Here is a 197,086-nt window from a genome sequence, read left to right as displayed (position 1 = left end):
TGATCTCCTTCGGCGACGCGGGCTTCGCGGCGCGCGCCAAGGCGCGGCTCGACGCCATGCTGGACAGCGCCAAGATCCTGGTCCTGGCGTCGCACGACGTCGGCTCGCTGCAAACCTACTGCAACCGCGCCGTTCTGCTCGAAGCGGGCGAGATCGTGGGCGAGGGCACCGTGGACGCGGTGTGGGCGCGCTACATCGACGGCGTCGCCCAGGCGTCGGCGCCGCTCCCGCCCAACGATGACACCGACGCCCCCGACGACGACGCGCCCGACCAGGACGCGGGAGATCGCCTGTCGCCCAGCCTCGCCGGCTGACGGCGACGCGATGCCGGACCGCGAGCCGAACGGACGCGTTCGCCGCCCGAAACGCCGGAGCCGCTGACCCCCATGGCGGTGTTTCGAAAGGCGAGGTCCGCCGCGCGCCTCTTGCGCGACAACGGGCTGTCGGTGACGGCGGACCTCGCCCGCATCCGCGCGGCGGAGTTCTACCTCGCGCGCCGGCCGCTGCCGTCGGCCCCCGAGCGGCGCGCCCGGCTCCTCGCCGACGTGCTGAACCGGTGGGGCGGCCTGTCCGCCGTCGCGGTCGAGGCCGGCGACCTCGCCGGGGCGCGCGACGCCCTGCTGACCCCCTACCTCCGCCACCGTTTCACGGCCGCTTCCGCGGCGGCCGGGGCGCTCGATCGTCCCACGCCCCTCGAAGCCGCCGTCGCGGCGGACAGCCTGCTGGCGACCTGGGATTTCGGCGGCATCGCGGCGGCGCTGCCGCTGTGGACCGCCGCGACCGCCGGGACGGCCTTCGCGGCACGCGTCGCCCAGGTGGGGCGGCGGGCGGCCCTGCGCCTGGGCAAGCTCGGCGAAGCCGCGGTCGACCTCGACGGCATCGGCACCGACCGCGGCGCGCTGACGCTGCGCGGCGACCTGTGCGACGCCCTGGGCCGCATGGACGAGGCGCGCGAAGCCTACGAGGGCGCCCTCCGCCGCGACGGCGGCAATCCCTACGCGCGCGAGGTCTACGGCTTCCACCTGATGAAGACGGGGCTGGTGCTGGACGGCCTGGCGAGCTGGCACGCCGCGGACGTCCTGTCGGGCGCCTATCCGCTCCGCCGCCACCGGCCGCAATGGGGCGGCGAAGCGCTGGGGCGGCGGCGGCTCATGGTACTGTTCGAGCACGGGCTCGGCGACATGATCCAGATGGCGCGCTTCCTGCCCCGCCTCCTCGCGCGCGAACCCGACGCGGTCGTGCTGGCCCGGGTCCCGGCGCCGCTGCTCGGCCTGCTCGCGCGGCAGTTCCCGCGCGTCGCCTTCCTCGACGAGCGCGCGCGCGAGCCCGACTACGACCTGTTCGTGCCCTCGATGCACCTCGCGGGCGTGCTCGACGCGCCGGACCTGGAGCCCCGCGCCGGCTACCTCGGCCTCGGCACGCCCGCGCGGCGCAGCGGCGCGCGGCGGCGCGTCGGCGTGTGCTGGCGGGGTCACCCCCGCCAATACGAGGCCACGCGGTCGATCCCGCTCCACACCTTCGCGCGCCTCTTCGCCGCGCGCAGCGTGGACTTCGTCGTCCTGCCGAACAGCCTCACCCCGGAAGAAGCGGCACGGCTGGCCGTCGAGCCGAACGTGGACGCGCCGCCCATCCGCGATTTCCTGGACCTCGCGTCCCTCGTGGCCTCCTGCGACCTCGTCGTCTCCGTCGACACCGCCGTGGTGCATCTGGCGGGGGCCGGCGGCGTCCCGGCGCTGCTCCTGTCGCGGCCCGACAGCTGCTGGCGCTGGGGCGTCGCGGGGCCGCAGGGCCCGTGGTACGCCACCGTGGACGTGCTGCGGCACGGCGGCGACATGGATTGGCCTCGCCTGCTCGCCGTCGCGGCGTCCCGCATCGACGCGCTCGGCACAGCCGCGGCGACGGCATGACGGCGATGGGGGATGTCGCCGACGGCCCGTGGCGGTGCTCGGCCGACCTGCGCGTGGCCGTCCAGGCCGAGGTGGGCGACCTCGGCGCGGCCGCGGCGGCGGCGCGCCTCGGGGCCGCCCTCACGGCCGCGGGGGTCTCCCTCGTCGAGGCTCGCGCCGTACCCCCCGGTACGCTGCGGGCCTTCCTGCAGCGGTCGGCGGCGGCGAACACCGACGTGCTCGTGGTGGACGCCCGCACCCTGATCACGCCCGACGCCGTGGCGGAGCTGCGCCGCGCCGCGGACCTCGACCCCATGGTGGTGGCGGCGCTGCCCCGGTTCACCGCGGGCCGGCCCGCGACGCCCCGCGGCCGTCGCCCCGCGCTCGACTACGTGCTGCGGCCGGACCGCCGCTGCGCCTACCTCAAGGCGTCCGCGCTGGCGGCCCTGGGCGAGGCCCCGTTCTCGGCCGAAGGGGACGACCTCGCCGGCCCGCTCCTGGCGCTGGGCCGCGTCGGCTTCCGCGTCGCCGTGGCGGGCGGGGCCGAAGCGGTCCACCCCGAAGGCGCCGTCCCGGCCGCGCCCGCCCCGGTGCCGGAGGATTGGCGCCCGGCGCTGAAGCGCCAGGCCACCTCGGCCCCCGCCCTCGCCGAGGCGCTGATGGGGGGCCTGGAACCCGGGCCCGACGGAAAGCTGCGGATCGCCTTCGACCTCGGCCACGCCGGCCCGAGCCATTCCGGCACCACCCTCCTGGCCCGCGCGCTCGTGGGCCGCGCGGCCGCGCGCTGGACCGATCTCGCGCTCCACGTCGTGGCGAGCGCCCCGGCCTTCGCGTTCCATTTCGGCGACCTCGGGGACGCGGTGACGCGGGTCGACCCGGCCGACGCGGCCGTGTTCGCCGCCCTGGTGCGCTTCGGCCAGCCGTTCCTGTGGGGCGAGATGGACGCGGCCGTCCGGCGGGCGCCCGTGCTGGTCCTGTTCATGCTCGACACGATCGGGCTCGACTGCGGGCACGACGCCCCGGACGAACTCGACGCGCTGTGGCGCTTCGCGGTCGCCGAGGCAGACGCGCTGCTGTTCAACAGCGCCTTCACGGCGCGGCAGTTCGCCCGCCGCTTCGGGCCGCCGCCCGGCCCCGCCCTGGCGTCGCTGCATTCGCTCGACCTCGCCGACTACCGCCTGGGCGCCGTGCCCGACGCTCCCGCGGACGGCAGCGTGCTGATGATCGGCAACGCCCTGCCCCACAAGCGATTGCGCGACACCGCGCGGGTCGTCGCGGCGGCGAACCTCGGCCGCACCGTGACGGCGCTGGGGCTGTCGCCGGGAGCGGTGAGCGGCGTCGACGGGGTAGCCTCGGGCGGCCTGCCACCGGAGCGCGTGGCGGCGCTCTACGCGGCCGCCCGGATCGTCGTCTACCCGTCCATCTACGAGGGCTTCGGCTTTCCCATCCTCGACGCCCTCGCGCACCGCCGGCCCATCCTGGTGCGCGACCTGCCACCCTACGGCGAGATCGCGGCGGGCCTGCCCGAACGCGCCAACGTGCACCGCTACCGCGACGACGCAGACCTCCTGCGCCGCCTCGCCGATCCGCCGCGCTGGACGGAGCGGCGCGACGACGGGCCGGTCCGGGGCTGGGACGATGCCGCGGACGACCTCCGCGCCGCGCTCGACGCGGCGCTGGACGGCGCCGACCGAGCGCGCGTCGTGCGCCGCGTCGACGCGTTGCGCGGCCGCATGAGCTTCATGCGGGCGCGAGCCTTCGGCGACGCCGACGACGCCGACGAGCTCGACCGGCTGGCGGGCCTGTCCGGCCGCCTCGTCCAGGGCGGCCTCCTGTGGCTCGGCCGCCATGTGCCGGGCACGCGGGCCGCGCTGGCGGCACTGCATCGCGGTTTCGACCGGCTGCGCGCGCTGCGGGCGAGGGCGCGTTGACGCCGCGGGGGCTCGTGCCGCGACGGCTCCGGGCTCCGCTCGGCGGCGCGGCGCGGCGCGGCTTCGCCGCCCTGGCCGGTCCGCTGCAGCCCGCGGTGCCGCCGGGCTCCGTCGTGGCGATCTGCCATTGCCACTATCCCGACCTCGTGCCCGAACTCGCCGGGCGGCTCCTGTCGCTGCCGCGGGGCGCCGCGCTGCACGTGACCTCGAGCGACCCGGCCGTCTTCGTCGCCTGGGCGCCCTATCGGCGCCGCTCTCGCGCGCCGGTCTTCTTCCACAAAACCGAAAACCGCGGTCGCGACCTCCTGCCCTTCGTCACTGTGGCGCGCAGCCTCGATCTCGGGCCGGACGCGGCGGTGCTGAAGATCCACGGCAAGCGCAGCGCCTATTCGGCGGCGGGCGAGTGGTGGCGGCGCGACACGCTGCGCGGCCTCCTCCCCGGCCCCTTCGCGGCGGGGCGCGCGCTGAAGCGCTTCGCCGCCGACCCGCGGCTCGCCCTCCTCGGCGCGCCCGGCTCCTTCGTCGGCCATCCCGTCTACTGGGGCCGCAACCGCGACGCCGTGCGGGCGCTGATGCGCGAGGTCGCGGGCGTCGATGCGCGCGACGAGGACCTCGCCTTCATCGCGGGGACGATGTTCTGGATCCGGGGCGGCTACCTGACGGCGCTGCTGCCCCACCTCGACCCGGCCCGATTCGAGCCGGAGCCGATCGGCCAGGACGGTACCCACGCCCACGCGGTGGAGCGCGTCATCGGCATGGCGGCCCTGGCCGGGGGCTGGCGCGTGGGCGAGACGGATGGCCCCGCGCCGCTCACCGCCGCGGCGGTGAGGCACCGCACCGTCGGCTACCTTTGAGGGCTGCGCGCGTACCCGGCCGGTGCCGGGCGGTCCCGGCACCAGCGGCGCCCATTTCCCGCGCGTCCCGGTCCTGAGCCGCCCCTGCCCTCAGCTCCTCGGCCGCGCGAAGGCGGGCCGCATCCGCATCCGGGGCCGCGGCGGCGCGCCGTCGCGGGCCGGCCCGAGCGCCTTCGCGATCGCCGGGCCGGCTTCGGGGTGACGCGCGAGGACGCTCGCCCTGTAGCCCTCGACGATCGCGGGCTCGTCCCAGGGGACGTCGTGAAAGGCGTCGGGCGCCGCGAGAAGGGGGCTGCCGGGGTCGCGGCGGAGCTCCTTGGGGAACAGCGCCACGCGGCACGGCGCGTCCGGCACGGCGGGCGCCACCGCCTCGACGGAGCCCGGCAGCGCGCGCAGCCACGCGCCGTAAAGGTCGTGCCCGAAGCGCCGCCCGAGGTGGCCGCTGCCGATGGGACGGGCGTTCATCTCGATGAGGTGGGCCGCGCCGTCGGGTGCCACGATGAAGTCGAAGGACGCGAAACCGGACAGGCCCAGCGCGGCGGCGAGCCGGACGGCCGCCTCCGCCATCTCGGGATGGTCGATCGGGCGCACCACGGTGCTGGACCCGGTGACCGGCGGGTCGAGGGACTCGGCAGCGAAGCTGATGCCGTCGAGCACCCGGCCGCGGTCGCAGGCCACCGTCCGCATCGCCAGGGTCCCGGCGACATGGGCTTGAAGCGTCACGGCGGCCCCGTCCCGGTCCGGCCGGAAGCCGACGAGGCGGCGCAGCGCCCGCTTCACCCCCGCCCTGCGGGCGGCGGCGCGGACCGCCGACGCGAGTTCGGCGTCGTCGCGCACGAGCGCGACGCCGGTGCCGCCGCACGTGCCTTCCCGCTTCACCATCAGGGGGAAGCCGAGCGCCGCCCCGGCGGCATCGCCGGCGGGGCGCTGGGCGGGGACGCGGAGGCCCAGCGCAGCCGCCGCCTCGATCAGGCGCGCCCGCGAGCAGGCGGTCCGGTAATGCCGCGGGTCGCCCAGGGAACGCTCCAGCAGCAGCCGGACGCCGGCGCCCGTGCGGGGCGCGGTGGCGAGGTCGCGCAGCACGCCCGCCGCCATGTCGTCGAGCGGCACGACGGCGTCCGGCTTCCATTCGGAGGCCGTCGCGGCGAGCCCGCGCCCGACCCCGAGGGCCGCCGCCCACAGGCCGCCGCGGGACGGGAGCCGGTGGTGGTGCGACACGCGCAGCGAGCGGGCCGCCATGGCGTCCGCGCGTCCCATCACCGCGCAGGCGGCGCCGAGCCGCCCCATCTCGCATACGATGCGCTCGGAGCCGACGTCGTCCGACAGGGTCAGGAACAGGATGCGGGGCTGGCCGAGGCTCATCGGGACACTGCCGGATCGGTGGGTGGGATGACGCCGCCCCGTTCGGGCCGGGTCACGGCGGACGTCTTCGGCCGGGCGCCGCGCCGCCCGGCGACGCAGGCCCGGGTCCGGTCGGCCCGGGACCGGGTCAGCCGCGAAACGCGCGGGGCGCGAGTGCCGGAAGGCCGACCCGGCTCCCCGACCGCCGTTCGGCAGCCCCGCGAGCCAGGACGTGGCGGGTCAGGCGCCCCGCCGCGTAGCCTGCCCCGCAGGCGAAGCGGAACATCGGGCCGAAGCTGTAGGCGGAGGGCGTGCCGACGACATACAGCCCCGGCACGGTGCTTTCAAAGTCGCGCGACAGGGCCGGCGACCCGTCCACCGTGGCGATGGCGGCCACCAGCGCGGTGTCGAGGAACCCGAGGCGCGACACGTCCACCCTGTAGCCCGTCGCCGCCAGCACGTGGTCGACCGTCAGCGTGTCGCGCCCCGCGCCCGCGCGGTCGATGGCGAGGGCGACGCGGCCGTCGGGCGCGCGTTCGGCGCCGACGATGCGGCTGTTCAAGCGGTACGGGACGTGCCCCTCGATCGCGTCGCGGACGAACCGGGCCGGCGACGGCCCGAGGTAGCGCTGCACGATGCGCACGCGCAGGCGCTCCGGCAGGGCGTGGAACAGCCCGGGCGCGTGGCAGCAGAGCCACTTCTTCCAGCCCGGCCCGAGGGGGGTCAGCGGCGACAGGAGCGCGTCGACCGGGCGGCGCGGGCGGCCGGCCTCGTAGAACCGCACGGCCGCGCGGCGGGTGACCAGCGTGACGGCGGCGCCGGCGCGGCGCAGCGCCGCGGCGGCGTCGAGCGCGGACGCGCCGGCGCCCACCACCGCGACGGAGCGCCCCGCGAAGGCGGAATAGTCGGCGTGATGGCTCGAATGGCTGAGCACGGCGTCCGGAAGGCCCTGCAGCTCCGCGGGGACGCGCGCGAAGGCGCCGATCCCCGTCGCCAGGACCACGCGGCCGACCGCGACCGCGTCGCCGTCCTCGAGCTCGACGCGGAAGCCGGCGCCGGACCGCGCCACGCGGACCACGCGGCGGCCGTCGAGCCCCGGCACGAAGCGGCGGGCGAATTCCGCGCCGTAGTCTGCGAAGACGTCGACCGGCACCGGCCAGCCGATGTCGGCATAGGGGATGCCGCGCTCGCGGCAGTGGTGGCCGAGCGTGAACGCGCCTTCGGGGTCGGACAGGCTGGACGCGAAGCCCTCCGACTTCAGGAACATCCCGTTCGGCATGCCTTCACGCCAGGTCTGCATGGACGCGCCGAAGACGCGCACCTCGACGCCGGCCGCCGCGAGATGCGCCGCGACCGACAGGCCATAGGGGCCGGCGCCCACGATCGCGACCGTTGAAAGCTTGCTCATCCGCATGGCGCTCCGCTCGGACCGCATGACGCGGCGGATGGGACCCGCCGGCAAGGGAAAGCGCGACTCAGGGTGAACGGATCGGATCAAAATCCCGGAGGTTCGGTCGGGCCGGCATCAGGGCGTGCCTTCGGGCACCGGGGCGAGGCGCCGCGCCCAGCGCAGCGCCATGGCGGCGAGGTCGTCGGCGCCGAAGGGCTTTGTGAGGTGGTCGTCCATGCCGGCCTCGCGGCACAGGTCGAGCTGCTCGGGGAAGACGTTGGCGGTGAGCGCCACGATGGGCACGCCCGCGGCCGCGCCGCCCGACGCCCGGATCTGCCGGGTGGCGTCGAGGCCGCCCAGCACCGGCATTTCCATGTCCATCAGCACCAGGGCGTAGTCCCGCCGCTTCACGGCGGCCACGGCGGCGGCGCCGTCGCACACGACGTCGACTTCGGCGCCGAGCGGCTCCAGCATCTGCACCACCAGCTTCTGGTTCATCGCCGCGTCCTCGGCGACCAGGATCGCGAGCCCGTGCAGCCCGCCCCGCCCCGCCGCCGCGGCGGCGCGATGCGGGGATGCCGGCGGGCGGGGGTCGGCGGCGCGGGGCAGCACGAGCGACACGGCGAAGCGCGCGCCCTCGCCCGGCGCGGAATCCACGGTGATGCGCCCCCCCATCGCCTCGACCAGGGACTTCGATATGGCGAGGCCGAGCCCGCTGCCGCCGAAGGTCCGCGCCACGCTGCCGTCAGCCTGCGAGAAGCGGCGGAAAAGGCGGGACAGGCCGTCCGCCGCGATGCCGACGCCGCTGTCCTCCACCGACACCGTCACGGGCACGCCGCCGCCCCCGCAGGCATCGACGCGCAGGGTGAGGCGCACCGTCCCGCTGGCGGTGAACTTCACGGCGTTGGACAGGAGGTTGAGGACGACCTGCCGCAGGCGGTCCGGGTCGCCGACCAGGGCGCCGGTCGCGCCCGCGGGGAGGTCGACGACGAGGCGGAGGCCCTTGCGCTCGGCCTCGGCGCGGAGCATCGCGGCGGCATCCTCGACGAGGCGCGCGGGCGAGAAAGCGCGCAGGTCGAGGCGCACGAGACCGGATTCGAGGCGGGACAGGTCGAGCGCGTCGCCCACGATGTTGAGCAGGCCGCGCCCCGCCTCCTCGATGCGCTCCAGGGCGCGGCGGGCTTCGCCGTGGAGCGCGGCGTCGCGGCCGAGGAGCTGCGTGAAACCCACGATCGCGTTGAGCGGCGTGCGCATCTCGTGGCTCACGTCGGCCAGCAGTTCCGCCTTGGCGTCCGCGTTCGCCTCGGCCCGCTCGCGCGCCCCGTGGGCCGCGATGGCGTCGCCGGCGAGGACCGCCAGGGCGCCGAGGCGGGCCATGTCGGCGGGCGAGGGCGTGGCACGGGGTTCGGGCGCCATCACGCAGAGCGTGCCGAGCGGGGCGCCGTCCGCGCCCGGCACCGGGGCACCGGCGTAGAACCGCGCCTGCGGCCCGTCGACGACGGGGGAACGGCGCGCGCGAGGGTCGGAGGCGAGGTCGGGGACGGCCAGGGGCGCGGGGGCGGACAGGGGAAAGTCCCAGGGGATCGCCCGCGGCACGCCGTCGAGGCCGATCGAGGAGCGGATGTCGGCGACGTTCCCCCGGCGCAGCACCAGGCCGGCCATCGACGCGGCGAAAAGGTCGGCCGCCATCGCGACGATGCGGTCGAGGGCGGGATGCGGGACGGACGACGGGGCGGCGGACGATCGCCCCGCGCCGCCCCCCGAATCGCCCGCTGCCTCGATCCGATCCATCGATCCCGACACCCTTCGACGCCGATCAAGCGCCACCCGACGGTGACCTGCCGGTCCGCGCGCCCGACTCTAGGTCAGAAAATCGAGGAATTCCAAGGCCATCCCGGTCCGCACACGGTCAAATCGCCGCAGCCACGAGCCTCGGCGTCGCGGGCCTGCCCGTTCCCCGACACGGTCGGCGGCCGGTTCACAACTGGCCAAGCGGGGGGCGACGGTCTAATCAGGCCCGCATCGATGGCCGCACGCCGCGACGGCTCGGGTGTCCGGGACGGCGCGGATCTCCCCCTTCGGGGGGCGGAAGCGCCATCGCGAAGACCCGCCGGGGCCGCGAGCCCCGTTTTCCGTCCCGGACCCCTTTCCATGCGCGATCCCAGCCTCGACCGCCTCGTGATCGCCACCCACAATGCGGGCAAGCTGGCCGAATTCCGCGAGCTGCTGAAGCCCCACGGCGTGACGGTGCTGTCGGCTGGCGAGCTCGGCCTGCCGGAGCCGGACGAAACCGGCACCACCTTCGCCGCCAACGCCCGGCTCAAGGCCCAGGCCGCGGCCCAGGGCGCCGGATTGCCGGCGCTGGCCGACGATTCCGGCCTCTGCGTCGAGGCCCTCGACGGCGCGCCGGGGCTGTTCTCGGCACGCTGGGCCGGGCCCGACAAGGACTTCACGGGTGCGATGGCCCGCATCGAGGCGCTGCTCGCCGAGCGGGGCGCCAGCACGCCCGACGCGCGGCGCGCCCATTTCACCGCCGCGCTGGCGCTGGTGTGGCCGGACGGCCGGGTGGAAGCCGTCGAGGGCCGGGTGGACGGCACCATCGTGACGCCGCCGCGCGGCCGCCAGGGCTTCGGCTACGACCCCGCCTTCCTGCCGGACGGGCACGACCGCACCTTCGGCGAAATGTCGTCGGAGGAGAAGCACGGCCTGCCCGCGGACGGCGGCGAAGCCCTGTCCCACCGGGCGCGGGCGTTCCAGATGCTGTCGCGGCGGCTGTTCGGGGCGTGAAGCCGCCCGTCGCGGGGCGTGACCCGCGGCCCCGCCCCGTGCCATAAGTCGCCCATGACCGCCATCGATCCCGGCTTCGGCCTCTACGTGCACTGGCCGTTCTGCCTGTCGAAATGTCCCTACTGCGACTTCAACAGCCACGTCCGCCAGGCGCCCGTGGACGAGGCGCGGTTCCTGTCGGCCTTTCGGCAGGAGCTGGCGCACCGCGCGGCCCTGACGCCGGGCCGCACCGTGCAATCGGTGTTCTTCGGCGGCGGCACGCCGTCGCTGATGAAGCCTTCCACGGTCGGCAGCATCCTCGACGCCATCGCGGGCCACTGGAACGTCGACGCCGACGCAGAGGTGACGCTGGAAGCCAATCCCACGAGCGTCGACGCGACGCGGTTCGAGGGCTACCGCGCGGCGGGGATCAACCGGGTGTCGCTGGGCGTCCAAGCGTTGAACGACCCCGACCTCAAGGCGCTCGGGCGCCTGCACACGGCCGAGGAGGCGCTGGCGGCGGTCGAGATCGCGGCGACGCATTTCGAGCGCTTCTCCTTCGACCTGATCTACGCCCGCCCCGGCCAAACGCCGGCGCAATGGCAGGCCGAGCTGCACGGCGCCATCGACCGCGCCGCCGAGCACCTGTCGCTCTACCAGCTGACCATCGAGCCCGACACGATGTTCGAGCGCCTGTTCAAGGCGGGCAAGCTCGCCGTGCCCGACCCCGAACAGGCGCGCGCCCTTTGGGAGGTGACGCAGGAGCTGACGGCGGCGCGCGGCCTGCCGGCCTACGAGGTGTCGAACCACGCCCGCCCGGGCGCCGAGTCGCGCCACAACCTCGTCTATTGGCGCTACGGCGAATATGCCGGCGTCGGCCCGGGGGCCCACGGGCGAATCCTCACCGCCTCGGGACGGCGCGCCCATTCCACCGAGCGCCACCCCGAGATGTGGCTGACGGTGGTCGAGGGCGAAGGGCACGGCCTGGTGTCGGACGAAGGGTTGTCGGCCGAGGAGCAGGGCGACGAGTTCCTGCTGATGGGGCTCCGTCTCGGCGAAGGCATCGACCCGGCGCGTTTCGCCGCGCTGGCGGGCCGCCCGCTCGACGGCACTCGCATCGACAGCCTCATCGACGATGGCCTCGTCGAGCGCTCCTCGGGGGGCCGGCTGCGCGTGACCCGCGAAGGCTTCCCGGTGCTCGACATGGTGGTGGCGGACCTCGCGTCCTGATCCCCGCCCGGTGGGACCGGGACGGCCGTCACATCGGGAAGCCGCCCCGCGTCAGGTAGTCGATCAGCACCATCCCGAACAGGATGCAGAGCCAGGCGAAGCCGACGACCGACCACATCCGCATCAGCGGCAGGTCGTCCTTCACCTCCATCGCATACAGCATCGTGACGACGACCATCACGAGCAGCACGGCGACTTCGGCCATCCAGATCCAGGACGCCGGGCGGGTGGCGCCGAACAGCACCATCGTGCCGAGCGACAGGATCAGCCCGACGAACACCCGGAGCGGGATGTCCATGCGGCGCACGAACTCGCGCTTCTGCGCGTCGGTGAAGAGGGGTCCCTGCAAGGCGCTCACCTCCCGATGACGTAGAGCATGGGGAACACGATGATCCAGATCAGGTCGATGAAGTGCCAGTAGAGGCCGAACACCTCGATCCGGTTCTGGTGCCGGGACAGGTAGCCCTCGGCCCGCGCCTGAAGGGCGAGCACCATCAGGATGGTGACGCCCGTGGTCAGGTGCAGCCCGTGCAGCCCCGTCGTCACCCAGTACAGGTTGGTGAACAGCGTCGACGGCTTGTCGAAGGCGAGTTCGTAGGGCTGGTTCAGCCACGGCGCCATGTGCTCGACGATGTCGTCGTACCACTCGTAGAGCTTCAGCAGGATGAACAGCGTGCCGAGCGCCGCGGTGGCGTACATGCAATAGACGGTGAGGCGCTGCAGCCCCAGCCGCGACGCCTGGATGGCGCCCGACATGGTCAGGCTCGACACGATCAGCACCCCCGTGTTGGTCGCGCCGATCCAGAACTTGAGGTGCGACACCGCGAGATGCACCGACTCCGGGTATTGCACCCTGAGCACGGTGGCGACGAGGAACAGCCCGGCGAAGAGCAGCAGCTCCGTCACCAGCCAGGCCCACATGCCGAGCTGGCCGGCATGGCGCTGCTGTTCGGCGTCAACGAACTGCTCGATGACGTGGAGGCCGACGCCGTCCGCCAGGGTGTCGCTCATGCTTCCGGCACCTTGGCTTCGTAGTCGTAAGCCTCGAAATCCACGACCGGAGGCTTGATGAAGTTGTGCAGAGGTGGCGGCGAGGTCGTCATCCATTCCAGCCCCTTCGCGTCCCACGGGTTGTCCGGCGCCTTCTTGCCGAACCACAGCGAGTAGAGCAGATAGACGAAAGGGAACACGTAGGCGAAGGCCAGGATGGTGGCGCCCGCCGAGGACATGATGTTCATCAGCTGGAATTCGGCCGGATACACGTGGTAGCGCCGCGGCATCCCGAGGTACCCCAGGATGAACTGCGGGAAGAAGGTCACGTTGAAGCCGATGAACATCAGCACGGCCGAAACGCGGCCCCACGCCTCGTTGTACATCCGCCCGGTGAACTTCGGCCACCAGTAGTGGAGCCCCCCCAGGAACGCCAGCACGGTGCCGCCCACCATGATGTAGTGGAAATGCGCCACGACGAAGTATGTGTCGTGCACGTGCTCGTCGATGGCGAGCGTCGCCAGGAACAGCCCGGTCAACCCGCCGATGACGAACAGCCCGATATAGCCCATGGCGTAGAGCATCGGCGTATCGAGCACGAGCGTGCCCTTGTGGATCGTCGCGGTCCAATTGTAGACCTTCACGGCCGACGGCACCGCGACGGCGAAGCTCAGGAACGAGAAGGTGACGCTGGCATAGTCGCTCTGCCCGTTGACGAACATGTGGTGGCCCCACACGAAGAACGTGATAGTGGCGAGCCCGATGGACGCGTAGGCGACGAACTTGTAGCCGAACAGCCGCTTGCGGGCGAAGGCCGGCACGATCTCCGAGATGACGCCCATGCCGGGCAGCACCATGATGTAGACGGCCGGGTGCGAGTAGAACCAGAACAGGTGTTCGAACAGCACCGGGTCGCCGCCCAGCGCGGGATCGAAGACGCCGATCTTGAAGGTCCGCTCCATCACGAGCAGGATCAGCGCCATGGTGATGACCGGGGTGGCGAGCAGGAAGATCATGCTCACCGCGTACATGGTCCACACGAAGATCGGCATGCGGAACCAGGTCATGCCCGGCGCCCGCATGGTGTGGACCGTGACGATGAAGTTCAGCCCCGTCAGGATGGACGAGAAACCCACGATGATGACGCCGACCAGCGCCAGCGACACGTAGGTGTTGGAGAAGGCGGTCGACAGCGGGGCGTAGAAGGTCCAGCCCGTGTCGATGCCGCCGAACAGCACCGACAGCATGGCGAAGAGCGCGCCCGTCATGAACACGTACCACGACGTCGTGTTCAGCCGGGGGAAGGCCAGGTCCTTGGCGCCGATCATGATCGGCAGCAGGAAGTTGCCGAAGGTCGCCGGGATCGAGGGGATGAGGAAGAACCACACCATCACGACGCCGTGGATGGTGAACAGCTTGTTGTAGGTGTCGTTGGTGAAGATCGAGCCGTCCGGCACCACCAGCGACAGGCGCAGCAGGCCCGCCGCCACCGCGCCGATGAAGAAGAAGCCGGTGATGGAGATGAGGTAGAGGATGCCGATCCGCTTGTGGTCGGTGCTCAGCAGCCAGGACTTCACCGTGTGGGTGATGTGGAGGTAGTCCTTCGGCGCGTCGATGGTCGCGTGCGGGACGTGGGCGTCGCGCTGGGCCGCGTAGGTCATTGCAGGCTCCCGGTCGTCTTCACGCCAGTCGATTTGATGTAGGCGACGAGGCGGAGGAGGTCGTCCTCGGCGATCACGCCCTTGAAGCTCGGCATCACCTGCTTGTAGCCGGCGATGAGGTTGTCGTTCGGGTTGAGGATCTTGTCGCGGATGTAGCTGTCGTCCGCCACGACGGTGCGCCCGTCTTCCATCGGCACGGGCTTGCCGTAGAGCCCGGCGAGCGAGGGAGCCCGCACGGTGGACTGGCCCTGGTGGCAGCCCGAGCAGCCGTAGGACCCGAACAGGGCCTCGCCGGCGGACGCCAGCGACATGTCGGAGCCCGAGGCGGCGAGCCACTGCTGGTAGGCGGCGGGCTCCATCACCGTGATGGTGCCGCCCATCACCGAATGGTCGGTCCCGCAATATTCCGAGCAGAACAGGTGGTAGCTGCCCACTTTGTCGGCCTTGAACCACAGGTTCGTGTAGCGGTCCGGCAGCACGTCCATCTGAATGCGCAGCGCCGGCAGGTAGAAGGCGTGGATGACGTCCTGCGAGATCATGTGCATCACGACGTTCTCGCCGACCGGCACGTGCAGGTCGTTGATCTCGGACTGGCCGCCGGGGTGCTGGAACTTCCACATCCATTGGCGCCCGATGGCGTCGATCTGCAGCCCGCCCGCCGGCAGCGTCTTGTGATGCATGAAGAGCTGGGCCCCCCAGGCGAAGAAGAACAGCGTGAGGATGAAGGGGCCGATCATCCAGGTCATCTCGATCGCCGAGGACCGGGTCTCGCTGTGCCGGCGGTCCGCCTTCACGCCCTTGCGGTACACGATCGCGAACCAGGTGAAGGCGATGAAGATCGGCACGGTGAGGAACAGCGTCAGGACCGTGAAGGACAGGATCAGGTGATCCGCCTCCACGGCGCTGGCCGAAGCCGCCGCCGGCCAGATGTCGAGGGCATGCCCGATGCCGTTCATGGCTGAAGCTCCACAGCGGTCACGGGTTCGAGGCCGGGACCGGCGCCGGCGCGGTCGGGGCCGCGGCGGGCCCCCCCGGAGCCTGCGGCGCGGCGGACGGCAGCGGATCCAGCGGACGTCCCGTCACCAGCGCCTGGGCACGCTCGATGGGGATGCGGCCGGCCCTGTGGTCCGGGCCCGTCCAGGCATAATATTTCAGCAGATCGAACTCCCGCTTGTTCTCGGTCGCGATGTCGTGGAGCGGATGGTCCTGGAGGTGGGGGCCGGGCGGCACGATGACGGCGAGTTGCTGCGGGGTCAGCGCAGGGCCCCGCGCGTCCTCGCGGTGCTGTTGCCCGATCAGGTAGAACAGCCCCGCGATGCAGCACACGATGACGACGACCGACGACAGCATCACCTTGACGATGGTGCCCGGCTTGGCGTCGAAGCCCTCGTAGCCGCGCTTCTCCGCTCCCGGGTCGACGGGCAGGTGCGAGTTCTGCACCGCCTGCTCGGGGGGGCGGACGCCGTCGCTGTACACGTCGAGCGGCTTCGGCGGCGGGGGCGGCCAGTACAGGGTGGGCCCCACGGCCGCGGGCGGGTTCGGCTTCGTGCGGACCTTGGACTTCGACACGTTGGGGCGCGACCGGGGATCCGGCTTGGCGCCGCCCTTGTTGGTGCCCGCCTTGCCGGGCTCCTGGCCGGCGCCTCGGCCCTTCGCGGTCGCCCCCGCCCCCGGCTTGCCGCCCGGTTCGGCTGCGCGGCGGGTCGCCCCGAACAGCGCACCGCCGAGCGCCACGAGGGCCCCTCCGAGGGCGGCCTCGCGCCAGCGCTTCTTGGTGCCCGCAGGCCCGCGCTCAGGTTGCGCCATGACCGACCCTCCCGGTGCCGGCGCGATCGCCGAACAGCAGCGCCCCGCCGATGCCGAGGCCCGCCGCCGCCGCGACGGCCGCGATGTCGGCCGGCGTCAGGGTGAAGGCGGAGCGGAAGGCCGGCGTCACCAGCCACAGCATCTCGAAGCCGTGCATCACCAACAGCGCCGCCGCCACCCAGGCGACCACGCCGGCGTGGCGCGCCGGCGCGCGCGGCAGCAGCGCCACGAGGGCCAGGGCACACAGGATGCCGGCGCAATATTCCGCCAAGAGGCCGATGCCCGCCGAGCGGTGCTGATACCACACCACCTCCTTGGGGAGGTTGGCCGACCACACGACGAGGTACTGGGTGAAGACCATGAAGCCCCAGGCCCCGAGCAGCACCGCCAGCGCGGTCGCGACATGCTCCGTCGCGACGAGGTCACGCCGGCCGGAGGACAGCGCGTGCGAGGCTTCCGCTTCCGGCCGCCCCACCACCGCCATCAGCACGGCCGTCGACACCGCGACCGAGCATTGCGCCGAGATCAGCAGCAGGCCGAAGGCGGACGACATGAAGCTCGGCTCCACTTCCTGCGCCCAGTCGAAGGCGGCGAGGGTGCCCATCACGAGGTGGAGCCCCAGGCCGAGTCCGGCGAGGACGGGCCGGCGCGCGCCGCCGAGCCGCCCCGTGTCGGGCCGCGAGAACACGGACGACAGCGCCGTCCAGACCGCCAGGAACAGCACCGTTCGCAGGACGAAGCCGGTGTCGGTCATCCACCAGCCCGGCAGGCCGGCCTTGACGGCCGACAGCGACGGGTAGAGCGAGCCGAGCCGGAACAGCACGGGCAACGCCAGGACGGCGGCGAGCGGCATCACGGCGGCCAAGCGGCGCAGCATGACGGTCAGCGCCGTTTCGGGCACGTCGAGCAGTTCGCAGCCCATGAGGATCGGCAGCGCGCCGAGCGGCAGCGCCAACAGGAACAGCCAGGCGCCGAGGTAGGACGGCATGACGGGCTCGCCGGCGATCCCGAGCGCCACCACGGCGGCGGCGCAGAGGACGCCGGCGCCGAGCGCCACGATCGTCGGGCGGTTCACGGATCGCCCGCTCATCGCGCGGCCTCCAGCAGCGCGCGGTCTTCGGCCGGCAGGTCGGCGGGTTTGGCGTCCTGGCTCTGCTGCAGGGCCCGCACATAGGCGATCACCGCCCAGCGGTCGGCGGACTTCACCCGGTCGGCGTAGGAATACATCACCCCGTGCCCGTTCGTGATCACGTCGTAGATGTAGCCCGCCGTCGCCTGCTCCAGCCGCGGCAGCCACAAGGGCGGCGGGGCCGGGAAGCCCCGCTGCACGATCATGCCGCGCCCGTCGCCGGACTGGCCGTGGCAAGGCGAGCAGAACACGTTGAACTCGGTGCGGCCGCGCTCGAGCAGAGCCGCGGTGATCACCTTCGGCTGGGGCGCCGGCGCGTCGGGGGCGTCGCGCGCCACCGTGCCGGGCACGGGCTCGCGCATCGACGAGTGGTTCGCGAAGAAGGCGTTCTCGTCCCACTGCTTGGCCTTGGCCTGCGAATCCATGTTGGCCTTGCCGCAGCCGGCGAGCAGGGGTGCGGCAAGGACCAGGCCGGCGAGGACGCGGGCGGCCCTCACCGCGGCACCCGCGTCACGCGCACGGGGCGGTCGGTCAGCCCGTCCAGTGCCGCCTCGATGGCGTCGAGGTCGAGCCTGTCCCCGCCCACTTCGGACACGGTGAGGAAGTAGCGGTCCTGGGTCACGCGGGTGAAGTCCGGGATGTTGAAGTCCGGGTGGTTGAGCCGCGGCAGGCGGTTCAGGAACAGCATGGACAAGGTGGTCGCCACGGCGCCGGTCATCAGCGAGAAGGACACGCTCGGCACCACGAAGGCCGGCCAGGACACGAGCGGCCGGCCGCCGATGTTGAACACGTAGTCGGCCGCGGTCGCGTAGATGCACATGCCCATCATGGCGGCGAAGCCGGCCAGCACGGCGCCGATGGCGATCAGCGACATGGAGGAGGAGGGCAGGCCCAGGGCTTCCCCCATGCCGGCGATCGGCACGGGCGACAGGGCGTCGAGCCGTCCGAGGTCTCGGCCCCGGAGCGCGTGGACGCTGGCCAGCAGCGCGTCGCCGCTGTCGAACTCCGCCGCGACCGCGTGGATCGGCGCGTCGCCGGCTTCGCCTTCAACGGCCGCCATCGGTGCCTCCCGCGACCTGGACGCGCGCTTCGGCGCGGAGCTGGCTCAAGCGCCGGACCTCGACGATGGACACGATCGGCAGGTAGCGCAGGCCGAGGAGCGCCAGGGTCAGGAACAGCCCCGCCGAGCCCGCGAAGGTCGCCACGCCGCCGAGCGCGGTCGAGAAGTCGTGGGCCGAGGACGGCAGGAAGTCGTGCTGCAGCGTCGTGACGATGACCATGTAGTGGTCGCCGAAGATGCCGGAGTTCACCGCGACCCCTACGAGCCCGAGGGCGAGGCCGGAGCGCCGCGCCGCCTTGAACCAGAAGATCTGGACGGGCAGCAGGGCCAGGAGCACGATGTCCCAGAACGCCCAGGCGTGCGGCCCGACGAGGCGGCGGCCCAGAACCGCCGTCTCATAGGGGTCGTTGCCCAGAAGCGTCGTGAAAAGCTCGTCGGCGTAGCAGTACAGGTTGATGAGGCCCAGCACGAGCATCAGCTTCGCCATGACGTCGAGGTGCGCGTCGGTGATCATGCTCTGCAGCCTGAAGATCCAGCGGATCACCACGGCGGCGGCGGCCATGAAGGCGACGCCAGAGAAGATGGCGCCGGCCACGAAGGCGAACGGGAGCAGCGGGTCGTGCCAGCCGGGCTCCACCGCGCCGGCGAACATCACGGCGGCGCCGGTCTGGAGCGAGAAGACCAGCAGCACGCCCGTGACCGCCACGGTGCGGTAGGCCTGCAGCCAGCGGTGCCAGTGGCGGGCCGAGCCGCGCCAGCCGAGCGCGGCGATGCCGTAGAGCACGGCCCGGTAGCGCCCCTGCCCGGTATCCCGAGCGCGTTCGAGCGCGCGGTCGCGCAGGGTGGCGAGGTCGGGCAGCAGGCCGATGGCCCAGAACGTGAGGGCGATGGTCAGGTAGGACAGGATGTCGACCGCGTCCCAGTAGAGCGGCGAGCGGAACTGCGGCCACAACAGGAAGGTGTTGGGATAGGGCAGGTTCCAATAGAAGAACCAGGGCCGGCCGAGGTGGATGATCGGGTAGCAGGCCGCCGCCGCGGCGGCGATCAGGGCGCCGGTCTCGGTCAGGCGGTTGAGCGCGCCGCGCCACTCGGTCCCGAACATCATCATGACGGCGGAGATGAGCAGCCCGCCGCTGGCAATGCCGATCCACCAGTCGTAGCTGACGATGTCGAGCGCCCAGGTGACGGGCACGTTGTTGCCCCACACGCCCACGCCCTCGAACAGCACGAGGGCGATCATCACCACCAGGAGGCCGAGCAGCCCCATGGCGCCCAGGAAGGCCAGCCACCAGCGCAGGCGCAGCGGGTGCCCGAAGGCGATGCCCGACACGTCGAGCCCGACGGAGGAGAAGGACTCGGAGGCCCCGATGAACCGGCGCGGAGGTTCGATGACGTCGGTCATGCCGGGCCCTTGCGCGAGGAAAGCGGGTCGCCGGCGGGCGCCCCCGGCAGCGCCGGCGCCAGCTCGGCGAGGTAGGTGGTCCGCGGCTTCAGGTTCAGCTCCCCGAGCAGCGCGTAGTTGCGCGGGTCGTGGCGGGCGGCCAGCACGGCGCTGCCCGCGTCCATCAGGTCCCCGAAGGTGATGGCGCGCGTCGGGCAGGCGGCCTGACAGGCCGTGCGGACGGCGCCGTCGGCGATGGGGGCGCCCGACTTGTCGGACTCGATCCGCGCCGACGCGATGCGCTGCACGCAGTAGGTGCACTTCTCCATGACGCCGCGCGCCCGGACGGTGACCTCCGGGTTGCGCTGGAGCTGCGTCACGGGCGCCATGCCGCCCGTATAGTCGAGGTAGTTGAAATGGCGCACCTTGTACGGGCAGTAGCCCGAGCAGGCGCGGGTGCCGATGCAGCGATTGTAGACCATGAGGTTCAATCCCTCGTGGTCGTGCAGCGTCGCTTCCACGGGGCAGCCGACCTCGCAGGGCGCTTCCTCGCAGTGCATGCACAGCACCGGCTGGAAATGCGTGTCGGGATCGTCGAGGCCGGCGCCGGTCTTCAGGCCCGAATAATAGCGGTCGACGCGCAGCCAATGCATCTCGCGGCCGATGCTGACTTCATGGGCGCCCACCACGGGGATGTTGTTCTCGGCCTGGCAGGATACCACGCAGGCGTTGCAGCCGATGCAGGCGTCCTGGTCGATCACCATGCCCCAGGCACGGCCGTCGTTCGCCTTGGCGGTGAAGTCGTAGAAGGACGGCGCGTCCGTCGGGAAGGACTCGACCTTGGGCCCGTCGACGCGGTGCACCTTGACGATGTCGTGACCCTCCATGGTGGAGTGGTCCTGCGTGGTGGCGAGGCGGACCTGCCGGCCCAGCTTCGCCAGCGTGCCGCCCGCCCGCGACCAGGGCTGCGCCGAAGAGCGCAGCGGGAAGGCGGCGTAGCCGAGGCCCGAGAACAGCATGTCGGGCACGGGGCGCCCGTAGCCCAGGAACAGCGTCACGGTGTCGGCGGCCTGGCCCGGCATGACCCAGGCCGGCCCGTCCACGCTCCCCTGCCCGACCGCGATCCGCACCATGTCGCCGGTGGCGATGGATTCGCGCTCCGCCAGCGCGGGGCTGACCGCGATGTAGTTCGACCACACCACTTTGGTGAGCGGCTTCGGCAGTTCCTGGAGCCAGCCGTTGTTGGCCGTGGCGCCCGTCCAGATGGTGGGGTCGGGGCGGAACACGACGTCGAGCTGCCCCGCGCCCCGCGGCGCGGCCGCCGCCGCGGCCGGCCCGGCCGGGACCAGCACCGCGGCTTCGGGCGCGAAGCCCGAGCCTTCGACGAAGCCGTCGAGCAGCGTTTTGCGCCAGAACGCCGCGAAGGCATCGGCTTCGCGGCCCTTGGCGTGGACGTCGCGCAGGATCGCCAAGCCGTCGCGCGGCTGCGGGTCGGTGAGGATCGACAGGACTTCGGCGTCGCCGCGTCCGTTGTAGAGCGGCTGCACGGTAGGTTGGAACAGACTGACCGTGCCGTCCCAGGCCCGGGCGTCCCCCCACGATTCGAGCGGATGCGCGCGCGGCAGGTGCCAATCGGCGTAGGCGGAGGTTTCGTCGACGGAGGTGCCGCACTGAATGCGCAGCGGCACCTTGCCGATCGCTTCCGCGAAGTTCAGGTCGCCCGGCGCCGTGTAGACCGGGTTGGTGTCGAGCATGACGAGGCTCTTCACCGCGCCCGCCGCCATGTCGCGCACCAGCGCGTCGAAGGGCTCGGCCTCGGCCACCACGGGCGCGGTGAAGAACACCGGGCCGCCGTGGTTGCCGAGAGCGTCGTTCAAGCGATGCACGGCCTCGTGCACGGCGGCGGGCTGGGCCGCGCCGGCCGTGAGGATGCCCTGGCCCCGGTGGGCGGCCAGCGCAGCGCCGGCGCGCTTCACCCACTGCCCGACGAGGTCGTCCGCGGCGGGATCGGAGGGCGCCGACACTTCGGCCGCGAGCCGGCCGACGAGCGCCAGCATGTCGGACGCGTTCACGGCGACGTGGAAATCGGCCTTGGCGCTGGTCAGGCTCGGCGTCGAGGCCGCCGAATGCAGGGCGAGCAGCGGCCCGGCCTTGGCGGACGCCAGGCGGGCGTCGACCCAGTCGCGCGACGTGCCGATCTGGGCCGGCCCGGCGTCGAGCAGGTCGCCGTCGAGCGCCACGACGACCCGCGCCTTGGCGAAGGCGTAGCGCACCTGGAGCCTGCGCCCGAAGGCCGCGACGGCGCCCGCCATGGCGTCGCCCGCCGCCGGCGCGTGGACGTGCCACCGCATCCTCGGGTAGGCGGCCCGCATGGCGTCGATGGAGGCCAGGAGCGTCGGCGACGTCACCGGGCCCGTCAGCAGCCGCAGCCCTTCGCCGCCGTCCGCCCGGATGGCGGCGAAGCGGCCCAGCATGGCGCCGCGGAACGCGTCCCAGGACGAAATGCGGTTGAGGTACAGCACCGCCTGGGAGCGGAGCGGGTCATAGAGGTCGAGGATCGAGCTTTGGGCGAAGATGTCCGAGCCGCCGCGGCTCCACGGGTGGCTCGCGTTGCCCTCGACCTTGAGGGGGCGGCCGTCGAAGGTCGTCACGGTGGCGCCGTTGGCGATGCCGTCGAGCAGCGTCGCCGACGCGTAGACGAGCGGCGCCGAGGGCTCCACCCGCTCCGGGTTGCGGACGTAGGGGATCTCGTGGTTGCGCGGGTTGCCGGGATCCTGCGAACAGGCGCCGAGCCCCGCGAAGGCGAAGGACGCCGCCATCAGCCGGAAGAACTGGCGCCGGTCCGGCCCGTCCGCGAGGCGGGACGCGCTCGGGAACTCCTTGGTCAGGAAGTCGCGGAAGGCCGGCGTTTCCGCCAAGGCCTCGAGGCTGCGCCAGACCTGCGGGCCGGTGCCGCCGGCGAGGCGGGCGCGGAGGTCGCCGATGTCGTGGGGATGGGGCATCAGCTCACCGGTGGCAGATCGAGCAGTCGGTGAGCCGACCCGGCCCGGCGATGTGGTAGTCGGCGACCAGCTGCACCCCGACCTTGTCCTGGTCGGCCGGCGGGGACCATTCCATGTTCCACACCTCGCCGGGCTTGCGCACGAACTTCTCCGGATTGCGATGGCAGTTGATGCAGAACTCCATCTCGAAGGCGTTGGCGCGATAGGTGAGCTGCATCGACGTGACGGCGCCGTGGCAGCTCGTGCAGCCGATGCCCTTCTGGATGTGGATGGAGTGGTTGAAATACACGTAGGACGGCAGCTGGTTCAGCCGCGCCCACACCAGCGGCATGTTCTTGGCGAGGCTGTCGCGCACCGGCGCCAGCATCTCCGACCCGGTCCAGATCTGCGAATGGCAGGTCATGCAGGTCCAGGTCGGCGGGATGCCGGCGGTTTCGAGGTATTCCGCCTGCGCGTGGCAGTAGCGGCAGTCGATGCCGAGCTCGCCCGCATGGTGCTTGTGGCTGAAGGGTACGGGCTGCTCGCGCGCGATGCCCACCCCCGTGACGTAGTTCGACGACGAGAAGGCCGAGGCCGCGTAGAGCACCACGGCGAGCCCGACGACGCAGACCAGCAGCGCCAAGCGGAACACGGCGTCGGCGCCCGGCTTGAACAGCTGGCGCTGGAGCGGCGGCTTCACGCCGGAGCCCCGGCGCGCGACGGATGTCGGCGGGTCGGCGTCATGCGGCGGTGCCTCTGCGGCGGCGGGGGATCGTCATGGGGCGACCTCGTTCATGTCCTGGACCGCTCGCGCCCGAAGGCGAGCAGCAACGTGCCGCCGATCGCCAGCACGGTGACGACGCCCGCGGCGCGCAACACCTTCATGACGGACAGGGAATAGCGCCCCGTTTCGGCGTCGAAGTGGAAGCACAGCAGCAGCAGCGGCAGCGCCGCCCGGGCGATGCCGCTCGTCGACGCCACCGTGACGGCGGTGCGCAGGTCGCCGGCGTGGTAGCCGACGCCGAGCACGTAGCCCGACACGCGCCCCTCCGGCGTCAGCACCACGATGCCGGCCGGGTGGAGGAACTGCTTCAGGTGGACGTCGTAGCGGCTCCTGAAGCCGACCGCGGAGGCCACGGCGGCCACCGAGGCGGCGTCGCCGGTGAGGAAGTGCCAGCCGGCCGGCATGGGCGCTTCCCCGCCCGCCGCGGCGGGGTAGCGCGCGGCGTCGTCGGCTTCGGCCGCCGCGGCGTCGGCGCGGGTTTCGGCGGGGTCGATGCTCACCAGCGCGAGGTCATAATCGGCGCCGGGCCGCAGGCCGGCATGGGACAGCGCGTCGAGCAGGTCGTCGCGCACCACCGAGCACAGCGTCGGGCAATGGAAATAGCCCAGCGCCAGCACGATCGGCCGATGCCCGAACAGGTCGCCGAAGCCGATGACGCGCCCGTCCGCCTCGGTGAACGACGCCCCGGCCGGCACCGCGGCGCCGGGGTTCTGCGCAAAGGCGTAATCGGCGAGGTCGTCCGCCCGCGCCGCCAGGGCCCCGGACAGGAACGAACACGCGATGAGCAGGGCGCGGAGGTTCATGGACGATCGTTTAGAATGGATCCAGGTCGGCGACCATGGGCGTTTTGGCCGCTGGCGCGGGACCGCCCGGCCGAAGCCTCGCCGTCCCACGCCGATCAAGGCCGGCTCGACAGGCTTTGTTCCAGCTCAGCTTCGGGCCGCGCGGGAGCGTGACGAAAGCGCCACAGCCCAGAGCACGCGGGTCGCGTGGTCGACGGCGAGGCGCGGCTCCCGCCGCACGAGCGCGATGCCCTCGCCGATGCGAACGATGTTGCGGGCGAGCGCGTCGGGCGACAGCGCGGCGAGCTGGCGCTCGACCGCGACGCGGCGCTTGGGCGACAGCCCGAAGCGGAAAGGCTGGTCGCCGCCCGGCCCGGCGAGCTTGGCGCGGTGCAGCGCGGCCGCGTGGCGCAGGGCCGCGCCGAGCAGCAGCCCCGCTTCCACGGGCCCGAGGTGCAGCTTCTTCATCGCGGCGTCGAGCCCCGGCATGTCGCCGCAGAAGGCCGCGTCGAGCGCGTCGTCGTTGGCCTGCACGGACGCGTCCGCCACCGCTTCGACGACGTGGTCGGCCGTGATGGCCTTGCCGCCGTGGGCGTAGAGCAGGAGCTTGGCGATCTCCGAGCGGGACGCCAGGCGGTCGGAGCCGAGCAGCGACACGAGCAGGTTGCGGGCTTCGGCGTCGATCGTCAGGCCCGCCGCGGCGGCCTCGGACTCCACGAGGGCGGCGAGCTCGCGGTCGCCGTCCGGGTAGCACTCGATGGCGGCCGCGGTGCGGCTGCGCTCGACCGCCTTGCGGAGCGCAGAATCCTTCTTGAGGTTGCCGGCCGAGATCACCACCGGGCAGGCGTCGCCGTGCGACAGCAGCAGGTCGACGGCCGCCTCGACCTTCTTGGCCGCCGTGGCGTCGAGCAGCACGGCGCGCCGCCCGCCGAAGAGCGGCACGGTGCGGGCCTCGTCGGACAGGCGCGCGGCGTCGCCCGACAGGTCCTCGCCGGTCAGGCGCACGAGCTGGAACGGGTCGCCGGGATCGTCGACCAGCCCCTTGACGATGCGGCGCACGCGCTCGGACACGAGGCCGATGTCGGTGCCGTGCAGCAGAAAGGTGGAATAGCTGCCCACGTCGCGCTGCAGGAAGCGTTCCGCTTCGTGATTCTTGATCGCCACCATGGCGGCTTTGTATCAGCCCCGCGTTCGCCTGTCAGAGCGGCGGGCCCATGGGGGCGACGATGGGGCGGCGATGGGGCGGCGATGTCGATCCCCGCGCGCCACACCGGCCGGGCCCACCGGCGCGCCGCCATCGACGGGACGGGCCTCCCGACCGGTTCGCGGGCCGCGGTCGGCACGGACCTGCCGGAACGGCGCTGTTCCGTGCACGTCGCACCCGAGCCAGGACGGCACCGCGCTCGCCGACTCGGTGACCGACCTCGGCTTTGCGGCGACGCGGTCGCTTTCACCGCTCCCTGAAGGCCGTGGTGGTCACCTGGAGGATGGGCGAGAACAGGTAGGACAGGATGCGGCGCGTGCCGGTCTTGATCTCCACCGTCACGGCCATGCCGGGCACGAGGGGGACGTCCGCGCCTTCCGAGTTCATGGACGTGCGGTCCATCGTCAGCGTCACGGGGAACACGAGGTTCTGGAAGCGCTGGGCGCCGCCGAACATGCCGCCCTCCTTGGCGGCCGCCGCCGGGTTCTGTTCGCGCTGGTCGGCGTCCGGCTGCGGGATGGCGTCGTGGGCGACGCGCGTCACCTGCCCGTCGATCGTGCCGTAATCGGTGAAGGGGAACGAATCGACCTTCACCACCGCCTGCTGGTCGCGGCGCACGAAGCCGATGTCGGAGTTTGGCAGGTAGCACTCGACCTCGAGCTTGCTGTCCACCGGCACGATCTGCATCACCTGCTCGCCCACCGTCAGCACCTGGCCCACCGACGTGACGGTGGAGCCCGACACGGTGCCGTCGATGGGGCTCCTCAGCGTCATGTCGGCGGTCTTCAGCCGCGCCTTGCCGAGCTTCTCGACGTTCTCGTCCATCAGCCGTTCGGCGTCGGCGAGCTTCTGGGCGTTCTCGGCGGAGAAGGACGCGTAGCTCTTCTCGATGTCGCGCGCCAAGCGCCCGAGGCTGGCCTCGATCTCGCCGACCTGCCCGCGCTCGGACGCCAGCGTGGCCTGCTGCGTCTGCATCAGCTCCAGGGCGTCGATCACCTTGGCGCGCGACTCCGACTTCGACGCTTCCAGCGTTTGGCGCATGTCGACGCGCTCCTTCAGGGTCGCGACGAGGAGCTGCTGGGCGTCGATGGTGCCCTTCAGCCGGTCGCGCTCGGCCGTCTTCTCCTTCACCTGCCCGTCGAGGCTCGCGACCGCGCTCGCCAGCTGCGCCACGTCCTGCGCCAGCACGCGCTGCTCGCGCACCGCGATGGCGGGGGACGTGTCGGCGTCGAACCTGATCTGCGGCACGGGGCCCAGCGCGCGCTTGGCGGCGAGCATCAGCGCGGTCGTGCGGCGCAGCACCTCGGCCTTTTCGGACCCGACGTCGGCCTGCAGCGTGGCCTCGTCGGCCTGGGCCTGGCCGGGGTCGAGCCGCACCAGCACGTCGCCGGCACGGACCCGCGCGCCGTTCTCCGCCGCGATCGCCGCCACCTTGCCGGTTTCGAGCGGCTGCACCGTCTTGGTGCGGCCGACCGGCTGGATCTTGCCCTGGGCGGTGGCGATGATGTCGACCCGGCCGAACCAGGACCACACCAGGGCCACGAGCACGAAGGCGCAGATCGTCACGATCATGCCGGAGCGCACCGGCGACAGCGGCGTTTCCAGGATTTCCAGCGCGGCGGGCAGGAACTCGTGGTCGCCGCGGCTGAGCCGGATGCGGCGCGGGGCGGGCGGCTTCGGCGGCTTGGTGGTGGCCGGAAGGGTGCTCATGCCTGCACCTGTTCGTTCTGCAGAGCCCACAGCTTGCGGTAAAGGCCGTCCTGCCGCGCGATCAGCTCGTCGTGGGCGCCGACCTCGATCACGCGCCCGTCCTCCATGCCGATGATGCGGTCGCAGGGCCGCACCGCGGCGAGGCGGTGGGCGATGATGATCACGGTGCGGTTGCGCACGATCTGCCGCATGTTGTTCTGGATCACGCGCTCGCTCTCGTAGTCGAGGGCCGAGGTCGCCTCGTCGAAGATCAGGATCGGCGGGTTGGTGGCCAGCGCCCGCGCGATGGCGATGCGCTGGCGCTGCCCCCCCGACAGGTTGGCGCCACGCTCCTCGATCAGCGTGTCGTAGCCCCCGGGGAGCTTGGCGATGAACTCGTCGGCGCCCGACAGCTTGGCGATGGCGATCACCTGGGCGCGCGGCATGGCGGGGGCCGCGAAGGCGATGTTCTCGTGGATGGTGCGGTTGAACAGCAGGTTCTCCTGCAGCACCACGCCGATGTTGGTGCGCAGCCAGGCCGGGTCGACCTGGGTCAGGTCGGCGCCGTCGAGCAGGATCTGCCCGTCCTGCGGCATGTAGAGGCGCTGGACCAGCTTGGTCAGCGTCGACTTGCCCGAGCCCGACGGCCCGACGATGCCCACCACCTCGCCGGGGCGGATCTGCAGGTTGACGGCCTTGACCACGTCGTTGGAGCCGGGGCGGTAGCGGAAGGTGACGTTGCGGAACTCGATCAGCCCGCGCGGGGGCGGCAGCACGGTGCGGGCCTGGATTACCGGCTCGGCCGGGGCGTTGAGCACGTCGCCGAGCCGCTCCACCGAGATCTGCACCTGCTGGAAGTCCTGGTAAAGCTGGCTCAAGCGCAGCACCGGGGCCGTCACCTGGGCCGAGATCATGTTGAAGGCCACCAGAGCGCCGATGGACAGCTGGCCGTCGATCACCGCCTTGGCGCCGAACAGCATCAGCAGCGCGGTGACGAGCCGGCTGATGTAGGTGACGCCGTTCTGCGCCAGGGCGGACACGATCGTCACCGAGAAGGACTGCTTGACGTAGGAGGCGAGGCGCTCCTCCCACTGCGACTGCATGATGGGCTCGACCGCGGACGCCTTCACGGTCTGGATGCCCACCACCGCCTCGACCAGGAACTGCTGGCTGACCGCGCTGGCGTTGAACTTTTCGCGGACCATCTCCTGCAGGATCGGCCGGAACCCCAGCGCCACCAGCATGTAGAGCGGGATGGACAGCACCACGACGATCGTCAGCTTCCACGAATAAGCGAACAGCACGCCGATGAACACGAAGGTGAACACGAGGTCGAGCGCCGAAAACAGCCCCTGGCCGGTGAGAAACGCGCGCACGTTCTCGAGCTCGCGCACGCGGGCGACGGTTTGGCCGGCGGCGCGGGTCTCGAAGTAGGACAACGGCAGGTGCAGCAGGTGGCGGAACAGCCGCTGGCCGAGCTCGACGTCGATGCGGTTGGTGGTGTGGGTGAGCGCGTAGGTGCGCAGGTACTGCAGCACGACGTCGAACAGCCCCACCAGGACGATGCCCACCGTGAGCACGATCAGCGTGGAATAGCCCTTGTGGCTGAGCACCTTGTCGACCACCACCTGGAAGAACAGCGGCGTCACGAGGGCGAACACCTGCACGAAGAGCGACGCCAGCAGCACGTGGGTCAGCGGGCGGCGGTAGCGCCAGATGGACGGCAGGAACCAGCGGAAGCCGAAGCTCTTCGGGTCGTAGCCGGCGCCACCCACCTTGCGGCCGACCAGCAGGAGCTGCGGCTCGAGGGCGGCGAAGAACTCCTCCGCCGACACCGCCCGGTCGATGCTGGTGACGGGGTCGACGAGGCGGAAGCGGCCGTCCGGCAGCCGGCCGCCGAACACCACGAAGCCGCCGTCGCGCAGCTTGGCGATGGCGGGGGTGGGCGTGGCGACGAGCTGCTTTTCCGTGGTGCGGGTGACGCGCCGCGCCTTCAGCCCCACGATGCCGCTGGCGCGCATCAGGTCGGTGATGCCCGCCTCGCGGCCGACCAGCGCCAGCTCGCGCTGGAGGTGGGTCGGGTCGGCGGCGATCCTGTAATAGGCGGCGATGCCGCACAGCGCGCGGAGCCCCGCGTCTGGCCGGGGGGCGGGCGTCATCGGGGCGGCGGCGGCTTGCGTCATGGGGCGCGCGGGTCCGAACGGGTATGACGCCGCGGGAACAGCGTCAGGTTGTCGACGGTCGATCGATCACACGGCATCTGCCGTTTAAAAACAGCTAAAATAGCTCAAATTGCCGCCCGATCCGCCGCCGCGTGGAGCACCGGACATGCGCCTTCATCTACGTCGGGTCGGCCGTCCTTGGCAATGGAACGCGCCCGCGGCTCGACGGGCTTCCCGCCCCGGTTGAGCGACGCTGCCCCGGAAAAGGACCGCGCGGTGTGCCGTCCGCCTGAAAACGTATGACAAATGCCCACCGAAGCACTAGCTCAGGGCCTCCACTTCGGACGGATGGGGATCCAGCATGGCATTGACCGGCGACATCGTGATCGGCACCGAGCGGCTATCCGGCCGCGCGGCGAGCTTCAAGGCCGTGGATCCCGCGACGGGCGACACCCTGGAGCCGGCTTTCGCGTTCGCGGGGGAAGCGGAGGTCGAGCGCGCCTGCGAGCTCGCCGCGGAAGCGTTCGACGCTTATCGCGACACCGCGCCCGAAAGCCGGGCCGCCTTCCTCGAAGCCATCGCCGAGGAGATCCTGGCGCTGGGCGATGCCCTCGTCGAGCGCGCCTGCGCCGAATCCGGCCTGCCGCGGGCCCGCATCGAGGGCGAGCGCGGCCGCACCGTCGGGCAGCTGAGGCTCTTCGCCGCCGTGGTGCGGGCCGGCCACTGGCTCGACCTGCGCGTCGACACCGCCCTGCCCGACCGCAAGCCGCTGGCCCGCTCCGACCTGCGCCAGCGCCACATCCCGCTCGGCCCCGTCGCGGTCTTCGGCGCCAGCAACTTCCCCCTCGCCTTCTCGGTGGCGGGCGGCGACACGGCTTCGGCGCTGGCCGCCGGCTGCCCCGTCGTGGTGAAGGGCCATCCGGCCCATCCGGGCACCGGCGAGATGGTGGGCGAGGCGGTCCGCGCCGCGGTCGCCCGGTGCGGCCTGCCGGCCGGCACCTTCACGCTCCTGCTCGGCGCCAACGAGACCGGCGCCGCCCTGGTGCGCGACCCCCGCATCAAGGCGGCGGGCTTCACCGGCTCGCGCGGCGGCGGCCTCGCCCTCGCGGCGCTCGCGGCGGCGCGGCCGGAGCCCATCCCGGTCTATGCCGAGATGAGCAGCATCAATCCCGTCTACCTCATGCCCGGCGCGCTCGCCGCCCGGGCGGACGCGCTCGGCAAGGCCTTCGTGGGCTCGCTGACGATGGGGGCCGGGCAGTTCTGCACCAACCCCGGCCTCGTGCTGGCCCTGGCCGGCCCGGAGCTCGACGCCTTCGTGGCGTCCGCCACCGCGGCGCTCGCCGATTACGCGCCGGCCGCCATGCTGACGCCCGGCATCCACGGCGCCTACGAGGCGGGGCGGAAGGCGCTGGAAGGCAACGGGCGCGTGCGCCGCGTCGCCGAAGGCAAGGTCGGCGAGGGCGTGAACCGGGGCCGCGGCGCGCTGTTCGTCACCGAAGCCGCCGATTTCCTCGCGGACGCCAGCCTGGCGCACGAGGTGTTCGGCGCCTCGTCGCTGGTGGTGCGCTGCCGGGATGCCGACGAGATGGTCGCGGTCACACGCCGGCTGGAAGGCCAGCTCACCGTGACGCTGCACCTGGAACCGTCGGACGCGGCGCTGGCGCGTCGTCTGATGCCCGTGCTGGAAGCCAAGAGCGGCCGCATCCTCGCCAACGGGTGGCCGACGGGCGTCGAGGTCAGCCACGCCATGGTGCATGGCGGGCCGTTCCCGGCGACCTCGGACGGCCGCTCCACCTCGGTGGGCAGCCTCGCGATCCGCCGTTTCCTGCGCCCGGTCTGCTACCAGGACCTGCCGGCGGAGCTGCTGCCCGCGGTGCTGCGCGACGACGCGCTGCCCGGCTTGCCCCACATGCTGGACGGCGCGGCGAAGCTCCCGGGCTGAAGTGGTGCCGGGGGGCTCCGGCTCCCCGGCTCGGCCGACGCGGTGCCCAGCCGTCAGGCGATGAGGGCGCGGCCGATCTCCGTCAGGGCGAACAGCACGGCGCTGGTGCGGCCGGGCCCCTCGCCCGAATCCACCACGACGGCGCGGCACCAGTCGCGCTTCACGCAGCGGCCGATGGGACCCTCCGTGACGGCGCGCGGCCCCGCGGCGAGGGTGCGCATGAGGGCGATCTCCTCCGCGCGCGGCCCGCGCCTCGGGCGGAGCGGGGCGGGCCCGATCCCGGCGCGGCGCGCCGAGGTCGGAAACGGGGTCTCGAACGTCGCGGGATCGACGAGCTGCATCGGCGGCCCTCCTGGCGGGCGGCGCGTCCGGACTCGCGAGCGAGACCCGGATACGGCAAGAGCGGTCCAGCGTCGGACGAAGCCGGAACTGAACGGTTAAGTTCAGTAACTTGTGCCGAAGGGCGTCGCAAGTTAAATCCTCGCCGACAGGGAGAGTTGCGAATGGCTGCGGCCGTGGCGAGGGACGGAAAACACGCGGGCGGGCGGCCGACCCGCGAGGAAGCCGCGCGCCGCGAGGAGCGGCTCCTCGACGTCGCCACGGCCATGTTCCTCGACAACGGCTACGACGGCACGTCGATGGACGCCATCGCGGCGGCGTCGGGCACCGGCAAGCCTTCCCTCTACGCGCGCTACGGCGACAAGCGGGCGCTGTTCCTGGCGGTGCTGCGCCACAGCGTCGACCTGTGGGCGCGCCCCCTGTCGGAACTCGGGCAATGCCCGCAGCACGCGCTGCGGCTCGCCGACCTGGAGCCGCTCCTGGAGCGGGTGGGCCGCCACATCCTCGAATGCTCGATCACGCCCGAATCGGTGGCGCTGAAACGCGTGCTGACGTCCCAGGCCGGGCAGTTCCCCGAACTCGCCGCGACGCTGCAGGATGCCGGCTGGGGCGCCATCGTGCGCCATGTCGCGGCCCTGCTGCGGTTGGCCGTGGATTTCGAGCGCTCGGACGTGGCCGATGCGGAACTGGCCGCCGACCTGTTCCTCAGCTTGGTGCTGGGCCGCCTGTCGCATGAAGCGCTGCTCGGCATCGAGATCGACCGCAGCGCCATCGGCGGGCGGATCACCGCGGCGGTGAAGATCTTCCTCGGGCTCGGCTTCGTGGCGCGCTGACTCTTCGCGTCACGGCGACCGCACCCTGGACGCCCGTCGCGCCCCCGCGCCCGTCACAGCATCGGCAGCAGCACGCCGAGCGCCAGCAGCGCGTAGCCGGCCACCGCGACGGAGAAGCGATGGCCCGCCACGAAGCCATGGCCCACCGGCAGGTGGAAGCGCAGCGACAGGGCGGCGGCCAACACCAGGGCCAGCGAGGCCGCGAAGGTGACGAGCCGGGGGGCGTTGAGTGCGAAGCCGGTGCCGCGCCGCTGGGCCATGAGAGCAGATCCCTTTCCGCCGGCCGCGCCGGCGCCTCGCTCCCTTGTGGCGCGAATCGTTCAGCGAAACGCTAACTCCGCCGAACTCCGCTGCGGCTCACGCCGGCGGGACAGGGGCGGACACCGCCACGCACTGCCGCGAGGAGGGTGTCCTGTCGATCGACGTCGCCGCGGCTTTCCGCCGCTCGGCCCCCGCGCGCGACCTCGCCCGGACGATAAAGCCTGCCAGCCGACATACGACCATGGCCGGCCGTCACGGGCTAGGACCGCAACAGACGGGACGTTCAGTGGGAGGTGCGATCGAGGGCGCGAAGAGGTTGAGGCGGACACCCTGTCCTCGCCGATTGTCGGCGGCGCTGACGATTCGAACGGCGCCCCACGTTGGAACCCGTGACGGCGACCTCGCGACGTCGCGATCTCAGGCCCGATTCGCCGATCGAGATCGGTAACCTGCAGATCCGGTTTCGTTCGGACGGCCGATCAGATCGCCTTGGCGCCGACCGGATCGGCGGCGGCGTGCATCACGACGACCGGGGCCGCCGACACGACGTCGCGCTTGGCCGAGATGGGATGAGACCCCACGGTCAAGGCCGCCGAAACGATGCCCACCGCCAGCATCACCACCACGCCGACCGACATGCGGAGCTGGCGGCGAGCCTCGATCCCCGTCACCTCGGCGGTGAAGCCATCGTTGCCCGAGCGGGCCGTGAAGGAGGTGGCGACCATGTTCCTGACCCTTGTCCGATGCCGGGCGTTTCCGCTTCCGGTCGTGGCATCAATGTCCCGCGACGCGGTCGGTTCCCGTCGCCTGTTGAAAAGGACGCTTTTCGCTTGACAGCGGCCGAAGGGAGCGCCAGCCCCGCACGCCTCGACCCCTCCATCCTGCCCGAAATGCGGCTGCGCTGGGGAATTTCCGCGGGCGGTGGTGAAGGGAAGCTTGCCGTGCGCGCCCCCTCGCCGGACCAGGAGCCCACCCCGGGCGATTGCGGGCCGGGGCGTCGATGTCTATGCTTGTCGATGTTTCTGGTCTATTGAACGCCGATGCCCCAGCCCTTCATCGCCCCCAAGCTCCCCGTCTCGCCTCCCGCCGCCCTGCAGGCTGCCGCCGGCGCGCACCTGCACGGCTGCCCGGTGCACGACCTGCGCACCAAGCTGCGGCAGGCCGGGCTGCGCCCGACCCGGCAGCGCGTGGCGCTGGGATGGCTGCTGTTCGCCAAGGGCAATCGGCACATCACGGCGGAAAAACTCTACGAGGAAGCGACGGGCGCGCGCGTCGCCATCTCGCTGGCCACCGTCTACAACACCCTGCACCAGTTCACCGAGGCGGGGCTGCTGCGCGAGATCGCGGTCGACGGCTCGAAGACCTATTTCGACACGAACCTGTCGAACCACCACCACTTCCTCGTCGAGGACACCAACGCGCTCGTCGACATCCCCGGCTCGCACATCGAGGTGAGCGCCCTGCCGGAGGCTCCGGCCGGCATGGAGATCGACCGGGTCGACGTCATCATCCGGCTCCGCCGCAAGTGAGCCATCCCGTTCGCGCGGCGCGGGGGCTCGGCTCCCGAGCGGCGGACGGGACCGCGCTTCCGCGCGCCTGACGGCGACGCCGCGCCGCGGGACCCGCGGCCGGTCGCGCTGCCCTCGATTTGACGTCCGGCCCATCCGGCGTGCAAAAGCCTCGACCGAGCCTGGGGAGCGCGGATCCGCATCCCTCCACGGGCGAGCGAGACCGCATGCGAACCCGCCCGGGCATCGGCGGGGAGGCCGGAAACAAGGCGAGATGGATGATCTACAACGGTGCGGCGGTTCGAACCAAGCTCATGGCCCTGCGCGAAGCGCTGATGGCCGCCAAGGAACGCACGGAACTCGACCCGTTCGATGAGGCGATGTTCAACGCCATCCATGCCATGCTGGAGGTGAACGAGACCCACAGTGCCGCGATCGAGGGCATGATGCGGGCGTCGAAGAAGCTGGAGCGCAAGCTCCGCTGAACCTCGGCCGGTTCGTCGGCGGCGCGCTTTCCATCCCGGCCTCACCCGCCGATCATGAGGCACGGACCGCCGCAAGGGCCGGTTCGCGACACAGGGCGAGGGCGACATGGCGATGCGGCACCTGCGGCTCGGCGACACCACGGTCGACATCCTGCTCGACGGGGTCTTCGAGGCATCCCGGGACATCCTGATCCACAACGGGGGCGAGGCGGCCCTGGCGTCCGCCCTCGCCCGTTGGGGCGACCGGCCGTTCAGCGTCGACGTGAACGTCGCGCTGCTGCGCGGCCCGCGCGGCGTGGACCTGGTCGATGCCGGGACCGGGACCACCTGGGGGCCCGGCCTAGGCCATGCCCGCTCGGCCCTCGCCGCCTGCGGCGTCGCGCCCGACGCGGTCGACCGGGTCTTCCTCACCCACCTGCACGGCGACCACGCCTACGGCCTGCTCGACGGCGCCGCGCCCTATTTCCCCCGCGCCGACGTCGTCCTGCCCGAAGCGGAGCTCGCCTTCTACACGGATCCCGCCGAGCGCGCCCGCCTGCCCGAAGCGAGGCACGGCGGCTTCGACATCGCCGCCGCGGTGACGGCCGCCTACGGGGAACGGCTGCGCCCCGTGCCGTTCGGCCCCGTGGCGCCCGGGGTCGAGCTGGTGCCGCTGCCGGGCCACACGCCGGGCCAGGGCGGGTTCCTGGTCACGGGGGGCGGCTCGACGCTGCTGCTGCTCGGCGACGCGCTCCATCTCGAGGTCGAGCAGGCGGCCGATCCGGACTTCGGCACGGTCTACGACCTCGACCCGGGGCTCGCGGCCGAAACGCGCCGGGCCGTGCTGGACCGCGCCGCCGCCGAAGGCTGGATCGTGGCGGGTGGCCACCTGCGCGGCTTCGGCCGCGTGGCGCGCGACGGCGCGGGCTTCCGCATCCTGCCGCTGTCCTGACCCCGCGGGGGTCGGGCGGGAGCTTCGCCTTGCGCTCGTCACCCTGTGGCTCTACCGTTTGACGGTCATCGCCCGCGCGTGCCGCGGGCCCGAACCCCTCGCTCCCGCCCGCTCGAATCCCGCCCGCAAGTCCACACAGTCCAGGTGCCGTGCGTCGTTCCCTCACCCTGATCGTCCTGGCCCTGCTCTGTCTCGCGCCCCTGCGGCCCGCGCTCGCCGTGGAAGCCGTGCGGGTGTCGCTGGACAGCACGGCCGTCGACCTCACGCCCGTGGTGGAGCATTTCACCGGCCAGGGCGACCGGATCCAGATCTCCACCGCGCCGGGCCCGGACGGCATCGTCCGCCGCATCGAGGTGGGGGCGAAGCAGAGCGGCACGCGGCCGAACTGGATCGTCTTCGCGCTCACCAACGACACGGACGAGCAGATCGAACGCCTGCTCGTGGCGCCCCACTTCCGCCTCGTCGGATCGGGGCTGGTGTGGCCCGACCTCGGCGCCAACCGCATCTCGGCCATCACGGCGAGCCAGGGCTTCGCGCCCGAAACCCAGGACAGCCCGGATGCGGACATCTTCCGCATCACGCTCGACCCCGGCTCCACCGTCACCTACGTGGCGGAGCTGCGCACCGCGAACCTGCCGCAGCTGACCCTGTGGGCGCCCGACGCCTACAAGGACCAGATCAACAACATCACCCTCTACAAGGGCATCGTGATCGGCATCGCGGGCCTGCTGGCGCTGTTCCTCACCATCGTGTTCGTGGTGCGGGGGGCGGTGATCTTTCCCGCGGCGGCGGCCCTGGCCTGGGCGGTGCTGGCCTACGTCTGCATCGACTTCGGCTTCTGGCACCGGCTCTTCGCGGTCGGCGGCGACACCGACCAGGTGGCACGGGCCGTGGCCGAGGCCGTGCTGGCGGCGACGCTGTTCGTGTTCCTGTTCGCCTATCTCCACCTCAACCGCTGGCACGTCCGCTACGGCCACATCGGCGCGGCCTGGTTCCTGTTCCTCCTGGCGCTGGTCGGCTTCGCCCTCTACGACGCGCCCGTGGCGGCGGGCGTCGCCCGCATCACGCTGTCGGCCGTGGCCGGCATCGGGCTGATCCTGGTGCTGTACCTGTCGACCCACGGCTACGATCGCGCCGTGATGCTGATCCCTACCTGGTTCATCCTGTCGATGTGGGTGACGGCGGCAGGCTTCACCGTCGAGGGCGTGTTCTCGAACGACCTCGTGTCGCCCGCCCTGATGGGGGGGCTCGTGCTGCTGGTCATGCTGATCGGCTTCACCATCATGCAGAACGCCTTCGCGGGCTCCGGCCTGGGACACGGCGCCGTGTCGGATTCGGAGCGCAAGGCGCTGGCGCTGACGGGCTCGGGCGACGTCATCTTCGATTGGGACGTCGATGCCGACCGCATCTACGTCAGCCCGGAGATCGAGCACCAGCTCGGCCTCAAGCGCGGCAGCCTCGAAGGGCCGGCCTCGGGTTGGTTCGACCTGCTGCACGGCTTCGACCGCGAGCGCTACCGCGCGTCGCTCGACACGGTGCTGGAACAGCGCTGCGGCCGCATCTCGCACTTCTTCCGCCTGCGCGCCGCGGACGGCCACTACTTCTGGTACACGCTGAAGGCCCGCCCGGTGGTGGGCCAGGACGGCGAGGTGGTGCGGGTCGTCGGCACGCTCAGCGACTGCACGGAATCCAAGACCGCCGAGGAGCGCCTGCTCCACGACGCCGTGCACGACAACCTCACGGGCCTGCCGAACCGCGAGCTGTTCTTCGACCGGCTCGACGCCGCCCTGACCATGGGGGCCGGCGTCGGCGCGTCCCGCCCCACCGTGATCACCCTCGACGTCGACCGCTTCAAGCACGTCAACGAGCAGGTGGGCCCCTCCGTCGGCGACTCGATCCTGCTCACGATCGCGCGCCGCCTGGGCCGCCTGCTGCGCCAGCAGGACACGATGGCGCGGATCGGCGGCGACCAGTTCGCCTTCATCGTCATGTCGGAACAGAACCCCGACGCCGTGCTGGCGCTGGCCGACACGCTGCGCCGCACGCTGTCGACGCCCATCACCTTCGGCGACCACGAGATCGCGCTGACCTGCTCGGGGGGGCTCGCCCCCTACGACCCCGGCGTCCACGCCAAGCGCGAAACCATGCTGCAGGACGCCGAGGTCGCCATGGCGCACGCCAAGCGCGCCGGCGGCGACCGCGTCGAGCTGTTCCGCCCCGCCATGCGCTCCGTGCGCACCGAGCGGGTGACGCTGGAATCGGACCTCCGCCGCGCCGTCGAGCGCAACGAGATCAAGGTGCATTTCCAGCCCATCGTCCGCCTGGAGGACCGCACCATCGCGGGGTTCGAGGCCCTGCTGCGCTGGACGCATCCGCGGCTCGGCAACGTCCCCCCCTCCGAGTTCATCCCGGTGGCGGAGCAGACGGGCCTGATCGTCGACCTCGGCCTGTTCGCGCTCGACCGCACGGCCCGGGAGCTCGCGGCGTGGCAGGCGGCGCTCGACGTCTACCCGCCGATCTACGCCAGCGTGAACGTGTCGTCGCGCCAGCTCCTGCGCCACGACCTGCTCGGCGACGTGAAGTCCGTGCTGACGCGCTCGGGCGTGCTGCGCGACTCCTTGAAGCTGGAGCTGACCGAAAGCCTGGTGATGGAGAACCCCGAATATGCGGCCAAGATGCTCGGCCGCATCCGCGACCTCGGGGCCGGCCTGTCGCTCGACGACTTCGGCACGGGCTATTCGTCGCTGAGCTACCTGCAGCGCTTCCCCTTCGACACGATCAAGATCGACCAGAGCTTCGTGCGGCAGAACGGCAAAGGCGCGCGGCCCATCATCCTGCGCTCCATCGTCGGCCTCGCCCACGACCTCGGCATGGAAGTCGTGGCCGAGGGCGCGGAATCGGAGAGCGACGTCATCGAGCTGTCGCAGCTCGGCTGCGAATACGCGCAGGGCTTCGCCTTCGGCCAGGCCATCACGGCGGCGGAAGCGCGGCGGCTCGTCGGCGCCGCGAGCGAGGCCGCCTGAGGGCGGGACGTGCCGCCCGATGACCGACCTCCCCGACCCCCTCCCCGTCGCGGCCGGCATCGTGTCCTTCCATCCGGACGCCGCGCTGCTGCTCGACCTCGTGGCGACGCTGTCGCGCGACGTCGGCCGCATCTACCTCTTCAACAACGCCCCCCTGGAGCCCGCGCTGGAAGCCGTGCTGGCCGACTACCCGGCCCTCGTCGCCATCACGGCGGATTCGAACCTCGGCGTCGGCGTGGGGCTGAACTTCATCGCCCTGGCGGCCAGCCGCGACGGCTTCGAGCGGTTGGCGCTGTTCGACCAGGATTCGCGCCCGTGGCCCGGCATGCTGCCGCGGCTCGGGCTCGCCTTCGACCGGCTCGAAGCCCTGCGCCGGGCCCCCGCCGCCCTGGCGCCCCGGCTGGTGGCGCCGCGCGGCCGCGTGGCGGGCGCTTCGAAGCCGCCGCGCTACCGGCCGCGCCGGGGCTGCCCGCCCGACGGCGCGCTGACGCCCGTCGACTTCCTGCCGACATCGGGCACGCTGTTCAACCTGCGCACCCTGCGCGAGACGGGGATGTTCCGCGCCGACTTCTTCATCGACGCCATCGACCTCGAATGGTGCTTCCGCGCCTGGGCGCGGGGCCAGTCCTGCTGGCTCGCCTCCGACGTGCCGATGGAACACACGGTCGGCACCGGGACGATCCCGCTCGGCTTCGGCCTCACCATGCCGAACCAGCGCCCGTTCCGCATGGGGACCTACCTGCGCAACACGCTGTACGGGTTCCGCCTCGCCCACGTCCCGCTGGGCTGGAAGCTGAAGCAGCTCCTGTACCTGCCGCTGCAATGCTTCGGCTTCGCCCGCCATCACCGTTTCCGCGCTGCTGCGGTCGGGCCGATGCTGCGGGGCCTGCGCGACGGGCTCGCCGGCCGGCTCGGGGTGCCGCCGGACGGGCCGCCGTCCTGAGCCAGGCCCGGATCCGCCGTCGCGTGTCGCCCGGGGACGCCGCTCAGGCGACGTTCCGCCGGCCCCACGCCGCGGCAGCGTCCGCCGCCTCGACCCGGTTGCGGCCGTTCCGCTTGGCGGCGTAGAGGGCCGCGTCGGCGCGCACCAGCATGCGGTCGACGCTTTCGCCGGGGTCGAGCTCCGCGACGCCGAACGAGCAGGTCCGCGTGCCCACGGCCGGCAGGTCCAGCTCCTCCATCCGCTGCCGCAGCGCTTCCGCGACGCCGCGGGCCGCGGCGACACCGGTGTTCGGGCACAGGACCATGAACTCCTCGCCGCCCCAGCGCCCGAGGCCGTCGCCTTCGCGGAGGCTCCGGCGCAGGGCGTCCGCGAAGGCGACGAGCACGGCATCGCCGACGGCGTGGCCGTGCCGGTCGTTGATGGACTTGAAGTGGTCGATGTCGCCCAGGATGACGCTCAGAGGCCGTCCCTCGCCGGCCCGCGCGGCTTCCCTGTCGAGGGCCTCGTCGAGGTCGCGGCGGTTGCCGAGCCCCGTCAGCTGGTCGGTGCGGGCGAGGCGCGCGAGGTCGCGGGTGCGCTCGTCGACCCTGGCCTGCAGGGTCGCATTCGCGTCCTGGAGGTCGCGCATGAGAGCGGCATTGGCGTCGAAGGCGCCGCGCAGCTTGGCCGTCATGGCGTTGAAGGCGCGGGCGAGGAGGTCGAGCTCGTGGCTCCCGCGCGACCGCAGGGTCAGCGGCTCCGCTCCCAGGCTGCCGGCGTCGAGCCGCGCCACGAAGGCGCCGATCTCGTCGAGCGGCCGTCCCACCATGCGCCGGATCACGACGAAGAAGATGCCCCACAGCGTCAGGGTCTTCAGCGCCGAATTGATCAGGATGACGACGAACGTGTCCCACACCTGATCGAACGCGATGCCGTCGTTGGACCGCACGGTCCAGCGCCCGACCAGATGCGTCCGGCGGCTCTCGTCCGCGTAGACGAGGTCGAAGCTGCGGTCGAACGGCTGGTCCAGGGACGTCACCGATCGCTGCCGGGCGGCGTCCGTCCCGACGCGCTCGACCACGGCCCCGTGTTCGTCGCGCACCTCGACGGCCACCACCGCGGGCATTTCGGCGATGCCGGTCAGGATGCCGTGCAGGACGTCGGTGTTGAAGCTCCACATGGCTTCGGCGAGGCCGCGCCCGAAGGTCCGCTCCATGGCCTGGATGTCCGCTTCGAGGCGGCGGTGGGCACTCCGGTATTCGCCGACCATCTGCGCGGCCGTCACCGCCACGGCGACGCCGAAGTAGCAGCCGAAGATGACCCTGAGCAGACGGGTCGCCAGCGAGCGGGCCGATGCGCCGCCGGCGTCGGGTCGCCCTGCGGCGCGGGAGCCTTCGCTGGTCGGCATGGTCGGCCTATTCGCTCGCCAGGAACGCGCGATCGTAGACGTCGCGCACGGTCGCGACGTCGGCGTCGTCGGTCCAGGCCTCGACCGTCGCACGATAGCTCGGGCTCGGCCGCTCGGCCCGCAGCACGGCGTCGACGCGGGCGATGACCTCCCGTCCCCAATCGGTCTTCGGGCACATCACCCGGCTGAACACCGGCGCCGGCGCTTCCGCGAAGGGCAGTCCCACGAACGTGCCGCGCTGCCCCAGCTTCTCCCCCGCATAGGCGGCCATGGCCGAATATTCGACGAGGTAGTCCAGCCGGTCGGCGAGCAGCATGCGGAAGGCTTCGCCGAAGTCGGCGTGGACGCGGGACGGCGGGGCCCGACGGATCAGGGCGTCGATGCCGTCTCCCATCGACCTGTCCTTCAGCATGCTGGACCGCAGGGCGGGATCGGCCAGCACGGCTTCGAGCGACAAGGGACCGCGGGCCTCGAACCGCGCGCGCTCCGGGGCATGCACGACGATCCGCAGCGGGTAGAACATGGCGACCGGCAGCGAGAACAGGGCGAAGCCGTCCCGCTCCGGCGTCCTGACCCCGCCGACGAAGCAGAGCGGGACGCCGTCCTTCACCGATGCCAGCACGCGGGGGAACGGCATCACCACGGCCGGCTGCGGCGTGCCCGACAGGCGGTCGTCGAGGAGGTGCCGGATGCGGTCGAAGACGCCCGCGTCGCGGTCCGGCCCGTCGGCGATCATGTAGGGCGGGGCGTCGTAGACCGCCCAGGCGGGGGCAGCCTCCCCGGCGCGTCCCGCGCCCGGGAAGGCCGCCAGGAGGAGAGCCGAGACGAAAGCGAGGAGCTTCGGCGCACGGGCGATGCGCGCCGGGCCGTCGCGACGTGCCGCGGGGAGGCGGAGGACGGTGACCATGCCCCGTCAGCCCCGCGCGCTCACGCGGCTCGGCAGGGGCACGCTTTGTGGAAAGCGGAAGAACTCGTGCGGGTCGTATTGCAGCTTCACCTGGGACAGGCGGCCGAGGTTGTCGCCGTAATAGGCCCGCTGCCAGTCGGGCAGGCTCCGACTCGGGAAGTTGACGTAGGACTGCTGCATCACGTGACGCTCCATCGCGTCGAAGTAGCCGGCCAGCCATTCCTTCTGCCGAGCCACGACCGCGGGCGTGTCGAGCGGGCTCCAGGTGGTCTCCATCTCGAAGATGTAATCGGCCTGTCGATGGACGTAGGCCGTGTCTTCGGGCCGTTTCTCCTTCACCTTGCCTCCGACGGCGAACAGAATGCCCATGTTGTCCTGGCGCAGCGACCCTCCCGGCCAGCGCGTCATCTGCGTCAGCATGGTGTCCACCGCATCGCCGCTGAGCCCGCCCTTCACGTAGCGCGAGCGGAGGTCGTAGAGCCCGAGCGGATCGTCGGTCACGAGGTAGTCTCGGGCGCTCCAGTAGCTCATGCCGTTGACCTCGAGGATCGCCGGGTCGGCGATCGAGATCGCCTTCGCCATGGCGGCGCGGAACTGGTCCGGCGGTCCCCAGAACTGGCCGAAGGTTTGGACCGCGAGGTCGTCCCTCGTCGGCACGCCGACCTTCGAGGGGGCGATCTTCGTGCGCGTCGACAGGGTCGTGGCGTTCTCGGCCTGGATCTGCTGAAGCGCCAGCACGATCTCGACCTGCCGGGTGGCGGGCCACACGATGTTGAACACCGTCACGTCGACGTTCTTCACGTCATACAGGTCGAAGATGAAGGATGTGTGCACGCCGAAGTTGCCCCCGCCACCGCCCCGGGCCGCCCAGAACAGGTCGGGGTCGAGGTCCCGCGCCTCCGCGGCCCGGCGCAGGCGACCGTCGGCCGTCACCACTTCGGTCGAGCGCAGGCTGTCGCAGGTCAGCCCATGCCGGGTGGCGGAGAAGCCCCAGCCGCCGCCGAGCACGAGGCCGCTCGTCCCCACCGTAGGGCAGCGCCCCGACGGCACCGCGAAGCCGGCGCCGCGCAACGCGTCGGCCAAGTCCTGGTTGCTGGCGCCGGCCTCCACGACGGCCGTCCGCGTGCCGCGATCGATCGTGATCCGGTTCATGGGCTTCACGTCGATCAGCAGGCCGTCGGTGGTCGAGAAGCCCGCGTAATTGTGTCCCCCCGAACGCACCGCGAAATCGCGGGACGGGCCTTTCTGCCCTTGGAGCCACTCCACGCAGGCCCGGACGTCGTCCGGCCCGGTGCAGAGCGCGACCGCCCGCGGATGGACATCGGCCCAGCGTCCGGCGTTGGGCCAGGCTGCAACGGCATAGCCATCGTCGCCGGGCCGGAGGAGACGCCCCTTCAGGGCTTTCGACAGGGAATCGAGGGCGCCCCCGCCCGGGCGGCTCAGGGCGGAAGCCGGGACCGGATCGACGGCACGGCCGAGGGCCGATCCACCAGCCACGATGGCAGCCGATTGCAGGAAGCGTCGGCGGTCGAGAATCATGGGGCAGCTCGCGGCGGTCTGACCGATCGGTCGCCGCTACCCTGGAACAACGGCGTTCAACATCGCGTTAATCCGCCCTCCCGTTCCAGCCACCCGGCGTGGGTGGGTGGAAACGTTGACGCGAGCCGCCTCCGTGATGGGCGGCACCCTCCCGGTCCCCGCGGCCCAACACGGCATCCGGCCGTCGATTCGGGGCGGAGGCGGACGTCGTTCGAGCGCTCGAAGGCGCAATCCTTGGCTTGAAGGGCGATCCCGCCGCCTGTCCCGCACATCGGTCGCCGCGGGCGGCGCTTCACCCCCGTGCGGTCCGACGTCATCGGGCCATCTTCTTCCGCGAGGGGAGACAGGACCCCGACCTCGAAACCGTGAACCGCCCGCATGCGCACCGCCCTCGCCCTGTCGCCCCACCTCGACGATGCCGCCTTCTCCTGCGGCGGCATCCTGGCACGGCTCGCCGCGTCCGGCTGGCGCGTGGTCGTGGCGACGGTGTTCACGGCTTCGGTGCCGGAGCCGCGCGGCTTCGCCCTCGCCTGCCAGCTCGACAAGGGCCTCGGCGCCGAGGTCGACTACATGGCGCTGCGCCGCGACGAGGACGCCGCCGCCATGCGGGCGCTCGGCGCCGAGCCGCTGTGGCTGCCGTTCCGCGAAGCGCCCCACCGCGGCTACGACGACGCGCCGGCGCTGTTCGCCGGGGTGCGTCCGGGGGACGGGATCGTCGACGACCTCGCCCCGGCCTTCGCCGCGCTGCTGGACGCGCACCGGCCCGCCCTGGTCCTGGCGCCGCAATGCATCGGCGGCCATGCCGACCACGTCCAGGTCGTGCGGGCCTTCGACCGCGTGGGCTGGCCCGGTCCCACGCTGTGGTGGCGCGATTTCCCCTACGTGGTGCGCGACGCGAGCCCGCGCGAGCCGCTGCGGGACCGGATGGCGAAGCTGGCCGAGGAGGAGGTGGCGCTGATGCCCGGCGAGGCGGACGCGAAGCGGCGGGCCTGCCTCGCCTATGCGAGCCAGCTCGGGTTCCAGTTCGGGGGCGCGGAGGGCCTGGAGCGGAGGCTCGCCGGATCGAACGGCGTCGAAACCGTCCGCCGCGACGGCGCCGTCGCGCCCTCGCTCGGCGCGCCTTCCTGACGGCCGGGCGGGGCCGCCGGCCTCAATCGTAGCGGTATCCTCGCCGCGCTTCCGCCAGCGCGCGCCCGAGGTCGTCGGCGAAGCGCCCCTTGGCGTCGGCACCCAGGAAGCCAGCCACCTCGACGCGGTTCGCCCGCGCCACAAGGTCGAGCCGCTGCGTGCCGAACTCGACGTGCTCCTGGCGCTCCAGCCTCACCCAGGACGGGTTGAAGCGCCATTCGGCGCGCGCACCCGCCGCGTCGACCTTGGCCAGCGTGAGCTGCAGCACGGTCACCTCCACGTCCTCGTAGGCGCGGGCCGACCGGAAGCTCGCCTTGAAGGCGACGTAGACCGCCAGAACGTCGAGGCCCATGAAGCCCGCCACCGGCCAGGCGCCCATGATCACGAAGGGCAGGGTCGACACGAAGCTGACGCCCGCGATGCCGAGCAGCAGGACGCGGAACTGGCGCTGGTTCAGCGAGCGGTGCGGGCGCAGGCGCGTCGCGAACAGCACCGGCTCGGCGGGATCGGCATCGGACATGCGGCGACCTCCCATGGTATCCGGGCAGCGCCCCTGACCTCGGCATATAGGACCCGCATGGCCCGGAAGAAGCCACCCTCCCGCGACGGCGCAGCCGCGGTCGACCTGGGCGCGCCCGGCGGCACGCATCCCGTGGCGGCATCGGTGATCGACGACGCCCACGAGGCGGGGCGCGTGGCCGCCATCTTCGGGCGGCTGCGCTCCGCCAACCCCAAACCCGAGACCGAGCTGAACTATTCCGACCCCTTCACGCTGCTGGTCGCCGTGGTGCTGTCGGCGCAGGCCACCGACGTGTCGGTCAACAAGGCCACGGGGCCGCTCTTCGCCGCCGCCGACACGCCCGCCGCCATCCTCCAGCTCGGCGAGGAGCGCCTGCGGGACTTCGTGAAGACGATCGGGCTCTACAATTCCAAGGCCAAGAACGTGATGGCGCTCTGCGCCCTGCTGGTGGAACGGCACGGCGGGACGGTGCCGCGCGACCGCGCCCTGCTCGAAGCCCTGCCGGGCGTCGGCCGCAAGACGGCCAACGTGGTGCTGAACACCGTCTGGGGCGAGCCCGTCGTCGCGGTCGACACGCACGTCTTCCGCGTGTCGAACCGCCTCGCCATCGCGCCCGGCGCGACGCCCTTGGCGGTCGAACTCGGGCTCGAGAAGGCGATCCCGGCCGAGTTCATGCGCGACGCCCACCACTGGATGATCCTGCACGGCCGCTACGTGTGCGTGGCCCGGAAGCCGCTCTGCGGCGCCTGCCCGGTGTCGGACCTGTGCCCCTGGCCCGACAAGTCGGCCTGAACCCGCCGGTCCGTCAGCGCGCCGGGTCCGGTGGGGCGTGGGATTCGACGTAGGTGCGCAGCCGCAAGCCCTCGGCCTCCACATCGCGGACCACCCTGCCGCTCCCGGGCCGCGGGGCCTCGCCCTTGCCGAACGCGGGCCCGACCGCGGCTGACGGCTCCACGGCGGCCCGGACGGCGCCGTCGACGGGGGCGGCGGACGGCGCCGACGCCAGCGCGTCGAGATCGGCGGAAGCGCGCACCGGGTCCCAGCCTTCGAGCTCCCAGTCGCTTTGGCGCGCGTCCATGTCCACGGCGCCTTCGCGGTCGAGCACCTCGACGACCCGCGCGGCGTCGCCGGCGCCGAGCATCACCGAAACGAGGAAGCCGCCGCGGCGCAGGCCCTCGCCGTAGGCGTGACGATCCACGTCCGCCATGAAGAGGTCCTTGACGGTGTCCCAGACGCTTCGGTCGCGCGTGGGCACGGGCTCGACCGCCATCGGGGTTGAGCCCCCCTCGACGAGGGTGATGCGCTCGCGCGCCACCTTTGCGGCGACGAGGTCGTCGACCGCCTGCTGGGCGGCGGCCCGATCGTCGAAAAAGGCCGTCACGGCGCTCCGAACCGTCGCCGATCCATCCCTGGCCATCGCCAGCCTCCCATCGCGGCGCCCGCCGCCGCCCAAATCGACAACGGGGCGGATGGCGGGGCGGTTGCCGACGATGCCGCGCGCGGCGACGATCACGCATTTGTGATCGACGCCGCGTCGGATCGCGCTTCGATGCACCCCGCGGCCGCCCTCTTTCCCCCCCTGACAGGGGTCCGGCGCCGCTCCCCACGGCGAGGGCGCGGCGCGCTGCATCCCGGGTTGAACGGGGCTCCGGTTGCCGTCGGCGAAGCTTGGAAACTCACCGGTCCGACGCCGTCGGGGGGCCGTCCTGCCCCCCGTTCAAGTCCCGAAAACCCATCGGCCGCGACGGGTCCGCCGATCGGCTGGCGCGCCACGGCTCGGGCCCTCTGCCATCGCGCCGCCGCGACCGCCCTGGGCGCCACAAGCGTTGCATATTCATTAAAAATCGATCGACACGAAGTTGATCATGGTTCAAATCCAGCAACAATCGCAGACGTATCCTGTGCCAAAACAGGATTTACTCTCAATTTTGCGGTCTACCAGCGTTTAGAGGACCACGGCCTTCCATGCCTCCACCGCAAGCCTCTTCCGAGGCTGATCCGAGTGGAGCAAACGATGGCATTGGACATCACCAGAACCCTTATCGGCCCCACCAACACGACCGGCATCATTGGCGGAGTCGTGGACTCGTCCACATCGACGAATCCGTTGACTGTCGAGGCAGGGGTCACGCTCGACGGCACGCTGCCATCCGTCCTGGGTGGGATCCTCGGCTCGGTCGTGGGCGATGGCGTCAAGGCGACGTTGCCGGCCGCGACCGTCACCAATCTCGGCACCGTCGGGGGCAATGTCGGCATCGACCTCACGCTCGGCGGCACGGTCACCAACGGGGCGGCAGCCGCCGTCACCGGCGTGGCGGCGGGCATCGACGTGGCCAACACCGGTTCGGGCCAAAACTCGACGGTGTCCAACGCGGGTACGGTTTCGGCGAGCGGCCAGGGGGGCATCGGCGTCGTGCTGGACGCCGGCGCGCTGACCAACGGCGGGACGATCGCGGCGACGGGGGACGCCGGCATCGGCGCGACCATCGGCACCGGCACGGTCCAGAACGCGGCGGCCTCCTCCATCATCCAGGGCACGCTCGACGGGCTCGACGTCCTCGGCACGGCGGCCGTCACCAATGCCGGATCGATCTCGGGGACGACCGGGGCCGGCGTGACCCTCGCGGCCGGCACCCTGGAGAACGACCTGGGGGGCACGATCAGCGGCGCGGTCGACGGGGTGCTCAGCACCGGTGCCGGCACGATCGACAACGCCGGCACGGTGCTGGCCACCGCGGGCGACGGCGTGTCGACCGCGGCCGGCACCCTCACCAACGAGGCCGGCGGCACCATCACGGGCGCGGTGAACGGCATCCTCGGCAACGGCGATGCGGCGATCACCAACGCCGGCTCCGTGACGGGCCAAGCCGCGAGCGGCGTCGCCCTGACGGGCGGCGACCTCGCCAACGCGGCGGGCGCCACCATCACCGGCGCGGTCGACGGGGTGCTCAATACCGGCGCCGGCACGATCGACAACGCCGGCACGGTGCTGGCCACCGCGGGCGACGGCGTGTCGACCGCGTCCGGCACCCTTATCAACGAGGCCACCGGGGCCATCACGGGCACGGTGAACGGCATCCTCGGCAACGGCGATGCGGCGATCACCAACGCCGGCTCGGTGCTGGCCACCGCGGGCGACGGCGTGTCGACCGCGTCCGGCACCCTTATCAACGAGGCCACCGGCGCCATCACGGGCACGGTGAACGGCATCCTCGGCACCGGCGATGCGGCGATCACCAACGCCGGCTCGGTGACGGGCCAGGCCGCGAGCGGCATCGCCCTGACGGGCGGCACACTGGCGAACGACCTCGGCGGCACGATCGCCGGCGCGGTCGACGGCGTGAGAATGGCGACGACCGGCACGGTGTCCAACCTCGGCACCATCTCGGCCACGGGTGCCGATGGGATCGGCGTGAACCTGATCGGCGGAGGCGTGGTCGTCGACTCCGGCACGATCAGCGGCAGCGATGCCACGGGCGCTGCGGGCGGCGTCGCCGTCAGCCTCGGCGGCACCGGCGGCAGCAGGCTCGTTCTCGACCCCAGCGCGGTCCTGAACGGGATCGCCCAGGCGGCCGGCCAGGGCAACACGCTGGAGATCGCGGCGGGCGTCGGCACGACGGCGCTGAACGATCTCGGCACCACGATCACCGGATTCGACACGACCGTCCTCGACAGCGGCGCGGTCGTCGCCGTCGCTGGGGCCATCACCGCGCCGGGCACGGTGACGCTGGGCGACGGCGCATCGCTGACGCTCGGCGGACCCGTGGCGGCAGGCGTCACGGTCGACCTCGGGGGGCAGGCCGCCAAGCTCACGCTGGGCGATCCGGCGGGTTTCCTGGGCGCGATCACCAACCTGGGCGCGGACGACACGCTCGACCTCGGCGTCCTGGGTGCGGGCGCAACGGTCGCCTACGACCCCACCCAACAAGCGCTGAACGTCACGACGGCAGGTATGGTCAGCACGGTCATCCCGGTCCAACTGGCGGCCGGCCTCGATCCTCTCACCGTGGGACTGACGTTGGGCGGCGATGGCACCGGTGGCACCACCATCACGGTCGGAACCGGCACCGGCGGCACCGGCACCGGCGGCACAGGGACGGGCGGCACGGGGACGGGCGGCACGGGCACTGGCGGCACGGGAACGGGAACGGGAACGGGCGGCACCGGCACCGGCACCGGCACCGGCACCGGAACGGGTTCCGGTGCGGGCGGCACGGGAACCGGAGCGGGGACCGGCACGGGCTCGGGTCCCGGCACCGTCACGGGCGGCACCGGAACCGGCGGCACCGGGGTCCCCTTCGGCGGGGCGGGCAACGGCACCACCGGAAACGACCCGGCGGGAACGATCTCTGCCGGCGGCACCACGGTGACGGTCGATCCCACGGCCGGCGGGACGACGGTCACCACCACGACGCCCCTCGGCGCGACGACCACGACGGTCCTGCCGCCCGGCAGCGCCGTCGCCCGGGGCACGGGGGCGGCCGGGGGCGACGTCGTCTCGATCGACCCGTCGGCCGCCTTCGATGGCAGGGGTCGGTTCACCGTCACGGGCCATGTGGCGAGCGCTTCGGGTGTGACCGGGGTTTCCATCTCGGCCGTGGTCGACGGTGGCGCCGCGACGGTGCTCGGCACCGCCATGGTCGCAGCCGACGGGAGCTACAGCTTCACGGACCGGGTCGGGCCGCACCTGCAGGGCTTCATCACCGCGACGGAAACGGACGCCGTCGGCGCCACGACGTCGGTCCAGGCGCCCTTTTCGCTGGAAGGCGGCCTCGCCGGCACCGGCAAGGTGGCGCAGGAGGTGCTGTACAACCCGGACGGCAGCGCCATCATCGGCACGACGAACTTCCATCGCGGCGGATCCAGCACCGTCCAGGTCGAAGCGTCCGGCCAAAGCTTCCAGTCCCACTTCTTCGACACGTTCAACAACGGCGGCGCCCCGGACAACACCTTCGTGTTCAATCCCGGCCACGGCCTCGACACGATCAACCTGTTCCGCGCCAACGGCGCGGATCACGACACCATCAGCCTTCCGTCGGCGGATTTCGCCGATCTCGCCGCGGTGCTGAGCGCCACCCACAACACGGCCGGCGGCGCCGTGATCGTCGATCCGACGTCGGGCGACGCCATCAGGCTCACGGGGGTGACGAAGGCGGAACTGAAGGCGAACCCGTCGGACTTCACCTTCCACGCCTGATCGCCCCGCAATAGCGGCATGAGGCCGCCCGGCTCGCGCCGGGCGGTTTCGCGTTCACCATGCCCCGCGTCGCCCGGGTTGCGGCGACGCGTCATGGCCCTCGACATGGCACCAAATCCGATTTCGACCGTTCTAAGGCGATCGGACGGCTGAAGCTGAGCCATAGCGGGCGCTCGGCCGCCCTCAAGGACGCGACATGAATCAGACGGTCAACCATCGGCAGACGCTCGAAGGCTCCCCGCACCCGCGCGGCGCGCTGTGGGACGGCCGGGGCACCAACCTCACGCTCTTCTCGGCCAACGCCACCAAGGTCGAGCTGTGCCTGTTCGACTCCTCGGGGCAGAAGGAGACGGATCGGCTCGAGCTGCCGGAATATACCGACCAGGTGTTCCACGGCTATTTCCCGAACCTGACGCCGGGCCAGCTCTACGGCTTCCGCGTGCACGGGCCCTACGACCCCAACAACGGGCACCGGTTCAACCCGAACAAGCTGCTGCTCGACCCCTACGCCCGCACGCATGTCGGCGAGCTGAAGTGGAATCCGGCCGTCTTCGGCTACAAGATGGAGACCGGCGACGACCTGAGCTTCGACGAGCGCGATTCGGCTCCTTTCATGCCGAAGTGCGTCGTCGCCGACATGCACAAGCCGCACCTGCCCGAAGGGAAGAAGCCCAAGCATTCCTGGTCGAACAGCCTGTTCTACGAGGCCCACGTCCGCGGCCTGACCAAGCGCCATCCCGCCGTGCCCGAAAACCTGCGCGGCACCTACGCGGGGCTGGCCACCCCCGAGATCCTGAAGCACATCAAGAGCCTCGGCGTGACCGCCGTCGAGCTCCTGCCGGTGCACACCTTTGTCAACGACGACTTCCTGATCGATCGCGGCCTGTCGAACTATTGGGGCTACAACTCCATCGGGTTCTTCGCGCCGCATCCGCTCTACGCGTCCGACCCCGTGAGCGCCGTGCAGGAGTTCAAGGACATGGTCACCCGCTTCCACGAGGCGGGCCTCGAAGTGATCATGGACGTGGTGTACAACCACACGGCAGAGGGCAACGAAAAGGGCTCGACGCTGTCCTTCAAGGGCATCGACAACGCGTCCTACTACCAGCTCATCCCGGACCAGAAGCGCTACTACATCAACGACACCGGCACGGGGAACACCTTCAACCTGCACCACCCGCGCGTGATGCAGATGGTGCTGGATTCCCTGCGCTACTGGGTCCAGGAGATGAACGTCGACGGCTTCCGCTTCGACCTCGCCTGCACCCTCGCCCGCGGCCCGCAGGGCTTCGACCGGCATTCCGCCTTCCTGCAGAACTGCCTGTTCGACCCCGTGCTGGCCGGCGTGAAGATGATCGCCGAGCCGTGGGACATCGGGCCGGGCGGCTACCAGGTCGGCAACTTCCCCCCGGGCTGGGCCGAATGGAACGACAAGTTCCGCGACGACGTGCGCGACTTCTGGCGCGGCGCGCAGCCCGTGGGCAACGTCATCTCGCGGCTCTGCGCTTCCGAGGACACGTTCAACCACGAGGGGCGGCGCCCCTGGGCCTGCGTCAACCTCATCACGGCGCATGACGGCTTCACGCTGAAGGACCTCGTGTCCTACAACGACAAGCACAACGAGGCGAACGGCGAGGAGGGCCGCGACGGCAGCTCCGACAACCGCTCCTGGAACTGCGGCGCCGAGGGCGAAACCGACGACCCCAAGGTCATCAAGCTGCGCAACAAGCAGATGCGCAACTTCATGTCGACGCTGCTGCTGAGCCAGGGCACGCCGATGATCGTGGCGGGCGACGAGTTCGGCCGCACCCAGGGCGGCAACAACAACGCCTACTGCCAGGACAGCGAGATCGGCTGGATCGACTGGAACCTGAGCGAGGACGGGAAAACGCTTCTCGACTTCACCCGCAGGCTCGGCACCATCCGCCACACCTATCCGGTGCTGCGCCGCGCCCGCTTCTACACGGGCACCTGGGATCCCGTGCACGAGGTCAAGGACGTCACCTGGGTGCGCTCGGACGGCTGCGAAGCCGAAGGGCACGACTGGACCGACCACACCATGAACTGCGTCGGCATGCTCATGGACGGCCGCGCCCAGGTCAACGCGGTGCCGCAGGACGGCGACCACTCCACCCTGATGCTCATCGTCAACGCCGGCCGCGACGCCATCGCGTTCACGATGCCGGACAGCCGCGACGGGAAAAGCTGGACGCGCCTCATCGACACCGCGGACGCGGGGCGCGGCGAGCAGGAATTCGCCATCGGCGACACCTGCCCGGTGCCGGCCCGCGGCCTCGTGCTGGTACGGCTGAACACCAACGCCCCGCCGCCGGTGCCGAACGAGAACGCGCCGGACAAGGACAAGGAAGGGGCCTGACGGGTCCCGGCCGGCGCCTGAGGCACCGGGTCGCGGCGGCATTCGGCGCCGCGACCCCCATAGTCACTGTGCATTCAGATCCAAGCGCGAACGCGCACCACGCTCCGGCAGCACGACGCTTCCGACCCCATCGGGTCGGGGGCCACCTTCACGAAGGCCATCGACCCTTGACCGAAACCTACCGCGCCCATGCGATGCCGCACGGCGCCCAATGGGCTGCCCACATCGGCACCCGTTTCCGCCTCTGGGCCCCCGCCCACACCAGCATCGACCTCGTCATCGAGGGCCGCGATCCGCTGCCGATGGAGGACATCGGCCACGGGTGGCGCGAGCGCGTGGTGCGCGATGCGGAGCCCGGCACGCTGTACCGTTTCCGCCTGCCCGACGGGCTCATGGTGCCGGACCCCGCGTCGCGTTTCCAGCCGGCCGACGTGCATGGCCCGAGCGAGGTGATCGACCCCACGGAGTATCGCTGGCGCGACGAGGCCTGGGCGGGCCGGCCCTGGCACGAAGCGGTGCTCTACGAGCTCCACATCGGCACCTTCACCCCCGAGGGCACGTTCCGCTCAGCCATCGACAGGCTCGACCACCTCGTGTCGGTCGGCGTCAACGCCGTCGAAGTGATGCCGGTCGGCGACTTCCCGGGCGCGCGCAACTGGGGCTACGACGGCGTGCTGCCCTACGCGCCCGACGCCGCCTACGGCCGCCCCGAGGACTTCAAGGCCTTCGTCGAGGCCGCGCACGCGCGCGGCATCTCGGTCATCCTGGACGTCGTCTACAACCACTTCGGGCCGGACGGGAACTACCTGTCGCTCTACGCCCCGGGCTTCTTCACCGAGCGCCACCACACGCCCTGGGGCATCGCGGTGAACTACGACGGCGAGCACAGCCGCCCGGTTCGCGACTTCGCCATCCACAACGCGCTCTACTGGATCGAGGAATACCACCTCGACGGCCTGCGGCTCGACGCCGTCCACGCCATCATCGACGACACCACGCCCCACCTCCTGCACGAGCTTTCGGTCAGGGCCCGCCACGCGACGCTGAACCGGCCGCTCCACCTCGTCCTGGAGAACGAGGAGAACGCGGCGAGCCGCCTGCTCCGCTCCGACGACGGCCGCGCGGAGCGCTACACGGCGCAGTGGAACGACGACGTCCACCACGTGCTCCACGTCGCGGCTTCGGGCGAAGGCGATTCCTATTACGGCGACTACGTCGGCGACACCGACAAGCTCGGCCGCGCGCTCGCGCAGGGCTTCGCGTTCCAGGGACAGGTGATGAGCTTCCGCGGCAGCCCGCGCGGCGAGCCCTCGGGCGAGTTGCCGCCCACCGCCTTCGTGAGCTTCGTCCAGAACCACGACCAGATCGGCAACCGCGCCTTCGGCGACCGGCTCAACGCCTTCTCACCGCCGGAGGCCGTCAAGGCCGTGTCGGCGGTGTGCCTGCTGCTGCCCCAGGTTCCGATGCTGTTCATGGGCGAGGAATGGGGCGCCGCGACGCCCTTCCCCTTCTTCTGCGACTTCTCGGGCGACCTCGCGGACGCCATCCGGAACGGGCGGCGCGAAGAGTTCAAGCACTTCCCGGCGTTCCGCGACGAGGCCGCGCGCGACCGCATCCCGGACCCGACCGCGGCGTCCACCTTCCTGGCCGCCAAGCTCGATTGGAATGCCGTGGACCCCGGCGCCCTCGCCCGCACGCGGAGCCTCCTGGCACGACGCCTGGCCGAGGTGACCCCGCTCGTGGCGCGCATGGGCGCGCATGCGGGGGCCTACGAGATCCTCGGCCGGGGTGCCGTGACGGTGCGCTGGCGCACGGAGGACGGCGCCGAACTGCGGCTCGACGCCAACCTCAAGGCCGACCCGCAGGGCGGGTTCGCCGACGTCGCCGGACGCGAGATCTGGCGCGAAGGCGAGGTCGCGGGCGGGCGGCTCGATCCTTGGACCGTGCGCTGGTCCGTCCACGACGGCGTTTGAAAACGCCTGAATCGGCGACGGCGCGACGCCGGCCCCTGAACCCGAAGCGGGGTTCAGGCCTTTACGGTCCGACATTTCAGCCAGGATGAAGCCCGTGACGCCCCGCGCCACCTATCGCCTCCAGTTCACCCCCGACTTCGGCTTCGACGCGGCGGCCGCCCTCGCCCCCTACCTGGCGAAGCTGGGCGTCAGCCACCTCTACGCTTCGCCCTACCTGAAGGCGCGGCCCGGCTCGACCCACGGCTACGACATCACCGACCACAACGTGTTCAACCCCGAGCTCGGCGGCGCGGGGGGCTTCGCCCGCATGTCGGCGGCGCTGAAGGCGGCGGGGCTGAAGCAGGTGCTCGACTTCGTGCCGAACCACATGGGCGTCGGCGGCGCCGACAACCCGTTCTGGCTCGACGTGCTGGAATGGGGGCCCGACTCCGCCTTCGCGGGCTGGTTCGACATCGACTGGGACTCCGACCAGGCCTACCTCCACGACAAGCTGCTCGTGCCCATCCTGGGCGGCCAATACGGCACCGAGCTCGCCGCGGGCCGGCTGCGCCTGAAGTTCGATGCCAAGACCGGCTCCTTCGCGGTCTGGGCCTACGACACCCACATGCTGCCGATCTGCCCCGTGCACTACGGTCAGATCCTCGGCGACGACGACGAAACCCTCGACCACGTCGGCGACGGCTTCTCGGGCCTGCCCGCGTGGCGCCCGCAGGTGCTGCGCCGGGCCGAAAGCCTGAAGGCCGACCTCGTCGAGCTCGTGCGCGAGCGGCCCGAGGTGGGCGAGGCCATCGAGGCCGCCGTGGCCAAGCTCAACGGCACGGAAGGGGACGCCAGGAGCTGGGGCCGGCTCGACGCGCTGGTCCGCAAGCAGTTCTGGCGCGCCGCGCAGTTCCGCACCGCGGCCGACGACATCAACTACCGCCGCTTTTTCAACATCAACGACCTCGCCGGGCTGCGCATGGAGCTGCCCGCGGTGTTCGACCACGCGCATCGCCTCGTCGCCACCATGCTGCGCGACGGCACGATCGACGGTCTGCGCATCGACCACATCGACGGCCTGCTCGACCCCAAGGGCTACCTCGAGCGCCTACGCGCCCGGGCGCCCAACCGCCAGGGCCAGGCGCCCTACCTCGTCGTCGAGAAGATCCTCGGCCCCGGCGAGCCGCTGTGCCCGGACTGGCCGGTCGACGGCACCACCGGCTACGAGGTGACGAACCAGCTCCTGGAACTGATGGTCGACCCCGCCAGCGAGGCGTCCTTCAGCCGGGTCTACGCCGATTTCACCGGCGAGCTCGAGGTGTTCTCGAAGACCCTGAAGTCCTGCAAGAAGCTCATCATGGACAACGAGATGTCCTCCGAGCTGAACAGTCTCGCCCGCGAGATCACCCGCGTGGCCCGCTTCAACCCGAAAACGTCCGACTTCACCCGCAACCTCATCCGCCGTGCCCTGCGCGAGGTGGTGGCGAACTTCCCCGTCTACCGCAGCTACCTCGACTTCTCCGGCACGCCGACCGAGGCCGACCGGCAGTCGCTCGACGCCGCCATCGCGGCGGCGCGTCGCTCCGAAACGGCCATCGACGGCTCGGTCTTCACCTTCCTCTACGACCTGCTCACCGGCGACCTCGTCGCCGGACCGAAGAGCGGGCTGTCGCGCAACGCCGTCCTGCATGCCGCCATGCGGTTCCAGCAATACACCGGCCCCGTCACCGCCAAGGGGCTCGAGGACACGGCCTTCTACCGCTTCAACCGCTTCATCGCGCTGAACGAGGTCGGCGGGCACCCGACGACCTTCGGCCGGCCGCTCCAGGCCTTCCACGACGCCAATGCCGAGCGGGCCGAACACTGGCCGCATTCCATGGTCACCACCTCCACGCACGACACCAAGCGGGGCGAGGACACGCGCGCCCGGCTGGCCGCCCTGTCCGAACTGCCCGACGCGTGGGCCGAGGCCGCCATCGCCTGGGGCAAGCTGCTCAGCCCCGCGCCCGCCGACGCCGACCCGGACCGCCAGCCCGACCGCAACGACGAATACGCTCTGCTTCAGCTCGTCGTGGGCACCTGCCCGATCGAGCTCCTGGGGGAAACCCGCGATGCCGACGCGGTCGCCACCTTCGCGGAGCGCATCAAGGGCGCGACCACGAAGGCGCTGCGCGAAGCCAAGGTCCACACGACCTGGGCGGACCCGAACGAGACCTACGAGGGCGCGACGCTCGCCTTCGTCGACCGCATGCTGACGGGGGAACGTTCGGAGGCCTTCTGGTCCGCGGCACTGCCGTTCATGCGGCGGGTGGCGAAGCTCGGCGCCCTGAACAGCGTGGTGCAGACCGTGCTCAAGCTGACGATCCCCGGCATGCCCGACATCTACCAGGGTTGCGAGCTGTGGGACTTCTCAATGGTGGACCCGGACAACCGGCGCCCGGTCGACTTCGCGGGGCGCGCCGCGGCGCTCGATGCCGTGAAGGCCGACATGGCGCTCGACCGCGCCGACGCGATCGCCGCCTATGCCGGGTCCTGGCGCGACGGCCGGCTGAAGCTGGCCCTGACGACGGCGCTGCTGGCGCTGCGGGGCGACCATGCGGCGTTGTTCGCGGACGGCAGCTACGAGGCGCTCGCGGCGCGCGGCGCGGACGCGGACGCCGTGTGCGCCTTCCGGCGCCAGGCGGGCGGGGACGAGGTCGTCGTCGCGGTGGCGCGCTTCCCCGGCCGGCGCGAAACGGCGGGCTTCGACGGCGAAACCGCGCTGGCGCTCCCCGAAGGCCGCTGGACCGATGCCCTCACGGGTCGGACCTTCGGCGGCGATGTCGCCGCCGCACGGTTGTTCGAGGCGATCCCGGCCGTGGTGCTGGTGCGGGAAGGCTGAAGCCCGACGATCCCGACCGGACCGGTCGGGATCGGGAACCCGCGGGGCCCCGGGGCGAAGGATCCCCGCAGGCCGAGACCCGCGCCGGTGCCCCCCGGCTCAGCCGATGATGCGATGGTGGCGATGCCCCATGTGGGACGGCGCCGCGAAGCCCACGCCGGCCTCCGTCGAGGCCGCCGCGATCGTCGCGGCGTCGCCCCTGGCGGGCGCCTGCAGGGCGTTCACGAGGTCGGCGAGCTGGCTCGGCACCGTCGGCCCGGCATGGTGGTGCCTCGCCGTCCCGTGGTGCGCCGCGAGGTCGGTATAGGCGAAGTCCGCCGGAACTGCAGCGGCGAGCGCCGCCGATCCCGTGACGGACGCGGCGTCGACGGCGCCCGACACCGTTCCGGCGATCTGGGGGACGATGCCCTTCGGCGCGTCCTGGCCGCCGGCGTAGAGGGACCGGTCGGAGGCGATCCAGTGACGGATCAGGGCGACCTTCGCCTTCGTCAGCTTCGTGGCGTCCGCGTTGGTCGACACCGTGCCCACCACCGCCTGGACCACGCTCCCGTTCCTCTCGACCGTGTCGTAGAGCGGGCCGCCGCTGTAGCCGGGCGACAGCGCCAGGCCGGACGTGTCGATGTCGGACAGTCCGCCGTCCTGGGACACGACGCCCCCGGTCCCCGTCAGGTTGCCGGATTTCGACGCCGGATAGCCCTTCACCACGACGTCGCCGGAGGTGAAGGCCGGGTCGAGCGCGAACCTGCCGTAGGGCGTCAGGTCGGCCGACGTGTCGATGATGGCGAAGTCGGACTGCGTCGCCGCGGCCGACAGCTCCTCGTTGTTGTCCGCCACCTTGATGGTGTGGATCGACTGCAGGCCGCCGAGCGCGCCGGAAGGGTTGTAGGCCGTCGCACCCGCGGTGAACCCGGGGTAGAGGCTGATGGCGTCGGCCGTGGCGCCCGTGTCGGCGTCGTAGACGAGATGGGCCGCGGTCAGGATCGTGTGCGGGCCGATGACGACGCCCGTGCCCTGGAACTCGCCCACGCCCGGGATGTCGTCGAGGATGTAGACCACCGCGCTGTCGGGGAAACTCGTGTTCGACATCGACCGCTCCTGGACATGGGGCACGGCAGCGGCGGTCCCCCGACCCGCCGCACCGCAGGCCGGGCACCAAACCACGGAACCTTCGCCGGCGGGAAGGGCCCGCGATGCCTCAGGACGGCGGTCCGCCGAGTTCGGCGTGGCGGAAACAGGTGACGAGGTGGTCGTTGACCAGCCCCACCGCTTCCATCCAGGCGTAGACGATCACCGGCCCGACGAACTTGAAGCCGCGCGCCTTCAGGGCCTTCGACAGCGCCAGCGACTCCGCCGTCTGGGTCGGCACCTCGCCGGCGCGCCACGCGTTCTGGCGCACGCGGCCCCCGACCGCGCCCCAACAGAAGGCGGCGAAGTCTTCGCCCCGGTCCCGCATGGCGAGGAACGCGCGGGCGTTGCCCACCGTGGCGTCGATCTTGGCGCGCGACCGCACGATGCCGGTGTCGCCGAGAAGCCGCGCCACGTCGCCCTCGCCGAAGCCGGCGACCCGCTCCGGGTCGAAACCGGCGAAGGCCTGCCGGAAGGCGTCGCGCTTGCGCAGGATGGTGATCCAGCTGAGGCCGGCCTGGAACCCGTCCAGCATCAGCTTCTCCCACAGGGCGCCGCCATCGCGCTCCGGCACGCCCCATTCGGTGTCGTGGTAGGCGCGGTAGAGCGGATCGCGGCCCGGCCAGGCGCAACGGGGGCGGTCGTCGTCAGTCACGGCAGCGGCGCTCCAACGCGGCGATCCAGGCCGAGAAATGCGGGCAGGCCGCGCGGATGCGCGTCAGGCCGATATCGAGGGCGGCGAGGGGGCCGACCGATGTCTTCAACCCGGTATAGGAGGGAAAGTGACGGACGATCCGTTTGGACGGTGCGGTCTGTGATCCGCCGTCCACCTCTTCGGGGGCGAGGCCGGCGATGTCGGCCTTCAGGGCCGCGATGCCGGTTCCGGCCTCGTCGGGCATCCAGCGTCCGATCGCGTCGATGTCGGCGAGCAACAGCGCTTCGTACTCGTGCAGTTGAAGATATGGGGTGAAACGCCAGAGCTGGCTCGTCGTCACATCGGCATGGAACGTCGCTTCGAGCGCCGCGACCCGGTCGCGCGCTGGCCGCCGTGGAGCGTCGGCCGAGCCTGGGAAGTCGCTCGGGATGGCATAAAGGTCGAGCATGGTGGTGAACCACGTCTCGCCGCCATGCTTCTGTTCCATCTCGCGGCGAAGGACGTCGCGGAGCTTTGCATAGCTCGTCCAACCACCCTTGTATCGGCGCCGGTTCGATCCGGCCCTGTTGGAAGGCAGGATCGGGATCACATCGGTCGCGATCGCGTCGCGGAAGTGGGCCTGCAGGACCGTCTTCACGAACTCTTCCTCGGTCTGCCCTTCGCAGACGACGTAGAGACGACGCACCGGCACGGCTCACTCCGCCGCGAGCGAGCCCGGGCGCCCGCCGAGCAGGTTCATGTCCCAGAGCTCATCCAGGCCGTAGTCGTCGAGCCAAGCGTCCAGCCCGGCCGCATGGAGCCGCCGGAACGAGGACGACCGCGCCGCCCGGTCGACGACGATCACGTTCTCGGGCGCGAGGGCCCGCAGGAAATCCGGCGACTGGGTCGCGACGATGCACTGGCGCGCCTGCGCGGCGGCTTCGAACAGGCCGATGACGATCTGCAGGCCCGCCGGATGCAGGCCCAGTTCGGGCTCGTCCACCACGACGATGGGTGGCAGGGTCGCGACCGGCTGCAGGAGCAGAGCCGTCAGGGCCATCGCCCGCAACAGGCCGTCGGAGACCTGCCCGGGCCCGAAGATCAGGTCCGATCCCAGTTCGCGCCATTGGAGCAGAGCGTACCCCTGGTCGTCCTCGATCGCGAAGTCGTCGAAGAATGGCGCGATGAGCCGTATCGTTCCGACGATCCTTCGATGGTGGAGCGGCGCGACGCTCCGCATGTGGAACAGGAAGGCCGCGAGATTGCTCCCGTCGCCGCGCAGATGGTGTCCGCCGTCGATCCTGGATTTGCGCTTGAGCGGCGACTCCGCCGACGTGTCGTGAAACTGGAACACGCCCAGGCCGCGCATCAGCTGCAGGATCGTCCGCTGCGTCTCCATACCCTGATCGTCGCTGACGGTGAGCAAGCCCGGCGTCCGATGGCCGGCCCCGAAGTCGAGCCAGCTCTGCCCGTCGCCGAGATCGTGTCTGCGGAAGCGGATCCGCTCTTCGGCGAAGATCAGCGTGTCGCCGGCGGCCATCTCGAGTCTGAAGGCATAGTCGTTGAGGCCGGCCGCAGTCTCGATGACGATCTCGCCCTTGATGGACGACGTCAGCTTGGGGCCGTCGTGCAGCAGCGCCGACGCGCCGCCCATGCGGCCCGTGAAGAGCGAGAGCCCTCCCTCCGACGACAGCATGAAGCCGACCATGCGCAGAAACGCGATCAGGTTCGACTTGCCGGCCCCATTCGGTCCGATGAGCACGTCGAGGTCGGAAAAGTCGATTTCGGACGAGGCGATGGAGCGGAAGCCCTCGATCCGGAGACGCTTCAGCTTCGGCCTATCGCCATCTCCCGGCATGGTCGTCCACCTCGCTCCTGTGACGCGCGCCGAAGGTTCACCCGTTCGCCGATGGGGTCAAGCGCAGCGCCGCCGGCTCGTCCACATCGAGCAGCACGGCATCGTCGTCGACGTCCACCTCGACGACCCGCGCCCGGGCGAGAAGCCGGCGCGCCCCTTCGTCGCCGGTGAGCGCGCCCGCCCGGGCGAACAGGGCGCGGCCGAGCAGTGCCGGGTTGCCCCGCCGCTCGGCCGTCACGGGCACCACCGCTTCGGCGGCGGGGTCGATCGCGAAGGCGGCGAGCAGGCGCTCCAGGAGCGGCGGCGTGACGCCCGGCATGTCGCCGAGAAGCACCAGCGCGCCGGACGCGTCGGCGGGCAGCGCGCCGAGGCCGACGCGCAGCGAGGACGCGAGGCCGGTCGCGAAATCCGGGTTGTGGGCGAACGCCACGGCGCAGCCGGCGAGCGCGTCGCGCACCTCGGGCGCGGCGTGGCCGGTGACGACCACGACCGGACGGGCGGGGCTCGCCAGCGCGGCATCGGCGACGCGGCGCACCAACGGCACGCCGCCGTGGGGCGCCACCAGCTTCGTCGCCACAGAGGGGTCGGCGGCGCGGTAGCGGCTCGACGTGCCGGCCGCCAGGATCACGGCCGCGACCCTCACGGCTCGTCCTCGCGGGACGCCCCGCCGCGGGGCTGCGGCCGGGACACGATCTCCATCAGGAGCCCGCCGGCGCCGAGGCGGCGGATGTCGGCCCCCGCCACGGGGACGTCGGCGAGCAGGCGCTGCAGCACCCAATCGAACCCGTTCTCCTTCGGGCTGCGGGCGCAGCCCGGGGCGCCCAGCACCGGCACGGCGCCGATGCGGCCCATCATCAGCAGGTTGCCGGGGTCGACCGGCATGCCGAGGTGGTCCACGGTGCCGCCCGCGCGCTCGACGCCGGTGGGGATCACGTCCCGCCGATCCGCGATCGCGGACGCGCCGTAGACGATCAGCAGGTCGTGGTCCCGCACGAGGCGCCGCAGCGCTTCGGCCAGGGCGCCGGCCTCGTGGGGCACGCGCTCCTCCGCGGCGACCCGCGATCCCGTCGGCGCGAGCCGGTCGTCCAGCACGCGGAGCGTCTTCGCCACCACGGACGGCTTCAGCCCGGGCAGCAGCGTCGACACCACGCCGACGCGGCGGGCGCGGTAGGGCGACAGCCGAAGCGACGGACCGTCCACCTCGCGCACGGCCCGCTCCAGCACGGCGCCGTCCACCGCGAAGGGGATCACCTTGACGGTGCCCACCATCTCGCCCTCCTCGACGGCGCGAAACGGCGGCAGCGTCGCCAGGGTGAGGCGCTCGTCCACGGCGTTGACGCGCTCGACCGCGTCGGCGTCGACCAGGAGCACCCCGGGCGCGGAAGCGAACAGGTTCGCCCGGCCCGTGAAGGCGCGCTCGATCCACAATCCCGGCCCCGCCACGGCCTCGGCCAGGCGCCGCGCCGCCACGTTCTCGCCGACGTCGCCGGGATCGAGCCGCGCGACCACGACCGAGCGGACGCCGGCGCGCGCCAGGGCTTCGGCCTGGAGCGGCGTGACGACGTCCCCCTTGCGGACCACGACGGGCTCGCCCGCCTCGTCCCGCGCCTGGACGCCGTGGGCCGCGACCGCGCCGGCGGCCTCGCCGACCGGGACGGGACCGAACCTCATCGGGCCGCGGGCGCCGCCGCGGCGCCGTCCTTCTCGGCGCGGGTCGGCTTGCGGCGCAGCGCGCCCACGACCTCGCCCAACACCGAGACGGCGATCTCGGCGGGCGACACGGCGCCGATGTCGAGGCCGATGGGCGCGCGGATGCGGGCGACGGCGTCCTCGGCGTGGCCGGCCGCGAGGAGCCGCGCCACGCGGGCCGCGTGGGTCTTCCGCGAGCCGAGCGCGCCGACGTAGAAGCACTCGGCCCGGAGCGCCGCGTCGAGCCCGGGGTCGTCGACCTTGGGGTCGTGGGTCAGGGCCGCCACGGCGGTGAAGCGGTCGAGCCCGACGCGCGCGAGGGCGACATCGGGCCATTCGGCCAGCACCGTCACGCCGGGGAAGCGTTCGGGGGTGGCGAAGGCGGTGCGGGGATCGACGATCGTCACGTCGAAGCCCGCCAGCGTCGCCATCGGGGCCAGCGCCTGGCTGACGTGGACGGCGCCGATGACCACGAGCCGCACCGGGGGCACCTGCACGGTCAGGAAGGCCGGGCCGGCCTCCGTCGCGACGGTTCCGCTCTTGCCGGAGCGCAGCGCTTCGGCGATGGGCTCGGCCAGGGGATCGGCCGCGACGTCGGCGGCGCGCACCAGGCGCTGTGCCGTCGTGGCGAGGTCCGTGACCACCACGGCGGCGCGGCGCGCGGCGCGCTCCGCGTTCAGGGCCGAAAGGAGGGCGAGCCGCATCAGTCGACGCGCTCGACATAGACCTTGATCCTGCCGCCGCAGGACAGGCCCACCCGCCACGCCGTCTCGTCGGCGACGCCGAAATCCAGCGTGCGCGGGGCGCCGTCGGCGATGACGTCCAGGGCTTCGGTGACGACGTCGCCCTCGACGCAGCCGCCCGACACCGAACCGAGGAAATTGCCGTCCCCGTCCACCACGAGGTGGCTGCCGACGGGGCGGGGCGCCGAACCCCAGGTTTCCACCACGGTGGCGAGCGCCACGCCGCGGCCGGCGCGGCGCCAGGCTTCCGCGCCCGCCAGGATGTCGTCGTCGGTGGCCAGCATGTCGGTGTCCTCGGGTTCGAGCGGCGCTTCGGATCGACGGGGGCGCGCCCCGTCGATCGGGAGCGACGTGCCGGCCTTAGATCGGGACCGGGGCAGGCCCCGTCAACGACGGAAGGGCCCGTCCGCCGCAGCCTTCAGGCGGGGCGGAGGTGGTCGACCTCGATGCGGTTCCCGGCCATGCGGTAGACGATACGGTCCCCGACCCGGACGAGGCCGAGCTCGACGTCGCGGTCGGGAAGGACCGCGATGGCGCGATCGCCGTTGAAGACGAGCAGTTGGTGGTTCTTCGGGGCCCCCAGGGCGGCCCAGCGTTTCATCTGCGCGTGATACGGGGCCCGCCGCCAGGAGGTCGGCGCGCCCACGTCCGGCGCCACCACGAGGCGGCGCCCCTCCATCTCGGTGTACATGACGAACTTCGCCCGGTCCGGCCGCCATTCGGGCCCGAGGGCGCCGTTGCGCATCCAGTGGCAGAAGAACAGCCGGCAGGTCTGCGGCCTCGCCTCGTGGATGCCGCAGCCGCGCGCCTGGACCACGTGGCGGCACCACTGCCCCGGTCCCTTGTCGACCTCGGGGATCGCGAAGGCCTTGCAGCACACCGTGCAGGTGTCGCAGGAGCGGCCCGGCACCAGGCCGGGTGCCGCGGCGGCGGCGGGCGGGGCGGCGGCGAGGATGGTCGGAGGTGGGGGCATGAAGCGCGATCGGGGAAGGGCGGGACCTTCCCCGCGCGTCGTCCACCATAAAGGTCGCGGGGCGTTCCGACACCCCGCCCGCGCCCTATTTCAGGCATTCACGGGCAAACCCCGCGAAGAAGCGGTCGGCGGCCTTCTGGGCGACGCCGTCCATCGCGCGGGCCCCCATGGCGGCGAGCCGGCCCCCGAGGTCGACCTGGACCGCATAGACGAGCAGCGTGCCCTCCCCCCGGTCGCTCAGCGCCACGTCGGCGAACCCGCCGGCATGGCCGGCGATGCCGCCTTCCCCTTCGGCGTTGATGCGGTAGCCCACCAGGGGATCGACGTGGCTCAGCACGATCTTGCCGCGGAACGCGACGCCCAGGGGGCCGAGCTTCACCCGCACCACGAAGTCGTAGCTGTCGTCACCGCTCCGCTGCATGGACTCGATGAGGCCGACGCAGTTCTTCAACGCCACGGGATCGTTGAGCTTGGCCCAGACCGTGGGGCGGTCGGCCGGCAGCACGACCTCGCCCCTCATCACCATCGCCATCGCGCTGTCCCGTCACGTCCCCGATGAATCCGGGGGAGCTGGTGGGGCGGGGCCGCCGCGGCACCGCCTTCGCCGGACGACGCCCGCCCGGCTTCCTGCGCGGCGGCGAGGGCGGCATCCCCGTCCCGCACCTTGCGGCTCGCCGGGCGGGCCGCCACGCGGTCGACGTAGGCGCCGACGACGGGGTCGCGCTCGACGATGCCGAAGGTCGTCATCCAGCCGAGCGCCGTTCCCCACAGCACGTCGAGGGCGGAGAAGCGGTCGCCGAGCATCCAGGGGCCGCGCGCGAGCTGGTCCGTCACGGCCTTCAACGTCGAATCATAGTCGCCGTAGGGCGACATGCCCCGCATCCCCGGCTCGCGCTTCAGGGCGCGGTCGACGCAGGCGGGCTCGAAGCTCGACCCGTAGAACGCCATCCAGCGCAGGTAGGGACCGCGCAGCGGGTCGGCGATGGCGGGCGCGAGCCCGCGCTCGGGGAAACGGTCGGCGAGGAACAGGTAGATCGCCACCTGCTCGGTCACGAGGGCGTCGCCGTCGAGCAGGGCCGGCACCTCGCCGAGCGGGTTGACGCCGAGGAAGGCCGGCGCCCGATGCTCGCCGGCCTTGAGGTCGAGGACGACGACGTCGACCTCCGCCCCGAGTTCCTCCACCAGCACCATCACGCCGGTCGAGCGGGTCTGCGGGGCGTGATAGACGGCGATGCGGCTCACGGGGCAGTCCTTTCGGGGCGCGTCAGCGCACGATGACGTTGGCGAACTGCCACGGGTCGTCGCGGTCCACCTCTTCGGGGAACAGGATGCCGCGCCCGTCGGCGGGGGTCCAGTCCGTGTAGGCGCCCACCACGGGGCCGAGGTAGGGCGACTGCACCTCGAGGCAGCGGCGGAAGTCCATCTCGTCGGCCTCGACGATGCCGGCGTCCGGGTTCTCGATGGCCCACACGACGCCGGCCAGCACCGCCGACGTCACCTGGAGGCCCGTGGCGTTCTGGTAGGGGGCGATGCGGCGGGTTTCCTCGATCGACAGCTGCGAGCCGTACCAATAGGCGTTCTTGCCGTGGCCGTAGAGCAGCACGCCGAGTTCGTCGATCCCGTCGACGATCTCGTCCTCGTTCAGGATGTGGATGCGCGGCTGCCGCTCCCACGCATTGCCGGCCATCTCGTCGAGCGACAGCACGGCGTCGTCGGCCGGATGGTAGGCGTAGTGGCAGGTCGGGCGGTAGACCGCCTTTCCGCCTTCCGTCACCGTCAGGTAGTCGGCGATGGAGATCGCCTCGTTGTGGGTGACCAGGAAGGCGTGCTGGGGGCCGGCCGTCGGCGTCCAGGAGCGGACGCGCGTGCCGGCGCCGGGGCGCATCAGGTAGATGGCGCAGTCGGGCCCGAAGTCGTGGTGGCGGCCCTCCTGGGGCATCGCCTTCTCGTGCGTGCCCCAGCCGAGCTCGGCCGGCTGAAGGCCTTCGGACACGAAGCCCTCGACCGACCAGGTGTTGACGAAGGTGCCCATGGGCTTCGGGCTCTTGGCGCGCTGGGTGTCGCGCTCGGCGATGTGGATGCCCTTGACGCCGAGGGCCTGGGCCAGGCGGCCCCAACCCTCGCGGGTGGTCGGCTCGGGGCCCGCGTGGCCGGTGTCCCTCGCGACGTCGAGCAGCGCCTGCTTGACGAACCACGACACCATGCCGGGGTTGGCGCCGCAGGTCGACACCGCGGTCGGCCCGCCCGGGCGACGGCGGCGCAGGTCCATCAGCGTTTCGCGCAGCGCGTAGTTGGAGCGCTGCGACACGCTGAGCCGCGTGTCGGTGTAGAAGCCCGGCCAGGGCTCGACGACGGTGTCGATGTAGAGCGCGCCGATGTCCTTGCAAAAGTCGATGAGGTCGACCGAGGACGTGTCGACCGACAGGTTGACCACGAGGCCCTTCTCGCCGTTCGCCGTCAGCAGCGGGGTCAGCACGTCGCGGTAGTTGTCGCGCGTGATGGCGACCTGTTGGAAGCGGATGCCGCGCTCGTCGAGGAGGTTCCGGTCCGCGTCGTCGGGGGCGATGACGGTGAACTTCGCCCGGTCGTGGGCGATGTGGCGTTCCAGCAGGGGCAGCGTGCCGCGGCCGATCGAGCCGAAGCCGATCATCACGATGGGCCCGTCGAAACGGGCGTGGACCGGGTGATCGGCCATGGGAAACTCCTCGGGTGCGGTGCGGTATCGTCGCCGCCATAGACCGAAGGGGGCCGTCATGGTCAAGCCGCGGCGACCGTGACGGGCGGACGGATCACAGCTTGGGTGTGCCGCCGGCCTTGTCGTGCTCCTTCTTGATCTCCGCCACGACATCGCCGGCGACGGACTGGCCCCACCGGGCGCCAACCTGCGCCAGGGCCTGGGCGATGGGGACCTGCTTGTCGAGCAGGTGCTGTCCCGTCGGCGTCCGGTAGAAGGCGAGCAGGTTCACGAGGTCCTCTTCGGAGAACTCACGGGCGTAGACCTCCGCCACGAGGTCGACGAAGGCGGGGATCCCTTCGGCGAAACGCGCCTGGAAGCGGTCGAGGAACACCTGCGCCTGCTTGTCGTCGACGTTGCCCTGCGCCTTCAGCATGCCCTTCATCTGCCCGAGGAAGGTCGGCATCAGCGCCTTCATGTGCTCGCCGGCATGGGCCACCTCGACGACCGCGCGGGCGGTCTTCAGGCGGCTCGCATCGTCGGCGCGCGCGGCGGGGATCGCGGCGACGGCCAGCGCCGCAGCGAAGAGTGTGGCGGTGATCCGACGCATGGGGGTTCCTCCCGCCGCCAGGCGGGGCCGCGGGGACGCGACCTGAACCCACGGTGGAGAAAAGCTACGCGAGGACCGGGACATCCACAAGGCGGCCGCCCGGCGGATCGAGGATGGGACGAGGCGCGATCACGCCGCCCGACGGAGGGGTTCCCCGTCTCGGCGCTCCCCGACGATCAGTCCCGTGGCGGCGACCCGGCCCCGGGCGCCGGCGAGCCCGCCGGGCCGAAGTTCCAGCCCGAGGAAACGTTCGGCGTCGACCGGCCCCGGCAGGACGAGATGCTCGACGGGCGCGCGGGCGAAGCCGAAGCGCGCGTAATAGGGCGCGTCGCCGACCAGCACGACCCCGCCGTGCCCGAGCCTGGCCGCCCGCCGCAGCCCGTGGGCGATCAGCGCGCCGCCGATGCCGGCCGAGCGGTGGCTCGCCGCGACGGCCAGCGGACCGAGCATGAGGGCCGGGACGCGGCCGCATTCGACGTGCCAGAAGCGGAGCGTGCCCACGATCGCGCCGCCGTCGACCGCGACGAAGCTCGACCCGTCGGCGGGAAGGCGCCCTTCGCGCAGCCGCTCGCAGGTCTTGGCGAAGCGGGACGGGCCGAAGCTGGCGTCGAGCAGGGCTTCACGCGCGGAGGCATCCCGCGGGCGCTCGTCGCGCAGGCGGAAGGCGGGGGCGACGGGGCGCAGCAGGCCGAAGCCGGCGACCGCGACGGCCGCCAGGGCGGGAAAGGCTTGGATCACCATCGGGTGCGTCCTCGTGTCGACGCGCGCGGGGGCCGGCCGCCCTCGAAGGCGGCCGGGACGGTTCCGGACAGCGTGCGTCGCCCGGCGATCGCGCCGGGCGACGGCTCAGATCACGTAGGACTTGAGCGGCGGGAAGCCGTTGAAGCCCACGGCCGAGTAAGTCGTGGTGTAGGCGCCCGTGCCCTCGATCAGCACCTTGGAGCCGATCGCCAGCGACACCGGCAGCTCGTAGGGCTCCTTCTCGTAGAGCACGTCGACGCTGTCGCAGGTCGGCCCGGCGATGATGCAGGGCTCCGTGGCGTCGCCGTCGAACTCCGTGCGGATCGGGTAGCGGATCATCTCGTCCATGGTTTCGGCGAGGCCGTTGAACTTGCCGATGTCGAGGTAGACCCAGCGCATGCGGTCCTCGTCCGACTTCTTCGACACGAGCACCACCTCGGCCTCGATCACCCCCGCGTTGCCCACCATGCCGCGGCCCGGCTCGATGATGGTTTCGGGGATGCGGTTGCCGAAGTGCTTGCGCAAGGCTTCAAAGATGGCCTTGCCGTATTGGCGCACGGCCGGGACGTTCTTCAGGTACTTGGTGGGGAAGCCGCCGCCGAGGTTGACCATCTGGAGCGCGATGCCGCGCTCGGCCAGGTCCTTGAAGATGGCGGCCGACGCCGCCAGCGCCCCGTCCCACATGCGCGGGTTGCGCTGCTGCGAGCCGACGTGGAACGACAGGCCGTAGGCGACGAGGCCCAGGCGGTGGGCGTGTTCGAGCACGCGGCCGGCCATGTCGGGCGCGCAGCCGAACTTGCGCGACAGGGGCCATTCGGCGCCCGAGCCGTCGCACAGGATGCGGCAGAACACCTTGGCGCCGGGGGCGGCGCGGGCGACCTTCTCGACCTCGGCCTCGCAGTCCACCGCGAAGAGCGACACGCCGTAGGCGTGGGCGCGGGCGATGTCGCGCTCCTTCTTGATGGTGTTGCCGAAGGAGATGCGCTCGGGCGTGGCGCCGGCGGCGAGGACCTGCTCGATCTCGACGACGGACGCCGTGTCGAAGCAGGAGCCGAGCTTCGCCAGCAGATCCAGGACTTCCGGCGCCGGGTTGGCCTTCACGGCGTAGAAGACGCGCGTGTCCGGCAGGGCCTTGGCGAAGGAGGTGTAGTTGTCGCGCACGACGTCGAGGTCGAGCACCATGCAGGGGCCGTCTTCGGTGCGGCGGCGGAGGAAATCGACGATACGGTCGGTCATGGCGGCATCCCTTTTGGCGCCGCGCGGCGCCGATGCTGAGAAAGGGTGCGGGGACAGGTCGTCGTCCGCTCGCGCGGTGGAGGGCGCGAGGCGTCGATAGGACATGGCCAACCGCGACCGGCCGGACCGACGACCCGCGCGGAAGCGCGGACCGGCGACGCGCCGATCTGATGCTGCGCCGTTGGATCGACAAGGCACGGCCGCAGCCGTCCCGTGAAGAGCCATCGATTGGAAGGGGAAATCCCTTCCGCACGCCCGGCAAGAAAGACAAGCCTCTTCGGTACGCCGACCTTTGGAGGGTCGACAGAGACGAAAAAGCCCGGTCCGTCGTTGCTTTAAGTCGCGTCCCCCGTTTGAGACGGGGTTCGCCGGTTCGCCTCCGGCTGCCGGTTGGATCTGACGGTTTATCGGCCTCTTGTCCGAACCCCGCCAACCGACACGCGACCACAGGCACGTGCGAAATTGGGCAAGGCGAGAGATACGGAAAACTCCCCTCCCGCACAAGCGTTTTCTCGGCGATCCTTCGCCGCAGCGGCGGCGCGGCAAGCTTCGGAAAGGCTTGACGAATTCCGGGGCTTTCGCGCGCCCGGCCGTTGGACCGCCGATCCCGGGCGCGGGCTCGGACGTTGGGGTCGATCGGACGCCGCGACCGGCGTTTCGCTCCTCCCACCCCGGTGCCCCATGACCGACCCAGCCGCTCCGCTGCGCATCGCCGTCCTCGACGACTACCAGGGCGTCGCCCGCGGCCTCGCCGACTGGGCGAGCCTGGGCGACGCCGAAACGGTGTTCTTTCACGACCATGCCGCCGACGGGCTGGCGGCCCGGCTCGCGCCCTTCGACGTGCTGGTGCTGATCCGCGAGCGGACGCCGCTCGGCGCGGAGCTCGTGGCCGCCCTGCCCCGCCTGAAGCTCGTCGTCACGGTCGGGTTATGGAACGCCGCGATCGACGTCGCCGCCTGCGCGGCGCGGGGCATCCCGGTCTGCGGCACGGCGGGCGGCGACCCGGACGCCACGCCGGCCCTGGCCTGGGGCCTCGTGCTCGGGGTGACGCGCGGCATCGCCCGCCAGGCGGCTTCGGTGGCGGCGGGCGGCTGGCAGGTGGGTCTCGGCACCGACGTGAAAGGGAAGACGCTGGGCATCCTGGGCCTCGGCAAGATCGGCCGCCGCGTGGCCGAGTTCGGCCGCGTGTTCGGCATGCGGCCCATCGCGTGGAGCCAGAACCTCCGGGCGGAGGACGCCGCGGCGGTCGGGGTCGAGCGGGTGGAGAAGGACGCGCTGTTCCGCGAGGCCGACGTGCTGACGGTGCACCTCAAGCTCGGCGAGCGCACGCGCGGGCTCGTCGGCGCGCGCGAGCTCGGGCTGATGAAGCCCACGGCCTTCCTGGTGAACACGTCGCGGGGGCCCATCGTCGACGAGGCGGCGCTGGTCGACGCGCTGCGCGCCGGGCGGCTCGCCGGCGCCGGGCTCGACGTGTTCGACACGGAGCCGCTGCCGCCCGACCACCCGCTGCGCACCATGCCGACCGTGCTGGCGACGCCCCACATCGGCTACGTCAGCCGCGCCACCTACGAGGCCGCCTTCCCCCAGGTGGTCGAGGACATCGCGGCGTGGCGGCGGGGGGCGCCGGTGCGGGTGCTGGAAGGGTGAGCGAGCGGGCGGCGCCGGCTGCGACCTAGGGCGCCTCGCCCGCGCTCGGCAGGTGCTCGCGGGTCGGCCCGCGGCTGTCTGCTCCTCCTCACAGGGGAAGATGGCAGGCGGAGCCGCGAAGCTCCGGCCGGGAGGCCGGGGCCACGGCCGGTCGGAGGTGTCGGGCGAAGACCTCCGCCATCGTCGTCCGGGCGGCGGCAGCGGCGGGCTGGTCCTTCGGGGCGATCGGGACGGCTTCGATCGATCTTTGGACGGGGATCGCGGCGGGCCGGCCCGATCGAACGCCCCGGCTCCGCGGCGCGCCTTGCCCGCCGCCGCGGTTCACTCCGCCCGGAGCGCCATGTCGTCCCGGTGGACCATCGCGGCGCGGCCGCTGGCGCCCGTCAGCCCCTCGATGTCGCGGCTGTTGCGGCCGACCAGCAGCGCCGCGTTCTCGCTGTCGAAGGCCGACAGCCCGCGGCCGAGTTCGCTGCCGTGGGAATCGAGGATGCGCAGGCAGTCGCCGCGCGCGAAGGAGCCCGTCACCGCCACGACCCCAGCGGGCAGCAGGCTCGCCCCTGCCCCGAGCGCCCGCGCGGCGCCGTCATCGATCACCAGCGCGCCGCGCGGCTCCAGCGTGCCGCCGATCCACACCTTGCGGGCGGCACGGGGGTTGGAATCGGTGGTGAACCAGGTGCAGCGCCCGCCGTCGCGGATGCGGGCGATGGGCTGGAACACGCGGCCGTCGGCGATCACCATGTGGGTGCCGCCGGCCGTGGCGATCTTGGCGGCCTCCACCTTGGTGCGCATGCCGCCGCGCGAATAGATCGAGGCCGCGCCGCCCGCCATGGCCTCGATGCCGGCGTCGATGCGCTCCACCACGGGGATCAGCGTGGCGGTCGGGTCTTGAGCCGGCGGCGCCGTATAGAGGCCGTCGATGTCGCTGAGCAGCACCAGGAGGTCGGCCGACGCCATGGTGGCGACGCGCGCGGCGAGCCGGTCGTTGTCGCCGTAGCGGATCTCGCTCGTCGCCACCGTGTCGTTCTCGTTGATGACCGGCACGGCCTTGAGGCCGAACAGCCGCTCCATCGTGGCGCGGGCGTTGAGGTAGCGGCGTCGCTCCTCGGTGTCGCCCGGGGTGACCAGCACCTGCCCGGCCGTGAGCCCCCGCGCGCCCAGCACCTCGGCCCAGGTGCGGGCGAGCGCGATCTGGCCGACCGCGGCGGCGGCCTGGCTGTCGTCGAGCTTCAGCGCCCCCGCGGGCAGCTTCAGCACGCGGCGCCCGAGCGCGATGGCGCCCGACGACACCACGGCGACGTCGGCACCGGCGCGGTGCAGGGCGGCGATGTCGTCGCCCAGCGCTTCGAGCCAGGCGCGCTTCGGCGTGCCCGCCGCGGCGTCCACCACGAGCGACGAGCCGACCTTGATGACGATGCGGCGGAAGCGGTCGAGCGTGGGGGTCATCGGGGTCCGGACGGCGGGGGAGCGGGGACTCCGGTCTAGCCCGCAACGCCGGCCGCGCGAAGGGCGTTGACCGCCATTGAACCGGCGGAGCGAGACGCGCCATGGACGACCCCCACGACCTCCGGCGCTTCGTCGACGCGCAGGCCCCGGTCTTCGACGACGTGACGGCGGAACTCGCCGCCGGGCGCAAGCGCAGCCATTGGATGTGGTTCGTGTTCCCCCAGGTCGCGGGGCTCGGCTTCAGCCCCATGGCGCAGCGCTACGCGATCCGCTCCCTCGCCGAAGCGGAGGCCTATCTCGACCATCCCGTGCTGGGGGAGCGCCTGCGGCGCTGCACCGACCTCGTGCTGGCGGTCGAGGGGCGCGGCATCACGGCGATCCTGGGCTCCCCCGACGACGTGAAGTTCCGCTCGTCGATGACGCTGTTCGGGCGAGCCGCGCCCGGCGAGCCGAGGTTCGGGGCCGCGCTCGACCGGTATTTCGGCGGCGCGCCCGATCCGGCGACGCTGGACCGGCTGGGATGACGTCGGGGCGCGGCAGGCGGAAGAAGGTCGACCGTGCCCGCCGGGCGCTCCGGCGGGCGGCGCGGGCGGGGGACGGCGTTCCGGTCAGAACCAGCCCTTCACCTTCAGGTACACGATCGGCACCACGATGCTGAGCACGACCAGGAACAGGCCCCACTCGTAGCCGTAGCTCCAGTCGTATTCCGGCATGTTCTTGAAGTTCATGCCGTAGAGCCCGACCACGAAGGTCGGCGGGATGCCGATGACGGAGATCACCGTGAGCAGCTTGAAGGTGCGGTTCTGCTCGATGTTGATGAAGCCCAGCGTCGAATCGAGCAGGAACTGCACCTTGTCGGTGAGCCGCGTCTCGTAGTCGCCCAGCGCCGCCACGTCCTGCTTCAGCACCTCGATGCGCTCGTGGTGGGCCGGGCCGATGCGGTCGCCGCCCTTGTTGGCGAGGAACACCAGGAGGCGGTTGATCCCGAGCAGGCTGTCGCGGGCATAGGAGGTCGTGTCGCCGCTGCGCCCCACCGTCTGCAGCGTGGCGGCGAGGCGTCGCTCGATGCGGACGGGCTTCTGGTTGGCGTCGAGCTTGGTGATGCCGAAGATCTCCTTCGACACGCCGTCGAGCTCGGCGCCGACCGCCTCCATGCCGTCCGCCATGCGGGCGATGATGCCGTCGAGCAGCCCGAGCAGCGCGTCGACCGGGCCGTCGAGCGGGACCGCGCCCTGCCGGCCGGCGACGTAATCGGAGAAGCTCTTCAACGTGTGGGCCCGCACGGTCACGAGCCGGTCGCGGCCGAGCACGAAGCCGACGGGCGTGGAATGGACCACGCCGTCTTCCCGGTAGAGCACCGGCGTCGACATCATCAGCACGTCGCCCTCCGCGACGAGGCGGCTCGACGTTTCGATCTCGGCGAGCTGGTGGGCGCGCGGCAGAACGAGGCCGGTGGCCTGCTCGACGCGGGCGTCGTCCTCGTCCGAGGGGTCGATCAGGTCGACCCACAGCGTGTCGTCGGCCAGGGCGAGCGGGGTCGCTGCGGCGGGGATCTCGCGGGCGGCGGCGGCCGGGTCGTACAGGGTGATCATCGGCGGGTCTGAACTCGAATCCGGGTTTGGCGGGCCCCCGGCCTGCGGCGGGGTCGGCGCATCCCGGCTGTAGCCGATATGGGCGACTTTGAAAGCCGGGCCCGTCGCCGGCCGCGTCACGGCGGCGGGACGGTTCACTGGCGTTTCAGCGGCCGCCGGATCGCGCGGCGCTCGCGGCCGTCGGGGCGCTTCTCGTTCAGCAGCTTCCGGAACTCGTCGCGCTTCTCGTGGACGGAGGCGATGACGTGGCCGGCCGCGACACCCATGTCGACGAGCGCGGCCTCGCTGAGCTGCAGGCTGGCCTCGATGGTTTCCGGCACGGCGTCCGTGGCGCCGAGGTCGTAGAGCCGGCGCGCGTGCTCGGCGTCCCGGGCGCGGGCCACCACGGTGAGGTCGGCGCGCTCGGCCCGCGCCGCTTCCACCACCTCCTCGGCGACGCGCGGGTCGTTCAGCGTCACGACGAGGCCGCGCGCCGCGCCGAGGCCGCATTTTTCCAGGAAGTCGTGGCGCCGCGCGTCGCCGTAATACACCGGCGCGCCCGCGTCGCGCTCGCGCCGCACGAGGCGGGCGTCGCCGTCGACGGCGATGAACGGCAGCCCGTGCAGCGCCACCATCTCGCCCACGAGCCGCCCGACGCGGCCGTATCCCACGATGATGACGCGCGCTTCGCCGTCGTCGGGCGGCGGCTCGGCGGGCACCGGCAGGGCGGCCGGACGCCGCCCGACCCGCTCGCCCAGCCGGGCGAGGAGCGGGATCAGCATCATGGTGAGGGTGACGGCGACCGTCGTGACATGGGCCACGGGCCCCGGCAGCAGCCCGGCCGCGGCGGCCTGCGCCACCAGCACGAAGGCGAACTCGCCCGACGGGCCGAGCAGGAGCGCCACCTCGCCCGACACCCCGCGCGACAAGCGGAACAGCCGGGCGAGCCCGTAGACGATCAGCGCCTTCAGGGCCACGACGCCGAGGCAGAGCGCGGCGATGAGCTCCGGCCGCGCCGCGATGGCGCCGAGGTCGAGCCCCACGCTGATCGACACGAAGAACAGCCCGAGCAGCAGCCCCTTGAAGGGCTCGATCGTGACCTCGATCTCGCGGCGAAACTCGGTTTCGGCGAGCAGCAGCCCCGCCAGGAAGGCGCCGAGCGACATGGACAGCCCGCCCGCCACCGCCACCGCGCCCGTGCCGATGACGACGAGCAGGCAGGCCGCCATGAAGAACTCGGTGGATTTCGTGGCCGCCACGACGTGGAACAGCGGGCGCAGGATCGTGCGGCCGAGGAGCACGATCAGCGCCAAGGCCAGCACGGCGGGGCCGAGGGTGACGAGCAGCGCCACGCCGAGGCCCGCGTCGCGCGGCGTGGACAGCGCCGTGACGGTGAACAGCAGCGGCGCCACCGCGAGGTCCTGGAACAGGAGCACGGAGAAGACCGTGCGGCCCGCCGACGAGTTGAGGTGGCGGCGTTCGGCCAGCACCGGCACCGTGACGGCGGTGGAGGACAGCGCCAGCGCCAGGCCCAGCACGATGGCGGCGGCCGGGGCGAGGCCGAGCGCCACCGCCGGCAGCGCGATGACGGCCGCGCTCAGGGCGAGCTGCAGCGCGCCGAAGCCGAAGACGAGGCGCCGCAGCCGCGACAGGCGCTCGAAGGACAGCTCCAGCCCCACCATGAACAGGAGGAACACGACCCCGAGCTCGGCGATGTCGTCGAGCCGCCGCGCGTTGCCGATCGACAGCAGCGAGAAGGCCGGCACGGCGCGGGCCAGCCAGCCCAGGCCGTAGGGGCCGAGCGCCACCCCGGCGATGAGGAAGCCCAGCACGGGCGACACGCGCAGGCGGTGGAACAGCGGCACCGCGATGCCGGCGGTGCCCAGGAACACCAGCATCTCGCGCGTGCCGTCCGGTATCGCCTGCCCCGCCATGCCGCCTCCCGCGCTTCCGTCCCCGTACCAACCGCCGGAAGCGCCGAAGGGTCACGCCGCACGGGCTCCGGCGCGCGTCCACGCTTGCCGGGCGCCGAACCCTCCGGCCGCCGGCATCAGGGCCGGTTCGGGGCCGAAGCGTCGAGCGCCTTTCGGAGCGCGCGGAGGTCCGCCCAGGCGAGCTTCTTGTGGGCCGGGGTCCGCAGCAGGTAGGCGGGGTGGAGCATCGGCAGGGCCCGCACCGTGCGGGTGCCGGTGTCGTAGTCGTGCCAGCGGCCGCGCAGCCGCATGATGCCCTCCTTGGCGCCGAGCAGGCTCTGTGCCGCCGGTCCGCCGAGGCAGACGAGGACCTCGGGGTCGGCCAGTTCGATCTGCCGCGCGATGAAGGGGCGGCAGATCGCCACCTCCTGCGGGGTGGGCGTGCGGTTGCCGGGAGGGCGCCACGGCACGACGTTGGCGACGTAGACGGCGGACCGGTCGAGCCCGATGGCGGCGAGCATGCGGTCGAGCAGCTGGCCCGAGCGCCCCGAGAAGGGGCGGCCCTGCCGGTCCTCCTCGGCGCCGGGGGCTTCCCCCACGGCCATGACGCGCCCCGCGGGATCGCCGTCCGAGAAGGCGAGCCGCGTCGCCGTGCCTTTCAGGCTGCAGCCCTCGAAGGCTTCGAGCACGGCCTTCAGCTCGTCGAGGGTGCGGGCTTCGGCGGCGGCTTCCCGGGCCGAGCGCGCCGCGAGTTCGGCCGACAGCGCCGCGGCGCCCCCCACGAGCGGCGGCGCCGCGAGGCCCGGAAGCCCGGGAGCCGCGGGCCCGGGCGGCGCCCGGCGCGACGCTTCGCCCGGGGGCTCGGGCCGGGCTGCCGCGGCGGCGGCCTCGGCGAAGCGGTCGTGGGGCTCGGCATCGACCGCGATGTCGACGCCCATGTCGACGTACCAGCGCAGCAGCGCTTCGAGTTCGTCGCGGGTGGCGGCGTCGAGGGTCATGCGACCTGTCTAGCGGCAACCCGGGCGATGATCGACAGGCTTGCGCGCCGCGGCGGTCAGAACTCCGCCCAGTCGGCTTTCGGGGCGGGCTGGGCGCTGCGGGGCGCGGCACCGCCCCGCAGGGTCGCCAGCACCGGCCGCGCGCGGGCCGGGCCGGTCGGCGGAGCGGGCTGCGCGCGGACCGGCACCACGAGCCTCGGCCGGGCGGAGGGTGCCGGGGCCGGTCCCGCCGCCGGCGCGGCCAGCCCGCGGAAGGCGCCGACGAGGCGGCCCAGCTCGACCGCGTCGGCGGCGAGCTTGTGGCTCGCCGCGGTCGATTGTTCCACCATGGCGGCGTTCTGCTGCGTCACCTGGTCCATCTGGTTCACGGCCGTGTTGACCTCCGCGAGGGCGGACGCCTGTTCCTGCGCCGAGGCCGCGATGGCGCCCACCAGCCCGTCGACCTCGCCCACCTGGCCGGCGATGCGGGTCAGCATGTCGTCGGTGCGGGTGACGAGGGCGACGCCGCCGGCGACCTCGGCCGAAGCGGTCGAGATCAGAGCCTTGATCTCCTTCGCGGCCGACGCCGAGCGGTGGGCCAGCGCCCGCACCTCGGAGGCCACGACGGCGAAACCGCGGCCGGCGTCACCGGCCCGCGCCGCTTCCACGCCGGCGTTGAGCGCCAGCAGGTTCGTCTGGAAGGCGATCTCGTCGATGACCGAGATGATCTGGCCGATCTCGCGGGAAGAGGATTCGATGCGCATCATGGCGGCGACCGCGTCCCGCATGACGGCGCTCGACGTTTCGGCCGTGGCGCGCGCTTCCGCCACGACGCTCCGGGCCCGGCCGGCCCCTTCGGCGCTGCCCCGCACGGTGGCCGACACCTCGTCGACCGCCGCGGCGGTTTCTTCGAGGGACGCCGCCTGCTGCTCGGTGCGGCGCGACAGGTCGTCGGCCGCCTGGGCGATCTCGGCGGCGCCGCGGCCCATGCCGCCGACCCGCTCCGCCACGGCCGTGAGCGCGGATTGCAGCGCCGCCACGGCCCCGTCGAAGTCGTCGCGCAGCTTGCCGTAGTCGGCCGTCACCTCGCCGGCGACCCGCGCCGCGAGGTCGCCCGACGCCAGGGCGGCCAGCGCCCCCGCCAGCGCGTCGACGACCGTCTTCTGGTCCCGCCCGCGGAGCTCGAAGGCGGCCTCGCTGGCGCGGAGGCGAGTGTCGAGGTCGGCCCGGTGGCCCGCCGCGGCGGCGTGGAGCGCGTCGCGTTCCACCGCGGCGTCCCGGAACGTTCGCATGGCGCGGGTGATGCGGCCCACGCAATCGTTGTAGTCCGTGAACTGCACGGGGCTGTCGAGGTCGCCGCGCGCCAGCGCTTCCATCCGCAGCACGGTGGTGACGTAGGGCGTGCCGATGCAGCGCGTGAACAGCCCCGCCAGGGTCGCGACGACGCCCAGCTCGAGGGCGAGGGCTGCCAGCGTCATGGTGGACAGCGACATCAGGGCGTCCCGGTGCGCGGGATCCGCCAACGTTTGCGCGATGGCGGTTTCGCGCCACCACACCGCCAGCATGGCGACGGCCGCCACCACGCCGACGGCCCCGAAGGCCAACGCCAGCTTCCGCTTGATGGGAGCGTTCCTGATATACCAATCGAACACGGCGTCCTCACCGGATTGAGCTAATTTAGCTAGAATTCTCGGTCAGGTCTGGAAAAAGGGTTAAGAGCGCGCGGCCCCGGTCCGGACCCGGGCGGGCGGCGCCCGGCGCGGCTTGAAGGCCGGTCAAGGCTCGCGGCGTCGCGGAGGCGACGGGCGCGGCACGGCCGCGCGGCCCCGGGCTCGGGCGTGGCGGTTCTTCGGAAGTCGCGTCGACTCCATGGTGTTTCCACCATACCGGAGATCATAAACGCCGCATTTGCACCGGTGGACCACAATCCCTAGATAAGGCGCACGGCACGAGGGCGGACAGGGAACGGGATCGACATGGTCGAGGGCAACGGCGCGACGTCGGCATTCGAAGCGCCGGCGCGCGAAGCGATGGAATTCGACGTCGTGGTGGTGGGCGCCGGGCCCGCCGGCCTGGCAGCGGCGATTCGGCTGAAGCAGCTTCAACCCGACCTCGGCGTCGTCGTGCTGGAAAAAGGCTCGGAGGTCGGCAGCCACATCCTGTCCGGCGTCGTCGTCGACCCCGCCGGGCTCGACGCGCTGCTCCCCGATTGGCGCGGCCACGACGACCGGCCGCTCACCGTGCCGGTGACGGACGACCGCTTCTACTACCTCGGCCCCGCCGGCGGCCTTCGCCTGCCCAACGCCCTGATGCCGAAGCTGATGAGCAATCACGGCAACTTCGTGGGCTCGCTCGCCACCGTGTCGCGCTACCTCGGCCGTCAGGCCGAAGCGCTCGGCGTCGACATCTATCCCGGCTTCGCCGCCGTCGAGGTGCTCTACGGCGACGCCGGCGAGGTCGTCGGCGTCGCGTCGGGCGACATGGGCGTCGGCAAGGACGGCGCCGTCACCGACGGCTACACGCGCGGCATGGAGCTGCGCGCCAAATACGTGCTGGTGGCCGAGGGCGCCCGCGGCTCGCTCGCCAAGGGCCTCATCCGCCGGTTCGACCTCGACGCGGGGCGCGACCCGCAGAAGTACGGCATCGGCCTGAAGGAGCTGTGGGAGGTGCCGGCCGACACCCACAAGGCCGGCCTCGTGCAGCATTCCTTCGGCTGGCCCCTCGGCAACCGCACCGGCGGCGGCTCCTTCATGTACGGGATGGAGGACAACCTCGTCAGCGTCGGCTTCGTGGTCCACCTGAACTACGAGAACCCGACGCTGTCGCCCTTCGACGAGTTCCAGCGCTTCAAGACCCATCCAATGATGGCCGACACGCTGAAAGGCGGCAAGCGCCTGGCCTACGGGGCCCGCGCCATCACGGAAGGGGGCTGGCAGTCCGTGCCGAAGCTGTCGTTCCCGGGCGGCGCGCTCATCGGCTGCGCGGCGGGTTTCGTCAACGTTCCCCGCATCAAGGGGTCCCACAACGCCATCCTCAGCGGCATGATGGCGGCCGAGCATGCCGTGCGGGCGCTCGACGCCGGACGCGCCAACGACGAGCTCGCGAGCTTCGAGGACGCGTGGCGGTCGTCGGCGATCGGCACGGACCTGAAGCGCGTGCGCAACGTCAAGCCGCTGTGGTCGAAGTTCGGCACGATGCCCGGCGTGGCGCTCGGCGGCATCGACATGTGGTGCGAGCAGGTCTTCGGGGCGTCGCCCTTCGGCACGCTGAGCCACGGCAAGCCCGACCACGCCACGCTGAAGCCGCTCGCCGAGGTGACGCCGATCGCCTACCCGAAGCCCGACGGCGTGCTCAGCTTCGACAAGCTGTCCTCGGTCTACCTGTCGGGCACGAACCACGAGGAGAACCAGCCGGCCCACCTCGTGCTGGCCGACCCGTCGATCCCGATCGCCCGCAACCTGCCGCTCTACGGCGAGCCGGCGCGGCTGTACTGCCCGGCAGGCGTCTACGAGGTCGTGTACGCCGACGAGGCGAGCAAGACCGAGCCGCGGTTCCAGATCAACGCCCAGAACTGCGTCCACTGCAAGACGTGCGACATCAAGGACCCGTCGCAGAACATCACCTGGATCCCGCCCGAGGGGGGCGGCGGGCCGAACTACCCGAACATGTGACAGCGGGTCGGCGAAGCCGTCCGCGGCTTCGCGCGCGGGCACCTCCCGCCGACGGCCCCGCTCGACACCGCGCCCCCGCATCGCTTGGCGGCACGGCGCCTGGGTGGCGGCATCGGGCCGTGTCGCCTCACGGGGGCGAATATCCGCCCGGGGGAGCGCACCGCCCCGCCGGGCGAGGCTTCCCGTCAGCCATGCAGGTCGGCGACGATGACCATGATCAGTCCGGCCAGCGACACCAGCCACACCAGCGACCGCACGTAGGGCACCCCGAACGCGTAGAGCGGCAGGTACACGACCCGCGCCCAGAAGTAGAGCGACACGCCCCAGCCCGTCAGGGCGCCGTTTCGGCCGCCCACATGCGCGATCAGCACCGCGCCGATGAACAGCGGCAGCGTTTCGAACAGGTTCATCTGGGCCCGCTGCAGCCGGCCGGTGATGACGCCCACCGGCGGCCCTTCGTCGTCGCGGGCGCTGGCGTTGTAGGCCGTGCCGGTCTCGATCGTGCGGAGCTGCGACGGCAGGCCGATGTAGATCAGCGCCAGGACCAGCGTCCAGGCCAGGGTCGTGAGTTCGGTCGTCATCGCGCGTCGTCCTGCCCCGGGGTTGGTGATGGTGCGTTGCGAAACGCTTCGAACCCGCTTTGGGTGCATGGCTCGCCTGCGGCCGGCGACCGGTGGCGATCCCCCCTTGCACGGCGCGCCTCGCACGCACCGGGCCGGCCCAACATTTGAGCACGCCGTGTGGTTGACGACGGGGGATGCGGCCCGTACGGACCCGCCAAGCCCTTTGCGGCATTTTCATCCCACGACAGTTCCCGAAGGAGGCCGCGATGCCGGTGCGCGCCGCGATCAATCACGTCACGGATTATCGCTACGACCGGCCCGTCTCGCTGGGGCCGCAGGTGATCCGGCTGCGGCCGGCGCCCCATTGTCGGACCGAGATCCCGAGCTACGCGCTGAAGGTCAGCCCGCAGAGCCACTTCATCAACTGGCAGCAGGATCCCCACGGCAACTGGCTGGCGCGCCTCGTCTTCACGGAAAAGACCGATCACCTGCGCATCGAGGTCGACCTGTCGGCCGAGATGGCGGTGATCAATCCGTTCGACTTCTTCGTCGAGCCGATCGCCGAAACCTTTCCCTTCAGCTACGACGCCGAAACGCGCGCGGAGGTCGCCGCCTACCTCGACGACGCGCCGCCCACCCCGCGGGTGCAGGCCTTCCTCGACACGGTGTCGCGCGAGCCGCGCCGCTCGATCGACGTCCTGATCGACATCAACACCCGCCTGTCCAACGAGATCGCCTACGTCATCCGTTTGGAGCCGGGCACCCAGGAGCCCGAGGAAACGCTGACCAAGGCGTCGGGCTCCTGCCGCGACTCGGCCTGGCTGATGGTGTCGATCCTGCGCGGCCTCGGCCTCGCGGCGCGCTTCGTGTCGGGCTACCTGATCCAGCTCCGGGCCGACATCGATCCCGTGTCGGGCCCGCTCGGCACCCGCCACGATTTCACCGACCTGCACGCCTGGGCCGAGGTGTACCTCCCCGGCGCGGGCTGGATCGGGCTCGATGCCACCTCGGGCCTGCTCTGCGGCGAAGGCCACATCCCGCTCGCCGCGACCCCGCATTACCGGGCGGCGGCGCCGATCTCGGGGGCCCTCGACCCCTGCGAGATCACCTTCGACCATTCCATGGAGGTGACGCGCGTCGCCGAAGCGCCGCGCATCTCCCTGCCCTTCTCGGACGAGGCCTGGGCGGCGCTCGACGCGCTCGGCCGGCGCGTGGACGCCGACCTGCGCGCCGGGGACGTGCGGCTCACCACCGGCGGCGAGCCCACCTTCATCTCCATCGACGATTTCGAAGCGCCCGAGTGGAACTCCGAAGCCGTCGGCCCCACCAAGCGCGGCTTGGCCGACCAGCTGATCCGCCGCCTGCGCACCCGCTTCGCGCCGGGCGGCTTCCTGCACTACGGCCAGGGCAAGTGGTACCCCGGCGAAAGCCTGCCGCGCTGGGCCTTCGCGCTCTACTGGCGCAAGGACGGGCTGCCGATCTGGCGCGACCCGGGCCTCATCGCCAGCGAAACCGGGCCGAAGAGCGCCAGGATCGAGGACGCGCAGCGGCTCATGGGGGCCATCGCGCACCGGCTCGGGCTCGAACATTCCTACGTGCAGCCGGCCTACGAGGACCCCGCGCACTGGCTGCTGAAGGAAGCCCAGCTCCCGCGCGAGATCGACGCGCTGCAGTCGCCGGTCGGCACGGTGGAGCAGCGGGCGCGCATCTCGCGCGTCTTCGCCCGCGGCCTTTCCACGCCCGCCGGCTACGTCATGCCCATCACCCGCTGGGGCCGCGATTGGGCCAGCGAGATCTGGCACACGCGCCGCGAGAACATCTTCCTCACCCCCGGCGACTCGCCGCTCGGCTTCCGCCTGCCGCTGGAATCGCTCGACTACATCCCGCCGAGCCGCTTCCCCTACGCGGCCCCGCAGGACCCGACGGAGCCGCGCGCGCCGCTGCCGGACCCCGACCAGCTCACCACCATCACGGAATCGCGGGCCGCGAAGCCGCTGTCGGTGCCCCCGGCCGACTACAACCGCAACGACCCCGAGGTCCGCACCGCCTTCGCGGTGGAGCCCCGCGACGGCCAGCTCTGCGTGTTCATGCCGCCGGTGGACCGGCTGGAGGACTACCTCGAGCTGATGACGGCCGTCGAAGGCGCCACGGCCGACCTCGGCCTCACGGTGCACATCGAGGGCTACGACCCGCCCTACGATCCCCGCATCAACGTCATCAAGGTGACGCCGGACCCGGGCGTCATCGAGGTCAACGTCCAGCCCGCGGCGAGCTGGGACCAGGCGGTGGAGATCACCCGCGGCCTCTACGAGGACGCGCGCGCGGTGCGGCTCGGCGCCGACAAGTTCATGACGGACGGGCGCCACACCGGCACGGGCGGCGGCAACCACGTTGTGCTCGGCGGCGCGACGCCGAACGACTCGCCCTTCGTGCGCCGGCCGGACCTGCTGAAGAGCATCATCCTCTACTGGCAGCGCCACCCGTGCCTGTCGATGATGTTCTCCGGCATGTACATCGGGCCGACCAGCCAGGCGCCCCGCATCGACGAGGCCCGCCACGACGGCCTCTACGAGATGGAGGTGGCGCTGAGCCAGGTCCCCGGGCCGGAGGAGCCCAACATCCGGCCCTGGATGGTGGACCGGCTGTTCCGCAACCTTCTCGTCGACGTCACCGGCAACACCCATCGCGCCGAAATCTGCATCGACAAGCTGTGGTCGCCGGACAGCGCCACCGGCCGGCTCGGCCTCGTCGAGTTCCGCGCCTTCGAGATGCCGCCGGACGCGCGCATGAGCCTCGCCCAGCAGCTCCTGGTGCGGGCGCTGGTGGCATGGTTCTGGCGCGAGCCGCTCGACGGCGCGCTCGTGCGCTGGGGCACGTCGCTGCACGACAAGTTCATGCTGCCGCATTTCGTCGAGCAGGACTTCGCCGAAGTGCTGCGCGACCTCGCGGGCGCCGGCTACGAGCTCGACCCCGCCTGGTTCGACGCGCAGCGCGAGTTCCGCTTCCCGCATTACGGCACCGTGGAATATCACGGCGTGAAGCTGGAGCTCAGGCAGGCGCTGGAGCCGTGGCACGTGCTGGGCGAGGAAGGCTCGTCCTCCGGCACGGCGCGCTACGTCGATTCCTCGGTGGAGCGCGTGCAGGTGAAGCTGTCCGGCGCCACCCCGGGCCGCCACGTCGTTCTGTGCAACGGGCGTCCCGTGCCGCTGACCGCCACCGCGGTGGCGGGCGAATACGTGGCGGGCGTGCGCTTCAAGGCGTGGCAGCCGTCGCGCTCCATGCAGCCCTTCGTGCGGGTGCAGGCGCCCCTCACCTTCGACATCGTCGACCGGTGGTCGCAGCGCTCGATCGGCGGCTGCGTGTACGCCGTGTCGCATCCCGGTGGCCGGAGCTACGACACGTTCCCGGTCAACGCCTTCGAGGCGGAAGCCCGCCGCCGCGCCCGGTTCACCGGGCTGGGCCACACCAGCGGCACCATCCCGGTGCCGCCCGAGGAGCGCGTCGGCGAGTTCCCGATGACGCTGGACCTCCGCCGCCCGGCCTGGGTCTGAAGGCGGCCCTTCTCCCACCCACCCGCCGGGAGAAGGGTCCTGCCGGGGTTCAGGCTTCGCCGTAGACTTCCAGCGCGCGCCGGACGCTCGGCCGCGCCTTCATCCGGTCGAAGTGGGCGGCGACGTTCGGCGGCAGCGCCACCTCGACCTGCGGCGCCCAGCGCTCGCAGTAGAACAGCGCCGTGTCGCCGATGGAGAAATTCGGCCCGCCCACGTAGGGCTTTCCGGCGAGCTGACGGTCGATGATCGCGAAGCCCTGCTTCACCATCTCCAACCCTTCGGCCTTGGTGGTCGCCTGCCCGAGCCCCGCCTTGTGGAGGAGGTCCTTCGGCTCGAACTTCGCCGGCATGAAGACGCGGCCGAAGGCTTGCCCGTGCAGCGTGCCCACCGCGTAGTCCATGATCTCGATCATGCGGACGCGGTCCTCGACGCCTTCGGGGATCAGCTTGGCGTCGGGGTTGGCCAGCGCCAGCCAGGTCGCGATGGCGCCATATTCCGTGAGCTTCGAGCCGTCGTCCCGGACGAGCAGCGGCACTTTCTTCTTCGGGTTGATCGTTTCGAAGGGCTCTTTCTTGTTCTCGCCGCCGAGGACGTCGACCTCTTCGAGATCGAACTTGGCGCCCAACTCATCCAGCAAGACGTGGATGCCGATCGCACAAGTGTGCTTGCCCCAATAAAGCTTCATCGATTTCCCTCCCCGACGTGGATGCGGAGGGCAACGGCGCGGATCCGAACGGGGTTCAGACGAGGTTGCGGATGGCCTCGACGACGCCGTAGATGAAGCTCGCACTCAGGGCCACGCCGACGGCGCCCGCCGCCATGCCGCTGAGCACCAGCACGCCGTCGCGCTCGATCTGCCCGAGACCGAACAGGCACACGGCGAGGCCATAGGGCACCTGGCCGATCAGCGGCGCCGCCAGCAGCATGCCCACCGACATCAGCAGCAGCAGGATGGCGCTGAGCAGGGATGCGAGCCGCGGCTCGAACACGGACAGCCGCGGCCGCGACCAGCGCTCCAGCCGGCTGACCACGGGAAGGGCGCGCTTCACCGCCCGCAGCACGTCGCTGCGCGCCACCGAGCCCCGCAGCACCACGCCCGGGAACCAGGGCTCCGGGCGGCGGACCAGCATCTGCAGGGCGATCATGATGAGCAGCAGCGCCGACACGGTCGGGATCGGCGGCGGCATGGGAAGGCAGTTCGGGAGCCCCAGCAGCACGACGAGGATCGCGAATGAGCGCTCGCTCAGTATGGCGAGGATGTCTCGGAAGCTGATGCGCTCCTCAGGCTCGGCGGCGAGCAGAACGAGAACCTGGGACAACCGCATCTGGAACGTCGAGGCCTTTCCCGCTTCGTCACGCGACGACAGGTAACGCCGCGCACCGGCAAAAGGAAGCGCGGCATCGCGGCACCTGCGCCGGTGCGGCAGAGATGGGGACGGTGGTCAGGGTGCGGAAGGGGTTCCGGCATCGAGGCCGAGGTGCCGCTTGACGAAGCCCATCAGCCGGGGGTCGCGGTAATCCTGGATCAGCAGCCCGGCGCCGCCCTTCCGCAGGCCGTTCTCGTCGAGCGCCGAGCCGATGCCGACGACCGGCAGCCCGGCGGCCAGCGCCGACGCGAGCCCCGACCCGGAATCCTCGAACGCGACGGTGCGGGCCAGGTCGCCGCCGATCATGGCGGCGGCGGTGAGGTAGGGCATTGGGTGGGGCTTCGGGCTCTCGACCTCGTCGCCGGGCACCACGGCCTTGACCCGGCCGCGGATCCCCAGCGCTTCGAGCACCAGCTCGGCATTGGCGCGGGGCGCGTTGGTGACGACCGCGTAGGGGATGCCTTCGGCGTCGGCCCAGTCGAGCAGGTCCATCAGGCCCGAGGCGGGGTCGACGTCGGTGACGAGCGAGCGGTAGCGCGCTTCCTTGTCGTCCATGACGGCCGCATGGTCGGCGGCCGGCACATGCCCCAGGAAATGCGCCGCGATGGCGCGGTTGGGCTGGCCCATGATGAAGGTGCGGTAGTCTCCCCAGCTCAGCTCGACGCCATGGGGCGCCAGCACGGTCTGGAAGGCCGAGAAATGGAGGTGCTCGGTGTCGACGAGCGTCCCGTCCATGTCGAAGAGCAGGGCTGGTGTCATGCCCGGACCCTACAGGGCGAGGCGACGGTTGGCGAGCGCCGGCCCGTCACCGCCGCAGGAACGGCGCCATGCCCTGGCGGGCGAGCAGGTCGGCGCGCTCGTTCTCGGGGTGACCGGCGTGGCCCTTCACCCAATGCCAGCGCACGGTGTGGCGGGCCGTGGCGGCGTCGAGCTGCTGCCACAGCTCCATGTTCTTCACCGGCTTCTTGTCGGCCGTGCGCCAGCCGTTGCGCTTCCAACCCGCCATCCAGCCGGTGATGCCGCCGCGCACGTATTGGGAATCGGTGTGGAGGTCGACGTCGCTGCGCTCGTCGAGCGACTGCAGCGCCGTGATGGCGGCCATCAGCTCCATGCGGTTGTTGGTGGTGTCGGGCGCGCCGCCCTTGAGCTCGCGGTCGGCGCCGGCGAGCCGCAGGATGGCCCCCCAGCCCCCGGGACCGGGGTTGCCCGAGCAGGCGCCGTCGGTCCAGATCGTGATCGTGTCGGTCATGCGAAGCCGTATGCCTCCGCCGAGCTTACCGTCCGGTGAAAGCGCAGCTTGGCGAGGTATTCCTTCGGGTCCTTGGGCCTCACCAGCGCGCCCGGCGGCACGTTCAGCCAATCGACGAGGCGCGTGAGCATGAAGCGCAGGGCGGCGCCCCGGGCCAGCACCGGCAGGGCCTCGACCTCGGCCGCCGACAGCGGCCGCACCGCCCGGTAGCCGTCGAGCAGCGCCCGTCCCCGGGCGGGGTCGAAGGCGCCGTCCGGCGCGAAGCACCACGCGTTGAGGCAGACCGCGAGGTCGTAGCTGAGCGCGTCCGTGCAGGCGAAGTAGAAGTCGATGAGCCCGCTCAAACGGTCGCCGAGGAAGAACACGTTGTCGGGAAACAGGTCCGCGTGGACCACCCCCTCGGGCAGGCCGCGCGGCCAGCGGTCGGCGAGCACCGCGAGCTCCTCGCGGACCAGCGCCGACAGGCCCGGCGCCACGCCGTCGGCCCCGGGACCCGCGGCGGCGAAGAGCGCGGGCCAACTGTCGACGGACAGGCCGTTGGGGCGGCGCAGCGGGAAATCGGCGCCGGCGCGGTGCAGTTCCGCCATCGCCCGGCCGAGCGCGCCGCAATGCTCCGCCGAGGGCTGCTTGATCCACACGCCGTCGAGGAACGTCACCAATGCGGCGGGCCGGCCGTTGAGGGTGCCGAGCGCCTCGCCGGCGCGGTCGCGCACCGGCCGGGGGCAGTTCAGCCCGCGCGACGCCAGGTGGTCCATCAACCCGATGAAGAACGGCAGGTCGTCGGCGGACACGCGCTTCTCGTAGAGCGTCAGGATGAAATTGCCGCCCTCGGTGTGGACGAAGTAGTTCGAGTTCTCGACCCCCTCGGCGATGCCCTTGCAGGACAGCAGCGCGCCCATGTCGTAGCGGTCGAGGAAGGCGGAAAGCTCGGCGTCGGAAACGTCGGTATAGACGGCCATCGGGGTTCCCGGTGTGGAGATGCCGCTCAGTACCGGCGGGGTCGGGCCCGGTCAAACCGCCCGGAAGGATCGGGGGCGGCCGCCCGACGGGGACGGCCCCGAAATGCGAAAGGCGGCCCCGCCCGGGACCGCCTTTCGCGTTCGATCGTGTCCGACCGCCCCGGATGCCGCGGCCCGCCTTCGCGCCGGCCGTGGACCGGGGCGACCGGCGGCCCGCGTCACTGCGCGGCGGCGACCGCCATGGGTTCCTGGATGGCGCGCAGCTCGCGCGGCAGCGGGAAGAACATGGTTTCGGTGACGGTCGCCACGGTCTCGACCTCGATCGTGTAGCGCTCCGCGAAGGCGTCGATGATCTCCTCGACCAGCACCTCGGGGGCAGACGCGCCCGCCGTGATGCCGATCTTGCGGATGTCGCCCAGCGGCGCCCAGTCGATGTCGGACGCGCGCAGCACGAGCTGGCTGTTCTTGCAGCCGGCGCGCTCCGACACTTCCTTCAAGCGCTGCGAGTTCGACGAATTGGCCGAACCCACCACCAGCAGGGCGTCCACCGTGTGGGCGATCTGCTTCACGGCGTCCTGCCGGTTGGTGGTGGCGTAGCAGATGTCTTCCTTGTGGGGGCTGACGATGTCGGGGAAGCGCAGCTTCAGCGTTTCCACGATGCCCTGCGTGTCGTCGACCGACAGCGTGGTCTGCGTCACGAAGGCGAGCTTCTTCGCCAGGAACTCGGGCGACGCCTCGTCGGCCAAGCGGTGCACGTCGGCGATGTTCTCGACCAGGATGACGGCGCCGTCCGGCAACTGCCCCAGGGTGCCCACCACCTCGGGGTGGCCGGCATGGCCGACCAGGATGATGGTGTGGCCGCGCCGATGATGCAGCTCGGCTTCGCGGTGGACCTTGGTCACCAGCGGGCAGGTCGCGTCGATGTGGAAGAACTTGCGGGCGCTGGCCTCGGCCGGCACCGCCTTGGGGACGCCGTGGGCCGAGAAGATGACCGGCGCGTCCGTGGGCGGGATCTCGTCGAGCTCCTCGACGAAGACGGCACCCTTCTTCTTCAAGGATTCGACGACGTATTTGTTGTGCACGATCTCGTGGCGGACGTAGACCGGGGGACCGTAGATCGACAGGGCCTGCTCGACCGCGTCGATGGCGCGGATCACGCCGGCGCAGAAGCCGCGCGGCGCGCAGAGCAGGACTTGAAGCGGCGGTTTGGTCATCGATCTCATCCGGGCATCGTCGGTTGGGGTTTTTGCGGGAACGGCGCGCGAGGGTCAAGCCGACGCGCTGTCCCGCCTCCACTTTCGACCGCTTTCGAGATAATCACCCGCGCGACGGAGCTGAAGGGGCGACCCCGCGGTTTCGCTCCCCCCGAAGGTGCGGGGGCGGAGCGGCGATCCCCGATGCCGGAACCGACGACGCGGCCGAACCGGTCCGGCGGCCGCGCAAAAAAGCGGCGATCATTCGCAAGAACGAAGATCGCCGCTCCATTCATCAAAAATTAAGATTTAGGCAGCGCGCTTGGCCGGCGCGGCCCAGGCCTGGGCTTCCTGCGCCAGGGCGCGCTGGTTCTGGCGCTGCTCGCGGGCGCGCTCGGCCAGCACCAGGGTGCCGTCGGTCAGCGCGGGTTCGACGAGGGCGGCGGCGACGTCGAAGCGGGTGAGGCCGATGTCGCGCAGCATGTGGTCGTCGAGGGAAGCGAGGCTGTGGACCACGCGGCGGTGCTCCCCGGCTTCGCGCAGACGGGTGGCGAAACGGATCGCGGCCGACGTGACGGCGGCGAAGACGGAGGGGGCGGAGTTGGGGGAGTGCATCGTTTTTGTCCTTTTCGGTGCCCGCACCATAGGCAGAAAACGCCGATCAGGGAAACGAATGTTCTTGATGCCTGCCATCGCTTTCTGTCATAGCTCGCGCGCGACACTCAGGCCGGACGGTCCCCATGGCGGCGCTCCTCGACACCGACCAGCTCAGAAGCTTCATCGCCATCGCCGACACGGGCACGTTCACGCGTGCCGCCGAAGCCGTCCACAAGACGCAGTCGGCGGTGTCGATGCAGATCAAGCGCCTGGAAGAAACGGTGGGGCGCCCGCTGTTCGAGCGGGACGGCCGGGCTTCGCGCCTGACCGACGAGGGCGAACGGCTGCTCGACTATGCCCGCCGCATCGTCCGCCTGTCCAACGAAGCCCTGGCGAGTTTCGCCGAAACCGAACTCGCCGGCCGGGTCCGGCTCGGGCTGCCGGACGACTATGCCGAGCGTTACCTGCCCGAGATCCTGGCGCGCTTCTCGCAGTCCAACCCGCGCGTGGAGGTGACGGTGGTGTGCGAGCCGACGCCCATGCTGATGGAGCGCATCGAACACGCCGACATCGACCTCGCGATCATCACCCACGTGTCGTCGCGCGGCTCCGCTTCGGTGATCCGGCGCGAAAGGCTCCTGTGGGTGACCTCCGGGCGGCACGCCGTGCACGAACAGGAGCCGGTGCCCTTGGCGCTCGGGCGGACCTTCTGCACCTGGCGGCAGGCCGCCACCGCGGCGCTCGACGGGCGCGGCAAGAACTACCGCGTGCTGTATTCGTCGTGGAACTCCACCGCCGTGGGGGCGGCCGTTCTGGCGGGGCTCGCCGTGTCGGTCCTGCCGGAAAGCGCGCTCCGGTCCGGCATGCGGGTCCTGGGCCCCGCCGACGGCTTCCCCACCCTGCCGTCGTGCAAGATCGCCCTCGTGCGCAACCGCGCGGACCCGTCCCCGCTCTGCGACGCTCTCGCGGGCCACATCGTGTCGAGCCTCGACAACCTGTCGGCGCCCGCGGAGAAGCCCGGCGGGGACGCCGACGCGCTCACCTGAGGCCGTCGGCGGCCTGGCCGTAGTAGCCGACGACGAGCCTGGTCCCGATGGAACGCGCGGCCGCCACGATGCCGATCGAGACCAGGCACGCGAGGAAGCAATATTCGATCGCGGTGGCGGCACGGACGTCGCGCCAGAAGCGGATCAACACGGGGCTCGGACCTCGAAACCTTGCTGGAACGGCAGCCTGCCACGCCGGCGTTAACGGAACGCACGCCCCCCAAACGAAAAACCCCGGCCGAAGCGGCCGGGGTCCGATGCCTGCGAAGAGGCTGCGATCACATCGCCTTCTTCTTCATCATCTTCTTGTGGGACATCTTCTTCGAAGCCATCTTCTTCTTCATGGGCTTCTTCATGGTGGTGTCGGCGGCCGGCGCGGCGGTGTCACCGGCGGCCGGGGCGGCGGCGGCACCCGCGTCCGGGGCGGCGGGAGGGGTCTGGGCGACCGCGACGCCGAAGCTGAGGACCGAAGCGGCGCAGGCCAGGGCCAGGGTCTTCTTGAGCGAATTCATGGGGACTCCCTTTTATCGTTCGCCGCCGCCGCCCCACCGGGGGTCGGGCGACTCGACCTGCACGCAACGCACGGCCCTTGGCTTAGTTTCTCCTAGGTTCCGTTTCGGAGGCGATTCCGCCGGTGTGATGCGAACGGGGCACGTTGCCAGCCCCGTCGCACTTGCCTAACTGAAGCGCGAGGCCGCACGGCCATTCCCGCCGGCCGCGCTCGGCCGGCCATCAGGCGTGAAAGCACCGTATGGCCCGCGACACCACCGACACGACGCCGATCACCGCGCGCGACGACCTCGTGGGCTGGATCGCCGAAGGCTGCAAACCCGGCCAGTCCATCGGCATCGAGAACGAGAAGCTGCCCTTCTACCGCGACACGCTGGCGCCCGTGCCCTACGACGGCGACCCCGCGACGGGGCGCGGCGGCATCCGGGCGTTGCTCGACGGGCTGGCGGAGCGCCAGGGCTGGGAACGCATCCTGGACGACGGGCGCCCCATCGGCCTCGCCGACGACGCCGGCACGGGCGGGGCGGTGTCGCTGGAGCCGGGCGGCCAGTTCGAGCTGTCGGGCGCGCCGCTGAAGACGGTGCACGAGTCGAAGGCCGAGCTCGCCGCCCACCTCGACGCCCTGAAGGCCGTGGCGGAGCCGCTCGGCATCGGCTTCCTGGCGCTGGGCGCCAGCCCCAAATGGACGCTCGCCGAGGCGCCGGTGATGCCGAAGGGCCGCTACCGCATCATGGCGGGCTACATGCCCAAGGTGGGCACGCGCGGGCTGGACATGATGTTCCGCACCTGCACGGCGCAGGCCAATCTCGACTTCTCGAGCGAGGCCGACATGGTGGCGAAGCTGCGCGTGTCGCTGGCGCTGCAGCCCATCGCGACGGCGCTCTTCGCCAACTCGCCCTTCAAGCACGGGAAGCCGAGCGGCTACCTGTCCGAGCGGTCCCACATCTGGCGCGACACCGACAACGCCCGCGCCGGCATGATGGCTTTCGCCTTCGAGCCCGGCATGGGGTTCGAGCGCTACGTCGACTATGCGCTCGACGTGCCGCTGTACTTCCTGAAGCGGGGGGATCGCTACCACGACGTCAGCGGGGGCAGCTTCCGCGACCTCATGGCCGGGCGGCTCGCCGCCATGCCGGGAGAGCGCGCGACCCTGTCCGACTGGGCCAACCACCTCGGGACCATCTTCCCCGAGGTGCGCCTCAAGCGCTACCTCGAGATGCGCGGCGAGGACGTGGGCTCGGCCGAGATGATCGTCGCCCTGGGGGCGCTGTTCGGCGGCATCTTCTACGATCCCGACGCGCTCCAGGCGGCCTCGGACCTCGTGGCGCCCTGGACCGCCGAGATGCGCCAGGACCTGCGCGACGCGGTGCCGGCCGAAGGCTTTCGCGCCACGATCGGCGGGCGGACGGTGCGCGACCTCGCCCGCGACATGTTGGCGATCTCGCGGCATGGGCTGGAGCGCCGGGGCCTGCTCGACGCCGGAGGCCGCGACGAGGCGCAATACCTCGCGCCGCTCGACGCGCTGGTCGAGCGCGGCCAGACGCGGGCCGACATGCTCCTGGAACGCTATCACGGCGCCTGGAACGGCAGCATCGATCCGGTCTTCGCCGAATGCGCCTATTGAGGATGGGTGCCGAGGTTCCGCGCCGCGGGATGCCAGGACCGCGCCTCATCCGGGCTGCGGTCGCCGACGGGCCGGATGTCGTGCGGGATCGGCCTCGTCCTGCCGCACGGCCGGCGCGGACGACGGGCCCGGCCTGATCGGCCCGACGCGGCCCCGCACCCGCCCTCGACGCGACACGGGTCCGACGCACCCTCCTCAGGATGCGGGAGGAGAGGGCCGCGCCCGCGCGTCCCGGACGACGGATCGCGACGGTGACCGGGCTGCTTCGGCCGCTTCTACGCTCACTTCGCCGCTGGGATCGCGCCCGACGGGCAGGTGCCGGCCGGCTTGGTGCCGAACGGGTTGGCGATGAAATAATCCGCGCATTTGTCGCAGCCCGCCAGACCGGAGGCGACGACGAGCAGCGCCAGGATCCGGCAAAGGCCGGCGCGGCAGGCAGGGCGGTGGAGCATCTCAGGGGTCCTCGTTCGGCGGCAACATGCCGCCCGCAGCGTTAACGGCGCCTGACCGGCCCCTCAGCGGCTCGTGCCGATCGTCGCGCCCTCGACGCGAACGAGGCCGCCGACCCTGACGCAGGTGTCGGATCCCGGGATGCGGACATAGCCCTCGCCGATCTCCGGGCAGGCCCTCGGCTTCGCGTCGGGCTCTTTCCTGGGGCGGGTGAAGGCGGACGCGGGCGATGCCGCGAGCAGCGCCACCGCGGCCAGGCAGATCGTCATCCTCGCCATGTGCACCCCCGTGGCGTCACCGTAGCGCGGCGCCGGCGCCGGCGCTGTTGCGGCGGCGACACGCCCCGCCGCAATCGCCGCCGCGCCCTCCAGGGCCGCCCGGCACGCCTTGCGGGCGACGGGCCCCCCGCCCAGGCTCCCGGTGGACACGGGCCGGTCGATTCGCGGCCGGCCGCGTCCCGGATGGATCCGCCATGACCAAGCTCACCCTCGCCGCCGCTTTGGCGCTGTCGCTGTCGAGCGCCGCCGCCTTCGCCCAGGCCGCCCCGGCCGCCGCGCCCGCGATGGCCCCCGCCGCCTCGACCGCCGCCCCGATGATGAAGAAGGGCCAGAAGCCGCGCACCGCCCAGTCGCTGGAATGCTCCAAGAAGGCGGATGCCGCCAACGTCCACGGCAAGCCTCGCTCCGCCTTCATGCGCAAGTGCAAGGACGGCAAGGCGTAAGGCGCCGCTCCGGCGATCAGGGCTCCGGCTCCCCCCCGCGCGCGGGGACGCGGGGGAAGCGCGCCATGGTTTCGAGGTCGTCGAGGTCCATCGTGTTGCGCATGTACTGCTTCGTGGCGTCGCGGAACGGCTGGTAGTCCCAGGGCTTCGTGACGCCGGTCATCAGCGCGGCGTCGACGAGGCGCCGCCGGCGCTGGCTGTCGCGCACGGCGCGGTCGAGCGCCGGCAGGTCCCACCGCCGCGCCGCCTCGGCGCGGAACTCGGCCACCCGCTCCGCCGCCGTCGCCTCGCCGGCGAGGTTCCTCAGCTCCTCCGGGTCGGCGTCGAGGTCGTAGAGCTGGTCCGGGTCGGCCGGGGAATGCACGAACTTCCAGCGCCCCCGCCGCAGCATGACCAGCGGCGCCACCGCGCCTTCCGCGAGATATTCCCCCAGCACCTCGTCGTGCCCCCCCTGCCCGGCGAGGTGGGGCACGAGGCTCCGCCCGTCGACCGGGCTCGCCAGATGGGCGACGTCGCCGCCCGCGATCTCGACCAGCGTCGGCAGCACGTCGACCAGCGACACCGCGGCGGAAACCCGTCCCGGCGCGAAGCGGCCCGGCGCCGACACCACCAGCGGCACGCGGCACGCCCCCTCGAAGAAGCTCATCTTGTACCAGAGCCCGCGCTCGCCCAGCATCTCCCCGTGGTCGCCGAGGAAGAGCACGACCGTGTCGTCGAGCCCGGCGGCGTCGAGCGCGTCGAGCAGGCGGCCGAGCTGGGCGTCGCAGAACGAGATGGCGCCGTAATAGGCGTGGCGGGCCCGCCGGACCTGCTCGTCCGTCACGGGCTCGGCGTCCATGGCGCAGACGTGGCGGATGCGCGCCGTGTGGGGGTCGGCCGCCACGTCGCCCATGCCGATCCGCGGCATGTCGACGGCGTCGTGCGGGTACAGGTCCCAATAGGGCCGCGTGATCGCGAAGGGATCGTGCGGGTGGGTGAGGGACGCCACCATGAGGAAGGGGCGGCGGTCCTTGGAGCGGACGTGGTCGTAGATGGCCCGCTCGGCCGCGAAGGCGACTTCCTCGTCGAAGTCCATCTGGTTGGTGCGGACGCAGAGTCCGGCGTCCGTCACGGACGACATGTTGTGGTACCAGCTCGGCCGCTCGGTCGGGCGCTCCCAATCGGGCGTCCAGCCGTAGTCCGCCGGGTAGATGTCGGTGGTCAGGCGCTCCTCGAAGCCGTGGAGCTGGTCGGGCCCGCAGAAATGCATCTTGCCCGACAGCACCGTGCGGTAGCCGAGCCGCCGCAGGTAGTGGGCGAAGGTGGGGATGTCGGCGCGGAACTCGGCGGCGTTGTCGTAGCCGCCGGTGCGCGACGGCAAGGCGCCCGTCATGAAGGCGGTGCGGGACGGCGAGCACAGCGGGCTGTTGCAATAAGCCCGTTCGAAGACGGTGCCGCGGGCGGCGAGCCGTTCGAGGTTCGGCGCCTTCACCAGCGGGTGCCCGTGGATGGGCAGGAACCGCGGCGCCAGCTGGTCCACCATGACGATGAGGATGTCGGGCTGAGGTCTGGCCATGGGTCCCCGCGGATGGTGCCGCACGAGATCACCAGCGCCGGGCCCCGGGGGCTGACGGGAAGACGGTCGTTTCTGCCCCGGAAACGACCGTTCGGGGGTTTCGCACCGGGCACGCGACGCCGCCCGGAACGGCTCCCCCGCCCCGGCCTCGCCGCCGCGACGGAGGCGACCGCGGCGGGGCGGACGGGCGTCAGTTCGCCTTGACGACCTGGCCGCGCATCTCGCCGCCCTTGTTGGCCGCGGTGTGGACGTTGAAATACATGTCGCCGTCCGTCAGGGCCTTGGCCTGCTCGTCCGTGAGGGTGACCATGCCCTTGATCGGGCTGGCGAGGTCGCCGTTGATCGGCACCATTACGCCGGCGTTCTTGCCGACCGGCGCGGGTCCGTGGAAATGGGCCGCGGTGGCGGGGCCGGTGAGGCCCGAATAGGACACGCCGTAGCTCAGCATCTTGGAGCCCGTGTCGTAGGTGGCGGCGAGCTGGCCCATGCCCTGGCTGTTCGTGACGGGCGGCACCTCGCTGGAGGGCATGATCATCGCCTTGTAGTTCACCGTCTCGGCCGAAGCCGGGATCGCCGCTGCCATCAGGCCCGCGAAGGCCATCCCGGCCAGCATCATCGTCGAACGCATGGTGTTTTCTCCCTGGGCGGCCGAAGCGCGGCCGGTCCACCCGTTATGGGGCGGCGGCCGTCGCGGCCAAGCTCGGGCGTGCCTCAACGGCGGCGCGGCAGGGCGAAGCTGCGGCCGTCGCCCGTGCCGACCTCGCCCAGCCGATGCAGCGCGAGCAGGATCGTCGACACCTTCGGGGCGACGCGCCGGCCCTGGCGGAACGCCGACGCGATGGCGTCGGCGTCGAGCGCCCCGGCGGCGCGGGCCAGCGCCGCGATGACGACGGCGGTCTGGCCCACGTCGTCGGGCGGGAAGGCCGCCTTCGGGGTGGGCACGGCGGGGCGGGCGGCGCCGGCGGGGAGATCGAGCCCGGCTTCCTCGAAGCCGCCGGGCCCCGGGGCCTGCAAGGCGGGGCGGAGCCAGCGGACGCGCCCCCGCCGCTCCTCCGCGCCCCGCTCGGCGTTCAGCGCCACGAGGCGCGACAGCAGGTCGCCGTCGGCGAGATCCCGCGGCCAGCCGTAACCGTCGAGCACCGCGCGGTCGAGCCGCCGGTGCAGGTCGTCGAGGATCAGCACGAGGCCGCGGTCGTAGATGCGGCGTTCGGCGGGATCGAGGTCGCCCGGGCGCGCCCCGGCCCGGATCCGGTCGCGGACGTTGTAGAGGCCGGTCAGGGTGAGGCTCGGATGATCGGCCAGCACGCGCCCGCGATGCCCGTCGAGCTCCTCCGCCACGGCGGCCACGAGGGCCCGCTCGGCCGCACCGGCGGCCGGGAACGGGAAGGGATCGAAGCAGCGGGACTTCGAATAGCGGGGGTCGTTGCCGACCCCGAGCCATCCGCCGGCGCGCAACGCCCAGGCGCCGTGCACGCGCGACGACAGGACGCCCAGGTGGAACGCGTCGTCGGAGGCGACGACGACCAGCATGTTGTCCGGCACGGTCGCGGCAGGCAGGAACCGAAAGACGCGATGCTTGGCGGTCTCGACCGTCGCGATGTAGCGCGGCAGGCCGTCGAGTGCCGGGCGCAGTTCCGATCTCGGCTTGCCGAACAACCACCATCGATCCGCATAGGCCTGCGCGTCGCGTCCGCCGGATTTCAGGTATTGCGCCTCGCGCTTCGGTCTCACCTCTGCGGCGAGGTGCTGGTACACCTCCGGGAAGCGACGGCGCACCGCCTCCTCGTCGAGGCCGAAGAGGTCGATCACGAGCGCGCCGCGCGACCGGGCGGTGAGGTCGCGACCGTTGCGGTAGGGGCGGATGTGTTCCTCCAGGCCCGGCCGCCGGCCGAGGCCGAGGTGTTCCGCGGCGGCGGGCGACACGATGAAGCCGGCCCCATGCAGGGACATGCCGCGCGACGAAAGCCCCTCATTCGCCAGCAGCGCCCCGGCATCGGCGACGGAGGCACCCGTGGCCAGGTCGGCGTGGATGACCACGTTCTCGGTCCGGGCGACGTCGAGCCGCGGCGCGTCCGTGTCGAGCCCGGCCTCGGCCACGACCTCCAGCAGCGTGCCGGAGTGGCGCCCGGCCGTGCAGACCGTCATGGCGATGCGGACCGCCGCGGCGTCGCGGCTCGCGCGCGTCCAGGGATGGTCCGGCACCGCGAAGACGATCGACACGGGCCGCTCGGCCGCGAGGTGCCGCGCCACGATCCGGCGCTGGAACACCTGCGAGATGGAGTTGGTCGTCACGAAGCCGAAGCGGCGCAGCGCGGTGCCGTCGCGGGTCAGCAGCGCCGCCGCGCGGTGCCACCAGTACATGACGTAGTCGGCGGCGTCGTTCATGGCCGGGTAGGCGCGCCACAGCGCCTCGGCGTAGGCGTCGCCGAGGCGGGCGCGGATGTCCTTGCCGCCCATGAAGGGCGGGTTGCCGACGATGAACTCGGCGGCGGGCCAGGCGGGCACCGCACCGTCCGGCGCCAGCACGGCGTCGCAGGCCGAGACGGGATGCTCGTCCCTCAGCACCGGATCCTCGGGGAGGCCGCCCCGGTCCCGCAGGTGCCATTGCAGGTGGCCGATCCACAGCACGAGCTCGGCGATGGCGGCGGCGCGCCGGTTGATCTCCAGGCCGATGAACTGGCCGGGGCCGACGCTGTGCGACCCGAGGCCCGTCAGCGCTTCCTGGCCGCCGAGGGCCGCGAAGGCGTCCAGCACCTCGCCTTCGAGGCGCTTCATCAGCTCCAGGGCGACGGACAGGAAATTGCCCGTGCCGCAGGCGGGGTCGAGCACGCGCGTGCGGCACAGACCGAGGTGGTAGGCCGCCACCGTGTTGCGGGCTTCGGCCATGCGCCCGGCCTCCTTCTGGCCCTCCGCGGTGGCGCGGGCGACGAGCCAGTCGTCGCGCAGCGGCTCGATCACGGTGGCGACGACGAGGCGCTCGACGAAGGGGCGCGGCGTGTAATGCGCGCCGAGCCGCCGCCGCTCGACGGGGTCGAGGGCCTGCTCGAGCAGCGTGCCGAAGATGGAGGGGTCGACCTCGCGCCACGAGTGGGCCGCCGCGCGGCGAAGCTCGCCGATCTCCTCGCGGTCGAGCGGCAGCACCCGCGGGTCCTTGAAGAACGCCCCGTTGAACCGCCGCACATGCGCGTCGATCGCGTGGGCGAAGCCGCCGGTGTCCATCGCTTCCCAGAGCTGCCGGACCTTGGGGGCGAATTTCGAGGGATCGGCCTCGCAAGCCTCCAGCACGGACGCGAAGGCGGCCGACGGGAGGAGCCCGACCCCTTCGGCGAACATGGTGAACAGGCAGCGCATCAGGAACAGCGCGACCTCCTCGGCCGGGTGGCCGCGGCGTTCCAGGGCGCGCGACACGGCGGCCAGGCGCTCCGCGATCGCGCGCGTCACGGCTGCAGCCTCGCGCGCCGGGTCGAGGCCGAGCGGGTCCGTCCAGATCCGGCGCAGGCGGTCCCGCACCTCCGCGCGGCCGAGGTCGTCGAGCGCGATCCGGAAGGTCTGCCGGTCCGGGAACTGGTGGTAGACCTTCCCGTCCCGCCGGAAATTGGCATACACCTCGAAGCAACGGCCGACGTCGCAGACGACGAGAAAGGGCGGCGGCTCGTGCCCCGCCGGCAGCAGGGGCACGTAGCCCTCCGCCTGCCGCCGCGCCTTCAACATCAGCACGTCCCACCCCCGGCCCGGCGCAGGGGCGGGCTGGATCAGGTCCGGGAGGGTGGGCTGCGCCGCGAGGCCGCCGCGAGCGCCGCCGAGCCGCGACTGCTTGGCTTCGAGGATGAAGCAGCCGCGCTTGTAGAGGTGCATGCGGGGATGGGTGACGGTGCCGTCGCGCTCCGGCCTGTCGAGCACGCGCTCGAACACGTAGTCGTTGCCGGCCGAAGCGGCGTCCGCCGGGTCCGGCCGGGGCAGGTCGAGCGCGTCGCACAGCTCGACCAGGAACAGGGGGAAGTTGGCCCGCTCCTGCCCGCCCTCGCGGTCGCGCCAGCGGGCGATCAGCGCCGCAGCGCGCGCGGCCTCGTTGTGCTCGGTCTGTCGGCTCCGGTCATCCACGGCCACAGGCTAACGGCACCCGCGAAGCGTGCAACCAACCTGTCAAGACTACCTTGGAATGAATAATCGCTCAGGTTGCGATATCGTCGGATCGACAACCTGCCCCGCGAACCGTTCGGCCGATCCCCGATGGGGGGCCAGAAACGCTCCGGTTCACTCCTGATCCCGCGCGGCATCACGGCGGGCGTCCCCGCCCTCGATCGTCCGGACCTCGCCCGCTCCGCATCCTCAGGGGTCCCTCCCCGGCTGCGCCGGGAAGGAACTCCCGCGTCAGCGCGAGAACTTCTTGTACTTCATGCGGTGCGGCACGATCTTGTCGACGCCGAGGCGGCGCTTCTTGTCCTCCTCGTAGTCGGCGAAGTTGCCCTCGAACCATTCGACGTGGCTGTCGCCCTCGAAGGCCAGCATGTGGGTGGCGATGCGGTCGAGGAAGAAGCGGTCATGGCTGATGATGACGGCGCAGCCCGCGAAGGCGAGCAGCGCGTCTTCCAGCACCCGCAGCGTGTCGACGTCGAGGTCGTTGGTCGGCTCGTCGAGCAGCAGGACGTTGGCGCCCTTCTTCAGCATCTTGGCGAGGTGGACGCGGTTGCGCTCGCCGCCCGACAGCGAGCCCACCTTCTTCTGCTGGTCGCCGCCCTTGAAGTTGAAGGCCGAGGCATAGGCGCGGGAGTTGATCTCCTTCTTGCCGAGATAGATGATCTCGTTGCCGTCGGAGATCTCCTCCCACACGTTCTTCTTGGGGTCGAGGGAGTCGCGCGACTGGTCAACGTAGCCGAGCTGCACCGAGTCGCCGATCTTCAGCGAACCGGCATCGGGCGTGTCCTGGCCGGTGATCATGCGGAACATCGTGGTCTTGCCGGCGCCGTTCGGCCCGATGATGCCCACGATGCCGCCGGGCGGCAGCTTGAACGACAGGTCGTCGATCAGCAGGCGGTCGCCGAAGCCCTTCTTGAGGTGGTCGAACTCGACGACGTTCTGGCCGAGCCGCTCCGCCACGGGGATGACGATCTGGGTGATCGAGGGCACGCGGTCCTCGCTCTTCGCCACGAGGTCCTCGTAGCGCTGGATGCGGGCCTTGGACTTCGACTGGCGGGCCTTGGGCGAGGAGGCGATCCACTCGCTTTCCTGTTCCAGCGCGCGCTGGCGCGCCTCGTCCTCGCGGCCTTCCTGCAGCAGGCGCTTCTGCTTCTGCTTCAGCCAGGTCGAATAGTTGCCCTCGTAGGGGATGCCCCGGCCGCGGTCGAGCTCGAGGATCCAGCCCGTGACGTTGTCGAGGAAGTAGCGGTCGTGGGTCACGATCAGGATCGCGCCCGGGTATGACCGCAGGTGCCCTTCGAGCCACGACACCGTTTCGGCGTCGAGATGGTTGGTGGGCTCGTCGAGCAGCAGCATCTCGGGCTTCTCGAGCAGCAGCTTGCACAGCGCCACGCGGCGGCGCTCGCCACCCGACAGGCTGTCGATGTCGGCGTCCTCGGGCGGGCAGCCCAGCGCGTCCATGGCCTGGTCGACCTGGGCGTCGAGGTCCCACAGGTTCTGCGCCTCGATCTCGTCCTGGAGCGCCGTCATCTCGTCGGCGGTCTCGTCGGAATAGTTCATGGCGAGTTCGTTGTAGCGGTCGAGGATCGCCTGCTTCTTGGCGACGCCGAGCATCACGTTGCCGCGCACGCCGAGCGCCGGATCGAGGTGGGGCTCCTGCGGCAGGTAGCCCACGCGCGCGCCTTCGGCGACGAAGCCCTCGCCGGCGAACTCCGTGTCGATGCCGGCCATGATGCGCAGCAGCGTCGACTTGCCCGAGCCGTTGATGCCGAGGACGCCGATCTTCGCGGTCGGGTAGAAGGACAGGTGGACGTTGTCCAGCACCTTCTTGCCGCCGGGATAGGCCTTGGTGAGGCCCTGCATGTGATACACGAATTGATTGGCTGCCATGGGGATCGGGCCGTCGCGCGCGAGAGGATCAGGGGTTGGCCCCGGAGGTAGCAGCCCCCCGGTGCGCGTTCAAGCGCGCCCCTCCCCCGCCGGTCTCGCCCCGCGCGCGGGGGGCCGGGGGCCGGGCCGCCTCACAAGCGTCAAGCTCAAGCCGTATCGCCCGGCGCTGGCCACCCAGGAGTCGCTCGTGACATCGACCGCCGTCGCATCGTATCAGCCGGTTCCGCCGGAACCGGCTCCGCTCGCCCGCAACGGGGTGGCGGACGCGCTGCCGGTCTTCGCCAGCGACGGCGCTCCCGCCGGCGACCCGTCCGCGGCCGGCCCCCTGGCCGAACTCGCCGTGCACCGCCGGGCCGAGACGCCCTTGTCGATCGGCATCTTCGGCCCGGCCGGGTCCGGCAAGACGCGCCTGCTGGCTGGGCTGGTCGACGCCGTCGAGCGGATCGCCGCGGCGGCCGGCGCGGCGTCGAGCGCGACGCCCTTCCTGTCCCGCGTGGTCGTGGCCCGGGCCGAGGCCGCGCCCGGGCGGGGCGCCGTGCCCCTCCTCGTGGGCGCCGTGCTGTCGGCCCTGGCGCAGGACCATGCCGCCTTCGCCGAGGACGCCGTCCACGCCGGCGGCGACCCGCGCGAAGCGGCGCGCCTGGCCGGCGAGCGCGTCAACGCCCTGCGCCGCTCCCTCGACGGCGAACGGCAAACGCTCGACGAGCTGTCGAGCCGCCGCGCGCGCCTCACCGACGCCGTCCTGTTCGACGCCGCCGGATCGCGGCTCGACGGGTTCGCGCGGGCCAACCGCGGGCGCATCGAGGCGCGGCTCGCCGCCTTCGGCCTGGGGACGTCCGACCCGATCCGCACTTTCAAGGAGCTGGTGCGGCAGGGCGCCGAGGCCGGGGGCGGCTCCCGCCTCGGCATCACGCTGCGCTCGCTGTGGGCCTTCAAGGGCCAGGGCCGGCTCCTCGTGCTGGCCGGGCTGCTGGCAGCGCTGGGCTGGGCGGCGGGCCTCGGCGCCGACGACCCCGACGCGGCCGCGGCCTGGCTCGCCGGCTTCGGCGACCGTTTCGCCGCCGCGACTGACTGGGCGCGCGCCCATCTCGACCTGCTGCAGCCGGTGAGCCGCATCGCCTTCGCGCTGGCGGCGCTCGCCGTGCTGGCCGACATCGTGCGGGCGGCGCGGTTCCTCGGGCCGGTGTTCAAGGGCGTCGCCCTGCTGAGGGGCGACCTGGCGGCGCGGCGCCGCGACCTCGACGGCCTGCTGGCGCACCAGACCCGGCGCGTCGACGGGCTCGCCGCCGAAGCGGAGGTGGCCGGCCGCGGCGCGGATGCGGCGCAGCGGCGGGTCGAGGGGCGCCGGGGCGGCGGCCTGTCCGACCATGGCGCCGCGCTGGCGGGCGACCTGTTCGGCCTCGCCCGCACGCCCGAAACGGCGGCGGACGGCTTCTTCGCCACGCTCGCCGCCGGCATGGCGGCGGGAGACGGGACCGCGCCGGAGCGGATCGTCGTGGCGCTCGACGGGCTCGACCGGCTGCCGCCCGCGGAAGCGGCGGCCCTGCTCGGCGCGGCACATCGCCTGCTCGGCCGGCCGGGCTTCGCCCTGGTGGTGGCGCTGGAGCGGGACGCCGTCGCGGCGGCGCTGGGCGAGTTCGACCCCGCGGGCGCGGCGGCGCGGCTCGACCGGGCCGTGGGGGTGACCTACGACCTCGGCGCGGCGCCGTCGGATGCGGCCGCCCTCGCCGCCCGCCTGCTCGACCCGCGGGTGGAGGAGCGCCCGGCGGCGCCCGCCGTCGACGCGTCGCGCTCGGCGCTGGACCGGGCCTACGAACCCTTCGAGGGCGAACTGGTCGGCCGCCTCGCCCCCTTCGCGGGGGGCACGCCCCGGGCGGTGAAGCGCTTTGTCAACGCCTACCGCGTGGCGCGGGCGGACCCTCGGCTGTCCCGCGCCGCGCCGGCGAGCTTCGCCATGCTGGCCTTGAGCCTCGCGCTCGACGGCACGGGCGCGGGCGGCGAGTTGGCGGGGTTCGACGCCGACGTCGCCCGGGGCAAGGTCACCGTCGACCCGTCGTCGGAGTTCGGGCGGGCCTTCGCGGTGGCGGTGGCGACGGTGGGCCAGCAGGTCGGCGCCGACGACCTGCGGCGCGGGCTCGCGGTGGCCCGCAGCTACGGTCGCCGGGGCTGAATCGTCCAACGAAGCGCACCCGAGACCTTCGCCGTCCGGCGCGGGGGCTCGGAGATCGCGAGGGGGCTGCCGACGATCGATGTGGCGCCCCGTCACACGAAGGCCCGCCCCGCACGGGGCGGGACGGGCCTCGATCGGACCATCGGTAAGAGGTGGATCAGCCGCCGGTGCGGTCGGCCTGCCAGCCCTTGTAGTCCTTCACGTTCTCGCGGGTGACGAGCGACGAGGGGACGAGGGTGACCTTCTGCGCCGGCTCCTTGCCGTTCAGGAGGTCAACGCCGATGTCGACGCCCTTGCGCGCCAGCGCGTAGGGGTCCTGGCTGGCCGAGGCCTGCACCATCGGGTCCTTCGGATCCTTCAAGGCCGCCTCGATGTCGGGCGCGCCGTCGACGGAGGTGATGATCAGGTTGTTGCGGTTGAGCTGCTTGGCGGCGAGGTCGGAGCCCAGCGCCTGGGGGTCGTTGATGGTGAACACCGCCTGCACGTCCGGGAAGCGCGTCAGCAGCGACTTCATCACGGTGAGGCCGGCGTCGCGCTGGCCCTTGCCGTCCTGGTCGGACGACAGGATCTTCATGTCGGTCTTGGAGATCGCGTCCTTGCAGCCCTGGACGCGGTCGACCACCGACGACACCTGCGGGCCGTTCTCGATGATGACGTTGCCCTTGCCGCCGAGCTTGTCGATGAAATACTGGCAGGCGATGCGGCCGGCCTGGACGTTGTCGGTCGTCACGGCGGCGTCGGCGCCCTCGGCGTTGGTGTCGACCGCGATGACCTTGATGCCGGCCTTCTGGGCGTTCTCGATCGCGGGGCGCAGCGCCTTCACGTCGCCGGGGTTCAGCAGGATCAGGTCGACGCCGGCGGCGATGAAGTTGTTGATCTGCTGGACCTGCTTGCCGAGGTCGTAGTCGTAGCCGAAGGTCAGGATCTTGACGTTCGGGTTGGTCTTCTTGGCTTCGTATTCGGCGCCCTTGCTGAGCGCGATGAAGAACGGGTTGCCGAGCGAGCCGAGCGAGATGCCGATCGACTTCAGCTCCTTGGCCTGGGCGCCGCCGGCCACGAGCGCCAGGGCGGCGCCGGCGAGCAGGATCTTCTTCAGCATGGATATCTCCCTTGGAATGTCTGGTTGGCGGCGCCGCCGCGGCGCCGCTCCTTCCTGTCCGGCGGGCGCCGGAGGAAACGGGGTGATGGCATGGGCCCCGGGGGCGCGGAAGGGCGCGCGCCGTCCCGGCGGCCCCGCCGCTGTGGACGGCGGCCTCAGGTGCGGGCGCCGCCCTGGTTGCGCAGGCGGTCGAGCGCGACCGCGCCGATGATGACGAGGCCCTTGATGATGTACTGCCACACGTCCGACACGCCGGCGAGGATGAGGCCGTTGGCCAGCACCGCGATGATCAGCGCGCCGATCAGCGTCCCGATGACCGAGCCGACGCCGCCGACGAAGCTCGTGCCGCCGAGGATGACGGCCGCGATGGCGTCGAGCTCGTAGCCGGTTCCGAGCTGCAGGCCGTTGGCGGACTGGAGCTGTGCCGCCTGCATCAGCCCGGCGAGGCCCGACAGCAGCCCCGACATGCCGTAAACGAACAGCAGCACGAACCACACCTTGATGCCGCTGAGCCGCGCCGCCGCCGGATTGCCGCCGACCGCGTAGATGTGGACGCCCAGCACGGTGCGGCGCAGGGTGAACCAGGACGCGGCCACCACCACGATGGCGATCACGGCGAGCCAGGAGATGTCGCCGAGCGGGGTCGAGATGTTGTTGGCGATGCCGGCGAAGGACAGGTCGGAGTTGAACACCGTCGTGTCGTTGCCGAACAGGCGCGCGAGGCCGCGCACCGCCGTCAGCGAGCCCAGCGTCACGATGAAGGGCGGCAGTTTCAGCGCCGAGATCAGCGTGCCGTTGACGAGGCCGAAGCCCAGCCCGACGAGCAGGCCGATCGGCACGGTGACGACCGAATAGTTGACCGAGCCCGCGACCAGCAGCGACGCCATGGCGGAGACGGCCAGGATCGACCCCACAGACAGGTCGATGCCGCCCGTCAGGATGACGAAGGTCATGCCGGTGGCCAGCACGGTGTTGATGGAGGCGAGCTGCGCCACCACCGGCAGGTTGGCCGAGGTGAGGAACCGCCCGACGCCGAAGTTGAACGTCCCCGTGTCGCCATAAGCGCTGAGGAACTGGAACAGGATCGCCAGGAGGACCAGCACGGGCAGCATGCCGGCCGTCTGCATGAAGCTCCGCATGCGCTGCTTGGCGAGGGCCGAGGAACCGGCCTCGGACTTGGCTGGATTGGCGGTGCTCAAGGTCCCCCCCTTTCAGGTTTTCTCTTTTTGGGTTCGGTTCAGTGCCGGGTCGGACGCGACGCGCCGGGGTTGTGGCCGACCGCCACCTCCCCCGCCGCGGCCTGGTCGCCGAGGTCGAAGCCGCCGGCCGAGGACCGGTCGACCTCCTCGCTCGCCACCGTGCGGGCCGCCGCGGTGGCGAGCGCGATGATGGCTTCCTGGTTGATGTCGTCGTCCCGCACCTCGCCCTCGAGGTGGCCTTCGCGCATCACGATCACGCGGTCGGACACGCCCACCACCTCGGCCAGCTCGGAGGAGATGACCAGCACGGCGGCGCCGCCTTTCGCGAGGTCGTCGATGATGCGGTAGATCTCGGACTTCGCGCCGATGTCGACGCCGCGCGTCGGCTCGTCGAGGATCAGCACCATGGGCCGCGTTTCCAGAAGGCGCGACAGCAGGCATTTCTGCTGGTTGCCGCCCGACAGCGAGCCGACCGTGATCTCGGGACCGGCCACGCGGATCTTCATGGCCGCGATGGCGTCCCGGCAGCGCTGCATGGCCTTGCCGAGGTCGAGCACGCCGGCGCGCGCGTCCTTCGAGCAGATCATCAGGTTGATATTGTCCTTGGCCGACATGTCGAGCAGCACGCCCTCGGCCTTGCGGTCCTCGGTGAGGTAGACGAGGCCGACGTCGATGGCGTCCTGCGGCGAGCGGATCTGCACGGGACGGCCGGCGATCCTGATCTCGCCCGTGGTGCGGGGGTCGGCGCCGAACAGCATGCGGGCCATCTCGGTGCGGCCCGCGCCGACGAGGCCGGCGAGGCCCAGCACCTCACCCGGATGCAGGTCGAAGGACACGTCGCGCACCCGGCGCCCGTCGCCGATGTTGCGCACCTCCAGCACGGGCGGCTTGTCGGGCCGGAAGCGGGTCTGCTTCTTATAGAAGGACGACAGGTCGCGGCCGACCATCATCTTGACCACCACCTCGGGGGTCATCTCGCTGCGAAGGATGGTGCCCACGTATTGGCCGTCGCGCAGCACCGACACGCGATCCGACAGCTCGTACACCTCGGCCATGCGGTGCGAGATGTAGATGATGGCGAGCCCTTCGCGCCGGAGCTGGCGCACGATGGCGAACAGTTTCTCCGACTCGCGCGACGACAGGGCGGTGGTGGGCTCGTCCATGACGAGGATCTTCGACTCGGCGTGGACCGCCCGGCATATCTCCACCATCTGCTGCTCGGCGATCGACAGCGAGCCCACGAGCGTGCGCGGCGTGAAGGTGGCGCCGAGCCGCTGCAGCACGCCTTCCGAGCCGGCCACCATGGCGGCGCGGTCGATGAAGCCGCCGCGGCGGGGCTCGCGGTTGAGGTAGATGTTCTCCGCCACCGTCAGGTTCGGCGCCAGCGCCAGTTCCTGGTAGATGATGGACACGCCGGCTTCGCGCGCCTCGATGGGCCCGCTGGCCTTCATGGGGCGGCCGGCAATGCGGATCTCGCCGCCCGGATCCGCCTGGTAGGCGCCCGACAGCGTCTTCATCAGCGTCGACTTGCCGGCCCCGTTCTCGCCCATGAGGGCATGGACCTCGCCGGGGTAGATGGTCAGGTTGACGTTCGACAGCGCCTTCACGCCGGGAAAGGTCTTGGAAATATTGCGCATCTCGAGGATCGGCGCGCTGTCGGCGGGGCGGGCGTCGGCCTCATTCATCGGACGTTTCCAAGCTCTCGGGCAGCTTGCGTTGGACGAAGCCGTTGCCGGAGAGTGCGAGATGCAAGGTTCGATTGTCAATCGCGGCACGGCCGAAACGCGACGGCTTCCGCAGCAAATATCGACGCCACGCTGCCACTCGCCTCAACTTTAGGCAAGCGCTTGCCTGAGCGAAGCCTCATCGGGCTCGCCTTGCCCGGCGCTGGCGGCACGGCCTCGCGGCGCGGCGGCGGCGCAGGATCGCGCGTTGCCTCCACGCCCCGGTTCGGCCATGGTCAGCCGCCAAAACCCGCACCCCGCCGCGCCCGCCCCGGAGACCCATGTGAGCATTCTCGACCTTGCTGCCTTCGACGCCATCCCGCTGACCCGCGACCCGTTCGACTTCACCATCGTCGAGAACTTCATCCGGCCGCCGGAGTTCAAGCCCGTGATCGCGGACTTCCCGCGCATCCCCGGGCCCGGGTCGCATCCCCCGGCCGAGCTGTCCATCAAGGGCCGGTTCAAGGCGCTGATGGAGGAAATGGAGGGCCCGGCGTTCCGCGCCGCCGTGGAGAAGAAGTTCGACATCGACCTCACCGGCCGGCCCACCATGTACACGGTGCGCGGCTTCGTCAGCGACCGCGACGGCCATATCCACACCGATTCCAAGACCAAGATCATCACGGTCCTTCTGTACCTCAACGAGGGCTGGGAGGAGGAAGGCGGCCGCCTGCGCCTGCTGCGATCGAACGAGGGCCTCGACAACCCCGTGGCGGAAGTGTCGCCCAACGGCGGCACGCTCCTGGTCTTCCGTCGGTCCGACAACTCGTGGCACGGGCACAAGACCTTCAAGGGCCAGCGCCGCGCCATCCAGCTGAACTGGGTGACGGGGGCCGACGTGGTGGCCAACGAGCAGCGCCGCCATGCCTTCGCGAGCCGCGTGAAGAAGCTGAAGAACATGTTCCTGCCCATGGCGAGCTGAGGCCCGACCCGGCCGGCCGGGGGGAAGCGGGCGCGGTCCCGGTGTCGCGCCCGCGGAACCTACGGATCGGTGTGGCGTTCACCCGAACCGAAACGACGTGCCTTCCCGCGCCCCGATCGCCCGCCGATCTCCTTGGATCGGCAGGACTCTGCGGCTCGGCGCGTGGCTCGCTCGGTTTCGGGTGACATTGCGAGTCCCGCGAATGAATGATCGATACGATCGGGCCGGCCTCGGGTTCGTCACGCCACGGTCAGGGTCGACGATGGCCGGAGCCGGCGCGCGATGAGCGAAGATCGGACGTCGCGCCCCGGCGAGCCACCGGCCCCGTCCCGCCTGAGCCAGGAGCGGCTCCGCTTCGCGCTCGACGGCGGCCGCACCGGGATCTGGAGCTGGGAAGACGGGAGCGAGGACTTCTTCGGCGACCGGGGGGCTTCCCTGCTATGGGGCCTCGACGACGGGGAACCGATCTCGACGGAAGCCCTGCGGGGATCCCTGGACCCCGAGGACGCGAGCCGCACCTTCGACGAACTCCACCGCGCCGCCGGTGCCAGCGGCCCCGAGCAATGCCTGCTCGAGTTCCGCATCCGGCGCCGGAGCGACGGCGCCGAGCGCTGGATCGCGTTGCAGGGGCGGCGCTATCCCGGCAACCCTGGTGAGGCCGCCGAGATCGTCGGCACCGCGCGCGACATCACGTCCCGCAAGCAGCGCGAAACCCACATGCACCTCCTGATGCGGGAGGTGACGCACCGGTCGAAGAACCTGCTCGCCATCATCCAGGCGATGGCGCGGCAGACCGTGAAGGACAGCGTCACGGCGGCGGAGTTCGAGCAGCGGTTCTCGGCGCGCCTGCGCGGCCTCGCGGCGTCGCACGACCTCCTGGCCGCGCGGGACTGGCACGGCGCCGCGATCGGGGAGCTGGTCCGGTGGCAGCTTGGCCCGGCGTTGGAGTCGGCCGGCACGCGCGTCGCCATCGACGGGCCGGATCTGTACCTGAACCCCGAGGCGGCGCAGAACATCGGTTTGGCGTTCAACGAGCTCGCCAGCAACGCGGCGCGCTTCGGGGCGCTGTCGGGGCCGGAAGGCCGGGTCGGCATCGCGTGGTCGATCGACCCGGAGGGAACCGAAGGCCGCCGGTTCCGCATCAGCTGGACCGAGTCGGGCGGCCCGGAGGTGAGCCAGCCGCGCCGCACCGGTTTCGGCCACAAGGTTGTGGAGCGGCTGACCGCCCGCGCGCTCGACGGCGTCGTGGACCTGTCCTTCCCGGCCTCGGGCCTGACTTGGTCGCTCCACATCCCGGCGTCCTTCGTGCTCGACGCCGCCGACGTGCCGAGCGTGAACTGAACGGATCGTCGGGCCGCGTCGGCCCGACCCGCAGCGAAGCGCTGGTCCATGAGGGGCGTCCCGCCGAGCCGGGGCGCCCTTTTTCGTCGGCGGCCGACCCGACGGGCACGCGCCGGCCGGCGGTGGGGATCCGCAGGTGAGGATCCCGACGGCAGATGTCAGCCGTTGCCGATGGGGGCCAGGTCCAGGACCGGCGTGGTCTGGCCGCCCAGGAAGTCGGGATGCTTGGCGGTGGTGTCGAAATAGGCCGTCGTCTTGAACAGCTCGTATTTGCCGTGCTGGGCCGCGGCCTCGGTCTTCGACAGCAGGGCCACCATCTCGGCGTCGCTCAGCGGCTTGAACCCCTTCGCCACCGCGAAGGCCTGATCCATGGAGCGGCGGTCGTCGATGCCGGTGATCAGCACCGACACCGGCAGCGTCAGCGAGAAGTTCAGGCATTCCACGGCCGTCACGGTGCCGCTCTTCAGGATGACGGTGTCGCCGAGCGACTTCATGCCGAGGATGCCGACATCCTGCTTCACCGCCACGGGGGCGACGAGCTGCCCGAAGGAGCGGTAGTGGGCGTCCATGACGTTGAGGGGCATCTGCACCGTGTCGAAGTGGAAGCCGCGCTTCTGCGCCACCTCCAGCATGTAGAGGTGGATGCGCGGGTCCTTGTGGCCCGTGAAGCCGATGTAGCGGACCTTGCCGGCCTTCTTCGCCTCCATCACGGCCTCGAGGGCGCCGCCTTCGGCGAAGACGCGGTCGGGATCGTCGAAGCGCAGGATCTCGTGGAACTGCACGAGGTCGACGTGGTCGGTCCTGAGGCGCTTCAGCGAGTCGTCGAGCTGGTTCGCGGCCGCCTCCTTGGTGCGCCCGTCGATCTTGGTCATCAGGAACACCTTGTTCCGACGACCGCCCTCCGACAGGGCCTTGCCCATGCGGAGCTCGCTCTGGCCCTCGTTGTAGTCCCAGCTGTTGTCCATGAAGGTGATGCCGCGGTCGATCGCCTCGTGCATCAGCTTGACGGCGTCGGCCTCGCTCAGCGCCGGCTTGCCGATGTGCGAGCCGCCGAGGCCGATGGCCGACACGGTCTCGCCCGTCGAGCCCAGCTTGCGGTAGAGCATCTCGCCGTCGAGCCTGCCGGGGTCCGACGCGCGCGGCAGGGCGGCGGCGGCGGAGGCCGGCGTCTGCTCGGCGCCGGTCGAGGGCAGCGTTTCGGAGGCCAGGGTGGCGTCGGCGGCCGAAGCCGCGCCGGTGCCGAGGCCGACAGCGCCCGCGCCGGCCAGCGCGGTCTTGATGAAGGTGCGGCGTTCCATGGTAGTCTCCCGGAAGGGTCTGTCCGGGATCCAACGTGCCGACCGCGACCCCGGGTCCCCGCACCCGGGGTCGCGGGCCTCAGGCCCGCGCGAGCCCCTCCCGCGGCGCCGCGGGCGCCATGGCGGACGCGCGCAGGCGCTCGTATTCGGCGGCGTCGACCGGGACGGCGTCGCGCCGCCCGAGGTCGTGCAGCCGCAGCCGAAAGGTTTCCCGCGTCGACAGCGCCGCCGCGGCGGACACCAGCGTCACCGCGAAGGCGAAGCCGCCGATGACGAGCGGGATGTCCGGCGAATGGGGGGGCGCCACGTAGGCGAACAGCGCCGGCAGGGCCGCGGTCAGCGCCGTGCCGACGTTCTGCGCGATCGCCATGGCGGTCACGCGCACCCGGGTCTGGAACAGCTCCGGGTAGAAGGACGGGTAGACGGCATTGTAGCCCTGGTACACGACGCCCCACATCAGCAGCGACAGCAGGAAGGCCAGCGGCACGCTGCCGATCGAGATGGCGTAAAGGTAGGCGAAGGACAGCAGGCCGGAGCCGACCGCCCCCACCATCACCGGCACGCGGCGGCCGATCCGGTCCGACAGGTTGCCCACGTAGGGGATTACCAGCACGGCCACGATGTTGCCGACCACGGGGATCCACAGGTAGACGTCCTTGGCGAAGCCGATGCCATAGGCGGGCTGCGTCGCATAGGCGGCGCCGAAGATGGTGGTCACGGTGGGGATGACGTTCATCAGCGCCATGCAGACCACGCGCAGCATGTCGTCCCACGACAGGCGGAAGGCGTCGGGGATCGGCGCGCGCGGGATCGCGCCTTCGGCACCCTCCTCGGCGAAGGCCGGGGTTTCCTCGACCTCGCGGCGGATCACGTAGCCCGCCACGATCACCAGAGCCGACAGCAGGAACGGCACGCGCCAGCCCCACGCGGTGAAGCTGTCCGACGGCATGAAGCGCGCGAGCGGCAGGAACACCGCGGCGGCGAGGATCTGACCGGCCTGCACGCCCTGCAGCGTGAAGGACGCGAAGAAGCCGCGCCGGCCGAAGGGCGCATGCTCGAGGATCATGGAGGAAGCGCCGGAAATCTCCCCCGCCACTGCGAAGCCCTGCAGCAGGCGAAGCACGACGAGCAGGATCGGCGCCCACACGCCCACCTGAGCGTAGGTCGGCAGCAACCCGACCGCGAAGGTCGAAAGCCCCATCATGAACATGCACAGCAGCATAACGTTCTTGCGGCCATGCGTGTCGCCCCAATGGCCGAGCGCGAAGGCGCCGACGGGCCGCGCCACGTAGCCGACGCCGTAGGTGGCGAGGGACGCCACGATGGCGACGTTGGAGTCGCTCGACGGAAAGAACAGCTGCGGGAACACCAGCGCCGAAGCCGTGGCGTAGATGAAGAAGTCGTAGTATTCGAGCGCCGAGCCGATCCAGCCGCTCGTCGTCGCCTTCCTGGTCTGCCCGGAGCCCGCCTGGGCCTGCACCGTCGCCATCGTGTCCTCCCCTGATCGGGCGCTGGGCGCCCGCCGCAACGGGACGGTTCCGGGCCTGCGGCCACGACCGTGTCTCGTTCGACGTTGGCGACGATACCTACCGCACGGTAGAATTCAAGGGCTCCCGCGGCGACGGGCGGGCGTGCACCCGCCGGAACGGACCGGCCGGGCGCGTCCGCGCTTGCCGGCAGTCAGGACCCCTGACCGCTGGTATAAGGCGGGCCACGCAGCCCCTTGGACGACGCCCCGCCCCGATGGACAGCCCCAAGCCGCCCGACGCCCCGCCGCGCTCCAAGCGGGCCTATGACGCGGAGCGGACCCGGCGCGCCATCCTGGACGCCGCGCGGGCGAGCTTCGCCGAGAAGGGGTTCAGCGGCGCCAACGTCAGCGAGATCGTGGCGCGCGCCGCCACCACCAAGCCGATGATCTACTACCACTTCGGCTCCAAGGAGGGCCTCTTCGCCGCCGTGCTGGAGGAGGTCTACGCGGCGATGCGGGAGATCGAATCGACCCTCGACCTCGCCGCCGTGCCGCCCGAGGCGGGGCTGAGGCGCCTCGTCGAGGCCACCTTCGACTACCACGCCGCGCACCCCGACTGGATGCGCCTGATCGCCATCGCCAACATCCACGACGCGCAGCACATCGCCGGCTCGCCCACCATCGCGGCGCACAACATGCCGGTGATCGCCATCCTGGCCGACCTGCTGGAGCGGGGCCGCACCGCGGGGGTGTTCCGGCGGCAGGTGGACCCGCTCCACCTCCACCTGCTCATCGCCTCGATGAGCTTCCACCGCGTGTCCAACCGCCACAGCTGGCGGGTGATCTTCGAGCGCGACCTGTCGGCCGACGCCGAGGTGCAGCGGACCATGCTGGCCGACGCCGTGCTGGCCTATGTCGCGTCGGCCTGATCAGGCCACCCCGGCCTCGGCCTCGTCGTAGCGCTTGTAGCGGTACACCGCGACCGACACGGCCCAGCTCACGACGAACAGCCCCACGATGACGAGGCCGAGCACGCCGAAATTGTCGTTGAGCGCGCCGACGCCGTCCCAGAACCCGCCTTCGAGCTTCAAGCGGTCGGCGGCGAGGCCGAGCGCCTCGACGGCCCCCACCAGCACCGCCACCGCCACCGACACCACCGTGATGGTCATGTTGTAGTAGAGCTTGCGGATGGGCTTGGCGAAGGCCCAGCCGTAGGCGCCCACCATCAGCACGCTGTCCGTGGTGTCGAGCAGCGTCATGCCGGCGGTGAACAGCGCCGGGAAGATCATGATGCTCCACACCGACAGCCCCTGGCTCGCCGTGCTGGCCGAGATGCCGAGCAGCCCGACCTCGGTGGCGGTGTCGAACCCGAGCCCGAACAGCAGGCCGAGAGGGTACATGTGCCAGGAGCGGCGCACGATGCCGAACACCGGGCGGAACACCCGGGCCATCAGGCCGCGCCCGGCGAGCAGGCGGTCGACGTCCTCGTCGACCAGCGGTCCGCCGCGCTTCACGCTCTGGAAGGTGCGCCACACGCCCAGGAGCACCACCACGTTGGCGGCGGCGATCAGGAACAGGAACAGCACCGACACGCCGGTCCCGATCAGCGAACCCATGGCCTTCAAGGCGTCGAAGCGGTCCTGCAGCGCGGCCGTGGAGGCGGCGATGAGCAGCGACAGCCCCACCACCACGGTGGAATGGCCGAGCGAGAACCACAGCCCCACCGAGATCGGCCGGCGCCCCTCGTCCATCAGCTTGCGGGTGACGTTGTCGATGGCGGCGATGTGGTCGGCGTCGAAGGCGTGCCGCAGGCCGAACGTGTAGGCGAGGGACGCCGTGGCGAGCAGCGCCGGGTGCCCTCGGAAGGCCGCGAAGGCCCAGGCCCAGGCGCCGAGGTTGGCGCCGACCAGCAGGGCGTAGAGGCCGGCGACCCGCGCGCGGGCGTTGAGCCGGGATGGGACGGCGGGTCGGTCCATCGGTTCTCCCGTCACGGCGTCACGAAATGCGACGCGCCGGCCGGAGGCGCCACGTCGCGCCGCGCCAGCAGGTTGCAGATGCGGAGCGCCGCGCAGGCCGCGCCGTAGCCGTTGTCGATGTTGACCACCGCGACCCCGGGCGCGCAACTCGCCAGCGCCGAATGCAGCGCCGGCATGCCGCCCTCGGCCACGCCGTAGCCGACGGAGGTCGGCAGCGCCACGACGGGCGCGCCCACGAGGCCGCCCATGACGCTGACCAGCGCCGCGTCCATGCCGGCCGCCACGATGACGACGGGCGCGCGGCGGATCTCCTCGATGCGGTCGAGCAGGCGCCACAGGCCCGCGACCCCGATGTCCGTGAAGGCGGTATGAGGCTGCCCGTTGAACATCAGCGTGCGGCAGGCTTCCCGCCCCATCGGCACGTCCGACGTGCCCGCCATCACGACCGCGACGGGCGCCAGGGCCCGCGCCGGGCGGGGCGTGCCCAGGATCGCGGTGCGCGACAGCGGTTCGTAGTCGAGGGCGGAGCGCAGCCGCGCCGGCAGCGCTTCGAACTTCGCGCCGTCGAGCCGCGTCAGCAGCAGGCCTCCGCCGGCCGGGAAGCTGTCCAGGATGGCGGCGATCTGGTCGGCGGTCTTGCCGGCGCAGAAGATCGCCTCGTCGAGGCCGATGCGCTCTTGGCGGGCGAGGTCGAGCTTGAACTCCGCCATCAGTGCGAATGCCCCTTGCCGGCGCCCGAGGCGCTGAAACCCTGGAGGAAGGCCGAACCGTTGCGGTAGGCCGAGAAGGTGAGCGCCGCGCTCGGCAGCAGCGCGCCGAAGCGGCGCTCGACGTCGGTCGCCAGGGCGGCGCGGCGGCCCGGGTCGAGCGCATCGAGCGTCGCGGGGTCGAGTTCGATGACCACGCCGGCGGCGCGGACCCGGCACCGGACGGTCCCGCGCGGGAAATCGCCGGCGAGGTCGCGCTCCACCGCGTGGATGGCGCGCAGCACTTCCGGCCGGATCGCGATGCCGGTCTCGACGCGGCTCGACAGGCAGGGCGCGGCGGGCAGTTCGCTCAGGTCCCCCAGGCCGAAGGACCGGGCGAGGGCCCGGACGGTGCGCTTGTCGATGCCGGCCTCGAGATAAGGGTGGCGCACGGACCGGTCGCGCGCCGCGTCGAGCCCCGGCCTGTATTCGCCGAGGTCGTCCGTGTTGGCGCCCGACACCATCTGGGCCGCCGTGTGCCGCCCGATGGTGCCGTACAGGTTGGTCTTGCAGAAGAAGCAGCGGTTGGTCGGGTTGGCGACGTAGTCAGCGTCGTCGAACTCGCCGGCCGCGACCACCCGCAGCCGCCAGCCGCGCTCCGCCGCGAGCCGCTCCACCCTGGCCGTCGCGTCGCCCGGCACGGCGGCCGACACGGCGTGGAACATCTCGACATCGTCGCGCGCCGCGTGGGCCGCGGTGGCGAGCGTCAGGCTGTCGATGCCGCCGCTGACCGCCACCGCGATGCCGCGCTCGATGGACCGGATGGCGCCGTCGAGGCGGCCGGCGGCCAGGGCTGTGGTCTCGTCCATCGTCATGGCTCCCGCCCGTCGAGGCGCGACAGGGCCAGCGCTTCGGCGTCGCGCCGCAGCCGCAGCCGCGCGGCATGGCCCGGGGCGGCAGCCACGTCGGACGCTTCCGCCTTGGCGGTGCGGCTGCCGTCCGGCCGGGTGACGTGCTTGGTGCGCAGGTCCAGGCCGTCCACCCGCACGGTGTCGAAGCCGCGCGGCAGGGCCGCGCCCTGGACGGTGCCGAAGCGCAGGCCGATGGTCGTGGTTTCGGCGAAGCACAGGCGGATGGCGTCGTCGAGCCGGTCGGGCGCCACCAGGACCTGCACCTGGGTCGCCACCCGCCCCTTCTTGCCGAAGACCACGGCCTGCACGACGTCGTGCACGCCGGGCAGGGCCCGCACGTGGTCGAGCCCGTTCGACAGGTCCTCGGCCGACAAGTCGTCGACCTCGAAGGTGATCACGCCGAGTTCGCGATGCGAGAACTGGCTCGCCGGCGCGGTGCCGAACTCCGCGGCGGGCTCGAAGGCGAGGACGCGCAGGCAGTTCGAGATGCCCGCCATCTCGCGCGTGCCGAAACCGGTGCCGCTGCGCTCCAGGCGCCGCGGGCGTGGCGGCGCCGTCGCGCTGCCGAGCAGCAGGTGGCGCGCCACGGCCGCGCCCGTGGGGGTGACGCGTTCGCCCGGGATGCCGTCGTCGATCGTGTCGAGCCCCCGCAGGAGCAGCGCCGTGGCGGGCGCAGGCACGGGCAGGATGCCGTGGGCGGTCCTCACCCGGCCCGAGCCCAGCGGCAGCGCGGACGCGGTCCAGCGTTCGGCGTCGACCAGCGCGATGAGCTGCGCCGCAGCCACGACGTCGACGATCGAATCGACCGCGCCCACCTCGTGGAACGCCACGTCGTCCGCCGGGACGCCGTGGACCTGCCCTTCGGCTTCGGCGAGACCCGCGAAGATCGCCACCGCTTCGCGCTTCACGCGGGCGTCGAGGGCGGACCCCTCGATCAGGCTCCGGATCGACGACCACGCGCGGTGGCCGTGGTGATGCGGCTCGCCGTCGTGATGGGGGTGGCCGTGGTCGCCGCCGCCGTGATGGTGCGCGTGGCCATGGTCGTGCTGCCCGGGACCGTGGTCGTGATGGCGGTGCCCGTGGTCGTGCCGTCCCGGCTCCTCGGCGGCGACGACGAAGCGGCGGCCCGTGAGGCCGGCGGCGTCGCGGTGGTCGACGAGGCGCACGGCCGCGTCGGGCCCGAGGTCCAGGGACGCCACGGCGCGTTCCACCGCCCGGGCGTGTTCCGGGAAGGCGTCGAGCAGGGCCGCGACGAACATGTCGCCCGACCAACCACCGAGCGGATCCAGATGTATGTCCAACCGCGACTCCGACGCACCTCAACCTTCAGCGTCCGATAACGTTGAAGGCCGGTGCCGGGTCCCGGCGTTGCGCGCCGGATCGCGGGCGCATCGCCGCGGGCTCCGCTTCGCGAAAGGACGACCCGATGCCGAACGACGCCGCCACCCTGCCCCCGGCCCTGCCGCCGGGCCTGAACCGCCCCGCCGACCCCGCCGACCTGCCCTTCGTGGCGAATGCCGGCGAGAAGCGCGGCGAGATGCTCTACCGCGCGCTCGGCCGCACCGGCGAGATGATCTCGGCGATCGGCATGGGCGGCTTCCACATCGGCAAGGACGCCCTGTCGGACGACGAGGCGGTGCGGCTGGTCCACCAGGGCATCGACCGCGGCATCACCTTCATGGACAATTGTTGGGACTACAACAAAGGCCGCTCCGAGCTGCGCATGGGCGTGGCGCTCGACCAGGGCGGATACCGCGACAAGGCCTTCCTGATGTCCAAGATGGACGGGCGGAGCAAGGAGGAAGCGGCGAAGCAGATCGACACCTCGCTGAAGCGCCTGCGCACCGACCGCATCGACCTCGTGCAGCACCACGAGATCCTGCGCTACGACGACCCGGACCGCATCTTCGGCGAAGGGGGCGCCATGGAGGCCTTCGTCGACGCCAAGAAGGCCGGCAAGCTGCGCTACATCGGCTTCACGGGCCACAAGGACCCGCGCATCCACCTGCAGATGCTCGACGTCGCGGCCGAGCGCGGCTTCCATTTCGATGCCGTGCAGATGCCGCTCAACGTCATGGACGCGCATTTCCGCTCCTTCGCCCACCTCGTGCTGCCCTACCTCGTCGCCCACGGCATCGGCGTGCTCGGCATGAAGACCTTCGCGGATTCGGTGCTGCTGAAGAGCGGCGCACCGATCGCGCCGATCGAATACCTCCATTACTGCCTGAACCTGCCGACCTCGGTGGTGATCACCGGGATGGAGCGCCAGGCCGACATGGACCAGGCGTTCGAGGCGGTCGAAACCTTCCGGCCGATGGACAAGGCGAAGGTGGCGGAACTGCTGTCGCGCTCGCGGCCCTACGCGCTGGAGGGCAAGTACGAGCTGTTCAAGACGAGCTCGACCTTCGACGGCACGGCCAAGACCAACGAGTGGCTGGGCGAGGAGGTCGAGGCCGTGCAGAAGCTGGCGCCCGTGATGGAGTGACCCGCGACGGCGTCGTCCCGGGACGGACGACCGACGCGGCCTTCAGCCGAACAGCCCCGCCCCGCCCTCCCCCATGAGCGCGGCGGCGTCGGGCCGGTCGACCGCCGGGCCGCCGAAGAAGGCGTCCCACAGCGCCGCGGCCTCGGCCGGGTCGGCCCCGTCGAGGATCGCCACCAGCCGCGTGCGGGGATCCCCGTCCCGCCACCCGTCGAGGTGCGTCGCGGGATGAAGCATGTGGCCGACGGCCTGAACGACGGCGGGCCGCGCGGGGTCGTGCCGAAGGGCCGCGATCCCCTTCAAGCGCAGCAGCGCCGCGCCGTGCCGGCCCTGCAGGGCCGCGACGAAACCCGCGAGGCGCTGGGCGTCCACGATCCCCGCTTCGAGCACGACGGACCGGATGCGGGCGTCGGCGGCGTGATGGCGGTGGCGGTGGCCCTGCGACGCGGGGCGCGCCGTCAACGCGTCGAACAGCGCGGGATCGGCCCCCGCTTCGCGGGCGTCGCCGATCTCCGCCGCGGGGTTCAGCGCGGCGACACGCTCCCGCAGCGCCGGGACGGCGTCGGGCGCGAGGTCGGACTTGGTGACGAGGATGCGGTCGGCCAGGGCCGCCTGCCGGCGCGCCTCGTCGTGGCGGTCGAGCGTCGCCGCGCCGTCGACGGCCGACACCAGCGTCACCACCCCGCCGAGCCGGGCCGTCCCGGCCAGAGCGGGGCCGAGCAGCAGGGCGTTGAGGATGGGGCCCGGGTCGGCGACGCCCGTGGTTTCGATCAGGATGCGGTCGAAGCCGAGCGCCGCGCGACGCTCCAGCAGGCCTTCGACGGCGGCGAGCAGGTCCCCGCGCGCCGCGCAGCAGATGCAGCCGGTGGTCAGCACCAGCATGTCGCCGTCCACCGCCTCGACCAGGAGATGGTCGATGCCCACCTCGCCGAACTCGTTGACGATCACGGCCGTGCCGGCGAAGGCCGGGTCGGCGAGCAGGCGGTTCAGCAGCGCGGTCTTGCCGGCCCCGAGAAAGCCGGTCAGCACGCCCACGGGAACGGGATTGGGAACGGGCATGCGCCCGGCCCCCGTCACTGGGAAGCGGTCTTCTTGGCGGCTTTGGCGGCAGGCTTCGCGGCGACCTTGGCCCCCGCCTTCGGTTTGGCGGCGGACTTGGCCGCCGGTTTGGCCGAAGGTTTGGCGGCGGACTTGGCCGCCGGTTTGGCCGAAGGTTTGGCGGCGGACTTGGCCGCCGGTTTGGCCGAAGGTTTGGCGGCGGACTTGGCCGCCGGTTTGGCGGGCGCCCTGTCCTTCCGCGCAGGGGCCAAGAGGCCGTGGCCGCGCCCCTTGACCACCGTGTTGGCCGCCGCGAGGGCGGCCGGCGTCGCCGCGCCGGCGAGCGCCAGCGGGGCAGCGGCGCCCGTCGCGTCGGACGGGGCCTGGGCCAGGGAGGCCGGGACCGTCGCGGCCGGGACGGCCTTGGCAACGGTCGCCGCGGCCGGCCCAGGCTGGGCTTCCTCGATCGAGCCCACGGGGGCGATGTCGGTGCCGGGCGTGGCGCCGATGAAGACGCGGACCGGCGTGAAGGCGTCGCGCGGGTGCATCAGCGCGGCGAGCCCCGTCGCCGAAGCGCCGGCGTCCACCGGCGCGATGGCGGCGTCTTCGGCTTCGGCTTCCTGGATGGCGGCGTGGCGGCCGGGGCCGCACATCTGCGTGCGCATGTCGGGCGGCGACACGACCTCGCTCGGGCCGAGGTCGGCGACGTTGCCCAACCCTTGGCCCATCCCCTGGCCCGGGTTGGCGAAGTATTTCTCGAACAGCGCCACGGAGCGCAGGTTGCGCTCGTTGGTGGACGGCGCCCCCATGATGACGACGAGCAGGTGGCGGTCGCCGCGCACGGCGCTTTCCACCACGTTGTAGCCGCCCGCGCAGGTGTAGCCGGTCTTCATGCCGTCGACGCCGTCGTAGCGCCCGAGCAGGCCGTTGTGGTTGGGGATCAGCTTGCCGCCGAACTGCAGCGTGCCGATGTTGAACAGGTCGTGTTCTTCCGGGAACTGCGTGATCAGGGCGCGGGCGATCATCGCCATGTCGCGGGCCGAGGACCAGTGGTTGGGGTCGTGGAGGCCGTTCGGGTTGGCGAAATGCGACTCGTGCAGGCCGATCCTGCTCGCGTAGGCGTTCATCTCGTCGGCGAAGGCCGGCACCGAGCCCGAGATGCCTTCGGCGATGGTGACGGCGATGTCGTTCGGCGACTTCACCATCAGCATCTTCAGCGCGTTGTCGAGCGTCACCAGCGTGCCCGGGCGGAAGCCCATCTTGGACGGGATCATGCTGGCCGCGTAGGCCGAAACGCGCAGGGGCGTGTCGAGGCTGATCTTGCCTTCGCGCACCTTGCTCAACGCCACGTAGACGGTCATGAGCTTGGTCGTCGAGGCGGGGAACCAGGGGGCGGTCGCCATGTCCTTGTACAGGACCTCGCCGGTGGTGGCGTCCACCACGATCGTGGGGTTGGCGCGCACCGGGCCCAGGGTGGCGACGCCGAGCGCGAGGACCGACAGGAGCGACCGCCGGACCGCTGGTATGAACTTCATCGAGGGACTTTCCGAACGGGCGTTGCGGGACAGCCGACGCGCCCCACGTATCCGACCTGAGGCAGGTTTAACCCTGCCCCAGCACCTTGCAAAGATGCGTTTCCGCCCTTGTCGGACGGAAGCCACACCGCGCGGTCGCGTCATGGCGAAGCTGCGGCGGCGACCGGGCGGATCCACGACGGCCGCGGCGCGCCGCCGCGCCGGCCCGACCCCGCGTCGATGACGGACGGCGCCGCCGAACGGTCCGGCCCCCTGGCGGCCCGCGCCGCCGCGGCGGCGCGAAACGTCGCGCGCTCGGCGCTCGATGCTGCGCTCGACGTGGTGTTCCCGCCCGGCTGCCTCGCCTGCCGGCGCAGCGTCGCGCGCGACGTCGGGCTCTGCGCGGCCTGCTGGCGCGGCATGCGGTTCATCGAGCGGCCCTTCTGCGAGCGGCTCGGCCTGCCCTTCCCGCAGGACTTCGGCCCCGGCCTCCTGTCGCCGGAGGCCATCGCCCACCCGCCCGCCTACGGCCGCGCCCGGGCCGTGGCGCGCTACGACGACGGGCCGGCGCGCCGCCTCGTCCACGCGCTGAAATACGGGGATCGCCTCGACCTCGGCCGCCCGATGGGGGCCTGGATGGCACGCGCCGGCGCCGAACTCCTCGCCGACGCCGACATCGTCGTGCCCGTGCCCCTGCACCGGGCGCGGCTGTGGCGCCGGCAGTTCAACCAGGCCGCGGTCCTGGCCCGGGAAGTGTCGCGCCGGTCGGGCGTGCCCTGGGACCCGCTGGCCCTCGCCCGCGTCAAGCCCACGGCGAGCCAGGTCGGCATGACGCGCCCCCAGCGGATGGACAACGTCCAGGGCGCCTTCGCGGTCGCGGTCGCCAGCGCCGTCACGGGTCGGCGCGTGCTGCTCGTCGACGACGTGCTCACCACCGGCTCGACCCTCGAGGCTGCCGCCCGCGCGCTGCTGCGGTCGGGGGCGGCCGGGGTCGACGTGCTGGTCTTCGCCCGGGTTGTTACCGAAAGTTGACGGGTCCATATGAGACCCGCCGCCCCATTCCCGAGGACCGCGAGCCATGCCGCCCGTCACCATCTACACGACCCGCTTCTGTCCCTATTGCGCCGACGCCAAGGAGCTGCTGCGCCGCAAGTCCGTCGCCTTCGACGAGATCGACGTGTCGGGCGACCGCAAGGGCCGGGCCGCGATGACGGAGCGCGCCGGGGGTCGCACCAGCGTGCCGCAGATCTTCATCGGCGACAGCCACGTCGGCGGCTGCGACGACCTTTACGCCCTGGATTCGGCCGGCAAGCTCGACCCGCTCCTGGCGGCCTGACGGTTCCGGGCGCCCGATGATCCGCTACGCGCTCCTGTGCGCGCGGGACCACGCCTTCGAGGCCTGGTTTCCCGACAGCGACGCCTTCGACCGGCAAAGCGAGGCGGGCCAGGTCGCCTGCCCGGCCTGCGGCGACGGCCAGGTGCGCAAGGCCGTGATGGCGCCCGCTGTCCGCCGCTCCGCCGGCAAGCGCGCCGTCGCGCCCGCGCCCGAGGTTCCCGCCCCGGCCCCTCCACCCGCCCCGGCCATCGGCGACGAAGCCTTCACCCGCATGCGCGCGGCCCTGCGCGAGATGCACGCCAAGCTGAAGCGCGACGCGGTCGACGTCGGCCCCGCCTTCCCCGAGCAGGCCCGCGCGATCCACGACGGCGAACTCCCGCCCCGCGCCATCTACGGCACCGCCACCGACGACGAGGTGCGCGGCCTCGTCGAGGACGGCGTCGGCATCATGCCCATCCCGGCGCTGCCCGACGACCGGAACTGAAGCTTGCACAAGGCTCTAAAGTCGCAGGACCGCCCGGAACCGCAGTAGCCTGGGCCGCATTGCGGCTTGGACGGAGCTGCAGCGGAGAGCGACATGGACCAGCACGAAGAACACGCCCGGACCAAGGTCATGGAGATCGTGAAGGAGCTCAACATCGCCATGCTGTCCACCCGCGGGCCGGACGGCAAGTTCCACAGCCGCCCGATGGCGGTCAGCGATGCCGAGTTCAAGGGCAAGCTCTACTTCCTGACGGACGTGCGCTCCGGCAAGACCCACGACCTGGAAACCGACTCCGAAACCATCGTCACCTTCTCGGACGCGAAGGCGCAGAAATACGTCGCCATGCGGGGCCGGGGCACCATCACGACCGACAAGACGGCCGTGCGCGACCATTGGACCCCGTCCGCCAAGGCGTGGTTCCCCAAGGGCGTCGAGGATCCCGACATCGCGGTCATCACCGTCGACATCGAGGACGCGGAATATTGGGACGCCCCGTCGGGCAAGATCGTCGTGCTCTACGCCTACGCCAAGGCGGTCGTCACGGGTCACAAGCCCGGCAACGTCGGCGAGCACGAGCGCGTGTCGATGAGCTGACGGCCTTCGGGCGATCAACGACGAGGCGACCGGGGCGGACAGCGTGCGCGTATCGACCAGTTCTCCGCCCCCGGCCGTGGTGGCGATCCCGGCGCACGACGAGGCGGAGCGCATCGGCGCGTGCCTCGCCGCCCTGGCGATGCAGCGGGACGACTGCGGCGCGCCGATGCCGGCGGGCAGCTTCTCCGTGCTGGTGCTCGCCAACAACTGCCGCGACGCCACGGCCGATCTGTGCCGCGCCTTCGCCGCCGTGGCACCCTTTCCGCTCCACGTCGTCGAATGCACCCTGGCGCCGGGCGAGGCCCATGCGGGGGGCGCCCGACGCCGCGCCATGGACGCGGCGGCCGACCTGCTGGAACGCGGGCCCGGCCGCGATGGCGTCATCCTCACGACCGACGCCGACAGCCGCGCGGGCCCGACCTGGGTATCGGCGACGCTCGCGGCCTTCGCCCAGGGTGCCGACGCCGTTGCGGCCTACATCGACGCCGACCCGAACGAATATCTGGCGCTGGGCGCGGGGTTCCTCGCGCGCGGCCGCCTCGAAGACCGCCACCTGTCGCGCGTGGCCGAACTCTATGCCGCGCTCGACCCCCGCAGCCACGACCCCTGGCCGAACCATCGCGTCCATTCCGGCGCCGGGATCGCGGTGACGCTCGCGGCCTACCGCGCCGTGGGCGGGCTCCCGATCCGTCCCCTGGGGGAGGACAACGCGCTCGCCCAGGTGCTCGACGAGGCCGGTTTCCTGATCCGCCACAGCACCGAAGCTTTCGTGACGACCTCCTGCCGTTTCGACAGCCGGGCGCCCGGCGGCGCCGGCGACACGATGCGGGCCCGCCACGAGGATCTCGACGCGCCCTGCGACGGCGACCTCGAGCGCGCCAAGAGCCTGTTTCGCCGCGTCCGCACGCGCGGCATCCTGCGGCGGCTGCACGCGGCCGGACGGCTCGGCGACACGGCGGGCTGGCGGCACCGCCTGGGTCTCGACCGCGACGCCGCGGCAGCCCTGGCCCTCGCCTGCGCGGACCGCCCCTTCTCGCACCTGTGGCGGCGGGTCGAGGCCGAATGCCCGGCCCTGCACATTGGCGAGCCCCTGCGGCCCTCCGCACTGCCGCGGGAGATCGAAGCGGTCGAGCGGCTGCTGCGCCGGCTGGAGCGCCTCGGCGTGTCGGCCGAGGCCGCCGGGACCCGCTTTCCCCCGTCCGAAGCCGGACGGGGCGAGCCGGCGATCTCGTTCACGCCGTTCAGCCCCCAGCGGACAGAAGATCCAGCCGGTATTCCGGTTCGCGCCGAGCCGCCGACGAACGGCATCGCGGCGCCGCCGCGGCGATGAACAGGTCCGCCGCTTCGTCGCCGCGCAGCGGGTAGTCGGTTTCGCCGAGCCAGTGGCAGAGCACCACCTGTCCATCCGGCTCCAGGGCGCCGAGGCAGCGACCGGCCAGCGCGGCGAGGTCGGGGCGGGACAGGTAGTACAGCACCTCCGACAGCACGATGAGGTCGTAGCGGCCGTCTGGGAAGTCGCGCGGCAGGGTCGCTTCGCGGAAGGCGACGTTCGGCAGGCCGGCGTTGGCAGTGCGAGCCTCCCCCAGGGCGAGCGCCGACGTGTCGAGCGCCAGCACGGAATCCGAGCGCCCCGCCAGCATGCGGGTGAACACCCCGATCGAGCAGCCCACCTCCAGCGCCGAGCGGTAGCGCGGGCGCGGCAGGATGCCCAGCGTCGCCTCGTACTTGCCCCGCTCGTAGGGGCTGGTGCGAAAGCCCCAAGGATCGATGGTGCGGGCGTAGATGTCGTCGAAGTAGCGGCTGTCGAGCGAGGGCTTGGCGTCCGTCAAGGCTGCACCTCGATGAAGGTTTCGATGGCGCCGAGGAAGGGCGCGAGTTGCGCTTCCGTGAAGCAGAAGGCGCCCGGGTCGTCGTCGATCATCCGCGTCATCTGGGACGGGTAGCAGTCGATGGCGCGGCGCTTCACCGGTCGCACCGCCGCGATGTCGAGCCGGAACCCGCGCGGCGCGGGGGCGTCGAGGACGTCCTGACGCGGGCGATGCAGGCCCCACACCGGATAGGCGAGGAGCCTCGCGCCGAGCCGGGCCGCCGCGGCCCGCGCCATGGCGAAGGCGGTCTCGTGGTCGCAATGGGGGTCATGGCCCCAGGTGACCAGGAGGGTTCGGGCGCCCACCGCCTCGGCATGGGCGACGATCCGCGCGACGGCGGCGTCGAACTCCGGGCCCCCGCTCGGCGTCGCGGCGTCGCGGAGGTCGAGGAAGCCGATCCGGCCCTCGGGCAGGCCCAGGGCCGCCACGGCGGCGCGCGCTTCGTCGCGGCGCAGCGCGATCAGCCGCTCGGGCGGGTGGCTCGGCGAGTTCGGATGCGAGGCGGCGCCGTCGGTGAGGATCAGCACGTGCCCGGCCGGGCCGGCGCGCTCCGCCAGGGCGAGCAGCCCGCCGCAGCCCAGCGTCTCGTCGTCGGGGTGGGGCGACAGCACCAGGAACGGGTCGCGCCCGACCACGTCCTCCACGGTCCCGAAGGGGAGCGCCGCGAGCGCGTCGAGGATGTCGCCGACGGTCATGCGTCCCTCCACAGCAGCCTGGCCGGCGCCGGGGCGGCGAGCACGGCCGCGGCGGCATCCGCCATGGCGCCGTCGGGCGCGGGCTGGCGCAGGTAGGTGGCGAGGTCGCGCGCCACGCGCTCGGCCGGGTGCGGCCGCATGAAGGAGCCGAGGCCCAGGCCGCGGTGCACCGTTTCCATCGTGTCGAGCGCGGCGCGCTCGACGACGCCGCGCGTCAGGCCCACGTAGGCGAGGATCTCGGCCACCGGCCGCGCTTCCGCAGCGACGAGCCGGGCCGCCTGCCCGACCCACAGCGCCGCGGTTTCGGCCGCGGTGGCACAGGCGGCGACGCGCTGGCGCTGATAGGGGTCGCCGCCCCGGCCCATGCGGTTGAGGTCGCCGCGGTACAGGTCGAGCAGGCGCTCGACGGCGCCGAGCTGCACGGCGCAGAAGCGCCAGGCGCCGCCGAAGAAGTTCGGCTGCCGACGGTAATCGTCGTCGGCGCCGATCACTTGGTCGGGCGAGATCGGCAGCCCGTCGAGGTCGACCGTGCCGGTGCAGGTGGAGCGCATGCCCTGCGCGGTCCAGCGCGACAGGTCGGCGCGCGCGCCGGGCTCCAGGTGCGGGATCGTCATCAGGGTGGCGCCGTCCGCGCCGCCCCGCGCCACGGGGACGAGGGGCCGCGTCACGCTGCCGACGCCGGAGGCGAGGATCTTGGCGCCGCGCAGGCGCCACCCGTCGCCGTCGTGCTCCAGCGCCGCCGGCACCGCGCCTTCGGCGTTCCACACACCCGACATCGCGCCCGCGCGGACCTCCTCGGCGAGCATCGCGAGTTGGCGCTGCGTGCCGTAGCGGGCCACCAGCGCCACGGCGTTGACGTGACCCTCGTAGAGCCGCCCGACCGACAGGTCGCCGCCGCCGACGGCCCGCAGGACGTGGCAGAGCGCGTCGACCTCGCCGGGCTCCGCCAGGCCGGCGCCGCCGAGCCGCGTCGGAAAGGGGGCCATCATCAGGTCGGCGGCGTGGAGCAGCGCGACGGCGTCGTGCGGGAAGCCCGCCGCGGCGTCGCGGGCGGCGGCGCCGGCGAAGAGATCCCCCGCGACGCCGTCCGCGGCGGCGACGAGGTCGGCCGTCGCCATGGGTCTGGAATGCGTCATGTCCGGCCGTCCCACTCCGCTTCCGCGACGGGCCAGCCCGGGGCGCCGGGGCGCCGCGTCAGCAGCGGAGGTCCTGCTTTCGCACGGCGAAAACTGTCGCGCCCGAGAAATTGGTCCAATGGTGGGGCGGAATGTTGCAGGCCGTCAGCAGGGTCTCGTCGAACCGCTCGCGCAGATCGTAGGCGTCGGGGATCGGGAACAGCATGCCCAGCGTGCGCCCCAGCGTTTCGACGGAAAAGCGGCGCACATGGAGCGACGGGCCGAAGCGACGCAGCTTCTCGTCGAGGCCGCCGACGATCAGCTCGTCGGTGAAGTCGCCCGGCAGGATCGGCACCGAGAACAGCATGGTGCCGGAGTCGCTGAGCGAACGGGCGAGGCGCAGCAGCACGGCGGAATAGTTGGCCTCGACGTGTTCGAGCACGTGGTTGTGGACGATGAGGTCGTAGCGGTCGCGCGGCAGGTCGAACACGTCTTCCGTGAGGTCGAAGCGCGACACGCCGAGGCCGGGGTAGCGGTCCGGGTCGATGTCGACGGCGCGGTAGTTCGGGCCGCCGATCTCGCGAAGCATCAGGCTCAGCCCGCGCTCGGGGGCGAAGTGCAGGATGTGGGCGCCCGAGGCGGGCTTCAGCTCCTCCGTGACGTGGAGCGCCGCCACCCGGGTGCGTTCGAGCGAGCCGCAGTCGGCGCAGCGCACCGCGGGGCGCTTGGGCATGTCGGTGAAGCGGGAACAGCCGCAGATGTTGCATTGCATGGGCGTGGTCTGCCCCGCCGCGCCGCGTCGCGCAAGGCGCGGGACGGCCGGGGGTCAGGCCGCCCCGGGCCGGAAGCGCATCGCCACGCCGTTCATGCAGTAGCGCAGGCCCGTCGTTGAAGACGTGGCCGAGGTGGCCGCCGCAGGTCGCGCAATGCACCTCCGTGCGGGGGATGCCGAGCGTGTAGTCGCGGCTTTCGCCGACGGCGCCGTCGAGCGGGCGGAAGAAGCTCGGCCAGCCCGTGTGGCTGTCGAACTTGGTGTCGGACGCGAACAGCGCGGCGTCGCAGCCCGCGCAGGCGAAGCGGCCCGCCCGATGTTCGCGGTTGAGGGGGCTCGAATAGGGCCGCTCCGTGCCTTCGCGGCGCAGCACGTCGTAGGCCTGGGGCCCGAGGCGCCCGCGCCAGCCCTCGTCGTCCATGCTGACGGGAAAGGAGCCTTCCGCCGCGCGGGCGGGCCGCGCGAAGCCGAGCCGCCCCGCGATCGCCGCCAGGGCCGCGCCCAAACCCAGAACCTTGCGCCTGTCGACCGCCATGGCGTCCTCCCCGCGGCACGTTCGCCGCGCATCCCGCGTTATACTTGTGGGAAGATAAGATCTCGCGGGACAGCGCGCCATGGGACAGGGAAACGAGGCCGCGCTGCGGCACGGCCGCCATCGCGTCGGCGGCGTCGTGCTGCACGCCGTCGAAGCCGGCCCGGCCGACGGCCCGGCTGTCATCCTGCTGCACGGCTTTCCGGAAGCCTGGTTCGGCTGGCGCCGCCAGATCGGCCCGCTGGCCGCCGCCGGATACCGCGTCGTCGTGCCGGACGGGCGCGGCTACGGCGCCAGCGACAAGCCCGCCGGCATCGACAGCTACCGGATGTCCCGCCTCGCCGACGACGTCGCGGGGCTCGCCGACGCGCTCGGCATCGGGCGGTTCCGCTTGGCCGGGCACGATTGGGGCGGCGTGGTGGCCTGGGCGGCGGCGGCGCTGCATCCCGCGCGGGTCGAGCGGCTCGCCGTGCTGAACGCCCCCCACCCCGACACCTGGACCCGCTACGCCCTCACCCATCCCACCCAGGCCCTGCGGAGCTCCTATGTCGGCCTGTTCCAGCTGCCGAAGCTGCCCGAAGCGCTGCTGAGCGCCGGCCGCCATCGCGCTCTGCGCCGCGCGCTGCTGGAGTCGAGCCGGCCGGGCACCTTCACCGAGGCCGACCTCGACCGCTACGCCGCGGCCTGGTCGGAGCCCGGCGCGCTGACCGCGATGCTGAACTGGTACCGGGCCCTGCGCCACCGGTCGCCGGGCGCCCTGCCCCGCATCGAGGCCGAAACGCTGGTGCTGTGGGGCGTCGAGGATCGCTTCCTGGAGCGCGCCCTGGCCGCCGAGGGCGCCGCCCGCTGCCGCTCGGCCCGGGTCCGATACCTTCCGGCGACCCATTGGGTGCAGCACGAGGAGGCCGAGGCCGTCGTGGCGGAGCTGCTCGGGTTCTTCGGGGCGGCGTCCTAGCGAATGCGCCCCCGTCCGACGCGCCCCAGCCCGGGCGGGGCGCAGGCCCCCCCCCCCCCAGCGAGGGACGAGGAGGCCCGCCCGGCCCGTCCTCCGGTCCCGAACCGACCTCACGGCCCCCGGTGGATCGGGTCGATCCAATGGACCGATTCCGGCTTCTCGGCCGGCTCGACGTCGGTGATGTTCACCACCACGGCCTCGTTGTCGGAGCGCACCAGCACGCAGTCGAGCGGCTGCGACGGGTCGGCGTTGATCTCCTGGTGGGGCACGTAGGGCGGCACGAAGATGAAGTCGCCCGGCCCCGCCTCGGCGACGTATTCGAGCCTGTCGCCCCAGCGCATCCGCGCCCGGCCGCGCAGCACGAAGATGACGCTTTCCAGCGCGCCGTGGTGATGCACGCCCGTCTTCGCGTCGGGCGCGATGGAGACCGTGCCGGCCCAAAGCTTCTGCGCGCCGACGCGGGCGTGGTCGATGGCGACCTGGCGGAACATGCCGGGCGTCTGCGCCGACGCGGGGTCGAGCTGATCGCCGCGGATCACGCGGACGCCGTCGTGTTTCCAGCGCCTGTGCCCGTCCTCGGGGTCTTGGCTCATCCGATCAGCTCCATGCGGTCCACGTCGACCATCCCGAGGTCCGTGATCTTGAGGTGCGGGATCACCGGCAGGGGCAGAAAGGCGACCTGCAGGAAGGGCTCGGCCAGGGTCACGCCGAGGGTGCGGGCCGCGACCCGCAAGGGCAGCAGCCCCGCCCGCACCTCCTCGTGCGAGCGGTCGCTCATCAGCCCGGCGATCGGCAGCGGCAGGTCGGCCAGCACGGTGCCCCGCTCCACCACGGCGAAACCGCCGCCGATGGTGGCGAGGTGGTTCACCGCCGCCGCCATGTCGGCGTCGTCCATGCCCACCACGCAGATGTTGTGGCTGTCGTGGCCGACCGAGGTCGCGACCGCGCCGCGCTTCATCCCGAAGCCGTGGACGAAGCCGCGCCCGACGTTGCCGTTCCGCCCGTGCCGCTCGACCACGCAGACCTTGGCGACGTCCTGCGCGGCGTCGGGCCGCACGAGGCCGTCGGCGGCGGGCAGGTCGCGCGTCAAGCGTTCCGTGATGATCCGCCCCGGCACGACGCCGATGACGGGCGTGGCCCGCCCGGCGCCCGGCATGGCGAAGTCGGCGGCCGACACCGTTCTGGCCCGCATGCTGTCGAGCCCGATCGGCGGCACGCCGCCCCGCGCCGCGAACAAAGCCTCGCCGACGACCCGCCCGGCCGACACGACGTCCGACACCCCGCAGCTGTCGAGCGCGTCGATGAGGACGACGTCGGCCCGGTAGCCCGGCGCCACCATGCCGCGGTCGCGGAGGCCGAAAGCGCGGGCCGCCGTCAGCGTGGCCGAGCGGTAGGCGGCGAGCGGCGGCACACCGAGCGCGACCGCCATGCGGATGATCCCGTCGATGTGCCCCTCCTCGGCGACGTCGAGCGGGTTGCGGTCGTCGGTGCAGAAGGCGAGGAAGGGCGAGGTTTCCACCGTCAGCAGCGGCGCCAGCGCGGCGAGGTCCTTCGACACCGAGCCCTCGCGGATCAGCACCGTCATGCCCTTGCGGATCTTTTCCAGCGCTTCAGCGGCGGCGGTGGCCTCGTGGTCGGTGCCGATGCCCGCTGCCGCGTAGCCGTTGAGGTCGAAGCCGCCGACGAGCGGCGCGTGGCCGTCGACGTGCCCTCCCGCGAAGGCTTCGAGCTTGGCGAGGCAGCCCGGGTCGGCGCCGAGCACGCCCGGGAAATTCATGAATTCGGCGAGGCCGATCACCTTCGGGTGGGCCTTGTAGCGGGCGAGGTCGGCGGCGTCGATCGCGGCGCCGGCCGTTTCCAGCGCGGTGGCGGGCACGCAGGACGAGAGCTGGACCCTCAGGTCCATCACGGTGCGCTCCGCGCAGGCGAGGAAATAGTCGAAGGCGGCGGTGCCCAGCACGTTGGCCATCTCGTGGGGGTCGCAGATGGCCGTGGTGACGCCGTGCGGCAGCACGCAGCGGTCGAACTCGAGCGGGGTCACCAGCGACGATTCCACGTGGAGGTGGGTGTCGATGAAGCCCGGCACGGCGATGCGGCCCCGCCCGTCGAGCACGCTGCGCCCTTCGTAGCGCCCGTAGGTGCCGACGACGGTGTCGCCGCAGACCGCGATGTCGGTGTCGACCAGCGCGCCGGTGACGAGGTCGAGGAGGCGGACATCGCGGATCACGAGGTCGGCGGGCTCCGCGCCGCGCCCTTGGGCGATCCTGCGCGCGATGGTGTCGGCCGATGCCGTCATGCCGAACTCCCGTGTTGTGTCGCGGTGCAGCATGGGATGGACCGCGCGGGCGCGCAAGCGACGCTGGGGAGCCGGCCGGCTGTCGGGACCGTCGGCCGCCGATCGAGGGACGGACATGCCGACGCATCGCCGTCGCGTTGCGGCGCGCGTTCGCGCTCCCCGGCGGTCTGACGGGCTCTCAGTGGCCGGGGCCGAGGATCGCGCTCAGCGGCACCGCATCCGCCAGGGCGGCATAGCCGGCATCGTTGAGGTGGAGGTGGTCGCCGCCGTCATATAGGGGGCGCAACCGTGCAGGTTCGCCCTGGCTGCGCACGGCGGCATCGAAATCGAAGACGGCGTCGTAGGCGCCCGACGTCCGCATCCAGGCGTTCACCCGCTGGCGCACCGCCTCCTTGGCGGGTGAATAATAGGCGGGACCGGCACCGGCGAAGGGCGTCAGCGTGGCGCCGAACACCTTCACACCGGCTTCGCGCGCCTGGGCGATCACCTGGCCATAGGCGGCGATGAGCTCGGCGGCTACGTCCTCCCCGGCCGGGGCATTGATGATGTCGTTGATGCCCTCGAAGACGATGAGCCAGTGCACGCCGGGGCGGCCCAGCACATCGCGCGACACCCGCGCCACGGCACTCGCGCCGACGCCGCTCCACGGGTCTCCCCCCAGCACGCTGTTGCCGGTGAGGCCGGCATCGATGGCGCCGACGCGGAAGCGGCTGGCGGCCAGCAGCCTTTCGGCCAGCCGGTCGGGATAGCGGCGCTCGCCGCCCGTGGTGGCGTCCAGCCCGTCGGTGATCGAGTCGCCGAGGCAGGCGACGGCGCCGCTGGGCAGGTTGCCGACCATGGCCGAGATGCCGGCGAGGTAGAACCCCGAGCCCGTCGCCGCCGCGCCCGACATGACGGCCTCGGCGGCGTGGTCGCCCGGGGCCGTGTAATTGGTCTCGGATGCGATCAGGTGCCCCACCTGCAGCGGGCTGGCCGAGCGGAACAGGGCCGACACGGCGAGGCGGGTCAACGGCTGCAGGGGCATGTCCACCGGGTCCGAGATGACGCCGGCGCCGGGCGCCACGACGATCGTGGCGCCGCCGTTGAACGTCACCTTGTGGTCGGTCGAGACCTGGACCGAGCCCGGCGTCGCGCCCGGCAGGGCCACATGGGCGTCGGCGATCGCCAGGGGCTTCGTCCCGGTCTCGTTGGAGAAGCGCAGGCTGAACCGGTCGCCTCCGACGGCGATGCGCGCGAACTGGCGCACGGTGTGCCCCGACACGTTGGGCGTTTCGAGCGTGGCGATCGACGATGCCCACGTCGCCACGGACTGGGCCAGTGCGGCCCCCGGTGCCGCGACGGCGAGCACCGCCAGCAACGCCGCGCGAAAGCGGATCGGCGAAGCGGTTCGCAATCCTGAGGCCGTCATCTGTGCATCCGGGTGTCACCCGGGCGGGGATGCCGGGTCGGTCGCGCGCAGATGGCGGCAATCTTGAACGCGGTTCAAGAGACGGAATGTAACAGCCGCGGGGCAAATGCGCCGAAGCGGGGCCGCCGCGACCGTTCGATGGGGGACGGGATCACGCCCGCTCCGGCGAGCCCCGCGCCACGAGCTTGGCTTGCGCCACCACGACGAGCAGCAGGAAGGCGCCGCGGATCACCGACTGCCAGTAGGCGGACAGCGACACGGTGCCGAGGCCGTTCTCGAAGTTGAGGATGTTGAAGATGAGCCCGAGCAGGATCACCCCGGCCAGCGTGGTGACGACCGAGCCGTTGCCGCCGTTGAGCGGCGTGCCGCCCACCACCACGGCCGAGATGGCGAAGAGCTCCCAGCCCTGCCCCTCGATGGGCTGGCCGGCGCCGAACTGCGCCGCCAGGACCACGCCGGCGAGCCCCGCCAGCGCGCCGCTGACGGCGTAGACGGCCCACTTGGTCCCGTCCGCCGGCAGCCCCATCAGCCGCGTCGCTTCCTCGTTGCCCCCCACCGCCAGCACGGTGCGGCCGAAGGCGGTGCGCTCGAGGGCGACCCAGCCGATGGCGAAGCAGGCGAGCGCGACCAGCGCCGGCACCGGGAACCCGGCGACGTCGCCCTGGCCGAGGTCGGTGAAGCCGCTGTCGTAGGAGGCCGATACGGTGCCGTTGCCGGCAGCCAGCAGCGCCACGCCCCGCGCCCCCAGCATCGTGGCCAGGGTGGCGATGAAGGGCGCGATGCCGAGCCGCACCACCGCGAAGCCGTTGACGAGCCCGACCGCGAGCCCCGTGCCGACGCCGGCCGCGAGGCCCCAAGCCTCGCCGGAGGGGGACGCCAGCGCCGACACGACGCTGCCCAGCGCCGCCACGGCGCCGACCGACAGGTCGATGCCGCCCGTGGCGATGACGAACAGCATGCCGAGGCTCACCAGGGCGAACATGGAATTATAGCCGAGAAAGCTCAGCACGTTGAACGGGCTGAGGAAGCGCTCGTAGCGCAAGGCGCCGAACAGGATCAGCGCGCCGAGCCCCAGCACCACGCCGTAGCGGCCGAGCAGCAGGAGCCCGCGCTCGCGCTGGGCCAGCGTCGGGGCGTTCAACAGGTTCATGACCGGCCCTGCCGCTGGATCCAAACGGCGCCGAGGATCAGCGCCGCCTTGACGACGAGCGCCGCGGCGTCGGGCACGCCGTTGGCGATGAGGGTGGTGCGGACGAGCTGGATGATCAGCGCGCCCACCAGCGTGCCCACCACGGTGGCGCGGCCGCCGGCCAGCAGCGTGCCGCCGACCGCCACGGCCGCGATGGCGTCGAGCTCCATGCCGGAGCCGACGAGGTTGGCGTCCGACGAGGAGTTGATCGCCACCGTGATCAGCCCCGCGACACCCGACGCTAAGCCGCTCAGCGCGTAGACGAGGCGTTTCACCCGCACCACCGGCACGCCGGACAGCCGCGCCGCCCGCTCGTTGCCGCCGATCGCCAGGATCTGCCGCCCCACCAGCGAGCGCTTCAGCGCGAAGGCGCCGGCCGCCACCGCGGCGACCATCAGGAGCGCCTGGAACGGCACGCCGAGGATGCGGCCGAGGCCCAGGAAGCCGAACGCGGGCTGGGCGAAGCTTTGCACGTTGCCGTTGGTCATCACCTGGGCGATGCCGCGCCCGGCGATGTAGAGCACCAGCGTCGCCACGATGGGCTGGATGCGGTAGCGCGTGATGACGGCGCCGTTCAGCCAGCCCAGCGCGATGGCGGCCAGGACCGGCAGCGCGATCGACAGCGCCACGCCGAGCCCGGCCGAGCCGAAGCGCGCCAGCGCGGCGGCGTAGACGATCGGCGCCAGCGCCCCCGCGATGGCCATCAGCGAGCCCACCGACAGGTCGATGCCGCCGGTGGCGATCACCAGCGTCATGGCGACCGCCACGATCCCGATCGGCGCCACCTGGGTCAGGTTGATGTTCAACGTCCCCGGCGACAGGAAATAGGGCGTCACGGCCGCGTTGAAGGCGAGCAGCACCGCCAGCGCCAGGACGGCGCCGTTGCGGCGGAGCGCCAGGCCCGCGGACAAGCGGCGCGGCCGGGGGACGAGGGCGCGGTCGGTCATCGGTGGCGGTTCATCGGTGGCAGGTCATCGCTGGCAGGTCTGGGCCGTGTTCGGGGGGGCGGGCATCGCGGCCAGGATGACGTCGAGCGCGCGGTCGGGGGACAGGCGCGCCGTGTCGACGACGAGGCGTTCACCCTGCCAGGGCTCGTAGCCGCAGTCCGACACGCGCGCCCACGCGACCCGGGGAAGCCCCGCGACGCCATCGGCGCGGGTTTCCAAGCGCCGCCTGTGCTCGGCCGCGTCCGAGCACAGGACCTCGACGTCCAGCAGCGGCGCGCCGGCCCGCGCCGCGACGGCGCGCCAACCGGCGCGGCTGGCCGCGACCGGGTTGACGGCGTCCGCCACCACGGCGAGCCCGTCCGCGAGATGGTCCGCGGCGAGCGCCATGGCGACGTCGTAGCCGGCCGCACCCACCGCCCCGTCCGAAAGGCCGGCCCGGCGCAGCGCGCCCTCGACCGTGTCGATCCGCAGCCAGACGGCGCCGATCCGCCGCGCGAGCGCGCGCGACAGCGTGGTCTTTCCGCTGCCCGGCAGGCCCGCGAAAGCGATCAGCACGGCGCCGACCCGGTCGATCCATGCGCCATGGCGTCGATCACGCGCTCTTCGGTCAGTTCGTCGCCGGCGAGGGCCGCGACCGTGCGCCCGTCGCGCAGCACGGCGGCGCGGTCGGCGCCTTCGACGATCTCCTCGATCTCGGAGGACACCATCAACACGGCCAGGCCGCCCTCGGCCAGTTCGCGGATCAGCGCCTGGATCTCGCCCTTGGCGCCGACGTCGATGCCGCGCGTCGGCTCGTCGAGGATGAGGAGCTTGGGGTCGGTGCACAGCCAGCGCGCCAGCAGCACCTTCTGCTGGTTGCCGCCGGACAGCTCGCGGATCGGCTGCTCGGGCGACGAGCAGCGGATGCCGAGGCGCCGCACGAAGCGGTCGACGATGTCCCGCTGGCGCTTGCCGTCGACGATGCCCGCCGCCGTCAAGCGCGGCATCAGCGCCAGCGTCATGTTCTCGCGCACGGACAGGTCGGGCACGATGCCTTCCCGCTTCCGGTCCTCGGTGCAGAAGCCCAGGCCCGCCGCGATGGCGTCGCGCGGTTCCGCGGGGGCGAAGGCGCGGCCGTCGAGCGCCATGCTGCCGCCCTCCGCCCGGTCGGCGCCGAACAGCAGCCGGACGCTTTCGGTGCGGCCGGAGCCGAGCAGGCCGGACAAGCCGACGATCTCGCCCGCCCCCACCGCGAAGCTGACGTCCGACACCAGCGGCGCGCGGAACAGGTTGCGGGCTTCGACGACGGGGCGGCGGGCGCCCCCGCCCTTCGCCCCGAAGCCCGTCGTGCCGCCCTGGGCGACGGCTTTCAGGTCGCGCCCCAGCATGGTGGCGACGAGGTCGAGCTTGGGGATCTCCGCCATGGAGCCGCTGCGCACGGTCGCGCCGTCGCGCATGATCGTGACGCGGTCGCACACGGCATAGAGCTCGTCGAGCTTGTGGCTGACGAAGACGGTCGACACGCCGTCGGCCTTGAGGCCGCGGATCACCGCGAACAGGCTTTCGACCTCGCGGTCGTCGAGCGAGGAGGTGGGCTCGTCCATCACCACGAGCTTCGACGAGAAGCCGATGGCCCGCGCGATGGCGACCATCTGCTGGGTCGCGATGGGGAAGCCGTCGAGCGGGCGGCGCACGTCGAGGTCGAGGCCGAAGCGGGCGAGCAGGCGGCGCGCTTCCGCCCGCATGGCGCCGATGTCGAGCAGGCCGAGCTTCGAGAAGCGACGGCCGAGGCACACGTTCTCGGCCACCGAGCGGAAGCCGACGAGGTTGACCTCCTGGTAGATCGTGGCGATGCCCTTGGCCTGCGCGTCCTTGGGCGAGGACGCCTCGAAGGGGGCGCCGTCGAACGAGACCGTGCCGGCGTCGCCGCGGTGGAAGCCGGTGAGGACCTTGATGAGCGTCGACTTGCCGGCGCCGTTCTGGCCGATGAGGGCGTGGACCTCACCCCGCGCGACGTCGAGCGACGCGTCGGTCAGCGCCGCCACGGCGCCGAAGCTCTTGGCGACGCCGCGCATGGACAGGAGGGGAGGCATGGCGGCGAGGGCGCTCAGAACGCCGTGGGCAGCAGCTCCCTGGCGTTGGACGCGTCGTAGAAGCGGTCCGCGTTGATGATCAGCGGCGGGATGGATTGGCCGTCGGCATAGGCCTGCAGGGTGGCGAAGGCCTTGGGCCCGAAGCGCGGGTTGCATTCGCAGGTGGCGCCGACCTCGCCCTTGACGACGAGCTCGACGATCTCCTTGGCGCCGTCCACCGACACGATGACGATGTCCTTGCCCGGCACCTTGCCGGCGGACTTCACGGCCGCCAGCGCGCCGATCGCCATGTCGTCGTTGTGGGCGTAGATGGCGGTGGCGTCCGGGTGGGCCTGGAGCATGGTTTCGGCGACCTGGCGCCCCTTGTCGCGGGTGAATTCCGCCGTCTGGCTCGCCACGATGGCCATGCCGGGGAATTTCGCGATGGCGGCGTCGAAGCCGGCCTTGCGGTCCGAGGCGGCGGACGCGCCGGTGGTGCCCTCGAGTTCCAGGATCTTGGCCTTGCCGTCCGTCGCCTTGGCGAGCCACTCGGCGGACCGGCGGCCCTCCTCGATGAAGTCCGATCCGATGAACGCGAGGTAGTCGCGGCCCGCCAGCGCCAGCTTCTGGTCGACGTTGCGGTCGAGCAGGATCACCGTGATGCCGGCCTTCTTGGCGTTCATGATGGCCGGGATCAGCGGCTTCTCCTCGCGCGGCGCGAGGAAGATGGCGTCGACGCCCTGGGCGATCATGCTGTTCACATCGGCGACCTGCTTGGCGGCCGAGGACGCGGCGTCCGTGTAGACGAGTTGGTAGCCGAGCTTTTTGGCCTCGTCCTGCATGGAGTTGGTTTCGGCGATGCGCCAGCCGTTGTTGCTTTCGGTCTGGGCGAAGCCGACCTTGTAGGTGGCCTTCTTGGCGAGCTTGGGGAGTTCCGGGGCCGCCCAGGCGGCGCGGGGGAGCAGCAGGCCGGCGGAGCCGGCGGCGGCCGATGCGACCAGGCCGCGACGCGTGATGATCATGGTGTTTCCCCCGGGTGGTCCCTGCCGCGACCGCGAAAGCGCCTCGGTTCGGCGCGATGTGTCCGGCGACCGCGCAACGGTGTCAATGGTTTCCCTTGTCGCGCGTCGCCGGGGGCCGGCGGCGTCGTCCCCCCCTCGCGTCGCCCCTCCCTCAAGGGGCCGCCGGTTCCTCGGTCGGCGCGCGCGCGTGCGGCTCCTCCTCGGCGGCGGGCTGGGCCTTGTCGGCGAGCAGCGGCGTGTCCGCCGGCACCGCCGGGCGGAAGCGCGCGTGTTCCACGTCGCCGCCGCCGCCGACCGGCTCCTTCGGGGTCGTCCATTCGAAGGCGTCGAGCCGGCCCGTCACGGGCGAGCAGGGCGCCCAACGGTCCGACACCACGCCGTCCGCCATCCAGGCGGGATCGCGGGGCGCCCGCTGCGCCCGCTGCAGCCATTCGAACAGCGCGCCGGTGTCGCCGTGCTCGGCTTCCTCGATCGCGGCCATCACGCGGCAGGCCTTGACGGTGGGCCTCCCCCCGTCGGCGCCGTCCAGCAGCGGCCGCATCGCGTCGCGGGCGCGGGCGAAGTCGCGCGCGTCCAGCGCCGCGAGTGCGAGGGCCATCGCGCTTTCGGGATCGCGGGGCGCCAAGCGCGACAGCGTTTCGGCCCGGAGGAGGCGGTCGGCGGCGGAATCGCCCGATCGGACGCCGAGGTAGGCGTCGGCGAGGTCGGGATGCGGGGTCGCCGCATAGGCGGTCTCGATCAGCTTCGACGCGCGGCGGACATCGCCCTGGCGCGTCAGCAGCCGGCCGGCCAGCGCGGCGGCGGGGACCAGCGTCGGCGCCACCTTCAGGGCCTTGCGGGCCAGCGCCAGCGCCTCGTCGGGCGAGCGATCCGCCATCTCGGTCGCCTTGGCGGTGTTGAGCACGGCGCGCTGCCGATCGGCGGTGGCGCGGTCGATGAGACGGCCTCCGAGGTTGCGCTCGACGGCGCTGAGCGCGCCGTCCCAGTCCCCCTGGCCGGCGCGGTGTTCCAGCACGGCTTCGCCGGCCCAGGGCAGCGTCGCGGTCTTGAGCGCCTCCTCGGCATAGGCATGGGCGGCCTCGGGGTCGTCGCGGCGCCGCGCCTCGATGTGGAGGCCGCGCAGGCCGAGGGCGCGGGTTTCGGGCGCGTCCAGCATGGCGGCGAAGGTCTTCTCCGCCGCGGCGGTGTCGCCCGACATCTGCGCCGCCTGCGCCCTCAGCAACAGCACCAGCGGCTCGCGGTCGAGGTACTTTTCGGCGTCGGCCGCGCAGCGCAGCGCCGTCGTCTGGTCTCCGGTGCCGACCGCCACCATGCCGCGGGACAGGGCCGCCATGCCGGCCCGGCGCCGGCCGGAGCGGCGCAGGCCACCCACCAGCGACGGCACGCGGAACACGAACAGCACGATCGACCACAGGATGGCGACGAGGGCGGCGGCGACCAGCAGCGCCAGGGCGCCGACCAGCGTCGAGGTTTGCACCTCGCGCCCGCCGAACGTGACCATCACGGTGCCGGGGTGGTCCGCCATCCAGACCACGCCGAGCGCCAGAAGCACCACGACGGCGAAATAGATCAGCACGCGTATCATGGGTCGCCCACCTTCATCGGATCGTCCCCGCCGTCCGCGCCACGGGACGGGCGCATGCGGGGTTCAAAGATCAAGGGGCGCCGCAGCGCCCCCGCTCCGGCTCTCAGCCCTTGGACTTGCCCAGCGTCGCGATGGCGCGGCCGACGAGGCCCTGCGCCGCCTGGGCGGCCTCGACCCGGGCCTTGGCGGCCGCGGCCCAATCCTTTGAACGGTCCTGGCCCGCCTGGGGCAGCCTGGTCCAGGCCGCGAGGGCGCCCGAAACGTCGCCCGCGTCGAGCGCGGCGTCGACCTGCGACACCAGCGCGCCCGGATCGTCCCCCGCGACGGCGCCGACCTTGCGCACCTGGACCAGCGCCTTGGCGCTGGCGGCCAGACGGTCGAGCGCGGAACCGGCCTCGGCGGGCCTGACGGCGGCCAGCACGTCCCCTTCGACGCCGTCCCACTGGGCCTTCAGCGCCGCCGCGGTCGGGGCGCCCTTCGCCGCCAGGGGCTGCAGCTTGGCGACGGCGTCCGGCTCGGCGCCGAGCGCCTTCAGGGTGTCGAGATCGGCCGCGTAGGGCCGCCCGTCGGCGACGGCGCGCGCCACCGCCTGGCCGACGAGCGCGATCGGCGTCGCCCGGGCCTCGTCGGCGCTGCCGACGGCGCGGACCTCGGTCACGCGCGTCCCGTCCTTGGCGGCGGACAGCTGGCCCTGGATGCGGGCCATCTCGGCGCCGAGCGTCGCCGTGGCGGCCTGCAGCGGCGACAGGTCCACCTTCGGCAGGGTGGCGACCGCCGCCTGGAGCTTGCCGACGTCCGCGGCCGTGCCGTTCAGCTTGGACTCAAGGCCGTTCGCGCGGGCCTCGTCGGCGTTCACGCGGGCATCGAAGCCGTTGACCTTGCCGTCGACCGCGTTGACCTTGGCGTCGAAACCGTTGAGGCGGGCGTCGGAGCCGTTGACCTTGCCGTCGAGCGCGGTGAGGCGCCCGTCGAGCGCCGACACCTTGCCGGACAGCTGGGATTCCACGCCCGCCACGCGGGCCTCGATCGGCCCGAAGTCGGGCGAAACGGGCTTCGGCAGGTCCGCCACGGCCTTGGCGGTCCGGGCCTGGTCGGCGGACAGCGTCGCCACGCCCTTGTCGACGCCCTCGACCCGGGCGGCGAGGGCGGCGAGCGCGCCCACGGTCGCCACCGCGGCGGCACCGGTGGGGGCGGCCGTCGCCTTGCCGGCCTCGGACTGGGCGGCTCCGGCGGCGGACGCCGCCCGGTCGGCGTCGGACTTGGCGGCCTGGGCCTGCTGGGACACGGCGTCGATCCGCGCGTTCAGGCCCGTCACGGTCTTGGCGAGGGCGGCGCGGTCGGCGTCGGCGGCGCCCAAGCGCTTGTCGAGCGCCGCGACGCCCGCCTGCACCTGCGACGGGTCGGGCCGCGCTTCGAGGGCCGCCACCTTGCCGCGCAGGTCGGCGATCTCGGCGTGCCCGTCGCGCTGCGGTTCCGTGTACAGCACCCAGGCCAGGGCGCCGAGCAGGGCGAGGGTCGACAGCGTCAGCAGCCAGGGCGCCGCGCCCCCGCCGGAGCGCGCCGGCGGCAGCGCGGCGGGCGGAACGGCCGGGCCGCCCGCACCGAAGGCGGCGCGCGGGGGTTCCGCGGGCTCGGCCGCGGCGGCCGGGGGCGCGGCATCGGCCAGGGCAGGTTCGGCGAAAGGAGGCTCGACGAGGGCGGGATCGGCCGCCGGCGCCGCGTCGGACGGCGGGGTGGCGACGTCGGACGGCGCGGCGGGATCGCGCAGGGCGCTGCCGAACAGCACGGGCTCGGCCGCGTCGCGCGCGACCGGCGCCTCGGCGGAAGCGGTTTCGGCCACACCCTCCGCCGCGGGGACCGGGGACTCGGCGGCGGCCTGCGGGGCATCCGCGGCGTCGTCGGCGGGCTCGACGGGGACTTCGGTGGCCGAAGCGTCGATGATCGGCGGCTCGCGCCGCTTTCTCACGTTGCGCGTGCGGAAGTCGTTCGGCCCACGGTTCCCGTTCTCCGCCATACCCGCTTCCTTCTCCGCATCCCGTCCGGCGGCACCCCCTCGGAAGCGCGGCGCCGTCCCTTCACCTCGGCGCCGGATCCCGCGAACAGGCCCCGCACCGTTTCCATTCGATCGCTCGGCGATGCGGCGACGGGCGCCGCGAACCCGTCGCGTTCCGCGACGGGCTCCACACGGACCCAACGCCTTCGGGCGGCGTTCGACGCGCCTCCCGCCGGTTTGTTGCGACGGCCGCCCGGTCTAGCCTGCCGCCGCCACGGGGTCAAAGCGCCGGCGGGGTGCGTCCCGCGTCCCGCGCCGCCAGCGCTTCCGCCACGGCGAGCACCCGCTCCGCCGCCTCGGCGTGGAGCCGCTCCACCATGCGCCCGTCGATCCTCATCACGTTGACCGAGCCCGCGTCCGGCCGCGCGAAGGCATCGGCGATGCGCCGGGCGGCCGCGATGTCCCCGGCCGAGGGCGCGAAGGCGGCGTTGCAGGCCGCGACCTGGCCGGGGTGGATGCAGGTCTTGCCGTCCATGCCGTAGTCGCGGCCCTGGGCGGCCTCGGCGGCGAGGCCGTCCGGATCGTCGAGGCCGTTGAACACGCCGTCGATCACGTCGAGCCCGTGGCAGCGCGCCGCCGCCACGCAGGCGGCGAGCCACACGAGCAGCGTTTCCCGCCCCGGCCCGACGCGCACGCGCAGGTCCTTGGCGAGGTCGTTGGTGCCGACCACCAGGACGTCGAGCCGCGACGCCGGGTCGGCGGCGGTGCGGGCGACGTCGCCGATCGACAGCACGGCGGCCGGGGTTTCCACCATGGCCCACAGCCGCACCGTTTCGGGCACCTCGGCGCGGGACAGGTCCTGGGCGGCGAACATCAGGTCGCCGGGGCGCTGCACCTTGGGCAGCAGCAGGGCGGCGGGCCGCTCCGCCGCGACCGCGAGCAGGTCTTCGCGCCCCCAGGGGGTGTCGAGCGCGTTGATGCGGACCACGATTTCGCGGTGGCCGAAGCCGCCCTCCGCCACCGCCCGCGCGGCGGCGTCGCGCGCGGCGGCCTTGTCGGCGGGCGCGACGGAATCTTCGAGGTCGATCACGATCGCGTCGGCGTCGATGGTCCGGCACTTGGCCACGGCCCGCGCGTTGTTCGCCGGGACGTAGAGGACACTGCGACGCGGACGAACGATCATGGGTGCGAATCCGTCATGGGACCGCCATAAAGCACGGCGCCCCGGCGACGGCCACAACCGGATTCGTGCGACGGCGACCACACGGCGAGGCACAGCATGACGCGCATCACGGCATCGATCGACATCGCGGCCCCGCCCGAGGCGGTGTGGAAGGTCCTGATGGACTGGAGCCGCTACCCGGACTGGAACCCGACGCTGCGCGCCATCGCGGGGCAGGCCCGCAAGGGAGGCAAGATCACGGTGTCGATCGCGTCGCCCGTCGGCACGCTGCCGATCGACGCCGTGGTGACGCGGCTGGCCACCAATTCGGGCATCACGTGGCACAGCAAGATGAAGCTGTCCGGCCTGTTCGACCGCGACCACATCATCGAGCTGTCGCCCGACCCTGTCGGCAGCCGCATCACGCAGACGCAGACCTTCGCGGGCATCCTGGCGCCGGGCGCCTCCGTGGTGGCGACCTCGACGGTGCGCGACGGCCTCGTGAAGATGAACGCCGCGCTGAAGGAGAGGGTCGAGGGCGGCGCCTGATCCCGGGATCGGAGGGCCGCCCCGTCGCGGGCTCCGCCGCCACCGCCGGCGGCGCTTCCCACCCTTCCTCGCCCCGAGCGGGCCGGCACGACGGCCGGCCCGCTCCGGCGTCCACGGCTCCGAGGCCGAGGGCCTCCGGGAACCGGCTATCCCGCCGCGATCGTGGCGTGGGCCGAGGTGCCGTCCGTGCCGATGCCGCGGAAGAAGGCGGCGCCCAACGCGTCGAGCCCCGTCGCCACCCGCACGTGATGGCCGTTGGGGCACAGCTTCTCGACGGAATCGAAGCCGATCCAGCCGAGGCTCTTCACATAGGCTTCCGCCCAGGCGTGGGACGCCGAGACGGCGGGGTTCCCGTCGCGCAGCAGGTAGCCCGTCACGTGGCGGCACGGGAGCCCGAGGTGGCGCGCCGCGGCGGTGAAGATGTGGGCGTGGCTCGACGCGTCGCCCACCTTGGCGGCGAAGGCCTGCGCGGCCGTGGGGGCGACCACCGGCGCGCCGGGCTCGGGCGGGGTTTCCTCGTAGGCGATCTCGCCGTGGACGGCGTGCATCAGGGCGTGGAGCTTGCCCAAGGGTTCCGCTTCCGTGACGGTGGCCCGCTCGGCGAACTGGCGCAGGCCGGCGTCGAGCCCCGTCAGCTCCGTGTCGCGCAGGAAGATGTCGATCGGCAGCCGTTCGGCGCCGCCGCGGACGATGCCCGCCGCATCATAGGTTTCGACCTGGCAGACCGCCGTGACGGTGAAGCCGTCGATCGGCCCCGCGGCGCTGAACGAATGTGTGACGTTGCCGAAGGCGTCCTGCCCGACCCGGAGCGAGCAGTCGATGTCGGCGTCGATGCGCACCCCCGTGACGTGCTGCCCTTCGTGCGACCGCGGCGACAGCCGCAGCAGGACGGTGAGGTTGCGCGCCGGCGCCGGGAAGCCGAAGCGGATGTCGTTGCGGATCCTGAGATGCATGGCTCCGCCTCACACCAGATATTGTTCGCTGATGCTCACGCCGAGCCGGTTGTTGTCGTCGATGAACGTCGTGATGAACTCGTGCAGCCCGCTCTGGAAGAGGCCGCCGATCGAGGCGTTCTCCAGTTGCGCCATGGTTTTGCGGGCGAGCCGCTGCGCCCCGCCCTGGCGCCCGTAGGCTTTGCCGAGGGAATCCAGGCAGGACACGATGTTCTCGTAGCAGCTGAGCAGCGAGCGCGGCATCTCGGACCGCAGGATCAGGAGGTCGGCGATCAGCCAGGGCTTGATGCTTTCCCGGTAGATCCAGTGGTAGGCGGTCAGCGCCGACACCGCGCGCAGGATGGCGGCCCATTGGAAGTAGTCGAGGCTGCCGCCGACCGTTTCGGTGTCGGGCAGCAGCACGTGGTATTTCACGTCGAGGATGCGGGCCGTGTTGTCGGCCCGCTCGACGAAGACGCCGAGCCGGGAGAACCAGAAGGACGGGTCGCGCAGCATGGTGCGGATCATCGACCCGTCGAAGAGCAGGGAGGTCTGCTTCACGAAGTCGAGGAAGCGCGGCACCTCCTCGCGCCAATCGGAGCCGCTCTTCAGCGCGTCCTCGAACTTCTTCACCTCGAGCCAGGCGCCGTTGATGGCTTCCCACATCTCGGCTGTCAGCGCGGTGCGCACCGCGCGCCCGTTGGTGCGGGCGGCCTCGATGCAGTTGCGGATCGAGGACGGGTTGGACGCGTCGAAGGTGAGGAAGTCGACGACGCTGTCGGCCTCAGCGGTCCCGTATTTGGCGTGGAAGGCTTCCGACATGCCCGACGATTCGAGCGCGCTTTCCCATTCCGTGCCGTGCTCGTTGTAGGCGGTCGGCAGCGCGGACAGGCGCTGTGCCGCCTCGATGGTGCGGGCCAGGAACTCGGCCCGCTCCATGTAGCGCGCCATCCAGAACAGGTTGTCGGCCGTGCGCGACAGCATGGTGAACTTGCGCGTCGGCCGCTCCATCGAGACGGCGCGGCCGAGCGTCTGGCTCATCGCGCCCGCCCCGGACAGCTGGTCGCCGCCGCCCGTGGCCTGTGTGGCGCCGCGGGGGGCCATGCCTTGTCCGGCGCCCAGGGTCTGGGTCGTGCCGTCCGCGAGCGTCTGCGTCATGCCGCCGCCGCCCATCCGTTGGGTCATGTCACCCGTCACGCGCGATCTCCGTCGTCCACGATCCATGTGTCCTTGGTGCCGCCGCCCTGGCTGGAATTCACCACGAGCGACCCTTCCTGCATGGCGACGCGCGTGAGGCCGCCCGGCACCACCCGGGCGCCCCGCGCCCCGGACAGCACGAAGGGCCGCAGGTCGACGTGGCGCGGGGCGATGCCGCTCGCCGTGGCGGTGGGGCAGGTCGACAGCGCCAGCGTGGGCTGGGCGATGAAGTTCTCGGGGTCGTGCTTCAGCTTGGCCGCGAAGGCGTCGATCTGCGCCCGCGTGGCGTGGGGGCCCACCAGCATGCCGTAGCCGCCCGAGCCGTTCACCTCCTTCACCACCAGCTCCGGCAGGTGGTCGAGCACGTAGCGCAGCGCGTCCGGCTCGCGGCAGCGCCAGGTCGGCACGTTCTTCAGCTTCGCCTCCTCGCCGAGGTAGAAGCGGATGATGTCCGGCATGTAGCTGTAGATGGCCTTGTCGTCCGACACGCCGGTGCCGACCGCGTTGGCGAGCGTGACCGAGCCGGCCTGGTAGGCGCTCATCAGGCCCGGCACGCCCAGCATCGAATCCGGGCGGAACGCCAGGGGGTCGATGAAGTCGTCGTCGAGGCGGCGGTAGATGACGTCGACGCGCTTCGGCCCCTCGGTGGTGCGCATGAACACGACGTCGTTCTCGACGAACAGGTCGCGCCCTTCCACGATCTCGATGCCGAGCTTGTCGGCCAGGAACGAGTGCTCGTAATAGGCCGAGTTGAACTGGCCCGGGGTCAGCAGCACCACCACGGGGTCGCGGTCGGCGGTGCGGGGCGTGACGGAGCGCAGGGTGGCGAGCAGCTGGTCCGGGTAGTTCTCCACCGGCGCCACCCGATGCGCCGAGAACACCTCGGGGAAGAGCCGCATCATCACTTCGCGGTTCTCGAGCATGTAGCTGACGCCCGACGGCGTGCGGGCGTTGTCCTCCAGGACGTAGAAGTCGTCGGCGTCGATGCGCACCACGTCGATGCCGGCGATGTGCACGTAGACGTCGTGCGGCACCTTCACGCCAATCATCTCGGGGCGGTAGTACGGGTTGCGATACACGAGTTCGGGCGGCACGATGCCGGCCCGCACCACCTCGCGCGGACCGTAAAGGTCGGCGAGAAACATGTTGAGCGCCTTGACGCGCTGGATCAGCCCGGCTTCGAGCCGCGCCCATTCGGAACGGGCTATCAGCCGCGGCACGAGGTCGAAGGGGATCAAGCGTTCCGTGGCGTCCTTGTCGCCGTAGACCGCGAAGGTGATGCCGATGCGGCGGAACAGCAGATCGGCCTGGGCGCGACGCGACGCGAGCAGCCCGGGGGGCACGTTCCCCAGCCAATCGGCGAGCCGCCGATAAACCTGGCGCGGCGTTCCCCCCGCCTCGCTCATCTCATCGAAGAACCTGGATTCGACGGGCACTCAAGACTCCTCGCAGTGCGGCTTGGCGATGCGGCACGCCGCCGAGTTTCGCAAAGCTTATGCCATGCAATCGGACGGGATCTATGGGAAAACGCCTCTGCGCTCCCGCAACCATGGGGAGACGGGGGACAGGGACGCGATGGTCGAGCACGCGCCAGCCGCCGCCACGACGGCACGCTTCTACGCCGCCCTGCCGGTGGCGCAGAGCTTCGACGCCGCGGTGGCGGCGGACAGCTACGCGCCCTTGCCCGACGACTGGGTGCTGGGCCTGGCCGACGTCGTGACCTCGACGCTGGCGCTCGAAGCCGGCCGCTACAAGGCCGTCAACACCGCGGGGGCGGCGGTGATCTCGGCCGTGTCCAACGCGCTCGGCACGCTCGACTTCCCCTTCGTGTTCACCGGCGACGGGGCCAGCTTCGCCGTGGCGCCGGGCGACGCCGCGAAGGCCACGCAGGCCCTGGCGGCCACCGTTTCGTGGGTGGGGTCGGAGCTTGCGCTCGACCTGCGCGGCGCCGTGGTCCCGGTCGCGGCGGTGCGAACCGCGGGGGCGGACCTCCGGGTCGCCCGGGTGGCGGCCTCGGCCAACGTCGATTACGCCATGTTCACGGGCGGCGGGCGCGACTGGGCCGAGCGCGAGATGAAGGCGGGGCGGCTGTCGCTGCCCCGGGCGCCGCGCGGGGCCCGCCCGGACCTCACGGGCCTCACCTGCCGCTTCCGCCCCATCGCGGCGGCGCACGGCACGGTCCTGTCCGTGATCGTCAAGCCCGTGGGCGACGCCGGGAGCCCGGACTTCGTGCGCGCCTGCTCGGACGTCCTGGCCCTCGCCGAGACGGCCCCCCGGGGCGGCCATCCCGTGCCGGTGGGCGGCCCGCAGCACCGCTGGCCGCCGGGCGGCCTCGACATCGAGGCGCGGCTCCACCGCGGCCTCGGCCGCAGCCTGGCGGAAAGCCGCTTCAGGACCGCGCTCCGCGCCCTGGTGAACACCTTCTTCCTGCGCACGGGCCGGACGGTCGGCGACTTCGTGCCGGACGCGTACCGCCGCCAGCTCGTCGAGAATTCGGACTTCCGCAAGTTCGACGACGGGCTGCTGATGACGCTCGACTGCAGCGTCGACACCGCCGACGCCATCGCGGCGCGGCTCGCCGATGCCGAACGCGCCGGGCACGCCCGCCACGGCCTGCACCGGCAGGCCGAAGCGCTCGTCACCTGCATCGTGCCGTCGGCCAGCCGGCCGGACCACGTCCATTTCGTCGACGGCGCCGCGGGCGGCTACGCGGTGGCGGCGGCGGCGTTGAAGCGAAAGGAGGCGGGACCGCCCGCCGCCCTGCCGCAGGCTTCGGCAGGCGGCCCCGCCCTCGGGGCAGGCTGACCGGAATGCGGGCAGATCAGCGGCCCGGCGAGGGCGCCCGACGGCCGCGCAGCGGGCCTTGGAACGGATCGCCATAGCTTTCGATTTGGTTAGCGCAAGGGCGACTTCACGCCTAGACTGCATTCCAGACCGTCCGTCCACGCATCGGTCCGAGGAGCGTTCCATTCAGACGAGCCCTTCCAAGAGCCCTTCGATGTCCGCGACGCCGGACATCCTGCGGGTCGAGGACCTCCGGGTCGGCTTCGCCATGCAGGGCGGCGCCGCCGAGGTGGTGAAGGGCGTCAGCTTCCGCGTGCCCGCCGGCAAGACCGTGGCGCTGGTGGGCGAGTCCGGCTCGGGCAAGACCGTCATCTCGCAGACCGTGATGGGCCTGCTGCCCCGGAACGGCCTCGTGCTCGGCGGGCGGGTGCTGTTCACCGACCCGAAGACGCCGGACGCCCCGGTCGACCTCGCCACGCTGGTGCGCGACGGGCCGGAGATCCGGGCCCTGCGGGGCAGCCGCATGGGCATGATCTTCCAGGAGCCGATGTCGTCGCTGTCGCCGGTCCACACGATCGGCAACCAGATCCGCGAGAACCTCATCCTGCACCGGCAAACCTCCCGCGAGTCGATGCGCGACGAGGTCCGCCACATGCTGAAGCTCGTGGGCTTCAAGGACCCGGCGCGCGCCTACGGGATGTACCCCTTCGAGCTGTCGGGGGGTCTGCGCCAGCGCGCCATGCTGGCCATGGCGCTGATCTGCCGCCCGGCGCTGCTGATCGCCGACGAGCCCACCACGGCGCTCGACGTCACCATCCAGGCGCAGGTGCTGAACCTGATGCGGGACCTCCAGGCCGAGCTCGGCATGGCGATCCTGCTCATCACCCACGACCTCGGCGTGGTGGCCAACATGGCCGACGAGGTCGTGGTGGTCTACCACGGCGAGATCACCGAGGCCGGCACGGCGTCCGACCTGTTCCGCCGCCCCGGGCACCCCTACCTCAAGGCGCTGCTGAAAGCCCTGCCCTCCTTCGACATGAAGCCGGGCGAGAGGCTCGTGGCGCTGCGCGACAGCGGCGCCGACCTCCACGCCCTGGTGCCGCTGCGCAAGGCGGGCCCGGCCGGCGCCCAGGACGCGCCGCTGCTGTCCATCCGCAACCTGCGCAAGTCCTTCACCATCAAGTCCGGCGGGTTCCTGACGTCGCGCCGCGACAGCGTCGTTGCGGTCGACGACGTCAGCTTCGACATCCGCCGCGGCGAATGCCTGGGGCTGGTGGGCGAAAGCGGCTGCGGCAAGACCAGCCTGTCGAAGCTGATGATGCGGGCCATGACGCCGGACCGCGGCTCCGTCACCTTCAACGACGGCACGCGCGAGATCGACGTCCTGAAGCTGAAGGGCGCCGCGCTGCGCGACTTCCGGCCGCGCGTGCAGATGATCTTCCAGGACCCGGTGTCGTCGCTGTCCCCGCGCATGACGGTGATGAACATCATCCGCGAGCCGCTCGAGATCCACGGCGTCGGCACCCCCAAGGAGCGGACCGAGCGGGTCGGCGCCCTGATGGCGGCGGTGGGGCTCGACCGGCGCTTCCTCAACCGCTACCCGCATTCCTTCTCGGGCGGGCAGCGCCAGCGCATCTCCATCGCCCGCACGCTGGCGATGAACCCGGACCTCATCATCTGCGACGAGCCCGTGTCCGCGCTCGACGTGTCGGTCCAGGCGCAGGTGCTGAACCTGCTCAAGGACCTGAAGCGCGAGCTGGGGCTCACCTACCTGTTCATCTCCCACAACCTCGCCGTGGTGGACTACATCGCCGACCGCATCGCCGTCCTGGCGCACGGGCGCATCGTCGAGATCGCGCCGCGCCACCTGCTGTTCTCGCGGCCGGTGCATTCCTACACGCAGGCGCTGATGCGCGCCGTGCCCTACCCCGACCTCGACCGCCCGCTCGACCTGCGGCTCATCGCGGGCGGCAGCGCGTCCGACCCCGCCAACTGGGCGCCGGAGTTCCGCGACGAGGGCGACCCCGCGAGCGTCGGGCCGATCGACCTCGGCGACGGCCACGTCGTGCTGGCCCGGCCGAGCGTCGGGCGCAGGGAGCTGCTCGCGTCATGAGGATCGCCGCCGCGCTGACGGCCGCGCTCGTCGGATGGGCCCTGCTGGCTCCCGTCCCGGCGCGGGCCGAGGACGTCGTCACGAGGGTGCAGAATTCCGCCGCGCCCGCCATCCCCCCCGCGGACGACGACGCCGGCGCGGAAGGCGCACCGGCCTCGACGGCGCCGGTGCCGGCCCCGCTCGAAACGCCGTTCTTCGCCGACGCGGTCGCGTCCGGCAAGCTGCCGCCCGTGGCGGAGCGGCTGCCCAAGGCCCCGCGGGTGGTCGACCTGCCCGCCATGGGGCGCCAGATCGGCCAGCCCGGCGGCACCTGGCGCATGCTGATGAACGATCAGCGCGACCTGCGGTTCATGACCGTCTTCTCCTACAGCCGCCTCGTGGTGTTCGACGAGAAGCTCGACGTCGTGCCCGACATCCTGCAGAGCCTCGACAACCAGGGCGACAAGGTGTTCACCCTGCACCTGCGCCCCGGCCACAAATGGTCGGATGGGCAGCCCTTCACGGCCGAGGACTTCCGCTATTATTGGGAAGACTTCGCCAACAACGCGAAGCTGTCGCCGTCCGGCCCCGCCCTGGCGCTGCTGGCCAACGGCAAGCCGCCGAAGTTCGAAGTGCTCGACCCCGAAACCGTGCGCTACACCTGGGCCGACCCGAACCCGGGGTTCATCCCCGCCATCGCGTCGTCCAACCCGACCTTCGTATTCATGCCGGCGCACTACCTGAAGCAGTTCCATCAGAAATATGCCGACAAGGACGAGCTCGCGAAGCTCGTCAAGGCCGCGAAAGTGTCGGGCTGGGTGGCGCTCCACGAGCGCAAGTCGCGCCAGTACAGGGTCGACAACCCCGACCTGCCGACGCTCGATCCCTGGCGCAACACCACCTATGCCCCGGCCGAACAGTTCCGCTTCGAGCGCAACCCGTATTTCCACCGCGTCGACTCCGCCGGGCACCAGCTCCCCTACTTCGACGGCACCACGATGACGCTCGGCACGCCGACGCTGATCCCCGCCAAGACGGCGGCGGGCGACGCCGACATCCAGGCCCGCTACCTCAACTTCGAGGACTACACGTTCCTGAAGGCCGGCGAAAAGGTCCACAATTATTCGGCGCGGCTCTGGGAGGACGGGCACGGCGCCTTCGCGGCGCTGTTCCCCAACCTCAACGCCAAGGACCCGGCATGGCGGACGTTGAACCGCGACGTCCGCTTCCGCCGCGCCCTGTCGCTGGGCATCAACCGCACCGACATCAACAACGTGCTGTTCTTCGGCCTGGCGCGGGTGAGCGGCGACACGGTGCTGCCGCAGAGCCCCCTGTTCAAGCCGGAACTGGCCCAGGCCTACACGGGCTACGACCTCGCCCGGGCCAACGCCCTGCTCGACGAGGCGGGCCTGTCCAAGCGGGACACGGACGGAACCCGCCTGCTGCCCGACGGGCGCCGCGCCGAGATCACGGTGGAAACGTCGGGCGAAAACCAGATCTTCACCGACATCATGGAGCTCGTCGGCAGCGACTGGGCGAAGCTGGGCATCCGCACCTACGTCCACCCCTCCCACCTCGACATCTTCCGCCAGCGCATCGCCAGCGGCGACACGGTCATGTCGATCGACGTCGGGCTCGACAACGCCGTGCCGACGGCGGAATTCGAGCCCAGCGCGCTCGCGCCGACCCAGGATTCCCAGTATCAATGGCCGGAGTTCGGCTTGTTCGTGCAATCCTCCGGCCACGAGGGCAAACCCATCGACCTGCCCGAGGTGAAGCGGCTCGAGCAGCTGTGGCAGGATTGGCGCCACGCCGACAACCTGGCCGAGCAGCGCGCCGCGTGGCGCGAGATGCTGCAGGTCAACGCCGATCAGGTCTTCGCCATCGGCGTCGTCAACGGGACGCGCCAGCCCGTGGTGGTGTCGAACCGGGTCAGGAACGTGCCCGACACGGCACTCTGGTCGTTCCAGCCGAGCGCCTACTTCGGCCTCTACATGCCCGACACGTTCTTCTTCGCCGACGGCGGCAAGGGTTGAAACCATGCTGAGGTACCTCGTCCGGCGCGTGCTGATCATGGTCCCGACGCTGTTCGTCACCAGCGCGCTCATCTTCACCGTGATGAGTTCGGCACCGACCAACTACTTCGACAACCTCGTCCAGGAGATGCAGGCCCAGGGCGAGAAGGTCGACCAGGCCCGCATCGATTTCATGAAGCACGAATACGGCTTCGACAAGCCGCCGGTGGAACGCTACTTCTGGTGGGTCGGCGGCCTAGTGCGCGGGGATTTCGGCTATTCGTTCGAATACCAGCTCCCCGTGCGGCAGGTGGTGGGAGACCGGGTGTGGCTGACCATCCTGCTGTCCTTCACCACCATCGTGTTCACCTGGCTGGTGGCCTTCCCGATCGGCATCTATTCGGCGACGCACCAATATTCCTGGGGCGACTACGGCCTGACCACGCTGGGGCTGATGGGCCTCGCCATCCCGCACTTCCTGCTGGCGCTGATCTTCCTCTACTTCTCGAACCAGTGGTTCGGCCTGTCGATCGGCGGGCTGATGGACCCGAAGTATTTCGACGCCCCGATGAGCTGGGGCAAGTTCACCTCCATCCTCAGCCACCTGTGGATCCCGGTGATCATCATCGGCACGGCCGGCACGGGATCGATGATCCGCTCCGTGCGGGCCAACCTGCTGGAAGAGCTCCATAAGCAATACGTCGTGACGGCGCGCTCGAAGGGCCTGAGCCCATGGCGGGTGCTGTTCAAATACCCGTTCCGCATGTCGCTCAACTTCTTCATCTCGGACATCGGCTCGATCCTGCCCTCCGTCATCTCGGGGGGCGAGCTCGTCGCCATCGTGCTGTCGCTGCAGACCACGGGGCCGCTGCTGATCCGCGCGCTGCAGAGCCAGGACATCTACCTCGCCGGGTCGTTCCTGATGCTGCTGTCGACGCTGACGGTGATCGGCGTGCTGGTGTCCGACGTGGCGCTGGCCTTCCTCGACCCGCGCATCCGCCTCCTCGGGGGAGCCACCAAATGAACGTGCCGGTCTCGATCGCGCCGTCGCCGGGCGCGCCTCTCGCCCATTACGTGTCGGAGAAGCCCTTCGATGTCGGCGCCGTCGCCAAGCTGACGCCCCAGCAGGAGCGGATCTACTTCGCGTCCCAGTGGCGGCTGATGTGGTGGAAGTTCAAGCGCCACCGCATGGCGGTGGTGTCGTCGATCTTCCTAGCGCTGATCTATTCCACCCTGCCGGTGTCCGAGTTCATCGCGCCCTACGAGGCCAACACCCGCCACACCGACTTCATCCGCGCCCCGCCGCAGGGGCTGCACCTGTTCGACGGCGACCGCTTCGTCGGCCCCTTCGTCTACGGGCTCGACTACCACCTCAACATGGACAACCTGAAGCGCGAATACACGGTCAACACCGGCAAGGTGCAGAAGCTGCGCTTCTTCTGCCACGGCGACGCCTACCGGTTCTGGGGCCTGATCCCGGGGGACTGGCACGTGTTCTGCCCGCCCGACGACGCGCCGCTGTTCCTGTGGGGCTCGGACAGGCTCGGGCGCGACCTGTTCTCGCGCATCGTCTTCGGGGCGCGCATCTCGCTGACGGTCGGCCTCATCGGCATCTCCATCTCCTTCGTGCTCGGCATCACCATCGGGGGGTTGGCGGGCTATTACGGCGGCTGGTTCGACATGTTGAGCCAGCGGCTGATCGAGATCATCCATTCCATCCCGCACATCCCGATCTTCCTGGCCCTGGCCGCCATCATGCCGGCGTCCTGGAGCCCCATCCTGGTGTACTTCGGCATCACGCTGATCCTCGGCATGATGGATTGGACGAGCCTCGCCCGCGCGGTGCGGGCCAAGCTGTTCTCGCTGCGCGAGGAGGATTACGTGCTGGCGGCGCAGCTGATGGGCGCCCGCACGCCGCGCATCCTGCTGCGCCACCTCATCCCGGGCTTCATCTCTCACCTCATCGCCTCGGCCACGATCACGATCCCGTCGATGATCCTGGGCGAAACGGCGCTGTCGTTCCTGGGCCTGGGCCTGCGGCCCCCCATCGTGTCCTGGGGCGTGATGCTCAACGAGGCGCAGAACATGAACGTGGTGTCGCTGTATCCCTGGCTGCTGCTGCCGGTGGCGCCGGTGATCCTCGTCATCCTGGCCTTCAACTTCATGGGCGACGGGTTGCGCGACGCGGCGGACCCCTACTCCTCCTGATGCGGATCGCCTTCCACGCCCCCCTGAAGGCGCCGGACCATCCGGTGCCCTCGGGGGACAGGCAGATGGCGCGGCTGCTGCTCGCAGCGCTGCGGGCGGGCGGGCACGAGGTCGCCACGGCGTCGACCTTCCGCCCCTTCCTGCCGGCCCCGGAGCCCGCGCGCATGCACGCCGCCGAAGCCGAGGCGACGCGCGAGGTGGAGCGGATCGCCGCGCGTTGGGCGGCGGAGGGGCCGCCCGACCTGTGGTTCTGCTACCACCCCTACTACAAGGCGCCGGACCTGCTCGGCCCCCGGCTGGCGGCGCGCTTCGGCCTGCCGTATGCCGCCGCCGAAGCGTCCCACGCCGGCAAGCGGGCGCACGGGCCCTGGGCGGCGTGGCACGGCGCCAACGAGGCGACGCTCCGGGCGGCCGACCTCCAGGTCTGCTTCACGCCGCGCGACGCCGAAGGGCTGGCGGGCCTGGTGCCGCCGGAGCGGATCGCCATGCTGCCGCCCTTCATCGACGCCGGCCCGTTCGGCGCCGTGGCGCGGCGCGCGCGGGGCGGCGGCCCGGTCGAACTCGTCGCCGTCGCCATGATGCGGCCGGGCGACAAGGCCCGCTCCTTCGCCTTCCTGGCCGCGGCGCTCGGCGCGCTGCCGCCCGGGCTGGACTGGCGGCTGACGATCGTCGGCGACGGCCCCGAGCGGGACGCGACGCGGACCCTGTTCGCCGGCCTGCCGCGGGACCGGATCGCCTTCGCCGGGGAGCGCGCCGCCGCCGGGGTCGCGGATGCGATGGCGGGGGCGGACCTGTATGTGTGGCCGGGGTTCGGCGAGGCCTATGGGATCGCCTACCTGGAAGCGGGCGCCGCGGGCCTGCCGGTTCTCGCCATGGACTGCGGCGGGATCGGCAGCGTGGTGGTGCACGGGACGACGGGCGTGCTGACGCCCGAAGGCGACCTCGACGCCTACGCGCGAGCGCTGGCGGCGCTGATCGGCGACCCCGCCCGCAGGCTGGGGCTCGGGGAAGCGGCCCGGCGGATGGTGCTCGGCGAGCGCACGGTCGCGCGGGCCGCGGGGGTGCTGTCGCAGGCCCTCGCATGTTGGGATCGACATCGATGAGCGACGAGCCTTGGACCCCTGCCCGCGACGCGCTCGATCGCGCCCATGCGGAAGGACGCCGCGTCGACGTTTGGCTGCGCGACGACGATTGCGCGGCGCCGACGCCCGCGCTGGAGCGGCTGGCCTCCGTCTGCGGCGGGGTCGGGCTGCCGATCCTGCTGGCCGCCATCCCCGCGCCGGCCGAGGACGCGCTCGCGCCCTGGATCGCCGCGCACCCGGCCGTGACGCCCTGCCAGCACGGCTTCGCCCACGCCAACCACGCGCCGCCGGGCGAGCGCGCCCGGGAGCTGGGGGGAAGGGCGGTTTCCGCCGTGCTCGACGATCTCCGGCGGGGCCGCGCCAGGATGCGGGACCTGTTCGGCCCCGCCCTGTCCGACGTGCTGGTCCCCCCGTGGAACCGCATCGACGCCGAGATGGTGCGGCACCTGCCGGAGCTGGGCTTCTCCGCCCTGTCCTGCTTCGCGCCGACGCCGGCCGCGTCACCGATCCCGCGGCTCGACGCCGACCTCGACATCGTCGACTGGCGCGGGGGCCGCGTCGGGCGCCCGCTCGACGACCTCGCCCGCAAGGTGGCCGGCATCGTGGCGGGGAGCGACCGGCTCGGCATCCTCACGCATCACCTGGCCCACGACGTCGCGGCGTGGGGGGCGCTCGACGCCATGCTGGAGCGCCTCGCCCTGCATCCGGCGGTGCGGTTCACCGACGCCGCGACGCTGCTCACCCCCGCTTGACGCGCAGGTAAGCGGAGCCGTCCTCGGCTTTGGCCGGGCGACCCACGTAGATGCCGGTCTTCGGCACCGCGACGGCGTCGAACTCCGCCGCCAGCCGGGCCAGGGCGTCGGCCATGGCGCCGCCTTCCATGGCGCGCCCGTGCCCCGTCACGGCGAGCGCCGGGCCGAGCGCGGCCAGGCGCTCGACGGACGCGCGGGACGCGTCCCAATCGATGGTGAAGTAGCGCGGCGGCCCGTGGATCTCGGGCGTCTGCAGGGCGGTGGCGTAGGCCGACTCGGGCGCGGTCGTGACGAAGGCGTCACCGGCGATCAGCGTCCGGTCCGCTTCGCGCCACAACGAGACGTGGCCCGGCGAATGCCCGGGCGTGTGGATCCACCGCCACCCCGGCAGGCCCGGCACGCCGCCGTCCTCCGGCAAGGCGTGGAGCCGTCCCGACACGTCGACGGGCGCCGTCGGGTAGAAGCGGGACAGGCTCGCCATCAGGCCCCCGCCGACGGACGGGTCGCCGGGCGGATAGGCGGCCGTGCCGTCGAGATAGGGGTGTTCGATGCGATGGGCGTAGACCGGCACGTCCCAGGCCTCCGCCAGCGCTTCCAGCGCCCCGACATGGTCGAAGTGGCCGTGGGTCAGCACGATGGCCGAGGGCCGCGCCCCGGCGCCGAAGCGCTCGGCCGCCGCGCTCTCGATGGCCGAGCGGCCGCCGACCACGCCGGCGTCCACCAGCACCCAGTTCCGGTCGCCGGCGCCCGGGGCGCCGACGAACACGACGTTGACCATCGCGAGGCGCCGATAGGCGATGTCCGGACGGATCTGGTGCGTGCCGTCGGGAAGAACGCTGTCGCCGGCCCGCGCTTCGGGGCCGAGGGGGATCTGCTGCGTCATGGAAGCCTCCCGACGGCGCCTTCGCCATCGGAGGTTCAACAGGCCCGGTCCAGAGCCTGATCCCGTCAGGCGCCGATCTTCGCGCCCCGGCCGTAGAGCAGCAGCATGGCGAGGATGACGGCGCCGTAGATCACCTGGCGGCCGGCGTCCGGCATCTGCACCACGGATAGGATGGATTGCAGGAGGGTGATGAGGATGACGCCGGCGGTGGTGCCGAGGTAGGTGCCGCGCCCGCCGAGAATCGACGTGCCGCCCAGCACCACGGCGGCGATGGCGGGTAGCAGGTAGCCGTCGCCCATGCCCTGATAGGCCTTGCCGCTGTACCCGGCCAGCAGCGCACCCGACAGGGCCGACAGCCCGCCCGACAGCGCGAAGGCGGCGAGCGTCACGCGCCGCGTCCGCACGCCCGACAGGTAGGCGGCGGCTTCGCGGTTGCCGACCGCGTAGACGGCCCGCCCGTAGGTGGTGCGCGACAGGAGGAACGACGTCGCGGTGCCGACCAGGAGCCACACCCACACGGCGTTGGGCACCGGCCCCAGGGCCCGGCCGGTGGCGAGGTCGCGCATCAACGGCGTCGCCATGTCCTGCGGGGCGGAACCGCCCGTCTTGAGCACCATCAGGCCCTGCGCCACGGCGTCGACGCCGAGCGTGAAGATCATTGAGGGCACGCGCAGGTAGGCGACCCCGAGCCCGTTGAACAGGCCGAAGGCCACGCCGCAGAGCACCCCGAAGGGGATGGCCAGGGCCGCCCCCAGCGGGCCGTGGCCGGCCGCCGCCGTCGCCATCATGCCGCCGACGGTGACGATCCAGGGCACCGACAGGTCGATCTGCCCCAGCAGCACGACCACCATCAGCCCCGTGGCGACGAGGGCGAGGAAGGAGCCCACCTGGAGCTGCTGCAGGAGGTAGTCGGGCGACAGGAACCGGGTGGAATACAGGCTGCCGAGCAGCAGCAGCGCCACGATGCAGCCGAAAGCGGTCGCGACCGCGGGATCGAAGCGCCGCCGCGCCGGGGCGGACATCGGCGGGGACGCCGGGGCGGGCGCCACGGGTGTCGTCGGAACGGTCATGAGCCGAACAGCTCCAGGCGGTTCTTCAAGCGCAGTAGGCGCGCCGAGCCCAGGCTCACCGCGCCGAGCAGCACGAGGCCGAGGAACAGCGGCTGCCACAGCGGGTCGAGGTCGAACACGAAGAGCAGGTCGTTGATGGTGCGGAAGATCAGCGCGCCGAACACCGCCCCGACGGCGCTGCCCGCCCCGCCGAACAGCGACACGCCGCCGATCACGATCGCCGCGATGGAATCCAGCGTGTAGGTCGAGGCGTTGGACGCCGATGCCTCGCCCGAATAGGTGAAGAAGGCGAGCATCAGGCCGCCCATCGCCGAGAACAGCCCCGCCGATGCGTAGGCGAGAAGGCGCGCGCGGCGGATCGGCAGTCCGGACAGGTAGGCGGAGGCTTCCGCCGACCCCACCGCGTAGACGGCCCGGCCGATGAGCGACCGGCGGAACGGCACCCAGACCAGCAGCATCACGGCGAGGAGCACGACGGCGCTGGCCGGCACGCCGAAGGCCAGCTGGCCCGTGACGGCGTCCGCGAGGGTGGAATCGACGTCGCCGCCGGGCTCCGGCCTCAGCGCCAGGGCGAGGCCGAAGTAGATGGCGCCGCTCGCGATGGTGGCGACGATGGGCTGCAGCCGGCCGTAGACCACGAGCGCCCCGTTGGCGAGCCCGCAGGCGAGCCCCGTCCCCAGCACGGCCGCGACGCCGAGCGCCACCGCGCCGGGCGAGCCCGTCACCACCACGGACGCCAGGCAGTTCGCCAGGATGAACACCGCGCCGACCGACAGGTCGATGCCGGCCGTCAGCACCACGAAGGTTTGGCCCACGGCCACGAAGGCCAGCAGCACGCCCTTGTTGGCCGCGGTCTGCACCACGTTGGCGCTGAAGCCCGCGGGGTGGTTCAGCGTGTAGAGGGCGAAGAGCGCGACGAAGACCGCGACGGCGGACAGCGTGGCGCGCGCGTCGCGCAGGCGGAAGGCGAGATCGTTCACGCGGCCTCCGTGCCGTCCATGTTGAGCGCGCTCGACACCAGCGCCCGCTCGGTGATGGCCGTGCCTTCGAGCTCGCGCACGACGCGGCCGCCGTAGAGCACGAGCACGCGGTCGCAGCAGCCGATCAGCTCGGCGTAGTCGGTGGAATACAGCAGCACGGCGGCGCCATCGTCGGCCAGCCGCCGCAGCAGGCGGTAGATGTCGGCCTTGGTGCCGACGTCGATGCCGCGGGTCGGGTCGGCGAGCAGCACGACGCGGGGGCGCGTCATCAGCCACTTGGCCAGCACCACCTTCTGCTGGTTGCCGCCGGACAGGGACGCCACCGGCACGTCGAGGTCGGCGGCCTTGATGGCGAGCAGCCCCACCATCGCGTCGACGGCGCGGGCTTCGGCGGCGCGGTCCACCACGCCGCCGCGCGACACGCGGTCGAGCGACGCGAAGCTCAGGTTCTCGCGCACCGACATCGGCAGCATCAGCCCCTCGGTCTTGCGGTCCTCGGGGATGAGGGCGATGCCGTTGCGCGGCGCCTTGGCATCGGCGGGGCCGCCCAGCGCGGCCTCGCGGCCGTCCACCAGCACCGCGCCGGTGAGCCCGCGCAGAACGCCGAACAGCGCCAGCAGCAGCTCGCGCTGGCCCTGCCCGTCGAGGCCGCCCAGGCCCACGACCTCGCCGGGACGCAGCGCGAAGGAGATGTCGTGCAGCCGTCCGGCCCAGCCCAGCCGCCGCGCTTCGAGCACGGGCGGGCGGTCCCGCGGCACCGGCGGCGGCTTCGGCGGATAGGCGTGGGCCTCGTCGCGGCCGATCATCATCTCGACGACCTGGGCGTCCGTCCGGGTGCCGGCCGGAAAGGTCGCGACGTTGCGGCCGTTGCGGAACACCGAACATTCGTCGGCGAGCTCCGCGATCTCGCCCATGCGGTGCGAGATGAACACCAGCGCCAGGCCGTCGCGGCGCAGGTCCTTCAGCACGCGGAACACGGACGCGACGTCGCGCGCCGTCAGCGCCGAGGTGGCCTCGTCGAGAATGAGCAGGCGGGGCCCGCGGGCCAGCGCCTTGGCGATCTCGACGAGCTGGCGGCGCGACAGCGGCAGGTCGCGCACGAGGGCGAGCGGGTGGATGTCGCCGGCGCCCGCGCGGGCGAGCAGCTCCTCGGCGCGGCGGCGCTGGGCGCGGCGGTCGACGAGGCCGAAGCGGCGGGGCGGGTCGGCGATGAGGATGTTGTCGGCCACCGACAGGTCGGGGACGAGCGACAGTTCCTGGAACACGCACACGATGCCGGCCGCCGCCGCGGCGGCGGGATCGGCGAAGCGCACGGGCGCGCCGTCGAGCGCCATGGTGCCGCTGTCGGGCCGCACCACCCCGGCCATGCACTTGATGAGGCTCGACTTGCCGGCGCCGTTCTCGCCCAGCACCGCGTGGATGCGGCCGGCGCGGAGGTCGAGGTCGACGCCGTCGAGCGCGCGCGTGGCGCCGTAGCGCTTGGCGATGCCCGACAGGGCGAGCAGCGGCGGCGTCCGGCCGGCGGCGGCGGGAGCGGTCGGAGGTTCGATCATGTCGACGCCCCCCCGGGCCCGGCCCGACGCCGGCCGCTTCCCCTCACCCCCGGCCATCCCCGACGGGGGATGGGGAACGCACGCTGGCGCATCGCTTCGGCCCTACTGGTTCGCCTCGGAGCGGCCCATGATCTCCTGGGCGGTGAAGGTGATGCCGCAGGTCGGGAAGGCGTTGCCGACGAAGAAGTTGTCCGTCTGGTCCGGGAAGGTGTTCACCCCCGCCTTGAAGTCGGGAGCCTCGACGTGGGCCAGCGGCAGCCGGATCGACTGCGGCACGGTTTCGCCCCCGAGGGCCGCGAGCGCGGTCTTCATCGCCACAGCGACCTGGGCCGGGCCGGTGCCGCCGGACGCGCAGGAGAGCCCCTTCGACCCGTCTTCCAGGCACAGCTTGCGGAAGCCGTTCTCGGTTTCGGCGCCGGCCGGCACCAGCGGGGCGCCGGCGTCCAGGAAGGCGCGGACCATCCCGGTCGAGCCGCCCTGGGCCGTCATGCCGTCGAAGTGCTTGTGGACCGCGATCGCGTCGGCCGACACCTTCTGCGCCGTGCCGTCGTCCCATTTGCCCACCACCTCGACGGTGCTGAAAGTCTTGCCGGACGCCTTCAGGGCGTCCTGCAGCCCCTTGTGGCGGTCGGTGTCGACGGAGGTGCCGGGCACGCCGCGCACTTCCAGCACGTCGCCGCCCTTCGGCAGGCTCTTCGCCAGCCATTCGCCCCAATACTTGCCGAGGCCTTCCTGGTCGACGTTGACGTTGATGGCCTCGTCGGTGTCGAGCGTGTTGTCGAAGGCCACCAGCACCACGCCGGCCGCCTGGGCGCGCTTCACCGCCGACCGGAACGCGGTGGGGTTCTGCGCGTCGATGATGACGGCGTCGTAGCCCGAATCGATGAAGTTGTTGACGGCCGAGATCTGCGCCGCGATGTCGTCCCCGGTCGACACGACCTTGAACTCCTTCAGCTGCTTCTTGATCTCCGGCTGCTCGGCATAGGCCTTGGCGGTCTTGATCATCTGGATGCGCCAAGTGTTGCCGATGAAGCCGTTGGCGAGCGCTATCCGGTAGGGGCCGGGCTTCTTCGCGTATTGGAAGAACTTGGTCTTGTCGGTCCAGGGCACGAAGCATTGGGCGTCGGCGCTGGGGCCGGACACGACCTTGGGCCCGGCGGCCTCGGCCGAACCCGCGCCGAGCGCGGCGAAAAGCGCCGCGGCGGCGCAGGCGTGCTTGAAGTGCGGCCCGGACATGGCGTGTCTCCCTGAAGCGGGCGGCGTTGTCGCCGCTCCGCGGGGGCATGCCGGCCGCGATGCCGGGGCCCCGATTTTGTCAGGCTACACGGCGGCGTCCCTCGCATGCAAGGGGGGTCGCGGCCCGCTCAGAACGCCGCCGCGTCCTCGTCCTCGCCTTCGGTGCGGCCGCCCTTCTCGGTGGGACGCGTCAGCTTGATCGATCCGACCAGCACGGCGATCAGCAGCGCCAGCACGCCGAGCTCGATCATGTTGGACTGGAACAGCGGCATCTTCGACGGATCCCACTTCTCCGGCTGGGTGATCTGCGACGTTTCGAGCGTAATCACCAGCACCCGCCGGATGCAGGCGATCAGCCCGACGATGAGGAAGGGCTCGCACAGCAGCGTGCCGGTGCGGATGGACGCGTGGACGGTGTGCAGGATTTCGACCAGCATCAGCACGAAGAGCAGCCGGTCGATGATGCGGTACACGGGCTCGGTGGCGGTGAACTCGGCCATGCCGCTCCACAGCAGGGCGGCGGCGCCGAGCAGCGCCAGCGCCAGCGCCAGCACGAGCAGCGCCGCGACCGCGACATACACCACCTGCTCGACCTTGTGGATCAGATGCGCGGTCCGACGCTCGGCGGTGGACGACTTCGGCGAGGCGGACATGGCGCGATCCAGCGGCGTTCTGGGCCGCGGCGCGGCCCGAATCGGGGCGCCAGACTATCCGAGCCGCCCCCCGGGGCAACGGCGGATCGGCCCAGGGCGCGGTGTGGGCGGGCGGGCGTCACGCCGCGGCGGATTCACGCGTGGCGGCGAGCGGGGCCGGGCGGCCGAACAGGTAGCCCTGCAGCTCGTGGCAGCCTTCGGCCGTCAGCACGTCGCGCTCCGCCGCGGTTTCGACGCCCTCGGCCAGCACCGTCATGCCGAGCGCCCGGCCGAGCCCGATGGCGGCCCGCACGATGGCGACGTTCTCGGGGCTGTCGAACAGGTCGCGCACGAAGGACTGGTCGATCTTGATCTTGTCGAAGGGGAAGCGCCGCAGGTAGCTCAGCGACGAATAGCCGGTGCCGAAGTCGTCCATGGCGATCCGCACGCCGAGCCCGTGCAGCTCGCGCAGGACGGACAGGTTCGCCCGGTCGTCGCGCAGCAGGACGGATTCGGTGATCTCCAGCTCCAGCCGCCGCGCCGGCAGGCCGGACGCCGCGAGCGCGAGCGCCACCTCGGCCAGGAGGTCGCCATCCCGGAACTGCGCCGGCGACAGGTTCACCGCCACCGTCGCGGCCTCGGGCCAGACCGCCGCATCCGCGCAGGCGCGCATCAGCACCCAGGCGCCGATCTCGCGGATCAGGCCCGTTTCCTCGGCGAGCGGGATGAACTCGGCGGGCGGCACGAGACCGCGCACGGGGTGGCGCCAGCGCAGCAGGGCCTCGTAGCCGAGGACGACGCCGCACCGCGCTTCGACGATGGGCTGGTAGTGCAGCAGGAATTCCCGATGCTCGACGGCCCGGCGGAGGTCCTCCTCCAGGGCGCGGCGGGCGCGGATCTCCCCCTCCATCCGGGCCTCGTAGAGGCACCACACGCCCTGCCCCGCCGCCTTGGCGCGGTAGAGCGCGATGTCGGCGTTGCGCAACAGCAGCTCCGGCGTGCCGCCCGCGGCATCGGCCAGCGCCACGCCGATGCTGGTGCCGATCGACACCGTGGAACTGTCCACGGCGAAGGGCGCCCGCAGCGCGTCGACGATGCGCGCCGCCAGCGCGACGGCGTCCTTCGGCTGGGCGCCGCCGGGGAGGTCGGGGCCGCCCCGCTGCACGATCGCGAACTCGTCGCCGCCGAGCCGGGCCAGCAGGTCCTGCGGCCCGACGGTGGAGCGGAGGCGGCCCGCGACCTGCCGCAGAAGCGCGTCCCCGAACGGGTGGCCGTGGACGTCGTTGACCTGCTTGAAGCCGTCGAGGTCGAGGAGCAGCACGGCACCGCGCCGCCGCTCCGGCGATGCCAGGAGCTCCTCGGTGCCGGCGCCGAGCAGCAGGCGGTTCGGCAGGCCCGTCAGGGCGTCGTGGTGCGCCATGTGGGCGATGGTGGCTTCGGCGCGGCGCCGCTCCGTCTCGTCCTCGTGGGTGCACACGAAGCCGCCGCCCGCGACCGGCTCGGCCGACACGCCGACGATGCGCCCGTCCGCGAGGCCGCAGGTGAGGGCGGCCGGCACGCGCGCCTCGGCGGCGCTCCGCAGTTCCGCGGCGAAGCGGGGCCCGTCCGCCGCCGACATGACGCCGCCGAGGTGATCCAGCAGCGCGCCGAGCGGCGTCCCGGGGCGGCGGAGCGCGGCGGGCACGCCGTACATGGCGGCGAAGCGGGCGTTCAGCACGACGAGGTCGTGGGCGGCATCGAACAGGCACAGGCCCTGGCTCATGCTGTCGAGCGCCGCGCCGAAGCGCGCGTAGTCCTGCCGCAGGACGCGCTCGCCGCGCGCGCGCTCCTCGGCGGCGACGCGCGCCGCTTCGGACCGGACGAGCCTCTTCTGGACCTTGATCTGGCGCGTGCCGGTCCACACGACGGCGCAAAGCCCGGCGATCAGCAGCCCCACCGCGACGCCGAGCGCCACGGCCTGCTCGTGCCAGGCCGCCAGCGCCACCGCGACGGTGCGGCTCGTGCTGAGCAGGAGGGGATAGTGGACCAGGCCCTGACTGGCGACGATCCGCTCCAGGCCGTCGACGGGGCTCGTGGCCCGGACCACGCCCGATCCGGACGGGTTGGCGGCGAGGATCCGGACCGCGCCGGCCTGCGGAAACGTGCGGCCGATGGTGTCCGGCAGGCTCGGGTGGCGGACGATCATCGTGCCGTCGATGCGGAACATGGACAGCACGTCGCCGGGTTCGGGGGCGACGCGGGCGAAGAGCTTCTCGAAGTAGCTGAGCTCGACCGCCCCCAGGACCAGGCCGAGGAAGCGGCCGTCGGCGCTCGACACCCGGTGGGCGACGTAGATCGTCCAGGCGCCGTCCCCGCGGTTCTGCACCGGGTGGCTGACGAAGCGGCCGAGGGCCGGATCGTCGGCCAGCGCCTTGAAATAGTCGCGGTCCGAAAGGTCGACGTCCGGGATGGGCCAGCGGCGGGAAAAGTTGAGCAGCCTGCCCCGATCGTCGACGACGGTGACGGCGTTGGCCTGCGGGAGCGCCGCACTGCGGGTCTTCAGGCGGTCGTGGACCGCGAAGGTGGACGCGCGGCGGACGAAGTCGGCCTCGGTCCGGACGGACGGATCCATGATGTCGTCCGCGACCGCATCCTGGACGAGTTCGATGGATTGCAGGGCGCGGTCGGCCCCCTCGGCCAGCACGGTGGCGAGGCTGGTGAGCTCCCGTTCCGTGTCGTGGATCGCGCCGCGGTACAGGTCCCGGGCGAGCAGGGAGGCCACCAGGGCCAGCACGGCGGCGAACAGGGCGCCCGACACGGCGAGCGAACGCAGCGGCTGGAACGCGCGGGCGAGCTGTCGCGCCATGAAGGCCGGCTGCGGGCGGAAGGGCATGCGGAGGTCCACGTCGGCTCGGGCGTGGGCCACCACGCTTCGCCACCGGCCCGCGGGATCCGTCGCCCACGGGCCTTGGCGCAGCCTCGGACACTGGCAGGGGAGAGTTGAAGCGGAGTGAAGACGCGGGCCTCCCCCGCCCCGCTCCCGACGCGAAGGCGCTCAGGCCCTCGTCAGCTCGCCGAAGGCCGCATGCCGGCTTTCGCAGTCCGCCAGCCCGGCCGCGTCGTCCACCCCGTCGCGCGCCGCCGCGACGGCGAGGTCGGCATGGCGGCGCAGGGCGGCGCGGCGGTCGGCGCGGCGCTCGACCTCGGCGACGCGGCCCAGGACCTCCAGCAGGCGGATCAGCACGTAGGCCGAGCCCGAGCCGTTCTGCCGGATGGTGTGGAACATGCCGTCGCACAGGCCGTCGTAGTCCACCGCGTCCAGGGTCAGCACCACGCGGCCGTCCCGCTCCACCACGCCGCTCGGCAGGTGGCGGGGCACGATGCGGCACAGGGCGTCGGCGAAGCGGTCGAGCACGCTGCCGGCCGTGAAGGGGTCGTTGATGCCCGGCGACAAAGCCCGCACGGCGATCTCGTTCAACTGGCGGATGGGATATTCGAGGTCCTGCAGGGCGGCCTGCCGGCGCCCATAGGTCAGCGCCTCGTCGAGCGCGCCGGCGGCGCCCTCCGCGGCGGCCGACACCACCGCCACCGGAACGCCGAAGGGCACGAAGGCGCCGGGCCTCACCCGCATCCGCACCGTCACGCCGCGGGCCGCGGCCCAGTCGGCGAGCTTGGCGCCGTCGACCGCCTGCAGGAACCCGCAGCCCGAGCCCGAAACGCCCGCGCCCAGCAGCGGCTCGGGCGGCGGCGGCGGTGCGGCCTCGTCGAGCGTCTTGCCGCCGATGGCCCCGACGAGGTCCCGGTGCACCGCGTCCACCACCGTTTCGACGTTGATGGAGGTGGCGATGTGGTGGACGTACCAGACCAGCGTGCCGATGCAGACCAGCGCCAGCGCCATGGCGCCCGTCACCCCGACGTGGGGGACGAAGCTGCCCTCGTCCACTGTGCGCACCGTGCGCAGCACCGTGAGGGCGTAGGCGAAGGTGCCGAGGAAGATGCCGAGCGCGATCTGGTTGCGGACGTCGCGCACGAAGTTGCGCAGCAGCCGCGGCCCCATCTGCCCCGACGCGAGGGACAGCGCCGCGATGGTGATGGAGAAGATCGTGCCCGCCACCCCGATGCTCGACGCCGCCACGGCCGACAGCAGCGAGCGGGCTCCCTCGCCACCGCCCGAATAGCCGAGCGTGGAAGCGGCCTGCCCGTCCGCGGCGGCCGTCCAATGGTCGTACCGGGTGGCCAGGACCGCCAGGCCGATGCAGGCCAGCACGACGAGCGCCGGCCGGAGCCAGAACTGGTCGCCGAGGTCCTCGAGCTTGGCGCGGATGCGGGCGCGGCCGCCGAGGTTCGACAGCCAGGCCCTGAAACGCTCGATCACGCGGCTCCCCCGATGTGTCGCGACGGCGCCCTCAGGACGTCGCCCCGCCGGCCCCGTCCGCGTCGCGCGCGTCGGGGCCGCGGCCCCGACCGCCGCGCTCGACGCGCAGCTTCGGCATCCCCACGATGTCGTAGGTGGCGGACGCGATGCCGATTCCGGCCTCGTCGAGCTTGCCGATGATGTGGCGCGTCATGGCGTCCTTGGCGCCGCGGATCTGATGCGTGCCGACGATGAAGCGCACCGTCAGCTCCATCCAGTTGTCGGTGATGCGCCAATAGACGCGCGGGTGGAGCTCGATGGGCTCGACCCCGAAGGTGTTCTGGAGATGCTGCTTGGCGCTCGCCGCCATGGTGTCGGGGTCGGTCGCGTGCAGGCGGGCCGCCTCGATCAGGGTGCGCTCCACGTAGGGCCGGTCCGCCTGGTAGGTGATGGGGATCATCATCTCCTCCCAGATGAAGGGGAAGTCGCGGCTGTAGTTGTAGACCGGCTCGGAAAAGATCTGGGAATTCGACACCGTGACGATGCGGCCGGTGAACTGGCGGCTCTTCACCCACATGGCGGGATCCGACCCCTGGACGGACGGCGGCTGCCCCATCTCCATGATGGTGGTCTGGATGAAGCCGAGCCGCATCACGTCGCCGCGCACGCCGCCCATCGAGATGCGGTCCCCCACCGTGAAGGTGTTGCCGCGCAGGATCACGAGGTAGCCGGCGAGCGAGGTGATCACCTGCTGCAGCGCGAAGGCGACGCCGGCCGACACCAGCCCGAAGGCGGTGGCGAGGCGGGTGGGGTCGTTGAACCAGATCGACAGGAGCCCCAGCACCAGCACCACGGCGGCCAGCAGGCTGATGCCCTGGCGCGACCAGAAGCGAAGCTGCGTCGTGGCGTCGAAGCTTTTGCCGGCGACGCGCCCGACGAGCGCCCGCAGGCCGATGCGGACCGCGACCACGACGGCGATGAACACGAGCGAGAGCACGAGCTTGCGCCCGTTCTCGGCGTTGACCCCGACCCAGTCGATCCCCAGAAAATGCACCGGCAACCCTCCCCGCGTCCCGCGGACGCGACCCCTCCCGCCAACATTCCGTGGACCGGAAAGTTCGAGCGTGTCCGGCGAGGGCGCCCTTCCCCCGCCCCGGCCTTGCCGCTACTCTCGGCTTCGTCCGACGAGACCGAATCCGGGGGAAACGCCGCATGGCGGCAGCCATCGCCACCTATCCGAGCCTCGAAGGCCGCACCGTGCTGGTGACGGGCGGCGGCAGCGGCATCGGCGCCGCCATCACCCGCCGCTTCGCGGAACAGGGCGCGCGCGTCGGGTTTCTCGACATCGCGACAGCCCCCTCCGAAGCGCTGGCGGCGGAGCTGGCCGGGGCCGGCCATGCGGTGCGCTTCGTGCACTGCGACCTCCGCGACATCGACGCGCTGAAGCGGGGCGTCGCCGAGGTGCGGCACGCCTTCGGTCCGATCGGGGTGCTGATCAACAACGCCGCCCACGACGAGCGCCACGCCACCGCGGAGCTGACGCCGGACATGTTCGACGAGCGCATCGCCGCGAACCTGCGCCACCAGTTCTTCGCCGCCCAGGCGGTGCTGCCCGACATGGTGGCGGCCGGCGGGGGCGCCATCGTCAACTTCGGCTCGGTGTCCTGGATGGCGGGCCAGGGCGGCATGGCGGTCTATTCCATGTCGAAATCGGCGGTGCTGGGCTTCACCCGGTCGCTGGCGCGCGACTACGGCGCGTTCAACGTCCGCGTCAACGCCATCGCGCCGGGGGCGGTGCTGACGCAGCGCCAGAAGGAGAAGTGGCTGACGCCCGAATACGAGGCCGAAGTGCTGGGCAAGCAGTGCTTGAAACGCCACCTGCTCCCCGACGAGATCGCCCGCGCGACCCTCTTCTTCGCGTCCGACGAGGCTTCGGCCTGCACGGGGCAGCATTACGTGGTCGACGGCGGATGGGTGTAGCACGGGCATGATCCTTCCCTCGTTCATCGCCGTCGACTGGGGCACGACCCGCCTGCGCGCCAGCCTCGTCGGGGCCGACGGTTCGGTGGTGGCGACCGTCGGGTCCGACGCGGGCGTCCAGTCCGTCGCCGCCGGCGGCTTCCCCGCCGCGCTCGACGCCGCCTGCCGCCCCTGGTTCGACGCCGACCCGGACCTGCCCGTGCTGATGGCCGGCATGGTGGGAAGCCGCAACGGCTGGGCCGAGGCGCCCTACGCCCCCTGCCCGGCCGGCGCCGAGGAGATCGCCGCGCGCCTGCTCGCCCTGCCGGGCGCGGGGCGGCGCGTGTCGATCGTGCCCGGGGTGGACTGCCGCTGGGCCGACGGCGCCTACGACGTGATGCGCGGGGAAGAAACGCAGGCGCTCGGCACCGGCGTCCGCGACGGTCTGCTGGCCCTGCCCGGCACGCACGGCAAATGGATCGAGATGCGCGACGGCCGCATCGCCCGCTTCGCCACCTTCGTCACCGGCGAGCTCTTCGCCGCCGTGTCGAGCTCCTTCGTGGGCCGCCTGGCCGCCGAGCCGCACGACGACCCCGCCGGCGCCGCCCTGGCGGCCGGGGCTTCGAAGGTGCCGGGCGGGCTGACCCGCGCGCTGTTCCAGGCGCGCGCCCGCGCGCTCGCCGGCGACCTGCCGCCCGCGGGCGTGCGCCCGTTCCTGTCGCGGCTGATGGTGGAAGCCGAGATCGCCGGCGCGCTCGACCTGTTCGGACGCCCCGACGCGGTCCACCTCGTGTCGGGCGAGCCGCAGCGCTCCATCTACCGGGCCGCGCTGGCGGAACGCGGCCTCGCGGTGCACGACCACGACACGCCCACCGTCACCCTGGCGGGGCTCAAGGCCATCATGCGGGCCGCGGCGCTCGGGCTTTAGCCCGTTCGCCGCAGCGAAAGGACGGCGCTCGGGCTTCAGCCCGTCCGCCGCAGCGAAAGGACGGCGCGCGGGCTCCAGCCCGTCCGCCGAAGGGAGAAGGATCCAGACATGCCCGAGCAGTCGCGCTTCGAAGCGCATTTCGAGGAATGCTTCGGCGCCATGCCGCTCGTCGCCATCCTGCGGGGCATCCAGCCGCGCGAAGCGGTGGCGGTGGGCGAGGCCCTGGTGGCGGCCGGGATCACCATCCTGGAAGTCCCGCTGAACTCGCCCGACCCGCTCGACAGCATCGCCCGCCTCGCGCGCGCGGTCGGGGACCGCGCCAGCGTGGGGGCGGGCACCGTGCTGGAGCCCGAGCAGGTCGACGCCGTCTTCGAGGCCGGGGGCCAGATCGTCGTGTCGCCGAACTGCGACGCCGCCGTGATCCGCCGCACCCGCGCCCGCGGGATGGTGTCGCTCCCGGGGTGCCTGACCCCGTCGGAAGCCTTCGCGGCGCTGAAGTCCGGCGCCCATGCGGTGAAGCTGTTCCCGGGCGAGCTCGTGACGCCGGGCGTCGCCAAGGCCATGGCGGCGGTGCTGCCGAAGAAGACGCGGCTGCTCGTCGTCGGCGGCGTGTCGGCAGACAGCCTGAAGGACTGGCGCGGCGGCCCCGTGCAGGGCTTCGGCATCGGATCGTCGCTGTACAAGCCGGGCGTGACGCCCGACGAAGTGGGCCGGCGCGCCCGCGCCCTCACCGACGCCATCCGGGGCTTCGCCGACCCGGACGGCGACGCCCGCGGCCTGCCGAAGGGCGGTGGGCAGGACGGGAGCGAGGAGCGGTGATCGCGGTCTTCGGTTCCGTCAACATCGACCTCGTGACGCCCGTCGAGCGCATCGCCGCCCCGGGCGAAACCGTGATGGGCGGGTCCTATGCCGTCATCCCGGGCGGCAAGGGCGCCAACCAGGCGCTTGCGGCCCGGCGCGCGGGGGCCGAGGTGGCGATGGTCGGCGCCGTCGGCCGGGACGGCTTCGCGGAACCCGCGCTGGCGCTGCTGCGCGAGGCGGGCGTGGACCTCGCCGCCGTGGCGACGGTGGACGCGCCGACGGGCGCGGCCTTCATCGCCGTGGACGCGCGCGGCGCCAACGCCATCACGGTGGCGGCGGGCGCCAATGCCGAAGCCAGGGCGGCGCAGCTCGAAGCCGCGCGCCCTTCGGGCGGCCTGCTGCTGCTCCAGCGCGAGGTGCCGGACGCCGAAGGCGAGGCGGCGGCCCGCCTGGCGCGGGCCAGCGGCATGCGGACCGTGCTCAACCTGGCGCCCTCGGGCCGGGTGACGGACGCCTTCCTCGGCCTCGTCGACGTCATGGTGGTGAACGAGCACGAGGCGGCGGACCTCGCCGGAGCGCTCGGGCTGCCCGACGACCACGCCGGCCTCGCCGCGCATCTCGGCGCGCGGTTCGGGATCGGCGCCACCGTGGTGACGCTCGGCGCGGAAGGCGCGGTCGGGTGGGTCGACGGCGCCGCGCACCGCGCGCCCTGCCCGAAGGTCGAGGCGCGCGACACCACGGCGGCGGGCGACAGCTTCGTGGGCTTCTTCGCCGCGGCGCTCGACGCCGGCCTGCCCTTCGCCGAAGCGATGCGGCGCGGCACGGCGGCGGGGTCGCTCGCCTGCACGGTGCCGGGCGCCCAGCCCTCCATCCCCACCGCCGCGGCGGTGGATGCGCTGCCGGGCCGGTCGGGCTGAGGCCGGTCGCGGGGCTGCCGCCGGCCCTGCCCCGCATCGCGGGGGCGCGCCGGTTCCAGACGATCCGAGCCGTTCCCGAAACCGTCCCTTCACTTCGCCCCGCGATGGCCCCGTCGACGCAAGGCGCCGGTAGGGCCCGCGGGCCGAAACTCGCCGTCGCGGGTCGGAGGGGGAGACATGGACATCGTGAAGGGGGCCGTCGGCTGCGCCGTGGTGGCGCTGCTGGCCGCGCACCAGCTGTCGACGCTCGATGCCGGCCGCCGTGCGGCGCTCTGGGGGGCGGCCCGCGCCGTCGTCGGCACCGCGCCGCCCCCGCCCCAGCCCAGCCCTCCCGCGCCCCCGCGGCCGATCCCCGTCGCGGCGGCCCCGGCGGCGTTCGGCGAGGAAGCCGTCGCCCCCGACCGCTTCGGCCAATACCGGGCCAGCGTCGAGATCGACGGCGAGCGGCTGCCCGCACTCGTCGACACGGGCGCCAGCTTCGTGGCGCTCAGCGCCGAAGACGCCGACCGCATCGGCCTCCGCCCCCGGCCCGCCGACTTCCGTTACACGGTCAGCACCGCCAACGGCCCCGCCCAGGTCGCCAAGGTCCAGCTCGCCTCGGTGCGCCTGGGTGGGATCGAGGTGCGCGACGTCACGGCGCTGGTCGGCGGCCGCGGCCAGCTCGGCCAAACGCTGCTCGGCATGAGCTTCCTGTCCCGCCTGTCGGGCGTCAGGATCGACCACGGCCGGCTGCTGCTGACGCGATGACCCTCTTGCTCCGGACCGGACTCATTCCTCAGCGTGCGGCACGGGACCGGCCGGACCCGCCTCAGGCCGCCGCCGCCGGGCGGGCGAAGGGACAGACGCGGCCCGTGGAGGGCTCGCAGTCGACAATCGGCGACAATCGTCGCGCGTCGGCCCCGATGGTGTCGCTGACTTGGTTGAAGACCTGCCTCAGTCTCAGGACATGCGGGTTCTCGAGGCGGAAGCGGATATCGGCCCTGATCGCATCGAGATCGGGGACAATCGGATACTTCGACAGACTCACTTCGGGACCTTTCCAGATGACTGCCCCGATGGTCTCCAGCAGTGCCGGCGCGTAACAGCATTGATCGAGCGCCACGCGCTCCAGATCGAAGATCGTCCGGATCCCGATCCTCCACAGCTTGGCGAGTGCGGAAGGGCCGACGGAGGCGCAGAGCTGCGCCTGCGCGACCCAGTCCATGATCTGGTAGACGCCGTAGGGCGTCTCGACAAAGAGCATCAGCGGGTTGGCTGCGGCGAGGTTCTGGACGGCGCTGATATGGTAGTCTTCGAGCCGGCTCCTGATCTCGGAGTCGATCCCGTCGATGATCTCCAGGGGAATCGCCTTGAACCCTTTGTAGACGCGCTCGTCCTCGGCCTTCCGGAGCCTGAGGTTCGACCACCGCATGACGTTGCGCACGGCGACGTCCGGAAAATATCCGGCTGTGAAAGCTGCGACGATGGTCAACGGAAAGGCCGCCGCACCGGTCGTCTCGATGCCGAAGGCCGCGGCGGGGATACGGACGACACCAAAGATGAAGAGCAGGCCTGCGACCACGGAGAAGATGAGGTTGACGCTCGCCCCGACCATGGAGAACGGACTGAGGTCGAAGTTGTTGATCGCTTGTACGAAGGACTTCAGCAGGAACAGTATGGCACCAACATAGGATGCGAGGAGCACCCAACCGAACAGGGGCAGGGGCGAGCGGCCGTCGAGCCAAGCGACGTCGACCGTGATGGACCTGCGCAGCGCGACATGGATCACGATCGCGAGGCAGAGGGAGTTCAAAACGAAAGTGATGGCTACCAAGGGAAACGCGCTCAAGATCCAGTGATGGATGCGGAAGTCATCCCTTCGACGCCCTTCCTGGTCGGCGGACCCATTGTTGACGAAGTACTTGTATTTTACGAATTCGAACGACGGTATTGTCGACGATCCCGGATTTCCATATCTTTCAAAAACCTTTATTAAATCCTTGACGATCCCCTGACGGTGAATTTTGGTGGACTCTCGAATAAGAATGAAGATCGATGGCAACGCGATCGCGCAGAGAGCGGCGGACAAAAGGATGGCGACGAACATCTAGACCTCCACGAGGGCGTGAGGGGAAGAAAGATTCAGCGATCAAGGCTTAGCCCCGAGAACAAGAGCGACATCAAAAAATTTGAGTTGTAGACGACACCAACTTGCTACCTTCCGCGAGGAAACGCAAGGGCTCGGTCTCGTCCGCCCGGGGCTCTCCAGACCGCCTTCGCAAGACGGGCAGAGCGCTGGAGGATGGGCCGACCGACGAGGATCGATGCGGTTCATCGGGTCGCCGTCAATGAACAGGAACCCGGCCCCAGCAAGTCCGGCCGAGATCGGGACGGCACCCCGCACCAGTGATCGGGGCACGGCGGCCCCCTCACACTCCGGCAGCCATGCGGCCATCTCGGCCCGCCGCGCGTTGCGCTCCCGACGGACGACAGGAGGGCGCGATGGCCGATATGGTGTGGGACTCGCCGGCGATGGTGCGGTGGAGCCCGGAGATGACGAGCGAGCAGGTCGGCGGCGCCGGCAAGGACGCGCAGACGCGGAGCTTCCCCGACCTCCGGTCGGCGCTGAACTTCGTCATCGAGGAGCTGGAAGCGACGCCGCGGATGAACGTCGGCGTCTACCCCGAGCGCGGCAGCGCGCTCATCAATCTGGCCTACATCGAGCAGGCGTACCGCTCGCATCCCGCGCCGAACGGCGAGCCCGGCGGGGCGGCCTGACCGGAGCCGTCTTCGCTCGCCGCGTCCCGGGGCGGGGCGCGGAATGCCCCCACGCAGGGCGTGCGTGTCTCCCCTCCACGCTTGACCGGCGCGGACGCTCCGCCGGCGCGGAGGGGTGCGTCAGCCGGCCGGGGGCGGCCGCCGCGGCACGATCAGCCGAGCCTTCAGGGTCTGCAGCACGTTTCCGTGCTGGTTGCGCGTTTCGCTCATCAGCGTGACGGCACCTCGCTCGGGTTTCGAGCGGGACGGCGTCACCTCCAGCACCTCGCTGAACACCTGCAGCACGTCGCCGGGCTGCGTCGGCCGCGGCCAGGCGATCTCCCCGCCCGCCCCGATGACGCCGCCCGCGAAGGGCGCGCCCCCGCCGACGATCAGCTTCATGGTGATCGCCGCGGTGTGCCAGCCGCTGGCGGCGAGGCCGCCGAACAGCGTGTGCCGCGCGGCCTCGTCGTCGAGGTGGAAGCGCTGCGGATCGAACTGCGACGCGAAGGCCACGATCTGCGCCTCGTCGATCGCGTGGGTGCCGCTTTCGAAGCGCTGCCCGACGTGGAGGTCGTCGAGCGTCAGCCCCTCGTCCCCGTTCGCGTGTCCGTCCGCCATGCCCGTCCCTCCCCGCTGCCGGGCGAGTCTACGCCCGATCGGGGCGGCGGGCGAAGCCCCTTGCGGGCTTTACGGAACGGCGGCATCAGCGATGGGCCGGCACGCGCGTCGGCGAAACCCGAGGTCCCCCCATGACCACATCCTCCCCCCGCCGGCCCGAACACCCGATCGATCCCGTCTTCCTGACGCGCTGGTCGCCGCGCGCCTTCGCGCCCGACACGATCGGTGAGGACGAGTTGCTCGCGCTGTTCGAAGCGGCCCGCTGGGCGCCCTCCTCCTACAATTCGCAGCCGGCGCGTTTCGTCTACGGGCGCCGCGGCACCCCGGCCTTCGACGCGCTGCTCGACCTGCTGAACCCCTTCAACCGGTCCTGGGCCCAGGAAGCCGCCGCCCTGGTCTTCATCCTGTCGAACTCGCTGATGCGCCCGCCCGGCCAGGACAAGGACGTGCCGTCGCGCTCGCATTCCTTCGACGCGGGCGCGGCCTGGATGAGCTTCGCCCTGCAGGCCCAGATGAGCGGCTGGTACACGCACGGCATGGTCGGGGTGGACTTCGACCGCGCCTTCGCGGACCTCGACGTGCCGCAGGGCTACAGGGTCGAATGCGCCGTCGCGCTCGGCCGCCTCGGCGATCCCGCGGCGCTCCCCGAGGGGCTGCGCGCCCGCGAACAGCCGAACGACCGCCAGCCGCTGTCCGCCATCGCCATGGAAGGGCGCTTCAAGGGCTGAGGAAGCCCGCGATGACGCGGCCGTAGATGCGCTGCAGCGCCGCGACATCGTCCACGCTCACGCGCTCGTCCACGGCGTGCATGGTTTGGCCGACGAGCCCGAACTCCACCACCGGGCAGTCGCGGACGATGAACCGCGCGTCCGACGTGCCGCCCGTGGTGGACAGGGCGGGGGCCACCCCCGTCTCGGCCTCGACGGCCTCGGCCACGGCGCGGGTGAAGGCGCCGGGCTCCGTGAGGAACGCCAGGGCGTTGCAGGGCGCGAAGGACAGGCGGTGCGCGCCGACCCCCGCCGCGGCGACGCGGCGGCGGATCTCGTCGGACAGCGTGGCGGGCGTCCAGGTGTCGTTGAAGCGCACGTTGAAGCGGGCGCGGCATTCGGCCGGGATGACGTTGGCCGACGGGTTGCCGGTGTCGACCGTCACGACTTCGAGGTTCGAAGGGTCGAAATGGGCCGTGCCGGCGTCGAGCGGCTCCGCCTTCAGCGCGTCCAGCGCCCGCATCAGCCGCGGGATCGGGTTGTCGGCGAGGTGCGGGTAGGCGACGTGGCCCTGGCGGCCCTCGACCGAGATCTCGCCCGTCAGCGAGCCGCGGCGGCCGATCTTGATCATCTCGCCCATGCGGCTCGGGTTGGTGGGCTCTCCGAGCACGCAGGCGTCGAACCGTTCGCCGCGCTCGCGGGCCCAGTCGAGCAGCTTGGCGGTCCCGTTGACGGCCGGTCCCTCCTCGTCGCCGGTGATCAGGAACGAGATCGAGCCCCGCATCGCGGCGCCGCGCTCCGCCACATGGGCCAGCGCCGCCGCGACCGCCGCCGCGACGCCGCCCTTCATGTCGCAGGCGCCGCGCCCCCACACCATCCCGTCCGCCACCTCGCCCGCGAAGGGCTGGTGCGTCCAGGACGCGGCGTCGCCGGGCGGCACCACGTCGGTGTGGCCGGCGAAGACGAGGTGGGGCGCGCCCGTGCCGATGCGGGCATACAGGTTGTCGACGTCGGGCGTGTTCGCGTCCGAGAAGACGACCCGGTGCACCGCGAAGCCGGCCGGCTCCAGCCAGCCCTGGAGCACGTCGAGCGCCCCGCCCTCGGCGGGGGTGACGGACGGGCAGCGCAGCAGCGCCCGGAGGACGTCGAGGGCGGACGGCGTCGTCACGGCAGGACCCTCCGGTTCCTCACATCCGTCGGCCCCACGCCGAGGTCGAGGACGTTCCAGGCGACGACGACCAGCAGCGCCACCTCGGCGACACGGCCCGCCCAGTCGGGCACGTCGCCGAAGCTTTGCGGGATGAACCACACCAGGGCGCCGGTCAGGAAGCAGGCCAGCGGCAGCCCGGCGGCCCAGCGGCCGGCCCGGCCGCGGTCGCGGAAGCGCTTGGCCGACACGTTGTAGGAGCAGACCGCGGCCAGGATCAGCCCGAACGCGTAGGCGGCGAGGTACAGGTAGGCCCCCACCGTGGCGCCGTCGATGAAGGGCTGGCGGTTCAGGTCGTGCGCCGCATAGGGCCGCACCGCGACCCACCCCGCCGTCGCCAGCGCCACCAGGGCGGCGAGCGGCAGCGTCGCCCGCCACCACAGCGCGCGGTCGATCCGGCCGCGATCCTCGCGGTACAGGAAGCGGAAACCCGCGTCGGCCAAGGCGGGGTCAGTCCCGCAGGAGGTCGTTGATGGCGGTCTTGGAGCGCGTCTGCGCGTCGACGGTCTTGACGATCACCGCGCAGTAGAGCGACGGCCCGGGCGTGCCGTCCGGCAGGGGCCTGCCCGGCAGGTTGCCCGACACCACCACCGAATAGGGCGGCACGTATCCGACATGGACCTGGCCCGTGGCGCGATCGACGATCTTGGTCGAGGCCGAGATGAAGACGCCCATGGACAGCACCGAGCCCTGGCCGACGATCACGCCTTCGACGACCTCCGAGCGCGCGCCGATGAAGCAATCGTCCTCGATGATGGTGGGGTTGGCCTGGAGCGGCTCCAGCACGCCGCCGATGCCGACGCCGCCCGACAGGTGCACGTTGCGGCCGATCTGGGCGCAGGAGCCCACCGTGACCCAGGTGTCGACCATGGTGCCGGCTCCCACCGAGGCGCCGAGGTTGACGAAGGACGGCATCAGGATGGCGCCGGGCGCGATATAGGCGGAGCGGCGCACCACGCAGTTCGGCACGGCGCGGAAGCCGGCCGCGGCCCACTGGCCTTCGCCCCAACCCTCGAACTTCGACGGCACCTTGTCGTACCAGGAGGAGCCGGCCGGGCCGCCGGGCACCATCGCCATGTCGTTCAGGCGGAAGGACAGCAGCACGGCCTTCTTCAGCCACTGGTGCACGGTCCAGCTGCCGGGCCCGGTGGCGCCTTCCGCCTTCGTGGCGACGCGCAATTCGCCGGAATCGAGCAGCGACAGGGCGCGGTCCACGGCGTCGCGCACCTCGCCGGTGGTGCCGGGGGTGATGGACGCCCGGTCCTCGAAGGCCCGCTCGATGATGGCCTGAAGCGCCGTCGTGTCCATGGTGCCGCCCGTGTCCCTTCGCCCGAAGGCCGATGAGCCCCTGCATTCGGGCGAACGCGCGGAGCTGTCAACCGCGGGAAGCGCGGCGACGCGACGGCGCTTGCCGGGCCGCGGATCCCGCGAGATCATGCGGCCGCGCGCAGCCGGGCCAACCGGAGCGCCGACACGGGAGGACCATCATGACCGACTTTTCGGCGCCGGACCGCCGCGACCTGCTGGCCGCGCCGCTGCTCGCCATGGCGGGCGCGCTCCTGGGCGCTTCGCCGGCGCGCGCCGCCGGCGTGGACCCGTCCATGACGATCGTCGTGCCGCCGGCCGATATCCCCTGGCAGCCGCTCTACAACTTCCCGGCCGGCATGGCCGAGCAGGCGCCGATGTTCGGCAAGATCGGCGATCCCGGGCAGTATTTCGTGCTGATCCGCTGGCACCAGGGCTACATGAGCGCGCCGCACTTCTACGAGACGGACCGGCTCTGCGTGGTGGTGTCGGGCACCTGGTACGTGGCGAGCGGGGAAGACTTCGTCCCCGAGAAGGCGGTGCCGGTCCGGGCGGGCTCCTTCGTGCGGCGCGTCGCCGGCACGCCGCATTACGACGGGGTGATCAAGTCGGCGCCCGAGCCCTGCATCATCGCCATCACGGGCATCGGCCCGATTCACTACCACCTGACCGACCCGTCGAAGCCGGGCTGGCGGGAAGTGTGAACGGGCGCTTCCCGGGCGGGCCGGCCCGCGTTAACCTCCCGCCCATGCCCAAGCTCCCCAGGCCCAAGCTTCGCCCACGCCCCGAGGCCGACGACGATGCCCTCCTGCCGGGCCCGCCGGCCCCACCCTCGTCGAAGCGGCCCGACGACCGCCCCCCGGAGCCGCTCGACGCCGCCCACCGCGACGCCGTGCTCGAGGGCCTGGACCAGATGAAGCGGGGCGACCTCGCGTCCGACGACGAGATCGCCGCCATCTACGGCCGTGCCGGGCTTTGAGGATCGTGTATGCGGCGCGGGCCGGCCGAAACCTCGCCGACATCGTGGACGCCCTCCGGTCGCGCAACAGGCACGCCGCCCTCGTGGTGGCGGCGACGATCCGGAAGCGCATCGCCCTGCTCGCCCGGCACCCGACCAGCGGCCGGGCCCAGGACATCGACGGCGTGCGGACGGCCGTGACGGTGCCGTTCGGCTACGTCATCCACCATGCGGTCGACGAGGCCGCGAAGGTCGTCACCGTCCTGGCCATCCTCCCGCCGCCGCGCGATCGACCCGCCGCCGGCGCGTGAAGGCCGGGCGCGGCGCGGTCACGCCCGGCCCGCGATCCAGGTCCGGCGCACCTCCAGCCCGCCGGTCAGCAGCACCAGGTCCGCGGCGAACCCCGCCGCGATCCGCCCCCGCGCGCCGCCCTGCCCCAGCATCTCGGCCGGGTACAGGCTCGCCATCCGCAGGGCTTCGTCGAGCGGCTGTTCCAGCTCCCGAACGGCGAAGCGCAGCGCGGCGTCCATGGTGAGGTCGGCCCCGGCCAGCGTGCCGTCGTCGAAGCTCAGCGCGCCGCCGCGGCGCGTCGCGGTGCGGCCGCTCAGCGTGAAGGTGTCGCCGGGGCTGCCGGCCGGCGGCATCGCGTCCGTCACCAGGAACAGCCGGCCGGGGCCGCGCTTGGCGCGCAGCGCCACGCGCAGGGCGGCGGCGTCGACGTGGACCCCGTCGGCGATGAGGCCGCCCCACAGCCGCCCGTCGTCGAGCGCCGCCCCCACCACGCCCGGCGCGCGGTGGCCGAGCGGCGACATGGCGTTGAAGAGGTGGGTGACGCAGCGCGCGCCGGCGTCGACCGCGGCCCCGACCTGGTCGGCGGTGGCGTCGCTGTGGCCGATGCTGACGACGACGCCGCCCCGCGAAAGCCGGCGCACCTGCCCGGGCGTCACGGTTTCGGCCGCCACCGTCACCAGCACGACGTCGAGGCCGGTGGACAGCAGGGCGTCGAGGTCGGCGTCCGACATCGGGCGGATCAGCGCCGGGTCGTGGGCGCCCTTGCGGGCCGCCGCGAGGTGAGGGCCTTCGAGGTGGATGCCGAGCACGCCGGGGCGACGCTCCGCGATCGCGTCGCGCACGGCCGCCACCGCCCGCGCCTGCCGGTCCGGCCGGTCGGTGATGAAGGTCGGCAGGCAGGCGACCGTGCCGAAGCGCCGGTGCGCCGCCGCGACGCCCGCCGCGCCGTCGGCCGTCGTGGTGTCGTTGAACAGCACGCCGCCGCCGCCGTTCACCTGGGCGTCGACGAAGCCCGGCGCCAGGAGGCCGCCGCCGAGGTCCTCCGTCGCGATGCCGGACGGCAGCGCCGCGGCGGGCAGCACGTCGGCGACGCGGGCGCCGTCGAGCAGCACGGCATGGCCGTCGAGGAAGCGGTCGCCGGTGAAGACCCGGGCGCCGGTGAGGGCCAGGAAATCCTGTCGCGGCATCAGATCGTTTCCGTGACCTTGCGGAGGTGGCTCGGCCGGTCGGGGTCGTGGCCGCGGGCGCGGGCCAGCTTTTCGGCGAAGCCGTAGAAGCCGAGCAGCATCGGCAGCGGGTCCAGCAGCGGGTGGCCGGTCGGCGCGGCGGGCAGGTCCCCGCCGTCGGCCGCCACCCTGAACACGCGCCCTCCCGCGGCGGCGAGCCGCTCGGCGCTGCCCCGCATGGCGTCGCGCGAGGCGTCGCCCTGCGCGAAGGCCATCACGGGGAAGCCGGGCTCCAGCAGTTGCAGCGGCCCGTGCATGACTTCGGCGCCCGAGAAGGCTTCGGCGTGGAGCACGGCCGTCTCCTTCAGCTTCAGGGCCGCCTCGGCGGCGACCGGCAACGCCGGGCCGCGGCCCACCAGGTAGGCCGAGGACGCGGTGCGGAAGTCGGGCAGGGCGGCGTCCCAGTCGAGCCCCAGCGCGGCGTCGAGCGCAGCGGGCAGGTTCGCCACGGCGGCGCGCAGCGCGCCGTCGTCGCGCCATTCGGCCACCAGCGCCGCCAGCGCCGCCGCGGACGCCAGGCAGGTCTTGGTGGCGGCCACGCTGCGCTCGACGCCGGCGCCGAGGGGCACCAGGGCGTCGGCGCCGGCGGCCAGCGGGGACTCGTCCGCGTTCACCACCGCGATCGCCAGGGCGCCGGCGGCCCGCGCCGCCGCCTGCAGCGCCACGATGTCCGGGCTCCGCCCCGATTGCGACACGGAGATCACCACGGCGCCCTTCAACCGCAGGGGCGCGCCGTAGAGCGACGCGACCGACGGGCCGACGGAAGCCACCGGCACGCCGAGCAGGATCTCGCACAGGTACTTGAAGAAGCCCGCCGCGTGGTCGGAGGAGCCGCGCGCCGAGGTCACCACCACGGCGGGGTCGCGGGCGCGCAGGCTCCGGCCGAGCGCCGCCAGCGCCGGGCCCTGCCGCTCCACGAGGCGCGCCACCGCGGCGGGCGTGTCGCGGATCTCGGCCGCCATGTGGGTTTCGGGCATGGGGTTCATCCGAGGGTCAGTTCGGCGACGAAGTCGTAGGTGTCGCCGCGGAAGAAGCTGTGGGTGAACTCCACCGCCCGGCCGTTCGCCGCGTAGGCGACGCGCTCGATCGACAGGGCGGCGCTGCCCGCCGCGACGCCGAGCAGCCCCGCGACCTCGTCGCCGAGATTGGCGGCGGCGAGGCGCTGCAGGGCGCGGACGGGCTTGAGGCCGAGCCCTTCCAGCACGGCGTAGAGGGAGCCCTCGACGGCCGCGGGGTCGGCCAGGATGGCGTGCGGAACGGCGGCGTGCTCCACCGCCATCGGGGTGCCGTCGGCGACGCGCAGGCGGCGCAGGTGGCACACGCGGTCGGTGGGGGACAGCGCGAGGTGCAGCGCTTCGCGGGCGGTCGGGGGCGACAGCTCGCGCAGCAGCCAGCGCGACGTGGTCGACAGCCCGCGCGAGCGCATGTCGTCGGTGAAGGAGGTGAGGCGCGACAGCGCCTGCTCGACCCGCGGCGGCCGGCGGGCCACGTAGGTGCCCGAGCCCTGCCGCTGTTCCAGCAGCCCCGCCTCGACGAGCCCCGACAGCGCCTTGCGCACCGTCACGCGCGACACCGCCATGTCACGCGCGATGTCCCGCTCGCCCGGCAGCGCCTGGGCGGGCTTCAGCCGGCCGCGGTCGATGGCGTCGGCGAGGTGGGCGTTGAGGCGCCGGTAGAGCGGCATGGCGGCATCGCCGGCCGCGAGGGCCTCGGGGGCGAACACGCGGTCGGAGGGGCCCGGTCCGGCCGGAGCGTCGCCCATGCTGGCCCTCCTTCGTCCCGCGCTGCACCCGACCATCCAATACCAATCGCACCGCCGTGTCGAGGCCCACGGACGCGGCGGTCCCGCCCGCGCCGCCCCTTCCCCAGGCGGAATGCCTCCGTCGTCGGCGGGGCTGGCGCGAATTTGTCCGACGACGGCCGGCGCCGCACGGCGGAAGCGGATTGACGACAGGTCCCGTATTGGTATCAACTGCCGGACCATCGGATCTGGCGCAGACCAACACGGGGATGGACGGGATGACGGCGACGAGACTGGCCTTCGCGGGCCTCCTTCTGGCCTCCACGGCCTTGCCGGCGGTGGCCGCCGACGCGACGCTGACGATCGAAAGCTGGCGCAACGACGACCTGCCGATCTGGCAGGAGAAGATCATCCCGGCCTTCGAGCGCGACCATCCCGGCATCAAGCTGAACTTCCAGCCCACCGCCCCGAAGGAATACAACGCCGCGCTCAACTCCAAGCTCGACGCCGGCACGGCGGGCGACATCATCGCCTGCCGCCCCTTCGACGCTTCGCTCGAGCTCTTCAAGAAGGGCGAGCTCGCCGCCGTCGACGCGATTCCGGGGATGGGCAACTTCGGCCCCGTCGCCAAGGCGGGATGGTCCACCGACGACGGCAAGACGACCTACTGCGTCCCGGTGGCCGCCGTGCTGGGCGGCTTCATCTACAACAAGGACGCCTTCAAGAAGGTCGGCATCGCGGCCCCGCCGCAGACGGCCGACGCGTTCTTCGCCGACCTCGAGAAGATCAAGGCGGACGGCACCTACGTGCCCCTCGCCATGGGGACGCCCGACCAGTGGGAAGCCGCCACCATGGGATACCAGGTGATCGGGCCGAACTATTGGCACGGCGAGGACGGGCGCAAGGCGCTGATCGCCGGCACCGAAAAGCTGACCGACCCCGAATGGGTGGCGCCGTTCCGCCAGCTCGCCCAGTGGGGCCCCTACATGGGCGACGGCTACAAGGCGCAGTCCTACCCGGATTCGCAGAACCTGTTCACCCTCGGCCGCGCCGCCATCTACCCGGCGGGCTCCTGGGAAATCTCGCCCTTCGAAGCGCAGGCCACGTTCCCCATGGGCGCCTTCCCGGCCCCCGTGCCCAAGGCCGGCGACCCGTGCTACCTCAGCGACCACGTCGACATCGCCTTCGGCATGAACCCGAAGACCAAGGACCCCGAGGCGGCCCGCGCCTTCCTGGCCTGGGTGGCGTCGCCGGAATTCGCCAAGCTTTATTCCAACGCGCTGCCGGGCTTCTTCTCGCTGCAAAGCGCGCCCGTCGACGTCCAGAACCCGCTCGCGAAGGAGTTCGCGTCGTTCCGCACCTCCTGCAAGTCGACGATCCGCTCGACCTACCAGATCCTGTCGCGCGGCACGCCGAACCTCGAGAACGAGACCTGGGTGGAATCCGCCAACGTCATCAACGGCACCGACACGCCGGAAGCCGCCGCCGCCAAGCTGCAGAAGGGCCTCGACAGCTGGTACCACCCGGCGAAGTGAAGCCCGGCGCCAACCCGGCCATGCCGTCCTCCCCGACGGGGAAACGGTGGCCGGTCGCGGCGAAGCCGCGACGCAGGCCGGACGAGGGGCCCGGGCGGGGCCGGGGACCCTCGTCCGGCGCTGCGCGCCACCACCTCCCCCCGGAGGGAGGACCGGCGACACATCCGAAAGTCGCAGCAGGTTGACCGCTTCCATGACCGACGTCGACCACCTCGCCCTCGATCCGCCCCGGCCCGCGGCCCCCGCGGCGGCGGCGGCGCCCGGCCGGCGGCCGCACATCGCCGTGTTCCTGGCGCCGGCGCTCCTCGTCTACACCGCCGTGATGATCGTGCCGCTCGCCGACACGCTGCGCCTCGCCCTCTACACGCGCCTCGACGGCGTCCCCCGCTTCGTCGGGCTCGACAACTTCCGCACGCTGTTCGGCGACCCGCGCTGGTCCGGCCACTTCTGGCCGGCGCTCATCAACAACCTGCTGTTCTTCGCCATCCACATGCTGCTGCAGAACCCGATCGGCCTCGGGCTGGCGGCGCTGCTGTCGCTGCCGCGGCTGCGCTTCGGCGCCGCCTACCGCACCGCCTTCTTCCTGCCCGCCATGCTGTCCTTCGTCATCGTGGGCTTCACCTGGAAGCTCATCCTGAGCCCCATCTGGGGCGTGGCGCCCTCGCTGCTCGGCGCCGTCGGGCTGAAGGGGCTGTTCCACCCCTGGCTCGGGCAGGAATCCTCCGCCTTGGTCACGCTGGCGCTGATCTCGGTGTGGCAGTTCGTCGGCATCCCGATGATGCTGATCTATGCGGCGCTGCTCGGCATCCCGGACGAACTGCTCGAAGCGGCCGAGCTCGACGGCATCACGGGGCTCGCCCAGTTCCTGAAGATCAAGCTGCCGCTGATCTGGCCCACCATCGGCATCGTGTCGATCCTGACCTTCGTCAACAACTTCAACGCGTTCGATCTGATCTACACGGTCGAGGGCGCGCTGGCAGGGCCCAATTACAGCACCGACATCCTCGGCACCTTCCTGTTCCGCACCTTCTTCGGCAACCAGCTGCAGCTCGGCGACCCCAACATGGGCGCGACGGTGGCCACCGTGATGTTCGGCATCATCCTCGTCGGCGTCGGCGCCTACCTGTTCGGCGTGCAGCGGCGGCTCAACCGCTACGCCCTGTGAGGGCGTCGGCCTTTCCCCTCCGCCGCGGCCTCGTCCACGCGGTCCTGCTCGCCTACGCGGCGCTGTGCCTGGGGCCGGTCCTGCTCGTCGTGGTCAACTCCTTCAAGAGCCGCGCCGCGATCTTCGGCGCGCCGCTCAGCCTGCCGGGCGCCGCCACCTTCGACCTCGGCGGCTACCGCACGGTGCTGGGCCAGGGCGCCTTCCTGGGCTATTTCGCCAACAGCCTCGCCGTCACCGTGGGGTCGATCGCCGCCGTGCTGCTGTTCGGCGCCATGGCGGCCTTCGCGCTCAGCGAATACCGCTTCCGGCTCAACGGCGCGCTCGGGCTCTTCATCGCGCTCGGAATCATGGTGCCGATCCGCCTCGGCACGGTGGCGATCCTCGACGAGATGGTGGCGGCCCACCTCGTCGGCACGCTCCTGGCGCTGGGGCTCATCTACACCGCGCAGGGGCTCCCCGTGGCGGTGTTCATCCTGTCGGAGTTCATGGCGGGCGTGTCGAAGGACCTGAAGGACGCCGGCCGCATCGACGGCCTGAGCGAATATGCCATCTTCTTCCGCCTCGTGCTGCCGCTGGTGCGGCCCGCGCTGGCCACCGTGGCGGTGTTCACCATGATCCCCATCTGGAACGACCTGTGGTTCCCCCTCATCGTGGCGCCGGGCGACGCCACCCGCACCGTGACTCTGGGCGCGCAAAGCTTCATCGGCCAGTTCGTCACCAACTGGGGCGCGGTGCTGGCGGCCCTCACCCTCGCGATGGTGCCCGTGCTGGCCCTCTACCTGGCCTTCTCGCGCCAGCTCATCCGCGGGATCACGGCGGGGGCGGTGAAGTGACGGGGGTGGGCCGCGAGCCGGCGCTGGAGCTGCGCGCCATCCGCAAAAGCTTCGGCGCGACCGAGATCCTCAAGGGCGTCGACCTCGCGGTGGGGCGCGGCGACTTCACCGTCTTCGTGGGGCCGTCGGGCTGCGGGAAGTCGACGCTGCTGCGCATCATCGCCGGGCTGGACGCCCAAACCTCCGGGGACCTCCGCATCGACGGGCGGCTGATGAACGGCGTCGAACCGGCGAAGCGCGGCATCGCCATGGTGTTCCAAAGCTACGCGCTCTACCCGCACCTCAACGTCGCGGGCAACATGGGGCTGGCGTTGAGCCAGGAGGGGGTGGCGAAGGCCGAGATCGACGCCCGGGTGGCGCGGGCGTCGGGCCTTCTGCAGCTCGACGCTCTGCTCGGGCGCCGGCCCGCGGAGCTGTCGGGCGGGCAGCGCCAGCGCGTCGCCATAGGCCGCGCCATCGTGCGCGAGCCCTCGCTGTTTCTGTTCGACGAGCCGCTGTCGAACCTCGACGCCGCCCTGCGGGTCGGCACGCGGCTGGAGATCGCCAAGCTGCACCGCGCGCTCGGCGCCACCATGGTCTACGTCACCCACGACCAGGTCGAGGCCATGACGCTGGCCGACCGCATCGTGGTGCTGCGCGGCGGCGCGGTGGAACAGGTCGGCCGGCCGCTCGACCTGTACCGCCGCCCCGCCAACCGCTTCGTGGCGGGGTTCCTGGGCTCGCCGACCATGAACTTCGTCGAGGGCGAGGCGGCGGCGCGCGCCGGCGCGGCCGCCATCGGGGTGAGGCCGGAACACCTCGCCGTGGCGGAGGACGGGGCGTGGGCCGGCACCGTCAGCCACGCCGAGCACCTGGGCTCGGACACGATGCTCTACGTCGAGGTGCCCGGCATGGGCCTCGTCACCGCGCGGGTCGGGGGCGAGGACGCGCACCCGGTGGGCGCCCGCGTCGGCCTCACCCCGCGCGACGGCCGGGTGCACCGCTTCGACGCCGAAGGGCGGACGATCGGCGGGTAGCCGCCGCGGCCCGCCCGCTCAGTGCAGCCCGGCGGCCTCGCCCGCGAGGGCGGGCCGCCCGGCGCCGAACAGCCGGCCGCGCTCGGCCACGAGCACGATCCCCAACGCCAGCGCGCCGCAGCACACGAAGCCGAGCGACATCGGCACCGCCGTGCCGTCGAAGCTTTGCCCCACGAGAAAGCCGATGAGGGCGCCCCCGAAGGTCGTCACGCAGCCCTGCACCGAGGACGCGGTGCCGGCCACGCGGCCGAGCGGCTCCATGGCGAGCGACCCGAAGTTCGAGAAGACCAGGCCGAAGCAGAACCACACGCCCGCCTGCAGGGCGGCGAAGCTCACCAGCGTTTCCCGGCCCGTGAGCGCCACGGCGACGTGGACGGCCGACAGCGCGATGAAGCCGCACAGCGCCGCGTGCGACACGCGCCGCGGCCCGAAGCGCCCGATGATGCGGGAGTTGAGGAAGGACGACAGCGCCATGAAGCCGGCGATGAGGGCGAAGACGGAGGTGAACAGCGCGGGCGCGTGGAGCGTGTCGGCGAAGATCTGCTGGGCGGAGTTGATGAAGCCGAACAGGGCGCCCAGCACCAGGGTCGACGCCAGCATGTAGCCGACCGCGGTTCGGTCCGTCAGGGCGAGGCGGAAGGCTTCGGCGACGCGGCCCGGCGAGAAGGGCAGCCGGGCGGACGGGTGCAGGGTTTCGGGCAGCCGGACCGCGCTCCACGCGAACACGGCGGCGCCGAAGCAGCACAGGGCGCCGAACACCCAGCGCCAGGGGCCGAACAGCATGATGATCTGGCCGATGGAGGGCGCCAGGATCGGCACCGCCAGGAACACGATGAAGGCGAGCGACATCACCCGGGCCATCTCGCGCCCGCTGAACCGGTCCCGCACGATGGACACGGCCAGCACGCGCGTCGCCGCCGCCCCGACGCCCATCAGGACGCGCGCGGCGAGCAGGGTGGCGAAGGACGTCGACAGGGACGCCAGGAGCGCGAAGGCGGCGTAGCTGGCGAGGCCGGCCAGCAGCACGGGCTTGCGGCCGAGGCGGTCGGCCAGGGGGCCGTAGACGATCTGGGCGGCGCCGAAGCCGAGCAGGTAGGCGGTGACGATCCATTGCCGCCGGTTCTCGTCCTCGACGCCGAGGCTGTGGCCGATGGCGGGCAGCGCCGGCAGCATGGAATCGATGGCGAGCGCGTTCACCGCCATGATGGCGGCGATGAGGGTCACGAACTGCTTGAAGCCGATGCCGGCCTTCGCCGGCATGGATGAGGCGGCGGTCGCCGTCATGGGGGAAACCTCGGGTGGGCGGACCCGTCCGCGCGGGGCGGCGGGCCTTTGGGTGCCGGGCGCGGCACCGGCCGCACGACGCGCCGCGCCGGAGACGGGACGGATTCGTCCGACAATCGCCGCGGCACGGCCACCATCGCGGCGGCCCGCGACGATTTCACGGCGGCGGGCGCGATCCCGCGCATCCCTGCCCTGCGGCAGGGACAGGGCAGGATGCGGCCGGGCGCGCGCCCAGGCCGGCGGGTCCCGGCTGGGCAGGCCCGCCGATCCCGCTTAGGAAGGCACATGGATCAAACAACCGCCGCACCGCTCGCCCCGACCCATCCCCCCGTGGCGCGGGACGCTCCGTCCCGCGCCGCCGAGCGGCTCGGCTGCGCGGCCCTGCTCCTCGCCGCCCTCGCGTCGCTCCTGGCGCCGCTGCCCCCATCGCTCGCCGTGCCGTTCGCGGCCGGCTTCGGTGCCGGCAGCTTGGCGCTGGCCCGGGCGCTGGCCGGGCTGAAGGGCCGCCCCGGCGCGGCGCTGGGCGACGCCGTCGTGCTCGGCCTGTTCGCGCTGGCGCGGAACCCGGCCTTCGCGGTGTGGCAGCTCCCGACCCGGTGGGCCGACGTCGCCGGGCTGACGCCCGTCGGCGCCGCCGTGTCGACGCTGGTCTATGCCGGGGCCGCGATGGCGCTCGCGGTGCGGTCGGGGCGCGGCCTCGCCGCGCGCGAACGGGCGTCGCTGGTCCTGCTGCCGCTGCTGTTCAACCTCGCCCTGTCGCTCGGCAACGGCGGCATGATGCACGACCTCGGCTCCGCCTGGACGCTCGGGCTCCGCGTCCCCGAGCCCGTCGACCTCGTGGCCGGGCGCTGGCTCGTGCTCTTCGCCTTCTGCGAGGCGGCGCTCGGCGCCTGCCGCATCCTGGTCGCCGGGCGGGTCAACCGGGATTGGCGCTACCACGCCCTGCTGCTCGGCGCGTCGCTCCACGCCGTCATGGGCCCGCACATCGCCGACCTCCCGGCGCTGCTCGGCTCCGCCCCGGGCCTCCAGGCGGTCGTGGCGGTCGCCGCCGCCGCCGCCGCCCAGGCCGGCCTGTGGGCCGCCGTCTACATCGTGACCGGCCTCGCCATCGACGCGCTGAACGGCGTGCCCCCCACCTACGCCACCGCCCGCGGGCAGTGGCGCTCGGGCGGCCTCAAGGGGTTGATCTACGGTTTCGCGTTCATGCTCATCGTGGTGGTGGGCGCGGCCGTGCTGGAGCTGCCGGGCGTGGTGCCGCTGGCCCGCGCCGTGCCGGCCCTGGCGGGGCTCGCCGCCGGCCTCGCGCTGTTCCCGCTGGCGCTGACCGTCATCTCCAGCGCCGACGGCACGCCGCCCTTCTTCGGCCGCCTGGCCGCCAACTACCGCGACCCGCGCCTGTTCGCCCGCGGGGCGCTGCTGGGCCTCGGCGTCGCGCTGTTCTTCCGGCTCGACCTGCCGCACGACACCGGCATCACCCGTTTCGTCGCCGGCCTGGTCCTCGGCGCCGCCGCCTACGCGGGGGTCGACCTCGCCGCCGACGCCGCCGGCATCGCCCGGGGCTCGCGCCGCGTCATGGCGAACTGGCAGAGCTACGCGCTCGGCGCGATGCTGGGCGGCATCGTGGCGGGGGCGGTGGGCTGGTACTTCGAGGCCGACCAGATCACCGTGGTGGCCACCAAGTTCTGGTCCTACGCCGACCTCGGCTACGCGGGATCGGGGCGCCGCATCGAGCCCCTGACGATCTACCCGCTGTTCAACAAATTCGGCACGATCGACCTCGGGCCGAGCGGCAACGGCGTGCGGCTGTTCTTCAACGAGTCGCTGTCCGGCGTCATCAACTGGGGCATCGCGGCGCCGCTGTTCTCCATCAACTTCTTCGTGATGGCGGCGCTGTTCCAGCGCTCGCTGTCGCCGTTGAAGCAGCTCTTCAGCGCGCGCGGCGCCGTCGGGCTCGTCGAGCAGGCCGTGCGGGTCCTGCGCTGGGGCCTGTGGATGGCGCCGGTCATCAACTCCTTCCTGCGCCAGTCGCCGGACCCGTCCTGGTACAACCAGGACGGCGCGGTGCGGACCGGCGCCGCCACGGTGGCGAACCTGTTCCTGCCGGCTCCCGCCTTCAAGAGCTGGAGCGTGTCGGTGTTCACCGGGCTGCTGGCCTACGACTGGCTGCGCGTGCTCATCTGGTTCGACCACATGGGCCTGCGCGTCGCGACCCTGGTCAACCTCACCTTCATCGGCGGCGACCGGCTCGACGAGGTGGCGGCGCGGTTCACCGGCCACGCCGGGCGCACCCGCGTCATCCCCGAGGGCATCCGCCGCTTCGCCACCTGGGCGCCGCTGCTGATCCCCTTCTACATCCCGCACGGCCCCGATTGGGACCGGGCCTGGACGGGCGCCGAGCAGATCGGCCGCGCCCACCCGCCGGTGGCGGCCCCGGTGTGGAGCGTCGTGGCGGTCTACGCGCTCGCGGCCTTCGCGGCCGGGCTCGGCTACCGCGCCGTGGGGCGCGCCTGGAACGGCCCGCGCGCGTCCGGTGCCCCGCTCCTGCCGGGGGTGCCGCGCGCCATGCGGGGCGGCCCGAAGCTGTTCCGGCTCGCCAACGGGGCCTTGACGACGGAGATCGGCGCCGACGGGCGCGGCTACACCGCCGTGACCGCCATGGCGCGGGGGAGCCACGCGGTCGACATCACCCGCCAGCCGCTCGACCCGCTCGACCTGCGCGGGCCCTTCGTCTTCATCCGCGACGCCGAAGCCGACCCGTCGCAAACCTGGAGCCTCGGCTACGAGCCGATGCGCCGCGCCGGCCCGGATTACGGCGTCGACCAGCCCGACCCCGCCACGATCGCGATGCGGAACTCGCGCGACGGGCTTCGCGCCGAGGCCCGGGTGAGCCACGCGGACGGGCGGCCGCTCGAATACACCCGCATCGTCCTCACCAACACGGGCGACCGGCCGCGGCGGATCGCGCTGACGAGCTACCGCGAGCTCGCCGTGCACGAGCTCGGCGCCTATCTGCGCGACCCGGACTTCAACGCGCTCCACGTCGAAAGCTGGTTCGTGGGCGAGCTCGGCGCCGTCCTGGCCCGCAACCGGCTGCTGCGCGCCCCCGGCACGGGCCGCATGTCGCATGAAACGATGTTCCACGCCGTCCGCTTCGGCGGCGACGCGCGGCTCGTCGGCTACGAGGACTCGCGCACGCGCTTCATCGGCCCCGGCGGGCTGCGCGCGCCCCGCGGCCTCGGCCCGGACGGCCGCCGCGCCGTCGACGACGAGGGCTCGCTCTACACCTTCGACCCCGCCACCAGCCTGACGGTGGAGGTCGAGATCGCCCCCAAGGCCCGCGCCGAGCTGCTGCTGCTCACCGGCCGCGCCGCAGACGAGTGGGAAGCCGCGAAGCTGATCGCGCGCGAGTTCGGCCGACCGGCGCCCGCCGAGCCCGCCTTCCGGGCGCTGCTGCGCCGCAAGCGCCTCATCGCGCCCGGCCCGACCCCGCCGGCCTCGACCTGGCCGTTCCGCTTCGAGGGCGACACGCGCCTCCTGCTGACGCCCGCCACGCCCCGCCCCTGGGCGCATGTGCTGGCCAACCCGGCGGGCTTCGGCACCGTCGTGTCCAACGAGGGCGAGGTCCACACCTTCAAGGGCAACGAGCGGCAGAACGCCATCACGCCCTTCCGCCTCGAATCCGGCGCCACGCTGCAGCCGGGCCAGTTCATCGCCGTGGTGGACCTCGCGACCGGGGAAGCGGACGCCGCCGGCTTCGTGCCGTTCCGCCGGGCGGACGCGGTGCACGGCGTCGAATACCGGCTCGGCGCCGCGACCTTCACGAGCCGCCGCGGCGACCTCGACCTGTCGATGACCGTGTTCGTCTTCTCCGACGCACCGGCCGACGTCCGCATCCTGACGATCCGCAACCGCGGGGGCGCGCCCAAGCGCTTCCGCGTCGTGTCCTTCATGGACGTCGCGCTCGACCAGAGCCCCGGCGACAGCCTCGGCATCGTCGACGCGTGGCGCGACGAGGGCACGGAAGCCCTGTTCTTCGAGAACCCGCACAACGACTTCCAATCCGGCTGCGCCTTCGCGGCGACGAGCCTCACCGCCGCCATGACCGAAACGGTGCGGACGCGCTTCATCGGCTCGCCGGGGCGCGACCTCGCGTCCGCCGTGATGGTGGACACGGGCTGGCCGGACGCGAACCAGCCCGACGACGGGCGCCGCGTCGCCGCCTTCGCGGGCGAGGTGGCGGTACCGGCGGGGGGCGCGGTCGACGTGTCGGTGGTGCTGGGGCAGTTCGCCACGCGGCGCGAAGCGCTGACGGCGGCCTCCCACCTGCGCGACCCCGCGGCGGCCCGCGCGGCGCTGAAGGCCACCGAGGCCTGGTGGGCCGAGCGCATCGGCGCCATCCGGGTCGAAACCGACGACCCGGCCTTCGACCGGCTGGTGAACCACTGGCTGCCCTACCAGTCGCTCGCGTCGCGGCTGTGGGGCCGCACGGGGCCGAACCAGCGCGGCGGCGCCTTCGGGTTCCGCGACCAGCTCCAGGACGTGCTGCCCTTCCTGTTCTTCGACCCGTCGCTGACGCGCCGCCAGATCGTCATCCATTCGGGCGTGCAGTTCCCCGAAGGCGACGTGTTCAAGTGGTGGCACCTCGCCAACGACGGGCGCGTGGGCCTCGGCCAGCGCACCCGCGCCTCCGACCCCCACCTGTGGCTCCCCTACGTGCTCACCCGCTACGTGGAAGCGACGGGCGACTGGTCGGTGCTCGACGAGCGCCAGCCCTACCTCGACGGCGCCCCGGTGCCGGACGGCGCCATGGACCTGCTGCTGGCGCCGCGCCCGTCCCGCGAAACGGGCGACGTCTACGACCATTGCGTCCGCGCCATCCGCTACACGACGGAGCGCATGGGCGCGCACGGCCTGCCGCTGATCGGCACCGGCGACTGGAACGACGGCATCGACGCCGCCGGGCCGGGGGGACGCGGCGAGGGCACCTGGCTCGCCTGCTTCTTCTTCGACATCGTGCGGCGCTTCGCAGGCGTCGCCGACCGCCGGGAAGGGCGCGCCGCCGGCGACCGCTACCGCGCCGAGGCGGCGCGGCTGGCGGCCGCCATCGACGGGGTGTGGACGGGCGACCATTACGTCTTCGACTTCGTCGACGACGGCCGCCCGCTCGACCCGCCCTCCATCATGGCGGCGGCCTGGCCGGTGCTGTCGGGCGCCGCGCCGCTCGACAAGGGCCGGCGCGCGCTGGAACACGGGCTGGCCTCGCTGGAGAAGCCGGACCGCATTCTCCTCGTCACCCCGCCCTTCGACGAGGGCTCGGACCCCTACCCCGGCCGCATCGCCGACTACCCGCCCGGCGTGCGCGAGAACGGCGGCCAATATTCGCACGGCGCGTCCTGGGCGGTGGACGCCTGGGTGGCCATCGCCGACCGGGCGCGGGACGCCGGCGACGCCGCGGGCGCCGACGACGCCATGGCGCGGGCCGTGCGCTGCTGGCGGGCGATCTCGCCGCTTGGCAAGACGGACGGCGACGCGCTGGCGGTCTACGGCCTGGCGCCCCACCAGCAGCCGGCGGACATCTACGACGGTGAGAGCTACGGCGGCCGCGGGGGGTGGAGCTGGTACACCGGCTCGGCGGCGCGGATGCTTTCGGCCGCCTATGCGGTGATCGGGCTGCGGATGGAGGACGGCCACATCCACCTGCCGGACGACCTGCACGTGCCGCGCGGCGACCTCCGCATCAAGCGGCTGTGGGTCAAGGGCGAGGGGCGGGACGCGGCGGAGCGGGTGGAGGACGCGGTGTGATGCGATGTCCGGACGATCACGTCCGGCCATCGTATCGAAGCCTGCGCGGCGCAGGAGCGGAGCCGAAATCCGCATCGCGAAGCGACCGAACGGATCGCGTAGGACGGGGGCCGCCCTGCTCCCCTGCGGGGGAGACGGGACGCCCCGGGCACAGGCTGAGCTTGCAAACCAAACCGGGCACCGGCACTCTCGATTGAACGAGACGGGCGACGGGGACGCGATGTCCGCCGCCGGGCCGCCGCACAGGGGACGTGGAACGACATGATCGAGGATGGTGGACGGTCCGGCCTGCTCGACCGGCACCGGGGCCGGGCGGCCCTGCTCAGCCGCAGGTCGTTCCTGGCCGGCGCGGGGGCCGGGCTCGGCGCGCTCGGGCTCGCGGGCTGCGCGACCGACGACCTGCTCCGCGCCGAAGCCGCCAAGGCCTACGGCCCGATGCCCGACGAGAAGTTCCCCATCCCGGCGGTCGACATCGCCAAGCTCGACCCGAAGTTCTTCCGCCGGACGGTGGCCTACGACTCCAAGGAAGCCGTCGGCACGATCGTGGTCGACCCCAAGAACTACTACGTGTACCGCGTCGAGGGCGACGGGACGGCCACGCGCTACGGCGCCAACGTCGGCCGCGACGGGTTCCGGTGGAACGGCGACGCCTACGTGGGCCGCAAGTCCGAATGGGCGACCTGGACCCCGCCGAAGGAGATGATCCAGCGCCAGCCCGAAGCGGCCCAATACGCCAAGGGCATGCCGGGCGGCCTCGACAACCCGCTCGGCGCCCGCACGCTCCACCTCTACCAGGACGGCAAGTACACGCTCTACACGATCTACGCCAACAGCGACCCGGACACGATCGGCAAGGGCATCACCAGCGGCTGCGTCGGCCTGTTGAGCCAGGACATGATCCACCTGTATGCGCGGACGCCGGTGAAGACGAAGGTGGTGGTGTTGGGGGCGTAGGCCCTAGTGCTCTGAACCAATCGGATGATTCACGACGGGTTTGGGATGTGCGAGTCTGGGGCTCATGTCCCAGACCGTGTCCCTTGTGCTGACGGCGCAGACTCGAGACGCCCTACGCCGGATCGTCGACGATCGCCGGCGACCTCTCGCCCACATCCTCCGTGCACGGATCGTGCTGCTGTCTGACGAGCGTCTGCCCGTGCTGGAGGTGGCCCGTCGGGCTCGCGTCGGCCGCCCCACGGTCTGGCGATGGCAACGACGCTTCGCCGAGGAGGGCCTGGACGGCCTGCTGCGCGACAAGACGCGGCCGCCCGGCAAACCGGCGACCCCGCAGGACGCGGTGCAAGCCGTGCTGGAACGCACGCTCACGGGCGAGCCGCCGGGCGAAGCCACGCACTGGACGGGGCGCGCCATGGCGGCCCTATGCGGGCTGTCGCTGACCACGGTGCAGCGGATCTGGCGCTCGCACAACCTCCAACCGCATCGCGTGCGCACCTTCAAGCGCTCGACCGACCCCCACTTCGCCGCCAAGCTCGACGACGTGGTGGGCCTGTACATGGCGCCTCCGCGCCACACGATCGTGCTGTCGGTCGACGAGAAGTCTCAGATCCAAGCGCTCGACCGCACGCAACCGGGGCTGCCGCTCAAGCCCGGCAAGTGCGCGACCTACACGCACGACTATGTCCGCAACGGCACCACCACGCTGTTCGCGGCGCTGAACACGCTGGAGGGCACCGTGTTCGGCCGCTGTGCGCCGCGCCATCGACACCAGGAATTCATCGCCTTCCTCGACCAGATCGAGGATGCCGTGCCGGCCGGCAAGGTGATCCATGCCATCATGGACAACTATGCCACCCACAAGCATCCCGAGGT

170 protein-coding genes and 2 pseudogenes are annotated in these 197,086 nt (G+C 72.1%); 62 read left to right on the top strand and 110 right to left on the bottom strand.

Annotation, left to right across the window (positions count from 1 at the left end):
- From D3273_RS28155 to D3273_RS08045, 4 genes and pseudogenes are all read left to right on the top strand, one after another.
- Positions 1–314: pseudogene (locus tag D3273_RS28155) on the top strand (hypothetical protein); the annotation flags it as partial.
- 72 nt (positions 315–386) lie between these two features.
- Positions 387–1,907, top strand: coding sequence for a glycosyltransferase family protein (locus D3273_RS08055; RefSeq protein WP_129225264.1), 1,521 nt, complete (start codon positions 387–389; stop codon positions 1,905–1,907).
- Positions 1,904–3,817 (top strand): glycosyltransferase, encoded by a 1,914-nt coding sequence (locus D3273_RS08050; RefSeq protein WP_129225262.1) that lies wholly within the window; start codon positions 1,904–1,906, stop codon positions 3,815–3,817. The genes D3273_RS08055 and D3273_RS08050 overlap by 4 nt, the downstream gene beginning before the upstream one ends.
- Positions 3,814–4,671: a rhamnan synthesis F family protein gene (locus D3273_RS08045; RefSeq protein ID WP_165359421.1), complete on the top strand. Its 858-nt coding sequence runs from the start codon at positions 3,814–3,816 to the stop codon at positions 4,669–4,671. The genes D3273_RS08050 and D3273_RS08045 overlap by 4 nt, the downstream gene beginning before the upstream one ends.
- 90 nt (positions 4,672–4,761) lie before the next feature.
- On the opposite strand, the gene D3273_RS08040 is transcribed toward D3273_RS08045, so the two are convergent.
- The 3 genes from D3273_RS08040 to D3273_RS08030 form a co-directional block, all read right to left on the bottom strand.
- On the bottom strand, positions 4,762–6,033 hold the full coding sequence (locus D3273_RS08040) for an ATP-binding protein (protein WP_129225260.1): 1,272 nt from the start codon (positions 6,031–6,033) through the stop codon (positions 4,762–4,764).
- 127 nt (positions 6,034–6,160) lie between these two features.
- Entirely contained in the window at positions 6,161–7,420 is a 1,260-nt protein-coding gene (locus D3273_RS08035) for an FAD-dependent oxidoreductase (protein WP_165359420.1), read from the bottom strand.
- 117 nt (positions 7,421–7,537) lie between these two features.
- Positions 7,538–9,193: a GAF domain-containing hybrid sensor histidine kinase/response regulator gene (locus D3273_RS08030; RefSeq protein WP_129225256.1), complete on the bottom strand. Its 1,656-nt coding sequence runs from the start codon at positions 9,191–9,193 to the stop codon at positions 7,538–7,540.
- Between the two features lie 360 nt (positions 9,194–9,553).
- On the opposite strand from D3273_RS08030, the gene rdgB reads away from it, so the two are divergent.
- Both rdgB and hemW read left to right on the top strand, forming a co-directional pair.
- Positions 9,554–10,189: an RdgB/HAM1 family non-canonical purine NTP pyrophosphatase gene (gene rdgB / locus D3273_RS08025; RefSeq protein ID WP_129225254.1), complete on the top strand. Its 636-nt coding sequence runs from the start codon at positions 9,554–9,556 to the stop codon at positions 10,187–10,189.
- A gap of 54 nt (positions 10,190–10,243) precedes the next feature.
- Positions 10,244–11,398 (top strand): radical SAM family heme chaperone HemW, encoded by a 1,155-nt coding sequence (gene hemW / locus D3273_RS08020; RefSeq protein WP_129225252.1) that lies wholly within the window; start codon positions 10,244–10,246, stop codon positions 11,396–11,398.
- 28 nt (positions 11,399–11,426) lie between these two features.
- Here the strand turns inward: hemW and D3273_RS08015 are convergent, their stop codons facing one another.
- The 15 genes from D3273_RS08015 to D3273_RS07940 form a co-directional block, all read right to left on the bottom strand.
- On the bottom strand, positions 11,427–11,747 hold the full coding sequence (locus D3273_RS08015) for a cytochrome C oxidase subunit IV family protein (protein ID WP_129225250.1): 321 nt from the start codon (positions 11,745–11,747) through the stop codon (positions 11,427–11,429).
- 5 nt (positions 11,748–11,752) lie between these two features.
- Positions 11,753–12,409: a cytochrome c oxidase subunit 3 gene (locus tag D3273_RS08010; protein ID WP_129225249.1), complete on the bottom strand. Its 657-nt coding sequence runs from the start codon at positions 12,407–12,409 to the stop codon at positions 11,753–11,755.
- On the bottom strand, positions 12,406–14,049 hold the full coding sequence (ctaD, locus tag D3273_RS08005; RefSeq protein WP_129225247.1) for a cytochrome c oxidase subunit I: 1,644 nt from the start codon (positions 14,047–14,049) through the stop codon (positions 12,406–12,408). Before ctaD ends, D3273_RS08010 begins: the two co-directional genes overlap by 4 nt.
- Positions 14,046–15,005: a cytochrome c oxidase subunit II gene (gene coxB, locus D3273_RS08000; protein WP_129225245.1), complete on the bottom strand. Its 960-nt coding sequence runs from the start codon at positions 15,003–15,005 to the stop codon at positions 14,046–14,048. The genes ctaD and coxB overlap by 4 nt, the downstream gene beginning before the upstream one ends.
- Before the next feature lie 19 nt (positions 15,006–15,024).
- Positions 15,025–15,855 carry a hypothetical protein gene (locus tag D3273_RS07995; RefSeq protein ID WP_129225243.1) on the bottom strand — a complete coding sequence of 277 codons (831 nt, stop codon included), beginning with the start codon at positions 15,853–15,855 and terminating at the stop codon, positions 15,025–15,027.
- A complete protein-coding gene (locus tag D3273_RS07990; RefSeq protein WP_129225241.1) occupies positions 15,842–16,945 on the bottom strand; it encodes a hypothetical protein in 1,104 nt (367 codons plus the stop codon). The genes D3273_RS07995 and D3273_RS07990 overlap by 14 nt, the downstream gene beginning before the upstream one ends.
- Complete coding sequence (locus D3273_RS07985; RefSeq protein WP_245501062.1) at positions 16,942–17,481, bottom strand: c-type cytochrome; 540 nt, start codon at positions 17,479–17,481, stop codon at positions 16,942–16,944. The genes D3273_RS07990 and D3273_RS07985 overlap by 4 nt, the downstream gene beginning before the upstream one ends.
- On the bottom strand, positions 17,478–18,044 hold the full coding sequence (locus tag D3273_RS07980) for a DUF3341 domain-containing protein (RefSeq protein ID WP_129225239.1): 567 nt from the start codon (positions 18,042–18,044) through the stop codon (positions 17,478–17,480). The genes D3273_RS07985 and D3273_RS07980 overlap by 4 nt, the downstream gene beginning before the upstream one ends.
- On the bottom strand, positions 18,031–19,446 hold the full coding sequence (nrfD, locus tag D3273_RS07975; RefSeq protein WP_129225237.1) for an NrfD/PsrC family molybdoenzyme membrane anchor subunit: 1,416 nt from the start codon (positions 19,444–19,446) through the stop codon (positions 18,031–18,033). The genes D3273_RS07980 and nrfD overlap by 14 nt, the downstream gene beginning before the upstream one ends.
- Entirely contained in the window at positions 19,443–22,427 is a 2,985-nt protein-coding gene (locus D3273_RS07970; protein WP_129225235.1) for a TAT-variant-translocated molybdopterin oxidoreductase, read from the bottom strand. Before D3273_RS07970 ends, nrfD begins: the two co-directional genes overlap by 4 nt.
- A 4-nt stretch (positions 22,428–22,431) precedes the next feature.
- On the bottom strand, positions 22,432–23,106 hold the full coding sequence (locus tag D3273_RS07965) for a cytochrome c3 family protein (protein ID WP_129225234.1): 675 nt from the start codon (positions 23,104–23,106) through the stop codon (positions 22,432–22,434).
- Between the two features lie 92 nt (positions 23,107–23,198).
- Entirely contained in the window at positions 23,199–23,993 is a 795-nt protein-coding gene (locus D3273_RS28150) for an SCO family protein (RefSeq protein WP_165359419.1), read from the bottom strand.
- 126 nt (positions 23,994–24,119) lie between these two features.
- Positions 24,120–25,139 carry a DNA polymerase III subunit delta gene (gene holA / locus D3273_RS07950; RefSeq protein ID WP_129225228.1) on the bottom strand — a complete coding sequence of 340 codons (1,020 nt, stop codon included), beginning with the start codon at positions 25,137–25,139 and terminating at the stop codon, positions 24,120–24,122.
- A 283-nt stretch (positions 25,140–25,422) separates the two neighbouring features.
- A complete protein-coding gene (locus tag D3273_RS07945) occupies positions 25,423–26,886 on the bottom strand; it encodes an HlyD family type I secretion periplasmic adaptor subunit (protein ID WP_129225226.1) in 1,464 nt (487 codons plus the stop codon).
- Positions 26,883–29,048: a peptidase domain-containing ABC transporter gene (locus tag D3273_RS07940; protein WP_129225224.1), complete on the bottom strand. Its 2,166-nt coding sequence runs from the start codon at positions 29,046–29,048 to the stop codon at positions 26,883–26,885. The genes D3273_RS07945 and D3273_RS07940 overlap by 4 nt, the downstream gene beginning before the upstream one ends.
- A gap of 340 nt (positions 29,049–29,388) precedes the next feature.
- On the opposite strand from D3273_RS07940, the gene D3273_RS07935 reads away from it, so the two are divergent.
- Positions 29,389–30,969 (top strand): aldehyde dehydrogenase (NADP(+)), encoded by a 1,581-nt coding sequence (locus D3273_RS07935; protein WP_129225222.1) that lies wholly within the window; start codon positions 29,389–29,391, stop codon positions 30,967–30,969.
- Between the two features lie 53 nt (positions 30,970–31,022).
- Here the strand turns inward: D3273_RS07935 and D3273_RS07930 are convergent, their stop codons facing one another.
- Complete coding sequence (locus D3273_RS07930; protein WP_129225220.1) at positions 31,023–31,310, bottom strand: hypothetical protein; 288 nt, start codon at positions 31,308–31,310, stop codon at positions 31,023–31,025.
- 162 nt (positions 31,311–31,472) lie between these two features.
- Between D3273_RS07930 and D3273_RS07925 the strand changes: the two genes are divergently transcribed.
- The gene (locus tag D3273_RS07925) at positions 31,473–32,141 is read left to right on the top strand and encodes a TetR/AcrR family transcriptional regulator (RefSeq protein WP_129225218.1); all 669 of its coding nucleotides are present in this window, start codon (positions 31,473–31,475) and stop codon (positions 32,139–32,141) included.
- 53 nt (positions 32,142–32,194) lie between these two features.
- On the opposite strand, the gene D3273_RS07920 is transcribed toward D3273_RS07925, so the two are convergent.
- Both D3273_RS07920 and D3273_RS07915 read right to left on the bottom strand, forming a co-directional pair.
- Positions 32,195–32,401, bottom strand: coding sequence for a hypothetical protein (locus D3273_RS07920; RefSeq protein WP_129225216.1), 207 nt, complete (start codon positions 32,399–32,401; stop codon positions 32,195–32,197).
- Between the two features lie 480 nt (positions 32,402–32,881).
- Positions 32,882–33,127 carry a hypothetical protein gene (locus D3273_RS07915; protein WP_129225214.1) on the bottom strand — a complete coding sequence of 82 codons (246 nt, stop codon included), beginning with the start codon at positions 33,125–33,127 and terminating at the stop codon, positions 32,882–32,884.
- Between the two features lie 315 nt (positions 33,128–33,442).
- Between D3273_RS07915 and irrA the strand changes: the two genes are divergently transcribed.
- From irrA to D3273_RS07890, 5 genes are all read left to right on the top strand, one after another.
- On the top strand, positions 33,443–33,931 hold the full coding sequence (gene irrA, locus D3273_RS07910) for an iron response transcriptional regulator IrrA (RefSeq protein WP_129225212.1): 489 nt from the start codon (positions 33,443–33,445) through the stop codon (positions 33,929–33,931).
- A 206-nt stretch (positions 33,932–34,137) separates the two neighbouring features.
- Positions 34,138–34,395, top strand: a complete 258-nt coding sequence (locus tag D3273_RS07905) for a hypothetical protein (RefSeq protein ID WP_129225210.1) — start codon at positions 34,138–34,140, stop codon at positions 34,393–34,395.
- Between the two features lie 106 nt (positions 34,396–34,501).
- Positions 34,502–35,326 carry an AidB family quorum-quenching N-acyl homoserine lactonase gene (gene aidB, locus D3273_RS07900; protein ID WP_245501061.1) on the top strand — a complete coding sequence of 275 codons (825 nt, stop codon included), beginning with the start codon at positions 34,502–34,504 and terminating at the stop codon, positions 35,324–35,326.
- A 149-nt stretch (positions 35,327–35,475) separates the two neighbouring features.
- Positions 35,476–38,349, top strand: a complete 2,874-nt coding sequence (locus D3273_RS07895; protein ID WP_245501060.1) for an EAL domain-containing protein — start codon at positions 35,476–35,478, stop codon at positions 38,347–38,349.
- A 19-nt stretch (positions 38,350–38,368) separates the two neighbouring features.
- Positions 38,369–39,292 carry a glycosyltransferase family protein gene (locus tag D3273_RS07890; RefSeq protein ID WP_129225207.1) on the top strand — a complete coding sequence of 308 codons (924 nt, stop codon included), beginning with the start codon at positions 38,369–38,371 and terminating at the stop codon, positions 39,290–39,292.
- Between the two features lie 43 nt (positions 39,293–39,335).
- Here the strand turns inward: D3273_RS07890 and D3273_RS07885 are convergent, their stop codons facing one another.
- From D3273_RS07885 to D3273_RS07875, 3 genes are read right to left on the bottom strand one after another with little or no spacing between them, the layout of a single operon-like run.
- Entirely contained in the window at positions 39,336–40,679 is a 1,344-nt protein-coding gene (locus tag D3273_RS07885; protein WP_129225205.1) for a GGDEF domain-containing protein, read from the bottom strand.
- A gap of 7 nt (positions 40,680–40,686) precedes the next feature.
- Positions 40,687–41,586: a hypothetical protein gene (locus D3273_RS07880; RefSeq protein ID WP_129225203.1), complete on the bottom strand. Its 900-nt coding sequence runs from the start codon at positions 41,584–41,586 to the stop codon at positions 40,687–40,689.
- A 6-nt stretch (positions 41,587–41,592) separates the two neighbouring features.
- Positions 41,593–43,125: an FAD-binding oxidoreductase gene (locus D3273_RS07875; RefSeq protein ID WP_129225201.1), complete on the bottom strand. Its 1,533-nt coding sequence runs from the start codon at positions 43,123–43,125 to the stop codon at positions 41,593–41,595.
- A gap of 378 nt (positions 43,126–43,503) precedes the next feature.
- Between D3273_RS07875 and D3273_RS07870 the strand changes: the two genes are divergently transcribed.
- Complete coding sequence (locus D3273_RS07870) at positions 43,504–44,253, top strand: PIG-L deacetylase family protein (RefSeq protein WP_129225199.1); 750 nt, start codon at positions 43,504–43,506, stop codon at positions 44,251–44,253.
- A gap of 22 nt (positions 44,254–44,275) precedes the next feature.
- On the opposite strand, the gene D3273_RS07865 is transcribed toward D3273_RS07870, so the two are convergent.
- The gene (locus D3273_RS07865; protein ID WP_245501059.1) at positions 44,276–44,773 is read right to left on the bottom strand and encodes a DUF2244 domain-containing protein; all 498 of its coding nucleotides are present in this window, start codon (positions 44,771–44,773) and stop codon (positions 44,276–44,278) included.
- A gap of 57 nt (positions 44,774–44,830) precedes the next feature.
- Here D3273_RS07865 and nth point away from each other — a divergent pair, with 57 nt between their 5' ends.
- Complete coding sequence (gene nth / locus D3273_RS07860) at positions 44,831–45,565, top strand: endonuclease III (RefSeq protein ID WP_129225195.1); 735 nt, start codon at positions 44,831–44,833, stop codon at positions 45,563–45,565.
- Between the two features lie 13 nt (positions 45,566–45,578).
- Here nth and D3273_RS07855 read toward each other — a convergent pair whose 3' ends face one another.
- Positions 45,579–46,154, bottom strand: coding sequence for a hypothetical protein (locus D3273_RS07855; RefSeq protein ID WP_129225193.1), 576 nt, complete (start codon positions 46,152–46,154; stop codon positions 45,579–45,581).
- A gap of 726 nt (positions 46,155–46,880) precedes the next feature.
- Here D3273_RS07855 and D3273_RS07850 point away from each other — a divergent pair.
- From D3273_RS07850 to treY, 4 genes are all read left to right on the top strand, one after another.
- Complete coding sequence (locus D3273_RS07850) at positions 46,881–49,970, top strand: beta strand repeat-containing protein (protein ID WP_129225191.1); 3,090 nt, start codon at positions 46,881–46,883, stop codon at positions 49,968–49,970.
- A gap of 196 nt (positions 49,971–50,166) precedes the next feature.
- On the top strand, positions 50,167–52,347 hold the full coding sequence (gene glgX, locus D3273_RS07845) for a glycogen debranching protein GlgX (RefSeq protein WP_129225189.1): 2,181 nt from the start codon (positions 50,167–50,169) through the stop codon (positions 52,345–52,347).
- A gap of 194 nt (positions 52,348–52,541) precedes the next feature.
- A complete protein-coding gene (gene treZ / locus D3273_RS07840; protein WP_129225300.1) occupies positions 52,542–54,320 on the top strand; it encodes a malto-oligosyltrehalose trehalohydrolase in 1,779 nt (592 codons plus the stop codon).
- Positions 54,321–54,405: 85 nt separating this feature from the next.
- A complete protein-coding gene (gene treY / locus D3273_RS07835) occupies positions 54,406–57,180 on the top strand; it encodes a malto-oligosyltrehalose synthase (protein ID WP_129225187.1) in 2,775 nt (924 codons plus the stop codon).
- Between the two features lie 99 nt (positions 57,181–57,279).
- On the opposite strand, the gene D3273_RS07830 is transcribed toward treY, so the two are convergent.
- The 15 genes from D3273_RS07830 to D3273_RS07765 all read right to left on the bottom strand — a co-directional run bounded on the left by D3273_RS07830 (position 57,280) and on the right by D3273_RS07765 (position 69,463).
- Entirely contained in the window at positions 57,280–58,266 is a 987-nt protein-coding gene (locus D3273_RS07830) for a trypsin-like serine peptidase (protein WP_129225185.1), read from the bottom strand.
- A gap of 109 nt (positions 58,267–58,375) precedes the next feature.
- Positions 58,376–58,960, bottom strand: a complete 585-nt coding sequence (locus D3273_RS07825; protein WP_129225183.1) for a DNA-3-methyladenine glycosylase I — start codon at positions 58,958–58,960, stop codon at positions 58,376–58,378.
- Complete coding sequence (locus D3273_RS07820) at positions 58,953–59,597, bottom strand: DUF4276 family protein (protein WP_165359418.1); 645 nt, start codon at positions 59,595–59,597, stop codon at positions 58,953–58,955. The genes D3273_RS07825 and D3273_RS07820 overlap by 8 nt, the downstream gene beginning before the upstream one ends.
- A 57-nt stretch (positions 59,598–59,654) precedes the next feature.
- Positions 59,655–60,797, bottom strand: coding sequence for an AAA family ATPase (locus D3273_RS07815; protein ID WP_129225179.1), 1,143 nt, complete (start codon positions 60,795–60,797; stop codon positions 59,655–59,657).
- A 37-nt stretch (positions 60,798–60,834) separates the two neighbouring features.
- Positions 60,835–61,440: a nucleotidyltransferase family protein gene (locus D3273_RS29095; RefSeq protein WP_245501058.1), complete on the bottom strand. Its 606-nt coding sequence runs from the start codon at positions 61,438–61,440 to the stop codon at positions 60,835–60,837.
- Entirely contained in the window at positions 61,437–62,468 is a 1,032-nt protein-coding gene (locus tag D3273_RS29090) for a molybdopterin-binding protein (RefSeq protein WP_245501057.1), read from the bottom strand. The genes D3273_RS29095 and D3273_RS29090 overlap by 4 nt, the downstream gene beginning before the upstream one ends.
- Positions 62,465–63,190, bottom strand: a complete 726-nt coding sequence (locus D3273_RS07805) for an XdhC family protein (protein WP_129225177.1) — start codon at positions 63,188–63,190, stop codon at positions 62,465–62,467. The genes D3273_RS29090 and D3273_RS07805 overlap by 4 nt, the downstream gene beginning before the upstream one ends.
- Positions 63,190–63,513, bottom strand: a complete 324-nt coding sequence (locus D3273_RS07800; RefSeq protein WP_129225175.1) for an XdhC family protein — start codon at positions 63,511–63,513, stop codon at positions 63,190–63,192. Before D3273_RS07800 ends, D3273_RS07805 begins: the two co-directional genes overlap by 1 nt.
- 134 nt (positions 63,514–63,647) lie before the next feature.
- Positions 63,648–64,202 (bottom strand): hypothetical protein, encoded by a 555-nt coding sequence (locus D3273_RS07795; RefSeq protein ID WP_245501056.1) that lies wholly within the window; start codon positions 64,200–64,202, stop codon positions 63,648–63,650.
- A gap of 85 nt (positions 64,203–64,287) precedes the next feature.
- A complete protein-coding gene (locus tag D3273_RS07790) occupies positions 64,288–64,734 on the bottom strand; it encodes an SRPBCC family protein (protein WP_129225173.1) in 447 nt (148 codons plus the stop codon).
- Positions 64,722–65,444: a glutathione S-transferase family protein gene (locus D3273_RS07785; RefSeq protein ID WP_207210733.1), complete on the bottom strand. Its 723-nt coding sequence runs from the start codon at positions 65,442–65,444 to the stop codon at positions 64,722–64,724. Before D3273_RS07785 ends, D3273_RS07790 begins: the two co-directional genes overlap by 13 nt.
- 22 nt (positions 65,445–65,466) lie before the next feature.
- Complete coding sequence (locus D3273_RS07780; RefSeq protein WP_129225171.1) at positions 65,467–66,897, bottom strand: homospermidine synthase; 1,431 nt, start codon at positions 66,895–66,897, stop codon at positions 65,467–65,469.
- 94 nt (positions 66,898–66,991) lie between these two features.
- A complete protein-coding gene (locus tag D3273_RS07775) occupies positions 66,992–67,486 on the bottom strand; it encodes a DUF2059 domain-containing protein (RefSeq protein ID WP_165359417.1) in 495 nt (164 codons plus the stop codon).
- A gap of 129 nt (positions 67,487–67,615) precedes the next feature.
- Entirely contained in the window at positions 67,616–68,227 is a 612-nt protein-coding gene (locus D3273_RS07770; RefSeq protein WP_129225167.1) for a GNAT family N-acetyltransferase, read from the bottom strand.
- Positions 68,228–68,332: 105 nt separating this feature from the next.
- Positions 68,333–69,463, bottom strand: a complete 1,131-nt coding sequence (locus D3273_RS07765) for a type III PLP-dependent enzyme (RefSeq protein ID WP_129225165.1) — start codon at positions 69,461–69,463, stop codon at positions 68,333–68,335.
- Between the two features lie 681 nt (positions 69,464–70,144).
- Here D3273_RS07765 and D3273_RS07760 point away from each other — a divergent pair.
- Positions 70,145–71,110, top strand: coding sequence for a D-2-hydroxyacid dehydrogenase family protein (locus D3273_RS07760; RefSeq protein WP_129225163.1), 966 nt, complete (start codon positions 70,145–70,147; stop codon positions 71,108–71,110).
- 321 nt (positions 71,111–71,431) lie between these two features.
- Here the strand turns inward: D3273_RS07760 and proB are convergent, their stop codons facing one another.
- Positions 71,432–72,553, bottom strand: a complete 1,122-nt coding sequence (gene proB, locus D3273_RS07755; RefSeq protein ID WP_129225161.1) for a glutamate 5-kinase — start codon at positions 72,551–72,553, stop codon at positions 71,432–71,434.
- 101 nt (positions 72,554–72,654) lie between these two features.
- On the opposite strand from proB, the gene D3273_RS07750 reads away from it, so the two are divergent.
- On the top strand, positions 72,655–73,077 hold the full coding sequence (locus D3273_RS07750) for a DUF1810 domain-containing protein (protein WP_129225159.1): 423 nt from the start codon (positions 72,655–72,657) through the stop codon (positions 73,075–73,077).
- Positions 73,078–73,161: 84 nt separating this feature from the next.
- Here the strand turns inward: D3273_RS07750 and D3273_RS07745 are convergent, their stop codons facing one another.
- The 4 genes from D3273_RS07745 to D3273_RS07730 form a co-directional block, all read right to left on the bottom strand.
- Positions 73,162–74,145, bottom strand: a complete 984-nt coding sequence (locus tag D3273_RS07745; RefSeq protein ID WP_129225157.1) for a magnesium transporter CorA family protein — start codon at positions 74,143–74,145, stop codon at positions 73,162–73,164.
- Between the two features lie 134 nt (positions 74,146–74,279).
- Positions 74,280–76,058 (bottom strand): cation:proton antiporter domain-containing protein, encoded by a 1,779-nt coding sequence (locus D3273_RS07740; protein WP_129225155.1) that lies wholly within the window; start codon positions 76,056–76,058, stop codon positions 74,280–74,282.
- Positions 76,059–76,174: 116 nt separating this feature from the next.
- Positions 76,175–77,035: a uracil-DNA glycosylase gene (locus tag D3273_RS07735; RefSeq protein ID WP_129225153.1), complete on the bottom strand. Its 861-nt coding sequence runs from the start codon at positions 77,033–77,035 to the stop codon at positions 76,175–76,177.
- Positions 77,036–77,091: 56 nt separating this feature from the next.
- Complete coding sequence (locus D3273_RS07730; protein WP_207210732.1) at positions 77,092–78,666, bottom strand: methyl-accepting chemotaxis protein; 1,575 nt, start codon at positions 78,664–78,666, stop codon at positions 77,092–77,094.
- Between the two features lie 324 nt (positions 78,667–78,990).
- Here D3273_RS07730 and D3273_RS07725 point away from each other — a divergent pair, with 324 nt between their 5' ends.
- A complete protein-coding gene (locus D3273_RS07725) occupies positions 78,991–80,685 on the top strand; it encodes an electron transfer flavoprotein-ubiquinone oxidoreductase (RefSeq protein ID WP_245501055.1) in 1,695 nt (564 codons plus the stop codon).
- Between the two features lie 185 nt (positions 80,686–80,870).
- Here D3273_RS07725 and D3273_RS07720 read toward each other — a convergent pair whose 3' ends face one another.
- A complete protein-coding gene (locus tag D3273_RS07720; protein WP_129225151.1) occupies positions 80,871–81,266 on the bottom strand; it encodes an MAPEG family protein in 396 nt (131 codons plus the stop codon).
- Between the two features lie 248 nt (positions 81,267–81,514).
- Between D3273_RS07720 and D3273_RS07715 the strand changes: the two genes are divergently transcribed.
- Complete coding sequence (locus tag D3273_RS07715; RefSeq protein WP_129225149.1) at positions 81,515–84,799, top strand: transglutaminase family protein; 3,285 nt, start codon at positions 81,515–81,517, stop codon at positions 84,797–84,799.
- A gap of 49 nt (positions 84,800–84,848) precedes the next feature.
- Here D3273_RS07715 and D3273_RS07710 read toward each other — a convergent pair whose 3' ends face one another.
- The 7 genes from D3273_RS07710 to D3273_RS07680 form a co-directional block, all read right to left on the bottom strand.
- On the bottom strand, positions 84,849–85,484 hold the full coding sequence (locus D3273_RS07710) for a glutathione S-transferase family protein (RefSeq protein ID WP_129225147.1): 636 nt from the start codon (positions 85,482–85,484) through the stop codon (positions 84,849–84,851).
- Between the two features lie 55 nt (positions 85,485–85,539).
- Entirely contained in the window at positions 85,540–86,124 is a 585-nt protein-coding gene (locus tag D3273_RS07705; protein ID WP_129225145.1) for an exopolysaccharide biosynthesis protein, read from the bottom strand.
- A gap of 117 nt (positions 86,125–86,241) precedes the next feature.
- The gene (locus D3273_RS07700) at positions 86,242–86,925 is read right to left on the bottom strand and encodes an HAD family hydrolase (RefSeq protein ID WP_129225143.1); all 684 of its coding nucleotides are present in this window, start codon (positions 86,923–86,925) and stop codon (positions 86,242–86,244) included.
- A 46-nt stretch (positions 86,926–86,971) separates the two neighbouring features.
- On the bottom strand, positions 86,972–87,415 hold the full coding sequence (rnhA, locus tag D3273_RS07695; RefSeq protein WP_129225141.1) for a ribonuclease HI: 444 nt from the start codon (positions 87,413–87,415) through the stop codon (positions 86,972–86,974).
- Entirely contained in the window at positions 87,412–88,374 is a 963-nt protein-coding gene (locus D3273_RS07690) for a homoserine kinase (protein WP_129225140.1), read from the bottom strand. Before D3273_RS07690 ends, rnhA begins: the two co-directional genes overlap by 4 nt.
- Positions 88,375–88,592: 218 nt before the next feature.
- Complete coding sequence (ispH, locus tag D3273_RS07685) at positions 88,593–89,588, bottom strand: 4-hydroxy-3-methylbut-2-enyl diphosphate reductase (protein WP_129225138.1); 996 nt, start codon at positions 89,586–89,588, stop codon at positions 88,593–88,595.
- Between the two features lie 288 nt (positions 89,589–89,876).
- Entirely contained in the window at positions 89,877–90,182 is a 306-nt protein-coding gene (locus tag D3273_RS07680; RefSeq protein WP_129225136.1) for a DUF1127 domain-containing protein, read from the bottom strand.
- Positions 90,183–90,307: 125 nt separating this feature from the next.
- Between D3273_RS07680 and D3273_RS07675 the strand changes: the two genes are divergently transcribed.
- Positions 90,308–91,210 carry a LysR substrate-binding domain-containing protein gene (locus tag D3273_RS07675; protein WP_129225134.1) on the top strand — a complete coding sequence of 301 codons (903 nt, stop codon included), beginning with the start codon at positions 90,308–90,310 and terminating at the stop codon, positions 91,208–91,210.
- Here the strand turns inward: D3273_RS07675 and D3273_RS07670 are convergent.
- On the bottom strand, positions 91,203–91,361 hold the full coding sequence (locus D3273_RS07670) for a Flp family type IVb pilin (RefSeq protein WP_129225132.1): 159 nt from the start codon (positions 91,359–91,361) through the stop codon (positions 91,203–91,205). The two genes, D3273_RS07675 and D3273_RS07670, sit on opposite strands and share 8 nt — an antisense overlap.
- Before the next feature lie 127 nt (positions 91,362–91,488).
- On the bottom strand, positions 91,489–91,722 hold the full coding sequence (locus D3273_RS28145) for a hypothetical protein (RefSeq protein WP_165359416.1): 234 nt from the start codon (positions 91,720–91,722) through the stop codon (positions 91,489–91,491).
- A 239-nt stretch (positions 91,723–91,961) separates the two neighbouring features.
- On the opposite strand from D3273_RS28145, the gene D3273_RS07660 reads away from it, so the two are divergent.
- Positions 91,962–93,344, top strand: coding sequence for a glutamate--cysteine ligase (locus tag D3273_RS07660; protein ID WP_129225128.1), 1,383 nt, complete (start codon positions 91,962–91,964; stop codon positions 93,342–93,344).
- 281 nt (positions 93,345–93,625) lie between these two features.
- On the opposite strand, the gene D3273_RS28140 is transcribed toward D3273_RS07660, so the two are convergent.
- Entirely contained in the window at positions 93,626–93,796 is a 171-nt protein-coding gene (locus tag D3273_RS28140; RefSeq protein ID WP_165359415.1) for a hypothetical protein, read from the bottom strand.
- A 63-nt stretch (positions 93,797–93,859) separates the two neighbouring features.
- Positions 93,860–94,222, bottom strand: a complete 363-nt coding sequence (locus D3273_RS29085; protein WP_245501054.1) for a porin — start codon at positions 94,220–94,222, stop codon at positions 93,860–93,862.
- A gap of 44 nt (positions 94,223–94,266) precedes the next feature.
- On the opposite strand from D3273_RS29085, the gene D3273_RS07650 reads away from it, so the two are divergent.
- Positions 94,267–94,515, top strand: coding sequence for a PsiF family protein (locus D3273_RS07650; RefSeq protein WP_129225126.1), 249 nt, complete (start codon positions 94,267–94,269; stop codon positions 94,513–94,515).
- A 16-nt stretch (positions 94,516–94,531) separates the two neighbouring features.
- Here the strand turns inward: D3273_RS07650 and betC are convergent, their stop codons facing one another.
- From betC to ettA, 4 genes are all read right to left on the bottom strand, one after another.
- A complete protein-coding gene (betC, locus tag D3273_RS07645; protein WP_129225124.1) occupies positions 94,532–96,070 on the bottom strand; it encodes a choline-sulfatase in 1,539 nt (512 codons plus the stop codon).
- A gap of 190 nt (positions 96,071–96,260) precedes the next feature.
- Positions 96,261–96,698, bottom strand: coding sequence for a CHRD domain-containing protein (locus D3273_RS07640; protein WP_207210731.1), 438 nt, complete (start codon positions 96,696–96,698; stop codon positions 96,261–96,263).
- Positions 96,699–96,781: 83 nt separating this feature from the next.
- Positions 96,782–100,177: a class I SAM-dependent DNA methyltransferase gene (locus tag D3273_RS07635; protein WP_342634257.1), complete on the bottom strand. Its 3,396-nt coding sequence runs from the start codon at positions 100,175–100,177 to the stop codon at positions 96,782–96,784.
- Positions 100,178–100,441: 264 nt separating this feature from the next.
- The gene (gene ettA / locus D3273_RS07630; protein WP_129225122.1) at positions 100,442–102,097 is read right to left on the bottom strand and encodes an energy-dependent translational throttle protein EttA; all 1,656 of its coding nucleotides are present in this window, start codon (positions 102,095–102,097) and stop codon (positions 100,442–100,444) included.
- Between the two features lie 187 nt (positions 102,098–102,284).
- On the opposite strand from ettA, the gene D3273_RS07625 reads away from it, so the two are divergent.
- The gene (locus D3273_RS07625) at positions 102,285–104,267 is read left to right on the top strand and encodes a P-loop NTPase fold protein (RefSeq protein WP_129225120.1); all 1,983 of its coding nucleotides are present in this window, start codon (positions 102,285–102,287) and stop codon (positions 104,265–104,267) included.
- A gap of 157 nt (positions 104,268–104,424) precedes the next feature.
- Here the strand turns inward: D3273_RS07625 and D3273_RS07620 are convergent, their stop codons facing one another.
- The 3 genes from D3273_RS07620 to D3273_RS07610 form a co-directional block, all read right to left on the bottom strand.
- Positions 104,425–105,366, bottom strand: coding sequence for an ABC transporter substrate-binding protein (locus D3273_RS07620; protein WP_129225118.1), 942 nt, complete (start codon positions 105,364–105,366; stop codon positions 104,425–104,427).
- A gap of 155 nt (positions 105,367–105,521) precedes the next feature.
- On the bottom strand, positions 105,522–106,505 hold the full coding sequence (locus tag D3273_RS07615) for an ABC transporter permease subunit (protein ID WP_129225286.1): 984 nt from the start codon (positions 106,503–106,505) through the stop codon (positions 105,522–105,524).
- Positions 106,506–106,603: 98 nt separating this feature from the next.
- Complete coding sequence (locus D3273_RS07610; RefSeq protein ID WP_207210730.1) at positions 106,604–108,250, bottom strand: sugar ABC transporter ATP-binding protein; 1,647 nt, start codon at positions 108,248–108,250, stop codon at positions 106,604–106,606.
- 322 nt (positions 108,251–108,572) lie between these two features.
- Between D3273_RS07610 and D3273_RS07605 the strand changes: the two genes are divergently transcribed.
- Complete coding sequence (locus tag D3273_RS07605) at positions 108,573–109,211, top strand: 2OG-Fe(II) oxygenase family protein (protein ID WP_207210729.1); 639 nt, start codon at positions 108,573–108,575, stop codon at positions 109,209–109,211.
- A gap of 282 nt (positions 109,212–109,493) precedes the next feature.
- Entirely contained in the window at positions 109,494–110,552 is a 1,059-nt protein-coding gene (locus tag D3273_RS07600) for a sensor histidine kinase (RefSeq protein ID WP_129225116.1), read from the top strand.
- Between the two features lie 158 nt (positions 110,553–110,710).
- On the opposite strand, the gene D3273_RS07595 is transcribed toward D3273_RS07600, so the two are convergent.
- On the bottom strand, positions 110,711–111,850 hold the full coding sequence (locus tag D3273_RS07595) for an aldo/keto reductase (RefSeq protein ID WP_129225114.1): 1,140 nt from the start codon (positions 111,848–111,850) through the stop codon (positions 110,711–110,713).
- Positions 111,851–111,929: 79 nt separating this feature from the next.
- Positions 111,930–113,339, bottom strand: coding sequence for an MFS transporter (locus tag D3273_RS07590; protein WP_129225112.1), 1,410 nt, complete (start codon positions 113,337–113,339; stop codon positions 111,930–111,932).
- A gap of 254 nt (positions 113,340–113,593) precedes the next feature.
- On the opposite strand from D3273_RS07590, the gene D3273_RS07585 reads away from it, so the two are divergent.
- Positions 113,594–114,247 (top strand): TetR/AcrR family transcriptional regulator, encoded by a 654-nt coding sequence (locus D3273_RS07585; RefSeq protein ID WP_129225110.1) that lies wholly within the window; start codon positions 113,594–113,596, stop codon positions 114,245–114,247.
- Here the strand turns inward: D3273_RS07585 and D3273_RS07580 are convergent, their stop codons facing one another.
- The 4 genes from D3273_RS07580 to larC are packed head-to-tail and all read right to left on the bottom strand — an operon-like array spanning position 114,248 to position 118,192.
- On the bottom strand, positions 114,248–115,294 hold the full coding sequence (locus D3273_RS07580; protein ID WP_129225108.1) for a HoxN/HupN/NixA family nickel/cobalt transporter: 1,047 nt from the start codon (positions 115,292–115,294) through the stop codon (positions 114,248–114,250).
- An 11-nt stretch (positions 115,295–115,305) separates the two neighbouring features.
- Complete coding sequence (larB, locus tag D3273_RS07575; protein ID WP_129225106.1) at positions 115,306–116,004, bottom strand: nickel pincer cofactor biosynthesis protein LarB; 699 nt, start codon at positions 116,002–116,004, stop codon at positions 115,306–115,308.
- Positions 116,004–116,849 carry an ATP-dependent sacrificial sulfur transferase LarE gene (gene larE, locus D3273_RS07570; RefSeq protein WP_245501053.1) on the bottom strand — a complete coding sequence of 282 codons (846 nt, stop codon included), beginning with the start codon at positions 116,847–116,849 and terminating at the stop codon, positions 116,004–116,006. The genes larB and larE overlap by 1 nt, the downstream gene beginning before the upstream one ends.
- Before the next feature lie 2 nt (positions 116,850–116,851).
- A complete protein-coding gene (gene larC, locus D3273_RS07565; RefSeq protein ID WP_129225104.1) occupies positions 116,852–118,192 on the bottom strand; it encodes a nickel pincer cofactor biosynthesis protein LarC in 1,341 nt (446 codons plus the stop codon).
- 125 nt (positions 118,193–118,317) lie between these two features.
- On the opposite strand from larC, the gene D3273_RS07560 reads away from it, so the two are divergent.
- Entirely contained in the window at positions 118,318–119,376 is a 1,059-nt protein-coding gene (locus D3273_RS07560; protein WP_129225102.1) for an aldo/keto reductase, read from the top strand.
- Between the two features lie 42 nt (positions 119,377–119,418).
- On the opposite strand, the gene D3273_RS07555 is transcribed toward D3273_RS07560, so the two are convergent.
- Together D3273_RS07555 and D3273_RS07550 are read right to left on the bottom strand one after the other, a co-directional pair.
- Positions 119,419–120,432: a CobW family GTP-binding protein gene (locus D3273_RS07555; protein WP_129225100.1), complete on the bottom strand. Its 1,014-nt coding sequence runs from the start codon at positions 120,430–120,432 to the stop codon at positions 119,419–119,421.
- 14 nt (positions 120,433–120,446) lie between these two features.
- Positions 120,447–121,946, bottom strand: coding sequence for a D-alanyl-D-alanine carboxypeptidase family protein (locus tag D3273_RS07550; RefSeq protein ID WP_165359414.1), 1,500 nt, complete (start codon positions 121,944–121,946; stop codon positions 120,447–120,449).
- A 219-nt stretch (positions 121,947–122,165) separates the two neighbouring features.
- Between D3273_RS07550 and D3273_RS07545 the strand changes: the two genes are divergently transcribed.
- The 5 genes from D3273_RS07545 (at position 122,166) to D3273_RS07525 (ending at position 125,669) form a co-directional block, all read left to right on the top strand.
- Positions 122,166–122,957: a ComF family protein gene (locus D3273_RS07545; RefSeq protein ID WP_129225096.1), complete on the top strand. Its 792-nt coding sequence runs from the start codon at positions 122,166–122,168 to the stop codon at positions 122,955–122,957.
- A gap of 46 nt (positions 122,958–123,003) precedes the next feature.
- A complete protein-coding gene (gene grxC, locus D3273_RS07540; protein WP_129225094.1) occupies positions 123,004–123,261 on the top strand; it encodes a glutaredoxin 3 in 258 nt (85 codons plus the stop codon).
- 16 nt (positions 123,262–123,277) lie between these two features.
- Positions 123,278–123,745 carry a DUF1178 family protein gene (locus D3273_RS07535; RefSeq protein ID WP_129225092.1) on the top strand — a complete coding sequence of 156 codons (468 nt, stop codon included), beginning with the start codon at positions 123,278–123,280 and terminating at the stop codon, positions 123,743–123,745.
- A 93-nt stretch (positions 123,746–123,838) separates the two neighbouring features.
- Positions 123,839–124,339 carry a pyridoxamine 5'-phosphate oxidase family protein gene (locus tag D3273_RS07530; protein ID WP_129225090.1) on the top strand — a complete coding sequence of 167 codons (501 nt, stop codon included), beginning with the start codon at positions 123,839–123,841 and terminating at the stop codon, positions 124,337–124,339.
- A gap of 43 nt (positions 124,340–124,382) precedes the next feature.
- Complete coding sequence (locus tag D3273_RS07525; RefSeq protein WP_245501052.1) at positions 124,383–125,669, top strand: glycosyltransferase family 2 protein; 1,287 nt, start codon at positions 124,383–124,385, stop codon at positions 125,667–125,669.
- On the opposite strand, the gene D3273_RS07520 is transcribed toward D3273_RS07525, so the two are convergent.
- The 5 genes and pseudogenes from D3273_RS07520 to msrB form a co-directional block, all read right to left on the bottom strand.
- A complete protein-coding gene (locus tag D3273_RS07520; protein WP_129225086.1) occupies positions 125,581–126,168 on the bottom strand; it encodes a class I SAM-dependent methyltransferase in 588 nt (195 codons plus the stop codon). The two genes, D3273_RS07525 and D3273_RS07520, sit on opposite strands and share 89 nt — an antisense overlap.
- On the bottom strand, positions 126,165–126,902 hold the full coding sequence (locus D3273_RS07515) for a PIG-L deacetylase family protein (protein WP_129225084.1): 738 nt from the start codon (positions 126,900–126,902) through the stop codon (positions 126,165–126,167). Before D3273_RS07515 ends, D3273_RS07520 begins: the two co-directional genes overlap by 4 nt.
- Positions 126,899–128,038, bottom strand: a complete 1,140-nt coding sequence (locus D3273_RS07510; protein WP_129225082.1) for an acyl-CoA dehydrogenase family protein — start codon at positions 128,036–128,038, stop codon at positions 126,899–126,901. Before D3273_RS07510 ends, D3273_RS07515 begins: the two co-directional genes overlap by 4 nt.
- A gap of 58 nt (positions 128,039–128,096) precedes the next feature.
- A complete protein-coding gene (locus D3273_RS07505; RefSeq protein WP_129225080.1) occupies positions 128,097–128,789 on the bottom strand; it encodes a class I SAM-dependent methyltransferase in 693 nt (230 codons plus the stop codon).
- 54 nt (positions 128,790–128,843) lie between these two features.
- A pseudogene (msrB, locus tag D3273_RS07500) lies at positions 128,844–129,324 on the bottom strand (peptide-methionine (R)-S-oxide reductase MsrB).
- Between the two features lie 79 nt (positions 129,325–129,403).
- Here msrB and D3273_RS07495 point away from each other — a divergent pair.
- Positions 129,404–130,276, top strand: coding sequence for an alpha/beta fold hydrolase (locus D3273_RS07495; protein WP_129225078.1), 873 nt, complete (start codon positions 129,404–129,406; stop codon positions 130,274–130,276).
- 110 nt (positions 130,277–130,386) lie between these two features.
- On the opposite strand, the gene D3273_RS07490 is transcribed toward D3273_RS07495, so the two are convergent.
- The 11 genes from D3273_RS07490 to D3273_RS07440 all read right to left on the bottom strand — a co-directional run bounded on the left by D3273_RS07490 (position 130,387) and on the right by D3273_RS07440 (position 143,950).
- Positions 130,387–130,869, bottom strand: a complete 483-nt coding sequence (locus D3273_RS07490; protein WP_129225076.1) for a cupin domain-containing protein — start codon at positions 130,867–130,869, stop codon at positions 130,387–130,389.
- Positions 130,866–132,572 carry an adenine deaminase gene (ade, locus tag D3273_RS07485; protein ID WP_129225075.1) on the bottom strand — a complete coding sequence of 569 codons (1,707 nt, stop codon included), beginning with the start codon at positions 132,570–132,572 and terminating at the stop codon, positions 130,866–130,868. The genes D3273_RS07490 and ade overlap by 4 nt, the downstream gene beginning before the upstream one ends.
- Before the next feature lie 178 nt (positions 132,573–132,750).
- The gene (locus tag D3273_RS07480; RefSeq protein WP_129225073.1) at positions 132,751–133,980 is read right to left on the bottom strand and encodes an SGNH/GDSL hydrolase family protein; all 1,230 of its coding nucleotides are present in this window, start codon (positions 133,978–133,980) and stop codon (positions 132,751–132,753) included.
- Between the two features lie 151 nt (positions 133,981–134,131).
- Positions 134,132–135,130, bottom strand: a complete 999-nt coding sequence (locus tag D3273_RS07475; protein WP_129225071.1) for an ABC transporter permease — start codon at positions 135,128–135,130, stop codon at positions 134,132–134,134.
- Positions 135,127–136,116, bottom strand: a complete 990-nt coding sequence (locus tag D3273_RS07470; RefSeq protein WP_129225069.1) for an ABC transporter permease — start codon at positions 136,114–136,116, stop codon at positions 135,127–135,129. The genes D3273_RS07475 and D3273_RS07470 overlap by 4 nt, the downstream gene beginning before the upstream one ends.
- A gap of 24 nt (positions 136,117–136,140) precedes the next feature.
- Positions 136,141–136,671, bottom strand: coding sequence for a P-loop nucleotide/nucleoside kinase family protein (locus D3273_RS07465; protein ID WP_129225067.1), 531 nt, complete (start codon positions 136,669–136,671; stop codon positions 136,141–136,143).
- Positions 136,665–138,188 (bottom strand): sugar ABC transporter ATP-binding protein, encoded by a 1,524-nt coding sequence (locus D3273_RS07460; protein ID WP_129225065.1) that lies wholly within the window; start codon positions 138,186–138,188, stop codon positions 136,665–136,667. Before D3273_RS07460 ends, D3273_RS07465 begins: the two co-directional genes overlap by 7 nt.
- Before the next feature lie 14 nt (positions 138,189–138,202).
- Entirely contained in the window at positions 138,203–139,189 is a 987-nt protein-coding gene (locus tag D3273_RS07455; RefSeq protein ID WP_129225063.1) for an ABC transporter substrate-binding protein, read from the bottom strand.
- 151 nt (positions 139,190–139,340) lie between these two features.
- A complete protein-coding gene (locus D3273_RS07450) occupies positions 139,341–140,774 on the bottom strand; it encodes a heme biosynthesis protein HemY (protein WP_129225061.1) in 1,434 nt (477 codons plus the stop codon).
- A gap of 103 nt (positions 140,775–140,877) precedes the next feature.
- Positions 140,878–142,788 carry a COG4223 family protein gene (locus D3273_RS28135; protein WP_165359413.1) on the bottom strand — a complete coding sequence of 637 codons (1,911 nt, stop codon included), beginning with the start codon at positions 142,786–142,788 and terminating at the stop codon, positions 140,878–140,880.
- Positions 142,789–143,047: 259 nt separating this feature from the next.
- The gene (locus D3273_RS07440) at positions 143,048–143,950 is read right to left on the bottom strand and encodes an HpcH/HpaI aldolase/citrate lyase family protein (RefSeq protein WP_129225059.1); all 903 of its coding nucleotides are present in this window, start codon (positions 143,948–143,950) and stop codon (positions 143,048–143,050) included.
- A 96-nt stretch (positions 143,951–144,046) separates the two neighbouring features.
- On the opposite strand from D3273_RS07440, the gene D3273_RS07435 reads away from it, so the two are divergent.
- A complete protein-coding gene (locus D3273_RS07435) occupies positions 144,047–144,478 on the top strand; it encodes an SRPBCC domain-containing protein (protein WP_129225058.1) in 432 nt (143 codons plus the stop codon).
- Positions 144,479–144,624: 146 nt separating this feature from the next.
- Here the strand turns inward: D3273_RS07435 and D3273_RS07430 are convergent, their stop codons facing one another.
- From D3273_RS07430 to D3273_RS07420, 3 genes are all read right to left on the bottom strand, one after another.
- Complete coding sequence (locus D3273_RS07430; RefSeq protein WP_129225056.1) at positions 144,625–145,431, bottom strand: transglutaminase family protein; 807 nt, start codon at positions 145,429–145,431, stop codon at positions 144,625–144,627.
- 9 nt (positions 145,432–145,440) lie between these two features.
- Positions 145,441–146,394, bottom strand: coding sequence for an alpha-E domain-containing protein (locus tag D3273_RS07425; protein WP_129225278.1), 954 nt, complete (start codon positions 146,392–146,394; stop codon positions 145,441–145,443).
- A 209-nt stretch (positions 146,395–146,603) separates the two neighbouring features.
- Positions 146,604–148,013: a circularly permuted type 2 ATP-grasp protein gene (locus tag D3273_RS07420; RefSeq protein ID WP_129225276.1), complete on the bottom strand. Its 1,410-nt coding sequence runs from the start codon at positions 148,011–148,013 to the stop codon at positions 146,604–146,606.
- Between the two features lie 169 nt (positions 148,014–148,182).
- Between D3273_RS07420 and D3273_RS07415 the strand changes: the two genes are divergently transcribed.
- From D3273_RS07415 to D3273_RS07385, 7 genes are all read left to right on the top strand, one after another.
- Positions 148,183–149,412 (top strand): DUF3095 domain-containing protein, encoded by a 1,230-nt coding sequence (locus tag D3273_RS07415; protein WP_129225054.1) that lies wholly within the window; start codon positions 148,183–148,185, stop codon positions 149,410–149,412.
- A 193-nt stretch (positions 149,413–149,605) separates the two neighbouring features.
- Positions 149,606–151,504: an ABC transporter ATP-binding protein gene (locus tag D3273_RS07410; RefSeq protein ID WP_129225052.1), complete on the top strand. Its 1,899-nt coding sequence runs from the start codon at positions 149,606–149,608 to the stop codon at positions 151,502–151,504.
- Complete coding sequence (locus tag D3273_RS07405; RefSeq protein WP_129225051.1) at positions 151,501–153,519, top strand: ABC transporter substrate-binding protein; 2,019 nt, start codon at positions 151,501–151,503, stop codon at positions 153,517–153,519. The genes D3273_RS07410 and D3273_RS07405 overlap by 4 nt, the downstream gene beginning before the upstream one ends.
- Positions 153,520–153,523: 4 nt before the next feature.
- Complete coding sequence (locus D3273_RS07400; RefSeq protein WP_129225049.1) at positions 153,524–154,522, top strand: ABC transporter permease; 999 nt, start codon at positions 153,524–153,526, stop codon at positions 154,520–154,522.
- The gene (locus D3273_RS07395) at positions 154,519–155,706 is read left to right on the top strand and encodes an ABC transporter permease (protein ID WP_129225047.1); all 1,188 of its coding nucleotides are present in this window, start codon (positions 154,519–154,521) and stop codon (positions 155,704–155,706) included. Before D3273_RS07400 ends, D3273_RS07395 begins: the two co-directional genes overlap by 4 nt.
- Positions 155,706–156,809, top strand: a complete 1,104-nt coding sequence (locus D3273_RS07390; protein ID WP_129225045.1) for a glycosyltransferase family 4 protein — start codon at positions 155,706–155,708, stop codon at positions 156,807–156,809. Before D3273_RS07395 ends, D3273_RS07390 begins: the two co-directional genes overlap by 1 nt.
- Positions 156,806–157,540 carry a polysaccharide deacetylase family protein gene (locus D3273_RS07385; protein ID WP_129225043.1) on the top strand — a complete coding sequence of 245 codons (735 nt, stop codon included), beginning with the start codon at positions 156,806–156,808 and terminating at the stop codon, positions 157,538–157,540. The genes D3273_RS07390 and D3273_RS07385 overlap by 4 nt, the downstream gene beginning before the upstream one ends.
- On the opposite strand, the gene D3273_RS07380 is transcribed toward D3273_RS07385, so the two are convergent.
- From D3273_RS07380 to D3273_RS07340, 9 genes are all read right to left on the bottom strand, one after another.
- Complete coding sequence (locus D3273_RS07380) at positions 157,527–158,423, bottom strand: MBL fold metallo-hydrolase (protein WP_129225041.1); 897 nt, start codon at positions 158,421–158,423, stop codon at positions 157,527–157,529. The two genes, D3273_RS07385 and D3273_RS07380, sit on opposite strands and share 14 nt — an antisense overlap.
- Before the next feature lie 65 nt (positions 158,424–158,488).
- Entirely contained in the window at positions 158,489–159,445 is a 957-nt protein-coding gene (locus D3273_RS07375) for an ABC transporter permease (RefSeq protein ID WP_129225274.1), read from the bottom strand.
- A 44-nt stretch (positions 159,446–159,489) separates the two neighbouring features.
- Complete coding sequence (locus D3273_RS07370; RefSeq protein ID WP_129225039.1) at positions 159,490–160,473, bottom strand: ABC transporter permease; 984 nt, start codon at positions 160,471–160,473, stop codon at positions 159,490–159,492.
- The gene (locus D3273_RS07365; protein WP_129225037.1) at positions 160,470–162,026 is read right to left on the bottom strand and encodes a sugar ABC transporter ATP-binding protein; all 1,557 of its coding nucleotides are present in this window, start codon (positions 162,024–162,026) and stop codon (positions 160,470–160,472) included. The genes D3273_RS07370 and D3273_RS07365 overlap by 4 nt, the downstream gene beginning before the upstream one ends.
- Positions 162,027–162,128: 102 nt before the next feature.
- Positions 162,129–163,262: a sugar ABC transporter substrate-binding protein gene (locus D3273_RS07360; protein WP_129225035.1), complete on the bottom strand. Its 1,134-nt coding sequence runs from the start codon at positions 163,260–163,262 to the stop codon at positions 162,129–162,131.
- A gap of 128 nt (positions 163,263–163,390) precedes the next feature.
- On the bottom strand, positions 163,391–163,915 hold the full coding sequence (locus D3273_RS07355) for a phosphate-starvation-inducible PsiE family protein (RefSeq protein ID WP_129225033.1): 525 nt from the start codon (positions 163,913–163,915) through the stop codon (positions 163,391–163,393).
- A 118-nt stretch (positions 163,916–164,033) separates the two neighbouring features.
- A complete protein-coding gene (locus D3273_RS07350) occupies positions 164,034–166,799 on the bottom strand; it encodes a bifunctional diguanylate cyclase/phosphodiesterase (RefSeq protein WP_245501051.1) in 2,766 nt (921 codons plus the stop codon).
- Positions 166,800–166,928: 129 nt separating this feature from the next.
- On the bottom strand, positions 166,929–168,248 hold the full coding sequence (locus tag D3273_RS07345) for a DUF2254 domain-containing protein (protein ID WP_245501050.1): 1,320 nt from the start codon (positions 168,246–168,248) through the stop codon (positions 166,929–166,931).
- 31 nt (positions 168,249–168,279) lie between these two features.
- Entirely contained in the window at positions 168,280–169,281 is a 1,002-nt protein-coding gene (locus D3273_RS07340; protein WP_129225031.1) for a mechanosensitive ion channel family protein, read from the bottom strand.
- 158 nt (positions 169,282–169,439) lie between these two features.
- Between D3273_RS07340 and D3273_RS07335 the strand changes: the two genes are divergently transcribed.
- The 5 genes from D3273_RS07335 (at position 169,440) to D3273_RS07315 (ending at position 173,579) form a co-directional block, all read left to right on the top strand.
- On the top strand, positions 169,440–170,207 hold the full coding sequence (locus D3273_RS07335; protein ID WP_129225029.1) for an SDR family NAD(P)-dependent oxidoreductase: 768 nt from the start codon (positions 169,440–169,442) through the stop codon (positions 170,205–170,207).
- A 7-nt stretch (positions 170,208–170,214) separates the two neighbouring features.
- A complete protein-coding gene (locus D3273_RS07330; RefSeq protein WP_129225027.1) occupies positions 170,215–171,114 on the top strand; it encodes a 2-dehydro-3-deoxygalactonokinase in 900 nt (299 codons plus the stop codon).
- A 108-nt stretch (positions 171,115–171,222) separates the two neighbouring features.
- Positions 171,223–171,933, top strand: a complete 711-nt coding sequence (locus D3273_RS07325; protein ID WP_129225025.1) for a 2-dehydro-3-deoxy-6-phosphogalactonate aldolase — start codon at positions 171,223–171,225, stop codon at positions 171,931–171,933.
- Positions 171,930–172,832, top strand: a complete 903-nt coding sequence (locus D3273_RS07320; protein WP_129225023.1) for a ribokinase — start codon at positions 171,930–171,932, stop codon at positions 172,830–172,832. The genes D3273_RS07325 and D3273_RS07320 overlap by 4 nt, the downstream gene beginning before the upstream one ends.
- Positions 172,833–173,009: 177 nt before the next feature.
- A complete protein-coding gene (locus tag D3273_RS07315) occupies positions 173,010–173,579 on the top strand; it encodes a retropepsin-like aspartic protease family protein (RefSeq protein WP_129225021.1) in 570 nt (189 codons plus the stop codon).
- A 61-nt stretch (positions 173,580–173,640) separates the two neighbouring features.
- Here D3273_RS07315 and D3273_RS07310 read toward each other — a convergent pair whose 3' ends face one another.
- Entirely contained in the window at positions 173,641–174,918 is a 1,278-nt protein-coding gene (locus tag D3273_RS07310; RefSeq protein WP_129225019.1) for a hypothetical protein, read from the bottom strand.
- Between the two features lie 395 nt (positions 174,919–175,313).
- Here D3273_RS07310 and D3273_RS07305 point away from each other — a divergent pair, with 395 nt between their 5' ends.
- On the top strand, positions 175,314–175,589 hold the full coding sequence (locus tag D3273_RS07305) for a hypothetical protein (protein WP_129225017.1): 276 nt from the start codon (positions 175,314–175,316) through the stop codon (positions 175,587–175,589).
- Positions 175,590–175,709: 120 nt separating this feature from the next.
- Here D3273_RS07305 and D3273_RS07300 read toward each other — a convergent pair whose 3' ends face one another.
- Entirely contained in the window at positions 175,710–176,189 is a 480-nt protein-coding gene (locus D3273_RS07300) for a MaoC family dehydratase (protein WP_129225015.1), read from the bottom strand.
- Between the two features lie 131 nt (positions 176,190–176,320).
- Here D3273_RS07300 and D3273_RS07295 point away from each other — a divergent pair, with 131 nt between their 5' ends.
- A complete protein-coding gene (locus D3273_RS07295) occupies positions 176,321–176,917 on the top strand; it encodes a nitroreductase family protein (RefSeq protein WP_129225013.1) in 597 nt (198 codons plus the stop codon).
- Here the strand turns inward: D3273_RS07295 and dapE are convergent.
- From dapE to dapD, 3 genes are read right to left on the bottom strand one after another with little or no spacing between them, the layout of a single operon-like run.
- On the bottom strand, positions 176,907–178,064 hold the full coding sequence (gene dapE, locus D3273_RS07290; protein ID WP_207210728.1) for a succinyl-diaminopimelate desuccinylase: 1,158 nt from the start codon (positions 178,062–178,064) through the stop codon (positions 176,907–176,909). The two genes, D3273_RS07295 and dapE, sit on opposite strands and share 11 nt — an antisense overlap.
- Positions 178,061–178,546, bottom strand: coding sequence for a DUF805 domain-containing protein (locus tag D3273_RS07285; protein ID WP_129225011.1), 486 nt, complete (start codon positions 178,544–178,546; stop codon positions 178,061–178,063). Before D3273_RS07285 ends, dapE begins: the two co-directional genes overlap by 4 nt.
- A 7-nt stretch (positions 178,547–178,553) precedes the next feature.
- On the bottom strand, positions 178,554–179,411 hold the full coding sequence (gene dapD, locus D3273_RS07280; RefSeq protein ID WP_129225010.1) for a 2,3,4,5-tetrahydropyridine-2,6-dicarboxylate N-succinyltransferase: 858 nt from the start codon (positions 179,409–179,411) through the stop codon (positions 178,554–178,556).
- A gap of 179 nt (positions 179,412–179,590) precedes the next feature.
- Here dapD and D3273_RS07275 point away from each other — a divergent pair, with 179 nt between their 5' ends.
- The 3 genes from D3273_RS07275 to D3273_RS07265 are packed head-to-tail and all read left to right on the top strand — an operon-like array spanning position 179,591 to position 180,677.
- A complete protein-coding gene (locus tag D3273_RS07275; RefSeq protein ID WP_129225008.1) occupies positions 179,591–180,112 on the top strand; it encodes a cupin domain-containing protein in 522 nt (173 codons plus the stop codon).
- A 44-nt stretch (positions 180,113–180,156) separates the two neighbouring features.
- Entirely contained in the window at positions 180,157–180,387 is a 231-nt protein-coding gene (locus D3273_RS07270; RefSeq protein WP_129225006.1) for a hypothetical protein, read from the top strand.
- A gap of 5 nt (positions 180,388–180,392) precedes the next feature.
- Positions 180,393–180,677, top strand: a complete 285-nt coding sequence (locus D3273_RS07265) for a type II toxin-antitoxin system RelE/ParE family toxin (RefSeq protein ID WP_245501063.1) — start codon at positions 180,393–180,395, stop codon at positions 180,675–180,677.
- An 18-nt stretch (positions 180,678–180,695) separates the two neighbouring features.
- On the opposite strand, the gene nagA is transcribed toward D3273_RS07265, so the two are convergent.
- From nagA to D3273_RS07250, 3 genes are read right to left on the bottom strand one after another with little or no spacing between them, the layout of a single operon-like run.
- Entirely contained in the window at positions 180,696–181,844 is a 1,149-nt protein-coding gene (gene nagA / locus D3273_RS07260; protein WP_129225002.1) for an N-acetylglucosamine-6-phosphate deacetylase, read from the bottom strand.
- Positions 181,844–182,860 (bottom strand): SIS domain-containing protein, encoded by a 1,017-nt coding sequence (locus tag D3273_RS07255; RefSeq protein WP_129225000.1) that lies wholly within the window; start codon positions 182,858–182,860, stop codon positions 181,844–181,846. The genes nagA and D3273_RS07255 overlap by 1 nt, the downstream gene beginning before the upstream one ends.
- Positions 182,861–182,865: 5 nt before the next feature.
- Positions 182,866–183,645 carry a GntR family transcriptional regulator gene (locus tag D3273_RS07250; RefSeq protein ID WP_129224998.1) on the bottom strand — a complete coding sequence of 260 codons (780 nt, stop codon included), beginning with the start codon at positions 183,643–183,645 and terminating at the stop codon, positions 182,866–182,868.
- Between the two features lie 257 nt (positions 183,646–183,902).
- Here D3273_RS07250 and D3273_RS07245 point away from each other — a divergent pair, with 257 nt between their 5' ends.
- From D3273_RS07245 to D3273_RS07230, 4 genes are all read left to right on the top strand, one after another.
- Entirely contained in the window at positions 183,903–185,159 is a 1,257-nt protein-coding gene (locus tag D3273_RS07245; RefSeq protein ID WP_165359412.1) for an ABC transporter substrate-binding protein, read from the top strand.
- Between the two features lie 193 nt (positions 185,160–185,352).
- Entirely contained in the window at positions 185,353–186,324 is a 972-nt protein-coding gene (locus D3273_RS07240) for a carbohydrate ABC transporter permease (protein ID WP_129224994.1), read from the top strand.
- Positions 186,321–187,157: a carbohydrate ABC transporter permease gene (locus tag D3273_RS07235; protein ID WP_129224992.1), complete on the top strand. Its 837-nt coding sequence runs from the start codon at positions 186,321–186,323 to the stop codon at positions 187,155–187,157. Before D3273_RS07240 ends, D3273_RS07235 begins: the two co-directional genes overlap by 4 nt.
- A gap of 5 nt (positions 187,158–187,162) precedes the next feature.
- The gene (locus tag D3273_RS07230; protein ID WP_129224990.1) at positions 187,163–188,173 is read left to right on the top strand and encodes an ABC transporter ATP-binding protein; all 1,011 of its coding nucleotides are present in this window, start codon (positions 187,163–187,165) and stop codon (positions 188,171–188,173) included.
- Between the two features lie 18 nt (positions 188,174–188,191).
- Here the strand turns inward: D3273_RS07230 and D3273_RS07225 are convergent, their stop codons facing one another.
- A complete protein-coding gene (locus tag D3273_RS07225; protein ID WP_165359411.1) occupies positions 188,192–189,457 on the bottom strand; it encodes a multidrug effflux MFS transporter in 1,266 nt (421 codons plus the stop codon).
- Between the two features lie 285 nt (positions 189,458–189,742).
- Here D3273_RS07225 and D3273_RS07220 point away from each other — a divergent pair, with 285 nt between their 5' ends.
- The 3 genes from D3273_RS07220 to D3273_RS07210 all read left to right on the top strand — a co-directional run.
- Positions 189,743–195,259 (top strand): GH36-type glycosyl hydrolase domain-containing protein, encoded by a 5,517-nt coding sequence (locus D3273_RS07220; RefSeq protein ID WP_129224989.1) that lies wholly within the window; start codon positions 189,743–189,745, stop codon positions 195,257–195,259.
- A gap of 261 nt (positions 195,260–195,520) precedes the next feature.
- The gene (locus D3273_RS07215) at positions 195,521–196,213 is read left to right on the top strand and encodes a L,D-transpeptidase (RefSeq protein ID WP_129224987.1); all 693 of its coding nucleotides are present in this window, start codon (positions 195,521–195,523) and stop codon (positions 196,211–196,213) included.
- 64 nt (positions 196,214–196,277) lie between these two features.
- Positions 196,278–197,086, top strand: an 809-nt coding sequence (locus D3273_RS07210) for an IS630 family transposase (protein WP_129224985.1), incomplete at its 3' end; no start/stop codon positions are given.

The organism is Lichenibacterium minor (assembly GCF_004137685.1).
GTDB lineage: Bacteria > Pseudomonadota > Alphaproteobacteria > Rhizobiales > Beijerinckiaceae > Lichenihabitans > Lichenihabitans minor.
The sequence above is the reverse complement of the archived record's forward strand: the minus strand, read 5'-3'. Positions and strand labels throughout refer to the sequence as shown.

Bases quoted from the DNA above. Each gene is read 5' to 3' on its own strand.
- D3273_RS08055 (WP_129225264.1), top strand. From the start codon at position 387: ATGGCGGTGTTTCGAAAGGCGAGGTCCGCCGCGCGCCTCTTGCGCGAC.
- D3273_RS08050 (WP_129225262.1), top strand. From the start codon at position 1,904: ATGACGGCGATGGGGGATGTCGCCGACGGCCCGTGGCGGTGCTCGGCC.
- D3273_RS08040 (WP_129225260.1), bottom strand. From the start codon at position 6,033: ATGAGCCTCGGCCAGCCCCGCATCCTGTTCCTGACCCTGTCGGACGAC.
- D3273_RS08035 (WP_165359420.1), bottom strand. From the start codon at position 7,420: ATGAGCAAGCTTTCAACGGTCGCGATCGTGGGCGCCGGCCCCTATGGC.
- D3273_RS08030 (WP_129225256.1), bottom strand. From the start codon at position 9,193: ATGGATCGGATCGAGGCAGCGGGCGATTCGGGGGGCGGCGCGGGGCGA.
- rdgB (WP_129225254.1), top strand. From the start codon at position 9,554: ATGCGCGATCCCAGCCTCGACCGCCTCGTGATCGCCACCCACAATGCG.
- hemW (WP_129225252.1), top strand. From the start codon at position 10,244: ATGACCGCCATCGATCCCGGCTTCGGCCTCTACGTGCACTGGCCGTTC.
- D3273_RS08010 (WP_129225249.1), bottom strand. From the start codon at position 12,409: ATGAGCGACACCCTGGCGGACGGCGTCGGCCTCCACGTCATCGAGCAG.
- ctaD (WP_129225247.1), bottom strand. From the start codon at position 14,049: ATGACCTACGCGGCCCAGCGCGACGCCCACGTCCCGCACGCGACCATC.
- coxB (WP_129225245.1), bottom strand. From the start codon at position 15,005: ATGAACGGCATCGGGCATGCCCTCGACATCTGGCCGGCGGCGGCTTCG.
- D3273_RS07995 (WP_129225243.1), bottom strand. From the start codon at position 15,855: ATGGCGCAACCTGAGCGCGGGCCTGCGGGCACCAAGAAGCGCTGGCGC.
- D3273_RS07990 (WP_129225241.1), bottom strand. From the start codon at position 16,945: ATGAGCGGGCGATCCGTGAACCGCCCGACGATCGTGGCGCTCGGCGCC.
- D3273_RS07980 (WP_129225239.1), bottom strand. From the start codon at position 18,044: ATGGCGGCCGTTGAAGGCGAAGCCGGCGACGCGCCGATCCACGCGGTC.
- nrfD (WP_129225237.1), bottom strand. From the start codon at position 19,446: ATGACCGACGTCATCGAACCTCCGCGCCGGTTCATCGGGGCCTCCGAG.
- D3273_RS07970 (WP_129225235.1), bottom strand. From the start codon at position 22,427: ATGCCCCATCCCCACGACATCGGCGACCTCCGCGCCCGCCTCGCCGGC.
- D3273_RS28150 (WP_165359419.1), bottom strand. From the start codon at position 23,993: ATGAACCTCCGCGCCCTGCTCATCGCGTGTTCGTTCCTGTCCGGGGCC.
- holA (WP_129225228.1), bottom strand. From the start codon at position 25,139: ATGGTGGCGATCAAGAATCACGAAGCGGAACGCTTCCTGCAGCGCGAC.
- D3273_RS07945 (WP_129225226.1), bottom strand. From the start codon at position 26,886: ATGAGCACCCTTCCGGCCACCACCAAGCCGCCGAAGCCGCCCGCCCCG.
- D3273_RS07940 (WP_129225224.1), bottom strand. From the start codon at position 29,048: ATGACGCAAGCCGCCGCCGCCCCGATGACGCCCGCCCCCCGGCCAGAC.
- D3273_RS07935 (WP_129225222.1), top strand. From the start codon at position 29,389: ATGGCATTGACCGGCGACATCGTGATCGGCACCGAGCGGCTATCCGGC.
- D3273_RS07930 (WP_129225220.1), bottom strand. From the start codon at position 31,310: ATGCAGCTCGTCGATCCCGCGACGTTCGAGACCCCGTTTCCGACCTCG.
- D3273_RS07925 (WP_129225218.1), top strand. From the start codon at position 31,473: ATGGCTGCGGCCGTGGCGAGGGACGGAAAACACGCGGGCGGGCGGCCG.
- D3273_RS07920 (WP_129225216.1), bottom strand. From the start codon at position 32,401: ATGGCCCAGCGGCGCGGCACCGGCTTCGCACTCAACGCCCCCCGGCTC.
- D3273_RS07915 (WP_129225214.1), bottom strand. From the start codon at position 33,127: ATGGTCGCCACCTCCTTCACGGCCCGCTCGGGCAACGATGGCTTCACC.
- irrA (WP_129225212.1), top strand. From the start codon at position 33,443: ATGCCCCAGCCCTTCATCGCCCCCAAGCTCCCCGTCTCGCCTCCCGCC.
- D3273_RS07905 (WP_129225210.1), top strand. From the start codon at position 34,138: ATGCGAACCCGCCCGGGCATCGGCGGGGAGGCCGGAAACAAGGCGAGA.
- aidB (WP_245501061.1), top strand. From the start codon at position 34,502: ATGGCGATGCGGCACCTGCGGCTCGGCGACACCACGGTCGACATCCTG.
- D3273_RS07890 (WP_129225207.1), top strand. From the start codon at position 38,369: ATGACCGACCTCCCCGACCCCCTCCCCGTCGCGGCCGGCATCGTGTCC.
- D3273_RS07885 (WP_129225205.1), bottom strand. From the start codon at position 40,679: ATGCCGACCAGCGAAGGCTCCCGCGCCGCAGGGCGACCCGACGCCGGC.
- D3273_RS07880 (WP_129225203.1), bottom strand. From the start codon at position 41,586: ATGGTCACCGTCCTCCGCCTCCCCGCGGCACGTCGCGACGGCCCGGCG.
- D3273_RS07875 (WP_129225201.1), bottom strand. From the start codon at position 43,125: ATGATTCTCGACCGCCGACGCTTCCTGCAATCGGCTGCCATCGTGGCT.
- D3273_RS07870 (WP_129225199.1), top strand. From the start codon at position 43,504: ATGCGCACCGCCCTCGCCCTGTCGCCCCACCTCGACGATGCCGCCTTC.
- D3273_RS07865 (WP_245501059.1), bottom strand. From the start codon at position 44,773: ATGTCCGATGCCGATCCCGCCGAGCCGGTGCTGTTCGCGACGCGCCTG.
- nth (WP_129225195.1), top strand. From the start codon at position 44,831: ATGGCCCGGAAGAAGCCACCCTCCCGCGACGGCGCAGCCGCGGTCGAC.
- glgX (WP_129225189.1), top strand. From the start codon at position 50,167: ATGAATCAGACGGTCAACCATCGGCAGACGCTCGAAGGCTCCCCGCAC.
- treZ (WP_129225300.1), top strand. From the start codon at position 52,542: ATGCCGCACGGCGCCCAATGGGCTGCCCACATCGGCACCCGTTTCCGC.
- treY (WP_129225187.1), top strand. From the start codon at position 54,406: ATGAAGCCCGTGACGCCCCGCGCCACCTATCGCCTCCAGTTCACCCCC.
- D3273_RS07830 (WP_129225185.1), bottom strand. From the start codon at position 58,266: ATGTCGAACACGAGTTTCCCCGACAGCGCGGTGGTCTACATCCTCGAC.
- D3273_RS07815 (WP_129225179.1), bottom strand. From the start codon at position 60,797: ATGCCGGGAGATGGCGATAGGCCGAAGCTGAAGCGTCTCCGGATCGAG.
- D3273_RS29090 (WP_245501057.1), bottom strand. From the start codon at position 62,468: ATGAGGTTCGGTCCCGTCCCGGTCGGCGAGGCCGCCGGCGCGGTCGCG.
- D3273_RS07805 (WP_129225177.1), bottom strand. From the start codon at position 63,190: ATGCGGCTCGCCCTCCTTTCGGCCCTGAACGCGGAGCGCGCCGCGCGC.
- D3273_RS07800 (WP_129225175.1), bottom strand. From the start codon at position 63,513: ATGCTGGCCACCGACGACGACATCCTGGCGGGCGCGGAAGCCTGGCGC.
- D3273_RS07795 (WP_245501056.1), bottom strand. From the start codon at position 64,202: ATGCCCCCACCTCCGACCATCCTCGCCGCCGCCCCGCCCGCCGCCGCC.
- D3273_RS07790 (WP_129225173.1), bottom strand. From the start codon at position 64,734: ATGGCGATGGTGATGAGGGGCGAGGTCGTGCTGCCGGCCGACCGCCCC.
- D3273_RS07780 (WP_129225171.1), bottom strand. From the start codon at position 66,897: ATGGCCGATCACCCGGTCCACGCCCGTTTCGACGGGCCCATCGTGATG.
- D3273_RS07775 (WP_165359417.1), bottom strand. From the start codon at position 67,486: ATGCGTCGGATCACCGCCACACTCTTCGCTGCGGCGCTGGCCGTCGCC.
- D3273_RS07770 (WP_129225167.1), bottom strand. From the start codon at position 68,227: ATGGTGATCCAAGCCTTTCCCGCCCTGGCGGCCGTCGCGGTCGCCGGC.
- D3273_RS07765 (WP_129225165.1), bottom strand. From the start codon at position 69,463: ATGACCGACCGTATCGTCGATTTCCTCCGCCGCCGCACCGAAGACGGC.
- D3273_RS07760 (WP_129225163.1), top strand. From the start codon at position 70,145: ATGACCGACCCAGCCGCTCCGCTGCGCATCGCCGTCCTCGACGACTAC.
- proB (WP_129225161.1), bottom strand. From the start codon at position 72,553: ATGACCCCCACGCTCGACCGCTTCCGCCGCATCGTCATCAAGGTCGGC.
- D3273_RS07750 (WP_129225159.1), top strand. From the start codon at position 72,655: ATGGACGACCCCCACGACCTCCGGCGCTTCGTCGACGCGCAGGCCCCG.
- D3273_RS07745 (WP_129225157.1), bottom strand. From the start codon at position 74,145: ATGATCACCCTGTACGACCCGGCCGCCGCCGCCCGCGAGATCCCCGCC.
- D3273_RS07740 (WP_129225155.1), bottom strand. From the start codon at position 76,058: ATGGCGGGGCAGGCGATACCGGACGGCACGCGCGAGATGCTGGTGTTC.
- D3273_RS07735 (WP_129225153.1), bottom strand. From the start codon at position 77,035: ATGACCCTCGACGCCGCCACCCGCGACGAACTCGAAGCGCTGCTGCGC.
- D3273_RS07725 (WP_245501055.1), top strand. From the start codon at position 78,991: ATGGTCGAGGGCAACGGCGCGACGTCGGCATTCGAAGCGCCGGCGCGC.
- D3273_RS07720 (WP_129225151.1), bottom strand. From the start codon at position 81,266: ATGACGACCGAACTCACGACCCTGGCCTGGACGCTGGTCCTGGCGCTG.
- D3273_RS07715 (WP_129225149.1), top strand. From the start codon at position 81,515: ATGCCGGTGCGCGCCGCGATCAATCACGTCACGGATTATCGCTACGAC.
- D3273_RS07710 (WP_129225147.1), bottom strand. From the start codon at position 85,484: ATGAAGCTTTATTGGGGCAAGCACACTTGTGCGATCGGCATCCACGTC.
- D3273_RS07705 (WP_129225145.1), bottom strand. From the start codon at position 86,124: ATGCGGTTGTCCCAGGTTCTCGTTCTGCTCGCCGCCGAGCCTGAGGAG.
- D3273_RS07700 (WP_129225143.1), bottom strand. From the start codon at position 86,925: ATGACACCAGCCCTGCTCTTCGACATGGACGGGACGCTCGTCGACACC.
- rnhA (WP_129225141.1), bottom strand. From the start codon at position 87,415: ATGACCGACACGATCACGATCTGGACCGACGGCGCCTGCTCGGGCAAC.
- D3273_RS07690 (WP_129225140.1), bottom strand. From the start codon at position 88,374: ATGGCCGTCTATACCGACGTTTCCGACGCCGAGCTTTCCGCCTTCCTC.
- ispH (WP_129225138.1), bottom strand. From the start codon at position 89,588: ATGACCAAACCGCCGCTTCAAGTCCTGCTCTGCGCGCCGCGCGGCTTC.
- D3273_RS07680 (WP_129225136.1), bottom strand. From the start codon at position 90,182: ATGCACTCCCCCAACTCCGCCCCCTCCGTCTTCGCCGCCGTCACGTCG.
- D3273_RS07675 (WP_129225134.1), top strand. From the start codon at position 90,308: ATGGCGGCGCTCCTCGACACCGACCAGCTCAGAAGCTTCATCGCCATC.
- D3273_RS28145 (WP_165359416.1), bottom strand. From the start codon at position 91,722: ATGAATTCGCTCAAGAAGACCCTGGCCCTGGCCTGCGCCGCTTCGGTC.
- D3273_RS07660 (WP_129225128.1), top strand. From the start codon at position 91,962: ATGGCCCGCGACACCACCGACACGACGCCGATCACCGCGCGCGACGAC.
- D3273_RS28140 (WP_165359415.1), bottom strand. From the start codon at position 93,796: ATGCTCCACCGCCCTGCCTGCCGCGCCGGCCTTTGCCGGATCCTGGCG.
- D3273_RS07650 (WP_129225126.1), top strand. From the start codon at position 94,267: ATGACCAAGCTCACCCTCGCCGCCGCTTTGGCGCTGTCGCTGTCGAGC.
- betC (WP_129225124.1), bottom strand. From the start codon at position 96,070: ATGGCCAGACCTCAGCCCGACATCCTCATCGTCATGGTGGACCAGCTG.
- D3273_RS07640 (WP_207210731.1), bottom strand. From the start codon at position 96,698: ATGCGTTCGACGATGATGCTGGCCGGGATGGCCTTCGCGGGCCTGATG.
- ettA (WP_129225122.1), bottom strand. From the start codon at position 102,097: ATGGCAGCCAATCAATTCGTGTATCACATGCAGGGCCTCACCAAGGCC.
- D3273_RS07620 (WP_129225118.1), bottom strand. From the start codon at position 105,366: ATGCTGAAGAAGATCCTGCTCGCCGGCGCCGCCCTGGCGCTCGTGGCC.
- D3273_RS07615 (WP_129225286.1), bottom strand. From the start codon at position 106,505: ATGCGGAGCTTCATGCAGACGGCCGGCATGCTGCCCGTGCTGGTCCTC.
- D3273_RS07610 (WP_207210730.1), bottom strand. From the start codon at position 108,250: ATGAATGAGGCCGACGCCCGCCCCGCCGACAGCGCGCCGATCCTCGAG.
- D3273_RS07600 (WP_129225116.1), top strand. From the start codon at position 109,494: ATGAGCGAAGATCGGACGTCGCGCCCCGGCGAGCCACCGGCCCCGTCC.
- D3273_RS07595 (WP_129225114.1), bottom strand. From the start codon at position 111,850: ATGGAACGCCGCACCTTCATCAAGACCGCGCTGGCCGGCGCGGGCGCT.
- D3273_RS07590 (WP_129225112.1), bottom strand. From the start codon at position 113,339: ATGGCGACGGTGCAGGCCCAGGCGGGCTCCGGGCAGACCAGGAAGGCG.
- D3273_RS07585 (WP_129225110.1), top strand. From the start codon at position 113,594: ATGGACAGCCCCAAGCCGCCCGACGCCCCGCCGCGCTCCAAGCGGGCC.
- D3273_RS07580 (WP_129225108.1), bottom strand. From the start codon at position 115,294: ATGGACCGACCCGCCGTCCCATCCCGGCTCAACGCCCGCGCGCGGGTC.
- larB (WP_129225106.1), bottom strand. From the start codon at position 116,004: ATGGCGGAGTTCAAGCTCGACCTCGCCCGCCAAGAGCGCATCGGCCTC.
- larE (WP_245501053.1), bottom strand. From the start codon at position 116,849: ATGGACGAGACCACAGCCCTGGCCGCCGGCCGCCTCGACGGCGCCATC.
- D3273_RS07560 (WP_129225102.1), top strand. From the start codon at position 118,318: ATGCCGAACGACGCCGCCACCCTGCCCCCGGCCCTGCCGCCGGGCCTG.
- D3273_RS07555 (WP_129225100.1), bottom strand. From the start codon at position 120,432: ATGCCCGTTCCCAATCCCGTTCCCGTGGGCGTGCTGACCGGCTTTCTC.
- D3273_RS07550 (WP_165359414.1), bottom strand. From the start codon at position 121,946: ATGAAGTTCATACCAGCGGTCCGGCGGTCGCTCCTGTCGGTCCTCGCG.
- D3273_RS07545 (WP_129225096.1), top strand. From the start codon at position 122,166: ATGACGGACGGCGCCGCCGAACGGTCCGGCCCCCTGGCGGCCCGCGCC.
- grxC (WP_129225094.1), top strand. From the start codon at position 123,004: ATGCCGCCCGTCACCATCTACACGACCCGCTTCTGTCCCTATTGCGCC.
- D3273_RS07535 (WP_129225092.1), top strand. From the start codon at position 123,278: ATGATCCGCTACGCGCTCCTGTGCGCGCGGGACCACGCCTTCGAGGCC.
- D3273_RS07530 (WP_129225090.1), top strand. From the start codon at position 123,839: ATGGACCAGCACGAAGAACACGCCCGGACCAAGGTCATGGAGATCGTG.
- D3273_RS07515 (WP_129225084.1), bottom strand. From the start codon at position 126,902: ATGACCGTCGGCGACATCCTCGACGCGCTCGCGGCGCTCCCCTTCGGG.
- D3273_RS07510 (WP_129225082.1), bottom strand. From the start codon at position 128,038: ATGACGCATTCCAGACCCATGGCGACGGCCGACCTCGTCGCCGCCGCG.
- D3273_RS07505 (WP_129225080.1), bottom strand. From the start codon at position 128,789: ATGCAATGCAACATCTGCGGCTGTTCCCGCTTCACCGACATGCCCAAG.
- D3273_RS07495 (WP_129225078.1), top strand. From the start codon at position 129,404: ATGGGACAGGGAAACGAGGCCGCGCTGCGGCACGGCCGCCATCGCGTC.
- D3273_RS07490 (WP_129225076.1), bottom strand. From the start codon at position 130,869: ATGAGCCAAGACCCCGAGGACGGGCACAGGCGCTGGAAACACGACGGC.
- ade (WP_129225075.1), bottom strand. From the start codon at position 132,572: ATGACGGCATCGGCCGACACCATCGCGCGCAGGATCGCCCAAGGGCGC.
- D3273_RS07480 (WP_129225073.1), bottom strand. From the start codon at position 133,980: ATGACGGCCTCAGGATTGCGAACCGCTTCGCCGATCCGCTTTCGCGCG.
- D3273_RS07475 (WP_129225071.1), bottom strand. From the start codon at position 135,130: ATGAACCTGTTGAACGCCCCGACGCTGGCCCAGCGCGAGCGCGGGCTC.
- D3273_RS07470 (WP_129225069.1), bottom strand. From the start codon at position 136,116: ATGACCGACCGCGCCCTCGTCCCCCGGCCGCGCCGCTTGTCCGCGGGC.
- D3273_RS07460 (WP_129225065.1), bottom strand. From the start codon at position 138,188: ATGCCTCCCCTCCTGTCCATGCGCGGCGTCGCCAAGAGCTTCGGCGCC.
- D3273_RS07455 (WP_129225063.1), bottom strand. From the start codon at position 139,189: ATGATCATCACGCGTCGCGGCCTGGTCGCATCGGCCGCCGCCGGCTCC.
- D3273_RS07450 (WP_129225061.1), bottom strand. From the start codon at position 140,774: ATGATACGCGTGCTGATCTATTTCGCCGTCGTGGTGCTTCTGGCGCTC.
- D3273_RS28135 (WP_165359413.1), bottom strand. From the start codon at position 142,788: ATGGCGGAGAACGGGAACCGTGGGCCGAACGACTTCCGCACGCGCAAC.
- D3273_RS07440 (WP_129225059.1), bottom strand. From the start codon at position 143,950: ATGATCGTTCGTCCGCGTCGCAGTGTCCTCTACGTCCCGGCGAACAAC.
- D3273_RS07435 (WP_129225058.1), top strand. From the start codon at position 144,047: ATGACGCGCATCACGGCATCGATCGACATCGCGGCCCCGCCCGAGGCG.
- D3273_RS07430 (WP_129225056.1), bottom strand. From the start codon at position 145,431: ATGCATCTCAGGATCCGCAACGACATCCGCTTCGGCTTCCCGGCGCCG.
- D3273_RS07425 (WP_129225278.1), bottom strand. From the start codon at position 146,394: ATGCTGTCGCGCACGGCCGACAACCTGTTCTGGATGGCGCGCTACATG.
- D3273_RS07420 (WP_129225276.1), bottom strand. From the start codon at position 148,013: ATGAGCGAGGCGGGGGGAACGCCGCGCCAGGTTTATCGGCGGCTCGCC.
- D3273_RS07415 (WP_129225054.1), top strand. From the start codon at position 148,183: ATGGTCGAGCACGCGCCAGCCGCCGCCACGACGGCACGCTTCTACGCC.
- D3273_RS07410 (WP_129225052.1), top strand. From the start codon at position 149,606: ATGTCCGCGACGCCGGACATCCTGCGGGTCGAGGACCTCCGGGTCGGC.
- D3273_RS07405 (WP_129225051.1), top strand. From the start codon at position 151,501: ATGAGGATCGCCGCCGCGCTGACGGCCGCGCTCGTCGGATGGGCCCTG.
- D3273_RS07400 (WP_129225049.1), top strand. From the start codon at position 153,524: ATGCTGAGGTACCTCGTCCGGCGCGTGCTGATCATGGTCCCGACGCTG.
- D3273_RS07395 (WP_129225047.1), top strand. From the start codon at position 154,519: ATGAACGTGCCGGTCTCGATCGCGCCGTCGCCGGGCGCGCCTCTCGCC.
- D3273_RS07390 (WP_129225045.1), top strand. From the start codon at position 155,706: ATGCGGATCGCCTTCCACGCCCCCCTGAAGGCGCCGGACCATCCGGTG.
- D3273_RS07385 (WP_129225043.1), top strand. From the start codon at position 156,806: ATGAGCGACGAGCCTTGGACCCCTGCCCGCGACGCGCTCGATCGCGCC.
- D3273_RS07380 (WP_129225041.1), bottom strand. From the start codon at position 158,423: ATGACGCAGCAGATCCCCCTCGGCCCCGAAGCGCGGGCCGGCGACAGC.
- D3273_RS07375 (WP_129225274.1), bottom strand. From the start codon at position 159,445: ATGTCCGCCCCGGCGCGGCGGCGCTTCGATCCCGCGGTCGCGACCGCT.
- D3273_RS07365 (WP_129225037.1), bottom strand. From the start codon at position 162,026: ATGATCGAACCTCCGACCGCTCCCGCCGCCGCCGGCCGGACGCCGCCG.
- D3273_RS07360 (WP_129225035.1), bottom strand. From the start codon at position 163,262: ATGTCCGGGCCGCACTTCAAGCACGCCTGCGCCGCCGCGGCGCTTTTC.
- D3273_RS07355 (WP_129225033.1), bottom strand. From the start codon at position 163,915: ATGTCCGCCTCGCCGAAGTCGTCCACCGCCGAGCGTCGGACCGCGCAT.
- D3273_RS07335 (WP_129225029.1), top strand. From the start codon at position 169,440: ATGGCGGCAGCCATCGCCACCTATCCGAGCCTCGAAGGCCGCACCGTG.
- D3273_RS07330 (WP_129225027.1), top strand. From the start codon at position 170,215: ATGATCCTTCCCTCGTTCATCGCCGTCGACTGGGGCACGACCCGCCTG.
- D3273_RS07325 (WP_129225025.1), top strand. From the start codon at position 171,223: ATGCCCGAGCAGTCGCGCTTCGAAGCGCATTTCGAGGAATGCTTCGGC.
- D3273_RS07315 (WP_129225021.1), top strand. From the start codon at position 173,010: ATGGACATCGTGAAGGGGGCCGTCGGCTGCGCCGTGGTGGCGCTGCTG.
- D3273_RS07310 (WP_129225019.1), bottom strand. From the start codon at position 174,918: ATGTTCGTCGCCATCCTTTTGTCCGCCGCTCTCTGCGCGATCGCGTTG.
- D3273_RS07305 (WP_129225017.1), top strand. From the start codon at position 175,314: ATGGCCGATATGGTGTGGGACTCGCCGGCGATGGTGCGGTGGAGCCCG.
- D3273_RS07300 (WP_129225015.1), bottom strand. From the start codon at position 176,189: ATGGCGGACGGACACGCGAACGGGGACGAGGGGCTGACGCTCGACGAC.
- D3273_RS07295 (WP_129225013.1), top strand. From the start codon at position 176,321: ATGACCACATCCTCCCCCCGCCGGCCCGAACACCCGATCGATCCCGTC.
- dapD (WP_129225010.1), bottom strand. From the start codon at position 179,411: ATGGACACGACGGCGCTTCAGGCCATCATCGAGCGGGCCTTCGAGGAC.
- D3273_RS07275 (WP_129225008.1), top strand. From the start codon at position 179,591: ATGACCGACTTTTCGGCGCCGGACCGCCGCGACCTGCTGGCCGCGCCG.
- D3273_RS07270 (WP_129225006.1), top strand. From the start codon at position 180,157: ATGCCCAAGCTCCCCAGGCCCAAGCTTCGCCCACGCCCCGAGGCCGAC.
- nagA (WP_129225002.1), bottom strand. From the start codon at position 181,844: ATGCCGCGACAGGATTTCCTGGCCCTCACCGGCGCCCGGGTCTTCACC.
- D3273_RS07255 (WP_129225000.1), bottom strand. From the start codon at position 182,860: ATGCCCGAAACCCACATGGCGGCCGAGATCCGCGACACGCCCGCCGCG.
- D3273_RS07250 (WP_129224998.1), bottom strand. From the start codon at position 183,645: ATGGGCGACGCTCCGGCCGGACCGGGCCCCTCCGACCGCGTGTTCGCC.
- D3273_RS07245 (WP_165359412.1), top strand. From the start codon at position 183,903: ATGACGGCGACGAGACTGGCCTTCGCGGGCCTCCTTCTGGCCTCCACG.
- D3273_RS07240 (WP_129224994.1), top strand. From the start codon at position 185,353: ATGACCGACGTCGACCACCTCGCCCTCGATCCGCCCCGGCCCGCGGCC.
- D3273_RS07225 (WP_165359411.1), bottom strand. From the start codon at position 189,457: ATGACGGCGACCGCCGCCTCATCCATGCCGGCGAAGGCCGGCATCGGC.
- D3273_RS07220 (WP_129224989.1), top strand. From the start codon at position 189,743: ATGGATCAAACAACCGCCGCACCGCTCGCCCCGACCCATCCCCCCGTG.
- D3273_RS07215 (WP_129224987.1), top strand. From the start codon at position 195,521: ATGATCGAGGATGGTGGACGGTCCGGCCTGCTCGACCGGCACCGGGGC.